The sequence below is a fragment of the Pseudomonas sp. HR1 genome, assembly GCF_030175875.1.
In the GTDB taxonomy this organism is placed as follows: domain Bacteria; phylum Pseudomonadota; class Gammaproteobacteria; order Pseudomonadales; family Pseudomonadaceae; genus Chryseomonas; species Chryseomonas oryzihabitans.
Map to the genome: position 1 here is coordinate 769,435 of NZ_JASNRF010000001.1, position 228,663 is coordinate 998,097.

The 228,663-nt window shown below is 66.0% G+C and carries 194 protein-coding genes and 4 pseudogenes (1 of these 198 only partly in view); 99 read left to right on the forward strand and 99 right to left on the reverse strand.

Features of this window, described 5'->3' with window-relative positions:
• Positions 1-8: 8 nt before the first annotated feature.
• The 12 genes from QKY98_RS03540 (at position 9) to QKY98_RS03595 (ending at position 18,489) form a co-directional block, all read left to right on the forward strand.
• Entirely contained in the window at positions 9-1,280 is a 1,272-nt protein-coding gene (locus QKY98_RS03540; protein ID WP_042135263.1) for a flippase, read from the forward strand.
• A gap of 57 nt (positions 1,281-1,337) precedes the next feature.
• Entirely contained in the window at positions 1,338-2,372 is a 1,035-nt protein-coding gene (locus tag QKY98_RS03545) for a glycoside hydrolase family 5 protein (protein WP_027598145.1), read from the forward strand.
• Positions 2,373-2,655: 283 nt separating this feature from the next.
• Positions 2,656-3,768 (forward strand): polysaccharide biosynthesis/export family protein, encoded by a 1,113-nt coding sequence (locus tag QKY98_RS03550; RefSeq protein WP_027598144.1) that lies wholly within the window; start codon positions 2,656-2,658, stop codon positions 3,766-3,768.
• Positions 3,769-4,129: 361 nt separating this feature from the next.
• The gene (locus QKY98_RS03555; protein ID WP_232104418.1) at positions 4,130-6,853 is read left to right on the forward strand and encodes a bifunctional glycoside hydrolase/polysaccharide deacetylase family protein; all 2,724 of its coding nucleotides are present in this window, start codon (positions 4,130-4,132) and stop codon (positions 6,851-6,853) included.
• Positions 6,834-10,430: a tetratricopeptide repeat protein gene (locus QKY98_RS03560; RefSeq protein ID WP_284670343.1), complete on the forward strand. Its 3,597-nt coding sequence runs from the start codon at positions 6,834-6,836 to the stop codon at positions 10,428-10,430. The genes QKY98_RS03555 and QKY98_RS03560 overlap by 20 nt, the downstream gene beginning before the upstream one ends.
• A 22-nt stretch (positions 10,431-10,452) precedes the next feature.
• On the forward strand, positions 10,453-10,968 hold the full coding sequence (locus QKY98_RS03565; RefSeq protein WP_017639355.1) for a hypothetical protein: 516 nt from the start codon (positions 10,453-10,455) through the stop codon (positions 10,966-10,968).
• Positions 10,968-12,341 (forward strand): PelD GGDEF domain-containing protein, encoded by a 1,374-nt coding sequence (locus tag QKY98_RS03570; RefSeq protein ID WP_007161410.1) that lies wholly within the window; start codon positions 10,968-10,970, stop codon positions 12,339-12,341. The genes QKY98_RS03565 and QKY98_RS03570 overlap by 1 nt, the downstream gene beginning before the upstream one ends.
• Positions 12,319-13,308: a tetratricopeptide repeat protein gene (locus QKY98_RS03575; RefSeq protein ID WP_027598139.1), complete on the forward strand. Its 990-nt coding sequence runs from the start codon at positions 12,319-12,321 to the stop codon at positions 13,306-13,308. Before QKY98_RS03570 ends, QKY98_RS03575 begins: the two co-directional genes overlap by 23 nt.
• Entirely contained in the window at positions 13,305-14,828 is a 1,524-nt protein-coding gene (gene pelF, locus QKY98_RS03580) for a GT4 family glycosyltransferase PelF (RefSeq protein ID WP_007161412.1), read from the forward strand. Before QKY98_RS03575 ends, pelF begins: the two co-directional genes overlap by 4 nt.
• 1 nt (position 14,829) lies before the next feature.
• Positions 14,830-16,200 (forward strand): exopolysaccharide Pel transporter PelG, encoded by a 1,371-nt coding sequence (pelG, locus tag QKY98_RS03585; protein ID WP_027598138.1) that lies wholly within the window; start codon positions 14,830-14,832, stop codon positions 16,198-16,200.
• 80 nt (positions 16,201-16,280) lie between these two features.
• Complete coding sequence (locus QKY98_RS03590; protein ID WP_027600358.1) at positions 16,281-16,892, forward strand: hypothetical protein; 612 nt, start codon at positions 16,281-16,283, stop codon at positions 16,890-16,892.
• Positions 16,893-16,995: 103 nt separating this feature from the next.
• Complete coding sequence (locus QKY98_RS03595) at positions 16,996-18,489, forward strand: aldehyde dehydrogenase (protein ID WP_027598136.1); 1,494 nt, start codon at positions 16,996-16,998, stop codon at positions 18,487-18,489.
• A 43-nt stretch (positions 18,490-18,532) separates the two neighbouring features.
• On the opposite strand, the gene QKY98_RS03600 is transcribed toward QKY98_RS03595, so the two are convergent.
• The 5 genes from QKY98_RS03600 to QKY98_RS03620 form a co-directional block, all read right to left on the reverse strand.
• The gene (locus QKY98_RS03600) at positions 18,533-19,585 is read right to left on the reverse strand and encodes a hypothetical protein (RefSeq protein WP_150340102.1); all 1,053 of its coding nucleotides are present in this window, start codon (positions 19,583-19,585) and stop codon (positions 18,533-18,535) included.
• Positions 19,586-19,848: 263 nt separating this feature from the next.
• The gene (locus tag QKY98_RS03605; protein WP_042135254.1) at positions 19,849-20,454 is read right to left on the reverse strand and encodes a hypothetical protein; all 606 of its coding nucleotides are present in this window, start codon (positions 20,452-20,454) and stop codon (positions 19,849-19,851) included.
• Positions 20,455-20,466: 12 nt separating this feature from the next.
• On the reverse strand, positions 20,467-20,961 hold the full coding sequence (locus QKY98_RS03610; protein ID WP_139346894.1) for a hypothetical protein: 495 nt from the start codon (positions 20,959-20,961) through the stop codon (positions 20,467-20,469).
• Between the two features lie 589 nt (positions 20,962-21,550).
• Complete coding sequence (gene gmk / locus QKY98_RS03615; RefSeq protein ID WP_007161416.1) at positions 21,551-22,171, reverse strand: guanylate kinase; 621 nt, start codon at positions 22,169-22,171, stop codon at positions 21,551-21,553.
• Positions 22,172-22,181: 10 nt separating this feature from the next.
• Entirely contained in the window at positions 22,182-23,042 is an 861-nt protein-coding gene (locus QKY98_RS03620) for a YicC/YloC family endoribonuclease (RefSeq protein ID WP_284670344.1), read from the reverse strand.
• 172 nt (positions 23,043-23,214) lie between these two features.
• On the opposite strand from QKY98_RS03620, the gene rph reads away from it, so the two are divergent.
• From rph to QKY98_RS03640, 4 genes are all read left to right on the forward strand, one after another.
• Complete coding sequence (gene rph, locus QKY98_RS03625) at positions 23,215-23,937, forward strand: ribonuclease PH (RefSeq protein ID WP_017639344.1); 723 nt, start codon at positions 23,215-23,217, stop codon at positions 23,935-23,937.
• A 12-nt stretch (positions 23,938-23,949) separates the two neighbouring features.
• Positions 23,950-24,312 (forward strand): DUF4870 domain-containing protein, encoded by a 363-nt coding sequence (locus QKY98_RS03630; protein ID WP_284670345.1) that lies wholly within the window; start codon positions 23,950-23,952, stop codon positions 24,310-24,312.
• A 306-nt stretch (positions 24,313-24,618) separates the two neighbouring features.
• The gene (locus tag QKY98_RS03635; RefSeq protein ID WP_169854378.1) at positions 24,619-25,917 is read left to right on the forward strand and encodes an O-antigen ligase family protein; all 1,299 of its coding nucleotides are present in this window, start codon (positions 24,619-24,621) and stop codon (positions 25,915-25,917) included.
• A 48-nt stretch (positions 25,918-25,965) separates the two neighbouring features.
• The gene (locus QKY98_RS03640) at positions 25,966-27,870 is read left to right on the forward strand and encodes an acyltransferase family protein (protein ID WP_284670346.1); all 1,905 of its coding nucleotides are present in this window, start codon (positions 25,966-25,968) and stop codon (positions 27,868-27,870) included.
• 84 nt (positions 27,871-27,954) lie between these two features.
• Here QKY98_RS03640 and garD read toward each other — a convergent pair whose 3' ends face one another.
• The 10 genes from garD to QKY98_RS03690 form a co-directional block, all read right to left on the reverse strand.
• Positions 27,955-29,511, reverse strand: a complete 1,557-nt coding sequence (gene garD / locus QKY98_RS03645) for a galactarate dehydratase (RefSeq protein WP_284670347.1) — start codon at positions 29,509-29,511, stop codon at positions 27,955-27,957.
• 21 nt (positions 29,512-29,532) lie between these two features.
• Positions 29,533-30,891 carry an MFS transporter gene (locus QKY98_RS03650; RefSeq protein ID WP_007161423.1) on the reverse strand — a complete coding sequence of 453 codons (1,359 nt, stop codon included), beginning with the start codon at positions 30,889-30,891 and terminating at the stop codon, positions 29,533-29,535.
• Between the two features lie 166 nt (positions 30,892-31,057).
• Positions 31,058-32,095 carry a LacI family DNA-binding transcriptional regulator gene (locus QKY98_RS03655; RefSeq protein ID WP_027600363.1) on the reverse strand — a complete coding sequence of 346 codons (1,038 nt, stop codon included), beginning with the start codon at positions 32,093-32,095 and terminating at the stop codon, positions 31,058-31,060.
• Positions 32,096-32,358: 263 nt separating this feature from the next.
• Positions 32,359-33,399, reverse strand: coding sequence for a threonine aldolase family protein (locus QKY98_RS03660; RefSeq protein WP_007161425.1), 1,041 nt, complete (start codon positions 33,397-33,399; stop codon positions 32,359-32,361).
• Entirely contained in the window at positions 33,396-35,207 is a 1,812-nt protein-coding gene (locus QKY98_RS03665) for an aminopeptidase P family protein (protein WP_074583483.1), read from the reverse strand. Before QKY98_RS03665 ends, QKY98_RS03660 begins: the two co-directional genes overlap by 4 nt.
• Positions 35,208-35,327: 120 nt before the next feature.
• On the reverse strand, positions 35,328-35,498 hold the full coding sequence (locus tag QKY98_RS03670) for a hypothetical protein (RefSeq protein ID WP_284670348.1): 171 nt from the start codon (positions 35,496-35,498) through the stop codon (positions 35,328-35,330).
• Positions 35,499-35,616: 118 nt separating this feature from the next.
• A complete protein-coding gene (locus QKY98_RS03675) occupies positions 35,617-36,558 on the reverse strand; it encodes a LysR family transcriptional regulator (protein ID WP_027598127.1) in 942 nt (313 codons plus the stop codon).
• 232 nt (positions 36,559-36,790) lie between these two features.
• Positions 36,791-39,841, reverse strand: coding sequence for an efflux RND transporter permease subunit (locus QKY98_RS03680; RefSeq protein ID WP_027600365.1), 3,051 nt, complete (start codon positions 39,839-39,841; stop codon positions 36,791-36,793).
• A complete protein-coding gene (locus QKY98_RS03685) occupies positions 39,838-40,908 on the reverse strand; it encodes an efflux RND transporter periplasmic adaptor subunit (protein ID WP_027598125.1) in 1,071 nt (356 codons plus the stop codon). Before QKY98_RS03685 ends, QKY98_RS03680 begins: the two co-directional genes overlap by 4 nt.
• On the reverse strand, positions 40,905-42,008 hold the full coding sequence (locus QKY98_RS03690; protein ID WP_144954977.1) for an efflux RND transporter periplasmic adaptor subunit: 1,104 nt from the start codon (positions 42,006-42,008) through the stop codon (positions 40,905-40,907). Before QKY98_RS03690 ends, QKY98_RS03685 begins: the two co-directional genes overlap by 4 nt.
• A gap of 307 nt (positions 42,009-42,315) precedes the next feature.
• Between QKY98_RS03690 and QKY98_RS03695 the strand changes: the two genes are divergently transcribed.
• Positions 42,316-42,543, forward strand: coding sequence for a hypothetical protein (locus QKY98_RS03695; RefSeq protein ID WP_027598123.1), 228 nt, complete (start codon positions 42,316-42,318; stop codon positions 42,541-42,543).
• 124 nt (positions 42,544-42,667) lie between these two features.
• On the opposite strand, the gene QKY98_RS03700 is transcribed toward QKY98_RS03695, so the two are convergent.
• Both QKY98_RS03700 and gabP read right to left on the reverse strand, forming a co-directional pair.
• Entirely contained in the window at positions 42,668-42,877 is a 210-nt protein-coding gene (locus QKY98_RS03700) for a DUF1127 domain-containing protein (RefSeq protein WP_007161433.1), read from the reverse strand.
• Between the two features lie 353 nt (positions 42,878-43,230).
• On the reverse strand, positions 43,231-44,619 hold the full coding sequence (gabP, locus tag QKY98_RS03705) for a GABA permease (RefSeq protein WP_007161434.1): 1,389 nt from the start codon (positions 44,617-44,619) through the stop codon (positions 43,231-43,233).
• A gap of 568 nt (positions 44,620-45,187) precedes the next feature.
• Here gabP and QKY98_RS03710 point away from each other — a divergent pair.
• The 5 genes from QKY98_RS03710 to gpmA all read left to right on the forward strand — a co-directional run bounded on the left by QKY98_RS03710 (position 45,188) and on the right by gpmA (position 50,598).
• Positions 45,188-45,919: a gluconate 2-dehydrogenase subunit 3 family protein gene (locus QKY98_RS03710; protein ID WP_284670349.1), complete on the forward strand. Its 732-nt coding sequence runs from the start codon at positions 45,188-45,190 to the stop codon at positions 45,917-45,919.
• Positions 45,919-47,706, forward strand: coding sequence for a GMC family oxidoreductase (locus QKY98_RS03715; RefSeq protein WP_284670350.1), 1,788 nt, complete (start codon positions 45,919-45,921; stop codon positions 47,704-47,706). The genes QKY98_RS03710 and QKY98_RS03715 overlap by 1 nt, the downstream gene beginning before the upstream one ends.
• 11 nt (positions 47,707-47,717) lie before the next feature.
• Positions 47,718-49,082, forward strand: coding sequence for a cytochrome c (locus tag QKY98_RS03720; protein WP_284670351.1), 1,365 nt, complete (start codon positions 47,718-47,720; stop codon positions 49,080-49,082).
• A gap of 413 nt (positions 49,083-49,495) precedes the next feature.
• Positions 49,496-49,723 (forward strand): hypothetical protein, encoded by a 228-nt coding sequence (locus QKY98_RS03725; protein WP_027598119.1) that lies wholly within the window; start codon positions 49,496-49,498, stop codon positions 49,721-49,723.
• A 128-nt stretch (positions 49,724-49,851) separates the two neighbouring features.
• Positions 49,852-50,598, forward strand: coding sequence for a 2,3-diphosphoglycerate-dependent phosphoglycerate mutase (gene gpmA, locus QKY98_RS03730; RefSeq protein ID WP_027598118.1), 747 nt, complete (start codon positions 49,852-49,854; stop codon positions 50,596-50,598).
• A 212-nt stretch (positions 50,599-50,810) separates the two neighbouring features.
• On the opposite strand, the gene QKY98_RS03735 is transcribed toward gpmA, so the two are convergent.
• The 4 genes from QKY98_RS03735 to QKY98_RS03750 form a co-directional block, all read right to left on the reverse strand.
• Positions 50,811-51,791, reverse strand: coding sequence for a YihY/virulence factor BrkB family protein (locus QKY98_RS03735; protein ID WP_044341143.1), 981 nt, complete (start codon positions 51,789-51,791; stop codon positions 50,811-50,813).
• Between the two features lie 126 nt (positions 51,792-51,917).
• Entirely contained in the window at positions 51,918-52,760 is an 843-nt protein-coding gene (locus QKY98_RS03740) for a glycosyltransferase family 2 protein (protein ID WP_284670352.1), read from the reverse strand.
• Positions 52,757-53,794, reverse strand: coding sequence for a hypothetical protein (locus tag QKY98_RS03745; RefSeq protein ID WP_284670353.1), 1,038 nt, complete (start codon positions 53,792-53,794; stop codon positions 52,757-52,759). The genes QKY98_RS03740 and QKY98_RS03745 overlap by 4 nt, the downstream gene beginning before the upstream one ends.
• A gap of 22 nt (positions 53,795-53,816) precedes the next feature.
• Complete coding sequence (locus tag QKY98_RS03750; RefSeq protein ID WP_077171315.1) at positions 53,817-54,893, reverse strand: glycosyltransferase; 1,077 nt, start codon at positions 54,891-54,893, stop codon at positions 53,817-53,819.
• A gap of 187 nt (positions 54,894-55,080) precedes the next feature.
• On the opposite strand from QKY98_RS03750, the gene QKY98_RS03755 reads away from it, so the two are divergent.
• Positions 55,081-55,812, forward strand: coding sequence for a glutathione S-transferase (locus tag QKY98_RS03755; protein ID WP_027600373.1), 732 nt, complete (start codon positions 55,081-55,083; stop codon positions 55,810-55,812).
• 50 nt (positions 55,813-55,862) lie between these two features.
• On the opposite strand, the gene QKY98_RS03760 is transcribed toward QKY98_RS03755, so the two are convergent.
• Entirely contained in the window at positions 55,863-56,054 is a 192-nt protein-coding gene (locus QKY98_RS03760; protein ID WP_027598113.1) for a CsbD family protein, read from the reverse strand.
• Between the two features lie 246 nt (positions 56,055-56,300).
• Between QKY98_RS03760 and gloA the strand changes: the two genes are divergently transcribed.
• The 3 genes from gloA (at position 56,301) to QKY98_RS03775 (ending at position 58,924) form a co-directional block, all read left to right on the forward strand.
• Positions 56,301-56,825, forward strand: a complete 525-nt coding sequence (gene gloA / locus QKY98_RS03765) for a lactoylglutathione lyase (RefSeq protein WP_027598112.1) — start codon at positions 56,301-56,303, stop codon at positions 56,823-56,825.
• A gap of 188 nt (positions 56,826-57,013) precedes the next feature.
• Complete coding sequence (locus tag QKY98_RS03770; protein WP_074583473.1) at positions 57,014-58,642, forward strand: methyl-accepting chemotaxis protein; 1,629 nt, start codon at positions 57,014-57,016, stop codon at positions 58,640-58,642.
• A 159-nt stretch (positions 58,643-58,801) separates the two neighbouring features.
• Complete coding sequence (locus tag QKY98_RS03775) at positions 58,802-58,924, forward strand: hypothetical protein (RefSeq protein ID WP_255211814.1); 123 nt, start codon at positions 58,802-58,804, stop codon at positions 58,922-58,924.
• A 42-nt stretch (positions 58,925-58,966) separates the two neighbouring features.
• Here QKY98_RS03775 and QKY98_RS23885 read toward each other — a convergent pair whose 3' ends face one another.
• Together QKY98_RS23885 and QKY98_RS23890 are read right to left on the reverse strand one after the other, a co-directional pair.
• Complete coding sequence (locus tag QKY98_RS23885) at positions 58,967-59,839, reverse strand: methyl-accepting chemotaxis protein (RefSeq protein WP_371099473.1); 873 nt, start codon at positions 59,837-59,839, stop codon at positions 58,967-58,969.
• A pseudogene (locus QKY98_RS23890) lies at positions 59,825-60,721 on the reverse strand (MCP four helix bundle domain-containing protein); the annotation flags it as partial. The gene QKY98_RS23885 and the pseudogene QKY98_RS23890, both read right to left, overlap by 15 nt.
• Before the next feature lie 531 nt (positions 60,722-61,252).
• Between QKY98_RS23890 and QKY98_RS03785 the strand changes: the two are divergent.
• The 3 genes from QKY98_RS03785 to QKY98_RS03795 all read left to right on the forward strand — a co-directional run bounded on the left by QKY98_RS03785 (position 61,253) and on the right by QKY98_RS03795 (position 64,415).
• Complete coding sequence (locus QKY98_RS03785; RefSeq protein WP_007161453.1) at positions 61,253-61,960, forward strand: carbonic anhydrase; 708 nt, start codon at positions 61,253-61,255, stop codon at positions 61,958-61,960.
• Between the two features lie 211 nt (positions 61,961-62,171).
• Complete coding sequence (locus QKY98_RS03790) at positions 62,172-63,731, forward strand: SulP family inorganic anion transporter (protein WP_042135214.1); 1,560 nt, start codon at positions 62,172-62,174, stop codon at positions 63,729-63,731.
• 408 nt (positions 63,732-64,139) lie between these two features.
• Positions 64,140-64,415, forward strand: a complete 276-nt coding sequence (locus tag QKY98_RS03795; protein WP_017639309.1) for an HU family DNA-binding protein — start codon at positions 64,140-64,142, stop codon at positions 64,413-64,415.
• Positions 64,416-64,507: 92 nt separating this feature from the next.
• Here the strand turns inward: QKY98_RS03795 and QKY98_RS03800 are convergent, their stop codons facing one another.
• A complete protein-coding gene (locus QKY98_RS03800) occupies positions 64,508-64,675 on the reverse strand; it encodes a rubredoxin (RefSeq protein WP_007161456.1) in 168 nt (55 codons plus the stop codon).
• A gap of 175 nt (positions 64,676-64,850) precedes the next feature.
• Between QKY98_RS03800 and QKY98_RS03805 the strand changes: the two genes are divergently transcribed.
• Positions 64,851-65,999 (forward strand): MFS transporter, encoded by a 1,149-nt coding sequence (locus QKY98_RS03805; protein ID WP_150340735.1) that lies wholly within the window; start codon positions 64,851-64,853, stop codon positions 65,997-65,999.
• Positions 66,000-66,053: 54 nt separating this feature from the next.
• Here QKY98_RS03805 and QKY98_RS03810 read toward each other — a convergent pair whose 3' ends face one another.
• The 4 genes from QKY98_RS03810 to QKY98_RS03825 all read right to left on the reverse strand — a co-directional run bounded on the left by QKY98_RS03810 (position 66,054) and on the right by QKY98_RS03825 (position 69,404).
• Positions 66,054-66,830, reverse strand: a complete 777-nt coding sequence (locus tag QKY98_RS03810; protein WP_027598104.1) for a MetQ/NlpA family ABC transporter substrate-binding protein — start codon at positions 66,828-66,830, stop codon at positions 66,054-66,056.
• A gap of 68 nt (positions 66,831-66,898) precedes the next feature.
• Positions 66,899-67,681 carry a MetQ/NlpA family ABC transporter substrate-binding protein gene (locus QKY98_RS03815; protein ID WP_027598103.1) on the reverse strand — a complete coding sequence of 261 codons (783 nt, stop codon included), beginning with the start codon at positions 67,679-67,681 and terminating at the stop codon, positions 66,899-66,901.
• Between the two features lie 50 nt (positions 67,682-67,731).
• Positions 67,732-68,397 carry a methionine ABC transporter permease gene (locus QKY98_RS03820; RefSeq protein ID WP_007161460.1) on the reverse strand — a complete coding sequence of 222 codons (666 nt, stop codon included), beginning with the start codon at positions 68,395-68,397 and terminating at the stop codon, positions 67,732-67,734.
• Positions 68,397-69,404 carry a methionine ABC transporter ATP-binding protein gene (locus QKY98_RS03825; RefSeq protein WP_027598102.1) on the reverse strand — a complete coding sequence of 336 codons (1,008 nt, stop codon included), beginning with the start codon at positions 69,402-69,404 and terminating at the stop codon, positions 68,397-68,399. The genes QKY98_RS03820 and QKY98_RS03825 overlap by 1 nt, the downstream gene beginning before the upstream one ends.
• Positions 69,405-69,690: 286 nt before the next feature.
• Between QKY98_RS03825 and katE the strand changes: the two genes are divergently transcribed.
• Entirely contained in the window at positions 69,691-71,820 is a 2,130-nt protein-coding gene (gene katE / locus QKY98_RS03830; RefSeq protein WP_077171308.1) for a catalase HPII, read from the forward strand.
• Positions 71,821-71,951: 131 nt separating this feature from the next.
• On the opposite strand, the gene ridA is transcribed toward katE, so the two are convergent.
• The 8 genes from ridA to glcD form a co-directional block, all read right to left on the reverse strand.
• Positions 71,952-72,332: a deaminase RidA gene (ridA, locus tag QKY98_RS03835; RefSeq protein WP_027600381.1), complete on the reverse strand. Its 381-nt coding sequence runs from the start codon at positions 72,330-72,332 to the stop codon at positions 71,952-71,954.
• A gap of 59 nt (positions 72,333-72,391) precedes the next feature.
• Positions 72,392-74,551, reverse strand: a complete 2,160-nt coding sequence (gene spoT, locus QKY98_RS03840; RefSeq protein WP_007161464.1) for a bifunctional GTP diphosphokinase/guanosine-3',5'-bis pyrophosphate 3'-pyrophosphohydrolase — start codon at positions 74,549-74,551, stop codon at positions 72,392-72,394.
• Positions 74,552-74,554: 3 nt separating this feature from the next.
• The gene (gene rpoZ, locus QKY98_RS03845; RefSeq protein ID WP_007161465.1) at positions 74,555-74,827 is read right to left on the reverse strand and encodes a DNA-directed RNA polymerase subunit omega; all 273 of its coding nucleotides are present in this window, start codon (positions 74,825-74,827) and stop codon (positions 74,555-74,557) included.
• Between the two features lie 153 nt (positions 74,828-74,980).
• Complete coding sequence (locus QKY98_RS03850) at positions 74,981-77,155, reverse strand: malate synthase G (RefSeq protein ID WP_284670354.1); 2,175 nt, start codon at positions 77,153-77,155, stop codon at positions 74,981-74,983.
• Between the two features lie 30 nt (positions 77,156-77,185).
• Positions 77,186-77,590 (reverse strand): heme-binding protein, encoded by a 405-nt coding sequence (locus QKY98_RS03855; protein ID WP_027598097.1) that lies wholly within the window; start codon positions 77,588-77,590, stop codon positions 77,186-77,188.
• A gap of 14 nt (positions 77,591-77,604) precedes the next feature.
• Entirely contained in the window at positions 77,605-78,837 is a 1,233-nt protein-coding gene (gene glcF / locus QKY98_RS03860; protein WP_284670355.1) for a glycolate oxidase subunit GlcF, read from the reverse strand.
• 12 nt (positions 78,838-78,849) lie between these two features.
• Positions 78,850-79,896, reverse strand: a complete 1,047-nt coding sequence (gene glcE / locus QKY98_RS03865; protein WP_044341157.1) for a glycolate oxidase subunit GlcE — start codon at positions 79,894-79,896, stop codon at positions 78,850-78,852.
• Positions 79,896-81,395, reverse strand: coding sequence for a glycolate oxidase subunit GlcD (gene glcD, locus QKY98_RS03870; protein ID WP_027600386.1), 1,500 nt, complete (start codon positions 81,393-81,395; stop codon positions 79,896-79,898). Before glcD ends, glcE begins: the two co-directional genes overlap by 1 nt.
• A gap of 208 nt (positions 81,396-81,603) precedes the next feature.
• Here glcD and glcC point away from each other — a divergent pair, with 208 nt between their 5' ends.
• Positions 81,604-82,371 carry a transcriptional regulator GlcC gene (glcC, locus tag QKY98_RS03875; RefSeq protein ID WP_007161471.1) on the forward strand — a complete coding sequence of 256 codons (768 nt, stop codon included), beginning with the start codon at positions 81,604-81,606 and terminating at the stop codon, positions 82,369-82,371.
• Between the two features lie 146 nt (positions 82,372-82,517).
• Positions 82,518-83,882, forward strand: coding sequence for a hemolysin family protein (locus tag QKY98_RS03880; RefSeq protein ID WP_042135189.1), 1,365 nt, complete (start codon positions 82,518-82,520; stop codon positions 83,880-83,882).
• Positions 83,883-83,894: 12 nt separating this feature from the next.
• On the opposite strand, the gene QKY98_RS03885 is transcribed toward QKY98_RS03880, so the two are convergent.
• A complete protein-coding gene (locus tag QKY98_RS03885) occupies positions 83,895-85,796 on the reverse strand; it encodes a sensor domain-containing diguanylate cyclase (protein WP_144954929.1) in 1,902 nt (633 codons plus the stop codon).
• 187 nt (positions 85,797-85,983) lie between these two features.
• Positions 85,984-86,871: a M23 family metallopeptidase gene (locus tag QKY98_RS03890; protein ID WP_037006555.1), complete on the reverse strand. Its 888-nt coding sequence runs from the start codon at positions 86,869-86,871 to the stop codon at positions 85,984-85,986.
• Between the two features lie 348 nt (positions 86,872-87,219).
• Between QKY98_RS03890 and QKY98_RS03895 the strand changes: the two genes are divergently transcribed.
• Positions 87,220-88,020, forward strand: coding sequence for a helix-turn-helix domain-containing protein (locus QKY98_RS03895; protein WP_284670356.1), 801 nt, complete (start codon positions 87,220-87,222; stop codon positions 88,018-88,020).
• A gap of 10 nt (positions 88,021-88,030) precedes the next feature.
• On the opposite strand, the gene QKY98_RS03900 is transcribed toward QKY98_RS03895, so the two are convergent.
• The 7 genes from QKY98_RS03900 to QKY98_RS03930 all read right to left on the reverse strand — a co-directional run bounded on the left by QKY98_RS03900 (position 88,031) and on the right by QKY98_RS03930 (position 96,685).
• Positions 88,031-88,930, reverse strand: coding sequence for a peptidoglycan DD-metalloendopeptidase family protein (locus tag QKY98_RS03900; RefSeq protein ID WP_042135184.1), 900 nt, complete (start codon positions 88,928-88,930; stop codon positions 88,031-88,033).
• A 77-nt stretch (positions 88,931-89,007) separates the two neighbouring features.
• On the reverse strand, positions 89,008-89,928 hold the full coding sequence (locus QKY98_RS03905; RefSeq protein ID WP_074583463.1) for a response regulator: 921 nt from the start codon (positions 89,926-89,928) through the stop codon (positions 89,008-89,010).
• A 72-nt stretch (positions 89,929-90,000) separates the two neighbouring features.
• On the reverse strand, positions 90,001-90,726 hold the full coding sequence (phoU, locus tag QKY98_RS03910; protein WP_007161478.1) for a phosphate signaling complex protein PhoU: 726 nt from the start codon (positions 90,724-90,726) through the stop codon (positions 90,001-90,003).
• A 58-nt stretch (positions 90,727-90,784) separates the two neighbouring features.
• Positions 90,785-91,612, reverse strand: coding sequence for a phosphate ABC transporter ATP-binding protein PstB (pstB, locus tag QKY98_RS03915; protein ID WP_027598089.1), 828 nt, complete (start codon positions 91,610-91,612; stop codon positions 90,785-90,787).
• Between the two features lie 22 nt (positions 91,613-91,634).
• Positions 91,635-93,347 (reverse strand): phosphate ABC transporter permease PstA, encoded by a 1,713-nt coding sequence (pstA, locus tag QKY98_RS03920; RefSeq protein WP_284670357.1) that lies wholly within the window; start codon positions 93,345-93,347, stop codon positions 91,635-91,637.
• Positions 93,334-95,619 (reverse strand): ABC transporter permease subunit, encoded by a 2,286-nt coding sequence (locus tag QKY98_RS03925; protein WP_284670358.1) that lies wholly within the window; start codon positions 95,617-95,619, stop codon positions 93,334-93,336. Before QKY98_RS03925 ends, pstA begins: the two co-directional genes overlap by 14 nt.
• 94 nt (positions 95,620-95,713) lie before the next feature.
• Positions 95,714-96,685, reverse strand: a complete 972-nt coding sequence (locus tag QKY98_RS03930) for a PstS family phosphate ABC transporter substrate-binding protein (protein ID WP_108581563.1) — start codon at positions 96,683-96,685, stop codon at positions 95,714-95,716.
• 425 nt (positions 96,686-97,110) lie between these two features.
• On the opposite strand from QKY98_RS03930, the gene QKY98_RS03935 reads away from it, so the two are divergent.
• The 3 genes from QKY98_RS03935 (at position 97,111) to QKY98_RS03945 (ending at position 100,567) form a co-directional block, all read left to right on the forward strand.
• Positions 97,111-98,418: an MFS transporter gene (locus tag QKY98_RS03935; protein WP_044341164.1), complete on the forward strand. Its 1,308-nt coding sequence runs from the start codon at positions 97,111-97,113 to the stop codon at positions 98,416-98,418.
• An 11-nt stretch (positions 98,419-98,429) separates the two neighbouring features.
• Positions 98,430-99,611 carry a M20 aminoacylase family protein gene (locus QKY98_RS03940; RefSeq protein WP_074583461.1) on the forward strand — a complete coding sequence of 394 codons (1,182 nt, stop codon included), beginning with the start codon at positions 98,430-98,432 and terminating at the stop codon, positions 99,609-99,611.
• A 143-nt stretch (positions 99,612-99,754) separates the two neighbouring features.
• Positions 99,755-100,567, forward strand: coding sequence for an SMP-30/gluconolactonase/LRE family protein (locus QKY98_RS03945; protein ID WP_284670359.1), 813 nt, complete (start codon positions 99,755-99,757; stop codon positions 100,565-100,567).
• A 20-nt stretch (positions 100,568-100,587) separates the two neighbouring features.
• Here the strand turns inward: QKY98_RS03945 and QKY98_RS03950 are convergent, their stop codons facing one another.
• The 9 genes from QKY98_RS03950 to arnB are packed head-to-tail and all read right to left on the reverse strand — an operon-like array spanning position 100,588 to position 111,061.
• Entirely contained in the window at positions 100,588-102,270 is a 1,683-nt protein-coding gene (locus QKY98_RS03950) for a glycosyltransferase family 39 protein (RefSeq protein WP_284670360.1), read from the reverse strand.
• Positions 102,270-103,667, reverse strand: a complete 1,398-nt coding sequence (locus tag QKY98_RS03955; RefSeq protein WP_027598081.1) for a UDP-glucose dehydrogenase family protein — start codon at positions 103,665-103,667, stop codon at positions 102,270-102,272. Before QKY98_RS03955 ends, QKY98_RS03950 begins: the two co-directional genes overlap by 1 nt.
• Positions 103,664-104,065 (reverse strand): 4-amino-4-deoxy-L-arabinose-phosphoundecaprenol flippase subunit ArnF, encoded by a 402-nt coding sequence (arnF, locus tag QKY98_RS03960; RefSeq protein WP_093253176.1) that lies wholly within the window; start codon positions 104,063-104,065, stop codon positions 103,664-103,666. Before arnF ends, QKY98_RS03955 begins: the two co-directional genes overlap by 4 nt.
• Positions 104,062-104,403, reverse strand: coding sequence for an EamA family transporter (locus QKY98_RS03965; protein ID WP_144961191.1), 342 nt, complete (start codon positions 104,401-104,403; stop codon positions 104,062-104,064). Before QKY98_RS03965 ends, arnF begins: the two co-directional genes overlap by 4 nt.
• Positions 104,400-106,043 carry a lipid IV(A) 4-amino-4-deoxy-L-arabinosyltransferase gene (arnT, locus tag QKY98_RS03970; protein WP_284670361.1) on the reverse strand — a complete coding sequence of 548 codons (1,644 nt, stop codon included), beginning with the start codon at positions 106,041-106,043 and terminating at the stop codon, positions 104,400-104,402. The genes QKY98_RS03965 and arnT overlap by 4 nt, the downstream gene beginning before the upstream one ends.
• Positions 106,040-106,921, reverse strand: a complete 882-nt coding sequence (gene arnD, locus QKY98_RS03975; RefSeq protein WP_284670582.1) for a 4-deoxy-4-formamido-L-arabinose-phosphoundecaprenol deformylase — start codon at positions 106,919-106,921, stop codon at positions 106,040-106,042. The genes arnT and arnD overlap by 4 nt, the downstream gene beginning before the upstream one ends.
• An 11-nt stretch (positions 106,922-106,932) precedes the next feature.
• Entirely contained in the window at positions 106,933-108,912 is a 1,980-nt protein-coding gene (arnA, locus tag QKY98_RS03980; RefSeq protein WP_502945076.1) for a bifunctional UDP-4-amino-4-deoxy-L-arabinose formyltransferase/UDP-glucuronic acid oxidase ArnA, read from the reverse strand.
• 14 nt (positions 108,913-108,926) lie between these two features.
• Positions 108,927-109,916 carry an undecaprenyl-phosphate 4-deoxy-4-formamido-L-arabinose transferase gene (arnC, locus tag QKY98_RS03985; protein ID WP_284670362.1) on the reverse strand — a complete coding sequence of 330 codons (990 nt, stop codon included), beginning with the start codon at positions 109,914-109,916 and terminating at the stop codon, positions 108,927-108,929.
• Positions 109,913-111,061: a UDP-4-amino-4-deoxy-L-arabinose aminotransferase gene (gene arnB, locus QKY98_RS03990; protein ID WP_027600401.1), complete on the reverse strand. Its 1,149-nt coding sequence runs from the start codon at positions 111,059-111,061 to the stop codon at positions 109,913-109,915. The genes arnC and arnB overlap by 4 nt, the downstream gene beginning before the upstream one ends.
• A 243-nt stretch (positions 111,062-111,304) precedes the next feature.
• On the opposite strand from arnB, the gene QKY98_RS03995 reads away from it, so the two are divergent.
• From QKY98_RS03995 to QKY98_RS04015, 5 genes are all read left to right on the forward strand, one after another.
• Complete coding sequence (locus QKY98_RS03995) at positions 111,305-111,637, forward strand: hypothetical protein (protein ID WP_284670363.1); 333 nt, start codon at positions 111,305-111,307, stop codon at positions 111,635-111,637.
• Entirely contained in the window at positions 111,634-111,924 is a 291-nt protein-coding gene (gene zapA, locus QKY98_RS04000; RefSeq protein WP_284670364.1) for a cell division protein ZapA, read from the forward strand. The genes QKY98_RS03995 and zapA overlap by 4 nt, the downstream gene beginning before the upstream one ends.
• Before the next feature lie 486 nt (positions 111,925-112,410).
• Entirely contained in the window at positions 112,411-112,962 is a 552-nt protein-coding gene (locus QKY98_RS04005; protein WP_284670365.1) for a chorismate mutase, read from the forward strand.
• 58 nt (positions 112,963-113,020) lie between these two features.
• A complete protein-coding gene (locus QKY98_RS04010; protein WP_007160283.1) occupies positions 113,021-113,698 on the forward strand; it encodes a response regulator transcription factor in 678 nt (225 codons plus the stop codon).
• On the forward strand, positions 113,695-115,092 hold the full coding sequence (locus tag QKY98_RS04015; RefSeq protein ID WP_027598588.1) for a sensor histidine kinase: 1,398 nt from the start codon (positions 113,695-113,697) through the stop codon (positions 115,090-115,092). The genes QKY98_RS04010 and QKY98_RS04015 overlap by 4 nt, the downstream gene beginning before the upstream one ends.
• Positions 115,093-115,349: 257 nt before the next feature.
• Here the strand turns inward: QKY98_RS04015 and QKY98_RS04020 are convergent, their stop codons facing one another.
• The 4 genes from QKY98_RS04020 to QKY98_RS04035 are packed head-to-tail and all read right to left on the reverse strand — an operon-like array spanning position 115,350 to position 119,856.
• On the reverse strand, positions 115,350-116,582 hold the full coding sequence (locus QKY98_RS04020) for a thiolase family protein (protein ID WP_502945079.1): 1,233 nt from the start codon (positions 116,580-116,582) through the stop codon (positions 115,350-115,352).
• Between the two features lie 23 nt (positions 116,583-116,605).
• Entirely contained in the window at positions 116,606-117,157 is a 552-nt protein-coding gene (locus tag QKY98_RS04025; RefSeq protein WP_115946184.1) for a DUF3237 domain-containing protein, read from the reverse strand.
• A complete protein-coding gene (gene mhpT, locus QKY98_RS04030) occupies positions 117,150-118,382 on the reverse strand; it encodes a 3-(3-hydroxy-phenyl)propionate transporter MhpT (protein ID WP_115946185.1) in 1,233 nt (410 codons plus the stop codon). The genes QKY98_RS04025 and mhpT overlap by 8 nt, the downstream gene beginning before the upstream one ends.
• Positions 118,383-118,392: 10 nt before the next feature.
• On the reverse strand, positions 118,393-119,856 hold the full coding sequence (locus QKY98_RS04035) for an alginate export family protein (RefSeq protein WP_284670367.1): 1,464 nt from the start codon (positions 119,854-119,856) through the stop codon (positions 118,393-118,395).
• Positions 119,857-120,249: 393 nt separating this feature from the next.
• Between QKY98_RS04035 and QKY98_RS04040 the strand changes: the two genes are divergently transcribed.
• Positions 120,250-120,585 (forward strand): I78 family peptidase inhibitor, encoded by a 336-nt coding sequence (locus tag QKY98_RS04040; RefSeq protein ID WP_007160277.1) that lies wholly within the window; start codon positions 120,250-120,252, stop codon positions 120,583-120,585.
• 55 nt (positions 120,586-120,640) lie between these two features.
• Here the strand turns inward: QKY98_RS04040 and QKY98_RS04045 are convergent, their stop codons facing one another.
• Positions 120,641-121,288, reverse strand: a complete 648-nt coding sequence (locus tag QKY98_RS04045) for an HAD hydrolase-like protein (RefSeq protein WP_284670368.1) — start codon at positions 121,286-121,288, stop codon at positions 120,641-120,643.
• Between the two features lie 97 nt (positions 121,289-121,385).
• On the opposite strand from QKY98_RS04045, the gene QKY98_RS04050 reads away from it, so the two are divergent.
• The 5 genes from QKY98_RS04050 (at position 121,386) to QKY98_RS04070 (ending at position 124,850) form a co-directional block, all read left to right on the forward strand.
• Complete coding sequence (locus QKY98_RS04050; protein WP_284670369.1) at positions 121,386-122,291, forward strand: alpha/beta hydrolase; 906 nt, start codon at positions 121,386-121,388, stop codon at positions 122,289-122,291.
• Positions 122,292-122,611: 320 nt separating this feature from the next.
• The gene (locus tag QKY98_RS04055) at positions 122,612-123,280 is read left to right on the forward strand and encodes a CsgG/HfaB family protein (RefSeq protein ID WP_169854659.1); all 669 of its coding nucleotides are present in this window, start codon (positions 122,612-122,614) and stop codon (positions 123,278-123,280) included.
• 14 nt (positions 123,281-123,294) lie between these two features.
• Positions 123,295-123,663 carry a DUF4810 domain-containing protein gene (locus tag QKY98_RS04060; RefSeq protein WP_169854658.1) on the forward strand — a complete coding sequence of 123 codons (369 nt, stop codon included), beginning with the start codon at positions 123,295-123,297 and terminating at the stop codon, positions 123,661-123,663.
• 10 nt (positions 123,664-123,673) lie between these two features.
• On the forward strand, positions 123,674-124,345 hold the full coding sequence (locus QKY98_RS04065; protein ID WP_169854657.1) for a DUF799 domain-containing protein: 672 nt from the start codon (positions 123,674-123,676) through the stop codon (positions 124,343-124,345).
• Positions 124,346-124,412: 67 nt separating this feature from the next.
• Positions 124,413-124,850, forward strand: coding sequence for an RDD family protein (locus QKY98_RS04070; RefSeq protein WP_284670370.1), 438 nt, complete (start codon positions 124,413-124,415; stop codon positions 124,848-124,850).
• Positions 124,851-124,861: 11 nt separating this feature from the next.
• Here the strand turns inward: QKY98_RS04070 and QKY98_RS04075 are convergent, their stop codons facing one another.
• Entirely contained in the window at positions 124,862-125,686 is an 825-nt protein-coding gene (locus QKY98_RS04075; protein ID WP_169854655.1) for an alpha/beta hydrolase family protein, read from the reverse strand.
• A gap of 182 nt (positions 125,687-125,868) precedes the next feature.
• Here QKY98_RS04075 and QKY98_RS04080 point away from each other — a divergent pair, with 182 nt between their 5' ends.
• Positions 125,869-128,442 (forward strand): autotransporter family protein, encoded by a 2,574-nt coding sequence (locus QKY98_RS04080; RefSeq protein ID WP_284670371.1) that lies wholly within the window; start codon positions 125,869-125,871, stop codon positions 128,440-128,442.
• 441 nt (positions 128,443-128,883) lie between these two features.
• Here QKY98_RS04080 and QKY98_RS04085 read toward each other — a convergent pair whose 3' ends face one another.
• The 14 genes and pseudogenes from QKY98_RS04085 to QKY98_RS04145 all read right to left on the reverse strand — a co-directional run bounded on the left by QKY98_RS04085 (position 128,884) and on the right by QKY98_RS04145 (position 147,984).
• The gene (locus tag QKY98_RS04085; RefSeq protein ID WP_284670372.1) at positions 128,884-129,216 is read right to left on the reverse strand and encodes a hypothetical protein; all 333 of its coding nucleotides are present in this window, start codon (positions 129,214-129,216) and stop codon (positions 128,884-128,886) included.
• 110 nt (positions 129,217-129,326) lie between these two features.
• Complete coding sequence (locus tag QKY98_RS23770) at positions 129,327-129,596, reverse strand: DNA/RNA non-specific endonuclease (protein WP_350030284.1); 270 nt, start codon at positions 129,594-129,596, stop codon at positions 129,327-129,329.
• Positions 129,597-130,304, reverse strand: coding sequence for a transposase (locus tag QKY98_RS04090; protein WP_284670373.1), 708 nt, complete (start codon positions 130,302-130,304; stop codon positions 129,597-129,599).
• Positions 130,305-130,574: 270 nt separating this feature from the next.
• Entirely contained in the window at positions 130,575-130,787 is a 213-nt protein-coding gene (locus QKY98_RS04095) for an Imm31 family immunity protein (RefSeq protein ID WP_284670374.1), read from the reverse strand.
• Entirely contained in the window at positions 130,784-131,176 is a 393-nt protein-coding gene (locus QKY98_RS23775; protein WP_350030285.1) for a polymorphic toxin type 17 domain-containing protein, read from the reverse strand. The genes QKY98_RS04095 and QKY98_RS23775 overlap by 4 nt, the downstream gene beginning before the upstream one ends.
• Entirely contained in the window at positions 131,158-131,865 is a 708-nt protein-coding gene (locus QKY98_RS04100; protein WP_284670375.1) for a transposase, read from the reverse strand. The genes QKY98_RS23775 and QKY98_RS04100 overlap by 19 nt, the downstream gene beginning before the upstream one ends.
• A gap of 183 nt (positions 131,866-132,048) precedes the next feature.
• Positions 132,049-132,756 (reverse strand): transposase, encoded by a 708-nt coding sequence (locus QKY98_RS04105; RefSeq protein ID WP_284670376.1) that lies wholly within the window; start codon positions 132,754-132,756, stop codon positions 132,049-132,051.
• Between the two features lie 62 nt (positions 132,757-132,818).
• Positions 132,819-133,535, reverse strand: a pseudogene (locus tag QKY98_RS04110) (hemagglutinin repeat-containing protein); the annotation flags it as partial.
• Positions 133,495-133,881, reverse strand: a complete 387-nt coding sequence (locus QKY98_RS04115; RefSeq protein WP_350030287.1) for a hypothetical protein — start codon at positions 133,879-133,881, stop codon at positions 133,495-133,497. The pseudogene QKY98_RS04110 and the gene QKY98_RS04115, both read right to left, overlap by 41 nt.
• Before the next feature lie 79 nt (positions 133,882-133,960).
• On the reverse strand, positions 133,961-134,254 hold the full coding sequence (locus tag QKY98_RS04120) for a contact-dependent growth inhibition system immunity protein (protein ID WP_284670377.1): 294 nt from the start codon (positions 134,252-134,254) through the stop codon (positions 133,961-133,963).
• Positions 134,254-144,771 carry a two-partner secretion domain-containing protein gene (locus QKY98_RS04125; protein WP_350030282.1) on the reverse strand — a complete coding sequence of 3,506 codons (10,518 nt, stop codon included), beginning with the start codon at positions 144,769-144,771 and terminating at the stop codon, positions 134,254-134,256. The genes QKY98_RS04120 and QKY98_RS04125 overlap by 1 nt, the downstream gene beginning before the upstream one ends.
• 63 nt (positions 144,772-144,834) lie before the next feature.
• A complete protein-coding gene (locus QKY98_RS04135) occupies positions 144,835-146,541 on the reverse strand; it encodes a ShlB/FhaC/HecB family hemolysin secretion/activation protein (RefSeq protein ID WP_284670380.1) in 1,707 nt (568 codons plus the stop codon).
• 311 nt (positions 146,542-146,852) lie between these two features.
• Positions 146,853-147,356 carry a GNAT family N-acetyltransferase gene (locus tag QKY98_RS04140; RefSeq protein ID WP_150340176.1) on the reverse strand — a complete coding sequence of 168 codons (504 nt, stop codon included), beginning with the start codon at positions 147,354-147,356 and terminating at the stop codon, positions 146,853-146,855.
• Positions 147,357-147,393: 37 nt separating this feature from the next.
• Positions 147,394-147,984, reverse strand: coding sequence for a TetR/AcrR family transcriptional regulator (locus QKY98_RS04145; protein ID WP_278387797.1), 591 nt, complete (start codon positions 147,982-147,984; stop codon positions 147,394-147,396).
• 76 nt (positions 147,985-148,060) lie between these two features.
• Here QKY98_RS04145 and QKY98_RS04150 point away from each other — a divergent pair, with 76 nt between their 5' ends.
• From QKY98_RS04150 to QKY98_RS04160, 3 genes are all read left to right on the forward strand, one after another.
• Positions 148,061-148,690 (forward strand): glutathione S-transferase family protein, encoded by a 630-nt coding sequence (locus tag QKY98_RS04150; RefSeq protein WP_144954895.1) that lies wholly within the window; start codon positions 148,061-148,063, stop codon positions 148,688-148,690.
• Positions 148,691-148,838: 148 nt separating this feature from the next.
• The gene (locus tag QKY98_RS04155) at positions 148,839-149,597 is read left to right on the forward strand and encodes an SDR family oxidoreductase (protein ID WP_150340180.1); all 759 of its coding nucleotides are present in this window, start codon (positions 148,839-148,841) and stop codon (positions 149,595-149,597) included.
• 39 nt (positions 149,598-149,636) lie between these two features.
• Positions 149,637-150,170: a DUF924 family protein gene (locus tag QKY98_RS04160; RefSeq protein ID WP_284670381.1), complete on the forward strand. Its 534-nt coding sequence runs from the start codon at positions 149,637-149,639 to the stop codon at positions 150,168-150,170.
• Between the two features lie 11 nt (positions 150,171-150,181).
• Here the strand turns inward: QKY98_RS04160 and QKY98_RS04165 are convergent, their stop codons facing one another.
• On the reverse strand, positions 150,182-151,129 hold the full coding sequence (locus QKY98_RS04165; protein WP_284670382.1) for a GlxA family transcriptional regulator: 948 nt from the start codon (positions 151,127-151,129) through the stop codon (positions 150,182-150,184).
• 97 nt (positions 151,130-151,226) lie between these two features.
• On the opposite strand from QKY98_RS04165, the gene QKY98_RS04170 reads away from it, so the two are divergent.
• The 3 genes from QKY98_RS04170 to QKY98_RS04180 are packed head-to-tail and all read left to right on the forward strand — an operon-like array spanning position 151,227 to position 154,042.
• The gene (locus tag QKY98_RS04170; RefSeq protein ID WP_284670586.1) at positions 151,227-152,027 is read left to right on the forward strand and encodes an SDR family NAD(P)-dependent oxidoreductase; all 801 of its coding nucleotides are present in this window, start codon (positions 151,227-151,229) and stop codon (positions 152,025-152,027) included.
• Between the two features lie 26 nt (positions 152,028-152,053).
• Positions 152,054-152,818: an SDR family oxidoreductase gene (locus QKY98_RS04175; protein WP_284670383.1), complete on the forward strand. Its 765-nt coding sequence runs from the start codon at positions 152,054-152,056 to the stop codon at positions 152,816-152,818.
• Between the two features lie 51 nt (positions 152,819-152,869).
• Entirely contained in the window at positions 152,870-154,042 is a 1,173-nt protein-coding gene (locus tag QKY98_RS04180; RefSeq protein WP_284670384.1) for an MFS transporter, read from the forward strand.
• Between the two features lie 42 nt (positions 154,043-154,084).
• On the opposite strand, the gene QKY98_RS04185 is transcribed toward QKY98_RS04180, so the two are convergent.
• Complete coding sequence (locus QKY98_RS04185) at positions 154,085-154,600, reverse strand: carboxymuconolactone decarboxylase family protein (RefSeq protein WP_108582769.1); 516 nt, start codon at positions 154,598-154,600, stop codon at positions 154,085-154,087.
• Between the two features lie 123 nt (positions 154,601-154,723).
• On the opposite strand from QKY98_RS04185, the gene QKY98_RS04190 reads away from it, so the two are divergent.
• Positions 154,724-155,545: an AraC family transcriptional regulator gene (locus QKY98_RS04190; RefSeq protein WP_284670385.1), complete on the forward strand. Its 822-nt coding sequence runs from the start codon at positions 154,724-154,726 to the stop codon at positions 155,543-155,545.
• On the opposite strand, the gene QKY98_RS04195 is transcribed toward QKY98_RS04190, so the two are convergent.
• Positions 155,542-156,213, reverse strand: a complete 672-nt coding sequence (locus QKY98_RS04195) for a nucleoside/nucleotide kinase family protein (protein ID WP_027598608.1) — start codon at positions 156,211-156,213, stop codon at positions 155,542-155,544. The two genes, QKY98_RS04190 and QKY98_RS04195, sit on opposite strands and share 4 nt — an antisense overlap.
• A gap of 273 nt (positions 156,214-156,486) precedes the next feature.
• Between QKY98_RS04195 and QKY98_RS04200 the strand changes: the two genes are divergently transcribed.
• Positions 156,487-157,947, forward strand: coding sequence for a YdgA family protein (locus tag QKY98_RS04200; RefSeq protein ID WP_284670386.1), 1,461 nt, complete (start codon positions 156,487-156,489; stop codon positions 157,945-157,947).
• A gap of 222 nt (positions 157,948-158,169) precedes the next feature.
• Here QKY98_RS04200 and QKY98_RS04205 read toward each other — a convergent pair whose 3' ends face one another.
• The 5 genes from QKY98_RS04205 to QKY98_RS04225 form a co-directional block, all read right to left on the reverse strand.
• Entirely contained in the window at positions 158,170-160,131 is a 1,962-nt protein-coding gene (locus QKY98_RS04205) for a DUF7844 domain-containing protein (protein ID WP_430695049.1), read from the reverse strand.
• A complete protein-coding gene (locus QKY98_RS04210) occupies positions 160,128-160,448 on the reverse strand; it encodes a DUF2388 domain-containing protein (RefSeq protein WP_007160025.1) in 321 nt (106 codons plus the stop codon). Before QKY98_RS04210 ends, QKY98_RS04205 begins: the two co-directional genes overlap by 4 nt.
• Before the next feature lie 34 nt (positions 160,449-160,482).
• The gene (locus QKY98_RS04215; protein WP_037006567.1) at positions 160,483-160,782 is read right to left on the reverse strand and encodes a DUF2388 domain-containing protein; all 300 of its coding nucleotides are present in this window, start codon (positions 160,780-160,782) and stop codon (positions 160,483-160,485) included.
• 99 nt (positions 160,783-160,881) lie between these two features.
• Positions 160,882-161,202 carry a DUF2388 domain-containing protein gene (locus QKY98_RS04220; protein WP_007160027.1) on the reverse strand — a complete coding sequence of 107 codons (321 nt, stop codon included), beginning with the start codon at positions 161,200-161,202 and terminating at the stop codon, positions 160,882-160,884.
• A 73-nt stretch (positions 161,203-161,275) separates the two neighbouring features.
• On the reverse strand, positions 161,276-161,485 hold the full coding sequence (locus QKY98_RS04225) for a DUF1127 domain-containing protein (protein WP_150340196.1): 210 nt from the start codon (positions 161,483-161,485) through the stop codon (positions 161,276-161,278).
• 261 nt (positions 161,486-161,746) lie between these two features.
• Here QKY98_RS04225 and argC point away from each other — a divergent pair, with 261 nt between their 5' ends.
• Positions 161,747-162,700, forward strand: a complete 954-nt coding sequence (gene argC, locus QKY98_RS04230) for an N-acetyl-gamma-glutamyl-phosphate reductase (RefSeq protein ID WP_027600427.1) — start codon at positions 161,747-161,749, stop codon at positions 162,698-162,700.
• Between the two features lie 189 nt (positions 162,701-162,889).
• Here the strand turns inward: argC and yihA are convergent, their stop codons facing one another.
• Positions 162,890-163,528, reverse strand: a complete 639-nt coding sequence (yihA, locus tag QKY98_RS04235; protein WP_058790780.1) for a ribosome biogenesis GTP-binding protein YihA/YsxC — start codon at positions 163,526-163,528, stop codon at positions 162,890-162,892.
• A gap of 201 nt (positions 163,529-163,729) precedes the next feature.
• Between yihA and QKY98_RS04240 the strand changes: the two genes are divergently transcribed.
• From QKY98_RS04240 to QKY98_RS04250, 3 genes are all read left to right on the forward strand, one after another.
• Entirely contained in the window at positions 163,730-164,359 is a 630-nt protein-coding gene (locus tag QKY98_RS04240) for a thiol:disulfide interchange protein DsbA/DsbL (RefSeq protein ID WP_027598615.1), read from the forward strand.
• Positions 164,360-164,536: 177 nt separating this feature from the next.
• Positions 164,537-166,324: a diguanylate cyclase gene (locus tag QKY98_RS04245; protein WP_284670387.1), complete on the forward strand. Its 1,788-nt coding sequence runs from the start codon at positions 164,537-164,539 to the stop codon at positions 166,322-166,324.
• Between the two features lie 25 nt (positions 166,325-166,349).
• Complete coding sequence (locus QKY98_RS04250; RefSeq protein WP_284670388.1) at positions 166,350-167,135, forward strand: N-acetylmuramoyl-L-alanine amidase; 786 nt, start codon at positions 166,350-166,352, stop codon at positions 167,133-167,135.
• Positions 167,136-167,150: 15 nt separating this feature from the next.
• Here QKY98_RS04250 and gbdR read toward each other — a convergent pair whose 3' ends face one another.
• Positions 167,151-168,248, reverse strand: a complete 1,098-nt coding sequence (gene gbdR, locus QKY98_RS04255) for a choline metabolism transcriptional regulator GbdR (RefSeq protein WP_284670389.1) — start codon at positions 168,246-168,248, stop codon at positions 167,151-167,153.
• A 466-nt stretch (positions 168,249-168,714) separates the two neighbouring features.
• Between gbdR and choX the strand changes: the two genes are divergently transcribed.
• From choX to choV, 4 genes are all read left to right on the forward strand, one after another.
• On the forward strand, positions 168,715-169,653 hold the full coding sequence (choX, locus tag QKY98_RS04260) for a choline ABC transporter substrate-binding protein (protein ID WP_144954862.1): 939 nt from the start codon (positions 168,715-168,717) through the stop codon (positions 169,651-169,653).
• Positions 169,654-169,923: 270 nt separating this feature from the next.
• Entirely contained in the window at positions 169,924-170,862 is a 939-nt protein-coding gene (locus QKY98_RS04265; protein ID WP_027598620.1) for a choline ABC transporter substrate-binding protein, read from the forward strand.
• Positions 170,863-170,978: 116 nt separating this feature from the next.
• Entirely contained in the window at positions 170,979-171,821 is an 843-nt protein-coding gene (choW, locus tag QKY98_RS04270; protein WP_284670390.1) for a choline ABC transporter permease subunit, read from the forward strand.
• Between the two features lie 3 nt (positions 171,822-171,824).
• Positions 171,825-173,057, forward strand: a complete 1,233-nt coding sequence (choV, locus tag QKY98_RS04275) for a choline ABC transporter ATP-binding protein (RefSeq protein WP_027598622.1) — start codon at positions 171,825-171,827, stop codon at positions 173,055-173,057.
• Between the two features lie 276 nt (positions 173,058-173,333).
• Here the strand turns inward: choV and QKY98_RS04280 are convergent, their stop codons facing one another.
• The 6 genes from QKY98_RS04280 to glyA form a co-directional block, all read right to left on the reverse strand.
• Entirely contained in the window at positions 173,334-174,191 is an 858-nt protein-coding gene (locus tag QKY98_RS04280; protein WP_077171181.1) for a formyltetrahydrofolate deformylase, read from the reverse strand.
• A 98-nt stretch (positions 174,192-174,289) separates the two neighbouring features.
• Positions 174,290-174,919, reverse strand: a complete 630-nt coding sequence (locus QKY98_RS04285) for a sarcosine oxidase subunit gamma (RefSeq protein WP_007160039.1) — start codon at positions 174,917-174,919, stop codon at positions 174,290-174,292.
• 15 nt (positions 174,920-174,934) lie between these two features.
• On the reverse strand, positions 174,935-177,955 hold the full coding sequence (locus QKY98_RS04290) for a sarcosine oxidase subunit alpha (RefSeq protein ID WP_284670391.1): 3,021 nt from the start codon (positions 177,953-177,955) through the stop codon (positions 174,935-174,937).
• Positions 177,952-178,251: a sarcosine oxidase subunit delta gene (locus QKY98_RS04295; protein ID WP_284670392.1), complete on the reverse strand. Its 300-nt coding sequence runs from the start codon at positions 178,249-178,251 to the stop codon at positions 177,952-177,954. The genes QKY98_RS04290 and QKY98_RS04295 overlap by 4 nt, the downstream gene beginning before the upstream one ends.
• 11 nt (positions 178,252-178,262) lie before the next feature.
• The gene (locus QKY98_RS04300) at positions 178,263-179,513 is read right to left on the reverse strand and encodes a sarcosine oxidase subunit beta family protein (protein ID WP_017639231.1); all 1,251 of its coding nucleotides are present in this window, start codon (positions 179,511-179,513) and stop codon (positions 178,263-178,265) included.
• Positions 179,514-179,592: 79 nt separating this feature from the next.
• Positions 179,593-180,846: a serine hydroxymethyltransferase gene (gene glyA, locus QKY98_RS04305; protein WP_284670393.1), complete on the reverse strand. Its 1,254-nt coding sequence runs from the start codon at positions 180,844-180,846 to the stop codon at positions 179,593-179,595.
• Positions 180,847-181,060: 214 nt separating this feature from the next.
• Here glyA and QKY98_RS23895 point away from each other — a divergent pair.
• The 3 genes and pseudogenes from QKY98_RS23895 to QKY98_RS04315 all read left to right on the forward strand — a co-directional run.
• Positions 181,061-181,831 (forward strand): annotated as a pseudogene (locus QKY98_RS23895) (PAS domain-containing protein); the annotation flags it as partial.
• 111 nt (positions 181,832-181,942) lie between these two features.
• Positions 181,943-182,419, forward strand: a pseudogene (locus tag QKY98_RS23900) (methyl-accepting chemotaxis protein); the annotation flags it as partial.
• 81 nt (positions 182,420-182,500) lie between these two features.
• Positions 182,501-182,929 (forward strand): universal stress protein, encoded by a 429-nt coding sequence (locus tag QKY98_RS04315; RefSeq protein ID WP_181084671.1) that lies wholly within the window; start codon positions 182,501-182,503, stop codon positions 182,927-182,929.
• Between the two features lie 58 nt (positions 182,930-182,987).
• On the opposite strand, the gene crc is transcribed toward QKY98_RS04315, so the two are convergent.
• Positions 182,988-183,767, reverse strand: a complete 780-nt coding sequence (crc, locus tag QKY98_RS04320; RefSeq protein ID WP_007160046.1) for a catabolite repression control protein Crc — start codon at positions 183,765-183,767, stop codon at positions 182,988-182,990.
• Positions 183,768-183,847: 80 nt separating this feature from the next.
• Here crc and pyrE point away from each other — a divergent pair, with 80 nt between their 5' ends.
• From pyrE to QKY98_RS04340, 4 genes are all read left to right on the forward strand, one after another.
• Positions 183,848-184,489 (forward strand): orotate phosphoribosyltransferase, encoded by a 642-nt coding sequence (gene pyrE / locus QKY98_RS04325; protein WP_007160047.1) that lies wholly within the window; start codon positions 183,848-183,850, stop codon positions 184,487-184,489.
• A gap of 17 nt (positions 184,490-184,506) precedes the next feature.
• Entirely contained in the window at positions 184,507-185,103 is a 597-nt protein-coding gene (locus tag QKY98_RS04330) for a DUF4124 domain-containing protein (RefSeq protein WP_145249052.1), read from the forward strand.
• Between the two features lie 146 nt (positions 185,104-185,249).
• Positions 185,250-185,915 carry a GntR family transcriptional regulator gene (locus tag QKY98_RS04335; protein ID WP_077171187.1) on the forward strand — a complete coding sequence of 222 codons (666 nt, stop codon included), beginning with the start codon at positions 185,250-185,252 and terminating at the stop codon, positions 185,913-185,915.
• A 15-nt stretch (positions 185,916-185,930) separates the two neighbouring features.
• Positions 185,931-186,782, forward strand: a complete 852-nt coding sequence (locus tag QKY98_RS04340) for an urea carboxylase-associated family protein (RefSeq protein WP_027598633.1) — start codon at positions 185,931-185,933, stop codon at positions 186,780-186,782.
• A 60-nt stretch (positions 186,783-186,842) separates the two neighbouring features.
• On the opposite strand, the gene argB is transcribed toward QKY98_RS04340, so the two are convergent.
• The 4 genes from argB to coaBC all read right to left on the reverse strand — a co-directional run bounded on the left by argB (position 186,843) and on the right by coaBC (position 192,098).
• A complete protein-coding gene (argB, locus tag QKY98_RS04345) occupies positions 186,843-187,745 on the reverse strand; it encodes an acetylglutamate kinase (RefSeq protein ID WP_007160051.1) in 903 nt (300 codons plus the stop codon).
• Positions 187,746-187,819: 74 nt separating this feature from the next.
• The gene (gene algC / locus QKY98_RS04350; RefSeq protein WP_197027426.1) at positions 187,820-189,214 is read right to left on the reverse strand and encodes a phosphomannomutase/phosphoglucomutase; all 1,395 of its coding nucleotides are present in this window, start codon (positions 189,212-189,214) and stop codon (positions 187,820-187,822) included.
• A 1,212-nt stretch (positions 189,215-190,426) separates the two neighbouring features.
• A complete protein-coding gene (gene dut, locus QKY98_RS04355) occupies positions 190,427-190,882 on the reverse strand; it encodes a dUTP diphosphatase (RefSeq protein ID WP_027598635.1) in 456 nt (151 codons plus the stop codon).
• The gene (gene coaBC, locus QKY98_RS04360) at positions 190,875-192,098 is read right to left on the reverse strand and encodes a bifunctional phosphopantothenoylcysteine decarboxylase/phosphopantothenate--cysteine ligase CoaBC (RefSeq protein ID WP_027598636.1); all 1,224 of its coding nucleotides are present in this window, start codon (positions 192,096-192,098) and stop codon (positions 190,875-190,877) included. The genes dut and coaBC overlap by 8 nt, the downstream gene beginning before the upstream one ends.
• A 135-nt stretch (positions 192,099-192,233) precedes the next feature.
• On the opposite strand from coaBC, the gene radC reads away from it, so the two are divergent.
• The 21 genes from radC to QKY98_RS04465 all read left to right on the forward strand — a co-directional run bounded on the left by radC (position 192,234) and on the right by QKY98_RS04465 (position 219,061).
• The gene (gene radC / locus QKY98_RS04365; RefSeq protein ID WP_284670395.1) at positions 192,234-192,908 is read left to right on the forward strand and encodes a RadC family protein; all 675 of its coding nucleotides are present in this window, start codon (positions 192,234-192,236) and stop codon (positions 192,906-192,908) included.
• A gap of 346 nt (positions 192,909-193,254) precedes the next feature.
• Complete coding sequence (gene tssA, locus QKY98_RS04370) at positions 193,255-194,784, forward strand: type VI secretion system protein TssA (RefSeq protein WP_284670396.1); 1,530 nt, start codon at positions 193,255-193,257, stop codon at positions 194,782-194,784.
• A 29-nt stretch (positions 194,785-194,813) separates the two neighbouring features.
• A complete protein-coding gene (gene tssB / locus QKY98_RS04375) occupies positions 194,814-195,308 on the forward strand; it encodes a type VI secretion system contractile sheath small subunit (RefSeq protein WP_027598639.1) in 495 nt (164 codons plus the stop codon).
• 14 nt (positions 195,309-195,322) lie between these two features.
• The gene (tssC, locus tag QKY98_RS04380) at positions 195,323-196,801 is read left to right on the forward strand and encodes a type VI secretion system contractile sheath large subunit (RefSeq protein WP_284670397.1); all 1,479 of its coding nucleotides are present in this window, start codon (positions 195,323-195,325) and stop codon (positions 196,799-196,801) included.
• Between the two features lie 6 nt (positions 196,802-196,807).
• Positions 196,808-197,212: a type VI secretion system baseplate subunit TssE gene (gene tssE, locus QKY98_RS04385; protein ID WP_284670398.1), complete on the forward strand. Its 405-nt coding sequence runs from the start codon at positions 196,808-196,810 to the stop codon at positions 197,210-197,212.
• Between the two features lie 4 nt (positions 197,213-197,216).
• Positions 197,217-199,001, forward strand: coding sequence for a type VI secretion system baseplate subunit TssF (gene tssF, locus QKY98_RS04390; protein ID WP_284670399.1), 1,785 nt, complete (start codon positions 197,217-197,219; stop codon positions 198,999-199,001).
• Positions 198,965-199,975 (forward strand): type VI secretion system baseplate subunit TssG, encoded by a 1,011-nt coding sequence (gene tssG / locus QKY98_RS04395; protein WP_284670400.1) that lies wholly within the window; start codon positions 198,965-198,967, stop codon positions 199,973-199,975. Before tssF ends, tssG begins: the two co-directional genes overlap by 37 nt.
• A 15-nt stretch (positions 199,976-199,990) precedes the next feature.
• On the forward strand, positions 199,991-202,519 hold the full coding sequence (gene tssH / locus QKY98_RS04400) for a type VI secretion system ATPase TssH (RefSeq protein ID WP_284670401.1): 2,529 nt from the start codon (positions 199,991-199,993) through the stop codon (positions 202,517-202,519).
• A 23-nt stretch (positions 202,520-202,542) separates the two neighbouring features.
• Entirely contained in the window at positions 202,543-204,012 is a 1,470-nt protein-coding gene (locus QKY98_RS04405) for a sigma-54 interaction domain-containing protein (protein ID WP_284670587.1), read from the forward strand.
• A gap of 11 nt (positions 204,013-204,023) precedes the next feature.
• A complete protein-coding gene (locus QKY98_RS04410) occupies positions 204,024-204,152 on the forward strand; it encodes a type VI secretion protein (protein WP_144954823.1) in 129 nt (42 codons plus the stop codon).
• A 14-nt stretch (positions 204,153-204,166) separates the two neighbouring features.
• Positions 204,167-205,357, forward strand: coding sequence for a type VI secretion system-associated FHA domain protein TagH (tagH, locus tag QKY98_RS04415; protein WP_284670402.1), 1,191 nt, complete (start codon positions 204,167-204,169; stop codon positions 205,355-205,357).
• Between the two features lies 1 nt (position 205,358).
• Positions 205,359-205,829, forward strand: coding sequence for a type VI secretion system lipoprotein TssJ (gene tssJ / locus QKY98_RS04420; RefSeq protein ID WP_284670403.1), 471 nt, complete (start codon positions 205,359-205,361; stop codon positions 205,827-205,829).
• 3 nt (positions 205,830-205,832) lie between these two features.
• The gene (tssK, locus tag QKY98_RS04425; RefSeq protein ID WP_284670404.1) at positions 205,833-207,164 is read left to right on the forward strand and encodes a type VI secretion system baseplate subunit TssK; all 1,332 of its coding nucleotides are present in this window, start codon (positions 205,833-205,835) and stop codon (positions 207,162-207,164) included.
• 2 nt (positions 207,165-207,166) lie between these two features.
• Entirely contained in the window at positions 207,167-208,054 is an 888-nt protein-coding gene (icmH, locus tag QKY98_RS04430; protein WP_284670405.1) for a type IVB secretion system protein IcmH/DotU, read from the forward strand.
• A 15-nt stretch (positions 208,055-208,069) separates the two neighbouring features.
• Positions 208,070-211,501, forward strand: a complete 3,432-nt coding sequence (gene tssM, locus QKY98_RS04435) for a type VI secretion system membrane subunit TssM (protein WP_284670406.1) — start codon at positions 208,070-208,072, stop codon at positions 211,499-211,501.
• The gene (locus tag QKY98_RS04440; protein ID WP_284670407.1) at positions 211,501-212,232 is read left to right on the forward strand and encodes a PP2C family protein-serine/threonine phosphatase; all 732 of its coding nucleotides are present in this window, start codon (positions 211,501-211,503) and stop codon (positions 212,230-212,232) included. Before tssM ends, QKY98_RS04440 begins: the two co-directional genes overlap by 1 nt.
• On the forward strand, positions 212,229-213,194 hold the full coding sequence (locus QKY98_RS04445; protein ID WP_027600451.1) for a serine/threonine-protein kinase: 966 nt from the start codon (positions 212,229-212,231) through the stop codon (positions 213,192-213,194). The genes QKY98_RS04440 and QKY98_RS04445 overlap by 4 nt, the downstream gene beginning before the upstream one ends.
• Before the next feature lie 27 nt (positions 213,195-213,221).
• Entirely contained in the window at positions 213,222-215,261 is a 2,040-nt protein-coding gene (locus QKY98_RS04450; protein ID WP_284670408.1) for a type VI secretion system Vgr family protein, read from the forward strand.
• Between the two features lie 55 nt (positions 215,262-215,316).
• Positions 215,317-217,680 (forward strand): hypothetical protein, encoded by a 2,364-nt coding sequence (locus tag QKY98_RS04455; protein WP_284670409.1) that lies wholly within the window; start codon positions 215,317-215,319, stop codon positions 217,678-217,680.
• Positions 217,681-217,682: 2 nt separating this feature from the next.
• Entirely contained in the window at positions 217,683-218,420 is a 738-nt protein-coding gene (locus QKY98_RS04460) for a hypothetical protein (RefSeq protein ID WP_143008482.1), read from the forward strand.
• Between the two features lie 83 nt (positions 218,421-218,503).
• Positions 218,504-219,061, forward strand: coding sequence for a hypothetical protein (locus tag QKY98_RS04465; RefSeq protein WP_284670410.1), 558 nt, complete (start codon positions 218,504-218,506; stop codon positions 219,059-219,061).
• Here QKY98_RS04465 and QKY98_RS04470 read toward each other — a convergent pair.
• On the reverse strand, positions 219,058-219,729 hold the full coding sequence (locus QKY98_RS04470; RefSeq protein WP_074583412.1) for a uracil-DNA glycosylase family protein: 672 nt from the start codon (positions 219,727-219,729) through the stop codon (positions 219,058-219,060). The two genes, QKY98_RS04465 and QKY98_RS04470, sit on opposite strands and share 4 nt — an antisense overlap.
• 140 nt (positions 219,730-219,869) lie before the next feature.
• Here QKY98_RS04470 and QKY98_RS04475 point away from each other — a divergent pair, with 140 nt between their 5' ends.
• Positions 219,870-220,247, forward strand: coding sequence for a glutaredoxin family protein (locus tag QKY98_RS04475; RefSeq protein ID WP_042134870.1), 378 nt, complete (start codon positions 219,870-219,872; stop codon positions 220,245-220,247).
• A 166-nt stretch (positions 220,248-220,413) separates the two neighbouring features.
• Here the strand turns inward: QKY98_RS04475 and gbcB are convergent, their stop codons facing one another.
• Positions 220,414-221,511 carry a glycine betaine monooxygenase reductase subunit gene (gene gbcB, locus QKY98_RS04480; protein ID WP_027598761.1) on the reverse strand — a complete coding sequence of 366 codons (1,098 nt, stop codon included), beginning with the start codon at positions 221,509-221,511 and terminating at the stop codon, positions 220,414-220,416.
• Positions 221,512-221,839: 328 nt separating this feature from the next.
• Between gbcB and gbca the strand changes: the two genes are divergently transcribed.
• From gbca to QKY98_RS04505, 5 genes are all read left to right on the forward strand, one after another.
• Complete coding sequence (gbca, locus tag QKY98_RS04485) at positions 221,840-223,132, forward strand: glycine betaine monooxygenase oxygenase subunit (protein WP_027600530.1); 1,293 nt, start codon at positions 221,840-221,842, stop codon at positions 223,130-223,132.
• Positions 223,133-223,312: 180 nt separating this feature from the next.
• The gene (locus QKY98_RS04490) at positions 223,313-224,938 is read left to right on the forward strand and encodes a methyl-accepting chemotaxis protein (RefSeq protein WP_074583306.1); all 1,626 of its coding nucleotides are present in this window, start codon (positions 223,313-223,315) and stop codon (positions 224,936-224,938) included.
• A 142-nt stretch (positions 224,939-225,080) separates the two neighbouring features.
• Positions 225,081-226,706 carry a methyl-accepting chemotaxis protein gene (locus tag QKY98_RS04495; RefSeq protein WP_027598758.1) on the forward strand — a complete coding sequence of 542 codons (1,626 nt, stop codon included), beginning with the start codon at positions 225,081-225,083 and terminating at the stop codon, positions 226,704-226,706.
• A gap of 97 nt (positions 226,707-226,803) precedes the next feature.
• On the forward strand, positions 226,804-227,436 hold the full coding sequence (locus QKY98_RS04500; RefSeq protein WP_027600528.1) for an HAD hydrolase-like protein: 633 nt from the start codon (positions 226,804-226,806) through the stop codon (positions 227,434-227,436).
• 10 nt (positions 227,437-227,446) lie between these two features.
• Positions 227,447-227,857, forward strand: coding sequence for a DUF2141 domain-containing protein (locus QKY98_RS04505; RefSeq protein WP_144954678.1), 411 nt, complete (start codon positions 227,447-227,449; stop codon positions 227,855-227,857).
• Positions 227,858-228,589: 732 nt separating this feature from the next.
• Here the strand turns inward: QKY98_RS04505 and trpA are convergent.
• Positions 228,590-228,663: the 3' portion of a tryptophan synthase subunit alpha gene (gene trpA, locus QKY98_RS04510; RefSeq protein WP_284670411.1), read on the reverse strand. Its footprint extends 733 nt past the window's final position; the window shows 74 of its 807 coding nt (coding positions 734-807); its start codon lies off the right edge, out of view; its stop codon occupies positions 228,590-228,592.

Below are 228,663 nucleotides of genomic sequence, written 5' to 3' on the forward strand. Positions count from 1 at the left end.
CCCCCACGATGTCGATGATCAAAAACAGCACCTGGAACATCCTGGGTGTCGTCATTCCCAGTGCCATCGCGCTGCCCACCATGGGCGTGCTGTCGCGCCTGCTCGGGGTCGAGCAGTTCGGCCTGTTCACCCTGGCCTTCGCCATCGTCGGCTATGCCACCCTGTTCGATGCCGGCCTGTCGCGGGCGGTCATCCGCGCCGTGGCCATGCACCATGGCGACAAGGGACTCAACCGGCTGGTCATGGGCACGGCCACCGGCGCCGTCATCGGCCTGAGTCTGCTGGCGACGCTGCTGCTGTGGTTCGGCGCGGGCAAGGTGGTGAGTCTGCTGCACGTCTCGCCCGAACATTTCGACAATGCCGTGGCCGGCTTTCGCTGGCTGAGCCTGTGCGTGCCGCCCTTCCTGCTGGCGACGGTCTGGTTCGCCTACCTGGAAGGCAACGAGCGCTTCGGTGAATTCAACATCCTGCGGACCTTCTCCAACAGCCTGCTGGCGATCGCGCCGCTGATCGCGGTGCTGATCGAACCGAGCTTTTCCGCCACGGTGATCGGTCTGGTGCTGGCGCGGGTGGTGTCCATGGCGCTGGCCTACTGGCCGCTGCACAAGGACTTCCCGGAAGGCATCCGCACCTTCAAGGTCGAGGTGTTCAAGGAACTGCTGAAATTCGGCAGCTGGATGACGGTGAGCAACATCATCAGTCCGCTGATGGTCTACTTCGACCGCTTCGTGCTGTCGCACATGGTCGGCGCCAGCCGCGTGTCCTTCTATACCGCTCCGGCCGAAGCGGTCTCGCGGATGCTGATCATCCCCAATGCCGTGGCCCGGGTGGTGTTCCCGCTGCTGAGCAAGAGCGGCGACGACGCCGCGCGCCAAGCCAACAAGGCCTTCTGGGGCCTGCTGCTGATCAGCCTGGCGATGGTGCTGCCGATCCTCATCCTGGCGCCCTGGATCATGACCGTGTGGATGGGTCCGGAGTACGGCGGCGATGCCGCGCAGATCCTGCGCATCCTGGCGGTGGGTTTCATCTTCAACGCCCTGGCGCAGATTCCCTTCGCCAAAATCCAGGCCCGCGGCCATTCGCGGACCACGGCGATGATCCATCTCGCCGAGCTGCTGCCCTACCTGGGTCTGCTGGTGGTGTGCATCCAACACTTCTCCATCATGGGCGCCGCCATCGCCTGGACCATCCGGGTGACCGTGGACTACCTGGCGCTGGAATACTTCGCCCGGCGCACGCCGCCGCTGCAACCCACGCCGGTCTACCAGCAGAGCTCCTGAGGGAGCCCTGTCCAGACGAACTTACGCAACACACGAGAGGTGCTGTCCGTGTCACGAGTGAAACGTCGTATCGGTGGTGGCCTGCTGGCCACCGTATTACTTTCCGCGGCGCTTTATGGCCAGGCTCAGCCACAGCCGGCGACAGCCAAGGTGGATCTCATCGGCATCAACCTGTCGGCCGCCGGCTTCGCCGGCCAGGTGCTGCCCGGCGTGGAAGGCACCAACTACTTCTATCCCACCGAGGATTACTTCCGCCGCTACGCGGCCAAGGGCATCCGCTTCATCCGCTTCCCCTTCCTCTGGGAGCGGGTGCAGCCCCAGCTGGGCGGTGAACTGGATCAGGCCCAGGTCGCCCTGCTGCAGCGCACCCTGGACTTCGCCGACAAGTACGGCATCCGGGTGATCCTCGACCTGCACAACTACGCACGCTATCGCGGCCAGCTGATCGGCTCGCCCCAGGTGTCCTATGCCAGCTACGCCGATGTCTGGAAGCGCCTGGCGCTGACCTTCCAGAAGCATCCGGCGCTGTACGGCTACGATGTCATGAACGAACCCCATGACACCCAGGGCCTCTGGCCGCGGGCGGCGCAGACGGCCGTGGACAGCATCCGCACGGTGGACATGAAGACGCCGATCTTCATCGCCGGCGACAGCTGGTCCAGTGCCCAGCGCTGGCCACAGGTGAATGGCGATCTGCTGATCAAGGATCCGGCGGACAACCTGATCTACGAGGCGCACATCTACTTCGACGAAGACTCCAGTGGCAACTACGCCTCGGGCATGAAGGGCGTCCATCCCATGATCGGCGTGGAAAGAACCCGCCCCTTCATCGAGTGGCTGAAAAAGCACAATTTGCGCGGCTTCATTGGCGAATATGGGATACCTGCACACCCGCAATGGCTGGAAGCCATGGACAATCTGCTCAGCTATCTGGGCGAGCAGTGCGTACCCAGCGCCTATTGGGCGGCGGGTCCGGGGTGGGGCGACTATCCTCTGGCCATCGAACCGAAGAATGGCGCGGAGAAGCCGCAGACGGCCCTGCTAGAAAAACACCTGAACAAACATGACTGCGAAGTCATAGGACCTCGTTAGCGGAGATATGACAGATTTCGAACGGCGTCACCTTTTTCCGCTCCGGTGGCGCTGAACTCGATGGCCAAGGGCCAGTCCTAGACCAGCAGACTCAGGTGCTCGTACAACTAAAAGCTGAGACCCGAGTTCTCTCGCCGCTGGATAGGCTGGCCGCATGGAATCCAGTCCCCTGTCGAGGACCGTTATGTCTCGCGAAGGAACACCATGAATAACCGGCTCGTTGCTTCTACCTTCCGATTTATTCCTCTTGCTCACACTCAATCAGCAATCAAGGACGAATGACATGAAAACCAAATTTACCGCTCTGGCCTTGCTGTCTGGCATCGTCCTGCAGGGTTGTGCCTACTCCCCGGGTCAGTACCTGGATCAGGACGACCTGAAAAGCGATCCGAGCATCCAGGGCACCAAGGTCCAGCTGATCCCGATCACCAGCTCGCTGCTGATGAGCCAGGATTCCGCGGCCCTGTCCAAGGCTCCCGACCTCAAGCCCCTGCTGGACTACAAGCCGCAGGCTTACCGCGTCGGTGCGAGCGACCTGCTCTACATCACCGTCTGGGATCACCCCGAACTGACCGCTCCGTCCGGCGCCCAGCAGCAGCTGGAAGCCAACGGTCGCCTGGTGCGTCCGGATGGCACCCTGTTCTACCCCTACGTCGGCACCGTGCGCGCCGCCGGCAAGACCCTGGAAGAGATCCGTACCGATATCTCCCGTCGTCTGGCCACCTTCATCGACAATCCCCAGGTCGACGTCAGCGTGCTGAAGTTCGGCAGCCAGAAGGTCACCATCTCCGGCGCCGTGAACAAGGGCGACGCCATTCCCCTGACCACCAAGCCCATCACCCTGGTGGAAGCCCTGGGCCAGGCCGGCGTGGCCAACAGCGGTGGCGCCGATCTGACCGGCGTGACCCTGGTGCGTGACGGCAAGGAATACCGCCTGGACACCGACAGCCTGAACCGCAAGGATTCCAAGCTGTACGGCATCTACCTGAAGGACGGCGACAGCCTGCACCTGCCCTACAACGATGCCCGCAAGGTCTATGTGGTGGGTGAAGTCCGCGCTCCGGCAGCGGTCAGCTACAAGATCACCAACCTGAACCTGATGGAAGCCCTGAGCCAAGCCGGTGGTATCCAGCAGGAAACCGCCAACGCCGATGCCGTCTACGTCATCCGTGGCCCGGAAGACCTGAAGGCCCCGGGTGCCACCGCCCAGGTCTTCCACCTGGCGGCCAAGAATCCCACCGCCTATGTGCTGGCGCAGAACTTCCATCTGCAGCCGCAGGACGTGGTCTTCGTCGGCCCGGCCGGTATCACCCGCTGGAACCGCTTCGTCAGCCAGCTGCTGGGCTCGACCAACATCCTCTCCACCAGCGCCAACCTGAACAGCAGCTTCAAGTAACAGCGCTCGCTTGCCGTCATGCCGGTTACCGCCGCGCATGACGGCAATTCCCCTGATGTTCCGCGACACCCCTCCTGCCTTCCCGCGCTACACCTCCTCGCCCACACGTCTGAAACCCGCTGCCTAGACAGGCTTTCCAGCAGACAATTAATTATTTCGATACCTATTAACCCGGTAATTGCTGCCGCTCGGCTTGGCGCAGGCAGTTTTTCGTCACGCTTTTGCGTAATGTAGCTAACCTGATACCGAAGTTGGGCACGTTTAAGGACTGGGTGTGGCGTCAGGCAAGGCAATTAGGGCAGGGTCCCGCTTCGGTTGGTGGCGCCGGCTGACGGTATGGCTGCTGGGCTCCCTATCCCTCATGGGAACGGCCCTGGCCGCGCCTGCCAGCGTGGCTTTCTGGTACGCGGAAAAGCCGCCGGTGGCCGAACTCGCCCAGTTCGACTGGGTGGTGCTCGAACCCGGCCATGCCAGTGCTGCCGATGTCCGCGCGCTGCACGACGGCGGTGCCCAGCCCTTCGCCTACCTGTCCATCGGCGAATTCGCCGGCGATGCGGCGGCGCTGGAGAAGGCCGGTCTCAGCGCGGGTGCCAGCCCGGTGGCCAACAAGGCCTGGGGCAGCCAGGTGATGAACCTGGCAGCGCCGGTATGGCGAACCCACCTGCTCGAACGCGCCGCCCAGCTGGCCAAAGCCGGTTACACGGGGCTGTTCCTCGACACCCTCGACAGTTTCCAACTGGTGGCCGAAGACCAGCGGGAAACCCAGCGCCTGGCGCTGAAGAGCCTGCTGGCCGAGCTGCACCGCAGCCAGCCAGCGCTCAAGCTGTTCTTCAACCGTGGCTTCGAGGTGCAACCGGAATTGCCCGGGGTGGCTGCCGCCATGGCGGTGGAATCCCTCTACGCCGGCTGGGATGCCGGCAAGAAGACCTATCGTCCCGTCAGCGAGCAAGACCGCGAGTGGCTGAAGCCGCGGATCGAGGCGGCGCGCAGTGCCGGTATCCCGGTCATCGCCATCGAGTACCTGCCGCCGGAGCAGCGTGAGGAAGCCTGGCGCCTGGCCAAGCGGCTGCGCGACGAAGGCTATGTGCCCTATATCACCACGCCCGATCTCAATACCCTGGGCATCAGCTCGGTGGCCCTGCAGCCACGGCGGCTGGCGCTGCTCTACGACGGCCGCGAAGGCGCCCTGCGCCAGTCGGCGGTGCACCGTTTCCTGGGCAGTGCCCTGGAGTATCAGGGCTATCGCCTGGACTATTTCGATGCCTCCAAGCCGCTGCCCGCGGCCTGGCCCAGTGCTCTCTACGCCGGGGTGGTGGTGTGGATGACCAGCGGTCCGCCCCCTCATTCCCGGGAATTCAGCGACTGGATCGGCCTGCGCCTGGACGAAAAGACCCCCCTGCTGATTCTCGGCGGCCTGCCGCTGGACAACGAGGCCCTGCTCAAGCGCCTGGGTCTGGGCGTCAGTCGCAAGCCACTGCCCGACGGCCTGACCCTCAAGGTGCTGGACCCTGCCCTGGCCGGCAACTTCGAAGCACCGGTCAAGTTGCGCACGCGTGACCTGCCCGCCGTGCAGACGCTGCCCGGTGGGCCGACCCCGGTGGTCAGCCTGAGCGGTCCGGGCGGCACCTTCGTGCCCATGGGCGTGGCCTCCTGGGGCGGCTTCGCCTTCGGCCCCTATGTCATGGAAGACGGTCCCGAAGCCAGTCGCTGGATCATCGATCCCTTCGCCTTCACCGCGAAGACCCTGCAACTGCCACCCCTGCCGGTACCCGATCCGACCACGGAGAACGGTCGACGCATCGCCACCGTGCACATCGACGGCGACGCCTTCGCCTCCAAGGCGGAGATTCCCGGTGCGCCCTTTTCCGGCCAGGTGGTGCTGGAGCAGTTCATCCAGCCGCATCCCTTTCTGACCTCGGCGTCGATCATCGAAGGCGAGGTCGGCCCCAAGGGCCGCTATCCGGAGCTGACCGCGCAACTGGAGCCCATCGCCCGTCGCCTGTTCGCCGATCCCAAGGTGGAGGTGGCCACCCACACCTTCAGCCACCCGTTCTTCTGGCAACCGGCGGTGGCCGAGCAGAGCGAGAACTTCGAAGCCCAGTACGGCTACATGATGCAGATTCCCGGCTACGACAAGGTGGATTTCACCCGGGAGATCGTGGGTTCGACCCGCTATATCAACGAGCGCCTGACCACCCCGCAGAAGCCGGTGAAGATGGTGTTCTGGTCCGGGGACGCCCAGCCGGATGCCGCCACCCTCAAGCTCGCCTACGACAATGGCCTGCTCAACGTGAACGGCGGCAACTCGCACATCACCCGGTCGCAGCCTTCGGTGAGCGGACTCTATCCCTTCATCCGCCCCACCCCGGGCGGCCTGCAGTTCTATGCGCCCATCATCAACGAGAACGTCTACACCAATCTCTGGCGCGGTCCCTACTACGGCTTTCGCGATCTGCTCTATACCTTCGAACGGACCGAGCACCCCCGGCGTCTGCGCGGCCTGCATCTCTATTACCACTTCTACTCGGGCACCAAGCAGGCGTCGCTCAAGGTCATGGAAGAGATCTACCAGGGCATGGCCGCCGAACATCCCATTTCGCTGTGGATGAGCGACTACCTGAGTCGCCTGCGCGGCTTCTATACCGCCAGTCTCGCCCGGGAAGACGACGGCAGCTGGTCGATCAAGGCCCTCGACGGTCTGCGTACCCTGCGCCTGGATCCGCGCCTGGGTTGGCCGGATCTGCAGCGCTCCAGGGGCATCGCTGGGGTCCGCGACCTGCCGCAGGGGCGTTATGTCCACCTGGCCGGCGCTCAGGCGCGGCTGGTCCTGCGTGACAGCCGCGACCCCACCCCCGCGCTGGAAGAGGCCAACATTCCGCTGCAGCAGTGGGACTACCTGTCGCCGACGCGCATCCGCTTCGCCTTCGCCGGACAATTCCCGCTGGAGCTGACCCTGCGCGCGTCCTCGGCCTGCGAGGTGCGGGTCGGTCGCGAGCGCTACAAGAGCCAGCCGGCTGCGGCCGGACTTCAGACGTTCAAACTTCCGCTAACACGAGTGAGTGACGGTGAGATCGTCTGCGGCTAAGAAAACCCGGCTCCTGAGTGGTTGGACGCTGCTGGGGGTCGCGCTCCTCACCGCACTGGTGCTGGTGCTGACCTTTCATGGCAAGCAGGTCTTCCTGCCCGGCGAGGAGCCGGCCGATCAGGTATCCATCAGCTACGCCCAGGTGCTGCTCAAGGCGACCCCGGACGACACCGGGCTGCGCATGAAGCTGATCGACCAGCTGATCGCCCTCGGGCGCATCGACGAGGCGCGGCGGCAATTGCAGCTGCTGCCGAAACCGCTGGCGTCGACGCCCTTCTATGCCCTGGAGCTGGACATCCTGCAGGCTGAAGCCCAGCCGCAAGGCCTGGCCGACGCCGAGCGCGAGCGCCTGGCCCAACAGCTGAGCGCCCTGGACGTGGCGACCCTGAGCACGCCCCAGCTGCAACGGGTCGCCGAGCGCGCCCTGCAACTGGGCGATCCGGCCACGGCGGCGCAGCGTTATGTCGAACTGGCGCGCCGCGATCCGCCCCGGCGCCAGCAATGGCTGGAGCAGGCGGCGCGCTGGAGCCTGGCCGGCGGTCGTCAGCAGGAGGCCGCGCGCCTCTATCTGCGCCTGGCCGATCTCGCCGATTCGGCCGAGCAACGCCAGGGCTACCGGCACCAGGCCTTCGATGCCTGGCTTGCCGCCGGCCAGGGCGCCGAGGCCGCCGCCCTGCTGGAGCAGGAACTGCCGCGGCTGCAGGCCGATGCCAGCGGTCTGGCCTGGCTGCAGGCCGGGGTGGCCGCCGCCCAGGGCAGCGGGCGCCTGGACCTGGCCCAGCGCCTGATCGATCGCTGGCGCGAGTGGCAGCCGGACGACCCGGCCGCCCTGGAGGCCGCGTACCGGCTGGCCCTGGGCCGAGGCGACACCGAACGTGCCTGGGAAGAGGGTCATCAGCTGCTGGCGCTGCGTCCGGACGATGAAAAACTGCTCGCGGAACTGGCCCAGCTGGGCGAGTGGACCGGGCATATGGACGAAGCCCTCGACCTCTGGTTGCGCCTGCTGGCGCGCCAGGACGATCCGGAACGGCGCGATCATGCCTGGAAGCTGGCCGCGCGGGCGTTTCGCTTCGATGCCGTGGTCGAGTTGCTGGCCGAGGCGTCGCGGCAACGGCAGCTGGACAAGACCGAACTGGATGCGCTGATCTTCGCCTACGAATCCCTGGGCGATCCCGCCGCCGAGGAGCGCTGGCTGCGGGACTACCTCCGGCGTCAGCCGAAGCAGCGCCTGGCCTGGGAGCGGCTGCAGCAGCTGTTGGCCCGTACCGAGCAGGGCGACGCCGAAGCCGCAGGCTGGGCCGCGTTCGGCAAGAGATTCCCGCTGACCAACGCGGAGTATCTGACTTGGGCCGGCACCCTGTGGGAGCTGTTCAAGCCCGAAGAAGCCTGGAAGGTGCTCGAGGGCATGCCGGCCAGGCAGCGGCAGGGCGTCGACTACTGGCGGCTGCGGGCGGAGCTGGCCTGGGAGCTGGAGCGCGACGGCGAAGCCCAGCTGGCCTTCGAACGCCTGGCCACGATCGACAAGGGCCTGACCGCCAACGACGAGGATCGACTGCTGGCGATCTATCTGCGCACGGCGCCGCGCAAGGCCCTGGCCTTGCTGGAAAAGAGCTGGGAAAAGAGCAAGAACCAGAAGCGCCTGACCGACGCCCTGCAATGGGCCGAGCAACTCAAGGACACCGCGGCGCTGGAGCGGCTGCTGGCCAGTGCCGCGCGCGAGCCGGCTTCGGCCGACAATCCCGCGGTCTGGCTGGCGCGCTCGGGGCTGGACTTCCAGCGCGGGCGCATCGCCCAGGCCGAAGAGGGCTATCGCCAGGCCCTGCAGCGCTTTCCGGATGACGACCGCTTCCGCGAACGGCTGCTGTGGCTGCTCATCGATCAGAATCGCCAGACCGAACTGGCCACCCTGCTGCGCGACTGGAAGGGCCTGGCCCGGGACAGCGACGTGCTCTGGCTACCCTTCGGCAGCGGCCTGGTGCTGCTGGGCCAGGCGGAAGAGGCGCTTGGCTGGTATCGCCGCTACCTGGACGCCCATCCCCAGGACTGGCTGGTGCAGGCCGCCTACGCCGATGCCCTGGACGCCGCCGGTCACCAGGACGCGGCGCTGCGGCTGCGCAAGGCCGTCACGCCGCACCTGGCCAACGACGAGGTACCGGCCACCCCCGAGCGCTATGCCACCTACCTGCGCCTGCTCTCCAGCCTGCGCGGTCCCCAGGCGGCGCTGGCCCAGGCGCGCCTCTGGCAGGATGGCTCGCCGAGCATGCTGCAACTCTGGTTCGATCAGTGGCTCGACGCCCTCAGCCAGAACAACGACGACGGCCTCAAGGGCGAATGGCTGGCCTGGGCCAAGAGCCGTGGCCTGAAGGTCCGCCAGTACGAGCAGTTGCAGGAGGTCCTGCGTCGGCAGAATCGCGGCGAGCTGGAAAAGCTGCTGGCGGCCGGCGACCTGGACCCGGCGCAGCGTGTCGAGGTGCTGCAGCGCCTCGGCCATGCCGGCGACGCCCAGGCCGCGGCGCTGACCGCCGCCGGTGACGAGCCGCCGGAGGTCATCCAGCGGCAGCTGCTGCGCCAGGCCACCGAGCAGGCCGAGCGCACCCCCAACGGCGTCCAGGCCGGCTGGGAACGCCGCGACTATGGCGGTCTGATCGAACAGGGCACCGAGGTGCGCGCCGCCCGGCGACTCAGCGATGACATCTATGCCGATGTCCAGCTCAAGCAGAATCGCGTGGAGAGCAGTGGCCTCAAGTCCGATGCCCTGGGCAACGAACACCAGATGCTGCTCAAGGTGCTGAAGAACCTGGCCGATGGCGGTCTGGAAACCACCGTCGACGCCAGCCAGCGTTCGGACAGCAATCGCCTGGGCCTGGGCGTCGCCCGCACCTGGCGTATCGATGGCAACACCGAGATCGAAGCGGCCCTGGACTGGCACCGGCAACCCGACGAGAGCGGCTATCTGCGGGCCCTCGGCCGGCGTGACAGCGTCAGTCTGGCCGGTCGTCACAATCTCACGCCACGCGACCAGCTGAGCTGGCGGGCGGCGCACAATCGCTATTCCAGTCGGGACGGCGATGCCCTGGGCAGCGGCTTCGCCTTCAACCTGGAGCTGAGCCACATGATCTTCTTCGAAGGTCCCACCTGGCAGGTGCGCAGTGGCATCACCTATCAGCAGAACAGTGCGCGCAGCACCCTGCCCGCCAGCGTCACCCGCTACCTGCAGCCGCTGGCCGGCAGTGGCGAGAACGGCGAGGTCACCGTGGCCGACCTGGAAGCCCTGGGTGGCACCCAGCTGTTGCAGGATCGCTATGGCCAGCTCTATGTCGGCAGCAGCTGGCGGCGTGGCATTCCCGGTTCGCTCAACCGCACCCATCCCCAATACAGCTGGCTGGTGGACACCCTGGTCGGCTGGCAGTGGACCGAGCGCGAATTCAACTACGGTTTGAATGTCGGCCTGGGCATGGTAGTGCTCGGCGACGACGAACTGGCGTTCACCGCCGGCTACCAGTCCGCGCCCCAGGGCAGCGGCGGTCAGGCCGGCAGCACCCTGGGCATTCAATACAGCAATCGAATCGGTCGCTAGGCCGCTTCAAGGGAGAGACCTCATGAACATCACGCGTCTGCTCGTCGCCAGTGTCGCCACCGTGCTGCTGGCCGGCTGCTCGAGCTTTACCCGACCCAGTGGCGAAGCCCTGCCCAAGGATGCCCGCTGGGGCCTGGTGCCCCTGGCCAACTATGCCCAGGCGCCCATGGCCGGCGATCGCGCGGCGCAGATTCTGGTCAGCGTGCTCGGCGAGCGCGGCATCCGTCCGCAGGTCTATGACGACAGTCAGGGTGGCAATCCCACCGACGACGAGAAGGCCCGCCAGCGCGCGGCCCTGGACTGGGCGCGGCAACAGAATCTGCAATACGTGCTCACCGGCAGCGTCGACGAGTGGCAGTACAAGAACGGCCTGGACGGCGAACCGGCGGTGGGCGTGACCCTGCAGGTGGTCGAGCCGGCCAGCGGCCGGGTGGTCTGGAGCAACAGCGGCGCCCGCTCCGGCTGGTCGCGCGAGAGCCTGGCCGCCACCGCGCAAAAGGTCCTGCGCGGCACCGCGCAAGAGCTGCAGCTGCGCTGATGGCCCTGCAATCCGTCCACAAGGACTACACCCTGGCGCCCCGCGCCAGTGGCCGCCTGTCCTGGCTGGAAACCCTGCTGGTCACGGCGGCCGCCCTGGGGCTGGGTTTCTGGCTGGTGCCGGAAGATCCCCTGATGGTCGGCCTGGCCTTTCCCTGGGTGGTGTTCGCGCCCATCCTCATGGGCGTGCGCTATGGCTTCATGCGCGGCCTGGTGAGTGCCAGCCTGCTGGTGGTGGCGCTGCTCTATCTGCACCGCCAGGGCTATCCGGCCTACGAGGAGATCCCGCCGTCCTTTATCGTCGGCGTGTTGCTCTGCGCCATGCTGGTGGGCGAATTCCGCGACCTCTGGGATCGGCGCCTGGAACGGCTGGACCTGGCCAACGACTATCGCCAGCTACGGCTGGATGAATTCACCCGCGCCCACCACCTGCTGCGCATCTCCCACGATCGCCTGGAGCAGCGCGTCGCCGGCAACGACCTCAGCCTGCGCAGCTCCCTGCTGGACCTGCGTCGCCAGCTGCGCGAGGTGCCGCGCGAGCAGGATGCCCTGCAGGCCCTGGCCGAACCCATCGTCGGTCTGCTGACCCAGTACGGTTCGCTGCGGGTAGCGGGGCTGTACCGGGTCGACGGCAACGGCCGGGTGGATCGTCGCGCCCTCGCCAGCCAGGGCGAGATGCCCGGCATAGATCCCGACGATCTATTGGTGCGCCTGACCCTGGAGCGTGGCGAGACCCTGAGCATCCGCCAGGCGCTGCTGGAACGCGGCGAGACCCAGCATTCGGCGCTACAGGCCTGCGTGCCTCTGCTGGACACCGAGGAGCGGCTGCTGGCGGTACTGGCCATCGAGCAGATGCCGTTCTTTTCCTTCAACGAACGCACCCTCAACCTGCTGACCATCCTCGCCGGCCACATCGCCGACCTGCTCGGCAGCGATCCCCAGGCGCTGGCCCTGGCCGACGATGACGCCCAGCAATTCTCCCAGCACCTCAAGCGCTCGCTGCGCGACGCCCAGCAGCACGCCCTGCCCGCCTGCCTGTTCTGCTTCGAGATGACCGAGGCCGACGGTGGCGAGCGGGCCCTGGCGCTGCTGGAAGGCAGTCGCCGCGGCCTCGACCTGCAACTGCGCCTGACCAATCAGGCCGGTCACCCCTGCCTGCTGGTCCTGCTGCCGCTGACCTCCTCCGACGGCCTGGAAGGCTATCGCCGCCGGCTGCGCCAGCTGCTGGCCGAGCGCCATGGCCAGGACAGCACCCTGGAAAGCCTGGGCGTGCGCAGCCATGAGCACGAGCTGCTGCCCAAGACCCGCGCCCAGGAGCTGCGCGTCTTCCTGTTCAACGAGTGTGGCCTACATGAACAGCAAGTGGCTGTTTAGCGGCGCCTTCGCCTTCGAGGCCAGCAGCTGGGCGCTGCTGTTCGCCAACCTGCCGGTGGCGGCGGCGGCCCTGGCCTTCGCCGCCGCCCATGCCGCCGGCAGCGCCCTGCTGGCAGGGGGCGCCTGGCTGCTGCTGCCCCGGCGCTACCAGCGCCCGCTGCCCTGGAGTCCGCTGTTTCTCTTTGCCCTGGCCTTCTTCATTCCGCTGCTGGGCGCAGCCGGGGTGATCGCCGCGGTGTTTCCGGCGCTCTATCTACCGCGCAAACACCGCGAGATCGCCTGGGAGGCGCGCAGCGTGCCCAACCTGCCGTTCCGCCCGTTGGAACGGCGCGAGGAGATGCTGTTCAGCGACGGCGGCCTGCAGGACGTCCTGCGCCACGCGCCCAGCACCGACAAGCGCCTGACCGCACTCTTCGCCACCCGCCGCATGCCGGGGCGCGACGCCATCCCCATCCTCAAGCTGGCCCTGCGCGATCCGGCCGACGATGTGCGGCTGCTCGCCTATTCGATGCTCGACCAGCAGGAAAGCCAGATCAACCAGCGCATCGAGACCCAACTCGGCGAACTGGCCAGCACCCCCGCCGAGCGCCAGCCGGCGCTGCACGGCACCCTGGCCCGCGGCTACTGGGAACTGGCCTATCTGGGTCTGGCCCAGGGCAGCGTCCTGCGCCACGTGCTCGGCCAGGCCCGCGAACACATCGAACTGGCCCTGGCCGGGGAAGAAAACGAAGAATTGCGCATCCTCGCCGGGCGTATCGCCCTGGAGCAGGGCGAGCCCGAGCGCGCCCTGGAATTCTTTCAGGCCGCGGAAGCGGCGGGCGTACCCCTGGCGCAACTGGCGCCCTTTCGCGCCGAAATCGCCTTTCTGCGCCGCGATTACGCGGTCATCCCGGCGCTGCTCGACAGCCTGCCGGCGGATCTGAAGAAGCGGCCGCCGTTCGCCGCCCTGGTGAAGTACTGGTTATGAAAGACGCCCCCGCCGCGACCGTCACCCCCGATGTCTGCCTGCTCTTGGAAGGCACCTGGCCCTATGTGCGCGGCGGGGTGTCGAGCTGGGTCAACCAGTTGATCCTCGGCCTGCCGGAGCTGACCTTCTCGGTGTTCTTCATCGGCGGCCAGCGCGAGAACTACGAGAAGCGCCACTACGCCATCCCGCCCAACGTGGTGCACATCGAGGAACACTTTCTCGCCGGGTCCTGGGTGCCCAAGGCGGCGCCCATCAGTCCAAGACGCCAGGCGCCGGTGCAGCTGCTGCGCGACCTGCACGCCTTCCTGCACCACCCCGACGAACCCAGCGCCGCCCAGGGCGATGCCCTGGTGGACGCCTTCGCCCAGGGCAGCGTGACCCTGGACGACTTCATGTACAGCCGCGCCAGCTGGGAGGCCATCACCGAGGGCTACGAGCGCTATTGCACCGATCCCTCCTTCGTCGACTACCTCTGGACCCTGCGCGCCATGCAGGCGCCCTTGCTGATGCTGGCCGAGGCCGCGCGCCGCCTGCCGCGTCCGCGGATGATCCACTCCATCTCCACCGGTTACGCCGGCATGCTCGGCGCCATCCTGCAGCGGCGCTGGGGCTGCAACTTCCTGCTCAGCGAGCACGGCATCTACACCAAGGAACGCAAGATCGACCTGGCCCAGGCCAAGTGGATCGCCGAAGGCCCCGACGAGGCCCTGCGCACCGGGCTGGACGTGGACGTCAGCTACATCCGCCGGCTGTGGATCCGCTTCTTCGAGCGCATCGGCCTGCTCACCTACAAGGCCGCCGATCCGATCATCTCGCTCTATGACGGCAACCGCCGCCGGCAAATCCAGGACGGCGCCGATCCCGCGCGCTGCCGGGTGATCCCCAACGGCATCAGCCTCACCCAGTGGCAGGACGCCCTGGAGCGTCGCCCGGAAGGGGTGCCGCCGGTGGTCGGGCTGCTCGGCCGGGTGGTGCCGATCAAGGACGTCAAGACCTTCATCCGCGCCATGCGCGGGGTGATCAGCGCCATGCCCGAGGCCGAGGCCTGGGTGGTCGGCCCGGAAGACGAAGACGAGGAATACGCCGCCGAATGCCACAGCCTGGTCACCAGCCTGGGCCTGGAGGGCAAGGTGAAATTCCTCGGCTTCCAGAAGATCGGCGACATCCTGCCCAAGCTCGGCCTCATGGTGCTGACCTCCATCAGCGAGGCCCAGCCGCTGGTGATCCTCGAAGGCTGGGCCGCCGGGGTGCCGGTGGTGAGCAGCGACGTGGGCTCCTGCCGCGAGCTGATCGAGGGTTCCATCCCCGAGGACCGCGCCCTGGGCACCGGCGGCAGCGTGGTCGCCATCGCCGATCCCCAGGCCACCGCCCGCGCCATCCTCGCCCTGCTGCGCAATCCCGGCCGCTGGCAGGCCGCGCAGCGCACCGGCCTCGCCCGGGTCAATCGCTACTACACCGAGCCGCTGATGCTGGAACGCTATCGCGAGCTCTACCAGGACGCCATCGGGAGGGTCGTCTGACATGGCCGGCATCGGCTTCGAACTGCGCAAGATCCTCGCGCGCGACTCCTACACCGCCACCCTGCGCGCCTATGTCTACGCCGGCTTGATCAGTTCCGGCCCCTGGGTGCTGTCGATCATCAGCGTCATGCTGATCGGCGTGCTGGCCACCGGCATCGTCACCCCCAGCGTGCTGATCCGCCAGTTCCTGGTCACGGTGACCTACCTCATGGCCAGCTCGCTGATCCTCACCGGCGGCCTGCAGCTGTATTTCACCCGCTTCGTCTCGGACCGGCTGTTCGAGGAGAAACAGACCAGCATCCTGCCCAATCTGGTGGGCATCCTGCTCCTAGTCACGCTGGTCGCCGGCGGCCTGGGTTTCCTGCTGCTGGCCACCCTGTTCGACCAGCCCTTCGCCTACCGGCTGCTGGTGCTGGCCAACTTCGTCACCCTCTGCGATCTCTGGCTGGTGATCATCTTCCTGTCGGGGATGAAGGCCTACAACCGCATCCTGGTGGTGATGACACTGGGCTACGCCATCATGATCGCCGCCGCCTTCGTGCTGCGCTTCCTCGGCATGGACGGCCTGCTGATGGCGCTGCTGCTGGGCCACGCCGCCCTGCTGTTCATGTTTCTCTACGACATCATCCGCGAATACCCGGCCGACCGCCTGGTGGCCTTCGACTTCCTCGACCGCAAGCAGATCTTCATCAGCCTGCTGGTCACCGGGCTGTTCTACAACCTGGGCATCTGGGTCGACAAATTCGTCTTCTGGTTCAATCCGCTGACCTCCGATGCCGTCATCGGTCCGCTGCGCGCCTCCATCCTCTACGACCTGCCGATCTTTCTCGCCTACCTGGCCATCATCCCCGGCATGGCGGTGTTCCTGGTGCGCATCGAGACCGACTTCGCCGAGTGGTACGAGCGGGTGTTCAACGCCGTGCGCGGCGGCGAGACCCTGCAGCACATCAGCCAGCTCAAGGAGCAGATGATCCTGGCCATCCGCCAGGGCCTGCTGGAGATCTGCAAGGTCCAGGGCCTGACCCTGGTGCTGGTGTTCCTGCTGGCGCCCCAGCTGCTGGCCTGGCTCGGCATGTCGCACTACTACCTGCCGCTGTTCTACATCGACGTGGTGGGGGTGAGCATCCAGGTGGTGTTCATGGCGCTGCTCAACGTCTTCTTCTACCTGGACCGGCGCGACACCGTGCTGATGCTCTGCACCCTGTTTCTCGGCCTCAACCTGGCGCTGACCCTGCTCAGCATCGAGCTGGGTCCGAGCTTCTTCGGCTACGGCTTCACCGTCTCCCTGGCCTGTTGCGTGCTGCTGGGTCTGCACCGCCTGGACCGGGTGCTGGACGACCTGGAATACGACACCTTCATGCTCCGGCACTGAAGGCCGCCGGCACCGGACGAACGGTGTGACCCGCTCCCTCTGGAGGCGTCCAACACAGCTCATCCCTGCAGGACCCTGCCATGAATACCGCCGCCTTGCGCCTCGTGATCCAGACCACCCAGGGGCGCGCTCGGGACAGTGGCGAGGCCAGCCGCACCTTTGCCGACCAGGCGGCGCGTACTGCCAGCGCCGACGCCACCCGCGGGCCGGCCCTGGAGCGCTTCGCCAGCGCCTATGTCGACAAGGTGCCCGATGCCCTCGAAGCCCTGCTGCTGCAGGCGCGAGCGGTGGCCTTCGAGGCGCCCCTGACCGGGGTGCTGGAACGCGCCCTGGCCGGCTTCGCCCCGGCGGCGCTGGCCCAGGCACCCTCGGCCAGCCTGGCCCTGCTGGCCGCGGCCTATCGCCTCCATCGCCTGCTTGAAGGCCTGCAGGAGCGCCTGGCCGCCTGGTGGGGCGCCACCCGCGCGCCGGCGGCGCCCAGCCTGGGCAATCTCATCGCCCATCAGGTACTGGGCCAGCTCACCGTCGCAGCCCTGGAAGACGCCGTGGAGGGCTGGCTGGATGACCTGGACGCCAGCGTCGAGGCGCCGCTCACCCAGCAGTGCTTCAAGCCGCGGCAACGGCGTGGCGCCCTGACCACGGCCCGCCCGGCCCTGACCCTGAGTCGTCAACGCCAGCGCAGCGTTCGATAAAACGCACGTTTCGGCGCCTTTGGCGGCCGAGTGTCAAATATATTGATAACCCTTCCGGGCCGGTTTAGGGTGGCTGCTCACCGCCATTAGCGAGGAGTCACCCATGAGCTTGCCCAGCCGCGCCGAGTGGGAGCAGCGCTTCCAAGGTCTCACCCTGGAAGGTCGCGCCTTCATCGACGGCGCCTATGTCGACGCCACCGCCGGCGCCACCTTCGACTGCCTGAGTCCGGTGGACGGACGTTTCCTCGCCAAGGTCGCCAGCTGTGACGCCGCCGATGCCGACCTGGCCGTGGCCGCCGCCCGCGCCGCCTTCCAGAAGGGTACCTGGGCGCACCTGGCGCCGGCCCAGCGCAAGCGCGTGCTGATCCGCTTCGCCGACCTGCTGCTGGCCAACGCCGAAGAGCTGGCGCTGCTGGAAACCCTGGACATGGGCAAGCCCATCGCCGACTCCCTCACCATCGACGTGCCGGCCTCGGCCAACGCCATCCGCTGGAGCGCCGAGGCCATCGACAAGCTCTACGACGAGGTCGCGCCCACGCCCCATGACCAGCTCGGCCTGGTCACCCGCGAGCCGGTCGGCGTGGTCGCCGCCGTGGTGCCCTGGAATTTCCCGCTGATGATGGCCTGCTGGAAACTCGGCCCGGCGCTCGCCACCGGCAACTCGGTGGTGCTCAAGCCCTCGGAGAAGTCGCCGCTGACCGCCATCCGCGTCGCCCAGCTGGCCCAGCAGGCGGGTATCCCCGCCGGGGTGTTCAACGTGCTGCCGGGTTACGGCCATACCGTCGGCAAGGCCCTAGGCCTGCATGCGGACGTCGACACCATCGTCTTCACCGGTTCCACCCGGGTCGCCAAGCAGCTGCTGGCCTATTCCGGCGAATCCAACATGAAGCGCGTCTGGCTGGAAGCCGGCGGCAAGAGCCCCAACATCGTCTTCGCCGATGCCCCCGACCTCAAGGACGCCGCCGCGGCCGCCGCCAGCGGTATCGCCTTCAACCAGGGCGAGGTCTGCACCGCCGGTTCGCGCCTGCTGGTGGAGCGCTCCATCAAGGAAGAATTCCTGCCGCTGGTGGTCGAGGCCCTCAAGGGCTGGAAGCCTGGCCATGCACTGGACCCCGAGACCAACGTCGGCGCCCTGGTGGACACCACCCAGCTGGACACCGTGCTGCGCTACATCGAAGCCGGCCATGCCGAAGGCGCCACCCTGGTGGCCGGTGGCAAGCGCACCCTGGAAGAGACCGGCGGCGTCTATGTCGAGCCGACCATCTTCGACGGCGTGAGCAACGCCATGAAGATCGCCCGCGAAGAGATCTTTGGCCCGGTGCTCTCGGTGATCACCTTCGACACCGCCGAAGAAGCCGTGCAGATCGCCAACGACACCCAATACGGCCTGGCCGCCGCGGTCTGGACCCGCGACATCTCCAAGGCCCACAAGACCGCCCGCGCCCTGCGCGCCGGCAGCGTCTGGGTCAACCAGTACGACGGCGGCGACATGACCGCGCCCTTCGGCGGCTTCAAGCAGTCCGGCAACGGTCGCGACAAGTCCCTGCACGCCTTCGACAAGTACACCGAGCTCAAGGCGACCTGGATCAAGCTGTAAGCCCTCGGCAGGCTGATCCCGGTCGGGGTCAGCCCGTCTCCCTTCAGCGCTGGTAGATCGTCGCCTGGTTACCGAAGCCGCTCTGCGTGATGCGCGCCGTGGAACCGACCTGGTCGATCATCGCCGAGTTGGAGTCGCCGGTCTGGCCGATGAAGGCACTGGCGCCGCTGAAGCTGTCCGGCACCGTGTCCTGGGTAATGGACGCCAGGTTGCCATTGCCTTGCTGCTGGATCTCCGCCTCCACCCGCACGCCGCTCTGAACGAAGGTCGCCTGGTTGGCATCGCCTGCGCTGATGCCGGCGATTCGGGCTTCCAAGCCGGTCTGGGTGGCGCTCAGTTCGTTGGCGTTGCCCTGCTGGGTGAAGGTGATGTCGCTGAAGCCAGCGCGTTGTGACAACTGGGCCTGGTTACCGTCGCCGCCCTGGCTCAGCGCCAGGGCGCTGCTGTAGCGACTGGTTTCCTGCTCGGCCTGCACCTGATTGCCGTTGCCCTGCTGACGCAGCGTGGCCCGCCCACCGGCGAAAGACACGCTTTGCGTCAGCTGCGCCGCGTTGTCGTTGCCGATCTGCACCACCTCCCCCAGGCCGCCGCCGCGTTGCTCCACGGTCAGCCGGTTGCCATCGCCGGTGCTGGTCGCCCGCAGGTCGTTGCCGCCGAAGCCCGCCTGGCGCACGCTGTACACATTGAGATCGCCCGCCTGGCTCAGGTAGGCCGATGCCGCATTGCCGCGCTGCTCCAGCTCCAGGCCGTTGCCCGCGCCACCGCCGGTTTGGGTGATCTCGGCGTAGTGGTTGCCGTTTTCCAGTTGGGTCACGACGATCTGCTGATTACTCCCTTCCTGGAAAATCTGCAGCCCATTGCCGCTGGACGTCTGCGCGATCCGCGCCTGGGCACCGAAGGCCTGGCGCTGTTCGAGGATCGTGCGATTGCCGTCGCCGCTTTGCAGTTGCTCAACGCTATTGGCGCGACCGCCGCTCTGGTTCAGGGTGGCCTGGTTGTCATTACCGGTCTGAGTCAGGGTGATGCTCTGCTCGACGGCGAATGCCGGCGCTGCAAGGCCAGCGAGCAGCGCCGCCAGCAAGGTAGGGGTCTTCATGACGGTCTTCCGCTCCAGTGGAATCTACCGAGGACAGGACGACTAGCCGCGACCCCGGCGAGATGGCGGAATCGACCGTACTGCAAGGAGGGCGTCGCGCACGGACGGCCCGTGCTAAGTGTGATCAGCCAGGCCCCCATCGCCATCCATCCAAAGAGCGGTTTTGACGAGCGTTGGCGGCGGACTGCCTGGGTACTCGACCAGCAGCCACCGCGACGGCCAAGGCCGGGTCGCCATGACCCGGCCTTGGCGCGGGCGCAGGCCTAGCGATAGACGTGGTAGGTGGCGTATCTGCTCACCTCCACGCTACCGCTCCAGCTGCTGATCACCCGCTTGGAATCCCAGTCGTACCAGTGCATCCCGGGGGGGTTGCCGATGCCGCGCGAACAACTGCCGGTGCGGACCCAGGCGCCGCGGAACTTGCCGCTTTTCCAGCGTCGCTCCACCACCTGAATGGGTTGCGCCTTGTAGCCCGGCTCTATCCTCACGCCCCAGGTGAAGGCGGTACTCATCGTGCGATCCTGCTTGTAGCTGCCGTCGACGCCGAGGATGCTCAGGTATTTGCCGATGAAGGGCAGCTTCTCCGGATTGATCTTGACCCCTACCGACCAGCCGTAGCTGGAGGTCTTGGTCTCGCCCCAGGTGTAGGTGCAGTCGATGGTTCCTCTGGTCGAGCAGCGGAAGATCGGCCCGCGCCAGATCCAATCCTCCCAGGTCTTGCCTGCCTGCTGGGTGGCGAAGGCCCGGGAACCGTCACCCAGGATGGCGGGCTCGGTGTGGTCGGTGAAGCACTCGCCGGCCTGCACCAGACCGGTCGACAGCAGAAAGCCGAGCGCGCCAACCAGGGTGGATTTCGCAAAGGTATTCATGGCTTTGGTCCCTCAAAGTCCGAAGACGTTTTCGATGGTGTTGCTCGCCTGATCCTGCTTGTTGCTCTGGGCCTTGCTCGCGGACAGGGCATCGGCGCGCGTGGGCCGATCGACGGGGGTTATCAGCAGGCCAGTGTCCTTCTCCGGCTTCTTCACCATCAGGGCATCCGCCTCGACGGTCATGCCCAGCGCCAGGGCCGCGTTCTCACTGGCGAGGTGCTGACCGGGTTGATTGTCGAAGATCACGCGTTTGCCTTGATCAAGGGCGTCGTTGATCTCCTTCTTGACGTTGCCGTCGACCTGCACATTGGGCCCGACCACCAGATAGTCGTATTCACCACCCGTGACGATCTTGGTGTCTTCCGCCTTCAATCTATTGAGGACGAATCCGGTATTGCCCAGCACCTTGAGCCGCAAGTAAGGACCCGTACTCAAGGACTCTGCTGCCTGGGCGGTAGTACCCAACAGCGTTGCCAACATCAGCGTGGCCACAGGTTTTAATTTCATATCGAACGCTCCTGTTACGACAGTCATGTCAAAAATGAAAGTCCCACTGAAATACCGAAAGCTCCCGCGAAATGCTCAACTACGCGGCTCTGGCAGTTCTAGCGGACAGCAGGAAACCCTTTACCGAAGTCAGTTCCGATAATTGTTTCCCTGACAGTGCTCAGGTAATCAGACAACCGCTAACAGCAACGACCTTGATAGCTAAATGCCCGCCTTTAGCCCACGGGCAACTTCGCTAGTCGTCCGGAAAAAGCCTAGCCAAAGTTTCTTTAAACAAATAGTAACGAATGGCGAGCAGGCGAAAGCCGGTAGAAAGTCGCTGTTTTGATGCTTTTAAATAAGCATATAAAAAGCGACCTTACATTAGAGCAGAGCCAATAACCGTCAGCGGATGATCAATCTTGTCTGTGTAAAACCAGATAAATAGCGCGACTGCCAAAACATCGACAGGCGCCAGCCGCCCAAGCCAAGGCCCAGAAAAAATGTAACGAGATATTTCATGGCTTTGGAAGGGCGCCGGACGTCCTGCCGGCGGCCACGCGGGGAGCGGACAGCCCGCGCGCTGAAGGCGCGGGCCGCGAGGCAGGTATCAGCCCAGCAGATCCACCAGCAGATCGTCGTGGCGGCGTTGCTGACGATCCAGGCGCAGCTGGCGGGTGCGGAAGATCGACTTGAGGTCTTCCAGGGCGCTGGCGAAGTCGTCGTTGATGATCAGGTAGTCGTACTCGACATAGTGACTCATCTCGCTGACCGCCTCGCGCATGCGGCGCTCGATGATCTCGGCGCTGTCTTGGCCGCGGTTGTCCAGGCGCTGGCGCAGGGCGGCCTGGCTCGGCGGCAGGATGAAGATCGACTGGGCGTGGGGCAGCTTGCGACGGACCTGCTGGGCGCCCTGCCAGTCGATTTCCAGGATCAGGTCGTGGCCTTCGGCGAGGGTGCGCTCCAGGGCGGCCTGGGAGGTGCCGTAGTAGTTGCCGAACACCTCGGCGTGCTCGAGGAAGTCGCCGTGTTCGAGCAGGTTGGTAAAGGTCGCGCAATCGACGAAGTGGTAGTTCACCCCGTCGGCTTCACCCGGGCGCATGGCGCGGGTGGTGTGGGAGACCGACACGCGGATGTCGGGCAGGGCATCCAGCAGGGCCTTGACCAGGCTGGTCTTGCCGGCGCCGGAAGGCGCGGAAACGATGTAGAGGGTGCCGGGAAGGGCTGTCATGAAGGTCCGCCTATTCGATGTTCTGCACTTGCTCACGCATCTGTTCGATGAGCACCTTGAGATTGATGGCCGCCTGGGAGGCCCGGGCGTCGATGGCCTTGGAACCCAGGGTATTGGCCTCGCGATTGAGTTCCTGCATGAGGAAATCCAGCCGCCGGCCGGCCGCGCCGCTGCCCGCCAGGACCCGCCGCACCTCGGCCACATGGGTCTCCAGACGATCCAGCTCTTCGGCTACGTCGCTCTTCTGCGCCAGCAGCACCAGTTCCTGCTCCAGCCGCGCCGGTTCGAACTCGACGCCCGCCTCGGCGCAGCGCTCGAGGATACGGCGCCGTTGCAGGGCCAGCAGCTCGGGCAGCAGCGCGCGCAGGGTCGCCACCTCCGCCAGCACCTGGTCCAGGCGTTCCTCGATCAGGCGCGCCAGTTCGCGGCCCTCGCGCTGCCGGCCGTCGAGCAATTCATCCAGAGCCGCCTCGAACAGCGCCAGGGTCTGGGCCTTGAGTTCGGCGCCATCCACCTCGGCGCCCGCCAGCACCCCGGGCCAGGCCAGCACGGCCAGGGGATCGAGCTTGGCCGGGCGCGCGATCAGCGCGGCGACGTCTTCGGCGGCGGCCACCAGCTGCGCGGCGCGGCGGGCATCGACGCGCAGGGCCAAGCTCTCGTCGCGCTCCTCGCGCAGCACGCACTCCAGCTTGCCCCGCGACAGGCGCCGGCGCAGCGCCTCGCGCACGCCGGACTCCAGATCGCGAAAGGTCTCCGGCAGCCGCAGGTGGGGCTCCAGATAGCGGTGATTGACCGAGCGCAACTCCCAGCTCAGGGTGCCCTGGGGCCCCGGCCGCTCGACCCGGGCGAACGCCGTCATGCTGTGCACCATGGCAGGATCCTCGTCTGACGATGCGTGGATCTGGGGCGATCCCGAGCGACCACGCATGTAAAACGCACGATTCTAGCGCACCTGATCGGAGCGACCCAATGCATCCGTGTCGCATGAGCCGGACGCTCCCTATACTATGGACCTGATATCTACGCCTTACAGGAAGCCCGCAATGAAGCGTCCCAGTGGCCGCGCCGCCGATCAGCTGCGCCCCATCCGCATCACCCGTCAGTACACCAAGCACGCCGAGGGTTCGGTCCTGGTGGAATTCGGCGATACCAAGGTGATCTGCACCGCCAGCGTCGAGGCCGGGGTGCCGCGCTTTCTCAAGGGCAAGGGCCAGGGCTGGCTCACCGCCGAGTACGGCATGCTGCCGCGCGCGACCGGCGAGCGGAACCAGCGGGAAGCCGCCAAGGGCAAGCAGGGCGGTCGGACCCTGGAGATCCAGCGGCTGATCGGTCGTTCGCTGCGCGCCGCCGTCGACCTGTCCAAGCTGGGCGAGAACACCATCTATATCGACTGCGACGTGATCCAGGCCGACGGCGGTACCCGCACCGCCTCGGTGACCGGTGCCTGCGTGGCCTTGGTCGATGCCCTGGGCGCGCTCAAGCGCCGCGGCAACCTCAAGGGCAATCCGCTCAAGCAGATGGTGGCCGCCATCTCCGTGGGCATCTACCAGGGCACCCCGGTGCTCGACCTGGATTACCTGGAAGACTCCGCCGCCGAGACCGATCTCAACGTGATCATGACCGACGCCGGTGGCTTCATCGAGGTGCAGGGCACCGCCGAAGGCGCGCCCTTCCAGCCGGCCGAACTCAACGCCATGCTCGAACTGGCCCAGGGTGGCCTGCGCGACCTGTTCGAGCTCCAGCAAGCCGCCCTGCGCGGCGAGTAAGGAAGCCCGCTCATGCACGATCTCGTCCCCGCCCCCAGCGCCGAAGCCCGGCGCTGGGCCATGCTCTGCCACTACGCCGCCTTCCTGGGCTTCGTGGTGCCCTTCATCGGTAACGTCATAGGTCCGCTGGTGGTCTGGCAGTTCAAGCGCGAGGACGACCCCTTCATCGACCGCCAGGGCAAGGAGGCGCTGAACTTCCAGCTCACCGTCACCCTGCTGCACATGATCTGCTGGCTGCTGGTGTGGGTGCTGATCGGCTTTCCGCTGATACTGCTGGTGGCCTGCGTGGCCTTCGTGCTGACGGTGATCGCCGGCATCAAGGCCAACCAGGGCCGCGATTACCGCTATCCCCTGACCTGGCGGATGGTGAAGTAGCGGGCTTTTTGTGGCCTGCTTCTGATATCCGCGTTGAGGATTTCCGGTCGGCCCGGCGCCGTTTGACAGGCGCCGGAAGCCCTCCGCTATCATCCCCGCGTCGTACCTTTTTCCACCTGTCGCCCGTGGCCGTTCCTGACCGCCATGGGCGGTAGCGTGCCTGCCTTTCGCTTGCAGACCTCATCCAGCCCAGGGACAACGCCAAGGTGGCGAGCCCTCGCGCTGGTTATCGCTTTCGCGCCTTTCACGTCAGCGCAGCGGCCGCCCACGGCCCGCTGCCTCGGCATCAACCCAGGGATGATGATCATGTCGGCCGTAGTCGCCCCCCCGCAATCGGCGTTCCAGCAGGCTTTGTCCTGGCGCTATTCGACCCTCGCGGTCTGGACCGCCATCTCGCTGCTGTTCGTCGAGACCTTTTCCGGCGCCCTGCGCTACTACCTCGACATGGCCGGTGCCTCGGCGCTGATCTACCTGCCCAAGATCGCCTGCCTGGCGCTCTTCGCCCTGCAACTGGCCACCGCCAAGCTACCGCGCATCCTCTGGGTGGCCCTGCTCAGCATCCCGGCCTATGCGGCCCTGGCGTTGCTGCATGGCGCCAGCATCAACAACGTCTTCTTCTCGCTGTTCGTCTACAGCCCACTGCTGTTCGGCCTGCTCTGCGGCCGCGAGCTGCTGGAGCAGCGACGCCTGCTCGGCCGGGTGGTGCTGGGTCTGCTGATCGCCTCGCTCATCGGCATCCTGCTGGACAAGTACACCTCCGTCCCCTGGAAGGGCTACAGCTACACCCTGGGTGGCAACGACATCGCCGGCAACACCAACTGGATGGCCGGCGAGGCCGACCGCATCGCCGGTTTCGCCCGCGTGTCCAACGTCCTGGCCGCCCTGATCGCCGTCTACTGCCTCTATCTCTCCTATTTCGCGCGCTCCTACACGCTCTGGCTGCTGATGGCCCTGACCGGCCTGTTCGGCATCCTGCTGACCACCAGCAAGGCCCCGGCTGCGGCCTTCGCCTTCACCCTGATGCTGATGCTGGGCCGGCGCTTCCCGTGGTCCACCTACCTGCTGTTGCTGCTCGGCGTGGTGGGCGGCCTGCTGCTGCCGATCCTGAGCCTGATCCGCGACTTCGATCCCCATGTGGTCACCAGCGACAGCGGCCTGGCCTCCTTCTACGACCGCCTGGTCAACACCTGGCCCAACGTGGTCGAGGTCATGAGCGAACCCGGCTGGACCCTGACCGGCGCCGGCTTCGGCATGTTCGGCAGCACCATGGCCGCCTTCCCGGTGCCAGGCCTGGACCTGATGGTCAACTGCGACAGCAGCGTGGTCTATCTGTGGTGCGTGTTCGGCGTGGTCGGCATCGCTCTATACTGCCTGCAGCTGCCGCTGTTCATCCGTCTGTACCTCAATCGCGACCGTGAAAGCCAAACTCTGCTGGCCATCGCCTTCTGTCTCTGCCTGATCGGCTGGACCACCGACCTCTTCGAGATCGGCGTGGCCAACCTGTTCATCGGCATCACCCTGGGCTATCTGCTGCTCAAGCCCAAGACCGACCCCGGCCTGCACCTGGTCCGCCCGGCACCGGAAACCCTGGCCCCCCACGCCTAGCCCGACGCCTCCTTCTCTCGCCTTCCCCTTGCTGCCCGGATGCCGCTCATGGACTTCAGGAAAGATATCAATGGGCTACGCGCGATCGCCGTGATCGCCGTCGTCCTCTTCCACTTCAATGCCGACTGGCTACCGGGCGGTTTCGCCGGGGTCGACGTCTTCTTCGTCATCTCCGGCTTCCTGATCACCGGGATCATCTTTCGCGCCCTCGAACAGCAGCGCTTCCGCCTGTCCGCCTTCTACCTGTCCCGCGTCCGCCGCATCGTGCCGGCGCTGGCGGTACTCTGCGCCGTGCTGTTGATTGCCGGCTGGTTCTTCCTGCTGCCCAACGCCTATGGCGAACTGGGCAAGCACGTGGCGAGCAGCCTGGGTTTCGTTTCCAACCTGGTCTACTGGAAGGAAGCCGGCTACTTCACCGCCGCGGCCCATGAGAAATGGCTGCTGCACACCTGGTCGCTGTCGGTGGAATGGCAGTTCTACCTGGTCTATCCGCTGATCCTGGTGCTGCTGTCCAAGCTGGTGTCGCTCAAGACCCTGCGGGTGCTGATCCTGCTCGCCACCGCGGCCGGCTTCGCCTTCGCCGTCACCGCCTCCCTGCTCTGGCCGGAAGCGGCCTTCTATCTGCTGCCGACCCGTGCCTGGGAGCTGATGGTGGGCGGCGTCGCCTATCTCTTCCCGCTGCAACTCGCCGCCCGCTCGCGCCGGCTGCTGGAAGGCGCCGGGCTGATCGCCTTGGCAGTGGGTTTCCTGACGCTCGCCGAAGGCGATGTCTGGCCGGGCTATCTGGCGCTGATCCCGGTGCTTGGCACTGCCGCCATCATCCTGGCCGCCCGCCAGGATTCGCTGGTCACCGGCAACGGTTTCTCCCAGTGGACCGGCACCCTCTCCTACTCGCTCTACCTCTGGCACTGGCCGGTGGTGGTGTTCATGAGCTATGCCGGCCTGCTCGACAAGACGCCGCACCTGCTGCTGGGCATCGCCGCCTCCTTCGCCCTGGGTTGGGCTTCCTACACCCTGGTGGAGACCCGTGCCTCGCGCCGCAAGGGCCAGAGCGGTGCAGCGCTGGCCACCGGCACCGGCCTGCTCGCCACCCTGTTCCTCAGTGCGGGCGCGGTGAACGCCACCGACGGTGCCATCACGCCGCTGCGCAGCATCAGCCAGTCGGACCGCGCGCAATTCGTGCAGGAATACCTGGATCGCCAGAAGAATCTCCACGACCTCTACTGGCTCAAGTGCGACGCCTATTCGGCCTTTACCCAACGCCACCAGGACGCCATCGACCCCAGCTGCACCCACGGCCAGGGCAAGGGTGGTCTCTTCGTCTGGGGCGATTCCCATGCCCAGGCCCTGTCCTTCGGCTTGCGCAGCCTGCTGCCGGCCGGCCTGCCCTACTACCAGGTGGCCTCGGCGAGCTGCAAGCCGCGCCTCACCGACGACATGGGTCGGCAAACCGAGACGCGAGTGACCTGCAACTACTCCAATCGCACCGCCCTGGAAGCCATTCAGCGCCTGCGTCCGGAGGTGGTGGTCATGGCGCAGAAGGCCGACCACGAAAAGACCGACTGGAACGCCATCACCGAGCGTCTGCAAAGCTATGGCGTCAAGCGCATCGTGCTGCTCGGCCCCGTTCCCCAGTGGAGTCCGTCGCTGCCCAGCGTCATCGCCATCCGCCACTGGGGCAGCACCGATGACCACATCGCCGACTCCGCCCTGGATCGCCACGTCCTCGCCACCGACCAGGCCATGCGCCAGGCCAGGCTCCCGGCAGGACTGGAGTACATCTCCCTGGTGCAACGACTCTGCGTCGAGGATGCCTGCCGGGTACGGGCTGCGGATGGCCGCACCCTAATGCAGATCGATGATGGTCACCTGAGCGACAAGGGCTCGCTGTTCATCGTCGGCCATTACCTGCTGCCCAGTCTGCAACTGACGGCGGCCACTGCCCAGCGCTAGGGCGCCGACCGCACGCCAGCTTCCTGGCTCCATGAAAAAAGGCCGACCCCATCGGGGTCGGCCTTTTTTATTGCCGTGGCAGGATCAGGTCACCGGCGCCGGATTGAACAGCGCCAGGTCGTTGTGCAGGCGATGGCGCTCGGCCCAGGTCTGGCGGCGGCCGCTGGCCACGTCCAGGTAGCACTGGAAGATCTCCCAGCCCATCTCCTCCAGCGACAGCCGCCCGCTCACCACCCGACCGGCATCGATGTCGATCAGGTCCGGCCAGCGCTCGGCCAGCTGGGTGCGGGTCGAGACCTTGATCACCGGCACCATGGACAGTCCGTAGGGGGTGCCGCGACCGGTGGTGAAGATGTGCAGGTTCATGCCCGCGGCCAGTTGCAGGGTGCCGCAGATGAAGTCGCTGGCCGGGGTGGCAGCGAAGTACAGGCCCTTGCCACGGATCTTCTCGCCGGGCGCGATGACCCCGGCGATGGGGCTGGTACCCGACTTGGCGATCGACCCCATGGCCTTTTCGACGATGTTGTTCAGCCCGCCCTTCTTGTTGCCAGGGGTGGTATTGGCACTGCGATCGGCCATGCCCCGCTCCAGGTAGCGGTCGTACCAGTCCATCTCGCGGATCAGGGCGTCGGCTACCTCCGGGGTGGCGGCGCGCGGGGTCAGCAGGTGGATGCCGTCGCGCACCTCGGTATTCTCGGAAAACATCACGGTGGCGCCGGCCCGCACCAGCAGATCGGCGGCCACGCCCAGGGCCGGATTGGCGGTGATCCCGGAGAAGGCGTCGCTGCCGCCGCACTGCATGCCCACCACCAGTTCGGACGCTGGTACCGTTTCACGGCGGCGCTGATCGAGCACCTCCAGACGCGCTTCGATCAGCCCCATGATCTGCTCGACCATGCCGGCGAAGCCGTTGGCCGAGTCCTGCAGGCGGAACAGCCAGTCTTCTTCGTTCTGCCCGGCGGTGAGGTCATCGCCCGGCATCAGCTGGCTGGCCTGCAGCTTCTCGCAACCCAGGCCGATGACCAGCGCCTGGCCGCCGAAGTTGGGGTTGCGGCTGATGTTGTGCAGGGTACGGATGGGGATCACCGCATCCGGGGCATTGATGGCCACCCCGCAGCCGTAGCTGTGGGACAGCGGCACCACGTCGTCGACATTGGGGTAGCGCGGCAGGATCTCCTTGCGTACCCGCTCCACGCAATGGTCCAGCACCCCCACCACGCACTGCACGGTGGTGGTCACCGCCAGGATGTTGCGGGTGCCGACGCTGCCGTCCGGATTGCGAAAGCCCTCGAAGGTGTAGCCTTCCAGAGGTTCGCCGACCTGACCGGGCGCGGTGGCCTTGGGCAGGTTGTCCAGCGCCGGCGGCTCCGGCATGCGCAGCAGGGCCTCGGTGATCCAGCTGCCCGCGGGAACGTCCTGCAGGGCGTAGCCGATGACCTCGCCATAGCGCACCACCTCGACACCTTCCCTGAGGTCCACCAGGGAGACCTTGTGACTCTGGGGAATGGCCTCGACCGTGGTCAGGCCATCGGCGAAGGCGGTGCCGGCGGCCACGCCGGGTTCGTTGACCACCACCCCGACGTTGTCCTGAGGATGGAGCTTGATGTAGCGCGGCGAATCACGGTGATCGATCAGGTTCATGTTCTTATCCTCTGCCGGGGCTCAGGCCCGGGCCGGGTCAGGCTGGGTCGCGCCCAGGATCTCGCCATCGGCGGTACGCAGCTCGACGCGCTGGATGCGACCGACGATGAACAGGTAGCTGAACACCGCCACCAGGGCATTGGCCCCGACATAGACCAGCGCCCACTTGAAGGAGCCGGTGGCGGCGATGAGATAGCCGATGACGATGGGGGTGGTGATGGAGGCCAGGTTGCCGAAGGTGTTGAACAGGCCGCCGGAGAGCCCGGCGATCTGCTTGGGCGAGGTGTCCGCCACCACCGCCCAGCCGAGGGCGCCGATGCCCTTGCCGAAGAAGGCCAGGGTCATGAAGCCCACCACCATCCAGTCGGCGTCGACGTAATTGCAGAAGATCATGCTGGTGGAGAGCAGCAGGCCGCAGACGATGGGCAGCTTGCGGGCGAAGGTCAGGGAATGGCCGCGCCGCAGCAGGTAGTCGGAGATCACCCCGCCGAGCACGCCGCCGATGAAGCCGCAGATCGCCGGCAGCGAGGCGATGAAACCGGCCTTGAGGATGGTCATGCCGCGCTCCTGCACTAGGTACACCGGGAACCAGGTCAGGAAGAAATAGGTGATGGCGTTGATGCAGTACTGGCCCAGGTAGACGCCGAGCATCATGCGATTGGTCAGCAGCTGGGTGATGTAGTGCCACTTGGGGCCGCCACCCTGCTGGCGGGCGCCGTTGTCCATGTCCACCAGACCGCCGTTGTCACGGATGTGCGCCAGCTCCGCGGCGTTGATGCGCGGATGCTCCTTGGGGTTGTGGATGTACTTCAGCCAGACCCCGGAGAAGAGGATGCCCAGGGCGCCCATGATGACGAAGACGTGCTCCCAGCCGAAGTGGAAGACGATGCCGCCCATGATCGGCGCGAACAGCGCGGTGGCGAAATACTGCGCCGAGTTGAAGATGGCCGAGGCGGTGCCGCGTTCGGCGGTGGGGAACCAGGCGGCGACGATGCGCGCGTTGCCCGGGAAGGACGGTGCCTCGGCCAGGCCGACCAGGAATCTCAGCATGAACAGGGTGGTCACCGCCCAGGCCACCGGCAGGCCGCCGACCAGCCCCTGCAGCAGGGTGAACAGCGACCAGAAGAAGATGCTGCCGGCATAGACCTTCTTCGAACCGAAGCGATCCAGCAGCCAGCCGCCGGGAATCTGCCCGGCCACATAGGCCCAACCGAAGGCGGAGAAGATATAGCCGAGGGTGACGGCGCTGATGCCGAGGTCCTTCTGCAGGCTGGAGCCGGCGATGGCGATGGTGGCGCGGTCGGCGTAGTTGATGGTGGTCACCACGAACAGCATCAACAGGATCAGGTAGCGCACCCGGGTGGGTCTTGTGGCATCCATGGGGATCCCTCTTGCGTGATTGTTTTTATTGAAGGTGCGAGTCACCGGATGATTGCGCAATCATATCCTGATGCGACAACCTGACTCAGCCCTGGCGTTTGCCCAAGACTAAGGCATGATTGCGCAACCATACAAGTATGACGTCTAACAACTTAAGCACCGATGGTCAGGTCGTGGCGCGGTCGATGATATGGAAACCGGTGTCGATGCGCACCGCCTCCCGGGCACCATCGCCCAAGTCGAACCGCCGCAGCAACGCCTCTGCCGCCAGGGTACCCATGCGATCGCCCTCGACGCTGACCGAGGACAGCGCCGGGTGCATCTGGGCGGCGCTGGAGAGATTGCCGAAGCCCAGTACCGCCAGGTCCTCGGGCAGGCGCAGACCGCGGCTGGCGGCTTCCGCCATGACGCCCTGGGCGACGGTGTCCGAGCTGCACACCACCACGTCGAAGGCCTCGTCACGGGCCAGCAGCTGGCGCAGGCCCGCCCGTCCGGACTCCACCAGCGCCGGCGCCGGCAGGATCTCCAGCGGTGGTTCCGCCACGCCCAGCTCGGCCAGCCGCGCGACCAGGCTGCGACAGCGCCGCAGGGCGCGGGGGTCGTCCACCGAGACCACGGCGAAGCGCCGATAGCCACGGGCGTGCAGATGCTCGGCCTGGGCGCGCCCCACGGCTTCGTGGGAAAAGCCCACCTGCATGTCCAGGGGGTCTTCACCGAGGTCCCAGGACTCCACCACCGGAATGCCAGCCTGGGCCAGGCGCTGCCGACTGGCGGCGGTGTGCAGGGTACCGGTCAGCACGATGCCATCGGGCTTGCGCCCCAGCACCGCGGCCAGCAGCTGCTCCTCCTGTTCGGCGCTGTAGCCGGTCAGGCCGAGCAGGGTCTGGTAGCCGGCCTGGGACAGCCGTGCCATCAACGCCTGGACGGTCTCGGCGAAGATGGAGTGAACGATCGTCGGCACGAACAGCGCCACCAGGCGACTGCGATTGGAGGCCAGGCCGCCGGCCAGCAGATTGGGCACGTAGCCGGTGGCCTGCACCGCCGCCAGCACCTTCTCCCGCGCCGCCTCGCTGACGATCTCCGGTCGATTCAGCGCCCGCGAGACGGTGATCGGCGACACCCCGGCGACCCGGGCCACGTCGATGAGCGTGGGGGCAGCGGAATTGACCGCGGTAGAGAGGGCTTTGCTGGACTTCTTGGCCATGAATCGCTGGAGACGAGGAAGAGATCGGCCATGGTAACGGTTGGTGCGGGCGGCGTCCCCGGAGAACACCGGAGCGTGGAAAACCGCGCAGCGTTTTCCACCTGGGAATGGGCAGCGACGGATGAGAGAGCATCGAATCCCGTAGGAGCGGCCCATGGCCGCGATAAAGCCAGCGCCAGGTCTGATCGCGGCCATGGCGGTCCGCCGATGCGGCCGCTCCTACAGTTTAAGCAGCCATCGCACCGCCACGGCCGCGCTGCGCCCTACCCGCCCATCGCCGTCCGAATGTCCGCCGCCAGCTCCAGTACCCGCGCCTCTTCGGTATCCCAGGAGCACATGAAACGCGCCCCGCCGCTGCCGATGAAGGTGTAGAAGCGCCAGCCGCGGGCGCGCAGGAATTCCAGCGCCGGTTCGGAGAGCTGCAGGAACACCGAGTTGGCCTCCACCGGGAACATGAAGTCCACGCCGGGCACCCCGCGCACCCGCTCGGCGAGCAGCTGGGCCATGGCATTGGCGTGGCGGGCGTGGCGCAGCCAGGTGTCGTTTTCCAGCACGCCAAGCCAGGGCGCGGAGAGGAATCTCATCTTGGACGCCAGCTGGCCGGCCTGCTTGCAGCGGTATTCGAAGTCCTCGGCCAGCTCGCGGTTGAAGAAAAGGATCGCCTCCCCCACCGCCATGCCGCTCTTGGTGCCACCAAAGCAGAGCACGTCGACGCCGGCCTTCCAGGTCACCTCGGCCGGGGTGCAGCCCAGGCCGGCCACGGCATTGGAAAAGCGCGAGCCGTCCATGTGCAGGTGCAGGCCGAGGTCGCGGCAGGTGGCGCTGATGGCCTGCAATTCGTTGAGGCCATAGAGGGTACCCACCTCGGTGGCCTGGGTGACGGTCACTGCCCGCGGCTTGGGAAAGTGGATGTCGGCGCGCTTGGTGGCGATCTGCTGGATGGCGCCCGGGGTCAGCTTGCCCTGGTGGGCCGGTGCCAGCAGCAGCTTGGAGCCGTTGGAAAAGAATTCCGGCGCGCCGCATTCGTCGGTCTCGACGTGGGCGGTGTCGGAGCAGATCACGCTGTGGTAGCTCTGGCACAGCGCCGCCAGGGCCAGGGAGTTGGCCGCGGTGCCGTTGAAGGCGAAGAACACCTCGCAGTCGGTCTCGAACAGCTGGCGAAAGCGATCGGCGGCGCGCGCCGTCCAGGTGTCGTTGCCATAGGCGGTCTCGTGGCCGACGTTGGCCGCGGCCATGGCGGCCCAGGCTTCCGGGCAGATGCCGGAATAGTTGTCACTGGCGAATTGCTGGGCGTTGCTGCTCATCGGGCAGTCCTCGCGACGGGTTCGGTGCGGGCCAGCAGCCAGTCGCGCGCGGCGCCCTCGACCAGCGGCAGCACGCGGCGGCGGACCTCGGCGTGATAGCCATCCAGCCAGTCCAGCTCGTCGCTGCGCAGCAGCGCCAGATCCAGGCAGCGGGTGTCCAGCGGACAGAGGGTCAGGGTCTCGAAGGCCAGGAAATCGCCGAATTCGGTGGTTTCCGCGCGGGTGCACAGGAGCAGGTTCTCCAGCCGCACGCCCCACTGGCCGGGGCGATAGATGCCCGGTTCGTTGGAGGTGATCATGCCCTCGCGCAGGACATGGTGCGGGGTGACCGTGGCATAGAAGGAAATCGACTGCGGTCCCTCGTGCACATTGAGGAAGTAACCCACGCCATGGCCGGTGCCGTGGCCGTAGTCGATGCCGGCGGCCCAGATCGGCTCGCGCGCCAGGGCGTCGAGCATGGGCGCGGCGACGCCGGCCGGAAAGCGTGCCCGCGACAGCGCCAGCATGCCCTTGAGCACCAGGGTGAAATCGCGCTTCTGGGCGGCGCTGGGGGTGCCGATGGGCACCACCCGGGTGATGTCGGTGGTGCCGCCCAGGTACTGGCCGCCACTGTCGATCAGCAGCAAGCCGTCGCCCTGGAGTTCGGCATGGGCCTCCTCGGTCGCCCGGTAGTGCGGCAGGGCGCCACCGGCGTTGAAGCCGGCGATGGTGGCGAAGCTCAGAGAGACGAAGTTGGGGCGCGCCGCGCGGGCCTCGCTCAGCCAGTCGTCCACGGTCAGCTCGGTGAGGCGCTCGCCACGGGCCAGGGCCGCTTCGAAACGGGCGAAGAAGACGCACAGCGCGGCGCCGTCCTCTTCCATGGCCATGCGCACCTGGGCCACCTCCTCGGCGGTCTTGCAGGCCTTGAGCAGGGTCGAGGGATTGATCTGCTCGTGCCGCTCGACCCCCTGGGGCGCGGCCTCGGCCAGCCCGAGGGTGACCCGCGCCGGGTCCACCAGCAGGCGACTGCCGGCCGGCAGCCGGGCCAGCTCGGCGGCCGCCTGGTGGTAGTCGGCCAGGGTCACGCCATCCGCCACCAGGGCCGTGCGGATCTCGGCCGGCACCTTGGCCGGGTCGATGAACAGCTGGCAGCTGTCGCTACCCAGCAGCACATGGGCGAGGAACACCGGGTTGTAGGGCACGTCGGCGCCGCGCAGGTTGAGCAGCCAGGCGATGTCGTCCAGCGAGGAGATGAAATGCCAGTCGGCCTTGGCGTCCTTCAGCTTCTCGCGCACCTGGGCGAGCTTGGCGCTGCGCGGCTGGGGGGCCTGGGGGGCGGCATGGGCATAGACCGGCGCCGCCGGCAGCGCGGGGCGCTCGCGCCAGATCGCCGCCAGCGGGTCGAGATCGGTCCGCAGCTGGATACCCTTGGGCTCCAGCGCGCGGCGCAGGGCCGCCGCTGCGCCGAGCGACAGCACCTGGCCGTCCACCAGTACCGTGCCGCCAGCGGGCACCTGGTCGGCCAGCCACTGCAGGTGGGCCTGGGGCTGGCTGGCGACCTGCTTCATCAGGTCGATGCCGCTGCCCGCCAGCTCCTGGGTGGCCTGCTCCCAGTAGCGGCTGTCGGTCCAGACGCCGGCGGCCTCGCGGGTCACCAGCAGCAACCCGGCGGAGCCGGTGAAACCGGACAGCCAGGCACGGCCCTGCCAGTGTTCCGGCAGGTATTCGGATAGATGGGGATCGGCGCTGGGGATCAGGCAGGCATCGGCGCCCTGCTCGGCCAGGAAGGCGCGCAGGTCGGCAAGTCGTTGAGCGGAAGTGGCGGTCATGAGCACCTCGACAAGGTCAGGGGCTCAGTGTGCCGCAGATATAAAAAAGCCGCACCCAAAGGGTGCGGCGGAGAAAGACCAAAGGAGCAAGGAGGGGTGGTCTTTCGAAAGCGGAGCGGCTCAGCGACGCGCGTCGGCGGTGGGAGCGGCCTGATCGCCGTAGTGCTGCATGGCGGCATGATTCTGATCGACCAGCTTGTATCTCAGGCTGGGATTGTCGTCGGCAGCGGCGAACTGGGTGGCGGTCAGGGCGGCAAGGGTCAGCAACAGGGCAGACAGAGAACGTTTCATGGCGAACTCCTCAAAGGTCGTGTTCATCGGGGTACAGGACCATTCTAGGGAAAGAACGCCACCTAATAAATAGCTTGCTAATTAAATGACTGTTGCAAGGATTGCAACAAGCCCTGGCCTAGTCCTTGGCCCAGTAGCGCTGGTCCTCAAGCACCCGATTCTCCAGCTGCAGCCGTTCGGGCAATTCTTCCTTGAGGAAGTCGATCCAGGTCTTGATCTTGGCGTCGAGAAAGCGCCGCGAGGGATAGAGCGCATGGATGTTGCGTTCGCGCAGGCGGAAGTTGGGCAGCAGGCGCACCAGGCTGCCATCGCGCAGGTAGTTGACCGCGATGTAGCTGGGCAGCAGGCAGATGCCCATGCCCTGGCGGGCCACGCTGGCCAGGGCCTCGGCGACATTGACCTGGAAGACGTAGCGCGGCGCCACCTGCTGCTCGCCGTCTTCACCGGCGAAGACCCAGCGTTCGGAGAAATTCGGATCCAGCAGGCGCAGGCAGTCGTGCGCGGCGAGATCGGCCGGCACCTTGGGCGCCGGGCGCTGCGCCAGATAGCTGGGCGCCGCGCAGACCACGCTGTAGACGCCACCGAGACGCTGGGCGACGAAATCCGAGTCGGCTAGTTCGGTGTCCAGGGTGATGGCGATGTCGTGCCCATCCTCCAGCAGCGCCGGGTGGTTCTGCGAGAGATTCATGACGATCTCGACATGGGGATAGCGCGCGCAGAAGCGCGACACCAGCGGCGCCAGCAACTGGGTGCCCAGACCGGTCATGGAATGCAGGCGCAGATGGCCATGGGGCTTGAGATGGGCGCCGCTGGCCTCGGCTTCGGCCTCGCCGACGTCCTGCAGGATGCGCCGGCAGCGTTCGAGATAGCGCTCGCCCGCCTCGGTCAGCGCCAGCCGCCGGGTGGTGCGGTGCAGCAGGCGGGTCTGCAGATGGCTTTCCAGTTCCGCCAGCAGGCGCGACACCTGGGCGGTGGACAGGTCGAGGGTGTGGGCAGCAGCCGTGAGACTGCCCAGATCCACCACCCGGACGAAGATGCGCATGCCTTGGAAAATATCCATTATTGCCTTTTTCGCAATGGAGTTTCGTCAAGTCGTCACTTTATTGAAAAAGTCGGACGCCCGATAGTGGTGCAGTGAGCTGCTGTGGATTCGACTTGCTGACCGCGCGAATCCTTCCTTCCGGCAGTGGCTCCTTGGATAGCTCCTTGCGGCCTTCCGGCAGACGTCTCCCCTGGAGACCTCAGCCGGAGGGCCGTTTTTTTTGCCTGGCATTCCAGCCAGGCCCCGGCCATCAGTCCCGCCGCTCCGGCTCGCGAATGCGATAGCTGGCGATGTACAGCGCCGGCAGGAACAGCAGCGTCAGCAGCGTCGCCGCGACGATGCCGCCGATCATGGCGTAGGCCATGGGGCCCCAGAACACCTCGCGGGCGATGGGAATCATGCCCAGGCTGGCCGCGGCGGCGGTCAGCAGGATTGGCCGGCGGCGGTGTTGGGTGGCTTCCACCACGGCGTCCCAGGGCGAGCGACCGGCCTGCTCGAAGGCATCGATCTGGGTCACCAGGATCACCGAGTTGCGGATGATGATGCCGATCAGCGCCAGCACCCCGAGGATGGCGACGAAGCCCAGCGGCTGGCCGAAGGGGATCAGCCCCAGCACCACCCCGATCAGGCCCAGGGGCGCCACGCTCGCCACCAGGAACAGCTTGCGGATGCTGTGCAGCTGGATCATCAGGAAGGTGGCCATGAGAAACAGCATCAGCGGCACCACCTCGGCGATCGGGCCCTGGGCCTTGCTGCTCTCCTCCACCGTGCCGCCCACCGCCACCTGGTAGCGCGGCGGCAGCTTGGCGATGAAGGCATCCACGTCCGGCTGCAGCTGCTTGACCAGATCCGGCGCCTGGATCTCGCTGAGAATCGAGGCCTTGAGGGTGATGGTGGGCAGGCGATCGCGGCGCCACACCAGCGGCTGCTCCAGGGCGTAGTCGATACGGGCGAAGGCCTTGAGCGGCACCGCGACGCCCTGGGGCGTCATGATCTGCAGATTCTCCAGGGTCTCCACCGAGCGCCGTTCGGCCTCGCTGGCGCGGGCCACCACGTTGACCAGGTAGATGTCGTCGCGCACCTGGGTCACCGGGGTACCGGTCACCACGCCATTGAGGATCTGCGCCACGTCCTGGGACGAGAAGCCCAGCTGCCGCGCCTTGTCCTGGTTGACCTCGACCTTGAGCATCCGCGCCGGCTCGTTCCAGTCGTAGAGGAAGTCACCCAGTTGCGGACTCTTGCCCAGCACGCTGGCCAGCGCCAGCGCCTGGCGGCGTACCTCGGCGACGTCCGGACCGCTGATGCGGTACTGGATCGGCCGGCCCACCGGCGGCCCCATCTCGAGCGGCTGGACGTAGCCGGACAGCCCGACGAAGTCCTGGCGCAGCCGCTGCTTGAGCTTGGGCAGGAGGCGATTGCGCGCCTCCAGGTCCTTGGCCACCAGGATTACCTGGCCATAGAAGGGATTCTCCAGCTGCTGGTCCAGCGGCAGGTAGAAGCGCACCGCGCCCTGGCCGACATAGGAACTCCAGTGGGCCACGTCAGGATCGTCGGCCAGGGTCTTCTCGAATCTGTCCATCTGCGCCCGGGTGGCGTCGAGCGAGGCGTTCTGCGGCAGGTTGAAGTCGATCAGCAGTTCGGGTCGATCCGAGGACGGGAAGAACTGGTTCTGCACGAACTTCATCGAGAACAGCGCCGCGGCGAACAGCAGCACCGTGAGGAGGATGGTCAGCCAGCGGTGGCGCATGGCGCCCAGCAGGAGGCCGTCGGACCAGCGCGCCAGGCGGCCGGGCTGGTCATGATCCTTGGGCTTCACCTTCTTCGGCAGGATGTGCACGCCGATCACCGGCGAAAAGAACACCGCGACGATCCAGGACAGCAGCAGGGCCACGGCGATCACCGCGAACAGGGTGAAGGTGTACTGGCCGGCGCTGCTGGAGTTGAGGCCGATGGGCACGAAGCCGGCCACCGTCACCAGGGTGCCGGTGAGCATGGGAAAGGCGGTCGACTCGTAGGCATAGGTCGCCGAGCGGTGCAGCGACTCGCCCTCCTCGCGCTTGGTCACCATCATCTCCACGGTGATCATGGCGTCGTCCACCAGCAGGCCGAGGGCGATGATCAGGGCGCCCAGGGAGATCCGCTGCATGGTGATGCCGCTGTATTCCATGAAGACGAACACCAGCGCCAGGGTCAGGGGAATCGACAGCGCCACCACCAGGCCGGCGCGCACGCCGAGGCTGATGAAGCTCACCACCAGCACGATGATGACCGCCTCGAACAGCGCCCGGGTAAAGCCGCCGACGGCCTTTTCCACCACCTGGGCCTGGTTGGAGACCACGTGCACGCCGATACCCACCGGCAGGGCGCCGGTCAGCTCCTGCATCTTCTCGGTGAGGGCGGCGCCAAAGGTCTGGATGTTGCCGCCGCTGCTCATGGCGATGGCCAGGCCGATCGCCGGCTGGCCGTTGTAGCGGAACAGCGAACTGGGTGGATCGGCGTAGCCGCTGCGGATGTCGGCCAGGTCGGTGAGGCGGTAGAAGCGGTCGTCGATGCGCAGATTGACCGCGGCCAGATCGGCGGTGGAGCGGAATTCGCCACTGGTGCGCACGCTGATGCGCTCGGCGCCGGATTCGATGGTGCCCGAGGGGGTCACCGCATTCTGCTGTTGCAGGCTCTGCATCACCTGGCGCTGGTCCAGCCCCAGGGCGGCCAGCTTGCGGGTGGAGAAGTCCAGGTAGATGACCTCGTTCTCCGCGCCGATCAGCTGCACCTTGCCGATGCCCGGCACGCTGCGGATCTCGCGGCGCACCTGCTCCACCTGGTCGCGCAGCTGGCGCATGCTGAAGCCGTCGCCGGTGAAGGCATAGATGCTGCCGAAGACGTCGCCGAATTCGTCGTTGAAGGCCGGGCCCTGGATGCCCTGGGGGAATTCGCCCTGGATGTCCGAGACCTTCTTGCGCACCTGGTACCAGATGTCGGGAATCGCCTTGGCCGGCGTGGTGTCGCGCAGGTAGACGAATACCGTGGACTGCCCCGGCCGGGTGAAACTCTTGGTGTAGTCGAGGGAATCCAGCTCTTCGAGCTTCTTTTCCACCCGCTCGGTGACCTGGCGCAGGGTCTCCTCGGTGGTCGCCCCCGGCCAGCGGGTCTGGATGACCATGGTCTTGATGGCAAAGGACGGATCTTCCTCGCGCCCCAGCTTCATATAGGAGAAGACGCCCATCAGCAGGGCGACGAACATCAGGTACCAGACGAAGGATTGGTGGCGCAGCGCCCAGTCCGACAGGTTGAAGCCTTTCATGGCCGAGCGCCCTCCTGATCCTTCACCCGCTGTCCCTCCTCGAGACTGTTGACCCCGGCTATCACCACCCGCTCTCCCGCCTTCAGGCCGTTGCCGATCCAGGCCAGGCCCTCGGCCTCGCGCAGCACCTCGACCGGCCGCTGGCGCACCTGCGCCTGCTCGCCCTGGCCTTCCACCACCCAGACCGAGGTCCGGCCGTCCTGACGCCGCAGCGCCTGGGTCGGCAGCGGCAGGCCCGCCGCCGGTGGCGACTCCAGCTCGCCCTGCACCAGGCTGCCGATGCGCAGCGCGGCCGGTGGCTCGTCCAGGGTCAGGCGCACCCGCCGGGTGCGCGTGGTGGCATCGGCCTGGGGCTCGATCTCGCGCACCCGACCGGCGACCGCCACCTCGGGATCCAGGGCCATGCGCACGGTCAGGACGCGTCCCGGGGTCAGCTGGCCGATGGCCTGGGCCGGCAGGTCCAGCACCGCCTCGCGGACGTCCGGACGGGCGACCCGCACCACCGGCTGACCGGCGGACACCACCTGGCCGACCTCGGCCTGCCAGGCGGTGATCACCCCGTCGAAATCGCTGTAGAGCTCGGCATAGTCGCGCTGGTCGCGGGCCTGGCGCTCGGCGCTCTGGGCCTGTTCGCGGGCGGCTTCCAGGGTGTGCAGGCGGGTCAGCGCCTGATCCAGCTGGGAGCGCGAGCCAACGCCCTGATCGAACAGCTGCTGCTGGCGCCGGGCATCGTTGCGCGCATCGCGCCACTGGGCTTCGGCATCGGCGGTCTGGCCCTGCCGACTGCGCAGGGCATTGTCCTGATCGGTGGGGTCCAGCGCCGCCAGCAACTGGCCACGGCGCACCGGCTGACCCACGTCCAGCAGCCGCCGGGTCATGCGACCGCCGACGCGAAAGCCCAGCACGCTCTCGTAGCGCGCCTGGATGCTGCCGGCAAAGACTTCGCGCCCGGGCGGCGGGGCACTCAAGGTCAGGGTCGCCACCGGCCGGATCGGCGGCGGCGGCGCCTCGTCATCCGAGCAGCCCGCCAGGACCAGCAGCAGACACAGCGGCAGCAGCGGCTTCATGGGCGCACCTCGTTGAAGGCCGAGCGCTCGGCGACTTCGACCCTCTGCCCTGGACTCAGCGCCTGACCGCCGGCGACCACGATGCGGTCGCCGGCCTTGAGGCCCTCGTTGACGATGATGCTGTCGCGGGTGAAGCGCTCGATGCGCAGCGGCTGCAGGCTGACCCGCCCGTCTTCGCCGAGGCGCCAGGCGGCGGGCTGCTCGGTGGTGCCGTTCAGCGCCGTCCAGGGCAAGGCGAAGCCCTGCTCCGTCGCGCCCTCAAGCTGGGCATTGACCACCGCCCCCAGGGTCATGGCCGCCGGGGGTCTATCGAGTTGTACCTTGACGCGCACCGTGCCACTGCTCGCCACGGTCGGGGCGATCTCGCGCAGGGTACCCCGGGTCGTGACGGCCGGTTGCGCCTGCAGGGCGACGGGCAGGGTCTGGCCGACCTTGAGTTCGCGGGCCAGGGATTCGTAGAGATCGAAGACGGCGTCGAGGTCGCCACTCACCGCCAGGTCGAAGATCGCCGTGCCGGCCTGCACCACCTGCCCCGCTTCGGCGTGGCGGGCGGTCAGCACCCCGGCGGCGCTGGCGCGCAATTCGGTATAGCCCAGTTGCTTGCGCGCATCGTCGCGCTGGGCGACGGCGGTCTGCAGGGCGCTGCGGGCGCCGTCGAGGGTGGCCTGGGCCTGGTCGTACTGGCTGCGACTGGTATAGCCCTTGGGCAGCAGCGCGGCCTGGCGCTCGAAATCGACCCGCGCCAGCCGGGTGCGGGCTTCCTGGGCCTCCACCTGGGCCTGGGCGGCGGCCAGGTTATTGCGCAGATCCTGGGGATCCAGCCGGGCCAGGACCTGACCCTCGCGCACGCGATCGCCGACATCCGCCAGCCGCTCGCTGATCTTGCCACTCACGCGAAAACCGAGCGGCGCCTGCACCCGCGCCTGGATATCCCCGGTAAAGGGAATGCGCTGACTGTCCCTTATCGGACTCAGCTGCACCACCACCACCCGCGCCAGTTCCTCGGTGGGCGGTTGCTCCTGGGAGCAGCCCGGTAACAGCGTTACCAGGGTCAGAGCAGCCGTTACCTGGCAGAGGCGAGCAAGGCGGAGAGCCCTCATGATTGTCCTTATCGGTGGAAGAGGCGCGATCTGCGAACTGACCACAGGCGGCGCAGGGGGTTCGTCTGACGAATTGTCAGGCGCCTGGCGATGCTTGGGAAGCGCTACGACGAGGGCGCTGGGCAAATGCCCGGCAGCGGAGCGGCCATTCGCCCACAAATGTTCACAAATGCCCTGGAACCCGGCATTCCAGGCCGCAGTCAACTGAGACGTGCGCTGTGGACCTGCCCGTCCGCAGCTGATGCCCGCCACCGTTCCGGCGCGGGCCCCATCAGATTCACAGGTTTATTTCGACGAGGCCGAACTCATGAAAAAGCTGCTGATCACCTCTACCGCTGCTGTGATGCTGTCGATGGCCACGGGTGTCTTCGCGGCCGAAACCTCCAAGAGCGCCACGGCCGTCAATGGATCCGCCACCACCGAGGTGCCGGGCAAGACTACCGTGAAGGGCGGTGCCGATGGCGCTGCCGAAGTGCCCTTCAAGAGCGACAAGCCCAACAAGGTCGACGCTCGCAACCAGAACAACATGCAGTAATCACCGTCCCTGGCGGTAACAGAAAGCCCCGGCATGCCGGGGCTTTTTGCTGTCTGCCGTTCAGCCTGCAGACAAAACAAACCCCGCCGAGGCGGGGTCTGTGGAAGCTGTGCAGCAGCCGGGCTTAGCGCCAGAACGGCTTGTGCATTTCCTGGTAGCGCTGGGCCTCGGTGATACCGGCGTCGGCCAGCATACGGGCGTCCAGACGGGCCAGTTCGTTGCGGCTGGCGATGCGACGCTGCCAGGTGGACAGGGTGGAGATAACGCGCAGGGCAGCGGGCACACGGTTGCTGGGCTTGGCGTTGTACAGCGAGGAACTGAAGGTGCGTTCCATGGTGGCTTTCCTTCCCGCTTGTGACGGGTACTGGTCATCGAATGGCGCCATTGTCTCGCCAGGCGAGTGCTACCACCAGTAACAGTCCAGGGAAAGGTTCGCGGATCACTCGGCACACAATTGCAACTGTACTGCTGCAATTTGGGTCATTCTGTAACGTCTTGCACCATTGCAGTGCAAAATTTGGTTACCAGAGGGAACATCGCGAGAATTTGAGCTGTACAGTTGCCCGGAAGGCCAGGAAACAGGAGTGCTGTTCTACCTGTTACCGCGACCGCTGTCCAGCCTGGAAGGAACTCCGTGCTCCAGAAAGGAGCGCTTCCGACGCCCGGTGGCGCCGGAAGCCTCTGTCATCAGCGCGCGGCAGCGGCCAGGCTCGGGGTGGCGGGCTGACGCCGGCCTACCCAGGTGCCGATGGCCACGACCAGCAGCGCCAGCAGACCGGTCGCCAGGATCTCGAAGCGATGGGCTTCGCTGAACAGCATCACGGTCAGGGCGCCGACGATGAAGACGATCACCGCCCAGGTCAGCCAGGGGAACAGCCACATGCGGAACTCCAGGGTTTCGCCGCGGGCGATCAGCTTGCGTCTCAGGCGCAGCTGGGTCACGGCGATCACCAGATAGACCAGCAGAGCCACGGCGCCGGAGGTGGACAGCAGGAAGCTGAACACCGCCTCGGGCATGGTGTAGTTGGCGATGGTGGTCAGGAAGCCCACGGCGGTACTGGCCAGCACGGCCGCGCGCGGCACGCCGCTGCTGGAGGCACGACCCATCTTGGCCGGGGCATCGCCACGGCGGGCCAGCGAATAGAGCATGCGCGAAGCGGTGTAGAGCGCCGAGTTCAGGCAGCTGGCCACGGCGACCAGCACCACGCAGTCGACGATCAGCTTGGCATTGGGGATCGACAGCACCTCGAGGGCGCGCTGGTAGGAACCCACGATCGGCAGCTGGGCATCGTTCCAGGGCACCATGGACACCACCAGGAAGATGGAGACCAGGTAGAACAGCGCGATCCGCCAGATCACCGAGTTGGTGGCCTTGCTGATCTGCCGCGACGGGTCCTTGGACTCGGCGGCGGCGATGGTGACGATCTCGGTTCCCATGAAGCTGAACATGGTGGTCAGCAGGGCGCCGAGCACCGCGCCGAAGCCATTGGGCATGAAGCCGCCGGTATGGGCCATCAGATTGCTCAGGCCGCTGACCTCGCGACCCGGCAGGGCGCCGACCAGGGCGGCCGCGCCCAGAGCGATGAAGGCGACGATGGCGATGACCTTGAGCAGGGCGAACCAGAATTCGAACTCGCCGTATTTGGCGACGCTGAACAGGTTGGTCACGGTCAGGATGCCGGTGATGATCAGGGCGAATTGCCAGGTGGCGATCGCCGGGAACCAGGCATTGAGGATGGCGGCGGCGGCCACGGCCTCCAGCGGGATCACCAGCACCCAGAACCACCAGTACAGCCAGCCGATGGTGAAGCCGGCCCAGCGGCCGATGCCCTGCTGGGCATAGGACGAGAAGGAACCGGTATCGGGCGAGGCGACGGCCATTTCACCCAGCATGCGCATGACCAGCACCACCAGGGTACCGGCCAGGGCGTAGGCCAGCAGCACGGCCGGGCCGGCCGCGGCGATGGCATGACCAGAGCCGACGAACAGACCGGCACCGATCACCCCGGCGATGGACAACATGGTCACATGGCGCGGTTTGAGCGCCGGAGAGAGGTTGCATTCTACGTTGGACATAAGGTGTTACCTGACAACGGAAAGCCTCCCAAGTGCAACTTGCGCGCCACCCGGGCTGAAATCGGCACAAAATGAACGCAAAGGGTGCAACGCCTCGCGGAAAGCGGCGAAAAAGCGGCGTTCCGTCGAGCTATCGCGCTAACCATCTGATGTGAAAAGCGATTTCTTTCAGGTATGCGCGCCTCTTCGGCTTGCTTCGTTAGGTATCACCTTGTGCAACTTGCACTCTTATGGTGCTTGTACAGGTGGAACCTTAGGTAACCCTGGGCCTGGAGATGGCCGCCACGCCCTTCGCTACCTGACCGCAGAACCAGGACACGACGGAAGAGACCGCCTTGCCTGGCATCCGCTGTTGGCTCGCCCGAGTAGCAGGTACCGCTCAGGGCCGTGGCTTGGGCGCTTTTCTTTGCCGATGCAGCAGCAGTGGGAACTTGCCGAGCCGCCAGGGCTCTGCACACCTGCGACAAAATGTAACCGCGACCGGCAGATGTTGGTAATATTCCAACATATTAGCTAGCTAACCATAAGCCCTGCGGTTCCACGTCGGGCACCTGATGAGACCCTGACCATGTCCGCAGACGATTCCGTCCCGGCCCGCCGCGACTTCCTGCGCAAGTCCCTGAGCCTGATTCCCGTGGTCGCCCTGGCGAGCGGTGCCCCCTCGGGCCTGGCCCTCGCCGCGCCCACCCCGGAAAGCAAGCCGGGCAGCAGTCCGCGCGCCGACCACTATCAACCGGTGTTCTTTACCGCCGAGGAATGGGCCTTCGTGCAGGCCGCGGTAGCCCGGCTGATTCCGGCGGACGACCTGGGCCCTGGCGCGCTGGAAGCCGGTGCGCCGGAATTCATCGACCGGCAGATGCAGACCCCCTACGCCCGTGGCGGCCTCTGGTACATGCAGGGCCCCTTCGCCGCCGATGCCGCACCGGAGATGGGCTACCAGAGTCGCCTGGTACCCCAGGACCTCTATCGCCTGGGCATCGCCGCGGTGGATCGCTGGACCCGCCAGCAGCACGGCAAGGTCTTCGCCGAGCTGGCACCCGCCGCGCAGGACGCGGCCCTCAAGGCGCTGGAAAGCGGTGAGGCCAGCCTGGACGGCGTACCGGCCAAGCTGTTCTTCGCCCAGCTGCTGCAAAACACCCGGGAAGGCTTCTATTGCGACCCGCTGCATGGCGGCAACAAGGAACTGGTCGGCTGGAAACTGGTGAATTTCCCTGGTGCCCGCGCCGACTTCATGGACTGGGTGGAGCGTGACGAGCGCTATCCGCTGCCCCCGGTCTCCATTCGCGGGGAGCGCGGTTGATGGCCAAGGTATTGCCCAGCAAGCAGGTAGTGATCGTCGGCTTCGGCTGGACCGGCGCCATCATGGCCAAGGAACTGACCGAGGCCGGCCTGGACGTGGTGGCCCTGGAACGTGGCAGCTACCGTGACACCTATCCCGACGGCTCCTATCCCCAGGTGATCGACGAACTCACCTACAGCATCCGCAAGAAGCTGTTCGTCGATGTCTCCAAGGAAACCGTCACCATCCGCCACAGCGTCAACGACGTCGCCCTGCCCAACCGCCAGCTCGGTGTCTTCCTGCCCGGCGATGGCGTGGGCGGCGCCGGTCTGCACTGGTCGGGCGTGCATTTCCGCGTCGACCCGGTGGAGCTGCGCCTGCGCAGTCATTATGAAGAGCGCTACGGCAAGAAATTCATCCCCGATGGCATGACCATCCAGGACTTCGGCGTCAGCTACACCGAGCTGGAGCCCTACTTCGATTTCGCGGAAAAGGTCTTTGGCACCTCGGGCACCGCCTGGAGCGTCAAGGGCCAGGTGGTGGGCGACGGCAAGGGTGGCAATCCCTATGCGCCGGATCGCTCCAGCGACTTCCCGCTGCCGGCGCAAAAGAACACCGTCTCGGCGCAGCTGTTCGAGAAGGCCGCGCGGGAGGTGGGCTATCACCCCTACAACCTGCCCTCGGCCAACACCTCGGGGCCCTACACCAACCCCTACGGTTGCCAGATGGGCCCGTGCAACTTCTGCGGCTACTGCAGCGGCTACGTCTGCTACATGTATTCCAAGGCCTCGCCGAATCTCAACATCCTGCCGGCGCTCAAGCAGGAGCCGCGCTTCGAGTTGCGCAGCCAGGCCCATGTGCTCAAAGTGAACCTGGACAGCACCGGCAAGAAGGCTACCGGGGTGACCTACCTGGACGCCCAAGGCCAGGAGCTGGAGCAGCCGGCCGACATCGTCATCCTCGCCGCCTTCCAGTTCAACAACGTGCGCCTCATGCTGCTGTCGGGCATCGGCCAGCCCTATGACCCCAAGACCGGCGAAGGCGTGGTCGGGCGCAACTTCGCCTACCAGAACATGGCCACCATCAAGGCCTTCTTCCGCCAGGATCAGCACCATACCAACCCCTTCATCGGCGCCGGTGGCAATGGCGTGGCGGTGGACGACTTCAACGCCGACAACTTCGACCACGGCCCCCACGGCTTCGTCGGCGGCTCGCCCATGTGGGTCAACCAGGCCGGCACCCGGCCCATCGCCGGCGCGGCCAATCCGCCCGGCACGCCCCAGTGGGGCAGTGCCTGGAAAAAGGCCCAGGCCGGCTACTACAACCACCAGCTGTCGATGGACGCCCACGGGGCGCACCAGTCCTATCGCGACAACTACCTGGACCTGGACCCCACCTACCGCGACGCCTATGGGCAGCCGCTGCTGCGCATGACCTTCGACTGGAAGGACAACGACATCCGCATGACGCGCTTCATGGCCGCCAAGATGAAGAAGATCGCCGAGGCCATGAATCCCGAGCACATCAGCGTGTCGGTCAAGGATTTCGGCGGTCACTTCAACACCGCCAGCTACCAGACCACCCACCTGAACGGTGGCGCCATCATGGGCACCGACCCCAAGACCAGCGCGGTCAATCGCTACCTGCAGAGCTGGGACGTGCACAACGTCTTCGTACCGGGCGCCTCGGCCTTTCCCCAGGGCCTGGGCTACAACCCCACCGGCCTGGTGGCGGCCCTGACCTACTGGTCGGCGCGGGCCATCCGCGAGCAGTACCTGAAAAATCCCGGCCCGCTGGTGCAGGCATGAGAGGCGCGCCCATGATCCTTCGTACCCTCGCGACCCTGCTGCTGGGCAGCGGCCTGGCGCTGGCGGCCCAGGCCGCCGAAGACACCGACCCGGCGCTGGTCAAGCAAGGCGAATACCTGGCCCGCGCCGGCGACTGCGTGGCCTGCCACACGGCGCCGGGTGGCCAGCCCTTCGCCGGCGGCCTGCCCATGCAGACGCCCATCGGCACCCTCTATTCCACCAACATCACCCCGGATCGGCAGACCGGCATCGGCGACTACAGCTATGCCGACTTCGACGCCGCCATCCGCCAGGGTATCGCCAAGGAGGGCCATACCCTCTATCCGGCCATGCCCTACCCCTCCTATGCCCGGGTCAGCGAGGGCGACATGCGCGCCCTCTATGCCTACTTCATGCACGGCGTGACGCCAGTCGAGCAGGCCAATCGCGACAGCGACATCCCCTGGCCGCTGTCCATGCGCTGGCCGCTGGCGATCTGGCGCCAGCTGTTCGCGCCCGAGGTGGTGCAATTCCAGCCCGCGCCGGACCAGGACCCGGTAGTGGCCCGCGGCGCCTACCTGGTGGAAGGCCTCGGCCACTGCGGCGCCTGCCACACCCCGCGTGCCTTCACCATGCAGGAGAAGGCGCTCTCCCCCGCCGACGGCAAGGATTTCCTGGCCGGCAGCGCGCCCCTGGAAGGCTGGATCGCCAAGAATCTGCGCGGTGATCACCGCGACGGCCTGGGCCGCTGGAGCGAAGCGCAGCTGGTGCAATTCCTCAAGACCGGGCGCTCCGCCGACAGCGCGGTGTTCGGCGGCATGACCGAGGTGGTGCAGCACAGCCTGCAGTACCTGAGCGACGCCGATCTGCAGGCCATCGCCCGCTACCTCAAGACCCTGCCGGCCAAGGATCCGCACGACGCGCCCTTCCAGGCCGACGGACGGGCCGCCGCGGCGCTCTGGCGCGGCGACGACAGCGCCCGTGGCGCCCAGGTCTATGTGGACAACTGCGCTGCCTGTCACCGCACCGACGGCCAGGGCTACGACCGGGTGTTCCCGGCGCTGGCTGGCAATCCGGTGCTGCGCACCGCCGACGCCAGTTCGCTGATCAACATCGTGCTCAAGGGTGGCACCCTGCCCGGCCTGCACACGGCGCCGTCGACCATCGTCATGCCGCCCTTCGGCTGGCGGCTGAACGATGCCCAGGTGGCCGACGTGGTCAGCTTCATCCGCGCCAGCTGGGGCAACGCCGCCGCCCCGGTCAGCGCCGCCGACGTCGCCAAATGGCGCACCGATGACAACCGCACCACATCCGGTGATGACCTGGGCCAGGCGTTCGGTCACCAGCAACCTGCTCCGTCGCCCGCTGGCGGCGACACCCCGGCAGGGGCGCACTGAGTCCCTGCCAGACTGACGCTCGGTCAGTCTGGCAGCAGCTCGTCGAGCGCTATTGACCATCAAGCCCATCGCCGACCGACGGGCTTGCGCGGTTGGCATCGATCCTGCTAGCTTAATCGGGTTAGTACCAAGCTGACCCCAATCGCTGGACGCCTTTCCGCTCGTTGTAGCAGCGCGAAATCAGCGTCATCCGGATCGACTGATTCCTCGATTGCTCAGGATCTGCCGCCGCGGCCTCTGAATCTCGTGCCCGGCCGGTTGCCTGCCTTCCCAAGTACTTACCTGCATGCCTGGGCGTTTCGCCCACACGCTGCCTTCCTCCAGCCAGAGATTCAGCCGTCGGCCGTCATGGGTACGAGGTTGCTGGAGTTATTTCACCGCGCCGACTGAGCGTGGATCCCAAGGATAGTCTTATGAACATTCAAAATCAGGCCATCGCGGCCATGCAACATCTCCAGGCGGCCTTTGCGCCGTTCCACTGCATCACCACCCCGGCTTCGCGCAAGGGCGGCTTTAGCTTCACCGTGGTCGACGAGCGCGGCGTGGCCTGTCGCAGCGAGCGCCTCTACCCTGAGCAGTACAGCGCTGCCGACGGACTGGAGCGCGTCATCGCCCGTACCCGCCGCGCCCTGGCCGCCTGAGACGCGCTACGAGTGCCGGACGCATCACGGATTCCGTGATGCCCATGCCGGCCGCCTCCATCTGCGGTATGTTTGGCACAGCTTCGCGTAGGCGTGAGCCAAACAATGAATCCCAAGATGGAGGTCGCATGTCGCAAGTCGTATTCATCCGCCATGGCCAGTCGGCGTGGAACCTGGAAAACCGCTTCAGTGGCTGGGCGGATGTGGATCTGACCGAACAGGGGATCCGCGAGGCCCACGAGGGCGGTCAGGCACTCAAGGACGCCGGCTTCCTCTTCGACGTGGCCCACGTCTCGGTGCTCAAGCGCGCCGTGCGCACCCTCTGGCACGTGCAGGAAGGCATGGACCAGATGTGGTTGCCAGTGGTGAGCGACTGGCGCCTCAACGAGCGTCACTATGGCGGCCTGACCGGACTGAACAAATCCGAGACCGCCGCCAAGTACGGCGAGGAACAGGTGCTGGTCTGGCGCCGCAGTTACGACGTGCCGCCGCCCGAGCAGAGCGTCGAGGAGCAGCAGGCGCTGGCCGCCGATCCGCGCTATGCCGGTCTGTCGCTGGATCAGGTACCGCGCACCGAATGTCTCAAGGATTGCGTCGAACGCGTCCTGCCCTACTGGAACGAAGTCCTGGCGCCGGCCATTCGCAGCGGCCAGCGCGTGCTGGTGGTCGCCCATGGTAACTCCATGCGCGCCCTGATCAAGTACCTGGACAACATCTCCGACAGCGACATCGTCAGCCTCAACATCCCCAACGGCGTGCCGCTGGTATACGAGTTCGACGAAGACCTGAAGCCTACCAAGCACTACTACCTGGCCGACCCGGACGAGGTCGCCGCCAAGATGGCCGCGGTGGCCAATCAGGGCAAGGCGAAGTAAGGCGTTTCATCGCGGCCATGGCGGTCCGCCGATGCGGCCGCTCCTACGGTTACCTAGGAGTCTGTAGGAGCGGCCCATGGCCGCGATTTTCTTAGCGAGAAAACCGGATCGTTTTCAAGACGAGACCTGTAGCGTGGAAAACCGCGTAGCGTTTTCCACAACCAAGGTCGTGGGTGAACAGTGGATAAGGCTGCGCCGTCATCCACCCTACCTCACGCCTGGCCGTTCGGGCGCCCTACCACGCGCGCCTCGCCCAGCACGCCCTCTTCTTCCGCCTGGGCCGCCTGGATTTCCTCGTCACCTTCCACCCCGCCATCGCCCGGGGTCTTCTCGCCCTTTTCCTTGCCGTCGTCGCTGTGGTGCTCGATCACCGCATTGATCTCCGCGCCGAACAGCAGCACCGCGGACGACAGATAGAAGTACAGCAACAGCACGATGATGGCGCCGATGCTGCCGTAGGTAGCGTTGTAGTTGGCGAAGTTCTGCACGTAGTAGCCAAAGCCCAGGGACGCCAGGATCCAGACCACCACCGCCAGCACCGAGCCGGGGGTGATGAAGCGGAAGTCCTGCTTCACGTCCGGGGTGACGTAGTAGAGCGCCGCCACGGCGATCATCAGCAGGGCCACCGCCAGCGGCCAGCGGATCAGTGCCCAGAGGGTCACCATGTAGTCTTCCAGCCCCACGTAGGCAGCCAGCCAGTTCATCACCTGAGGCCCCAGCACCATGAGCGCGGCGGCGCTGAGCAGGATTCCGGCGAGGCCGATGGTATGCAGCACCGACAGCGGAATGCGCTTCCAGGCCGGACGGCTTTCCACCACGTCATAGGCGCTGTTCATGGCGGTCATCAGCGAGCGGAAGCCACCGGAGGCGGACCAGAGCGCGACGATGATACTGAAGGACAGCAGCCCGCCCTTCTGCGTCTGCAACTGGTCGATGATGGGATTGACGGTGTCCAGCGCCGTGACCGGCAGCAGGTAGGCGGCCTGTTCGCGGAGGAAGGTAAAGAAGTCCGGCAGATGCAGGAAGCCGATCAGGGCGATCAGGAACAGCAGGAAGGGAAACAGCGAGAACAGCATCTGGTAGGCCAGCGCTGCGGCATAGGTGGGCATGTCGTCGGCCACGAATTCCTGGACGGCACGCTTGATGAGGGTGAACGGCGAAACGCCGCGCAGGCTGAAGGCAAACAAGGACATAACGGCTCCTGACGAACGTTCCTCACGAAGGATTCCTGGGGCCGGCCTGCACGGCCTGCGCCCGGCGGCTTTGCAGGTCCGCCCTACCTTCAGAGTGGCAGCGGCCGGGTTGGTTGCGCCCTGACGTCAGAAGCCGGACCCCGAGGCATCCCGGCAGGCAGCGACTTCGGCGGCGGTAGGCGTGCGGATTTCCTCTATCCCGCGGCTTTCGTCGAATTCGATGTAGCCGGCGGCGGCGAATTCGCGCAGCCAGCCATCCATGGGCCAGAGTCCCCAGCGCGCCTGGAAGCGCCGGGCGTTCTCCAGGATGCTGGCGAAATGGTTGAGCGGTGGGTGATAGGTCGGATGGTACTGGTGGAAGGCCCGCGCCTCGGCCTGGTAGACCGGCACCCCCGCCGCGCGGGCGCGAAAGGCGAAGTCGGTGTCCTCGCCGCCATAGCCGCGATAACCCTCATCGAAGCCACCGATGCGGCCGAAGGTGGCGCGGGTACAGGCGAAGTTGAGCGACCAGAACAGCGGGTGGGGAATCGCCTCGCCAGGCGGACGATCCCGGTGCAGGGGATGGACGACGCCGCTGGCGCGCAGCTCTTCCGGCGTCCAGTCACCTTCCGCGACGCCCGCCGGCAGGTAGTGGACGAAGCCCTGGTGCAGGGCTTCGGGGTGGGCCGTTAGCGCCTCTTGGTAGGCGTCGAGCAATTCCGGCGCTGGGATGCAGTCCACGTCGAGAAACACCAGCTCCTCGCCTGGCGCGGCGGCTACGGCAGCATTGCGCGCAGCGGCCAGGGGCAGGATGCCGTCGCCCTCGACTCCGTGCACCTGGATCGGAAAGTGTGGGCTGTGCCAGGCGCGCGGTGCCTCGTTCATCTGCACCACCACCAGGGCCGCAGGCGGGGTCGGCGCCCGCTCCAGGCCACGGATGAGATTGGCCAGTTGCCGCTCGCGGCCATGGACCAGGGTCAGGACGATCATGCCAGCACCTCGTGGGCGACCTGTCGAATACAGGCAGCGGCGCGCCGGGCGCCCTCGCCATCGCTTACCGCCGCCCAGCGCTCGGGATCGAGTTCGCGCGCCCTGGCCAGCAGCCCCGGCCAGTCCTCGTCGGCGGGCCAGCTTTCACAGGTGATCGCCAGGTCCTGGGCGGCCAGCAGGCGCCCGGTGGACAGTTGCTCGTCGAAGGGCCGGGCATCCGGCAGGCAGAGGAAGCGGCAGCGCAGGTCGGCCAGTTCCGCCACCAGGCTGTCACCCGCCGAGCCGACCACCAGCTCGGCGCGGGTCAGCCAGGGTGCGGGATCGGCCACGCTGCCCAGAAAAGTCAGATTGGCCGGTGCCTCGGTGGCGTCGTCCAGCACCGGACCCAGCACCGTCCAGCGCCAGGCGGGACAGGCGCGGGCTGCCGCCACCAGGCGCGCGCGGCTGAAGGCGGTGCCGCCATGGCCAGCGATGACGGTGACCGTGCCGGGCTCGCGCCCGCGGTCGGGCCCTTGCCCGGCATAGCGCGACAGGCTGCCGGCATAGCAGGTCTTGGCCCGCCAGGCGGCCGGGGTATCAGGCTCTTCCAGGCAGTCCGGATAGGGTGCCAGCAGGCGACTGGCACTGGCGTAGGCCAGTTCGTGGGCGGCATCGAAGCGACTGCCGCGCTGGCGCAGATAGATCGTCGGCACGCCGCACAACCGGGCCAGCAGCGCCACCTCCACCGAGACGTCGACCACCAGCAGGCAGGGCCAGGCGCGGCGAAACCAGTCCACCAGCAGGCCCATGCGCTCGCGCAGCCCTGCCACTCCCAGCGGGGCATAGTGCAGGCAGGCGAAGGCTTCGCCTTCGACGCCCGCGGCCACGTCGGGCGGCAGCGGGCAGAGCTGCACGTTGGGCAGCGCCACCCGTTCGGGCAGGCGACTGCCGAACAGGGTCAGGGGACCGTCGAAGGCCGCGGCGATGGCCAGGGCGCGGGTCACGTGGCCGGCGCCGTGATGGTGGGCGTAGTAGCCGACGTTCAGCTCAGTCACGGGCGGTCTAGCCACGGGCAGTCTAGCCACGGGCGACTCGGCCGGCGGCGACATCGGCGAGCAGGCGCTCGTAGCGGTCGATCATCAGCTGGTGGCTCCACTGGGCCTCGGCCCGCGCCCGGCAGGCCTCGCGGGACAGCGACAGGGCTTCGCGCAGGGCCGCCGCCAGCGCCGGCACGTCGCCCGGCGGGGCCAGGGCGCCGGTCTCGGCGGTGAGCAGTTCCGGCAGGGCGCCGCGGGCGAAGGCGGCGACCGGTGTGCCACAGGCCAGGGCCTCGGCGACGATCAGGCCGAAGGGTTCGTCCCAGCAGGGCGTGACCAGACAGGCACGGGCCTGGGCGACCTCGGCCGCCAGGGCGGTACGGTCCAGGTGACCGAGGTAGACGGCGCCGTCCCCCAGGCGGGGTTCGATCTCCTGACGGAAATAGCGCTCGTCGGTGGCCTGGCCGGCCAGGCGCAGGGCCACACCGGCCTCGCGTGCGGCATCCAGCGCCAGGTGCGGTCCCTTGTCCGGCACCAGGCGGCCGAACCAGAGGGCATGGTCGCCGATCGGCGTATCGCGCGGACGCCAGGCGTCGAGGTCGATGCCATTGGGAATCACGTGGCAGGCCGGCGCGAGGTGCGCCCAGTTGTCGGCATTGGCCTGGGACACCGTGCAGTAATGGCCGCCACCGCGCTTGTGCAATTCGCCGAGGGCGTTGATCAGTTCGAAGAACGGCGGGGTGTGCAGCACCGTGAGCATGGGGGTGCGGATCAGCCCGGACATGGTCACCGGCACATAGTGCAGGGCGTTGTTGAAGATGACGTCGAAGCCGTAGCCATCGATGCGCTGCATGCAGTCCAGATAGCCATGGTGCTCGTCGAGGTATTCGGAGCTGAGCACGTTGCGCTTGCGCCGGCAGCCGTCCGCGCCGTAGTTGCCGTCGTCGAGGATGGGCACCACCTCCAGCTCCGGCGCCGAGGCCGAACTGGCGAACAGCGTCACCGCATGGCCACGCTCGCGCAGCCGCAGGGTGATGTCGTAGGTGAAGGCTTCGAGACCGCCGGCGAACGGCTGGCGTACCGGGTGTTTCACGTGGGTAAGAATGCCTATGCGCATGGAACCGTCCGCCTGCTGTTGCCTGTCATCCCACCGTCCTTATCGCGAGCCGCTGGTTGATAGGAGTCTCAGCGACGGGAATTGGTTGTGCGCTTCGTCGTGAAAGCCGCACGGCGGGCAAACCGCGGAACCCTGCCGGGGGTCAGCCTTCCTGGACCCGTATTCCCAGCAGACGACGGAGGTTTCCATGCGTTATGAACTGCACTACTGGCCCAGCATCCAGGGCCGCGGCGAATTCGTCCGCCTGGCGCTCGAAGAAGCCGGCGCACCCTATCTGGATGTCGGCAACGCCCCGGAAGGCGAAGGCCTGGGTGTACCCGCCCTGGAAGACTATCTGCAAGGCAGGAAGACCCGCCGCCCGCCCTTCGCCCCGCCCTTTCTCAAGGCCGGTGACGAGGTCGTCTCCCATGTCGCCAACATCCTCCAGTTCCTGGGGCCGCGGCTGGACCTGGTACCGGCCGACGAGGAAGCCCGCTTCTGGGTGCACGGCCTGCAGCTGACCATCACCGACCTCACCGCCGAGGCCCATGACGTCCATCATCCGGTGGCCATCTCCCTGACCTACGAAGAGCAGCAGGATGAAGCCCGGCGCCGCGCCAAGGCCTTTGCCGGCGAACGGATCCGTACCTACCTGAGCTATTTCGAGCGGGTGCTGGGCTACAACCCGGCGGGTGACCATTGGCTGGTGGGCGACCAGCGCTCCTATGTCGACCTGTCGCTGTTCCAGGTGGTGGCCGGCCTGACCTATGCCTTCCCCAACGCCATGCGCCGTCTGGCACCGGAAATCCCGCGGGTGCTGGCCCTGGCCGAGCGAGTGGCCGCGCGACCCAACATCGCCGCCTACCTGGCCTCGCCCCGCCGCCTGCCCTTCAGCGAGAACGGCATCTTCCGTCACTATCCGGAGCTGGATCCGGCCTGACGGGCAAAAGAAAAGGCCGCCCGGGGGCGGCCTTTTCGTCACGGCTGGACTCAGGCGCGGTCGATGGTGTTCTTGACCGCTTCCTTGCCCTTGCCGACGTTCTTCTGCAGCTTGCCTTCGGCTTCCTGGGCACGACCCTCGCCTTTCATGCGCGAGTTGTCGGTGGCTTCGCCGATACCTTGCTTGACCTTGCCGGCCACTTCTTTGGCGGTACCCTTGATCTTGTCGCTGGTGCTGCTCATATCAGTCTCCTTGGGATCGCACAGGCAGTGCGCTTGTAAAATCCGACTGCGGCTCTAGCCGGGTGGTTTCGACCATTCGTCGCACAGCGCAGCGGCAATCCGCGCCAGGAAGCTTTGGGCAGCGGCGCTGGAAGCCTTTAGACTTCCCGCCCTTTTTCGTGAGCGACCGCCCAGGCGCCACCCCTCGCGGGAACGTTGCGCAGGGGCCGCCTCTCCAATTGCCACACCCTACACAGGAGAATCCTGATGTCGCTGAGCCAATTCGACAACCTACCGGGCGTGACCGCCCAGCCCGACGCCGCCACCCGCGAGTTCGTCTTCAACCACACCATGCTGCGGGTCAAGAACCTCGAGACCTCGCTGGACTTCTATACCCGCGTGCTGGGTTTTACCGTGGTCGATCACAAGGATTTCCCGGACGCCAAGTTCAGCCTGACCTTTCTCGCCCTGGTCGACCGCAACCAGGTGCCGGAAGAGCCGGAGGCCCGCCAGCGCTGGCGCAAGTCGACCCCGGGCATCCTCGAGCTGACCCATAACCACGGTACCGAGAACGACGCCGAATTCAGCTACCACAACGGCAACAGCGATCCGCGCGGCTTCGGCCACACCTGCGTAGCGGTCCCGGACATCCGCGCCGCCTGCGAGCGGTTCGAGCAACTGGGCGTCGCCTTCCAGAAGCGCCTGACCGACGGCAGCATGAAGGAAATCGCCTTCATCAAGGATCCCGACGGCTACTGGGTCGAAGTCATCCAGTTCACCCCCCTGTCCTGATCCCCGCGGGCCCGGCGTCCGCCGGGCCCCGTCCTGCTGAAGACATCCGACGACTTTTCAGCGCTTAACTGATACCGACCGGCTCCAGGCCATCGACGCCTGCCCGGGCCTTTGGCGTACTGCTGGCGAAAAGCCTTACCAAAGTCGTATTGCGCACCCCAGCCAGCGACGTCGCCAGAGAGCCCACCATGAAAAAAACAACAAGAATCCGTACCGGGATGTACAGCGTCCTCAGCCTGTTCGTCGCCTGCCTGCTGCTCGCCTGCCTGTACGGCTGGATCAGCGCCCGGACCAGTGCCCAACAGATCCGCGACCTGGATAGCCTGACGATGGAGCAGCTGGACCGGGTCAACAACGCCGCCACCTGGATCAGTCGCGCCAGCGCCAACTCCCATACCGCCATGCTCGACCGCGTCAACGGCGATGCGGCCAAGGCCGAGAAAGGCGTGAAGCTGGCCCTAGAGCGGCTGGACATCGCCCGCAAGCTGATCACCGACATGCAGGCCAACGTCAGCGATCCCAAACTGGTCGGCCAGATCGAAGCCATGCTCAAGGCCTTCGACGCCTACAAGGCCATCGTCGAAGGGCAGATCGCCGCCTGCCGCGCCGGCGACCTGCCTGGCTACATCCGGATCAGCGACGGTGCCAAAGGGGCCAGTACGGCCTTCGCCGACACCCGCCAGGCCTTTACCGACGAGATCACCAGCCGTATCGACGCCACGCTCGCCGCCTCCGACAGCCGCGTGTCCCAGGCCCAGGTCGGCAGCCTGCTGCTGGTCGGCCTGACCCTGCTGCTGGCCGTCCTCTCCGGCTGGTTCATCGCCCGCCGCGTGCTGGCCCCGCTCAACGAAGCCGGCGAGCACTTCGCCGCCATGAGCGAAGGCGATCTGACCCGCCGCATCGAGGTGCGCAGCCATGACGAGATCGGCCAGCTGTTCGCCGGTCTCGCCACCCTGCAGAGTCGCCAGCGCGACACCCTGGCCCAGCTCAATCGCACCGCCGAACGACTCGACGGCGCCGCCCAGGAACTGGGTCAGGTCACCGCCCAGAGCAATCGCACCCTCAATCAGCAGCAACAGGAACTGGAACAGGCCGTGACCGCGGTGACCGAGATGACCGCCGCCGTGGAAGAGGTGGCGCGCAATGCCGCGTCCACCTCGGATACCGCTCGCGAATCCGATCGCCTGGCCGCCGGCAGTCGCGGCCAGGTGGCCCAGGTGCTCAGCGAATTGCAGAGCATGCAGAGCACGGTCAAGGAAAGCGAAACCGTCATCGCCAGCCTGGCGCAGCAGGCCAACCAGATCGGCAAGGTGCTGGACGTGATCCGCGCCGTCTCCGAGCAGACCAACCTGCTGGCGCTCAACGCGGCCATCGAAGCCGCCCGCGCCGGCGATGCCGGTCGTGGCTTCGCCGTGGTGGCCGACGAGGTGCGCAGCCTGGCGCAGCGTACCCGCCAGTCGACCCTGGAGATCGAGCAGATGATCGGCAACATCCAGACCGGCACCGGTCAGGCGGTGACCGCCATCCAGCGCAGCAATACCCTCGCCGGCACCACCCTGGAAACCACCGAGCGCACCGGCCAGAGCCTGGAGCACATCTTCGTCGCCATCGGCGACATCAACGAGCGCAACCTGGTCATCGCCAGCGCCGCCGAGGAACAGGCCCAGGTGGCGCGCGAGGTGGATCGCAACCTGATCAACATCCGCGAGCTGGCGGGCGTGTCCAAGCGCGGCGCCGACCAGATCGAGACCTCCAGTCGCCAACTCGCCGCGCTGACTCACGAGATCCACGGCCTGGCCGCGCGCTTCCGCGTCTGACCCGGCGCGCCCCTCCCCCCGGATACAGGCGCCCCGGGGGGAGGGGCGGCTTTACCCATCTTTACGTTTTCTTGGCATGACGTTGCTGCCGGGACAGGCGAAAATTGGCTCCGGGCGCCAGGCGTGGCGCCGCTTTTCGCTACGGAGCTGCCTGACGTCATGACGACCTGCCCTACCCCGCGCGGCCCGCGCCTGCGCTGCCTGCTGCTGTCCTTTCTCGCCTCGCCCCTGGGCCTGCTGGTACTGCTGACCGGCGTGCTGCAACTGCTCGGCCCCGGCTAGGGCCGCAGCGTCCGACCGCCAAAGCGGACGGACGCGCCAGGATCACAGGCGGAAGCGCGCTACCAGGCCATTGAGGTCCACGGCCAGGCGCGACAGCTCGGCACTGGCGGCGCTGGACTGCTCGGCGCCCGCGGCGGTCTGGACCGACAACTCGCGGATGTTGACCAGGTTGCGATCCACTTCGCGGGCTACTTGAGCCTGCTCTTCCGCCGCGCTGGCGATGACCAAATTGCGTTCGTTGATGCCGCCGATGGCGCCATGGATGCGCTCCAGGGCATGACCGGCGCCGCGGGCCACCTCCAGGGTGGACTGGGCACGCTCGGTGCTGCTGCGCATGGCCGCCACCGCCTGATCGGTGCCCTGCTGGATGGTACCGATGGAGGTCTCGATCTCGCGGGTCGATTCCTGGGTGCGATGGGCCAGGGCGCGCACCTCGTCGGCCACCACGGCGAAGCCGCGACCGGCCTCACCGGCGCGCGCCGCCTCGATGGCGGCATTGAGCGCCAGCAGATTGGTCTGCTCGGCCACGCTGCGGATCACGTCCAGCACCTTGCCGATGTCGTTGACCTGGACCGCCAGATCGCCCACCAGGGTGGCACCGTGCTGGACGTCTTCGCTCATGGTGGCGATGGCGCCCACGGTTTCCTGCACCAGATCGCGGCCATCACGGGCCACGCCGGCGGATTCCTGGGACGCCTGGGAGGTGTTGACGGCGTTGCGCGCCACCTCGTCCACGGCCGACGACATCTGGTTCACCGCGGTGGCGGCCTGTTCGATCTCGGCGTTCTGGCGCTGCAGACCGCGACTGGATTCATCGGTCACGGCATTGAGTTCTTCCGCCGCCGAGGCGAGCTGGGTGGCCGAACCCAGGATGCCCTGCAGGGTATGGCGCAGCTGGCCCTGCATGGTCTTCATGGCCTGCAGCAGGCGCGCGGCTTCGTCGCGGCCTTCGCTGTGGATTTCCTGACTGAGGTCACCGGTGGCGATCACCTCGGCGGCCTGCACGGCGCGGGCGATGGGCTGGGTGATGCTGCGGATCAGCAGCCAGGCGAAGACCACGGTCAGCAGCGCGGTGGCCGCCAGCAGCAGCACCAGCCACTGGATGGCGTGGCTGTAGTCGGCAGCGGACTGCTCGTTGGCCGCAGCGGTCTGCTGGTCGACCAGGTCGGTGAGTTGCTTGAGCACGCCGTTGACCGCATCGGAGTTGGCCAGCAGGTCTTCGTTGAGCAGGCGGCGCAGGGGCTCCAGCTGATCGGCGGCGGAAAACGCCAGCATGCGCTGCTGCAGACCGTCGTACTGGGTGATCAGCTGGCCGTAGCGGCTGTAGGCGGTGCGTTCTTCATCGGACTGGATCAGCGCCTCGTAGCGCTGCTGGGCGGCGCGCATCTGGCCGTTGCGCTGCTGGAACAGCGCCTGGGTCTTGGCGATGATCTCCGGCTCGCGATTGAGCAGCAGCCGATAGGAGAGCACCCGCAGGCGCAGGGTCAGGGCGGTCAGCTCGTCGAGCGCGGCCACCCGCGGCATGGCACGGTCTTCGATGGCCAGGCCCGAGGCGCGGATGTCGTTCATCTTGACCAGGGCGGTGCCGCCGAGCAGCAGCAGGAGCAGACCGATAAAGGCGAAGCCGAGCGTGGCACGCCGCGCGATGGAGAGATTGCGAAAGGACATGGGGAGTTTCCGTTGAGCCTGGAAAGCCCCCGCTATCGACCGCAGGTTGCAAATCCTGAGGTCCGTTGTCGGACCGGATTTTTGGGCGGCTATCGAGCAAAGCCAGCAAACCCTTGTCCTATAGGGCATTGGACCTATTGAAAGCCTGGCGAAAGCTCTAGGCTGCGGCACTGTGCCGCAGATCACAGGCCGGACGCAAAGTGGGCGAAAGACGCTCGATGTCTGCCAGCGGCATTGCGTTCACATTTTTGCACATCTCTCGCAAGCCACTGATCGCCAAGGAAAACTCTTCGGCTATCGCGATTCACGTTTTCTTCACGGGGAAAAGCGCGATTCGGCGCCTATATTCCGGCTTCGTGCCGATAAAAGGGCTAAAAGCGCTGATCGTGCAGCGATAATGGCGGGATGATCTCAGTATAAGTTTGAAATATCTTCTGCGTTGTCTGTCACGAGCTATTGTTTCAGCGTGGATTAAGGTTGTGGTCACCAGACTGAGTGACCGGGTGCCAGGACGCTGCCCGACGACGCGATGGACCGCCAGACAATGAAGCCACCGGAGCTCGAGAGAGTCGGGGCGTATCGAGGCGATGCCAGGGGGCGTCTAGCCACTAACCAGCGCTTGCCGCTGCCATTGCGTACTTGAGAAGAGGTCAGAAACAGATGAGCGACAACACGGATACCTTCGGCGCACCCGACGAGGCCCTCCTGCAACTGGTCGATGGTTTCAAGCGTTTCCGCCAGGATGTCTTTCCCGAACAGGAAGCGCTGTTCAAGAAGCTCGCCAGTGCGCAGTCGCCCAAGGCCATGTTCATCACCTGCGCCGACTCGCGCATCGTCCCGGAACTCATCACCCAGAGTTCGCCGGGCGATCTGTTCGTGACCCGTAACGTCGGCAACGTGGTGCCCCCCTACGGCCAGATGAACGGTGGCGTCTCCACCGCCATCGAATACGCGGTCGTGGCCCTCGGCGTGAAGCACATCATCATCTGCGGCCACTCCGACTGCGGCGCCATGAAGGCGGTGCTCAATCCCGATCCGCTGGAAAAGATGCCGACGGTAAAGGTCTGGCTGCGCCACGCCGAGGTCGCCCGTACCGTGGTCGAGGACCATGGCCATTGCGACTGCGGCCACGGCGGCACCTTGGGCTTTTTGACCGAGGAAAACGTGGTGGCCCAGCTGGTCCACCTGCGCACCCACCCCTCGGTGGCCTCGCGCCTGGCCAGCGGTCAGCTGCAGATCCATGGCTGGGTCTATTCCATCGAGACCAGCGAGATCAAGGCGTACGACGCCCAGCAGGAGCGCTTCCTGCCCCTGGATGGCGAGAACATGCCGGTCGCCACCCCGCGTCCGCGCCTGCAGCAGGCCTGATCCACGGTGGCCATCCGGTTCGCCGGATGGCCATTGCAAGACGGGTCAGCCGATCCGTCGCCATAACAGCGCACCGCGCCGGGCGATCCCCACTTGGGGCTCCATCGGGACCGTCCACCCTTTCCGCTAGCCGCCTGAATCCCGAACCGTGTCATACGACGTGATATGACGCGCGGGCACCCCTTTACCTAGTCGCTGGAGGACCAGGACCATGCTTGGCAATCAACAGACCCCGGGGCGCAGCCTGTCGCGCGATGCCCTGGCCTCACTCGTGGTGTTTCTGGTCGCCCTGCCGCTGTGCATGGGGATCGCCATCGCCTCCGGCATGCCGCCGGCCAAGGGCATCATCACCGGCATCATCGGTGGCCTGGTGGTCGGCTTTCTCGCCGGCTCGCCGCTGCAGGTCAGCGGTCCGGCCGCCGGTCTGGTGGTGCTGGTGTTCGACCTGATCAACCGCCACGGCATCGAGGCCCTGGGCCCGGTGCTGCTGCTGGCCGGCCTGCTGCAGCTCATCGCCGGCTTCACCCGCCTGGGCGCCTGGTTCCGCGTCACCTCGCCCGCCGTCGTCTACGGCATGCTCGCCGGCATCGGCATCCTCATCGTGCTCTCTCAGCTGCACGTGATGCTGGATGCCAAGCCGGCGGCCTCGGGCCTGTCCAACCTGCTGGCCTTCCCCGGCGCCGCCCTCACCGCGGCAAGCCAGTGGAACGGCAGTGGCAGCGGCGCCCAGGCGGCGCTGATCGGTCTGCTGACCATCGCCAGCATGTGGCTGTGGGAGAAATTCCGCCCGCAGACCCTGCGCTTCCTGCCCGGCGCCCTGATCGGCGTGACCCTGGCGACCCTGGCCAGTCTCTGGCTGGCGCTGGACATCCGCCGCGTGGAAGTGCCCAACAACCTGGCCGACGCCATCGACTGGGTGACCTTTGCCGACCTGGGCATGCTGGCTAATGCCGAACTGGTGGTGGCCGCCCTCGCCCTGGCCTTCATCGCCAGCGCCGAGACCCTGCTTTCGGCCGCCGCGGTGGACCGCATGCACACCGGGCCGCGCTCGCACTTCGACCGCGAGCTGGGCGCCCAGGGTGTCGGCAACCTGCTCTGCGGTGCCGTTGGCGCCCTGCCCATGACCGGGGTCATCGTGCGCAGCTCGGCCAATGTCCAGGCCGGCGCCACCAGTCGCGCCTCCACCATCTTCCACGGCCTCTGGCTACTGGCTTTCGTCGCCGCCCTGCCCTTCGTGCTCAAGCTGGTGCCGGTGGCGAGCCTGGCCGGCGTGCTGGTGTTCACCGGCGTCAAGCTGGCCGATCCCAAGTCGCTGACCGGGCTCAAGCGCTATGGCCGGACACCCATGATCATCTATGCCCTGACCGCCCTGATGATCGTCGCCACCGATCTGCTGACCGGGGTGCTGGTGGGCTTCGGCCTGTCCATCGCCTTCCTGGCGGTCAAGGCGGCGCAACTCAAGGTCAGCCTGACCTATCGCGAAGACCAGCCGGACCAGGCCGACCTGCGCCTGGTGGGCGCCGCGACCTTCCTGCGCGTGCCCCAGCTGACCAAGGTGCTGGAACAGGTCAAGCCCGGCACCACCCTGCACGTGCCCCTGGAGCGCGTCTCCTATATCGATCACGCCTGCATGGAGCTGCTGGAGGACTGGGGGCGCACCCAGGCCAGCAATGGCATGCGCCTGGTGATCGAGCCCAAGGCCCTGGAGCGCCGCCTGGAAGGCCAGGCACCGGCGGGTCAACCGGTCATGCCGGCCCAGGCACCGGCCTGATCCGGAGGGTGGAGCGGCCAGCGGCCGCTTCACCCCCTTCCCTCACCTCAGCGGCGCTGCCGGATCAGAAGTCCGCAGCGCCGTCGCTGATCGCGATACCGGCTTGCCAGAGCCCCTCATCGTCGCTCCGCCCCCTTTCTCCCCGGCCATAAAGTGGACAGAATGTCCACATAGATGGCCAAAATTGGTCGATAAATGTCCAAGTCGGCATCAGTCATCCTACCAACGGCTAATAGTCTGCTAATTAACTTTCGCTCTTCTCGGCTTTGCCTTATAACGCTATCTGGTTCGACTTTTGTCGCACCAACGATCTTTGTGTCGGGCCACCCTCTATCTCGGGGGTAATCGCTTTGCCAGGAAAGCCATGCGACGCCCACACGGCTAAAAATGACTCCAAGAGAGGTAGGTATGCGCAAGCCTGAATTGGCGACTGTGATCGCTGAAAAAGTCGGACTTCCAAAGGAACAAGCCAACGTCGTGCTCAACACGCTGCTGGACGAGATCGCGAATGCGCTGCACCGCAAGGACAGCGTTACCCTGGTCGGCTTCGGTACCTTCCTGCCGCGTCACCGCGGTGCCCGCATGGGGAAGAATCCCCAGACCGGCGAGCCGGTCAAGATTCGTGCGAGCAACACGGTGGCGTTCAAGCCGGGCAAGGCGCTGAAGGACAGCATCGAAGGCTGAGCATGAAGCGGCACGGATCGCCGCTGCAGCCAAAAGGCATCGCCCGTGCGATGCCTTTTTTGTGTCCGCGCAGAAGACGCGGAGCGGGGTGATCAGCCGATGGCGATCATCTCGAAGTCGCCCTTGCCCACGCCGCAGTCCGGGCACAGCCAATCCTCGGGCACATCCTCCCAGCGCGTTCCCGGCGCGATGCCGTCGTCCGGCCAGCCCAGGGCTTCGTCATAGATATAGCCGCACACGATGCATTGCCATTTCCGCATGTTCTGTTATCTCCCAACCGGCTTCAGGTAGCGCGCACGCTACGCGAAAGCCCGGCAAAGGCCAACCGTGCCGGAACCCCGGCGGACGCCCAGGGCTCCATAGGCTGCGCGTGGCAGCTACCCGTCTTCCACCCCGATCAGCTAGGCTGAGTCCATGAATTCCTCGCCATCGCCCATGCCCTGGGCCATCTATTTCGCCGTGCTGGGCAGTGTCATCAGCGTGGGCCTGGCCAGCGGCCTGTCGATGCCGCTGGTCTCGCTGCGCCTGGAAGGCTGGGGCTATGGCAGCTTCGCCATCGGCGTCATGGCCGCCTCGCCAGCCCTCGGCATCCTCACCGGCGCCAGTCTGGCCGGACGCCTGGCCGCGCGCATCGGCACGCCGCGGCTGATGCGACTGTGCCTGATCAGTGGCGCCGCCTCGCTGATCGTGCTCTCGCTGCTGCCCAGCTACCCCTTGTGGCTGCTCCTGCGCCTGGCCCTGGGCGCCATCCTCACCCTGGTCTTCGTGCTTGGCGAAAGCTGGATGAACCAGGTCATCACCGATCGTTGGCGCGGCCGCCTGGTGGCCCTCTATGGCAGCAGCTACGCCCTGAGCCAGCTGGCCGGTCCGCTGCTGCTGGGGGTGCTGGGCACCGAGGGCGACCAGGGCTTCTGGCTCGGCGCCCTGCTCATGCTCGGCGGCGCTGCCCTGCTGCTCGGCCGCCAGGGCGCGCCGGCCGCCGGCGGCCATACCGCGGCCTGGCGAGCGCTGCTGGACTTCTGCCGCGGTGCTCCAGCCATCGCCTGGGCGGTGGCGCTGTTCGCCTGCTTCGAGGCGATGATCCTCACCCTGCTGCCGGTCTATGCGCTCAACCAGGGCTTCGGCCAGCAACTGGCGCTGTACATGGTCAGCGCCGTGGTGGTGGGCGATGCCCTGCTGCAACTGCCCCTGGGCCTGCTCGCCGATCGCCTCTCGCGCCAGGGCCTGTTCCTTGGCTGCGCCCTGGGGCTGCTGGCGGTCAGTCTGGCCCTGCCGCTGCTGCTGCACACCGCGGGCGTCTGGCCACTGCTGGTGCTGTTCGGCGCCACCGCCGGCGGCCTCTTCACCCTGGCGCTGATCCTGGTGGGCGAGCGCTATCGCGACGCCGAACTGGTCAGCGCCAACGCCTGCATCGCCCAGCTCTGGGGCGTCGGCTGCCTGGTCGGCCCGCTGGTCACCGGCGCCGCCAGCCAGTGGCTCACCGGCCACGCCCTGCCGCTGCTGATGGCGGCCGGCGCCGCGGTATTGCTGGTGATCGTCGGTCGTAGGGGCAGCGCGCCGGCGACGGTCGCCGAGGCGACCTGAGCGGGCCATGAAAAACGCCGGCACGGGGCCGGCGTCTCTTGTCTCGGGCAGCGCTTAGAACGCCGGCACCACGGCGCCCTTGTACTTCTCTTCGATGAATTGCTTCACCGCCGGGGTGTTCAGCGCCTTGGCCAGCTTCTGCACGGCATCGCTGTCCTTGTTGTCCGGACGGGCGACCAGGATGTTGGCATAGGGCGATTCCTTGCCTTCCAGCAGCAGGGCGTCCTGGGTCGGGTTGAGCTTGGCTTCCAGGGCGTAGTTGGTGTTGATCAGCGCCAGGTCGACCTGATTCAGCACGCGTGGCAGGGTCGCGGCTTCCAGCTCCTTGAACTTGAGCTTCTTGGGATTCTCGGCGATGTCCTTGGGCGTGGCGAGGATGTTGGCGCTGTCCTTGAGCTTGATCAGCCCGGCCTTTTCCAGCAGCAGCAGGGCACGGCCGCCATTGGTGGCGTCACTGGGGATGGCCACGACGGCGCCTTCGCGGACTTCGTCGAGCTTCTTGATCTTTTGCGAGTAGATGCCGAAGGGCTCGACATGCACCTGGGCGACGGTCACCAGGTCGGTACCGCGGCTCTTGTTGAATTCATCCAGGTAGGGCTGGTGCTGGAAGAAATTGGCGTCCAGACGCTTCTGGGCCACCTGCAGGTTGGGCTGCACGTAGTCGGTGAAGACCTTGATCTGCAGGTCCACCCCTTCCTTGGCCAGCTGGGGTTTGACGAATTCGAGGATCTCGGCGTGGGGCACCGGGGTGGCGGCGACGCTGAGGGTCTCGGCGGCGTGGGCGGCCAGGCTGGCGGCCAGCAGGGCGGCGGTGGCGAGCAATTTCTTCATGGCAGTTTCCTAGAACGGGATGGAACCGTCGACGCATCTGCGAGCGTCGACGGCGATGGAGCCGAGGCTCAGAACGCGGGAACGACGGCGCCCTGGTACTTCTTCTCGATGAATTGCTTCACCTCGGGGGTAGTCAGGGCCTTGGCCAGCTTCTGAATGGCCGGGTCGTTGGCCTTGTCGGCACGGGTGTAGAGCAGGTTGGCGTAGGGCGACTCGCCGCTCTCGATGAAGATGGCGTCCTTGGTCGGCACCAGCTTGGCTTCCAGGGCGTAGTTGGCGTTGATCAGCGCCAGGTCGACCTGGTTCAGCACGCGCGGCAGGGTCGCGGCTTCCAGCTCCTTGAACTTCAGGTGCTTGGGATTCTCGACGATGTCACGCGGGGTGGCGGTGACGTTGCTCGGATCCTTGAGGGTGATCAGGCCCTGCTTGGCGATCAGCAGCAGCGCGCGACCGGAGTTGCTCGGGTCGTTGGGGATGGCCACGGTGGCGCCGTCCTTGAGTTCCTTGATGTCCTTGATCTTCTGCGAATAGGCACCGAAGGGCTCGACGTGCACCGCCACCACCGGCACCTGGTCGCTGCTCGGGTTGCTCTTCTTGTAGCTGGCGTAATAGGGCTTGGTCTGGAAGTAGTTGGCATCCACCTGCTTCTGATCGGTCTGACGATCGGGCTGGATGTAGTCGGTGAAGACCTTGATCTTGAGGTCCACGCCTTCCTTGGCCAGCTGCGGCTTGATGAATTCCAGGATCTCCGCGTGGGGAACCGGATTGACCGCGACGGTCAGGGTCTCGGCGGCCTGGGCGGCGGTGGCGACACCCAGGCCGAAGGCCAGGGACAGCAGGGTACGTTTCAGCGACATCTGGATTTTCCTTGTGCAAAACCTTCGAGTGGATGAAGCCTGGATCAACGACGACTGAAATGGGCGACGAGGCGATCGCCGACCATCTGCAGTACCTGGACCAGCACCAGCAGCAAGAGCACCGTGACCACCATGACGTCGGTCTGGAAGCGCTGGTAGCCGAAACGGATGGCCAGATCGCCGAGGCCGCCGCCGCCGATCACCCCGGCCATGGCGGTGTAGGACACCAGGGCGATGGCGGTGACGGTGGTGGCCGCGATCAGCCCGGGCAGGGCCTCGGGCAACAGGGTGCGGGTGACGATCTGCCAGAGGCTGGCGCCCATGGCCTGGGTCGCCTCGATGATGCCGCGGTCGACCTCGCGCAGGGCAGTCTCCACCAGCCGGGCGAAGAAGGGCGCGGCGCCCACCACCAGCGGCGGAATGGCGCCCTCGACGCCCAGGGAGGTGCCGATCAGCCAGACCGTGATGGGGATCATCAGGATCAGGAGGATGATGAAGGGCACCGAGCGCAGCACGTTGACCACGAAGGAGAGGATGCCGTAGACCAGCGGCTGCTCCAGCAGCTGACGGCGGCTGGTGAGAAACAGCAGCACGCCCAGCGGCAGCCCGAGGATCAGGGTGAAGAGCATGGACCAGCCAAGCATGGCCAGGGTGTCCTGGGTCGCCTGCCAGATCTCGGCCCAGTCGATGTTGGTGAAGAGTTCGTCCATCAGCGCAGGACCTCCACGGTGACGTCGGCGGCCTGGAAGCGAGCCAGGGCGGCGTCCAGGTCACCACCCACCAGGGCGATGGTGAGCTGGCCATAGGGCTCGTCCCGGATGCGGTCGATGCGACCGCCGAGAATGCTGTAGTCCACACCAGTCTCCCGGGCGACGTGGCCCAGCAGCGGTGCATAGGTGGCTTCGCCGCGGAAGGTCAGGCGCAGGATGCGGCCTTCGACATGGGCATAGGCGTCGGCCAGCTCGGCCTCGTCCTGGTGCTCGGCCTCGAACACGAAGCGGCGGGTGGTGGGGTGCTGCGGATGCAGGAAGACATCGGCGACGGTGCCCTGCTCCACCACGGCGCCGCCGTCGAGCACGGCGACGCGATCACAGACGCGACGGATCACGTCCATCTCGTGAGTGATCAGCACGATGGTCAGGCCCAGCTCGCGATTGAGTTCGGCGAGCAGTTGCAGCACCTGGGCGGTGGTCTGGGGATCGAGGGCGCTGGTGGCCTCGTCGCAGAGCAGGATCTTCGGCTCGGTGGCCAGGGCGCGGGCGATGCCGACGCGCTGCTTCTGACCGCCGGAGAGTTGCGCCGGGTACTTGCGCGCCTGGTCGGACAGGCCGACCCGCGCCAGCAGCTCCTCGACGCGCTGGGCGATCTGCGCCCGCGAACGGCCGCCGGCCAGTTCCAGCGGCAGGGCCACGTTGGCCGCCACGGTCTTCGAGGAGAGCAGATTGAAGTGCTGGAAGATCATGCCGATGCGGCGGCGGAAATCGCGCAGCTCGCTGGAGCCCAGGGTGGTGACCTCGGCGCCGTCGACCAGCAGGCGACCGCCGCTGGGGGCTTCGAGGCGGTTGATCAGGCGCAGCAGGGTGCTCTTGCCGGCACCGGAATGGCCGATCAGGCCGAAGATCTCGCCGGCTTCGATCCTCAGGTCGACCGGCTGGAGCGCCGCGACCTCGCGACCGCGCGTGCGGTACGTCTTGTGGACAGCGTGGAATTCGATCAATGGAAAAACCTTGTGGGTATCGTCAGACAACTGGAGGGTGATCCAGCCGCGCAGTTTAACGCGCGCGCTTATATCTGCTTAGCACTTGTTGTCGGGTATTAAGCCAATAAAGGCATATGGCCAGTTCGTGCGTCGGGACTTCACCCGCGGGAACAGCCCGTCGCTTCGCATCAGCCAAGCGGAACACCAGCTCCAGCCCATGAGTCACTACAGGACTGCCTGAATTCGCCCCACATTCCGTAGGGGACGCAAAGAGCGCCTGACAGGCGCCTGATGAGGACTTTCCATGGCTACGCCCCCCAAGAGTGAACTCGCCGGTACCGACACCCTGGATCGCCAGAACACCTCGAAGAAAATCGAGCAACTGGAGCAATTCCGCTCCGATGCCACCGGCCAGGCACTGCGCACCAACCATGGCGTGAAGATCGCCGACAACCAGAATTCGCTGCGCGCCGGCACCCGCGGGCCTTCCCTGCTCGAAGACTTCATCATGCGGGAGAAGATCACCCACTTCGACCACGAGCGCATCCCGGAGCGCATCGTCCATGCCCGCGGCACCGGTGCCTATGGCTATTTCCAGCCCTACCAGGACTGGTCCGACCTGACCAAGGCCGCGCTCTTCCGCGACCCCAACCACCAGACCCCGGTGTTCGTGCGCTTCTCCACCGTGCAGGGCCCGCGCGGCTCCGGCGACAGCGTGCGCGACGTGCGCGGCTTCGCCATCAAGTTCTACACCGAGGAAGGCAACTGGGACATGGTCGGCAACAACATGCCGGTCTTCTTCATCCAGGACGCCATCAAGTTCCCGGACTTCGTCCACGCGGTGAAGCCCGAGCCGCACAACGAGATCCCCACCGGCGGCAGCGCCCACGACACCTTCTGGGACTTCGTCTCCCTGGTGCCCGAGTCGGCGCACATGGTGCTCTGGACCATGACCGACCGCGCCATCCCGGTGAATCTGCGCAGCATGCAAGGCTTCGGCATCCACACCTTCCGCATGATCAACACCGCCGGCAAGGGCGTCTTCGTCAAGATCCACCTGAAGCCCGCCGGCGGCGTGCGCTCCCTGGTGTGGGACGAAGCCCAGAAGCTGGCCGGCAAGGACACCGATGCCCACCGTCGCGACCTCTGGGAAGCCATCGAAGCCGGTGACTACCCCGAGTGGGAATTCGGCGTGCAGATCATTCCCGAGGAAGACGAGCACAAGTTCGACTGGGACATCCTCGACGCCACCAAGATCATCCCCGAGGAACTGGTGCCCATCACCCCGCTGGGCAAGCTGGTGCTCAACCGCAACCCGGACAACTACTTCGCCGAGACCGAGCAGGTGGCCTTCTGCCCCGGCCATGTCGTGCCCGGTATCGACTTCAGCAACGATCCCCTGCTGCAGGGTCGGCTGTTCTCCTACACCGACACCCAGATCAGCCGTCTCGGTGGGCCGAACTTCCACGAGCTGCCGGTCAACCGCCCGGTGGTGCCGAACCACAACGGCCAGCGCGATGCCAAGTACCGCATGACCATCGACAAGGGCCGGGCCTCCTACGAGCCCAACTCCATCGACGGCGGCTGGCCCAAGGAAACCCCGCCGGCGCCCCAGGACGGCGGCTTCGAGAGCTACTACGAGCGCATCGACGGCCACAAGGTGCGTGAGCGCAGCGAGACCTTCGGCGACCACTTCTCCCAGGCCACGCTGTTCTACAACAGCCTGTCGGAAGCCGAGCAGGCGCACGTCGCCGATGCCTACAGCTTCGAGCTGGGCAAGGTCGAGCGCATGTGGATTCGCGAGCGCCAGGTCAACGAGATCCTCGCCAACATCGATCTGGAGTTGGCGCAGAAGGTGGCCAAGAAGGTCGGCGTGACCCCGCCCACCGCCCCCACCGTGCAGCCGCGCAAGGTCTCCATCGACAAGTCGCCGGCGCTGAGCCAGCTCAACCTGCTGTCCGGCAACATCAAGGGCTTCAAGGTGGCGGTGCTGGTGGGTGACGGCGTCATCGCCAGCGAAGTGGAGGCCATCAAGCAGGCGCTCAAGGCCGAAGGTGCTCATGTGAAGGTGCTCGGCCCCACCGCCGGCCCGGTCAAGGCCGCCGACGGCGGCGAAGTGGCCGTGGACGGTTCGGCCGAAGGCATGCCTTCGGTGGCGCTGGACGCGGTCTATGTGCCGGGCGGTGCCGAGAGCGTCAAGGCCATGCTCGACGACGGCGTGATCAAGCACTACCTGCTGGAAGCCTACAAGCACCTCAAGGCCATCGCCCTCACCGGCGAAGCCGAGCAGTTGCTCAAGGCGGTCTACCTGGACACCGACGAGGCGCTGCTGACCGGCAGTGACTTCAAGGCGGTGCAGCAGGACTTCTTCGCTGCCATCGCCAAGCACCGTTGCTGGGCGCGGATGCCGAAGATCAAGTCCATCCCGGCCTAAAGCCGCGGGCATGAAAAAAGCCGACCGTCGCGAGACGGTCGGCTTTTTTTTGGGGGGTCATCGCGGCCATGGGCCGCTCCTACAGGTGCATCAACTACTGTAGGAGCAGCCCATGGCCGCGATCAAAGGCTTTAACTCAGCACCAATACCCCGTCCATTTCCACCTGGGAGCCCTTCGGCAGCGCGGCGACGCCGATGGCGGCGCGTGCCGGATAGGGCTGCTGGAAATAGCGCCCCATGATCTCGTTGACGGTGGCGAAGTGGGCGAGGTCGATCAGGAAGATGTTCAGCTTGACGATATCGGCCAGCGAACCACCGGCGGCTTCGGCGACGGACTTGAGGTTCTCGAAGACCTGGACCACCTGGGCTTCGAAGCCGTCCACCAGCTCCATGCTGGTCGGGTTGAGCGGGATCTGCCCGGAGAGATAGACGGTGTCACCGACCTTGATCGCCTGGGAATAGGTACCAATGGCGGCCGGCGCCTTGTCGGTGTGGATCACTTGCTTGCTCATGGGTCGCTCCTGTGCGGGAAAGGCCCGATTCTGCAAGCCGGTGGTGACACCCTGCAACCTCAGCTGCGAACCCGAGTGATACCGGCCACGCCCTTGAGCGTCCGCAGCTTCTTGATCACGCGCGCCAGGTGCACGCGATCACGCACGCTGACCACCAGCTGGACCACGCTGACCCGGCCGTCGCGCTCGTTCATGCCGATCTTCTCGACGTTGGCGTCCGCGGCGGTGACGTTGTTGGCCAGCATGGCGATCAGGCCGCGCTGGTGCTCCAGCTGGACGCGCAACTCGACGCTGAATTCGCCAGTGACGTCCTTGGCCCAGTTGAGCACGATGCACTTTTCGCTGTTGTGCCGGAATTCGGCGATGTTCCGGCAATTTTCCAGGTGGATCACCATGCCCTTGCCGGCCGACAGGTGACCGACGATGGGATCGCCCGGAATCGGCGTGCAGCACTTGGCGTAGCTGATCACCAGGCCTTCGGTACCGCGGATCGCCAGCGGCCCCTGGGGCGCGGTGCTGGCCTGGGGTTCCAGCGGCTCTTCCTGCTCGCTGCCGGACACCAGGCGGCGCGCCACCACATAGGCCATGCGGTTGCCCAGGCCGATCTCTTCGAGCAGGTCTTCCAGCACCACGCCCTTGTATTCGCCGAGCACCGAGAGGATGCGCATCGGCGAGATCTTCGACAGCTGGGTGCCGAAGCCGGACAGCGCCTTGTTCAGCAGGCGCTCGCCGAGGCTGATGGACTCGGAGCGACGCTGCTGCTTGAGCGCATGGCGGATGTTGGTGCGCGCCTTGCCGGTGACCACGAAGTTGAGCCAGGCCGGATTGGGCCGGGCGCCGGGAGCGGTGACGATCTCCACCGTCTCGCCGCTGCCCAGCGGCTGCGACAGCGGCGCCAGGCGGCGGTTGATGCGGCAGGCGATGCAGCTGTTGCCGACGTCGGTGTGCACCGCGTAGGCGAAGTCCACGGCCGTGGAGCCCTTGGGCAGCTCCATGATGCGGCCCTTGGGGGTGAAGACGTAGACCTCGTCGGGAAAGAGGTCGATCTTCACGTTCTCGATGAATTCCAGGGAGTTGCCCGCGCGCTGCTGCAACTCGAGGATGCCCTTCACCCACTGGCGCGCGCGCAGGTGACTGGCGCGCGGTTCGTCGCCGCCGGCCTTGTACAGGCCATGGGCGGCGATGCCGTTGTTGGCCATCTCTTCCATCTCGCGGGTGCGGATCTGGATCTCGATGGGCACGCCGTGCATGCCGAACAGGGTGGTGTGCAGGGACTGGTAGCCGTTGGCCTTGGGGATGGCGATGTAGTCCTTGAAGCGCCCCGGGAACGGCTTGTAGAGATTGTGCACCGCGCCGAGCACGCGGTAGCAGGTGTCGACCTTGTCGACGATGATGCGGAAGCCGTAGACGTCCATGATCTCGTTGAACGACTTACGCTTGCCGCGCATCTTCTGGTAGATGCTGTGCAGGTGCTTTTCGCGGCCGACCACCTCGCCGTCGAGGCCGTCGCGGGCCAGGCAATTGGCCAGGGATTCCTGGATCTTGCCGAGGATCTCGCGGCGATTGCCCCGCGCGGTCTTGACCGCCCGCTGGATGCGTTCGGCACGCATCGGGTGCATGGCGCGGAAGCCCAGGTCCTCGAATTCCACGTAGAAATCGTGCATGCCCAGCCGGTTGGCGATGGGCGCGTAGATTTCCAGGGTTTCCTTGGCGATGCGCCGGCTCTTGTCCGGCGGCATGGCGTCCAGGGTGCGCATGTTGTGCAGCCGGTCGGCCAGCTTGACCAGGATGACGCGGATGTCCTTGGACATCGCCATGGTCATCTTCTGGAAGTTCTCCGCCTGGGCCTCGGCCTTGGTCTCGAACTTCATCTGGGTCAGCTTGCTGACCCCGTCCACCAGCTCCGCCACCGTCTCGCCGAACTGGCCGGCCAGGGCTTCCTTGGCGATGCCGGTGTCCTCGATCACGTCGTGCAGCATGGCGGCCATCAGGCTCTGATGGTCCATGTGCATGTCGGCGAGGATGTTGGCGACGGCCAGCGGATGGGTGACATAGGGCTCGCCGCTGCGGCGGCGCTGCCCGTCGTGAGCCTGCTCGGCGTAGTAGTAGGCCCGCCGTACCAGATTGACCTGGTCGGGGGTCAGGTAGTCCGCCAGACGCTCGGCCAGCAGGTCGATGCCGGTCGGGTGGACGTCACCATACGCAGGCTCGGCGGCCATGGCTTAGAGGGCCTCGCCGTCCGCTTCTTCGTTGACTTCGAAGGCGGCGAACAGCGGCTCTTCTTCGACGATGTCGTCCAGACGGATGACTTCTTCGTCGACCAGGCCTTCGGCGATCTCGCGCAGGGCGACGACGGTGGGCTTGTCGTTGTCCCACGGTACCTTGGGCTCCTTGCCGCCGGTGGCCAGCTGGCGCGAGCGCTTGGTGGCGAGCATGACCAGCTCGAATCGGTTGTCTACGTTGTCCAGGCAGTCTTCGACAGTAACGCGGGCCATGGTCTTCCTCGTGGCGATGATGATCCCGGGAACGGGGGACCCGATAGTATAAAAATTCGCCAGTGGCAAGGGAAGGGGCGGTGGTCGGAGGACCACCGGCACCGTACCTGGGTAAGTGGCTCCCGCCCGCGCCGGACGGGAGCCCTGGCCGGATCAGGCGCCGGCTTTCTTCTTCAGGCGCCAGGCGTGCAGCAGCGGCTCGGTGTAGCCGCTGGGCTGCTCGCGGCCCTTGAAGATGAGGTCGCGGGCGGCGCGATAGGCGTAGGACGTGTCGAAGTGACCGGCCATGGGCTCGTAGAGGGCATCGCCGGCGTTCTGGCCGTCGACCACCTTGGCCATGCGCTGCAGCGTCTCGTCCACCTGTTCGGCGCTGACCACGCCGTGGTGCAGCCAGTTGGCGATGTGCTGGCTGGAGATGCGCAGGGTGGCGCGGTCTTCCATCAGGCCGACGTCATGGATGTCGGGCACCTTGGAGCAGCCCACGCCCTGGTCGATCCAGCGCACCACGTAGCCGAGGATGCCCTGGCAGTTGTTGTCCAGCTCCTGCTGGATGGCCTCGGCGGACCAGTCCGGCGACTCGGCCACCGGCACGCTGAGCAGCCCGGCGAGCAATTCGCCACGGGCGGCGTCGACGTCGCTGCGTTCCAGCTCCTGCTGCACCTGCTGGACGTTGACCTGGTGGTAATGCAGGGCGTGCAGCACGGCGGCGGTGGGCGACGGTACCCAGGCGGTGTTGGCGCCGGCCTTGGGATGGCCGATCTTCTGCTCCAGCATGGCGGCCATCAGATCGGGCATGGCCCACATGCCCTTGCCGATCTGCGCCTTGCCGCGCAGGCCGCAGGCCAGGCCGACCAGCACGTTGTTGCGCTCGTAGGCGGTGATCCACTTGGAGGTCTTCATGTCGCCCTTGCGCAGCATGGGGCCGGCCAGCATGGCGGTGTGCATCTCGTCGCCGGTGCGGTCGAGGAAGCCGGTATTGATGAAGGCCACCCGCGCCGCGGCGGCGGCGATGCAGGCCTTGAGGTTGACGCTGGTGCGGCGCTCCTCGTCCATGATGCCCAGCTTGACGGTGTTGGCCGGCAGCCCCAGCAGGGCCTCGACACGGTCGAACAGCTGGACGGCGAAGGCCACCTCGGCCGGGCCGTGCATCTTGGGTTTGACGATGTACACCGAGCCGCTGCGGGAATTGCCCTGGCGCTTGAGGTCGTGCATGGCGATGGTCACGGTGACCACGGCATCGAGGATGCCCTCGGGGATCTCGCGGCCGTCTTCCAGCAGCACCGCCGGATTGGTCATCAGGTGACCAACGTTGCGGATGAACAGTAGCGAGCGCCCGTGCAGGCTCAGCGGCTGGCCGTCGGCGCCCTGGTACTCGCGATCGGGGTTGAGGCGGCGGGTGAAGGTCTCGCCGCCCTTGCTGACCTCTTCGGCCAGGTCGCCCTTCATCAGGCCCAGCCAGTTGCGATAGGCCAGCACCTTGTCGGCGGCATCCACCGCGGCGATGGAGTCTTCCAGGTCCATGATGGTGCTGACCGCAGCCTCCATCAGCAGGTCCTTGACCCCGGCGGCGTCGGTCTTGCCGATGGCGCTGTCGCGGTCGATCTGGATTTCCAGGTGCAGGCCGTTATGGCGCAGCAGGACCGCGGACGGTGCCGCGGCATCGCCCTGGTAACCGACGAAGGCGGCCGGATCGGCCAGTTCGCTGGTACCGCTCCTGAGGTCCACCACCAGGCGGCCATCCTGGATGCGGTAGGCGGTGGCGTCCCGGTGCGAGCCGCTGGCCAGGGGGGCCACGCCATCCAGCACCTGGCGGGCGAAGGCCACCACCTTGGCGCCACGGGCGGGGTTGTAGCCCTTGCCGCGCTCGGCGCCATCGGTTTCGGGCAGGGCGTCGGTGCCATAGAGGGCATCGTACAGCGACCCCCAGCGGGCGTTGGCGGCGTTCAGGGCGTAGCGGGCGTTGAGCACCGGCACCACCAGCTGCGGACCGGCCTGTTCGGCGATCTCGCGGTCGACCCCGGACGTCGAGGCCTGCACCTGGCCGGGGACCGGTTGCAGATAGCCGATGCCTTCCAGAAAGCGCTGGTAGGCGGGCAGATCGGTGACCGGACCGGGATGAGCGCTGTGCCAGTTGTCCAGCTCCACCTGCAGGCGATCCCGCTCGGCCAGCAGTTCGCGATTGCGCGGCGCCAGCTCGTGCACCAGCTGGTCCACGCCCGACCAGAAGGCGGCGGTGTCGAGCCCGGTGCCGGGCAGCACTTCCTCGTCGATGAAGCGCTGCAGCTCGGTGGCCACCTGCAGGCGGCCCAGGGTAGTACGGTCGGTCATGATGGCTTTCCTTGATATGAAGCTGTGAATTCAGTTGAGAGCCGCGATGGCGGCTTTCGCGACCTGGGCATCTTCCGGCGCCTTGACACCCGAGACGCCGACGGCGCCCACCACCTGGCCGTCCACCAGGATGGGTACCCCGCCTTCGAGCATGCCCTGCATCAGCGGGGCGCTGAGAAAGGCGGTGCGGCCGTTGTTGATCATCTCTTCCAGCACCTTGGACTCCTTGCGCGCCAGGGCGGCGCTGCGCGCCTTTTCCGGGGCGATGTAGGCGCTGTTGGGCGCGGCGCCATCGAGGCGCAGCAGGGCCAGCGGGTGGCCGCCGTCATCGGCCACGGCGATGCACACGGCCCAGCCCTGGCGCTCGGCTTCGGCGCGACCGGCGGCCAGCAGGGTGTCGATCTCGGCAAGGGTGAGCACGGCTTTGGTCTTCATGGAGCCTCCAGGGTTCAGGGTTGGGTCGGAGCGGCCAGGGCCGCGTCGAGGATTTCGATCCAGTGGCGCACCGGGGTCCGCCCGGCGCCATCGAGATGGCTCTGGCAGCCGATGTTGGCAGTGGCGATTACCTCGGGGTGACCGCTCTCCAGGGCGTCGAGCTTGGCGTCGCGCAGCCGCCGCGACAAGTCCGGCTGGGTCAGCGAATAGGTGCCGGCCGAGCCACAGCAGAGGTGGCCGTCGGGCACCGGCGCCAGCGGGAAGCCAAGGCGCTGCAGGACGCCCTCCACGGCGCCGCCCAGGCGCTGGGCGTGCTGCAAGGTGCAAGGGCAATGGAAGGCCAGCCGCGGGGTGTTGGCCAAGCGCAGCTCTTCCAGCGGCAGTTCGCGCAGCACCTCCACCAGGTCGCGGGTGCGCGCCGAGACTTCCCGCGCCTTTGCCGCATAGGCCGGATCGTCCTTGAGCAGGCTGGCGTATTCCTTGACGAAGGCGCCGCAGCCGCTGGCGGTCTGGATGATGGCTTCGGCGCCGCTCTGCAGGGCCGGCCACCAGGCGTCGATGTTGCGCCGGGCGCGGTCGAGTCCGGCCTCCTGGGCGTTGAGATGGTAGTCCACCGCGCCGCAGCAGCCGGCGCGGGGCGCGGCCTCCAGGCTGATGCCGAGGCGATCCAGCACCCGCGCGGTGGCGGCATTGGTGTTGGGCGAAAGCCCCGGCTGCACGCAGCCTTCGAGGATCAGCATGCGCCGGGCATGGCGTGGCGCGGGTCGCAAGCCCGGAGCGGCAATGCGCGCCGGCAGCTTGGCCTGGACGCCTGCCGGCAGCAGCGGCTTCAGCGCCTGGCCGCTTTTCAGCAGCGCGCCGAACAGGCGCGGCTGCGGCAGCACCTGGCGCAGGCCGGCGCGCAGCAGGCGCTGGCCCAGCGGGCGCGGTACCCGGCGCTCCACCTCGGCGCGGCCGATGTCGAGCAGTTCGTGATAGGAGACGCCCGAGGGACAGGTGGTCTCGCAATTGCGGCAGGTCAGGCAGCGGTCGAGATGCTCGCGGGTCTTTTCGCTGACCTCGCCGCCTTCGAGCATGCCCTTGATCAGGTAGATGCGCCCGCGTGGACCGTCCAGCTCGTCGCCGAGCAGCTGGTAGGTCGGGCAGGTGGCATTGCAGAAGCCGCAATGCACGCAGCTGCGCAGCACCCGCTCGGCATCGGCGGCGCGGGGCAGTTCGCGGGCGGCGGGACTCAGATTGGTTTGCATGACGTCTTTCCCCTACAGCCCGGCGTACAGCCGACCCGGATTGAAGATCCCCTGGGGGTCCAGGCGCGCCTTGAGGCGGCGGTGATAGTCGAGCAGCGCGGCGGGCAGCGGATGCTGGGCCTCGCGCTCGGCGTCCGGCGTGTAGCAGAGCGCATGGCCGCCGGCGCGCGCGGCGATCTCGCGCAGCACGGTGGCCGGGGCATCGCTCTTGAGCCAGTACTGGGCACCGCCCCAATCCAATAAGCGGCTGCCGGGCAGGTCCAGCAGCGGGGTGTTGACCGGCACCGACAACCGCCACAGGGGCGCGGGCCCTTCGAAGAAGGCCAGACGCTGTTCGTTGAGCTCGTCCCAGAAGCCTTCGCCCAGGACCTCACCGCCCAGGCGATCGGCCGCCGAGCGCACCGAGCCCTCGCCGCCTTCCAGGCGCAGGTGCAGCCGCTGGCCGTCATGGCAGGCCGCCGAGATCGGCAGCGCCTCGCGACCCCAGACGGCCAGGCGTTGCAGGGCGCGTTCAGCATCCAGCTCCAGACTCAGACTCTGGGTGCAGCGCGGCCTGGGCAGCACCTTGAAGGACACCTCGGTGATCACCCCCAGGCAACCCTGGCTGCCGGCCAGCAGGCGGGAGACGTCGTAGCCGGCGACATTCTTCATCACCTCGCCGCCAAATCTCAGGTGTTCGCCGGTGCCGGTGATCAGCCGGGTACCCAGGACGAAGTCCCTCAGGCTGCCGGCCCAGGGGCGGCGCGGACCGGAAAGACCGCAGGCCAGGGTACCGCCGACGGTGGCGCCCTCCCCCAGGCGCGGTGGTTCGCAGGGCAGCATCTGCCCCTGTTCGGCCAGGGCGGCATTGAGTTCGGCCAGCGGCGTACCGGTGCGCACCGTGGCCACCAGTTCGGTGGGATCGTAGTGCACCAGACCGCGATGGCCGCTGACGTCCAGCGGCTCGCCCTCCACCGCACGGCCCAGCCGGGCCTTGGTGTCGCCGCCATGGATGCGCAGCGGCTGGCGACGGGCCAGGGCCTCGCGGACCTGGTCGAGGAGCAGGTTCAGACTGTCCATCAGAAACGCTCCAGTTCGGGGTGGGGCAACTGGCCGCGATGCACGTGCAGGCCGCCGAATTCGGCGCAGCGGTGCAGGGTCGGCACGTTCTTGCCGGGATTGAGCAGCCCGGGGGCGTCGAAGGCGGCCTTCACCGCATGGAAGAAGGTCAGCTCGCCCGACTGGAACTGGGTGCACATGGCGTTGATCTTTTCGCGACCGACGCCGTGTTCGCCGGTGATGGTGCCCCCCACCGCCACGCAGAGATCGAGGATGCGGCCGCCCAGGGCCTCGGCCTGTTCCAGCTCGCCGGGCCGATTGGCATCGAAGAGGATCAGCGGGTGCAGGTTGCCGTCGCCGGCATGGAAGACATTGCCCACCGCCAGGCCGTATTCCGCCGACAGCGCCTCGATGCCGCGCAGCACCTCGGGCAGGGCGCGGCGCGGGATGGTGCCGTCCATGCAGTAGTAGTCGGGCGACAGCCGCCCCACGGCGGGAAAGGCGTTCTTGCGCCCGGCCCAGAATTTCTGCCGCTCGGCCTCGTCGCGGGCCAGGCGGATCTCGGTGGCGCCGGCGGTGGCCAGCAGGGCGCTGACCCGCTCGATGTCGGCGGCCACGTCGGCTTCCACCCCGTCCAGCTCGCAGAGCAGGATGGCGGCGGCGTCCACCGGGTAGCCGGCGTGGATGAAGTCCTCGGCGGCTCTCAGGGTCAGGTTGTCCATCATCTCCAGGCCGCCGGGGATGATGCCGGCGGCGATGATGTCGGCCACCGCCGCCCCGGCGCGCTCGATGTCGGCGAAGCTGGCCATGACCACCCGGGCGCAGGGCGGTTTGGGCAGCAGCTTGACGGTCACCTCCACCACCACCCCGAGCAGCCCTTCGGAGCCGGTGAACAGCGCCAGCAGGTCGAAGCCGGGGCTGTCCAGGGCGGCGCCGCCCAGGGTCAGGCGCTCGCCTTCCAGGGTCACGATCTCCACCGCCAGCACGTTGTGCACGGTCAGACCGTATTTCAGGCAGTGCACGCCGCCGGCGTTCTCGGCCACGTTGCCGCCGATGGAGCAGGCGATCTGCGAGGAGGGATCGGGCGCGTAGTAGAGGTCATGGGGCGCCGCGGCCTGGGAGATGGCCAGGTTGCGCACCCCGGGCTGGACCCGCGCCCGGCGACCGTCGGGGTCCACCTCGAGGATGCGATTGAAGCGCGCCATCACCAGCAGCACGCCCTGCTCCAGCGGCAGCGCGCCGCCGGACAGGCCGGTGCCGGCGCCGCGGGCCACCAGGGGTACCTGCAGCTCATGGCAGAGGCGCAGGGTCGCCTGCACCTGCTCCACGGTTTCTGGCAGCACCACCAGCAGCGGCGTGGTGCGATAGGCCGCGAGACCATCGCACTCGTAGGGTTTGAGGTCTTCCCTGTCGTGCAGCAGGCAGTGCTCGGGCAGTTCGGCACGCAACCGCTGCAGCAGTTGCGCCTTGTCCGGGCGGGGCAAGGCGCCGTCGAGACGTTCGTCGTAGACCAGGCTCATCGGGTAACCGCCATTGTTGTTGTTCTGGCTGGAAAGGCTTCGTTGTACCCCGACTGCAAGCGGGGCGTCCATGGTCCAGCGCACTGGTCATACCAGTTTTTGTGCCCTCTTCGACCAAAGGATGAGCCGCTTTCAGCCCGCTTGACGGCAGATTCCGCCAGTGGCTCACTAGCGCCAAACCTCGTGGTCATACCAGCAGGAACTCGCCATGTCCGCGCCCGTCGCCCGTCTTCCCGTCGCCGAGAACGTCAGTCAGCAGATCGAACGCCTGGTGGTGGACGGGGTGCTCAAGGTCGGTCAGCCGCTGCCGTCCGAGCGGCGCCTGTGCGACAAGCTCGGTGTCTCGCGTACCGCCTTGCGCGAGGGCCTGGGCCTGCTGCGCGCCCGCGGCATCATCGAGACCCGCCACGGCCAGGGCAGCTTCGTCGCCCGGCTGGCGGCCCCGGCAGCGGAGAATCCGCTGCTGCACCTGTTCAGCAGCCAGCCGCGCACCCTCTACGACCTGCTGGAGGTCCGCGCCCTGCTGGAGGGCGAAGCCGCGCGCCTGGCGGCGCTGCGCGCCACCACCGCCGACCTGGTGCTGATCGGTCGCCGCTACGACGAACTCTGCGCCGCCTGCCAGGACCCGGCCACCCTGCCGGCGGAAACCCACGCGCGCCTCGATCATGCCTTCCACCTGGCGATCAGCGAGGCCTCGCACAACCCGGTGCTGGTGCACACCCTGCAATCGCTCAACGAGCTCTTGCTGGGCTCGGTGTTCGCCTGCATCGCCAATCTCTACCATCGCCCGCCGCAGCGCCGCGAGATCGACGCCCAGCATGCCCGCCTCTATGCCGCCGTGAGCCAGCGCCTGCCCGACGAGGCCCACGCCGCCGCCCGCGAGCACATCCACAGCGTCAGGGACAGCCTGCGCGAGATCGAGCAGGAAGAGCAGCGCCTGGTGCGGGCCACCATGCGTCTGGAAGGCTGGACCTAGCGAAAAAGGCCCGCCGGCAAAGGGGGATGCCAGAGCGGCTGTCCGTCAGCCCGGGGTGCGCCCCGTCCCTCCGGCAGGCGCAACATCTTGCAACTGCCCTGCCCCGCCCCCATGCTTAGCCGACCTTTTTCCAGCTCTCGGCCCTAATGGACCCTTCCACCAGTCTCGCCTCGACGTTGTTCGCCGATCTCGGCCTCGTGTTCTTCGCCTTCTTCCTCGTGCTGCTCAACGGCTTCTTTGTCGCCGCCGAGTTCGCCATGGTCAAGCTGCGTGCCACCCGTGTGGAGGCCATCGCCAAGAAGCACGGCTGGCGTGGGCGCATCCTCAAGAAGGTGCACAACCAGCTCGACGCCTACCTCTCCGCCTGCCAGCTCGGCATCACTCTGGCCTCCCTGGGCCTGGGCTGGGTCGGCGAGCCGGCCTTCGCCGAATTGCTCGAACCCCTGCTCGGCGCCGTCGGCGTCAGCAGCCCCGAGGTGATCCACGGCATCGCCTTCTTCTCGGCCTTCTTCATCATCTCCTACCTGCACATCGTGGTCGGCGAGCTGGCGCCCAAGTCCTGGGCGATCCGCAAGCCCGACCTGCTGTCGCTGTGGACGGCGGTGCCGCTGTACCTCTTCTACTGGCTGATGTATCCGGCCATCTGGCTGCTCAACGCCAGCGCCAACGGCATCCTGCGCATCGCCGGCCAGGGCGAGCCGGGCGCGCACCACGAGCACCACTACAGTCGCGACGAACTCAAGCTGATCCTGCACTCCAACCGCGCCACCGACCCGGACAGCCGGGTGCTGGCCTCGGCCGTGGAGCTGGGCGAGCTGGAGGTGGTGGACTGGGCCAATTCCCGCGAAGACCTCATCTACCTGGACAGCAAGGCCAGCCTGGACGAGATCCTCACCCAGATCCGCCGCTCCAAGTACAGCCGCTACCCGGTCTACGACGAAGACAGCCAGACCTTTACCGGGGTCCTGCACATCAAGGACCTGCTGCTGGCCATCGCCGGCCTGGACAGCGAAGCGGCTTCGTTCGACCTCGACGATCTGGTGCATCCGCTGGAGCGGGTGACCAAGCACATGCCGCTGTCCGACCTGCTGGAGCAATTCCGCCGTGGCGGCGCGCACTTCGTGCTGGTGGAGGAAGCCGACCACAAGGTCATCGGCTTCCTGACCATGGAAGACGTGCTCGAGGTGCTGGTGGGCGACATCCAGGACGAACACCGCAAGACCGAGCGCGGCGTGGTCGCCTACCAGCCGGGCAAGCTGCTGGTGCGGGGCGACACCCCGCTGTTCAAGGTCGAGCGACTGCTGGGTATCGATCTGGATCACGTCGAGGCCGAGACCCTGGCCGGCCTGATCTACGACAGCCTGAAGCGCGTCCCCGAAGAGGAGACGGTGCTGGAAGCCGAGGGCCTGCGCATCATCGTCAAGAAGATGAAGGGCCCCAAGATCGTCCTGGCCAAGGTCATCAAGCTGGATCCCAAGGACGTCCGCCGGCGCCAGCCGGAGGAACGCTGAGTCGACGCGGCCTCAGCCGCGTCCGCTGCCCAGTTCCGGCAGGCCATCGCTCAGGCAGACGCGATTGCGCCCGCCGCGCTTGGCCGCATAGAGCGCCCGATCGGCGTCTTCCAGAAGCCCCAGGCCGTGTTCGAGATTGCTCGGCACGGTCACCGCGACGCCGACGCTGATCGACGGCCGCAGGCGCCCCTGCTCGGTCTGCAACTCCAGCCCTGCCACCTCCTGGCGGATGCGCTCCGCCAGCGTCCGGGCCGCCTGCTGGTCGCTCCCGGGCAGGGCGATGACGAATTCCTCGCCGCCATAGCGCGCCGCCACCTCCCCCGCCCGCTGGACGTGCCTGCGCAGCACCTCGGCCACGCACCTCAGGCATTCGTCGCCCAGGGTGTGGCCGTGGGTGTCGTTGACCGCCTTGAAATGATCGATGTCCACCAAGAGCACCGCCAGCGGCCGTTCGGCGCGGATGGCGCGGCGGATCTCCTGCTGGAAGACCCGTTCGAAATGCCGGCGATTGCCGAGCCCGGTCAAGGAGTCGGTCTGGCTCTGGTGCAGCAGTTCGCGATTGAGCCGCTCGAGACTGGCCTTGGCCTGCTGCAACTCCACGGTGCGCAGCGCCACCCGCAATTCCAGTTCGACAAAGGAGGCTTCGCGCTCCCGGGCCAGGGCGCTGGAGGCTTCCAGCGCCTGCCGCTGCGCCTCGATCCGCGCCCGGCGCTGCAGACTCAGGCCTTCGGTGAGTCCCAGCGACAGCATCACGAAGCCCAGGGCGAAGCCGGCCATCTGCCCGTGGAAGGCCGGACTGTCGGCGGGCAGCCAGCCGGCGATCGCCAGCAGCTGGATCGAGCTGCCCAGCAGCAGCAGGGCCCAGGCGGCGCTGAACCACAGCGCCATGCGGCTGCCGCGCAGCGCCAGGTAGGTGGTGGTGCCCAGCAGCCCCAGGCAACTCAACGCCATCATGCCGAGCATTTCCTGGAAGCTCAGCAGATGCGGCCAGATCAGCGTGATGACCAGCGCCACGTTCCAGTAGCCGATCAGCAGGCGATTGCCGAAGTCGATCCAGCGGCCGCCGTGATAGAGGCTGAGCAGATAGCGCACGAACAACCCGCCACTCAGAAAGCACAGGGCGGTAAAGACCAGGTGGGCACGCAGGGCGAAGGCCGGACTCTCCGGCCAGAGCTGCCAGGCGCCGTAGCCGGTGGTGACCGCCTGATAGCCGATGACGCTGAGCAGATAGAGGGCATACCAGCCAAAGCCCGAGCGGCGGCCAAAGCCCCACAGGGTGAGGGTCAGCAAGAGGATGGTGACCAGGCAACCGAAGAAGCCGCCGATCAGCCAGGCATCCTGCTGCGCCTCGCGCAGATAGGCGGCCGGGGTCACCAGCCGCAGCGGCAGGACAAAGGTCTCCCGCGAATCCAGTCGCAGGTAGACCTCCTCCACCGCACCGGCGGTCGGCGCCAGGGCGAACATCAGCTGGCGACCGGGCAGTGTCCGTTGCGAGGCCGGCAGGGCCAGGCCGCTCTGCTGCAGCGGACTCCAGTGGCCATCGGCAGCGCGGGTGCGCAGGTCCAGGCGATCCAGCACCGGCCAGCTCGGAATCAGCCACCAGGCCTGGTCGTCGCGGCCCTGGATGGCGAAACGCAGCCAGAGGCCCTGGCGACCGTCGTGGAGCAGCATTTCCAGTTCATCGGGTGCATGCCAGCCGTCCTCGCCCCCGCGTGGGCGGGCGGCGGCCTCGGCAAAGGTCAGACTGGCTGGCGCCTTGAGGATCTCCAGCGCCGGTCGCGGATCGTAGCTGCGCCCCGGATCATCTAGTCGCAGCACCTGCGCCTGGCCGTCGAGGGCAATCAACAGCAATGCCAGCAGGTACAGAGCATGCTTGCGCCCACCGGCGCACAGGGTGGCCAGGAATCCTTTCATGGAGCGGCATCCATAGCCTGAAGGAAGGGAAGGCCGCGGTGGAACCCGCGCCTTGGAGGAATAGCGTGGTGATAGCATAACGCCACCAACCCGGTTCCTGCCAAGGGATTTCTGCGGGCGGCCGGGCGCCTGGTCGCCTTATGGACCCCGTGGCGTCAGCCTGTCTGGAACGCCCTTGCGCAGGGCCTCAGCGGTCGCCCAGCGCCATGTTGGGCAGGGCTGCCAGCGGCCGCACGAAGCGGAAGGGAATGGAGACCATTTCACCACCTTCGTGGGCCTGAACCACGAAGTGCAGATGGGGGCCGGTGCTGCGCCCGGTATTGCCCGACTCCGCGAGGGGCGTGCCGACCTCCACCCGCTCGCCAGGTCGCACCTTGACCGACCCGCGGCGCAGGTGCAGATAGGCGCTCTGGCTGCCGTCCTCGTGGGCGATGCGCACGAAGTTGCCGGAGGGATTGGGACCATGGCCGAACTGGCCGTTTTCCACGTCGATCACCGTGCCGGCACGGGCGGCGCTGATCGGGGTGCCCTCGGGCATGGCGATGTCCACCGCATAGCGCCCCTTGGGCGTGTTGTGGCTGAAATCGCCGCCCGCGCCCTGGGTCACGTAGTAGACGCCCTGGCGCCAGGGCCAGGCGTAGCCATAGCCGATGCCGCTATCAACCCCGCCCGGCGCACCGGTCGCCAGCGCCGGCAGGGAGCCGACCGGCAGCTGCGGACTGTAGCTGAAGGCCTGGTCGAAGTGCATGGGAAAGCCCTGCTGCCGCTTGCGGATCACCGCCAGCTGCACCGTGGAGCGCGGCTCGATGACCTGGCGGATGGGGCGCTCGGCACCAGCCACGTTGACGGTGCGCTGCAGGCGCAGTTCGACCCGCACGGGCACGTCGAAATCGTTGCGGACCTCGAAGATGCGGCCTTCACTGGCATTGCGCACCTTGAGCTTGACCTGCCCCTTGCGGGCCGGACTCTTGGCGGAGGTCTTGGTGAGGGTCGCCTTTTCGGCGGCCGGCGCGAGGGCGGGCACGGCCAGGGCGAGGCTCAGGCAGGTGATCAGGGCGGTCAGGCGTCGGTCCATGGCATAGGGCCACCATGATGGGCAAGGACAGAACCTAACAAAGCCGTGCAGACTGGGCGATGGCCAAACCACGGCTTTGTGAAGCCGCTGGCAAAGCATCGTCGCGAATAAAAAAGCGTGGCACTCAAATCCCTGTGCCACGCTGCCACCGATCGGACGGTAGTTCAAATACAGGCCTGATGGTTCAGGCAGGTCAGCCAAGCGGCGGGTGTTCTGTGCGACACTCCCGCAAGAGGCAGGTTTTCGGCGTGCAGAGGGATCACCCCGGGCGCGCCCGATGCTCCGGCCATAGTGCTGCAGGTTAGGCCCTGGCACCTGGAGCCGGCCCAACCGAAACGGACAGCTGTTATGCAGGAACAGACAATCGACCCGACGCAGAGCGTGGTGGCGGATGCCCCCGTCCCGCCCGCCGGGCCGCTGGTATCCCAGCTCGGCACCTTCGCCCATGGCCAGGTGTGGCCGCCGCACGTGCACGATCAGGCGCACCTGATGTACACGGTCAACGGCGTGCTGGAGGTCACCACCCACGAAGGGGTCTGGTACGTGCCGCCCAAGCAGGCGATCTGGATCCCGCCGCGCATCGAGCACCAGGCGCGGGCCAATGGCGAAGCCACTCTGCAGGTGGTGATCATCGCCCTGCCGAGCGGCCTGCCCTGCCCCCAGGCAGCCACCCGCATGGTGCTCATCTCGCCGCTGCTGCGCGAATTGCTGCGCTGCCTGAGACGCGGCGGCGCCGCCTACGGCGAAGCCGAGCTGGGCAGTCACGTACGGGCGCTGATGCTGGCGGAACTGGTGTTTCTCGAAGAGACCGCGCTGCATCTGCCGGCGCTGGCCGACCGGCGGCTGCGTGCCATCCAGACCAGCCTGCACGCCGATCCCGCCGACGACACGGCACTGGCGACCTGGGCGCAGCAGCTGCACCTCTGCTCGCGCAGCCTGGCCCGGCTGTTTCTCAAGGAGACCGGCACCAGCTTTTCCACCTGGCGCCAGCACACCCGGCTGATGCTGGCCCTGCCGCGGCTGGCCGCCGGCGAACCGGTGACCCGGGTGGCCCTGGATCTGGGCTATGCCTCGCCGTCGGCCTTTACCCGGATGTTTCGCCGGGTGCTGGGGGTCTCGCCGAGCGAGTACCTCGACGCCCAGGGCTGACGTCAGCCGCTCAGGGCCCGCCGACGGCGAAGTTGGGCAGGCTGTCCACCGCCTGGGCGAAGCGGAAGGGAATGGATTCGACCGCCTCGCCGGTGTTGCGCTGGACCACGAAGTGCAGGTGGGGCCCGGTGCTGCGCCCGGTGTTGCCCGAAGACGCCAGCGGCTGGCCAGGGCGCACCCACTGGCCTTCGGCGACCTTGATCGAACCGCGCTGCAGGTGCAGGTAGACGCTCATGGTGCCGTCGTCGTGGAGGATGCGCACGAAGTTGCCGGAGGGGTGGTTGCCGCGCCCGTCCTGATCGTTCTCCACCTCCACCACCTGGCCGGCGCGCGAGACCACGATGGGCGTGCCCTCGGGCATGGCGATGTCCACCGCATAGCGACTCTTGGGCGTGTTGTGGCTGAAGCCGCCACCGGCGCCCTGGCTGACGTTGAAGGGACCGCCCAGCCAGGGCAGCGGATAGGCGAAACCGGAGGCGAAGACCGGGGTAGCGCTGCCCATCAGGGTGGTGAGCTGCGGGGTATAGCGCTGCGGACGGCCCGGATCGGGTGCGATCAGGGTCGCCAGGCGCGTCAGGCTGCGCGCCGGCAGCACCTTGCGGATGGGCGCCTCGCCCACCCCGCTGACGTTCTGCAGCGCCGAGAGGCGCAGGGTGACGGTCACCGGCAGGAAGCTATCGTTGCGCACCTCCAGCACCGTGCCGCCGGCATAGTGCCGCGGCTGCAGCTTGACCCGCTGATCGAGCCGCTCGATGGGATCGTCGCTGAAGGTCATCACCTTGGCGCCCTTCTGCGCCTTGTCGGTGTAGGTGACCACGCCGTTGGCATCGACGTACTTGTAGATGGGCGCCGCCAGGGCGGGACCTGAGAAGGCGAGCGACAGCAGCAGCAGGCGACAGGCGAGGGGCATGGGCAGGGCGTCAGAAATCCGCGGTGTCTCAGCGCGAAGCAGTCTCCGTGCCAGGCCCTTCATCGCGCCGCCCTGCCCTAGGCGCCCGGCACGTAGTGCCGCTGGGCGGTGCCCTTGGCGATCAGTCGCGACAGGTAGTCGAGCTTGGCCGGGTCCCGGTCGATGAAGCGGAAGTTGACCTGCACCCACTCGCTGGCCGGCGTCGCTTCCACCGCGCTGAGAGAATGCAGATAGCCATTGAGGCGCGCCACGTCATTGCCGTCTTCGCCCTGCTCCAGGTCGAGCACGGCGGTTTCCAGGATCTGCGGCAGTGGATCGCCACGGCGCACCACCAGCAGGGCTTCCTTGATGCTGATGGCCTTGATCAGACAGGCCATGCTGGCGTTGGGCAGGCGCAGCTGGCCCTGACCGAAGTTGGCGGCGGGCTTGCCACGGGTGGGTGGCGGCGGCGCGCTGCCGGTGAGCAGGGCGGCACTGGAGGCGGCGGCCGGCGCCGCGACCGGTGCGGCGGTGGGCTGGACCACGTCGCTGCGGCCGGCGGTCAGGGCGCCGAGGGAATCATTGGCGAAGCCGGTGGCCGGGCGCGGCTGGGCGCCGGCCTGCAACTCGGCGAGCTTGCCGGTGCGCTGCAGGGCCTTCTTGACCTTGGCCGCCAGCTGTTCGTTGGAGAACGGCTTGCCCATGTAGTCGGACACGCCGGCCTGGATGGCCTGGACGACGTTTTCCTTGTCGCCGCGGCTGGTGACCATGATGAAGGGCACGCCCTTGTGGTCCGGCTGGGCGCGAAACCAGCTCAGCAGTTCCAGACCGGTCATGCCGGGCATTTCCCAGTCGCAGAGGATGAGGTCGAAGCGCTGCTTGCCGAGCATCGTCTGGGCGCGGCGACCATCGGCCGCCTCGTCCACCGTCAGCCCGGGAAACAGGTTGCGCAGGCCCTTCTTGATCAGATCGCGAATGAAGGGCGCGTCATCCACCACCAGTACGTTCAACTTGCTCATCGGTCACTCCATGCCAAGTCTTCCAGCATAGCAGGCGGGTTCGGCACGCCACCCGGGGAGTGACCGGGCGGATCATTCGCGCGACCGATTGACCTCTTCGGCCATGCGCTTGAGGCCCATGTGCCGTACGTCGGTACCCTGCACCAGGTAGATCACCAGTTCGGCGATGTTGCGCGCATGGTCGCCGACCCGCTCCAGGGAGCGCAGCACCCAGATGATGCTCAGCACCCGCGAGATGGAGCGCGGGTCTTCCATCATGTAGGTGGCCAGTTCGCGCAGGGCGGACTTGTATTCGCGGTCGATCAGCTTGTCGTACTGGGCCACCGAGAGGGCCAGTTCGGCGTCGAAACGGGCGAAGGCGTCCAGCGCCTGGTGGACCATCTTGCGCACCTGCTCGCCGATGTGGCGGACCTCGACGTAGCCGCGCGGGGCCTCGCCGTCCTCGGTCAGCTCGATGGCGCGACGGGCGATCTTGGAGGCCTCGTCGCCGATGCGCTCCAGGTCGATCACCGACTTGGAGATGCTGATGATCAGGCGCAGGTCGGAGGCCGCGGGCTGACGGCGAGCGAGGATGCGCAGGCATTCCTCGTCGATGCCGCGCTCCATGATGTCGATCTGGTCGTCGATGGTGCGCACCTGGCGCGCCAGCCCGGCATCGGCGTCGATCACCGCGCGCACGGCGTCGCTGACCTGCTTTTCCACCAGACCGCCCATGGCCAGCAGGTGGCTGCGGACCTCTTCCAGTTCGACGTTGTATTGCTGGGAGATGTGCTGCGTGTGGCCTTCTTTGTTGATCATGCTGTCAGTCCTGCCTGAGAGGAGCGAGTCGCCGGGTGGGGCACCGGCCTGCCTGGAACTAGCCGTAGCGGCCGGTGATGTAGTCTTCGGTCTGCCGCTTCGCCGGGTTGGTGAAGAGGGTGTCGGTGTCGCCGTGTTCGACCAGCTGGCCCATGTACATGAAGGCGGTGTAGTCGGAGACCCGCGCCGCCTGCTGCATGTTGTGGGTGACGATGACGATGGTGTAGCGCTGTTTCAGTTCGTGGATCAGCTCCTCCACCTTGAGGGTGGAAATGGGGTCCAGCGCCGAACAGGGTTCGTCGAGCAGGAGCACATCGGGCTGCACGGCGATGGTGCGGGCGATCACCAGACGCTGCTGCTGACCGCCGGAAAGGCCCAGGGCCGACTCGTGCAGGCGGTCCTTGACCTCGTCCCACAGCGCCGCGCCGTGCAGCGCCCATTCCACCGCCTCGTCGAGCACCCGCTTCTGCTTGATACCCTGGATGCGCAGGCCGTAGACCACGTTCTCGTAGATACTCTTGGGAAAGGGATTGGGCTTCTGGAACACCATGCCCACGCGCCGCCGCAACTCGGCGATCTCGGTGCCGCGGGCATAGATGTTCTGGCCGTCGAGCAGGATCTCGCCGTCGATGCGGCAATCTTCCACCAGGTCGTTCATGCGATTGAAGCAGCGCAGCAGGGTCGACTTGCCACAGCCGCTGGGGCCGATGAAGGCAGTGACCCGCTGCCGCGGGATCTCCAGGGCGATGTCGTGCAGGGCCTGCTTCTTGCCGTAGAACAGATTGAGCCGCGGCACCGACAGGGCCACGCCACCTTCGTTCGCCGCAGGCTGGGCGCTGGCCGCGTAGGCGGCGGCGGTTCTGAAGATGGAGGAATCGGAAGGCATGGGGTCTCCTCGGCCGCGGGCGCTAGTCTTCCAGCAGCCGGTACTTTTCGCGCAGCCGGTTGCGCAGGAACACGGCGGACAGGTTCAGCCCGGCGATCACCAGCACCAGCAGCAGCGCGGTGGCATAGACCAGCGGGCGGGCGGCTTCCACGTTGGGGCTCTGGAAGCCGACGTCATAGATGTGGAAGCCCAGGTGCATGATCTTCTGATCCAGGTGCAGATAGGGGTAGTTGCCGTCCAGCGGCAGCGAGGGCGCCAGCTTGACCACCCCCACCAGCATCAGCGGCGCCACCTCGCCGGCGGCGCGGGCCACGGCCAGGATCAGCCCGGTCATCATCGCCGGACTGGCCAGCGGCAGCACCACCTTCCACAGCGTCTCGGCCTGGGTCGCGCCCAGCGCCAGGGAGCCCTCGCGGATGCTGCGGGGAATGCGCGCCAGGCCCTCTTCGGTGGCGACGATCACCACCGGCATGGCGAGGATCGCCAGGGTCAGCGAAGCCCACAGCAGCCCCGGGGTGCCAAAGGTCGGCGTGGGCAGGCTGGCCTGGAAGAACAGCTGATCCAGGGAGCCCCCCAGCACATAGACGAAGAAGCCCAGGCCAAAGACGCCATAGACGATGGCCGGCACCCCGGCGAGGTTGTTGACCGCGATGCGGATGGTGCGGGTCAGCGGCCCCTGGCGGGCGTATTCGCGCAGGTAGATGGCGGCGATGACGCCGAAGGGGGTGACGATCACCGCCATCAGCAGGGTCATCATCACGGTGCCGAAGATGGCCGGGAAGACGCCGCCCTCGGTGTTCGCCTCGCGCGGATCGGCGCTGAGGAATTCCCACAGCTTGCTGCCATAGAAGCCGAGCTTGGCGCCCAGGCCCATGGCGTTGGGCTGGTAGGCGCGCACGATGCGCGACAGATTGAGTTCCAGGGTGCGGCCCTCGACGTCGCGCAGCACCACGCTGTCGCGGCGGCGCTCCTGGCGCAGGCTGGCCAGTTGGTCTTCCAGGTCGCCATAACGGGCTTCGAGCTCGGCGCGGCGGGCGGCGAGATCGGCCTGGGCGGTGGCGTCGAGACGACCGTCCAGTTCCAGGCCGCGGCCCTCCAGGCGCAGGCGCTCCAGGGCATGGTTGACGCTGCCGATGTCCTGCTTTTCCAGGCGCTCCAGCTGGTCGCTCAGGTCGCGGGTGCGCAGCAGGCGGCGCTGCAGCTCGGGCACGGCCGTGGCGCCCTTGGCCACCTGGCGTCCCGCTTCGCGCACCTCCAGCGCATAGCCGTAGAAGTTGCCCCATTCACGGCGCTCCAGCACCAGGGCATCGGCCGGGGTCTGGCGATCTTTTAGCCAGTCGCCGACCAGCCAGACGAAGTCGCTGCCATAGAGGTCGCGATTGCCCAGCTTGAAGAGTTCGCGGGTCAGGGTTTCGCCGCTGTCCGCCGGCAGGGTCACTCCGGCGCTGCGCAGCCGCTCGGCCGGTATCGTTTCCTGGTCCACCACCTGGCCGAGCACCAGGCGCGCTTCCAGGCCCGGCGGCGTGTAGCGCGCCTGCACCACCTCGGCCGGCCAGAAGTGCGCCAGGCCGCGCACGGCGAGGATGCCGATCAGCCCCAGGGTCATGAGCACGGCGATGGCCACGGCGCCGGCGCTGAGCCAGACCCCGGGGGCGCCGCCGCGCAGCCAGCCGCCCAGGAAGCGCCGCGGCCGGGCGCCCTGCCCCGGCGGCGCGCCAGCGCTAGAGGGCCGCATATTTTTTCCTCAGCCGCTGGCGGATCAGTTCGGCCAGGGTGTTCATCAGGAAGGTGAAGCTGAGCAGCACCAGCGCGGCCAGGAACAGCAGGCGGTAATGGGTGCCGCCCACCTCGGATTCGGGCATCTCCACGGCGATGTTGGCCGCCAGGGTGCGCATGCCCTCGAACAGGTTGGCATCCATGATCGGGGTGTTGCCGGTGGCCATGAGCACGATCATGGTCTCGCCGACGGCGCGGCCCAGGCCGATCATCAGCGCCGAGAAGATCCCCGGGCTGGCGGTGAGCAGCACCACCCGCACCAGGGTCTGCCAGGGGGTGGCGCCCAGCGCCAGGGAGCCCAGGGTCAGGCTGCGCGGCACGCTGTAGATGGCGTCTTCGGCGATGGAGAAGATGTTGGGGATGACCGCGAAGCCCATGGCCAGGCCGATGATCAGGGCGTTGCGCTGGTCGTAGGCGATACCCAGGGTCTGGCTCAGCCAGAGGCGCAGGTCGCCGGCGAACAGCAGCCCCTCCAGCCAGGGACTGAGCCACAGCGCCAGGGCGGTGGTCAGCAGCACCACCGGCAACAGCAGCAGGCTTTCCCAGCCTTCCGGGAGGCGCTCGCGCAGCGTCAGCGGCAGGCGCGACCAGCCAAAGCCCGCGGCGAGGATGGCCAGCGGCAGGAGCAGCAGCAGGCTGAACAGCCCCGGCAGGTGATTTTCCACGAAGGGCGCGAGGAACAGCCCGGCGAAGAAGCCGAGGATCACCGTGGGCAGGGCCTCCATCAGCTCGATGACCGGCTTGACCGTGCGCCTCATGCGCGGCGCCATGAAGTAGGCGGTATAGACCGCCGCGGCGATGGCCAGGGGCGCGGCGAACAGCATGGCGTAGAAGGCCGCCTTGAGGGTGCCGAAGGTCAGCGGCGCCAGGCTCAGCTTGGGTTCGAAGTCCGCGGTGGCGGCGCTGGACTGCCAGACCCGCGCCGGCGCCTCGTAATTCTCGTACCAGACCTTGCCCCAGAGCGCCGACCAGGAGACTTCCGGGTGCGGATTGTCCAGGCGGAAGCCGAGCAGCCGGCCATTTTCCTCCAGCAGCAGCTGATCGGCACGCGGCGACAACGCCAGTACGCCGCCAGCGGGGGCGATCCGCTCGCGCAACAGGGTACGCCCGGCGGTGCTGTGGAAGACCCCCAGTTCGCCCGTGGCATCCAGCGCCACGAAGCCCTTGCGGCGCTGCTCCGGCACCAGCTGGACGATGGGCGCGGTGCCCAGCTGGAAGCTGCGGATATGTCTTAGCACCGGCTCGCCGTCCTGGCCGCGGACCATGAACCACTGGCCGATGCCGCCCTTGGCGGTACCCACCAGCAGGGACACGCCGCCCAGCAGCTGGGCGCTGGCGGTGACCTCGTCGTCGGCCGCGTCGAGCAGCTTGTAGTGGCCGTTGAGACTGCCGTCGCGGAGGTCGAAGACATCCGCCTGGGCACGGCCGTTGAGGGCATAGAGCCAGTGCCCGCGAGGGTCGAGGTAGAGCGCCTTGGCCGCGGTGTTGAGCGGTCCGAGGGAGAGCGAGGTACGCACGGGAGCGGCCGCGCCACCGGTCACCGGCGCCGCCAGCCCGGTCAGGCGCAGGGCGGTCACCCGGTTGCCCTGGGCACCGGCCAGCACCAGCAGATCCTCGTCACCGGCGATGGCGACCCGTTCCAGGGCGCTACGGGAGGCGCCCAGGTCCAGCGGCTCGCGCCCGTAGGGAAAGTCCAGTTCCGGGGTGATGACCCGGTTGCCCTGGGGATAGCGCGAGACATAGCGCTTGTGCGCCACCAGCACGCGACCATCGGACAGGCCCAGGGCGATCAGCCCGCGCGGGGCGTCCTGGGCCTGGCTGCTGATGGTGACGCCGGGCGGCAGCGGCAGGCGCTCGCGCATGACCGGCTGGCCGTCGGCCAGGGTGAAGAAGGTGGCCTCGCCAGCCTGGGACAGATGCAGGCCGAGACGATCCTGCTCGTCGATGCCCAGCAGCAACGGTGCCCCGGCGGCCGCCAGCCAGTCGGGCTGGGGCAACGGCTGGGCCTCGAGGCTGGCGCCGCGAAGCAGCGGCAGCACCACATAGGCCAAATAGAAGAAGATCAGGGTGATGGTGGCCAGCACGGCCAGGCCACCGGCCAGTACCGCACCCCGTATCAGGCGATCCTGCAGGGCCCGCCAGCGCCGCCGCCGGCGCAGTGCAGGCGTGTTGAAGTCCAGCCGAGCGGGGCCGCGAGGATCGGGCGGGGACGGGGGTACCGGGGATATCATGGCGCAGAGCCTAATCACGTCGTGTGACAGAAAGGTTACAGCGAATGGACGGCCCGAGGCGCTACGCCCGGGACGGGCGCAGGGCGCCAGGCGCTCAGTAGCCCAGGGTCTTCAGGGCCTGCTGCACCACCGCCGCCGGCAGGGGGATGTAGCCGTCCTTGACCACGGCTTCCTGGCCGCTGCGCGAGAGGATCAGCCGCAGGAATTCCCCCTCCAGGGGATTGAGCGGACGATTGGGCGCCTTGTTCACATAGACGTAGAGATAGCGCGCCAGGGGATAGCGCCCGGACAGGGTGTTCGCCTGGTTGTCCTCGACGAAATCGGTGGTGCCCTGGCGTGCCAGCGCCAGGGTGTGGACGCTGGCGGTCTGGTAGCCGATGCCCGAGTAGCCGATGCCCCCCAGGGACTGGCTGATGGCCTGGACCACCGAGGCCGAGCCAGGCTGTTCGTTGACGTTGGCGCGGAAGTCGCCACGGCACAGCGCCGCTTCCTTGAAGTAGCCGTAGGTGCCCGACACCGAATTGCGGCCGAATCTCTGGATCGGCCGCCTGGCCCAGTCGCCGGTCAGGCCCAGGTCGCCCCAGGTCTTGAGTTCGTGCGGACCGCCACAGAGCCGGGTGCTGGAAAAGATCGCGTCGACCTGCTCCAGGGTCAGCTGGCGCAGCGGATTGTCCTTGTTGACGAAGATCGCCAGGGCATCGATGGCCACCGGCACCGCGGTGGGCGGGTAGCCGAAGCGCTGCTCGAAGGCCTGCAGCTCGGCGTCCTTCATCTTGCGACTCATGGGGCCGATGCCGGCGGTGCCTTCGGTGAGCGCCGGCGGCGCCGTGGACGAGCCGGCCGCCTGGATCTGGATATTGAGGTTGGGATACTCGCGCTTGTAGCTCTCGGCCCAAAGGGTCATCAGGTTGGCCAGGGTGTCGGAGCCCACGCTCGACAGATTGCCGGAGATCCCGCTCACCTTCTGGTAGGCGGGGATGGCCGGGTCGACGCCCTCGGCCCAAGCGGTCGTGCCACCGAGCGCCAGGGCGAGCGCCACAGCGGTCAGCGGACCTTTGATGTCCATGCCGGATTCCTCGCGGGGATGGGAGACGGGCCTGGGCCGGCGACGCTCAGGCGCAAGCCGGCACTCGAGGCTCTGTACGAAAGATTGCCGAGCGAAGGTCAGGCAAGGCGAAAATCAGTGAGGAAGCGGACCGAGCTCGCGAACGAGTTTACGAGGGGTAAATGAGCATTCCGAGCTGATTTTCAACGCAGCATCACCGAGCGCAGGCATTTTTCGTACAGAGCCTAGGCGCGCATTGTGACGGATTTATGAGCGAGTGCCAGCCGAGGCGGCAGGTTCGACTAGGCTGCAAGAGGGCCGGCGCTGCACCCCCCTGGCGCACGCCCGGTCTCCGGCCCCGCCACGACCGCCCAGGCACGCGGCCCGCGCGGACCGGACTGTCATTTGCATAGCTAAGCATTCATCTCAGTGCAGAGGAACGCACCATGGCCCAGGCTCTTCCGACGTCCTCCTCCCGCGCCGACGCGGCCCCCGCCAGCACGGTCGCCACGCCCTCGCGGGCCAAGCTGATCGCCGCGGCCAGTCTCGGCAACGGCCTGGAGATGTTCGACTTCACCGTCTTCAGCTTTTTCGCCGCCATCATCGGCCAGCTGTATTTCCCTTCGGATACGCCCTACGGCTCCCTGCTGATGGCGGTTGGCGTCTTTGGCGTCGGCTTCGTCATGCGCCCCCTGGGCAGCATGGTGCTGGGTGCCTATGCCGACCGCCACGGGCGCAAGCAGGCCATGCTGCTGACCATTTCGCTGATGGGCCTGGGCAGCGCCCTGATCGCCTTCACCCCGACCCACGCCCAGATCGGCATCGCCGCGCCGCTGATCCTGCTGCTGGGGCGCCTGCTGCAGGGCTTTTCCGCCGGCGGCGAGATCGGCGCCGCCACCACCCTGCTACTGGAATCGGCCAGCCCCGGCCGGCGCGGCTTCCATGTCAGCTGGCAGGTGATCAGCCAGGGCGGCAGCGCCCTGCTCGGCGCCGGTCTGGGCGCCCTGCTCACCCGCAGCCTGTCCGAGGCCGAGCTGCATGCCTGGGGCTGGCGCATCCCCTTCCTGGTCGGCTTGCTCATCATCCCGGTCGGCCTCTATATCCGCCGCCAGGTGGACGAGACCTGGAGCGGCGCCGGCACGGTCGAGGGCGGCCCGGTGCGCGCCTTTCTGCGCGAGCATCCGCGGCGCTTCGGCCTGGGCCTGCTGATCGTGATGTCGGCGACCCTGCTGACCTATCTGATGCAGTTCTACATGCCCACCTACATGACCCGCATCGTCGGCCTGCCGGCCACCAGCGCCTACCTGGCCGGGGTGGCCTCCAGCGCCGTGCAGATGGCCGCCGCCCTGGCCGCCGGGCTGCTGCTGGATCGCTTCGGTCGCTACAAGCCGGTGGCCCTGGTCAGCCTGGCGGTGGCCCTGCTGGGCATCTACCCGGCCTTCGTCTGGCTGAATGATCCCACCACCCAGGGCCTGGCCTTTGCCGCCCGCTTCGTGGTGATCACCGCCATGAGCGTCAACATGACCGCCGGACTGCTGCTGATCCTCGCCGGCCTGCCGCGGCCGGTGCGCGCCACCGGCCTCGCCATGACCTACGCCCTGGCGGTGACCCTGTTCGGCGGCACCGCCCAGTTCATCGCCACCTGGCTGATCGGCGCCACCGGCAGCCCGCTCGCCCCGGCCTGGTACCTGATCGGCATGCTGCTGATAGGATGGCTGGCACTGCTGAGCTATCCCGAACGCCACCTGGATTGAGAGAGATCGCCATGAGCCTTGCCACCGCTGCGGATCAAGACGCCACCGCCCGTCATATCGCCGGCTACCTGCCGGACATGGTCGCCCTGCGCCGCGACATCCACCGCCATCCCGAACTGGGTTACCAGGAACAGCGCACCAGCGACCTGGTGGCCGCCGCCCTCGCCGGCTGGGGCTACGAGGTCCATCGCGGCCTGGGCGGCACCGGGGTGGTCGGCACCCTGCGCGCCGGCAGCGGCAGCAAGGTGCTGGGTATCCGCGCCGACATGGACGCCCTGCCGATCCTGGAGACCACCGGCCTCGATTACGCCAGCCAGCACCCGGGCCGCATGCACGCCTGCGGTCACGACGGCCACACCACCACCCTGCTCACCGCCGCCCGCTGCCTGGCCGAGACCCGCGCCTTCGACGGCACCCTGCACCTGATCTTCCAGCCGGCCGAGGAAGGCCTGGGCGGCGCCCTGAAGATGATGCAGGACGGCCTCTTCGAGCTGTTTCCCTGCGACCAGGTGTTCGGTCTGCACAACATGCCCGGCGTGCCCACCGGCAAGTTCTGCTTCGTCGACGGCGCCGCCATGGCCTCGTCCGACACCGCCCTCCTGCGCATCCGCGGCCAGGGCGGCCACGGCGCGGTACCGGACAAGGCGGTCGATCCCATCGTCGCCAGCGCGGCCACGGTGATGGCGCTGCAGACCGTGGTCTCGCGCAACGTGGCGCCGCTGGACACCGCGGTGATCACCGTGGGCAGCATCCACGGCGGCGAGGCCTCCAACGTCATTCCCGATGCGGTGGAGATGAAGCTCACCATCCGCGCCTTCCAGGACAGCACCCGCGACCTGCTGGAGCAGCGCATCGGCGCCCTGGTGCGCGCCCAGGCGGAAAGCTTCGGCGCCACCGCCGAGCTGGACTATCAGCGGGGTTATCCGGTGCTGGTCAACCACGACGGCCCCACCGCCTTCGCCCGCCAGGTGGCAATCGAGCACTTTGGCGCCGAGGCCCTGCACCCCTTCGCGCCCATCCCGGCCAGCGAGGACTTCGCCTACATGCTGCAGCAGGTGCCCGGTTGCTACCTGTTCGTCGGCAACGGGCCCAGCGCCAACCTGCACAACCCGGCCTACGACTTCAACGACGCCCTGCTGCCGGTGGGCGCGCGCTACTGGGTCAAGCTGACCGAGGCCTTCCTCACCGCCTGAGGCCCCGCCCCGCCGGCCCCCTCACCTGGGGTGCCGGCGACGGATTCTTCACGCGCGGGCCGCTAGACTGCCCGGTCATCGTTCTGCCACAGAGAGATCGCCATGCGTCGTCTTCCGCGCCTGGGCTGGCGCTGGGCGTCGCCGTGCTGGCCGCCGGCTTCGCCTATCCGGCCTGGCGGCATTTCCATCCGGTCAGTGCGGCCGAGGGCTGGCGCTACCGGGAAGTCGCCGCCGACATCCCCATGGTCAGCGCCCTGGCCCTGGACGCCGATGGCAGCCTGTTCGTGACCCAGGAATTTTCCAGTCGCCGCGGCAGCCTGCTGCGGCTGCTGCCCAATGGCGAGCGCCAGCCGGTATTGGGCGAGCTGTCCAAGCCGGATGGCCTGGTGATGTTCCAGGGCGGCCTGGTGGTCAGCCAGGAAGGCGGACCGCTGCCGGTGTTTCTCCTGCGCGACGGCCAGCGCCAGGCCCTGTTCGACGGCAACGACGTCGAGGGCGTCGCCACCGATGGCCAGACCCTCTATGCCATCGAGGACCTGCCGCGCGGTCGCCTGCTCAGCTACGACCCGCTGCAGCGTCGCCTGGCGGTGCTGCGCGACGGCCTGGAAGAAGGCGAAGGGGTGGCCCGCTGCCCGGATGGCCGGCTGTTCTATACCGAAAAGGCCAAGGGCTGGGTCAAGCAGTGGCAGCCCGGGGGGACCGATACCCTGGTCGCCGCGGGTCTCGACGCGCCGGGCTTCGTGCAGTGTTCGGCCGACGGCCTGTGGATCACCGAAGACGCCACCCACGGCGCCCGGGTGCTGCTGGTGCAGCCCGATGGCCGTCTGGTCACGGTGCTCTCGCACCTGCGCTCGGCGCAGACCCTGATCCCGCGCGGCGACGGTCATTACCTGGTCGCCGAGCAGGGGCGCAACCGCATCCTGGAATTCTCGCGAGACGCCGGAGCCGCTCGCTAGGGCGAGCGGCTCCGGGGACTTCAGGGCAGGCGATACACCAGGCAGGGATTGCCGTTGAGGCGGCGCCCCAGCACCGGGGTGAGGTCGGCCAGCGGGGTGCCCGCCAGCAATTCGCGGTCGTCGCGGGCGAGGATGACCCAGGCGCCGGACGGCAGGTGCGCCAGGTCCGCGACCTGCGGCCGGGCGATGAAGATCGGCTGTTCGTCGTGGTCCAGGTTCATCATGTAGCGGATCGCCCAGCTGTCCTGGCCGAGGCCGAAGAACACCAGGGGACCCGGCTGCTGCTGGCGCAGACCTTCCACCTGCTGGACGAAGCCGCGGGTGTCGTACTGCAGGTCCTGGGCCGGCTCCACCACCGTGACCAGCATCAGCCACTGGGCGGCCAGCGCCAGGGCGCTCAGCGTCAGCAGGCGGCGACTGCCGTCCAGCCGGCGCCAGCTGACCAGGGCGGCGATCTGCAGCAGGACGAAGGCCGGCACCAGCAGCGCCAGGGAGACATCCGGCCAGTAGCCGTGGCGCTGCCAGAGGTGACGACAGACCAGCATGGCCACCAGCGCCAGCCCGGGCAGCGCCAGCACCAGCGCGGTGTAGACCGGCGCGATGCGGCGGAACCAGCCCTCGGCGCGCAGGAGGCCATGGGCGGCGATGGCGGCCAGGAAGGGCACCATGGGCACCACATAGTAGGCGCGCTTGAAGTGCGGGATGGACAACCCGACCAGGATCAGCAGACCGCTGCCGGCGAGGCCCAGCAGCAGCCGGCGCTGGGCGGTGTGCGGCCAGGCCAGCAGGCGGCGGCGCTCGGCCACCAGCACCAGCAGCGCCAGCGGCAGCACCGGCAGATAGCGATAGAGCCCCAGCTGCAGATAGAACCAGAACGGCTTGCCGCTCTCGTCCAGCCGGCCGGTGACCTGCATGTGCCAGACCTCGGCGGCGAAATCCGCCCCACCCTCGTGGTGGGCGAGCTGGATCAGCGTCCACCAGCCGAGGGCGAGCAGCGCCAGACCGGCCAGACCGTAGCCGAACAGCCGTTGCAGGGCGAGGGTGCGCCGGGCCGGTTCGCCCCAGGCCACCACCAGCCAGTAGAGGCAGACCACGCCGCAGGGCTCGATGAGGCCCAGCGGACCACGGATGGCGAAGCCCAGGGCGAACAGCGGCAGCACCAGCAGGCGGCGCAGCGGGCGACCGTCACGGTCGGCGCTGTAGAGCAGGTAGAAGCAGAGCAGCACCACCAGGGCGACCAGCTGATCCAGGCAGACCGCGCGGGCCTTTTCCAGCCACTGCGGGGTCAGGGCCACCAGCAGCACCGTGAGCAGCGCCCAGGCGCGGCGGGTATCGGCCAGCAGGCGATAGGTCAGCGCCAGCACCGCGGCCGAGGCCAGGGCGGTGGGCAGCACGTTGGCCAGGTGATTGGGCGCGCCGATCACCCGCGCGGCCAGCCAGCTCAGCCAGGTGGCGGTGCCGGGATAGTCCGGATAGGGCTGGCCGTAGGTGGTGGCGAAAAAGGACGGGCCATGGCGAAACATCTCGCCGAGAAAGACCGCCCAGCGACCGTCGAAGCCCTGGGGCGCCTGGTTCCAGATGCCGAGGGTGAACATCAGGGTGGCGATTACCCCGAGCAGCAGGCTTTCGCGGCGCAGGCGACTGGCCGCCGGCAGCGCGGCCAGGGGCGCGCTGCGTGGGGTCAGGGGCATGGGCGAGACCATCAGGCGGCGTCCACACGGCGGGTGACCTGGGGACCGCCCAGGGCGGCGCCACGGCCGATGGCGAAGTACTCGATACCGCGACGCTCCATGCGCTCGGGATCGAACAGGTTGCGCCCGTCGAAGATCAGCGGCTGATTGAGCTGGCGGGCGATCAGATCGAAGTCCGGCGCCTTGAACTGCTGCCACTCGGTGCAGATGACCAGGGCATCGGCGCCGGCCAGGGCGGCCTCGGGGGTGCCCATCAGCGCCAGACGCTCGTCGTGGCCATAGAGGCGCTGGGCCTCGGCCATGGCCACCGGGTCGAAGGCGCGCACCTTGGCGCCGGCCGCCCAGAGGGCCTCCATCAGCACCCGGCTGGGCGCATCGCGCATGTCGTCGGTGTTGGGTTTGAAGGCCAGTCCCCAGAGGGCGAAGGTACGGCCGCGCAGGTCACCGTCGAAGTAGGTGTTGATGCGCTCGAACAGCTTGGTCTTCTGGCGCACGTTGATGGCTTCCACGGCGCGCAGCAGGTCCAGCTCCACGGCGTTTTCCTCGCCGGTGCGGATCAGCGCCTGCAGGTCCTTGGGGAAGCAGGAGCCGCCGTAGCCGCAGCCTGGGTAGATGAAGTGGTGGCCGATGCGCGGATCGGCGCCGATGGCCTGGCGCACCGCCTCGATGTCGGCGCCGACGTGCTCGGCCAGTTCGGCGATCTGGTTGATGAAGCTGATCTTGACCGCCAGCAGGCTGTTGGCGGCGTACTTGGCCAGCTCGGCGCTGCGCAGGTCCATGCACTGGATGCGGTCATGGTTGCGGTTGAAGGGTGCATAGAGTTCGCGCATCACGTCGCGGGCCACCGGCGAGTCGGTGCCCACCACGATGCGATCGGGCTTCTTGCAGTCGGCGATGGCGGCGCCTTCCTTGAGGAATTCCGGGTTGGAGACCACCTCCACGTGCAGGGTGCGGCCCTCTTCGGCGAGCACCTCGTGGATCAGCGCGCGGACGCGGTCGCCGGTGCCCACCGGCACGGTGGACTTGTTCACCACCAAGAGCGGATCGCGGGAGACCGGCTGGCCGATCAGCGGCTCGCGGCGCAGGCGGGCGATGGTCTCGGCCACGGCGAAGACGGCGGACAGATCGGCCGAGCCATCGGCGGCCGGCGGGGTGCCCACGGCGATGAACTGCACGGCGCCATGGGCCACGGCCTCGGCGGCCTCGTGGGTGAACACCAGGCGGCCGGCGGCCAGGTTGCTGCGCACCAGCTCTTCCAGACCCGGCTCATAGAGGGTCACCTCGCCGCGCTTGAGCTTGTCGATCTTGGCGCGGTCGATGTCCATGCACACCACCTGGTGGCCGACTTCCGCCAGCACGGCGGCCTGCACCAGACCCACGTAGCCGATGCCGAAAACGCTGATGTTCATAGGGTATTCCTCAGGGTGGGAGCGGCGCTGGCGCGGGGCCCGCCGACGAGGGCGACGCCGGCCACGACCAGCGCGACGCCCAGGGTTTTCCAGGGGGTGAAGGATTCGGCGGCGCCTGGCAGCCAGGCCGCGCCGAGGTGGACGAAGACGTAGGAGAGGCCGAGCGCCGCATAGGCGCGACCCAGCGGCAGGCGCGCCAGGGCGGCCAGCCAGGCCAGCAGCGACAGGCCGTAGCAGAGGATGCCCAGGGCCAGCAGCAGCCCGGCCGTACTCAGCAGCGCCGCGGGCGCGCCGACCCAGCTGGCCATGGCCGGCAGCCGCACCAGCGCCGCGCGCAAGGCGAGTTGCGCCAGGGTGGTGAGCAGGATGCTCAGGCCGAGGGGCAGCAGGCCGTTCATAGCTGGCCGCCCAGCAGTGCGGCACCGACGACGATGCACAGGCAGCCACACCAGGCGCGGGCGTCCACCACCTCGCCGAACACCAGGCGCGCCAGCAGGGTCACCGCCAGGGTGTTGAGCGACAGCAGGGGATAGGCGACGCCCACCGGCACCCGCTGCAGCACCGCGCACCAGACCAGCAGGGCCAGGCCCAGGCAGACCAGGGCGCCCCACAGCCAGGGCGAGCGCAGTCGCGCGGCCAGGGCATTGCCGGCGGCCACCGCGCGCTTCTGGCCCAGTTGGCCGGCGCTGGTGAGGCCGATCACCACGGCGATCAGCAGGCCGTCGAGGGCGGTCATGGCGTCGGCCTCGGATAGACCAGCAGCACCAGGCGCTCGCTGGCGATGCTCTCGCCCGGCTCGGGCAGACTGTCCAGCAGCTGGCGATCGCTGGGGCCGTCGACCCGCAAGAGGATGGCCACCGGACCCTGGTCGCGATGGGCGGCGAGCCAGGCGGCCAGGTCGCGCTCTTCGATCAGCCGGCCGCTGGCCGGCTCGCGGGCGAAGCCGTACTTGAGTTCGCCCGGACCGCCCACCAGCACCACGTCATCGCGGTGGGTGGCCCAGGCCAGGCTGGCGGCCACGCCGAGGTCGTTGCTGACCAGCAGGCCGGCATTCTTGAAGTGGCCGAGCTGGGCCTGGATGAAGGTGCTCGGCAGCTTGTTGTCGACCAGGCCGTTGGGCAGGGCGATGGACAGCAGCGGCAGCAGCACCCAGAGCGCCAGGGCCGGCGCCAGCAGGGTGCGCCGCGGCCAGACCAGCGCGGCCAGACCGGCCAGCAGCAGCGCCAGGGGCGCCAGCAGGGCCAGGGCGCGGGTCAGGCCTTCGCCGCTCTCATAGAGGCGACCGCCATAGATCAGCAGGGCGGCAAGGCCGGCCAGGCCCAGCAGCAGATTGCACAGGCCGTTCAGCCGCAGGGCACCGGTGGCGCCGCGCCGGCCCGCCTCCTGCAGGGTGCGCGCCAGCAGCGGCACCAGGGCGGCCAGGGTCGGCAGCAGGTAGGTCGGCAGCTTGCCGCGGCTGAGGCTGAAGAACAGCAGCTGGCCGACCACGGCGATGCCGAGGAAGGCGGTGCCGCGGTGACGCCGGTCCTGCCAGAGCTGGCCCAGGGTACGCGGCAGCAGGCCGGCCCAGGGCAGGATGGCCAGCAGCAGCACCGGGCCATAGAACCAGAACGGCCGCTCATGCTGGGCATCCTGGCCGGCGAAACGCTGGATATGCTCGTGCCAGAAGAAGAAATTCCAGAAATCCGCATCGCGCCGGGCCACCAGCAGCGCCCAGGGGGCCACCACCAGGATCGCCACCAGCACCGCCAGGGGACCGCGGCAGAGCAACTCGCCCAGGCGCCGCTGCAGGAGGAAGAAGGGCACGGCCACCAGCACCGGCAGCACCAGGGCGAGAAAGCCCTTGGTCAGCAGGCCGCAGCCACAGGCCAGCCCCAGCAGCGCCCATTGCACCAGGGCCGCGCCGCGGGTCTCGGCGGCCTGGGCCTGCCAGAGTGCGAGCAGCGCCAGGGCCATCCAGAAGGCGAACTGGGCGTCGAGGGTCACGTAGGTGGCCAGCCCCGCCACGGCCACGCAGGAGAGATAGACCACCCCGGCTAGCAGCGCCAGCGGGCGATCCTGCCAGATCAGCCGGGTCAGGCGCACCACCAGGGCGGCGGTGGCGAGACTGGCCAGCAGTGGCACCAGGCGCACGCTGAACAGCGAGTCACCGACCCAGGCCTGGGCGATGGCCTGGGTCCAGTAGCCGCCGATGGGTTTCTCGAAATAGGGCAGGCCGAGGAAGTGCGGCACCACCCAGTCGCCACGCCGCCAGAGTTCCTGGGCGATCTGCGCATAGCGCGACTCGTCCGGAATCCACAGGCCGCGCCAGGCCAGCGGCAGGGCATAGGCCAGCAGCGCCAGCGGCAGCAGCATCCACAGGCGACGCCGACTCATGCCTGCACGCCCAGCCAGCCCTGGCGGCCGGCCAGGCTGCCACGCACCAGATTGCCCGCGGGCAACTGGCGCGGATCGGCCGGCAGGCGATCGCCCAGGGTCAGGAACAGGATGCCCTCCTCCCGCGCGGCCTTGAGCAGGGCGCGGAAGTCATTGGCGAAGGCGATGCCTTCCACCTCGGCGTGCAGGGTGTAGACGTTGAGCGCCCCCGGACGGAAGCGCTTGAGCAGATAGCTGTTCCAGTCGGCGGCAGGAAGGTCGGGGCCGACCACCTCATCGAAGGTCGGCATGTCTACCGGGATCTGAGGAGTGCCCAAAGCTCCACTTTCCAACCGAGGAACGAAGAGGCTTCTGCCGCGGCAATCGCTGTTGTAGCGGAGGCCGAAGGCCTCCTTGGCCAGCACCACGCGCGGATCGGCGCGCCAGCCGGCGGCGGCGGAACAGTCGACCTTGGCGCCGAGGATGTCTTCCAGAGCCTGCAGGCCACGGCCGAATTCGGCGCCCAGGCGCTCCAGGTTCCAGCTTCCGGTATGGGCTTGCCAGGCGTGGTGATCCCAGGCGTGCAAGCCGACCTCGTGGCCGCGGGCGCGGGTCTCGCGCATCAGGTGACCGAGGTCGCGACCGATGGGCCGACCCGGCCAGGCGGTGCCGGCCAGCAGGATGTCCCAGCCATAGAGGCTGGCGGCCTTGGATCTGAGCATCTTCCACAGGAAGGTGGGCTTCACCAGGCGCCAGAGGTGGCGCCCCATGTTGTCCGGCCCGACGCTGAAGAAGAAGGTGGCCTTGACCCCGGCTTCGTCCAGCAGGTCGAGCAGCCGCGGTACCCCTTCGCGGGTGCCGCGATAGGTGTCCACGTCGATGCGCAGGCTGGCCGGGATCAGGGTGTTCATCAGGCCTCCCGCTGCGCCAGGGCTTCGCGCAGGAAGAAGTCCAGCGTCTTGCCGACGGTGGCGGCCATGGCGGTGGTCGGCTGCCAGTCGATCAGGCGGCGGGCGTTCTCCACGCTGGGCTTGCGGTGGGCCACGTCCTGGTAGCCGTCGCCATAGAAGCTCTTGCTCTCCACCTCGCGGAAGCCGGCGAAGGGCGGGAATTCATGGCGCAGCGGATGGGCCTCGAACTGGGCCAGCAGCTCTTCGGCCAGTTCGCGGATGCTCGCTTCGTTGTCCGGGTTGCCGATGTTGACGATCTGGCCGTCGCAGCGACCGCCCCTGTTCTCGATGATGCGGAACAGCGCCTCGATGCCGTCGTCGACGTCGGTGAAGCAGCGCTTCTGGGCGCCCCCGTCGACCAGCTTGATGGGGGTGCCTTCCACCAGGTTGAGGATCAGCTGGGTGATGGCGCGGGAGCTGCCGATGCGCGCCGAGTCCAGGCGATCCAGGCGCGGGCCCATCCAGTTGAACGGACGGAACAGGGTGAATTTCAGGCCCTTGGCGCCGTAGGCCCAGATGACCCGGTCGAGCAGCTGCTTGGAGACCGAATAGATCCAGCGCTGCTTGTTGATCGGGCCGACCACCAGGTTGGAGCGGTCTTCGTCGAAGCGCTCGTCCTGGCACATGCCGTACACCTCGGAGGTGGACGGGAAGATCACGCGCTTGCCGTACTTCACGCAGTGGCGAACGATCTTGAGGTTTTCCTCGAAGTCCAGTTCGAACACGCGCAAGGGATTGCGGGTGTATTCGATGGGCGTGGCGATGGCCACCAGCGGCAGCACCACGTCGCACTTCTTGATGTGGTATTCCAGCCACTCGGTGTGGATGGAGATGTCGCCTTCCACATAGTGGAAATTCGGATTGGCCTTGAGCCGCTCGATGGCATCGGAGCCGATGTCGAGGCCATAGACCTCGTACTCGCCGTCGGCCAGCAGGCGCTCGGAGAGGTGGTTGCCGATGAAGCCGTTGACGCCCAGGATCAGTACCCGGGTGCGACGCTTGGCGCGGCGATCCTGGCGATGCAGGCGGGCACCGGCCACCAGGCCGGCTTCGCGGGCCAGTTGCGGGCCGGACAGGTACAGGCCGTTGTCACCCAGTTGGCCGGCCTGGATTTCCAGCACGCCCTCACCACAGGCGATACGCAGCGGCTCCAGGCTCAGCACGCTGCCGGGAGTCTGGTCATGGCGTTCCTGGCGGGCCTGGGCGCTCCAGACGATCAGCTTGCGGTCACCGATCCAGCCGAAGGCGCCCGGATAGGGTTGGGTCACGGCGCGCACCAGGTTGCCCAGTTCCACGGCCGGACGGCTCCACTCCAGCTCGCCATCGGCGGCGCTGCGGCGGCCGAAGGTGGTGGCCTGGCTTTCGTCCTGCTCGCGCTCGGTCAGCCGGCCTTCGGCCAGGGCCGGCAGGCTGTCGCGCAGGAGCGTCTGGCTGGCTTCGCGCAGCTTGGCGTGCAGGGTCAGGGCGGTGTCGTCGGCGGCGATGGCGACGCGCTGCTGGGCGACGATGGCGCCGGCGTCGGCGCGCTTGACCATGCGGTGCAGGGTCACACCAGTCTCGGTCTCGCCATTGACCAGCACCCAGTTGGCCGGGGCGCGACCGCGATAGCGCGGCAGCAGCGAGCCGTGCAGGTTGTAGGCGCCGCGCTTGGCGCAGGCCAGCACCTCTTCAGAAAGCAGGTTGCGGTAATAGAAGGAGAAGATGAAATCCGGTTCCAGGGCGCGGATGCGCTCGACCCAGATCGGGTGGTTGACGTCTTCCGGCGCGTGCACCGGGATGCCGTGGCGGGCGCAGAGCTGGGCCACCGAACCGAAGAAGCGGTTCTCGCTCGGGTCATCCGGGTGGGTGAAGACGGCGGCGATGGGATAGCCGGCCTGGATCAGCGCGGCGAGGCCGGCGCAGCCGATGTCGTGGTAGGCGAAGACGATGGCGGTTTTCATCAGGGGCTTTCCTGTTACTGGACCTGGCGCAGCGGCGCCGGCGAAGGAGAAAGGGTGGCGGCGCGGATCACTTGTTCCACGTGGAACCGGGGTCGGGCACGGACGTCGTGGTACACCCGGCCGAGGTACTCGCCGAGCAGACCGAGGCCGACGAACTGGGCGCCGGTAAAGATGAACAGCACGGCGAACAGCGAGAACACGCCATCGGCCGCCCACTCGGCGCCGTGGGTGACGCGCAGCACCAGCAGCAGCGCGGCGAAGAGGAAGCCGAAGACCGCCAGGCCGCCGCCGAACAGGCTGAGCATGCGCAGCGGGGTGGTGGTCATGCAGGTCAGCAGGTCGAACATCAGGTTGATCAGCTTGAGGAAGCCGTACTTGGAATTCCCGTGTTCGCGCTCGGCGTGGGCCACCTCGATCTCGGTGGTGTGGCGGGCGAAGCTGTTCGCCAGGATCGGGATGAAGGTGCTGCGCTCGTGGCAGGCCAGCATCGACTGCACCACCTGGCGGCGATAGGCGCGCAGCATGCAGCCGTAGTCGCGCATGGCGACGCCGGTGGAGCGCTGCACGGCGCGATTGATCAGCCGCGACGGCAGGGTGCGCAGGTAGGAATCCTGGCGCTGCTGGCGCACGGTGCCCACCACGTCGTAGCCCTGGGCGGCGGTGTGCACCAGGCGCGGGATCTCTTCCGGCGGATTCTGCAGATCGGCGTCCAGGGTGATGATCAGATCGCCGCGGGCCTGCTCGAAGCCGGCAAGGATCGCCGAGTGCTGGCCGTAGTTGCGATTGAGCAGCACCGCCACGACCGGGCTGTCCGGCTCGCTGGCGGCCTGCTGCAGGAGTTCGGCGCTGCGGTCGCGACTGCCGTCGTCGACCAGGATGATCTCCACCTGGCAATCCAGCAGGCGGCAGGCGGCGCGGGTGCGGCGCAGGAGTTCCGGCAGGCTGGCTTCTTCGTTGTAGACGGGGATCACCACGGATACCCGGTCGATGGCATAGGGCTTCATGCGCCTTTCTCCAGCAGGTCTTCGATGGCGCCGACCACGCGGTCGACGTCGGCGAGGGTCATGTCGGGAAACAGCGGGATGGAGCACAGCCGTGCCGAATTCCATTCGCTGTTGGGCAGCGCCAGCTCGGGCCAGCGCTCGCGGTACCAGGGATGCAGGTGGGTGGCGGTGAAATGGATGCCGGTGCCGATGCCGCGCGCCTTGAGGCCGGCCATGAAGGCTTCGCGCTCCATCCCGCACCGCTCGGGGCAGATGCGCAGGATGTAGAGGTGCCAGGCGTGGGTCTGGGCGTAGTCGGGCAGCGCCAGGGGCGCGACCGGCAGCTGGGCCAGGCGCTGGGTGTAGGCCTGGGCCAGCAGGCGGCGGCGGCTGTTGATGTCGCCCAGGCGATCCAGCTGCACCAGCGCCAGGGCCGCGTGGATGTCCGAGAGGTTGTACTTGAAGCCGGGCTCCTGCACCTGGGCCTGGGGCTTGCGGCCCAGGGTGTGACGGTCGAAGGCATCCACCGCCAGGCCGTGGAATTTCAGTCGGCGTACCCGCTCGGCCAGGGTGGCGTCGTCGGTCACCAGCATGCCGCCTTCGGCGCAGGTCAGATTCTTGATGGCGTGAAAGCTGAAGATGGCGGTGCCGCGCTGGCCGATGGGCTCGCCCTGGTAGCGGGTACCGGCGGCGTGGGCGGCGTCTTCGATCAGTGCCACGCCGTGCTCGCGGGCCAGGGCGCGCAGCGGGGCCAGGTCGCAGCTGGCGCCGGCGTAGTGCACCGGCACGATGGCCTTGGTGCGCGGGGTGATGGCGGCGGCCACCTGCTCGGCGGAGACCATCAGGGTGTCGCGGTCGACGTCGACGAACACCGGGGTGGCGCCGATCAGGGTGATCATGTTGGCGGTGGAGACCCAGGTCAGCGAGGGGGTGATCACCTCGTCACCGGGGCCGATGTCCAGTGCCAGCAGGGTCACGTGCATGGCGGCGGTGGCCGAGCACAGGGCCACGGCGTGGGCGGCGCCCACCGAATCGGCGAAGCGCTCTTCCAGCAGGTTGGCCTGGGGCCCGGTGGTGATCCAGCCCGAGGTCAGCACCTGGCTCACCGCGGCCACTTCCTCGGCGCCGATGCTGGGCCGGGAAAACGGCAGGAAGGGCTCGTCCAGCTGGCGCGGGGCGGTGCTCTGGGACAGATCGGTCATGGCGGCTCATCCGAAGCGAGGGGCGCCGGGACAGGACAGCCGACGCGATGAGCCCAGGCTAAGGCGTCTTGCCTTACGGCCCCCTTAGCGCAACCTGACAACTGCCTGACAGCCGGTCAGCTCGCCGGTCACCCCCGTGAACCTCTTGGCAAAACAAGGGCTTAGCCCACGATGAATGGGGTGCCGGTGATCGGTGAGAGGCCTAGAATGCTGACCCCTGCCTCCCTGGCAGCCCCGAACCTGACACGAGAGACGACCGCGCCCATGCTGGACAACACCCTGAGCGAACTGGAAACCGCCATCCGCGACCTGCTGCAGCGCAACCAGCGTCTGACCGCCCGCACCCAGGAACTGGAGCAGGCCCTGCTGGCCGCGCGCGAGGAAAACGACACCCTGCAACTGAGTCTGCTGGAGCAGGAAGAACACGGCGCCAGCACCCGCCAGCGCGTGGAAGGCCTGCTGGCCCTGCTCTCCGCGCAGTCCGTCGAGCAGGCCGTGGCCGCCGACGCCGAGCAGCGCCACGCGGCCAGCGTCGAGTGAAGACCGCCAAGACGGGCGCCGACGACGAGGTGGAGGTGCTCGGTCGCCGCTACCGCTTCAAGGTGGCCGAAGGCGACCGCGCCGCCCTGCAACAGGCCGCCGCCCGCCTGCGCGACGAACTGGTCGCCATCCAGGGCGACCGCCGCCGCGGCGACGCCACCGAGCTGCTGGTGCTGGCCGCCCTGCGCCTGAGCCTGGACACCGCCGCCGACGCCGGCGCCCTCAATGCCTTCGACACCCGCCTCCAGGCCCTGACCGCCGAGGTCCGGGCGGCGCAGGAGGCGTAGGAAGCGGGTTGGAATAAGGAAGGCGCGCCGCACGGAGCTACCGACCTGCGCTGGACTCCGTAGGGTGGATGACGGCGCAGCCTCATCCACGATGGCACGGCACGCGGGTGGAAAACGTTCCGCGGTTTTCCACCCTACGCCAGCCCAACCCCCGCGACGCTCCGCCCCCTCTCCCTCCGGGAGAGGGCTGGGGTGAGGGTGCGGCTCCGCACGGAGCTACCGACCTGCGCTGGCCTCCGTAGGGTGAATGACGGCGCAGCCTCATCCACGACGGCACGGCACCCGCGTGGAAAACGCATTGCGGTTTTCCACCCTACGCCAGCCCAAGCCCCACGCCGCTCCGCCCCCTCTCCCTCCGGGAGAGGGCTGGGGTGAGGGCCACCCCAACCACCTCACCCCCGCACAACCGCCCTGCCCCGGCCATCTTGACCGCCCCGCGGCCCCGTGCGAGCTTCGGTGCCCCTTCCCCTGCCCCGGAGGTCCCTCATGTCGGGTATTCGCTGGCTCGCCCTTCCGCTCTTGAGCATCGCCCTCGGCGTCCAGGCCGCGCCGGCGCCGCTGCCGGCCCTGTTGGATGCCATGGCCCAGCGCCTAACGCTGGCCGATGGGGTCGCCCGCAGCAAGCACGACAGCGGCAAGCCGGTACTGGACGAAGCCCGCGAGCGCCAGGTGCTGCAGGAGGTCGCCCAGGCCGCGCCCGCAGCCGCCGTCTCCCCGGCCACCGCCCAGACCTTTTTTGCCGCCCAGATGGAAGCCAACAAGCTGGTGCAATACGGCCTGCTGCAGGCCTGGCGGCGCCACGAACGGCCGCTGCCCGCCAAGACGACGGACCTGACGACGCTCAGGACCCAGCTGAACGAACTCCAGGCCAGGCTGCTCGGCGGTCTCGCCGCCACCGGCGAACTGCGCGCCGCCGCGGACTGCCCGGCACAACTGGACCGCGCCCTCGCCGCCCACCTCGCCGCCGCCCGCCCCGATGATCTCCACCGCCTGGCCCTGGTGCGGGCGCTGGGCGATTTCTGCGCCCTGCCCCGCTGAGCGCCTGTGCATAATCGGCGCTACGGCGACCGAATCGCGTTGAATCCGAGGATCACCCATGCACATCCTGCTGGTCGAAGATGACGCCACCCTGGCCGACGGCATCCGCCGCGTCCTGGAAGGCCATGGCATGCAGGTCGACCTCCTGCGCAACGGCGCCGAGGCCGATGCCTGGCTGCGCACCACTCGCTTCGCCGTGGTGGTGCTGGACATCGGCCTGCCCGGTGGCCTGGACGGCTTCGAGGTGGTCCGCCGCCTGCGCCAGCGTGGCAGCGACCAGCCGGTGCTGCTGCTCACCGCCCGCGACGCCATCGACGACCGGGTGCACGGCTTCGAAGTGGGCGCCGACGACTACCTGGTCAAGCCCTTCGCCGTGCCCGAGCTGGTGGCGCGGATCAAGGCGCTGGTCCGCCGTGCCGGTGGCCAGAACAGCGCCGACCTGACCCTCGGCGCCCTGCGCCTGGACACCGCCGCCCACCAGGCGCGCCTCGGCGACACCGCGCTGGATCTCTCGGCCCGGGAGTGGGCGGTGCTCGAACACCTCTTGCGTCAGGCCGGCAAGGTGGTCTCCAAGCAGCAGATCATCGACGCCCTGGCGCCCTGGGGCAGCGAAGACCTGACCCACAACGCCGTGGAGGTCTATGTCTCGCGGCTACGGCTGAAACTGGCCGACTCCGGGGTCGGTATCCGCACCGTGCGCGGCTTCGGCTATCGCCTGGAAGAAGCCGCGCCATGACCGCCACCGCGCCCAGCCTGCGCCGACGGCTGCTGAAATGGCTGGTGCTGCCGGTGCTGCTGGTCAACCTCGGCGGCGCCGTGGTCAGCTACCAGTTCGCCCGCAAACCGGCCTTCAGCGCCCTGGACGGCGATCTCACCGACGCGGCGATCCTGCTGCTCGAACAGCTGGAGGTGGACGGCAACGGCCGCCTGTGGCTGCCGACCGAAGCCGACTACCTGCTGCGCCACAACAGCCACGACCACGTCTGGCTGGCGGTGCGCGCCCTCGACGGCCAGCTGCTGTTCGGCGATGCCGCCATGCCGGTCCAGGAGATCACCGACGAGATGCGCGACGGCCATACCACCGCCCTGCGCACCCGTATCAACGACCGCTCGGTGTTCATGGTCGGCCGCCTCGGCGAGGTGGCCGGGCAACCAGTGGTGGCCAGCGTGGCCCAGACCCTGAGTCGCCACACCGCCGCCCTGCAGCGCATGGTGCTGACCCTGGTGGCGGTGCAGATCCTGGTCGCCCTGCTGATCGCCGCCCAGCTGCTCTGGGCGGTGCGCCGCGGCCTAAAGCCGCTGGAACGGCTGGAGCGTCAGCTCGACAGTCGCCACTACGATGACCTGGCGCCGCTGCGCGAAGAGGGTGCGCCCCGCGAACTGGGCACCTTCGTCACCGCGCTCAACGGCCTGCTGCTGCGCATCCGCGAGGGTGCGCGCAACCAGCGCGCCTTTCTCGACGACATGGCTCACCAGCTGCGCACCCCGCTGGCGGGCATCAGCACCCTGACCCAGTGGCTGCGCCAGCGCCATGCCGGCGATGCCGAAAGCGCCGCGGCGCTGGCGCAACTCCAGGCCGCCACCGAGCGCATGACCCGCCAGACCAACCAGTTGCTGACCCTGGCCCGCGCCGCCACCGCGCGGCTGGAGAGTCCGCCGCGCGAGCCGCTGCGGCTGGACGAACTGATCGGCGAAGCCATGCCCAGCCAGCTGGCCCAGGCCGATGGCCACGGCATCGACCTAGGCTACGAACTGGAGCCGCAGACCGTGCAGGGCAACGCCTTCCAGCTGCGCGACCTGCTCGACAACCTGGTCGACAATGCCCTCAGATACACCCCGCGCGGCGGTCAGGTCACGGTCCGCCTGCGCGGCCAGGCCGGGGCCACGGTGCTGGAGGTGGAAGACGACGGCCCGGGTATTCCCGAGGCGGAGCGCGAACGCATCTTCGAGCGCTTCTATCGCCTCGACCGCGGCATCCATGGTACCGGCCTGGGGTTGGCCATCGTCCGCGACATCGCCACCGCCCACGACGCCGGCATCGAACTGGCCACCGCCACCGGCGGTCAGGGCCTGCGCGTGGCCATCCACTTCCCGCCCCTGGTCGTGCCTGCCGTGGAGGTCCCCGCGTAGGTTGAGCGCGCAGCCCAACAAAGTGTCGCCCTCCTGCCGCCTAAAAAATCATCGCGGCCATGGGCCGCTCCTACAGGCACGGACGCCACTGTAGGAGCGGTCGCTACGACGCACCGGCATGGCCGCGATACGCGATCAAGACAGTTGCTCCTACAGGCTGTGAGACAACCGTAGGAGCGGCCGCATCGGCGGACCGCCATGGCTGCGATCAGGTTGAGCTGGGCCCCGCGAAGCCCGATACACCCCGGCCCAACCCCTTACCGCCCCCGCCACCCCGGATTCTCCAGCAGCACCGCCATCCCCTGCCCACCGCCGATGCACACCGCTGCCACCCCGTACCTGAGCCCCTCGGCGCGCAGCTGGCGGGCCAGGGTGACGGCCAAGCGCAGGCCGGTGGCGGCCAGTGGATGACCCAGGGCGATGGCGCCGCCATGCACATTGAGTCGCGCCGGATCCAGTTCCAGAGCCTGCTGCACCGCCAGCAGCTGGGCGCCCTGGGCTTCGTTGATCTCCAGGCGGTCGATGGCCTCCAGCCTGAGGCCGGCGCGGTCGAGCAGGCCCTGGATGGCCGGTACCGGACCACTGCCCATGACGTCCGGCGACACCCCCACCACACAACTGCCGCGCATCCAGGCCAGCGCCCGCTCCGGCGCGGCGTCCGCGCCCCGTGCCAGCAGCACGGCGGCGGCGCCGTCGGCCACCGCGCAGCTATTGCCGGCGGTCTGCACCCCGCCCGGATGCACTGGCGTCAGCCGTGCCAGGGCCTCCCGCGAGGTCTCCCGCGGATGGCTGTCCTGCTCGACCCCCGCGCAGCCCCGCGGCAGACGCAACTCCCGCGGCGCCAGGCCTTCAGCCTCGAAGCGCGCCGCCGTCACCGGCACGACCTCCTCGCGAAACCAGCCCTGGCGCTGGGCTGCCAGGGCGCGCTCGAAACTCCGCAGCGCCCAGGCATCCACCGCCTCGCGGGCGATGCCATGGCGCTGGGCCAGGCGCTCGGCGGTGGCGATCATGTCCAGTCCGGCCGCCGGGTCCTTGAGCGCCTCCCAGAGAAAGTCGTGGAATTCCACCGGCGCGCCGAGGCGAAAGCCGCTGCGGTGGGTGTAGGCGGCGATGGGATTGCGGGTCATGGACTCGGCCGCCACGCACAGCACCCGGCTGGCCTGGCCGCTCTGCAACTGATCGCCAGCCTGGCGCAGCAGCTCAAGCCCCGTGCCGCAGACGCGTTGCACCTGCAGCGCCGGCACCGCCTCGGGCACCCCGGCATAGAGGCCGATATGGCGTGGCAGCAGATAGGCATCGAAGCTGGCCTGGGCCACCGAGCCGGCCAGCACGGAATCCACCGCTCCGGCCTCATGCCCGCGCGCCAGCAGCGCCCGCGCCACGGCGATGCCCAGGTCGGTGGGCGACACCTGCCCCAGGGCGCCATTCAGATCGGTCCAGGGCGTGCGCACGCCATCCAGCAGCAGGACATCGTCGTAGAGCGCAGTCATTCCAATGGGCATCGGCTCCTCCTCTATTGCAGCAGATAGGCGTCGTAGACCACCGCCTTGCCCAGGCGCATGGCGCTGCCCACGCCCAGGGCGCGGTTGAGCCAGGCATAGGCTGGTGCGGCGGTCTCGAAAGTCAGGGTGACGCGAAAGAAATAGCGCCGGGGATCCACCGGCTTGCCGGCGGCCAGCTCGCGCATCACCTCCGGCGGGCCATAGCGATAGCCCTTGGTCTGCAGATAGATCAGGGCGCCATCGTCGGTCTGCAGCAGATAGCGGGTGTCGATGATGGCCAGGCCATCGGCGGTCACCACCTGCCAGTCGGCGCCGTTGTTGAGGATCCGTCCATGCAGGCGCTGGCCGTCGAAGCGGCCGCCGGTGATGGGGATGATGCGCCGCTTGCCCAGGTCACTGGTCTGGCCCAGCTCCCAGACCGGGGCGTCGAGGGCCACCTCGAAGCGCGCCAGGGGTTCGAGCTGCAGCGGCGGTGGCGTGGCGGTGGCCGGATCGCCGTCCGTGGTGGCCGCCCGGGCCAGGCCAGTCAGCGTCAGCAGGGTGACGAGCAGCACACTACGCATGCCCAGGCGCCTCCGCGTGGGTGGTAGCCGCCGGCACCGGTGCCCGCCGGTGCAGCAGGGCCAGCACCGCGCCTGCGGCCACCAGTACCGCCGGGGTGGTGGCCACCACTAGGGTCGCCGCGCCACCGCCCAGGGCCAGGACCTGCCCCGCCAGCAGTGGGCCGGCCATGGCGCCCAGGCGTCCGACCGCCACCGCCGCGCCGGTTCCGGTCGCCCGCACCGCCGCCGGATAGAGCTGCGGCGCCAGGGCATAGAGCACCAGTTGGCCGCCGACCACGAACAGCCCGGCGGCGAAACCGGCCAGGACCACCAGCGGATAGGCCTTGGCCAGCCCTAGCCCGGCCAGACCCAGCAGGATGCCCAGGTAGATGGCCAGCACCGTCAGCCGCGGCCGCCAGCGATCCATGAGCAGGCCGAACAGCACCGAACCGATGCCGCCGCCCAGGTTGAAGAGGATCTGCACCCCCACCGCCTGGCCGCGGCTGAAGCCCTGCCCCACCAGCAGCGACGGCAGCCAGTTGAGCAGCATGTACATCACCGTGAGGGTGAAGAAGTAGCCCAGCCACAGCAGCAGGGTGGTCGACAGCGGGATGGCGCCCAGCCAGGCCCCGCGCGGACTACCCGCCTGAGTCCCGCCTCGCTTGCGCAGAAAGCCGGCGGTCTCCGCCAGGTAACGCCCGAGCAGCGGCGCCACCAGCAGCGGCGCCAGGCCGCCGACATAGAACACCGTCTGCCAGCGGCCGACGTCCAGCAGCCCCACCACCGCCGCCAGGGCGCCGCCCAGGGGCACGCCGCAATACATCAGGCTGACCGCCGTGGCGCGGGCGCGCTCGTCCACCGACTCGGCGGACAGGGCGATCAGATTGGGCAGGGCGCCGCCCAGACCGATGCCGGTGAGCAGTCGCGCCAGCAGCAGGCTCTCCAGACTCCAGACATGGGCGGTGGCCACCGAGAAGACGCCAAAGATCAGCACGCAGGCGATCAGCACCTTCTTGCGGCCGATGCGATCGGCGCACCAGCCGCCGATGAAGGCGCCGGGCAAGAGGCCGAGGATGCTGGCGCTGAACACCAGGCCCATCTGCCCCGGCTGGAAGCCGAAGGCCTTGGCCATGGCCGGGGCGGCGATGCCCATGGCCTGGAGGTCCATGCCCTCCAGCAGGGCGACGATGAAGCACAGCAGCAGAGTCAGGCGGGCCCCGGGCGGGGCGGTCGAGAGCAGGCGCATGGTGGACTCCTCAGAAGCGGAAGGTGGTAGCAGCCATCAGGAAGCTGGTGTCGTCGCCATCGGCCTGGCGCACGGCGGCGCCGGCCTGGAAGTAGCTGTATTCCAGGTCCAGGGTCAGGTTGGCGGTGGGCATCCAGCGCAGGTTGTTGCGCCAGAGGGTGCCGGCCTTGCGCGCCGAGCTGGCCGCGGTGCCCGGCACCGTGGTCATGCCCGGCAGGTAGACGCCGTCTTCGGTGCTCTGCCGCCAGACGCCGAACAGTCCGCTCTCCAGCTGCAGCGTCGGCCGGGGCGCCAGGGTCAGCAGCGGCCCGACCAGATAGAGGTTGGCCAGGGTGGTGAGCCCGGAGTCGCCATAGAAACCGTTCTTGGGAAAGAGCGGATCGAAGGTGCCGACGCGGTCGTCGCCCGGGCCGTGATCGCCGCTGGCGGCGTCCACCCGCAAGGCCAGCCGCGGCTTCCAGGCGCCGCCCAGGCGATAGCCGGTTTCGCTGCTCAGGCCCCAGGCGCGGATCCGGGCGCCGGCCAGATGCCCGCCCTGCCCGGCCAGGTCCCAGCTCCAGTCCCAGGGACCGGCGTTGCCGAACAGACGGAAGCCGGCGGTGTAGCGCTTTTCCGCGCCGGTCAGGCCATCCAGGGTGCGCTGGTCGGTCTCCAGACCGAAGCCGTAGACGTCGAGCTTGAGCGGCCCGGTCAGCGGCAGGGTGCCATAGAGACCATAGAACTTGACCGCGTTGTTGGAGCCGTCGTCGAAGCTGTCTTCGCCGGTCACCACGGGCCGCAGGCCGAAGGCGTCCAGCCGGTAGCCGTCCGGACGGGTCCAGGCCAGGCGCAGGCCGTCGAAGTTGAGGCGGATGTTGCGCGCGTCGCGGTAGGTGACGAAGGCCTGGTTGCCGTAGCCCAGCTCCTGGCGACCGATGCGGGTCATCAGCTTGCCACCGGCCAGCGGCGTGTTGAGGTCGATGAAGGCCTGGTGCAGTTCGGTGCGGCTCTGGTCGTAGGGGCCGTAGAGCGCCTTGTTCCAGGCGCGGGTGTTTTCCAGCTGGACGAAGGCGCGCAGGGCGTCATCGAACAGGTGCAGGTCGGCGTGCAGTTGCAGGCGCTGCTGGATGTAGTGATCGGTATCCACCCCGCGCCGGCCAAAGACCGGATTGCGGATGGTGTCGAAGCGGTAGCGCGCCTCGCCACCGGTCTGCAGCCAGGCCGAGTCGCTAAGGCGCTGGTAGCGCAACCCGTCGAAGGGATCGGTGCGTTTTTGCGGATCGTCGAGGAAGCGATAGTCCTCGGCCCAGCGCGGCGGTCCGGGCGGCAGGGGACGCGCCGTCTCCAGGCTGTTGAGCGGCTTGGGGCGGGCGCTTTCCAGGGTGGTGGAAGGCGCGGCCAGCGCACCCTGGCTGGCGAGCAGGGCGGCGAGAGCGGTAAAGGCGAGGCACGAGCGGGCCCGTGCGCAGGCCGGAAGCGAGCGCGAACAAGACATGAGATGACCGTCCTGACTGAGGATGCGGAAGGCGCCGCGGGGCGCGCGGATCAGGGCCTAGCGGGCGCGGATCGGGTAGCGGTCAGGCGGGAGGGTAGTTGGATAGCGAGCTGACATGGCGGGTGTCCCTTTGTTGTTGTTGTCGTCACCGTGGGGGCCGGGTGGCCCTGGTTCGATGATGGTCGATGGCAGAAATGGATCAAGCCATCCGACCCGAATCTGGCCGATTACCGAACGTTATATTTATTAACTTTATGCCTGCGGGACGACCGGTCACCGGGGTCTCGCAACGTCTTCTGTATCGCGCTTTGTAACAATGCCCGCCCTTGAGGGGTCCATCAGGAGGCCCGTACGGGTTAAGGTTCCTTCTCTCACGATCGAAAAGGCGAACTCATGAGCTTCAAGACTCCCCTCCTGCTGGCTGGCGCCGCGCTCTTCACCCTGCTGGCCGGTTGCGGCTCGCACGAAACCCAGAGCAGCCCGGCGGCCGCCTCCTCGGCCCCAAGCGGCGCCGTCAGCAGCAGTGGCCGGTGCAACTCCGACGCGGTCCAGGATCTGGTCGGCAAGGCCCTCTCCCCGGCCCTGGCCGAAGAAGGCCGGCAGCGCGCCGGTGCCCAGGTCGTTCGCGTGGTCCGTCCGCAGGACCCCATGACCATGGACTTCAACTCCCAGCGCCTGACCATTACCACCAGCGCCAGCCTGGTGGTGCAGACCGCCACCTGCGGCTGATCCCCCTCGCGCCCCACGACCTGCCGGCCACCGCCGCGCAGGTCGGCGCCTGCCGCTAGAGGCCGAAGCCCTGGCGCAGGGCTGCCACGCTGTGGAAGTGAAAGGCCGGGCGGTGGCGCTCCAGCTCTTCCCGGCTGCCGAAGCCGTAGCTCAGGGCCACCGCCGCCACGCCATTGGCCTGGGCGGCGATCAGGTCGTGCTCGCGGTCACCCAGCATCAGGCAGGTCTCCGGCGCCAGGCCTTCGGTGTCCAGCACGAAACGCAGCAGCTCGGTCTTGTCGGTGCGGGTGCCGTCCAGCTCGCTGCCATGCAGGGCGATGAAGAACTCCGTCAGCGCGAAGTGCCGGAGGATCTCCACGGCGAACACCCGCGGCTTGGCCGTCACCAGATAGAGCCGTCGCCCGGCCGCCTGCAGCGCGGCCAGCAACTCGCGGATGCCTGCATAGACCTCGTTTTCATAGAGACCGGTGGCGCGGAAATACCCGCGATAGGCCGCCACCGCGCGCCAGGCGCGCGCCTCGTCGAAGCCGTAGTGGGTCATGAAACTCTGCAGCAGCGGCGGACCGATAAAGACCTCCAGCCTGCGCAGATCGGGCTCCTCGATCCCCTCGGTGCGCAGCGCCACCTGGATCGCCCGGGTGATGCCCAGGCGCGAATCGGTGAGGGTGCCATCGAGATCGAACAGCAGATGGGGGTGATGCATGGGGCGTCCTGGGCGGCGGAGATCCCCGTCAGTATGGCGACCGGCGGCAGAGATCGGTAGGCTCGACCGCTCCACTGGAAATGAGTCTTGTTCGCTGATGCCTCTGTCGCCGCTCTCCTCTCGCCGCCCCCCACGCTGCACCTGGCTGGCCCTGCCGCTGCTGCTGGCCCTGGCCCTGCCGGGCCAGGCGCGCCCCATCGATCAGCCCATGGACGCCCAGGTGCTCCAGCAGCCGGGCCACGGCTATGCCTTCAGCGAACTCCAGCTGGATTCCACCGACGGCGCCCGCCATTACCAGGTGTGGATCGCCCGACCCGCCACCCCGGCGCCGGCCACCGGCTATCCGGTGCTCTATCTGCTCGATGGCAACGCCGCCCTGGGCGGGCTGAATGCCGAATTGCTCGACACCCTGGCCAAGCGGCCCCATCCGCCCGTGCTGGTGGCGGTGGGTTACACGGGCGGCAAGCGTATCGATGGCCCGGGTCGGGCCTATGACTACACGCCCTCGGCCCCCACCAGCGAGCGCTTTCGCGAGATGGCCACCGGCGGCGCCGACGTCTTTCTCGCCTGGCTGCTGGAGCGCCTGGAGCCGGCGGTGGCCCGTCAGGTTCCCCTGGATCCTGACCAGCGCGCACTCTGGGGTCATTCCCTGGGCGGGCTGCTCGTCCTCCACGCCCTGCTCACCCGTCCGGACGCCTTCGCCGAGGGCTACGCCGTGAGTCCTTCGCTGTGGTGGAGTCCCACCGTGCTGCCGCAAGACGACGAGCAATTGAAGGCGCGCTTCCAGGCCCATCCGGTCCGCCTGGTGCTGCTGCAGGGCGGCGCCGAGCGCGAACTGCCCGCGCACTTCCAGAGCGAGGTCCCCGCCGATGCCACCCGGCGCCTGGCCGACCGCCTCGGCCAGCTCCCCGGCATCCGGGTGCGCTACGAGGTGCTCGAAGGGCTGGGCCACGGCCCCATGCTGCCGGCCTCGCTGCAGGCCGTGTTGAGCGAGTGGCGCTAGGACGGGAACGGGAAACGATCGCAGCGGACATTGTTGGACTATCTGGTCCGAGCTCCACCGTTAAGCCCCTTACTCGCTTCCGCTCGTCGAGCGTAATGTCTAGTACGTCACAAAGTCTCGTTACACTCTCTGGGTCACTGATGGATCACCAGGACGCTCACCCACGCCACGGATTGGCCAGGATCTACTCCCGATTTCTCTCCTTGCTCCTGGCGTCATTCCCCGCGAGCCCCTGCTGGTCCATCTGACCTGCCAGCATCGCGTGCGGAGGGCATGCGATCCCGGCAGCTGAAAGCCACATTGCTCAGCACAAGGGATCTATGAAAAAAGCACTGATGTTCGCCGTCGCCACCGGCTTGGTCACCCTCATGGGGTGCGCCACCGAGTCCTCACGCTCGCTGGAAGTCCAGCAGGTCGCCTCCGCCCACACTGCCTACCAGGGCATTCGCCAGCCCATCGCCGTGGGCAAGTTCGACAATCGCTCCAGCTACATGCGCGGGCTGTTTTCCGACGGCGTGGATCGCCTCGGAGGCCAGGCCAAGACGGTCTTGATCACTCACCTGCAGCAGTCCAACCGCTTCAATGTGCTCGACCGCGACAACCTGGCCGAGATCGCCCAGGAAAGTGGCTTCGCCAAGAAGAGCCAGCAAATCAAGGGCGCCAACTACGTGGTGACCGGTGACGTCACCGAGTTCGGCCGCAAGGAAGTGGGTGACCAGCAGCTGTTCGGCATCCTCGGGCGCGGCAAGTCGCAGATCGCCTACGCCAAGGTCGACCTGAACATCGTCGACGTGCGTACCTCGGAGGTCGTCTATTCCGTCCAGGGCGCTGGCGAATACAGCCTGTCCAACCGCGAGGTAGTCGGCTTCGGCGGTACCGCGAGCTACGACTCGACCCTCAACGGCAAGGTCCTGGACCTCGCCATCCGTGAAGCCGTGACCCGGCTGGTCAACGGCATCGACAGCGGCGCTTGGCGCCCCGCCCAGTAAGCAAGGAAGCTCCCATGAACAGCGTATTCCGGCCCCGTGCCGCGATGATGTCGCTCCTTCTCGCCACCGCCGTGCTCGGCGGTTGCGCCGCCAACCAGCCTCGCCCGCTCTACTACTGGCCGGGCTATCAGGAACAGGTCTACGGCCACTTCACCAAGCAGAGTGCACCGGAGCAGCAGATCGCCGAACTCGAGGCGGGCCTGCAGAAGGCGCGCGCCGCCGGCCTGACCCCCGCACCGGGCTATCACGCCCAGCTCGGCATGCTCTACGCCGAAGTCGGCAAGACCGACCAGGTCCGCCAGCAGTTCGAGACGGAGAAGTCGCTCTTCCCCGAATCGACCGCCTACATGGACTTCCTCATGCGCAACCTGGCGAAGAACTAAGGAGCCGACCATGCCCAGACACCTGATCAAGGCCCTGACCCTGCTGGCCACCCTCGCCTTCCTCGGCGGCTGCGCCAACCAACAGAAAGTCTATGACTACACAGCCTTCCGCGAGAGCAAGCCGGCCTCCGTGGTCATCCTGCCGCCAGTGAACAAATCGCCCGACATCAAGGCCAGCTACAGCGTGCTCGCCCAGCTCAGCTATCCCCTGGGCGAAGCCGGCTACTACGTTCTGCCCGTCGCCCTGGTGGACGAGACCTTCAAGCAGAACGGCCTGCTCCACCCGGACGAGATGCAGGCCGCCCCGCCGCCCAAGCTGCGCGAGATCTTCGGCGCCGACGCCGCTCTCTACACCGAAGTGACCCGCTATGGCACCTCCTACCACGTCATCAGCAGCGAGACCGCCGTCGTCGTCACCGCCAAGCTGGTCGACCTGCGTAGCGGCAAGCTGCTCTGGGAAGGCGCCGCCGCCGCCAGCACCGCCGAACAGCAGCAGAACAGCGGAGGTGGCCTGGTCGGCATGCTGATCACCGCCGCCGTCACCCAGATCGTCAACTCCATCAACGACCGCGGCCACGAGATGGCCGGCATCGCCGGCGTCCGCCTGCTCACGCTGAGACCCAACGGCGTCCTGCCCGGCCCGCATTCGCCGCTGTATGGGAAGGATCTGGCGGCGCGTTGACTCCAGTCTTGCGGATGAATCGATACGGATAGTCGAGAGGCGCCGCGAGGCGCCTCGGGAGGAAACGGTGAACACGCCTGAGCTTTACCGGAAGCCGGAAAATCTGGCGAGCCTGGGCAGCCGGCTTGCGGCACAGCTCATAGACGGCCTAGTGGTCTTGCTGCTGCTTGTCTTCGCCAAGTCGACCGGCTGGATAGCCTTCCCTTGGTCAATGGTGGGGGCCTATAGCCAACTGCTGGCTTTTGCCTTGGTCATAGCCTACTTCCTCTTCAGCGACAGCCTGCCGAACGGCCAAAGCCTAGGGAAAAGACTCCTGGGTATCGTCGTGGTCGACGAGCGCAGCTACCTGAACTGCAATCCGTGGCAGTCCTTTCTGCGCAACATCACCACGCCCTTTCTCAGCGTCATCGACTGGATCTTCATCTTCTTCGGCTCCCGGAAGCGGCTGGGCGACATGCTGGCCAACACCGTGCTCCTCAAAGAAAAGCGGTCGGTCAGCCCATGAACGCCAATGGCCTATCTAGCGGCGCCGGAGACGCAGGGCAGCGGCTCGCTACGCCACTGTCGCCAGACCGGCTCCCACCCCTGAGCGTGGTCCGCCTCCACCGTCACCAGTTGCGTGCAGCTACCCCCGACCTTGCGTCGATAACCGTCGGCCAGCGCGGCGGGAATCACGGTATCCAGGCGTCCTACCAGATGCCGTTGGGGGATGGCACGCAAGGCTTCAGGCCTGGCCAAAGGGTCCAGCGACTCGTACAGCGGTTGCAAGTGCTGCAGAGCCGTCCAGGCCAGGGGATCCAGATTGCCCGCCAAGGTCTGGACGGCCACCACATCCTGGCGCCGCTCGGCCAACAACAGGGCAATGGCCGCCCCTCCGGAATAGCCGACCAGCTCGAACTGCCGGACCCGATAACGCCTTTTCAACTCGTCGAGCGCCACCTGGAAACTAGCGATCACCGCGCTACCGAAGCGGGCCGACGTCCAGCTGGCGACGCTACAGCCACTTCCTTTGACGAATTGGCAGGGGCGACCGAGATAGGCGACGGAACCCGGATCACCCAGGGCGAGGCGCGGCACCAGCAGATTGCGCGGAGTGGGGTCGAGGCTGGGTTGGGTCGCGGTGGCCCAGGCGCGGCCGTCGCCTTCGAGGTAAACGCGCAGACGGCCTTCCTGCGTCGGTCGTGCCGGAGCCAGTCCGAGGATGGGAAGAGCTGTACTACCGAGCCGCTCGACGTGCAGATCACTGCCAGCCACCAAGGTGGCCAGCCGCTGCTGGGGCGAGGTGCAGCCGATAAGGCTCAGGTAGATGCCGAGCAACAGGGCCAATCCATAGCGCTTCATGCGAGCACTCCCTCGAGCGTCAATGACCGGTAGCCGCAGTTAGTTGCAGCGAAGGCGATGCTAGCTCAAATCGGCACAAGGACCTCGCCTCCATGAACGGATTTCCGTTAGCGGCGGCCAGCGCGTGAAAACAAAGTAAAAATTAATTTATCGACAGCCAGTAAAAACTTACGAGCACTCAAATGAAATTAAAGACCTTCAAAAAATCCCTACTCGCCATCAGCATCGGCGCCATCGCACAACAATCTTTCGCGCTCAGCTACGACGTTTCTGGCGGTGCCAGAGATTTTTCGAATCAAACCATCAGTGATGGTTTCCAGCTTTCCGGCTCACGCACCGGAACGCTGACCAGCAACGAGAGCAACATCCAACTCAGAGGAAGCTCTGTAACGGGAGACTTCCTGAATAGCTCCACCATTTCCGTGGATGGAAACAGCTTCAGAGTCATCGGCGTGGGTGTACAGCCCGGCTTCAACTCTGGCCTGACCCGTATCAGCGGCAGTGTCATAAACACTGGCACCATCGAACTTCGCAACGCCGGTAATGCAGAAGGCTTCGAAATAGGCCATACCATCATTGGCGGCTCCATCATAAACAACGGCACCATCTTCGTATCCCGCTCTACTTCTAGTCTCTATGGCGAGCCGGAAGCCATGTATATCCATGGCGCCCAGATAGCGGGCGATGTCATCAACAATGGAACCATCAGTGCCGTTGGCTATGAAACCACGGCTTTGATTTTCGACGTCGACACCCCCAACGTGCTGTCCATTGGTGGAAAGATCATCAATAACGGCACGATCAAGACAGTCGGCGACGAGTCCATCGCCTTCGACCTGGAAGCGACTACCACACGCGGCGTCACCATAGAAAACAGCGGGCTGATTTCGTCGACGGGACAGGCGTCGAATGCCCTGTCCTTCTACGACGTGCAAATAGACCAGATACTCAATACCGGAACCATTGAGGCCCGTGGGCAGGATGCCATCGCCTTCCACACCCATGATGCCCTCTACACCACAGCCAACTCCACGGGTGCGCGTGGCCTGGTCAACAGAGGCGTCATCTATTCAGATGGCATCGCCATCCTGGCAGAACGCACTCAAACCTCCCCATTCGAAATCAACCAGCAAGCCGGCTCCATCACCAGCGCCAGCGGCACCGCCATCTCCGGCAACGGCGTCGCCAGCCTGAACTGGACCGGCGGCACCATCCAGGGCGATATCCTGGGCGTCACCGGCACCACCGTAGCCGGCAACGCCACCTTCGTGGGGGCTCACCTCATCAAGTCCAACGTGAACGTGAACAGCGGCACCTTCGGCTTGACCACCCAAGGTGCCAGCATGGGCGGCAACCTGGCGGTCGCCAATGGCGCGGCCCTGGGCCTGCAGCTATCCAACGCCACCCAGCCCACTACGCCTTATCTGACCGTCGGCGGCAATGCCAGCTTCGCCAACGGCTCGCGTATTCAGCTCGGTGCAGAGCCGGGCAACTTCACTGCCACCGCAGCCGGTACCCAGTACAACTTGATCAGCGCCAATCAGGTCACCAACAACGGCCTGGTGGTTGCGAGCAGCAGCCCGCTGCTCGCCGTACGCAGCTATACCAGTGACAACAACACGGTGAAGGCTGTAGTAACGGTGCAGTCCGACCAGCAGGTAGGCCAGGAACTGGGGGCAGCAGGTGCCTCCGCTAATGACGTCGTGGCCCTGAACACCTTCAAGCGCGGCGTACTGGGCACCCTGTCAGCGTCCGATCCGATCTTCCAGGCCTTCACCTCGACCTCTTCGCCCCAGGGTCTCGCTCGACTGAGCGAACGCCTGGCACCCGAAACCAATGGCGGCGCCGTCACGGCAGCCATGGCCGGCCAGTCGGCGACCAGCGCGGCCATCGGCGGTCGCCTCAGCGGGCAGCGCAACGGTCTTTCCTCTGGTGATGTTCTGACCGACACCGGTATCTGGATCCAGGGCCTCACCGGTAACGCCGATCAGAGCACCCGCGATGGAATCGAAGGCTACTCTTCCAACACCTCGGGCATCGCCATCGGCGCCGACGGTAAGCTCAACCCCAACACCACCCTGGGCTTGGCGTACAGCTACGCCAACACCAACGTGGGCTCGGATAACGGCAACCGGACGGACGTCCAAAGTCACCTCTTCACCCTCTATGGGTCCTGGAGCGCCGGTAACTGGTTCACCGATGGCAACCTGTCCTACGGCCGCGGCAGCAATGAAGGCAAGCGCTACATCGTCGGCACCCAGGCCAAGGGCGACTACGACAGCGACCTCATCGCCCTCAACGCCTTGAGCGGTTATACCTTCCAGCTCAATCGCCAACTCATCCTCGAACCGCGGGTCGCGGCGCGTTACGCCAACGTACGGACGGATGCTTTCAGCGAACACGGCTCGGTGGCGGCACTGCGCAACGGCAGCCAGAGATACGAGCAAGGCGACCTCGGCGCCGGGCTGCGCCTGGCAGCGGATCTGCCGCTGTTCCAGGGCACCCTCAAACCCGAAGCGACCCTGATGGCCTACCACGACATGATCGGTGATCGCATCAGCCAGACCTCGGCCTTCGTCCGCGGCGGCGACAGCTTCATCGTGACCGGCGCCTCCCCTGTTCGCGACAGCTACGAAGGTACCCTGGGGATCAGCTACGCCCTCGACGCCTTCACCGTCGGTGCCACCTATAGCTACCAGGCGAAATCTGGCTACGACGCCGACTCCCTGGTGCTGAAGGCTCGGTACGACTTCTAAGGGGTATCAAGGCCTGCCCGGTGCGGACCGGGTAGGCCGTATCCTGACGATGCCATGTGCACGGCCGAGAACTGCCTGGCTATCAGGCTCCATCCTCGATCAAGCCTAGTGGCAGCTTACTTTGCAGAGGTAATACGCTGCCTAACTATTTCATATGGTCCCTGCACTATCAGGGCTTTCGGACGTGACCAATAAATGAACAGAGTCGGTTATCAAGCACTGGCATGGATCGCACATCCATAATTCTTTGCTTACTCCATCAACACATTCACATAAAAGAGATAGTCCTCGTCAGCGTAAAAGCACGCTGAGCGATTATTACCTCTCTGAACCAGATGAAGTGAGCATCCTGGCAAAGAAACACGTGCTCGACGTGGCATAAGGATTTCCCTCCATAGAGCTCCGTAATCCTAAATCGATAAAAAACGTGGTCTCCCCCTGTCAACCCTTATCATAACTGAACGAAATAAGCAGCTTATTTTCACCTAAACTTAGCTTTATTTCACATCGATTCCAACGCCCATCTTTCCCTGCCAAGTTATTTTCTGCATAAAACGACCTCATCCGAACCAGCTCTTCAGTTAGAGCTCTTACTGCTCGTCCAGCAGGACTAAACCAATTCAATTTACCATCTGGACCAATGTAGTCAAACTCATACTCACCCCCGTCTCCTTCGGCGAAAATTCGCGCCCTCACTATTATTTCGCGAGCAAGCTCAGGTCCTGACTCTAATAATATTTTCCCAATATTCTCGTAGAAAACCTGGTCACTCATTAAATACCTCCTAGAGAATTTTTAAAGCCAAGAGCCATTGGACGTGCCCCATCAATCGAATAAGTAACCGTAAATGCATCAGGACGGGTTGCACTACTTACATAATTTGGTTATATCCGTACATTGACCGTCTTACCATCCTTCAAAGCAGAAGCCCAGACATTCTCTATTTTCTTCCATTCACCTCGGTTCAGGTTAGTATCCATAGGAACCAGATTAAGGCGCTCCCCTGGCCCATCGAAGATACTTGCGATTAAATGCCCACCCTCATCGTTTGACAATCCGCAATTTCCCACTTTGCATTGCTGATATCCGTTACGATCACGCGTATTTTGATTTAGATCAGCCTCGGAAAAAGGGGACGGAAAAAGGGGACAGATTTATTTGTCGGACTCAGATCGCCGTCTAGGTCTACCCTGACCTCGTAACTCTACGCGCTGGCCCAGGATTTTCTCTATCTGATCCACGAAGCGAGCACTACCTGTTAATTGGCCTCTTTGTAGGGCGGCACGAATAAGGTCAATTTCGCTTGGAGGCACAGCTTGGCGCATGAAGTTCATGTACTGGATACGCCGCCTCCCAGACGTATCGCCAAGTGCTGTATAGCAAGGATTCATATCCAACCAATCGCTGTCAGCCTGATCCATCACCCGCATCTGATAGCTAGACCAGGGATAATCTCCCGCGTCGGCAACCATGCGAGCTCGAACCGGGTTCAATTCGATATAGCGACAGCAGGCAAGCACGTAAGCATCCGACTCGACCACACTGGACTTATAGCGACTTTCCCAGAGCGTCCCGGTCCGTCCTTCCAAACGGTTCCGATAACGGGTGGCGCGTGCCGCCAACGCCTTCATTAATTGCCCTAAGCCGGCAATGGCTTCATCGGGCGCCAGGAGCAGGTGAACGTGATTCGTCATCAGGCAATAGGCGTAGACCTTGACTCCAAAGACATCTTTCAGCTCATGCAGATCACTAATGTAACGCTGATAGTCCTGCTCAGCAGCAAACACCACCTGCCGATTATGACCACGCTGCACTACATGATGCGGGTAGTTTGGCAACACAATCCGTCCTATCCTTGGCATGACTACCTCCTTCCAGTGAGGCCTCACTTCAGCTTAGCTGATCAGAAAGAAAATAAATCTGTCCCCTTTTTTTTAAGATCCATGATTTATATATACCTGATCAAAAATCCTTTTACATCGCCCGCCTCGGCGATCATGTGGGTGCGAGCAGGGGTCAATTCGATATGGCGACAGCAGGCAAGCAACTAGCCATCTAACTCGAAAATGCTCTTAAATTAAAACATTTAGATGAATCGATCAGGTGAAAATAAATTCTTTAGCCTTGTCGCTTCAATAGAAATCTTCCCGTGGAAAAACTACCCCTGTAGTCTCAATCTCACTCACCTCAAAGTAAGTTGTAGTATCCATTCCATGGATCAAAACAGCGCATCCAAAAACCTTGCCATCCTCTTTACTAACGCCCAAAACCACTCCTTTTTCACCAGAATGCTTATGGCTTTGGCCACAAATTTTTACCTCATGGAAAAAGTCTATTCGTTTCATTTATGCGTTATCTTTCCATCCAATGATATATTCAAATGAAAGCCATCTCTAGTAGCCCAACCGAGTTGTGCCTTCCCTTGTCTTGAAAGCTGAACATCCCACTCAAAAGGTTGCCCTTCGGTCCGGGATAGCCCTTTGGCCCACTCATTACCAAACTTATCTAAGCAGCCATTATTAGGCCCTCTAGGCAGAGGCTGACATGGATTATAGCCGCTTGGAGGAACATAGCGAATTCGCCCCTGGGTTGGAAGACCTACATATTTCAGTCTAGCCTTGCTAGACCACTGCTTAGCGGAGCCGGCAGTACCAGATGGATTAAACGGCGGTTCCTCTAAATAATTCAGCCCAATCTGGAAAAAAGGGGACAGATTTATTTTTCGGACTCGGATCGCCGTCTAGGTCTACCCTGATCTCGTAACTCTATGCGCTGGCCTAGGATTTTCTCTACCTGATCCACGAAGCGAGCACTACCCGTTAGCTGGCCTCTTTGTAGCGCGGCACGAATAAGCTCAATTTCGCTTGGAGGCACAGCTTGGCGCATGAAGTTCATGTATTGGATACGCCGCCTGCCAGACGTATCGCCAAGTGCTGTATAGCAAGGATTCATGTCCAACCAATCGCTGTCAGATTGATCCATCACCCGCATCTGATAGCTCGACCAGGGATAATCTCCCGCGTCGGCAACCATGCGAGCTCGAACCGGGTTCAATTCGATATAGCGACAGCAGGCAAGCAAGTAAGCATCCGACTCGACCACACTGGACTTATAGCGGCTTTCCCAGAGCGTCCCAGTCCTTCCTTCCAGGCGATTCCGATAACGGGTGGCGCGTGCCGCCAACGCCTTCATTAATTGCCCTAAGCCAGTAATAGCTTCATCAGGCGCCAGTAGCAGATGAACATGATTTGTCATCAAGCAAAAGGCGTAGACCTTGACTCCAAAGATATCTTTCAGCTCACGCAGGTCGCTAATATAACGCTGATAATCCTGCTCAGCGGCAAACACTACCTGCCGATTATGACCACGCTGCACGACATGGTGCGGGTAGTTCGGCAACACAATCCGTCCTATCCTTGGCATGATTACCTCCTTCCAGTGAGGCCTTCACTTCAGTTTAGCCGATCAGAGAGAAATAAATCTGTCCCCTTTTCTGTCCCCATATCAATACTCGTGAACTATATTAACAATTTTACTGTTAAAATCTGAAAGCCCACTCTCCCCACGCACAGTTAAAACACCATTTCTAGGAAAAAGGGGACAGATTTATTTTTCGGACTCGGATCGCCGTCTAGGTCTACCCTGACCTCGTAACTCTACGCGCTGGCCTAGGATTTTCTCTATCTGATCCACGAAGCGAGCACTACCCGTTAGCTGGCCTCTTTGTAGGGCGGCACGAATAAGGTCAATTTCGCTTGGAGGCACAGCTTGGCGCATGAAGTTCATATACTGGATACGCCGCCTCCCAGACGTATCGCCAAGTGCTGTATAGCAAGGATTCATGTCCAACCAATCGCTGTCAGCCTGATCCATCACCCGCATCTGATAGCTCGACCAGGGATAATCTCCCGCGTCGGCAACCATGCGAGCTCGAACCGGGTTCAATTCGATATAGCGACAGCAGGCAAGCAAGTAAGCGTCCGACTCGACCACACTGGACTTATAGCGACTTTCCCAGAGCGTTCCGGTCCGTCCTTCCAAGCGGTTCCGATAACGGGTGGCGCGTGCCGCCAACGCCTTCATTAATTGCCCTAAGCCAGTGATAGCTTCATCAGGCGCCAGTAGCAGATGGACATGATTTGTCATCAAGCAAAAGGCGTAGACCTTGACCCCAAAGACATCTTTCAGCTCGCGCAGGTCGCTAATATAACGCTGATAATCCTGCTTAGCGGCAAACACTACCTGCCGATTATGACCACGCTGCACAACATGGTGCGGGTAGTTCGGCAACACAATCCGTCCTATCCTTGGCATGACTACCTCCTTCCAGTGAGGCCTTCACTTCAGCTTAGCCAATCAGAAAGAAAATAAATCTGTCCCCTTTTTCGCATGCTGGTCCAGGCCAGGCTGTTGCTGCTCTTCTCGTGGCTTTCCTGGTGCAGATCCTTCACCGCTTCAAAGGTGATGTCGCCACCACTGTCGAGCGTCAGGTTCTTGCCGCTGGTGAGCTTGGCCGCCCGGTAGGTCTGGCTGCCTTCGCTCTGCAGGGTGATGTCGCCACCGGCCTTGATCTCGCTGCCGATGTTGCGCACGTCGGTCACTTCGTCGCGCTGGGTTTTCTTCGCGCCGAAGCTACCCTTCTTCTTCATGTCGTACAGCGAGTAGTCGCTGTCCTGGGCAGCCAGGACGTTGAGGTCCTTGCCGGCGTAGAGGTAGGCCTCGTTGCCCGCCTCCACCTTGCTGGCAATCATGGTGAGATCGCCTTGTTTCGCTACCAGACTGACGTTGCCCCCTGCCGTCAGGGTGGTGATCTGCTGGTCGACGTGGTCTTCCTGGCGGGTAACCTTCTTGCTCTTGCTATAGCTGTGAGTTTCGTCAGCCGCCGCGGCCAGGGTGAGGTTGTCTTGGGCGGTCAGGATCGCGTTACCCCCGGCGCTAAGAGTGCTGGCGACGGCCGTGAGGTCGCGGCCGGCACCAATGCCCAGGTCACGCCCAGCCGTGAGGCTGCCGGTCAGCTGGGTGATGCTGGAGCTAGTGTTGTTGGCACCACTGCTACGGCCCGTCTGGGTCTTGGCGCTGACCAGGTTGACGTCGTGATCGACAATAAGGTCGCCGACAAATGTAATACGGGGTGCTGATGAGGTTTAGCGGCGGAAAATAAATCTGTCCCCTTTTCTCCAGGTTGCCAATATCGCCCGTGCCGGTGGCCACGGTCAGGTCGCCGGCGCTTTGCAGGTTGCCGTTGGCGTTGGCGTTGGCGTTGTCGAGGCTGCCGGCCGTGACGTTCAAGGCACCGCCCTGGCTGGCGAGCAGACCGTCACCGCCGTTGAATACCTGGCCTGCGGTGGTGATGCTCAAGCCGCTCTGGCCGGCCACGGTGCCGCCGCTGCTGTTGTCCAGACCGCCGACCAGCAGGGCAATAAAGGCCAGTGACTTGATCGCTTTTGGCTAGGTCGCTTCTTTTAAAATCAGCGAAGGCTTAAGTCGACCAGAAATGATGGTCTATTTCAGAGCTTCCCTAACCCCTCAAAAGTGAACGAATATGGCCCACCCAAATCGCAGTACTTTCCCATTCGGCAGGATAAAAATAACAGCACCCAAGATCATTTAAAATAAGGCCTTGCATCTGCTTCTCATCCAGGCAGCCATTGAGCAGAAGATTCAATCCAGTTAGGACGAGCTCCTTTTCAACATCATTAGAATGATTAGAAAAAGCAAGAATCGCCTCATCAGCACTACCAAACTCCAAATCAAAATCTTGGTTTAGATAGGCACTAAACATATTTTTTACTGCCATAAATTCCTTATTCATCAGTGTGGGTACCCTGTGACAATTCTATAACCTGTAGGCATGGAAGGATCTCTAGCTATAACCACACGAACCCCTGATGCTGAAGTAGTGCTCGATGCACCTCTAAGCAGTGTGACTCCTACAGGAGAGGATGACATATAGTCTATAGCCAAATAACCCTTGGCGTTACCGTTGAGATAATTTTGTATCGCAGACTGATTTGCATCTATTGCAGCTGAAACAGCAGATTCCGCTGTAGATCTATCAAAAAATCTCGACGCAGATGAAATATTAGAACTTCCCAAGCGCTGCGCCAAATCTGCATCCGAAAGATCAACATGTCGCTCAATCAGATGCCCGCCGGCGTTCTCATATGCCTGAAGCCCACCACCTTCTACTATAGGACTATATGATAAATTTTTCGCGTCAGTTGCATCAGCTCTACCATGTGCGCTTGAATTAGAACTTGATACACCATCGCCGACTTTCGTCGTATCCGCCCCAACGGCCCCAGCCTCACCTCCCGCATAGCTCTGCCAATCAACATGGTAGGGGTTGGCACGCATTTCATCCGAGACCGAATAGATCGGCAGCTTCCAAGCTGCACGCTCACCAAACGATGCCCCACGCCCGGCAAGACCTGCCTCGCCCCCGACCAGGCTTAATCCAAGCTCGGTAGACGATTGCATCTGATTGCGCATCGACTCGTAGCTGTTGCCTTGCAGGGTGTAGATGAAGTTCTGCGCGGAATTTATGGTGGAGTTATGGAATGCCTCACTGATTGTGGGGATAGAGCCCAGCGCCCCGTTGATCGTTTGCTCAGGCCTCGTTACCAACCCTACAGCGCCACTGACCAAACCGCCGAAAGTAGAGCCTACCCCTTGACCTATGCCTGCAGCCGACCCGAGGCCACCATTGACGAAACCGTCATAGTACGAACCGTAATTGAGATTACGCTGTAGAAAATCGCGCTGATCATTACCTGCAATAGTCCACCCGTTCAGGTACTCACCATTGACCGTGGGATCGTAGAAGTCACCATGGGTGTTCTGGTAATTCTGCAATAGGCGTTGCGTATCCGCCGAGCTATAGGTCCTGTCACCCACCAAGGGGACATCACCCCGACTGTCGGGGACGTCATAACGGTTGGCAATCGGTGTGAGCGCCTTCGCCAAATACTCCAACGCCGTAGGATCAACCGACTCGTTGGCGCCGATAGCTTTCTGCCAGTCAGCATCGGTGTAGTAGGCGAAGGCCACCGTCATCTGACGGGTAGCTTCCTCAACACTGATTCCTTTGGCCGCAGCCAGGGCAGGCGCTTCCTTTTCGATCAGCTTGCGCTCATCCGGGTGCATCTGCTTGTTGTAGGCCTGCGCACTACCAGCGATCTCAGCGCCGAGCTGTGCATTGCCGCCCACGCTAGCCGCGGCCACCAGCCCTACCAGTTGCGACGCCATGTTGAGCAGGCGCTGGTGTTGGGTCTGGTCCGTGCTGGCCAGCAACGGGCTCTTGTCCAGGGTTTCGATCAGGGCTTCATTGGCACCGGCCGCTACGGCACCCGTCTTGAAATCCCCACCCATGGCTTCGGAGAGCAGGCCTCCCACCACGGCGTGCATGGCGGTCTTGCCTAGGCCGCTGTCTTCGAGTCCCCATTGTTTGCCTAGATTACCCACCTCGTTGAAGGCGGCCGCCTGGAGGATGGAGAAGACGCTGCCTTTGAGGCTGTCGCTGAACTTGCCCTGGCCCAGGGCTTCGGACAGCGTGCCCTTGACGGCGCCCTGCAGCAGTTGGGTTTCGGCGAAGCGAGTGAAGTTACCCGGATTGGTGACGTCGGGAATGGCCCCGGTCACCTTGCCCGAGACCGGATCGACGGCGGTCTTGAACCAGTTGCTACTGGCGTAGTTCATGACGCCTGCGGTACCGGCAGCAATCATGGCGTTTTTCATGCCATCGCTGCTCAGGGTGTCCTTGAGCGTTGCCCCGATATTGCCGCGATTGTTGATCAGGTTCACCGTTCCGGAGCTGGCGATAGAGGTCAGCGCGGCTGTGGCAGCAGCATTGGCCCAACCAGCAGCTACTGCGGTCGAGGTTGCAGCGGTCGTAGCCGTGGCTGCCGTAGTAACCGTACCTGCGGCTGCCATGGCGGTACCCGATCCTGCGGTGGCGCCCGCGGCCGCTCCTACGGCTGCGCTTGCAGCACCCGCGGTCAGGACGGTCATCACGATGATCACCGCCAGCATGGCGCCCTGGCCTAGCCCCGAATGGCTGTACTTGAAGGAGTCATGGATCTCCTTCACCTGCCGCCAATCGATATCGCCCTGGGCTTCAGCCTGCTTGATCCACGCCAGATTCGGATCAGCCTTGACCATGGCGTCGACCGTCTGGCTGACGCTCTGGGCGTTGATGTCCTTGACGTCGATGTGGATCTTGTTCGCCGCCTGGATTGCCAGTTGCCCCTGCGCCACCAGCTCGCTCTGCTTGAGCGTCTCGTCGGTGTTGCCCTTGCCCTTCATGCTGGTCCAGGCCAGGCTGTTGCTGCTCTTCTCGTGGCTTTCCTGGTGCAGATCCTTCACCGCTTCGAAGGTGATGTCGCCACCACTGTCGAGCGTCAGGTTCTTGCCGCTGGTGAGCTTGGCCGCCTGGTAGGTCTGGCTGCCTTCGCTCTGCAGGGTGATGTCGCCACCGGCCTTGATCTCGCTGCCGATGTTGCGCACGTCGGTCACTTCGTCGCGCTGGGTTTTCTTCGCGCCGAAGCTACCCTTCTTCTTCATGTCGTACAGCGAGTAGTCGCTGTCCTGGGCAGCCAGGACGTTGAGGTCCTTGCCGGCGTAGAGGTAGGCCTCGTTGCCCGCCTCCACCTTGCTGGCAATCATGGTGAGATCGCCTTGTTTCGCTACCAGACTGACGTTGCCCCCTGCCGTCAGGGTGGTGATCTGCTGGTCGACGTGGTCTTCCTGGCGGGTAACCTTCTTGCTCTTGCTGTAGCTGTGCGTCTCGTCGGCTGCCGCGGCCAGGGTGAGGTTGTTCTGAGCGGTCAGGGTGGCGTTGCCGCCGGCGCTAAGAGTGCTGGCGACGGCCGTGAGGTCGCGGCCGGTACCAATGCCCAGGTCACGGCCAACCGTAAGGCTGCTACCTAGTTGGGTGATGCTGGAGCTGGTGTTATTGGCACCGATGCTACGTGCGGTCTGCATTTGGGCGCTGATCAGATTGACGTCGCGACCCGCGATCAGGGTGGCATTACTACCAGCGCTCAGGACACTGCCAACATTGTTGATATCACGCCCGGCAGTGAGGCTCAGGTTGTTGCTGGCTTCGATACGCGCCGCGCTGTCGGCGAAGTCCTGCCGTGTGGAGGTACCGCCATAGCTCGCGGCGTGGGTGGTCACAGTGCGTTCGTTGAGAATGTCGCCACGGCTGGCCGTCAGGCTGACGTCGCGTCCGCTGATGATCCCACCGGCACGGTTGCTGATATCACCCAAGGTGCTGGTCAGGCTGAGCCGATCACCGGACTGGATCAGGCCGCTGTTGACCAGATTGTTGTTGGCGGTAGCTGTGAGGCTATTAGTGGCCTTGAGCGTGCCGGAGTTGGTCAGGTCATTACCAGCGATCAGGGTCACATCGCTACCCTGGATCAGGGCGCCGTTGGGCGCCAGGCGGTTGTTGGCGTTGGCCAGGTAGAGCACCGGCACCAGCACGTGCTCGCCGTTGATCACCTGGTCTTCCATCCAGACGATATCGTGGGTCAGGGCCGCCACCTGGGCCGCGGTCAGACTCACGCCCACGCTGAGGCCCAGCGCCTGCTTGCTGGCGATGGCGTTGTCCATCAGGTACTTGAACTGGGCGTCGTCGCTGGTCAGGCCATCGATGAAGCGCTGACCGGTACGTTGGACGATGGCTTGCTGGATCAGGCGTTGCTCGTAGAGGCCATCACCCAGGCGTTTCCAACTGGTGTCAGGGTTGTAGTTGAGGTTGCCCAGCAGGTAGTCGGAGCTGAGGAACTGCTTGAGGTCGGTCAGCGCCGGGTTGGTTTCCACTAGGTAGCGGTGCGGAAGACCCTGGCCAACCGAGGTAGGCAATGAAGCCAATCCACTGTCTTTGGTAAGGCCTCTAGACGAGACGTCAGCCAAGCCATTGGGCAGGCTGCTGCTGCGCCCACTACCGACCAAAGCGGTCTGAATACGCATGGTCGGTTCGGCCGCTACCTGAGTTTTCAGCACACCCACGGGGGCCAGCTGATCAGAAGCTTCGCCATTACTGCCTTGCTGGCCACTCAACCGGAACAAGCCGTTCTGGCCGGTGGGTAAAGAGAAGCCAGATAAGGTAGTGGGGTTGACTTGTTGCTGAGCCAGGTCAGGCGGTAGCTGAGAGTTGAGGGTGACCGTTGTCGTCAGCGCCGTTGGCGTTACCGATGTATCGGCTATCGAGGCCCGGGATGCCGTGGGTGTACGGTCAACAACGATATTACTGATGTCGTTGCTGGCATTGAGTCGAACGTTGCCGCCCGCTTGGATGATCGCGGGAGCTACATATCCTCCGTCCGAAGCCACTTGAACTGGTGTATCGATGCCAGTGAACAACGCAGGATCGAACTTGCTCAGCAAGTCTTGGAAGGCGTCAACGCTGAAAGTCGACCCATACTGCGTGTGGTAGACCGCAACATCGTGTTCGCGAGCGTCCCAGGTATCCGTAGGTATTTTGACGTTCGCACCAACCTGTATGCGCGACGAGCCCGAGACTGAAGATGCCGCTTGGTTGATGATCGTGGTACCGGTAATGGCAAGGTCGTGAGCAGCCGAGAGCGTGCTGTAGCGGTTAGTAATGCTGTCTCCTGCCAGCACGGCACTACCACCAGCAACCAGCCGTGACATCGGTGAATCCTGCTCTACTCGGCTCTCAATGGTGCGGTCTACGTAGACCGCACCTCGCTTGAACCAATCCTTGCCAGCACAGTGCTGCCCACAGGTCATCTGCATATCGCCATCGACCAAGATGGTGCTCATGGCAAAGACGTCACGCGCATTGAGTATCGTCGTAGCGTTTACCAGTAGATCGCCAGAACTTTCCACACTCCCGGACAGATTGGTGAAACTATTGGCACGGCTGCCATCGGCTCCACGCGCGATCAATAACCGTCCCAGGCTATAAACATCGGCATACCGATTGGTGAGATCGTTCACCCGCAAATCCATGTCACCGCCACTAAAGATCAAACCATTCAGGTTGGTCAGGGTCGGGGTGTTGACGATCAGGCTGCCGGCCGCACCCAAGGTGCCTTGGTTATCGACCTGGCCTGCGCTCAGGTTGGCGTTGCCGGCCGAGGTGATCCGCGCCTGGTTGCGCAGCAGGCCACCGATGTTGAAGGTGGTGGTGCCAACGCCACCTGCGAGGCGGGCGTTGGGGCTGTCGAGCAGCAGTTGGCCGGCGTTGAGGTTGAAGTCGTAGCCACTGCTGATGCGTCCGGCGCCTTGATAGGTGCCACCGAGGGTCAGGCTGAGGTTGCCGCCTGCGGCGATGACGCCATCGTTGGTCCAATTGCCGCCGGTACCGGTGAAGCTGTTGCCGGCGAGCAATTGGCCACTGCCGGTCTGGATCAGGTTGTCGACGTTGACAGCGAGGTTGGCGACTTGCAGCGTGCTGCTGTTGGTCCAGCTGCTCCCACTGAGAGTCAGGGTGCCATTGCTGGTGACACTGCCGCCGGCGTTCTGCAGCAGTGGCAGGCCGAGGCCGAAGGTGCCGGTGCCGACATGCAGCAGGGTGCCGTTGGTATTGGTCAGACCGCCGATGGCAAGTTGCAGGTCCTGGTTGGCGGTTTCCAGTCGGCCATTGGTGTTGTCCAGGGCACCGCCGAGGGTGAGTTGGGTCGTACCACCGGTACCCAGGGCGCGCAGTTGGCCATTGGTGTTGTCCAGGCTGGCGGCCGCGAGATTCAGGGTGCTGGCACTTTCGATGATGCCCAGGCGGTTGTTCAGCGCCCCACTCAGGCTGAAGTCGATCTGGTTGCCAAAGACCTGGCCGTCGTTGTCGCCGCTGTTGTCGAAGCTGCCACCGCGGACTCGCACGAGCCCCTTGCCGTAGAGACTGCCGTTACGGTTGTCGACCCGGCCCGTCTGCAGCAGGGCATTGCCACCGAGGGCCGAGACCTTGCCGTTGTAGTTGTCCAGGGTGGCGGCGCTGAGGTCCAGCCGCTGAGCCTGGATAGTGCCCCCGCTTTGGCCTTGGCCACCGTTGCGCAGCAGGCCGGTGATGCCGGTGATGAAGGCGCCCTGCAGACTGGCCAGGGTGCCACCACGGCTGTCGAGGTTGGCACCGGTGATGTGCAGGTCGCCGTTCTGGGCGATGACCTTGCCGCCCACGTTGCCGATATCACCCGTGCCGGTGGCCAGGGTCAGGTCGCCGGCGCTTTGCAGGGTGCCGTTGGCGTTGTCGAGGCTGCCGGCAGTGACGTTCAAGGCACCGCCTTGGCTGGCGAGCAGACCGTCGCCACCGTTGAGCACCTGGCCACCCGTGGTAAGCAGCAGGTTGCCCTGAGCGGCCACGGTGCCGCCGCTGCTGTTGTCCAGACCGCCGACCAGCAGGGTCAGCAGGCCGCCGCTGTTGAGCCGGCCATGGGCGTTGCTGACGGCAGTGGCGTTCTTGATCAGCAGGTCGCCCTTGGCGAGGACGGCGCCGCTGGTATTGGTTAGAGCCCCAACCAGGTCGAGGGTAACGGTCTGTTGGCCGTTCAAGGTGCCGTTGCTGTTGTCCAGGCTGCCACCGCTCGCGGTGAAAGCGCCCTGGGCCTGGGCGGTACCACCGGTATTGGCGAACTGGCCGGCGCTGACGCTCAAGGTGGTGCCGGCATCGATCAGGCCCTGGGGGCCGTTCTGCAGGGTGTCCGTCACGGTCAGGATCTGGGCAGCACCGCTGGAGAGCACACCACCAGTGTTGGTCAGGCTCGCCGCAGTGACCTTCAGTACCCCCTGGCTCACGAGAGCGCCGTTATCGCCGTTGTCCAGGGTGCCCGTCAGAGTCGCGGTGAGATCGCCTACCTTGCTGGACAGGGTGCCGCTCTGGCGGTTGCTCAGGTTGCCGCCGGTGACGGTAAGGCCCTGCCAGCCGGAGAGCAGGCCGCCGTCGTTGGTCAGTTGGCTGGCCTGAATGCTGAGCAGGCCTTGGCTGATGAGTTTGCCGCGGGTGTTGTTCAGGCCCTGGGCGATGAGGCTGAAACCTTGGCTGCTACCGATCTCGCCCCCGGTGTTATTCACCTGGTTGAGGTGAGCGAAGCTGAGCATACCGGTAGTGGTGATGAGGCCGCCGGTGTTGTCCAGGTTACCCGTGCCGCCGGTACGCCCCAGATCCAAGCCAACGGCGGCTTCGCCGATCAGGCGGCCGCCCTGCTGTTTGAATTCGCCCAGGGTCAACTGCACATCGCCCTTGGCCGAGACCTCACCCTCGCTACTGGAATCCAGATGGTCGGCCGTGACGATCAAGCTGGCCTGGCTGTTGATGAGGCCCTTGGTGGTGTTGTCGAGTTGGCTGGCGGTGATGGTCGCCGCGCCCTTGGCCAGCAGGCTGCCACCCGCGTTGCTCAGAGTATCAGCCGTGACATCGAGGGTGGCGGCGGCGCTGAGCAGGCCATCGGCGCTATTGTCCAGCAGACCGGTGGTGGTCACGCTCAGGGCGCTGCGGCTGGCCAGGGTGCCGCCCATGTTGGCCAGGCTGGCGGCCCGGAGGTCCAGACCGGCCGCGGACAGGGTGCCCTTGGCGTTGGTCAGGGCGCGAGCGATGCGCAGGGTCAGGTCGGCATTGCTGATCAGCTTGCCGCCGCTGTTGTCCAGGCTGTCGGCCGCCAGGGTGAAGGCCAGGCTACTACTCAGCTCACCGGCGTTGCGCACGGTATTGAGATTCTTGAGCAGCAGGGCACCGGGCGCGGTGATCAGGCCACCGCTGGCATTGGTCAGGGTACCGTTTTGCAGGTCGAGCGTGACACCGGCCTGGCTGAACAGCTCGCCACCATTGGTGAGGCTGGCGGCGGTGACCGCGAGGTCCTTGGTACTGGCCAGGCGGCCGGCGTTGGTCAGGCTGTTCGCAGTGACCGTGAGGGTATCGCTGCTGATCAGGCGGCCGTTTTGGGCGTTGCTGATAGCGCCGGTGGTGGTGAGGGTAACGGCACCCTTGGCACTGAGGGTGCCGGTGCCGTTGTCGAGGCTGGCGCTGCCGAGGCTCAGGCCGCTATCCGTGACCAGTTGGCCGCCGTCGTTCTGCACAACGCCGCCGGTCATGGTGAGCGTCTGCTGACCGGCGCTGGAAACGATGCCCTGGCGGTTGTCCAGACTGGTAGCGGCGAGACTCATGGTGCCTTCGCCCAGTATCTGTCCACCAGCGTTGGTGAGCGCGCCGGTCAGGGTCGCCTGGACGTCGCCACCACTGGTCAACAGGCCGCCGTTGTCGTTGGCCAGGCGAGCGCCAATCACCTGCAGCCCCTGCTGGGCAGACAGAACGCCGCTACCGCTGTTATCAAGAGTGGCGACCTTGGCGGTCAGTACAGTGCCAGCAATGACCTTGCCGCCACCGTTGAGCAGGCTCTGGCCCGTGAGGTTGGCCGTGCCGCTCTGGCTCGACAGTTCGCCACCGCGGTTGTCGACCATGCCCACCTGCAGCTCGAGCCCGGTCTTGCCAGCCACCAACCCATTGCCGGTGTTGCCCAGCCGGTCGGCGATGAGGGTCAGTTGGCCCTGGCTGATGAGCTGGCCATCGAGCTGGTCGAGGCTGCCCAGGGTCGCCGTCAGGTTCCCTAGGCTGCCGAGCTTGCCGCCGTCGTTGTTGACCTGGTTGCCCATAAGGCTGAGGACCGCATCGCTGGCCAGCACGCCCTGGGCGTTGAGGAGGCGGTCGAAGCTCAGGACGGTGGCGCCAGCGCCATAGAGGTTGCCCTGCTGGCGGTTATCCAGGTCGCCCGCGATTCGGGCCTGCAAGTCGCCATGGCTGACCAGGTTGCCACCGCGATTGTCCAGGTTGCCGGTGACGGTCAGGTCCAGGCCTGAGGTGCCGATCAGCTTGCCCTGGCGGTTGTCGAGACTTTGGCCTCGCAGGGTCAGACGATCCTGGCTGGATATCTCGCCGTTGCCATTGGTGGTTTGCCCGAGAGTCGCCTCGAGCGCACCGGTACTGGTGACGATGCCCTGGGCATTGGTGAGGGTACCGGCCTGCACGCCCAGGCCACCACGACTCTGGAACCGCCCCTGGGTATTGTTCAGGGTCGTGGCGTTGATCTGCGCCCGGTTGCCGGCGCTGAGGGTGGCGCCGGTGTTGTCGAGGGTGCCTGCCGTGGTGACGGTGAGGCTACGGCTGGCGATCACCGAGCCGCGGTTGGCGATCCCGGCGCCCTGCAGGCTCACGTCGCCCGTGGCGTTACGGCTGTTGTCGGGATTGACGCCGGCCTCGACGATACCGCCGTTGGTGAGCTGACCGGCAGCATTCAGGGTGATGGCAGTGGCCGCGGCCACGCTCTGGCGGACGCTGAGATCGCCACCGCTCTGGGCATTGACGCTGCCCCCGGCATAGACCGGGCCCTGGGCGTCGATGCCCTGGCCCTTCAGGGCGATGTTGCCGCTGGCGGCGGTCTGGGCCACGGTCAGTTGGCCGTTGGCGTCGAGCTGGATATCCCCGGCGCTGGCCGCCAGGTTGCCGGCCAGTTTCACCCCGACACCGGTCTCGGTACCGACCAGGCGGATGGTGTTGGCGTACATGCCGCCCAGGGCGGAGGAGTCGATGGCCAATTGCGGCGCATCACCGGGGCTGGCCGCGCGCGGGGTGGTGGCGAGGCTGTCGGCGGCGACGTCGTTGCGACCGGCAATGACGTTGAGCTGGCGGGCGTGGAGCTCGGCGTTGATCTTGGCCGAGCGGGTGACGATGTCGAACTGGTCGACGTTGTCGGCATTGAGGCCGTTGCCCTCGATGCTGACGCTGCCGCCATCGACCTGGAAATGGTCGAGGCGATTGCCGTCGAGCACGGGCTTGCCGGTGGTGAGGGTCACCCGGGGCGTGTTGATGAAGCCGCAGCCGTTGCAGGTGACGCCATAGGGGTTGGCGACGATGACCCGGGCCGACTGGCCGGCGACCTCGGTGTAGCCCTTGAGCTGGCTCGGGCTGCCGCCCACCACCTCGTTGAGGATGACTCCGGCCGCCGCGCCCTTGAGGTTGGGGTTACCGACGATGATGCCGCCCAGCTGGGTGTTACCGGTGCGGTCGGTGACGTTGTTGAGGATGACGCCGCGGCTGTCGACGTTGTAATCCTGGAACTGGTTGTGCGACAGCCCGTTGGCGCCGGGCGTGGCGATGTTGACGATGGGTACGCCATTGCCGGCCTGGTCCAGCCGGGTGTTGCCGCCGCCGCTGCTGACGACGATGCCGTCGGCCTGCGCCCAGATCGGCTGCCAGAACACCACGTTGACCAGCAGCAGGGCCAAGGCGCGCTTGGAAATGCCACAGAAGGTCTCGCGCGGCTTGAGCGCAGCGCTGGGTTGGGCGGCAAGAAAGTCGAACTGGCGGACGTCCATGTCTGGTCCTCGGTGAAGCCTGGTGACGAGATGAAAGGTGGAAAGCGATAGCGCTCGCGAGCGTTACAGGAAGACGTCGACGCTGAAGTACAGGGGGTGCTCACGCTCGGGCAGGGCGTCCGGGCGTTCCAGCGAATGGGCGAAGGTCAGGCTGGCGGACAGGTAGCGCCCGCGGGCGAACAGCTCCAGGGAGTTGCTCGACAACCGTCCTCGCACCTCGGGGTTGTAGCGCCCCCCATGGATCACGCCCTGGTCGTAGCCGAGGCCTGCGCCGTATTGGCTGAACAGGGGCTGCAACCAGGCCCAGGTCACGCCACGGGTCCAGCGCACGTCGTTGCGCCAGTAGCCGCCGGTATCCCCGGAGAGCGATTGATCCTTGAAGCCCCTCACCGAAGACAAACCGCCCAGGCTCATCCGCTGGGGGCTGTAGAGGACGTCTTCACTACGCTGGCCGGTAGCTAGGCTGCTGAAGCTGAAGTTCTCGCCCAGCAGTTGGAAGCTCTGCAGATAGCTCAGGGTCGCGGTGTACTTGCGGTAGCGGGCGGTGGGCTGGCCGGGGCCCGAGGTCTGGTCACCCTGGGCGCCGAAGGCCCCGATACCCTCCTGCCACCCCAGGTCGAGGTTGACGAAGGCGCTGCCCAACCGGCGACCGTGGTTGAAGCCGAACTGCAATTCGCTGATACGGTTGCTGCTGACAGCGAGGCGGCTGTCCTCGATGTAGTTGTTGGTCCGCAGCAGGGACAGGCCGGTGTTGAGCGCCGTCTTGCTCACGGCGTCGCGGTGCACGACCCGCTCGGCCTTGAGCTGCTGGGTCTCGCTGTCGCCGCTTTGCTGGAAGGCGAAGCCATTGGCCACGGCTTGGGAACGGTAGTCACTACGGCTATAGCTATAGTCGAACGTCCACCAGCCCCAGGGCAGGCTGTAGGCCAGATAGCCGTTCTTCGAGAGTTGATTACTGTCGCTCACCCCGTCGTGGCCACCGCGCAGCATCAGTTGGTCGGCGAAACCCAGCGGGTTGTCCCACTCCAGTCCCAGGCCCCACTGCTGCTCGCCCGTGCTGCGCTGGCCGTTGTTGTTGCGCGACAGCGACGCCCGCCAGGGCTTGCTCGGAGCGTTCTTGATCTGGACTTCGCTACCACCGACCTCCTGACCAGGTACCAGGTCCATCTGCACCTGGTTGGACGGCAGCCGGTTGAGCTGGTCCACCAGTTGCTCCAGCTCCCGCAGGTTGAGCAGCTTCCCGGGCGCACCGGGAAAGGCCATGTTCAGTTCGCGCGGGGTGAGACCACTGCCATCGGCCGGCTTGACGCCTTCGAGCTTGCCCTCCACCACCAGGATGGTCAGGGTGCCCCGGGAGAGATCCTGCTGCGGCAGATAGGCCCGGCTGGTGACATAGCCTCTTTGCAGATAGGTATCGGTGATGGCCTTGAGCAGGGCGTTGAGTTGATTCACGCCCAGGCATCCACCCAAATAGGGTTCGGTCAGGCGCTTGCGATCACGCTCGGAGAGCTGCTCGGCCCCCTGCAATTCGATGGCGCGGATGGTGAAGCAGCGACCCTGGTCGGCTGCCAGCGGCGCCGCAGGGGTCGCGGCCGGACCCGGCAGGTCCTGCAAGTCCTGCAGGCGCTTCTGCTGCTCTTCGAGCAGGCGGTCCTGGCGGTTGCGAATCAGGTCGGTATCGCCGGGGGTCGTCGGCGCGACCTGGGCGTAGGCGTTCGACAATAGGAGCAGGAAAGCCAAGGCAATGCCTTGGCGAAGGAAAATGGACATGACGCTATCCCTGGAGACTTCAAACTTCCGTGTGGCGCCACCCTAGCGGGTAACCCGGAAATGATTTGTTAAATTAATCACACAAGGATAGTGGCAATGCGATATCAGTTGATGGTCGGGGGAACTTAACCGGTAAATGGTTGTATCGCTATCGCAATCAGCGAACTTTTTCGGCCAGACGCCGAGGCTCTAGCCTCTATTTCTAGGTAAGAGAAAACGCTTTTGAATTACTGGCGTGGCCCACCCGGCGCCGCAAAAAAACGCCTGCCCGGCCTACTAGGCGCAGCCTAGGCATCGGCGGATTCGGATAGTCAAAGCCTATCGATCTCCTCTTCCAGCCAGCGATACATCACATGGCAGTCCACCAGCCCCAGGCTCCCGTGCCGATAGGCCCTGGGCAGGGTGCCGACGATCTCGAAGCCGTGCTTCTGCCAGAGCCGCACCGCCACCTGGTTGCTGGCCACCACCGAGTTGAATTGCATCGCCTGAAAGCCCAGTTCACGGGCAACCTGCAGGGAGTGCTCGCAGAGGGCGCCGGCGACGCCCTGGCCGCGGGCGGCGGGGGCGACCATGTAGCCGCAATTGCAGACGTGATCGCCTGGCCCCATGGCATTGGCCTTGAGGTAGTAGCTGCCGAGCAGCTGGCCGTCGCGCTCGGCGACGAAGGTCGCCCGCGGTAGCTCCACCCAGAGGCGCCAGGCCTCGTCGCGGGTCATGTCCGGGTCGTAGGCGTAGGTCTCCCGGGCCTGGGCGACCTGCTGGATCAGCGGCCAGACCTGGTCGAAATCGGCGGCTTCGAGGGGGCGAATCTGCATGGGTGACTCCGGCGGACGAAGGGGCCGCCAGTGTCGCCTAGCCGAGTGCCGCTGCCAAATCGTCGCCCTCTTCCAGCAGCCCCTGGGCGCCCTGGCGACAGGCCGCCAGCAGTTCCTCGGCGAGGCCCTCGTCATCCAGTGCCCGCGCCAGGGCCACGCCCCCGATCAGGGTGGTGGCCAGCTGCAGCGCCTGGGCGCGCCGCTGCTCCGGCGGCCCCGACAGATCCTGCTCCAGTCGGGTGACGAAGCGCGCGAAGAAGCGGGTATAGCTGCCCCGGATGGCGGCCTCCCGGTGGGTGACGTCGGCCGCCAGAAAGGCCAGCGGACAGCGCAAGGCTTCGCCCTCGGCATGCTCGCGACTCAGGTAATGCTCGATCAGTTGCCCGAGGCCTTGGCTACCGAGATCGTCGAGCCGGGCACTGCCGACCCGCGCGGCATGGGCGATGGCCTGGTCATAGACCTCGGTCTTGGTGCGGAAGTGGTGGTAGAAGGCGCCGCGGGTGAGACCGGCATCGGCCATCAGGTCGTCGAGACCGACCGCATCGAAGCCGCGCAGGGCGAACAGGTGGGCGGCGCTGTCGAGGATGCGCTGGCGGGTCTGCTCGCGCTGATCAAGTGGCCAGGCCATGGCTACTCCAGATTATGTTCTTGAACATAAGGTCCCCTTTGCCAGCATGAAGCCTTCTTTGCAAGGAGCCTGCAGCATGACGCCCTATCTCTTCGGTCCCGCTTTCAGCACCCTGGTGCGTAGCGTGCGCCTCCATGCCCTGGAACAGGGCCTTGAGCTGCCCTGTGGCCTCGCACCCGCCGGCCAGGCCATCGCCTGGCGCAGCGAAGTCCACCTGGCGCTGCACCCCTTCGGCCAGGTGCCGGTGCTGTTCGATGGCGAGCTGCGGATCTTCGAGACCCTCGCCATCTGCCGCCATCTCGATCGTCGGCTCTCGCCGGAGCGCGATGGCAACCCGGAGCAGGACGCCTGGAGCAGCGCCCTGCTCACCACTGTGGATAGCCGTCTGGTCCGCCACTATCTGCTGCGCGTCGCCGGGCCACGACCCGCCCCCTTCCGCACGCCGGAGGACGAGCAGCGCGCCCTGGCCGACGTCGACGCGACCCTGGCCGTGCTCGATCGCCAGCTGGGCAACCAGGACTTTCTCTGCGGCGCCGAATTCAGTCTGCCCGACGCCTTGCTGGCGCCCATGCTCGACTATCTGGAGCCCCTGCCGGCCCTCAACTGGCGGACGACCTGGCCCCGCCTCGCCGCCTATCTCGACCGCCTGCGCGCGCGACCCTCCGGCCAGGCGATCCTGGTGGCAACCGACTTAAAGCTGCGCTGAGCCGACCGGAGCTACCAGGAACCACCTACCTCCCCAACACACCGTAACCATCCCCTCTCCCTCCGGGAGAGGGCTAGGGTGAGGGCCCACCCATCACCCCTCCCTACCTGCTAGCCTTGGAAGCTCCTCCCCTGTCCAAGGACCGCCCATGACCACCGCCCGCCCCATCGCCCTCGTCACCGGTGCCTCCCAGGGCATCGGCCGCGCCGTCGCCCTCGGCCTGCTGCAGGACGGCTTCCGCGTGGTCCTCGCCGCTCGCCGCGCCGAACCCCTGGAGGCCCTCGCCGAAGAGGCGCGGCAACAGGGCGGCGAAGCCCTGGCGGTACCCTGCGACGTCACCGATGCCGCCAGCGTCGAGGCGCTGTTCGCCCGCATCCGCGACACCTATGGCCGCCTGGACCTGCTGTTCAACAACGCCGGCGTCGGCGCCCCGGCGGTGCCCATCGACGAGCTGGAGCTGGACGCCTGGCACCGGGTGGTCAACACCAACCTCACCGGCGTCTTTCTCTGCAGCCGCGCGGCCTTTGCCCTGATGCGCGCACAATCGCCCCGCGGCGGGCGCATCATCAACAACGGCTCGATCTCCGCCCACACGCCACGCCCCTTCAGTGCGCCCTACACCGCCACCAAGCATGCCGTCGCCGGGCTGACCAAGGCCCTGGCTCTGGACGGCCGCGCCTTCGACATCGCCTGCGGCCAGATCGACATCGGCAACGCCGCTACCGAGATGACCGAGCGCATGGCCAACGGCGTGCTCCAGGCCGACGGCAGCACTGCCGTGGAGCCGCGCATGGACGTCAGGCACGTCGCCGACGCCGTCCGCTACATGGCCAGCCTGCCGCTGGACGCCAACGTCCAGACCCTGACGGTGATGGCGACCAAGATGCCCTATGTGGGGCGGGGCTGAGGGGTTCCACGTGGAACCCGAGCAGACAGGGAGCACGCCATGAGTTCAGCCGAGATCCTCTCCTTCTGGCGCGCCGCCGGCCGTCGTCAGTGGTTCAACGGCGGCCCTGCCTTCGACGCCGAGTGCCGTGTGCGCTTCGCGGACACGCACCTGGCTGCCAGTCGCGGTGAATGGGACGGCTGGGCCGCCAGCGCCAAAGGCGCCCTGGCCCTGTGTCTGCTGCTCGACCAGATCCCGCGCAATATCTATCGCCACAGCGGCCACGCCTTCGCCACCGACGGCCTGGCCCTGCAGCACGCGCGACAGGCGATAGCCGCCGGCCTGGATCAGCAGGTCGAAGCCGAGTTGCGCGCCTTCTTCTATCTGCCGTTCGAGCACTCCGAGAACCTGGCCGATCAAGAGCGCTCGCTCGCCTTGTTCGAGGCCCTGGGCATTGAGCACTACCGGCGCTATGCCGAGGCCCATCGGGAGGTGATCGCCCGCTTTGGCCGCTTTCCCCATCGCAACCGGGCGCTGGGCCGCATCAATACGCCGGACGAACAGGCCTGGCTGGATGCCGGCGGCGGTTTCTGAAGACCCAGGGCTCAGGCCAGGCGGCGGGCATCGCGGCGGATCATCTGCGGCGGTACGCCGAAGCCGCGCATGAACACCTCACGCAGATGGCGGCGATCGCGAAAGCCGGTCTCGCGGGCGACCGTTTCCAGCGAATGACGAGTCTGCTCGATCATCAGCCGCGCCGCCTCCAGGCGCAGCCCCTCGATGGCCTTGGCCGGTGACTGCCCCGTCTCGGCGGTGAACACCCGGCTGAATTGCCGCGGGCTCAGATGAGCCACCTCAGCCAACTCCTCGACACTCAGGGCGCGGCTCAGGTGCTGCCGGGCGTAGGCGAGCGCGGTCTGGATACGATCCGACTTGGGCGCCAGGGCCAGCAGCTCCGAATGCTGGGTCTGACCGCCCGAGCGAAATTGCTGCATCACCAGGCGATGCGCTACCGAACGGGCCACGTCCATGCCCAGGTCCTTCTCCACCATCCCCAGCGCCAGATCCAGGCCGGCGGTCATGCCGGCGGAAGTCCATACCGGACCATCGACGATGAAGATGCGGTCTTCCTCGACGCGGATCTGTGGATAGCGTTCCTGCATGGCCCGGGCGAACGACCAGTGGGTGGTGGCCCGGCGCCCATCGAGAAGGCCAGCCGCCGCCAGGGCGAAGCCGCCGGTACAGATGCCGGCGGTGCGCCGCGCCTGGGCGCCGGCCTGGCGCACGAAGTCCAGCAGCGTCGGCGATGGCTCGGTGGCCAGGGGCGTCAGGTTGCCGACGATGAACCAGGTATCGGCGCGGCCCAGCGTACCCAGGGCTTCGGTCTCCACCAGCAGTTGCTGTGAAGAACGCACTAGGCCGCCCTGCTCGGAAAAGATCGCCTGGGTATAGAAGGGCTCGCCCAGGACCAGATTGGCGAATTCGAAAACGCTCTGGGTCGCCAGCGCCATCACCTGGAAACGCTCGCCCAATACATAGCCGATCCGGTGCATGGCTGCTCCTGATGTCCTAAATCATGACTATAAGCGTCATTTGCGCCATCGACCAGCGCGCTCATCATGGCCTCACACCCACCCCGGAGACCTGATGATGACCCGCTCCCCACAAGGTACTGCCCTGATCACTGGCGCCTCGTCCGGCATCGGTGCCCACTACGCCGAACAACTGGCCCAGCGCGGCTACGACCTGATCCTGGTCGCCCGGGATCGCCAGCGCCTGGATGCCCTCGCCCAGCGCCTGACCGACGCGACCCGCCAGAGCGTCCAGGTCCTGCCGGCCGACCTGGCCGACCCTGCCGCCCTGGCCGAGGTCGAGCGCACCCTGCGGGAAGACGCCAGCCTCACCCTGCTGGTCAACAACGCCGGGATGGGCACCCACACGCCGCTGCTGCAGAGCGATCCGGCGCAGATGCTGCGGATGATCGCCCTCAACGTCACCGCCCTCACCCAGCTGACCTATGCCGCCGTACCGGCCTTCGTCGCCCGCGGTCGCGGCGCCATCATCAACGTCTCCTCCATCGTCAGCCTGGCGCCGGAGTTGCTCAACGGCGTCTACGGCGGCAGCAAGGCCTATGTCACGGCCTTTACCCAATCCCTGCAGCGCGAGCTGGCCGGGACCGGCGTGCGCGCCCAGGCCGTGCTGCCCGGCGCCACCGCCACCGACTTCTGGGCGCGCGGCGGCCTGCCGCTGGCGCACCTCGATCCGGAGATCGTCATGAGCCCGGCCGACCTGGTCGCCGCCGCCCTGACCGATTTCGAGCGTGAAGTCGCCATCTCGATCCCCTCGCTGCACGACCTGTCCCGCTGGGAGACCTACGAAGCCAGTCGCCTGGCCATGGCGGACCAGTTGTCCAGCCGCCAGCTCGCCCCCCGTTATCACACCGCCCATTGATCTTGATCCCGAGAGGAGCACACCCCATGAAACTGACCGACAACACCGTCTTCATCACCGGCGGCACCTCCGGCATTGGCCGCGCCCTGGCCGAGGCCCTGCATAGTCGCGGCAACCAGGTGATCGTCGCCGGTCGCCGCCAGGCGCTGCTCGACGAGATCGCCGCCGCCAATCCCGGCCTGGATACCGTGCTGCTCGACATCGGTGACCCGGCGCAGATCAAGGCCGTCGCCGCCGAAGTCATCGCCCGTCACCCCGGTCTGAACGTGGTGATCAACAACGCCGGCATCATGCCCTTCGACGATGCCGGCGCCGGCGATCTGGACGATGCCCAGGCGGTGCAGCTGGTCACCACCAACCTGCTCGGACCGGTGCGGGTGAGCGCCGCCTTCATCGAGCACCTCAAGCGGCAGCCGGAAGCCACCCTGATCAACAACACCTCGGTACTGGCCTTCCTGCCGCTGGCGGCCACGGCGCTCTACTCGGCCACCAAGGCGGCTTTGCACTCCTACACCCTGTCCCAGCGCTTCCAGCTGCGCGACACCTCGGTGCAGGTGCTGGAGATCGCCCCGCCCTGGGTGGACACCGACCTGGTCCACAAGAGTGGCGACAGCCGCGCCATGCCCCTCGACGATTTCATCGCCGAGACCCTGGACAAGCTGGCCACCGCCGAGACCGAGGTGCTGGTGGATCGCGTGGTGCCGCTGCGCGCCAACCCCGGTCCCCAGGAGCATGCGCTGATCAACCAGTTCAACCTCTCGCTGGTCGAGAACCCCATCCCCGTCGCCTGACCTCGGCACGCCGGCCGCCTTCTGCGGTCGGCGTGCGTTCTGGAGCCTCCCATGTCCTCACTTCCCTTGCCCGGGGCGCTGCGGCCCCTGAGCCTGGCCTACTTCGTCCAGGCGGTCGGGGCGCTGTCGGTGGTCGGCTGCCTGCAGGCGATTTCCCGCGAGTGGCAGCTCAGCGACAGCCAGAGCGCCTACCTGCTCAGCCTCTTCGGTGTCACCTTCGCCCTGACGGCGCCCTTGCTGCAGATACTGCTCGGCCATTGGGCGCGGCGTACCCAGGTGCTCGGCGGGCTGCTGCTGTTCAGCCTGGCCGCCCTGCTGCTCGCCTGCGCCGCCGATTACCCGACCCTGCTGGTCAGCCGGGTGCTGATGGGCGTGGGCGCCGGTTTCATCGGTCCGGTGCTGGGCGCGCTGGGCGCCGGTCTGGTCAGCCGCGAGCAACAGGGCAGCGCCATCGCCACGGTGCTGCTGGGGCTGAGCCTGGCCAGCCTGGTGGGTCTGCCGCTGAGCGCCTGGGTCGCGACGGCCCTTGGCGTGCGCCCGCTGTTCGCCGGCATCGGCGGACTGGGGCTGCTCACCGCCTGGCTGATCTTCTGGCAGGTGCCCGATCGGGTCCCGGGCGAGCGCATCGCCCCGGCCGTGGTCGCGCGGCTGCTGACCACCGCCCACTCGCTGCACGCCTTCCTGGTGGTGTTCTTCATCGCCGCCGGGGTGTTTTCCACCTACGCCTTCCTCACGCCCATCGTGCGCCAGGACTTCCACGGCAGCGTCGCCGATGTCTCCCTCGCACTCGCGGTGCTGGGTGTCGCCGGGGTACTGGGCAACCTGCTGGTGATCCGCGCCGCACGCCGCTTCAGTGCCGAGCGGCTGCTGCTCGGCGGCCTCCTGCTACTGGCCCTGGCGCTTTCGATCCTGGCCCTCGGCCAGGGCCGCTTCGTGGCGCTGATCCTGGGCCTGGTGGTCTGGGCGCTGGCCACCGACATCCTCTGGCCGTCCCAGCAGAGACGCATCCTCGAACAGCTCGCCGAGGTACGGGGCATCGCCCTGGCGCTGACCGCCTCCTTCATGTTCTGCGGCATCGGCGTCGGCACCTTCGTCGCTGGGCAGGTCTATCCCCGCCATGGCTTCCAGGGACTGCTGCTGACGTCGCTGGCTTTCCTGCTGCTGGCGCTGTTCAGTCTGCAGCGCTCCAGGCGCACGGCGACCGCGCCGCCGCTGCCGGCCTGACCCGGCCATGAAAAAGGCCCCTGACCGGGGCCTTTTTCATGCTCAGGCGGCGGGCGGAAAGTCCACTTCGGTCGCCGCCAGGTTGTTGAGGTAGTTGGTCAGGGTCAGCAGGCTGACCTGAGCCACCACCTCGACGATCCTGGCATCATCCAGACCGGCTGCGCGGGCGGCCTGCAACTGCTCGTCATGCAACTGGCCACGCTGCTCGGTCACCTCCCGCGCCAGGCGCGCCACGGCGCTGAGCGTACCCGCCCGGGCGGCGGCCAGCTCCGCAGCGGTCAGGCCGGTCTTGCCACCGAAGAATTCATGGGCCGCCAGGCAATAGTCGCAACCGTTGACCGCCGAGGCCGCCAAGGCCACCACCTCGCGCTCCTGGGCGCTGAGTCCGCTCCTGCCCAGCGCCTGGGCCAGCGCCAGATAGCCTTTGAGCGCTGCCGGCGAATGCGCCAGGGTTGCGAAGGCGTTGGGTAGGAAACCGAGGCCCTTCTGGATGCCCTGCAGGGCGGTTTGCGCCTCGGCGGAAGCCTGGTCGAGGGTAAGGGGGGCGATACGGGTCATGAGGGTGCTCCTTGGGTTGCGGCCTGGTCATCAGGCGTGGAACCAGATTAGGCGGGGCGACTTGACGCCTGGGCGCTCAGCGTCCAAACATCGCGACAGATCGTCCAAATCGGTGCCTCGTCCATGGATCGCCTCGCCGTCTTGCTCGACCACTTCGCCTTCACTGCGGACAGCTACCACCAGGGCGCCTTCTGTGGCGTGAGCCGCCATGCGGACGGTGAAGCCACCGGCCAGGTCCACCTGCTGCGCGGCGGACGCCTGAGCTTCGCAACCGCACGGGGCGAGCGGCAGGACCTGGTCGAGCCCAGCCTCATGCTGATGATCCGCCCGCGCGCGCATCAGCTGAGCACCCCGGACGATAGCCCTGCCGAGCTGGTGTGCGCCTCGCTGGCCTTTCGCGGTGGTCCGGATAACCCGCTGACCCGCGCCCTGCCGGATTACCTGGTCAGTCCACTGCGCCAGCTGCCAGGTCTCGCCGCCAGCGCCGACTGGCTGTTTGCCGAGGCCTTTGGCAACGACTGCGGGCGCGGCCTGGTGCTCAACCGCCTGTTCGAACTGATGATCATCCAGCTGCTGCGTGAACTGCTGACCCGCCCCAGCGCCACGCCTGGCATGCTCGCCGGCCTGGCGGATCGCCGGCTCGCGCGTGCCCTGACCGCCCTGCACGAACGACCCCAGCAAGCTTGGACCGTAGCCGAGCTGGCGGGCCTGGCCGGCATGTCACGCGCGGGTTTCGCCGCACATTTCCAACGTGTCGTCGGCAGTGCCCCAGGCGACTACCTCACCCGCTGGCGCATCGCCCTGGCGCAACAGCGCCTGCAGCAGCGCCGCCCCCTGGCGCTGATCGCCGACGAGGTCGGCTACGAAAGTCCCTCGGCCCTGGCCCGCGCCTTTCGCCGCATCATTGGCGCGAGCCCGACCGAATGGCAGCGGGCACAGGCCTAGGCCTTGCCGGCAGCCGCCCCATCCCGCCACTCCACCACCAGATCCGCCCGCGCCCGGTCGCCGTCGATCAGGCGTGCATTGGGCTCGTCGGTGCTCGCCACCCAGGCCTCCGCGTCAGCGCGGCTGCGGCCGAAGTGCATGTGCCGGGCGACCAACCGCTCGCGACGCTCCGCGGGATCGACGCGCACGTACCAGCACTCGTCGAACACCTCGGCCACATCGCTCCAGGGCGCCTGGGTCAAGAGCAGGTAGTTGCCCTCGCTGATCACCAGTTGGGTCTCGGCGTGGACCGGGATGGCATTGGCGATGGGTTCTTCGATCTCGCGATTGAACAGCGGCGCATAGACGGTCTCGCCGGCCACCGGCGTCTTCAGCCGCTGTAGCAGGGCGCGATAGCCGCGGGCGTCGAAGGTGTCCGGCGCGCCCTTGCGCTGGGCGCGGCCCAGACGCGCCAGCTCGCGATTGGCCAGGTGATAGCCGTCCATGGGCACCACCACGGCGCGCTCGCCGAGCGCCGCCGCCAGGAGCTCGGCCACCGTCGACTTGCCCGCGCCCGGCGTACCGGCGATGCCCAGCAGGCGGCGTCCCCCCTGGGCCAGCAGCGCCTCGGCGCGGGCGAGGAGTTCGGCGGGGAGTTGCAGGCCATCGACCGGACGCTGACTGCTCATGCCGACACCCCCGGTAGCGCAAGGATGGAAACGGCAGGCAGGCACGGGAGAGCGGTCATGGCGGAGGTTCCGGCAGTGGGGATCGCGGCACGCTAGCACCCCGCGGAGCGGGTCGTCGACTCGGCACCGACACCGCCGGAAAGCCATCACAGTCTGTGGCCCGGCGAGGCGATCCCGGCCGCTCCCCCTCGGCATCCACCCGGCGCTCTCGTACACTCCGCTTCCTATCGGCCGTGCGCCGCCGTGAGCCTCATGCAAAGGGATTTGGTCACCATGAAGAAACCGCTACTTACCACCCTCGCCGGTGTGGCCCTGGTCGCCGTCGGCACCGCCGTGGGCGGCGCCTGGTACACCGGCACCCGGCTGGAAGGCGAATTGCGCCAGGCCGCGAGCCAGGCCCAGCTGGCCCTGCAGGCGCAACTGCCCGAGTACCCCTTGCAACTGCAGCTGGTCGAGTTGCAGCGCGGTATCTTCAGCAGCACCGCCACCTTCAGCCTGAGCGTACAGGCCGAGGATCGACCGCCGGTGGAGGTGCTGCGGGTGCTCGACGACATCCAGCACGGCCCCTTCCCCCTGACCCGCCTCAAATCCCTGCAGCTGGCGCCGGTCATGGCGGTCAACCGCGTCACCCTGGCGCGCACGCCGATCACCGCCGATCTCTTCACCCTGGCCAAGGGCGCCGAGCCCGTACGGCTCGACGCCACCCTGGGCTACGACCGCACGGTGGACGGCGGTCTGACCCTGGCCGCCCTGCACCTGGACCAGCCCCAGGGCGCGGTGGCCTTCTCCGGCCTGACCGCCACCTTCGCTACCGACATGGAGGCCAGCCGGCTGCGCCTGGACAGCACGGTCGGCCAATTCAGCCTCAACGTGCGCACGCCGGATGGCTGGGCCAAGCTGGAGACCGAAGGCTTCGGCCTGACCGGCGACAACCGTCGCAATGCCGATGGCTTCTGGCTCGGCCCGGGGCAGTTGCGCCTCGGGCGCCTGCTGCTGGCCATGCCCGGCAAGCCCGCGGTCGAGTTGCGGGATCTGCAGCTCCAGGGCGACACCCAGCAACAGGGCCAGCAACTGGCGGGCACGCTCAACGCCAGCCTCGGCCGGCTCGACATCGCCGGCCAGACCCTGGGCAAGGCGACCCTGAAAAGCCACTACAGCCAGCTCGACAGCCCGGCCCTGGCCCAGCTCAATGCCCTGCTGCAGCACCTGCAGCTGGATACCGAGCAGGGTCTCGATCCCACCACCCAGGCGACCCTGCAGCAGCACCTCGGCGATGTGCTCGCCGCGCGTCCCCAGCTGGTGATGGATGAGCTGCGCTTCGACACCCCTGGCGGCAGCAACCGCCTGCACCTGGACCTGACCCTGGCCAAGCCGGCGACCTACGATTTGCCGCCGGAGCAACTCGCGGCCCAGCTGCTGGCCGGTCTCGATGCGCGCCTGTCGGTGGCGCGGGGCAGCCTGGTGGATGGCGTGCTGTTCCAGGCGGGCGCCCAGCGCAGCCAGCCGGCCATGCAGCAACAGGCCCAGGCCACCGCCGAAGCCCTGGCGGGCATCGGCCTCAATAGCGGCCTGCTCAAGGCCGAAGGCGAGAATCTGGTGGCAACCCTGAATTACAGCGCCGGGCGGCTGCTGCTCAACGGCCAGGAAGTCCCGCCGGAACAGCTGCTGGCCCTGCTGGAACGCCCGCAACCCGCGGCACCCGCCAAACCCCAGGGCAAGGCGCCGAAGCGCTAGCGGATGCCGGGGCGGTTGGGCTTCGACGATGGCGCCGTCTCAACCCAACCTACACAGCTCCCGTAGGTTGGGTTGAGCGCAGCGAAGCCCAACAGCCTGGTAACGCTCCCCTCACCCCAGCCCTCTCCCCAGGGGAGAGGGGGCTATCCGGCCCCTGCTGTACCTTACGCAGGCTGGGTTGAGCCCAGCGAAGCCCAACAACGCCCGGCCGCCCCAACCGCCCTACTTCAACTCCAGCCCGCCACTGGCCTTGTTCAGCTCGCGCAGGTGCTTGCCGAGCAGGTCCAGGTTGGCTTCGGTCAGGTCCAGGCCATCGCGGGCCTCCGGCGAGAGCAGCTGGCGAACCTCGTTGTTGAGGGTGTCCCGGAGGCTGCGCAGGTGCGCCTGGCGCTTCTGGCTCTCGGCGGTCAGCTGCTCCCACTCGCCCGGCTGCGGCAGGCCGTAGCCGTCGGTGCCGAGCAACTCGGCCGGACGACTCAGGTAGCCGCTGTCCTTGAGGATCTGTTCCAGGGCGCCACCGGCCTTGCCGAAGCGTGCCTTGTCCACCGCGTCCTGGCCCAGGTAACGATCCTTGAGCTCGGTCTGGGCCTGCAGCAGCGCCCGGCGATAGGCTGCCTGCTCCAGCAGCAGCAGAGCGGCGCTGGCGCGCAGGTCGGCACGCTGGAATTGCTCGCGACGCTGCTGCGGGGTCAGCGCCAGCCAGGCCTCGACATCCGCCTGGGGCAGCTGCAGGCGCTCCCGCGCCACCTTGAACATCGCCTGGAAACGCTCGCGGAAGCTGTCGAAGCGATAGCCCAGCCGCAAGGCCTCGCGCGGATCGTCGAGCACCGAGGTGTCCACCAGGTCCTTGAACCTCAGCGCATCCATCAGGCCCGTCGGGGTGATGACATCGAGCTGGGCATCGGCCAGGCGCGGCACCCCGTCGTGCAGCAGCTTGAAGGTCTCCACCGCGCAGTTGTTGGTCACGAAGTAGTACTGGCCGTCATAGCTCCAGTGCACCTGGGCGGTCCGCTCGAGGAAGTCGGCGATCTCCGGGCGGGTCAGCTTGAGCGGCACGGATTGCAGACCGCGCAACTCCACCTTGGTGTACTCATCCACCACCTGGGCCAGCGGCAGCACGAACAGCCGCGACGGATAGGAGCCGGTCAGGCCGCGCCAGCTGGAAAGCTGGACGTCGTTGACGAAAGCGCGGAACGACAGCACCAGGTGGTATTGCAGATCCAGTCGGCAATCCGGGCCACGCGGCCGACCGGGCGCGCAGACCACCAGGCGCAGCATGCTGTGCCCCCAGCGGCTCATGACCTTCTCGTTGCCCTCGGCCAGCAGGTAGTCCACCGCATAGACCCGCTCCGGATCGAGCCAGCCCAGGGGCGCCTCGCCGAAGTCGTTGCCGGCGTTGAGATAGGGATAGCGCCCCGGACAGGCATCGTGCTCGGGCGACCAGCCGAAGTGCTCGGCGAAGTAGCGCTGCAGCGCCGGCCGCCGGCAGGCGTAGCTGGGGTCGAGCAGGAAGTACTCCATGTTCACCGCCACGAATTCCTTTGGGTTGGTGACTTCATAGAGATCGGGACTGCGGGCGATGAAGAGATTCTTGGACTCGCGATTGCCGTGCTTGCGCGTCTTCACCTGCCAGCCGGCCAGGTCCAGCAGCCGTGGATCGTCGGACAGGGTATAGCTGCGCCCGGCCTGGCCCTGGCATTTCACCGGCAGCTGGTCGGAGGTCAGCCCCAGGCCGCCGCAGGAGAGGATCAGCTGGCGCTGCTCGGGCGTCCAGACGCGCTCGCGGTCATAGAAGTGGGTCAGCTCGTGCAGCACCGTGGCCAGCAGCTCGCGGTGCTGGGTGCCATGGGGCCGGCCGGTCTGGATGCGGGTGTCGCTACCGTCGACCAGGCTGGGCAGCAGCCGGCGATTGAGCAGCAGATTGCGCCGGTCCGCTTCGCCATAGGCTTCTTCCAGCAGCTCGCTGCTCCAGCGCACCGGGATGCGCTCGTCCAGCGCTGCCTTGAATCTGGGTGGCAGCAGGGCCTGGGCTTCATCCAGCAGTTGCTGGGTCGCCTGGATCTGCGCGGGCGTCAGGCCCTGGGTATCGAGTTCGAGGTGCAGGGCGGCCTGGGCCCCACCGAGGGCCAGGCCGGCCGCGAGGCCGGCCAGCCACTGCCGCAGCCGGCCGGCGCGGTTCTTCACAGTGCCAGGATGGCCTGGGCCAGCTGCAGGTCGTTGGCCTGGCGCGCGGCCGGGAACTGGTCGCGCAGGCTGCGGAAGGCTTCTTCCAGCTGGACGCCACGGATGTCGCCGTCGGTGGCGACAAAGCTGGCGGCATCGCCACGCGCGGCCTGGATCATCTTGGCGTCGCGGATGGAGGTGGTGGTATCGGAGGTGAAGTCGATGCTGCGCTGCAGCGCCCGCACCACGATGTTACTGGTGGCCACCAGGGTCTGGGCCTGAGCCAGGCTCGAAACGCCCAGGGTCAGGGCAGCGGCGATAAGCAGGGAACGGCGCATGGATACTCCAGGGATGTCACGGAATTGAAACGGACTACTGACTCAGAATCGCCTGGGCGAGTTCCCGGTCGGAGGCGTGCAGCGCCGGATCGGCTGCGCGCAGGGCGCGGAGGGTTTCCTCCAGCTGAGCGCCGCGCAGGGCGCCGTCGGTGGCGACGAAGGCCGCGGCATCGTCACGCGCCGCCAGGACCAGCTTGTTCTGGAAGGGGCCGGTGGTGAGCTGGCTGGTGCCGTAGATGGTCTTCACCAGCCCCTCGGTGGTGGAGTCGAACGCCAGGACCGGCGTGGCGAGACAGAGGCCGAGCAACAGCGCGGCAGAACGACGGATATGCATGGATGACGACCCTCCGGTGGCAGATGGTCGCCAAGGCTAACGCAGCCCCCCGCTCCGGGCTAGCAGCCACGGGGTACGGGGGTATCGCGGTGTTGCGCGTCAGATGGCGAGAATCGCCTGGGCCAGCTGGTCATCGCTGGCCTGCCGCAGTTCGGGCGCCTGGCTGCGCAGGTGGTCCAGCGCCGCCTCCAGGCGTACGCCGCGGATGTCGCCGGCGCTACCGACGTAGGTGGCCGCATCGTCACGGGCTTCCTGGACCAGCTTGTCGTTCTTGAAGGAGCCGGTGATGGACGAGGTGGTGTCCGAGGTCGCATCGATGGCGTTGACGATGATGTCGGTGGTGACATAGAAGCTCGACGCCGAGGCGGCGGTGGACAGGCAGAACAGCGCCGCGGCGGCGCCCAGGTGCAGGGTTTTCATGGGGGACTCCCGTCTGGATAGGCCTGAGTGAGACTACCGTCAGCCCGAGGAAGTCGCATCCCGGCGCAGATTTTCACTCGCGCCAGAAGGGTTTGTCGCCTTCCCGCCGCTGATCCGCCAGATTCAGACCCAGATCGCCCAGCGCCCGGCCGTCCAGCTGCTGCAATTGCCGCCGGCCCAGGGCACGCAGGCGCCAGCGGACGAGCAGCGCGAACAGGGCGCGGCATCCGCGCCGAGGGGAGATAGAGCGGGCAATGGCACTGTCGGGCGAAAGGCGATCCATGGCGATATCCAGCGAAGCGGCAGAGGAGACTCAGCTTCGCCGCTGGCGTGGAACCAGACCACTTACAGCTAAAGAACACTGTATCCGTACAAAACTCCAAATCTCGGATCTGTATCTGTCGCTTCTCTCCGAACCACTCTGGCACGGCTCACTGCGCCGGTCGGACGGGATACGGCTGTATCGCCTGCCTGCGGCGTATGCCTGATCTGTCCGAGTCGCTACAATCGAGGCTTTCAGCGCCCATCCGCGAGAGGCACCGCCATGAGCTTCAAAGTTTTCGTCGACGGCCAGGAAGGCACCACCGGCCTGCGTCTGCTGGACTACCTGACCGGCCGTTCGGACATCGAACTGCTGCGCATCGACGAGAGCAAGCGCAAGGATCCGGCCGAGCGTGCGCGCTTCCTCAATGCCGCCGACGTGGCCTTCCTCTGCCTGCCCGATGCCGCCTCCCGCGAAGCGGTGAGCCTGGTGACCAATCCCAACACCTGCATCATCGACGCCAGCACCGCCTTCCGCACCGACAGCAGCTGGACCTACGGCCTGCCGGAGCTGGCGCCCGGTCAGCGCGAAGCGCTGCGCGCCAGCAAGCGCATCGCCAACCCCGGTTGCCACGCCACCGCCTTCATCCTGCTGGCCCGGCCGCTGGTGGATGCCGGTCTGCTGGCCCCGGACACCCCGCTGTCGGCCTTTTCCCTGACCGGCTACAGCGGTGGCGGCAAGCAGATGATCGCCGCCTACGAAGCCGGCGGCGATGCGCGCCTGCTGAGTCCGCGCCCCTATGCCATGGGCCAGGGCCACAAGCACCTGCCGGAAATGCGCGTGCAGAGCGGCCTGACCGCCGCGCCGGTGTTCAGCCCCATCGTCGGCCCCTTCCTCAAGGGCCTGGCGGTGACCATCCCACTGCACGCCAGCCAGCTGCGCCCGGGCACCACCGCCGCCGATCTGCAGGCGGCGCTGGCCCGTCACTATGACGGCGAAGCCTTCATTCGAGTGGCCCCGGTGGCCGCCGAGGAGGAGCTGGACAATGGCTTCTTCGACGTCCAGGCCAGCAACGACACCAACCGCGCCGATCTCTTCGTCTATGGCAATGCCGAGCGGATGACGCTGGTGGCGCGCCTGGACAACCTGGGCAAGGGCGCGGCAGGTGCTGCGGTCCAGTGCATGAACGTGCACCTGGGCGCCGACGAGGGTCTGGGGCTCGCCAGCGGCCGCTAGTCAGGCCACCGGCTTTCTGCTCGGACGGGGGCGAACCTTTTTCCTGGCGCCCCGTCTGAACTGCTGAACGGTTTGGATAGCCGTTCTGCTCCTTTGCTGTTTAGTGTTGGCAGATGCTGGACCCCTGCTTGGCGGTCCAGTCTTGAACTCCGGACTTCTCCCCTCCCCCGATGGAAGTCCGGAGTTTTTTTATGCCTCGGCGACGGGCTCGTCGAGGCCCAGCCAGCGGGCCAGCACGCGCTGGGCGTCTTCCACGCCCTGGCGCTTGGGCGCCGAGAACAGCTGGATACTGGCGGTATCGCCCCAGCCCTGACGCACCTCGCGCTGCACCTTGAGCAGGGCGTTCTTCTGGGCGCCGAAAGCCAGCTTGTCGGCCTTGGTCAGCAGGATGTGCAGCGGCATGGAGCTGGCCTGGGCCCAGTCCAGCATCAGGCGGTCGAATTCGGTCAGCGGATGGCGGATGTCCATCATCAGCACCACGCCGCTGAGCGAATTGCGGCTGCTCAGATAGGCCTCCAGGTGCTCCTGCCAGTGCTGCTTGAGCGGAATCGGCACCTTGGCGTAGCCATAGCCGGGCAGGTCCACCAGGCGCCGCTCGTCGTCGAGGCTGAAGAAGTTGAGCAGCTGGGTCCGCCCCGGCGTCTTCGAGGTACGCGCCAGATTGGCGTGGGTCAGGGTATTGAGCGCACTGGACTTGCCGGCGTTGGAGCGCCCGGCGAAGGCCACTTCCAGGCCGCTGTCGAGCGGGCACTGATCGACCTTGGCGGCGCTGATGAGAAAGGACGCCTGCTGGCACAGACCGACGATGGGATTCTTGAAGCTGGACATGGGGGTACTCGCGAGCGCGCGGCAAAGCCAGCAGTATATCGGATGCGCCGGGCGAGAGCCGTGCCCCCGGCAACCTGAACGAAGCCTGAACATGGCCGGCCTCGGGCGCGCCGGCGACTAGGCGCGGCGATGCACCCGGCTACAATGCCCGCAATCCGTCATGCCCGGTTGGTGGGCGTGCCTTCTTCCAGGAGTAGTCCCATGCGCAACCTGCTTTTCTCCGCCGTGTTCGCCGCCGCCAGTCTGTTCGGCGCGGCCGCCCATGCCGACGACATCCAGGCCGGCAAGCAGTACACCGAACTGAGCAGTCCGGTTCCGGTGTCCGAACCCGGCAAGATCGAAGTGGTTGAGCTGTTCTGGTACGGCTGCCCGCACTGCTACGCCTTCGAGCCCACCCTCAACGCCTGGTCCAAGAAGCTGCCCGATGACGTCGCCTTCAAGCGTGTGCCGGCCATGTTCGGCGGCATCTGGAACGTTCACGGTCAGCTGTTCGTGACCCTGGAAGCCATGGGCGTGGAAGCCAAGGTGCATGACGCCGTCTTCGCCGCCATCCACAAGGAGCACAAGAAGCTGGCCACCCCCGAAGAGATGGCCGACTTCCTCGCCACCCAGGGCGTGGATCGCGACAAGTTCCTCAGCACCTACAACTCCTTCGCCGTGAAGGGTCAGGTGGAAAAGGACAAGAAACTGGCCATGGCCTACCAGATCACCGGCGTACCGACCATGGTGGTCAACGGCAAGTACCGCTTCGACCTGGGCTCCTCGGGTGGTCCGGACGAGACCCTGAAGGTCGCCGACTTCCTGATCCAGAAAGAACGCGCCGCCAAGTAAGCGTTACCCGCCGCCGCGTCCCGCGGCGGCGGCTCCTCAGCTCGTCCCTCTCAAGCGGCCTCCGGTCGTCCTGCTCAAACTTTCCCCGAAACCGCCGATACCCTAGCCACTATCAAGTCGGCTGGCCGCCCCGTCGTGCCTGCCTGCTGGCCACCCTCAAGCCTTTGGAGCGGGCGGATGGAGCGCGCGGACGTCGAACGCTGGAAAAGCAAATACCTGGAGAGCCTCGAGAACCTCGAACGCCTGGAGAGCCGGTGGGAAAACCGCCTGGACCTGGTGCGTCGTGGCCTCGTGCGCAGCAGCCTGGCCGCCGAAGGCAACGACGCGGCGGTGGACGCCTGCCTGGTCGAATTGCGCGACATCCTCCGCCGTGACGACAGCGACGCCGACCTCGCCAAGCTGATTCCGCGCCTGGAGCGCACCGTGCTCGATTCCGAGCAGCGCCGGGAAATGCGCGCGCGCCAGGTGGCCGAGGCCTTTGCCGAACTGTGCCGGCTCTTGCAGACCCTGGAGTTGCCGCGCGACCAGCGCAAGGCGCTCAAGGGTTTCGCCAAGCGCGCCCAGGCCGCGGCCGACCAACCGGGTGAATTGCCCGCGCTGCTCGGTGAATTCAGCCGTCTGCAGCAACAGGCGCTGAGTCAGCTGCACCCCGAACAGCCCGCCCGCTCCGGTTTCCTGCAGCGCCTGCTGGGCGGTCGGGGCGAGGCGGCGGAAGAGGCGCCGGCGACCGCGTCGAGTCCGCTAGCTGAAGACGCCTCGCCGGCGCCAGTAGCCTCGCCAGCGACGGAAGCGCTGGCAACGCCCGAACCGCCGCCGCTGCCGGTCGAAGGTATAGCCGCTGCGCCATCTGAAGCCCCTGTAGAGCCTCTGGCAGTCCAGGCCGATCCGGCCTATGCCCTGCCCCCGGTGCCCGAACCCGGCTACAGCGCCATTGCCCCGCACCTGGAAGCCACCCTGCTGCGGCTGCTCGACGACCTGGCGCTGCCGGACAGCCACAAGCCCCAGGCCGAGCACCTGCGCCAGCGCATCCAGGGCAGTCTGAACTGGTACGAACTGGTGCCGGTGCTCGACGATCTGTCGGTGCTGGTGCTGGCGCTCAACCATTCCGGGCAGAGCGAATTCCAGCTCTACCTGCGCCGCCTCAACGAGCGCCTCGCCGCCTTCCAGACCGGTCTGCAGGACGTCCACGTCGGACGCCAGGACGGCCAGACCCAGGAGCGCGCCTTTGGCGACGCCCTGCGCGGCCAGGTCAATGAATTGCAGAACGAGGTGCAGGAGGCGACCGACCTGGACAGCCTCAAGCTGTCGCTCGACAGCCGCCTGGAAGGCCTGCTGACCAGCCTGGCCGACCAGCAGAGCCAGCGCGAGACCCGCGAGCAGGAAGCCAGCGAAAGACTCAGCGCCCTCACCGAGCGCGTCGCCGGCATGGAGCGCGAGGCCCAGCAGTATCGCGGCCACCTGGAAGAACAGCGGCAGAAGGCCCTCTGTGACCCCCTCACTGGCCTGCCCAATCGCGCCGCCTGGAGCGAGCGCCTGGAGCTGGAGGTGGCCCGCTGGCAGCGCCACGGCGGCGATCTGCTGCTGGCGGTGCTCGACGTCGATCTGTTCAAGCGCATCAACGATGGCTACGGCCACCTGGCCGGTGACAAGGTGCTCAAGATCATCGCCAGCGAATTGCAGCGCCGCCTGCGCAAGACCGACTTCATCGCCCGCTTCGGCGGCGAGGAATTCGTCATGCTGCTGGGTGCCACGCCGGTCGCCGGCGGGGTCACCCTGATCGAGCAGCTGCGTGCCGCGGTCGCCGCCTGCCCCTTCCATTTCAAGGGCGAACGGGTGGTGATCACCCTGTCCGCTGGTCTCGCGGCCTTTGCGCCGGGCGAGGATGCCGATACCGTATTCGAGCGTGCCGACCAGGCGCTCTACCGCGCCAAGCGCGCCGGACGCGATCGCCTGGACGTGGCCTGACCCCTTCCACGTTCGCGAGGTAATCGTGCGAAAGCCCTTCAAGCTCCTCCTCTGGCTGCTCTGCGGCCTGCTCCTGGCCGGCTGCTCCAGCGGCCCCCGCATCAATGACGACTACACCGCCCGCGATCAGGACAGCCGGGTGCAGTACATCGTGCTGCACTACACCGCAGCCGATTCCAAGCAGTCGCTCAAGCTGCTGACCCAGGCCGGCGTCAGCGCCCACTACCTGATCGATACCGACGGCACCATCTATCGCCTGGTGGACGAGAACCGCCGCGCCTGGCATGCCGGCGTGAGCGAATGGGAAGGCCGCACCTGGCTCAATTCCACCTCCATCGGCATCGAGATGGTCAACCTGGGCTTTCGCGACACCCCGGCCGGACGCCAGTGGTATCCCTTCAGCGAAGCCCAGATCAAGGCGCTGATTCCGCTGCTCAAGGACATCGAACAACGCCACGGCCTGGATCGCCGCGCCATCGTTGGCCACAGCGACATCGCCCCGGGGCGCAAGCAGGATCCGGGTCCGCTATTTCCCTGGGCGCGCCTGGCCGCCGCGGGCCTGATCAACTGGCCGGATCCGGCGGTGGTCGCCCAGCGTCAAGCCAGCCTGGGCGGCGTGCTGCCACCCCCGGCCTGGTTCCAGGACCAGTTGGCACGGATCGGCTATACGGTACCCCGCACTGGCGTGCTCGATGCGGCCACCCGCGATGTGATCGGCGCCTTCCAGATGAAGTACCGGCCTGGCCGCTTCGACGGCCAGCCGGATCTGCAGACGGCGGCGCTGCTGCTCAGCCTGCCCAGCGGTCGCTAGGCGGCCGCAGGCGGCTTACAGCCGCACGCTGGCAAAGGTGGATTCGCCCTGGGCCTGGCTCAGGGCCGCCAGCGCGGACGAGGCCGGCATCAGCGACAATTCCTGGGACAGCGGCATCAGCGCGATGGGCTGCTGGATGGTCGGCCCCTGGCGCTCGTCACGCGGCGGGATGCCGAAGTATTCGCGGTAGCACTTGGAAAAGTGCGGAGTGGAGACGAAGCCGCACACCGAGGCCACCTCGATGATCGACAGGGTGGTCTGCTTGAGCAGCTGCCGGGCGCGGATCAGCCGCAGCTTGAGGTAGTAGCGCGACGGCGAGCAGTGCAGGTACTTCTGGAACAGCCGCTCCAGCTGGCGTCGGGACACGTCCACGTAGACCGCCAGTTCGTCGAGGTCGATGGGTTCTTCGAGGTTGGCTTCCATCAGCGCCACGATTTCCTGCAGCTTGGGCTGGTTGGTGCCCAGCATGTGCTTGAGGGGGACGCGCTGGTGATCCTGCTCGTTGCGGATGCGCTCGTAGATGAACATTTCCGAGATCGCCGCCGACAGCTCGCGGCCATGCTCGCGACCGATCAGGTGCAGCATCATGTCCATCGGCGCGGTGCCGCCCGAGGCGGTGCAGCGATTGCGGTCGATGGTGAACAGGCGGGTGCTGAGCACCACGCGCGGATAGGCTTCCTGCAGGGCCGCCAGGGTTTCCCAGTGCACGCTGCAGTCGTAGCCGTCGAGCAGGCCGGCCCGGGCCAGGGCCCAGCTGCCGGTACAGACCGCGCCCAGCTTGCGGCCCTGGCGCGCCTGGCTCTGCAGCCAGGTGCAATGTTCGCGCGACACGCTGCGCTGGATGCCCACGCCGCCGCAGACGATCACCATGTCCATCACCGGGGCGGCGCTCACGGCGCTGTCCGGGGTGATCTGCAGGCCATCGCTCGCCCGCACCGGTCGGCCGTCCAGGCTCAGGGTGCACCAGCGATAGAGTTCCCGTCCCGACAGCTGGTTGGCCATGCGCAGCGGCTCCACCACCGACGCCAGGGAGATGAGTGTGAAGTTGTCCAGCAGCAGAAAGCCGATGGACTGGATCGCACGGGCCTGTGTCGAGGTGGGAATGGGCGACATGGTTTGAATCTCCTTCACGCAGGCTGGGGCCCTTGGCTGGGCTCTAATGAGGTGCGACGGACAACGTTGGGTGAAAGATGTGTCGCGGACGCATAAGTCATGTCGCAATTCCCATGCCGAAACTGGGTGAACCCCTGCCCAGGCAAGCTGTCTGGCACGAACAACCCATTCAGCAGCGCTCAATGACGTTGATTAGCTAGGGTTTTTATTTGCGACCTTTCTGATCCGAGACCGACCCTTGGCCGATGGCACTTCGCCAGGTGGACGCCATCGGTAACACCGGGACGTAACCGACGCGCGCCAAAATGTGGCATGGCGACTCAACGGGCACGGTTGTAGGTCAGGCCCTGCGACCGTCCGTCGCCCTTCTGGCCACTTATGGCGAAAAGCCACCAGCCCCCGGGCCAGACGGACCGGTACGTGCAGCGGCCAGCGGCCCTTCCCCTCGCGACCCCTGGAGTTCAGGATGAAAATCTCCCCAGCGCTGTGGTTGTCCGGTCTGTTGCTGAGCGCTGCCGTACAGGCAGGCGAAGCCGAGAATTGTCAGCAGGTACGCCTGGCCGATGTCGGCTGGTCGGATCTCAATATCACCAACGCCACGGCCCGCTATCTGCTCAGCGCCCTCGGCTACGAGACCGAGGTGCTGCGCCTGTCCCTGCCGCAGACCTACGACGCCCTGGCCGCGGGCGAGGCCGATGTCTTTCTCGGCAACTGGATGCCGGCACAGGCCAAGCTCAGTCAGCCGCGGGTCGATGCGGGTGCGGTCGAACGCCTGCACGCCAACCTGGAAGGGGCCCGCTACACCCTGGCGGTCCCCCAGTACGTCTATGACGCCGGGGTGAAGAACTTCGCCGATATCGCCCGCTTCGCCGAGCGCTTCGATCACACCCTCTACGGCATCGAGCCCGGCAACGACGGCAACGCCCTGGTGAAGAAGATGATCGCCAGCAACGCCTTCGGCCTGGGCGACTTCAAGCTCGATGAATCCAGCGAGCAGGGCATGCTCACCCAGGTGCGGATGAAGGAATTGCTGGACCACCAGTGGATCGTCTTTCTCGGCTGGGAACCCCATCCGATGAACGTCCGGCACAAGCTGGCCTACCTCGACGGTGGCGACGAGTATTTCGGCCCGAACCAGGGCGGGGCGACGGTCTACACGGTGGTGCGCAAGGGCTACGCCCAGCAGTGCCCCAACGTGGCCCGGCTGCTGGGCAACCTGGTGTTTTCCCTGGACATGGAAAACCAGCTGATGGATCGGGTGCTCAACGAAAAGGACAATCCGCGCCGCGCCGTGCGCAACTGGCTCAAGCGCAATCCCGAACGCCTCGACGCCTGGCTCAAGGGCGTCGCCACCCGCAGCGGCGCGCCGGGTAACGTGGCGGTGAAGGCCAGTCTGGCCAACTGATCCAGGGCCGCTCCGGCCGACGCCAGCGCCTCTGGCCAGCGTTCCGCCACGGCGAGGGACGCTGCTGCCCGCCTCTCTCGCTCTGCCACAGCGCTCCGGGCGCGGACGTGCCCTGGGGCTCACGCTGGATACGACATCTCCGCTTCTGGTTACGACGCCGCGTACACTGGTAGCGACGCAGGCGGTAGGCGAGCCTGGGGGGATGGGTTACAGATAAATACACGTGGGGCGCACCGAAAGGTACCCCGCCAAACGCAAGGAGATGTGTCCATGAAAGGTTGTTCCCGTTGGCTCTTGAGTGCCGCCCTGCTGGCGCCACTCGCTGTTCAGGCAGCCGAGCCGGCTTCCTGTGCCAAGGTGCGCTTTGCCGATGTCGGCTGGACCGACATCACCGTGACCACGGCCGTGACCAGCGAGGTGCTGCACGCCCTCGGCTACCAGACCACGACCAACATGATCTCCGTACCGGTCACCTACAAGTCCTTGCAGAACAAGGACATCGACGTCTTCCTCGGCAACTGGATGCCGAGCATGGCGGCGGATATCAAGCCCTATGCCGACAACGGCAGCGTCGAGACCGTACGCGCCAACCTGGAGGGCGCCAAGTACACCCTGGCCGTGCCCCAGTACGTCTACGACGCCGGGGTGAAGAGCTTCGCCGACATTGCCAAGAACGCCGACAAGTTCGACGGCAAGATCTATGGCATCGAGCCGGGCAACGACGGCAATCGCCTGATCCAGGGCATGATCGACAAGAACACCTTCGACCTGGGCAAGTTCAAGCTGGTGGAATCCAGCGAGGCAGGGATGCTGTCGCAGATCCAGCGCGCCGAGCGCCGCCAGCAGTGGGTGGTCTTCCTCGGCTGGGAACCCCATCCGATGAACACCCGCTTCAAGATGGCCTATCTCGAAGGCGGCGACGACGTCTTCGGTCCCAACTTCGGCGGCGCCACCATCTACACCAACGTCCGCAAGGGCTACGTCCAGGAATGCCCCAACGTGGGCAAGCTGCTGACCAACCTGTCCTTTACCCTGGACATGGAAAACCAGCTGATGGACAAGGTCCTCAACGAAAAACAAGCCGCGAGCGCCGCCGCCAAGGCCTGGCTCAAGGCCCATCCGCAGGTGCTCGACCAATGGCTGGCCGGCGTGACCACCCGCGATGGCAAGCCTGCGCTGGAAGCGGCCAAGGCCACCCTGGCCCCTTGATAGAACAATAACATTCGACTGTCCCGCGCCAGTTCGGGCGGGTACTGCCACAGCCGAAGCACGAATCCGCGGTTCTCGTGCTTCGACCTGTCCACTCCTACCTGACGGGCACCGTTATGTTACTTACCGACCACAAGCTCCCTCTCGGTCAGCAGATCGCCGACTTCATCGACTGGCTGACGCTGCATGGCGCCAGCGTCTTCGACAAGATCTCCGATGTGCTGTCCGGCCTCATCCACGGCCTCACCGCCGGCCTGATGTGGTTCAACCCGCTGGCCTTCATTGCCCTGGTCGCGGTAGGGGTCTATCTGTTGCAACGCAGCATCGGCCTGGTGATCTTCGCCCTCGTCTCCCTGCTGCTGATCCTCAACCTGGGGTACTGGCAGGAAACCCTGGAAACCCTGGCCCAGGTGGTCTTCGCCACCCTAGTGTGCATCGCCGTCGGCGTGCCGCTGGGCATCGTCGCCGCGCACAAGCCCTGGTTCTACACCGGCCTGCGCCCGGTCCTGGACCTGATGCAGACGGTCCCCACCTTCGTCTATCTGATTCCGACCCTGACCCTGTTCGGCCTGGGCGTGGTGCCCGGGCTGATTTCCACGGTGGTGTTCGCCGTGGCCGCGCCGATCCGCCTGACCTGCCTGGGCATCCAGGACGTTCCCGCCGAGCTGATGGACGCCGGCAAGGCCTTCGGCTGCTCGCGCTGGCAGCTGCTGACCCGCATCGAGTTGCCCCACGCCATGCCCAGCATCGGCGCCGGCATCACCCAATGCATCATGCTGTCGCTGTCCATGGTGGTGATCGCCGCCCTGGTGGGTGCCGATGGCCTCGGCAAGCCGGTGGTGAACGCCCTCAACACCGCGGACATCGCCCTGGGCTTCGAAGCCGGCCTGTCCATCGTCCTGATCGCCATCCTGCTCGACCGGGTGTGCAAGCAACCCGCCCCTCGCGAGGTTAAGTAAATCATGACCGCCATACGTTTCGAACATGTCGACGTCATCTTCGGCAAGCAGAACAAGCGTGCCTTGGAGCTCCTCGACCAGGGCAAGGGTCGCAGCGAGATCCTCCAGGAGACCGGCCAGGTACTGGGCGTCGAAGACGCCTGCCTGGAGGTCCAGAAGGGTGAGATCTGCGTGCTGATGGGCCTGTCCGGCTCGGGCAAGTCCAGCCTGCTGCGCTGCATCAACGGCCTCAACACCGTGAGTCGCGGCAAGCTGCTGATCGAGCACAAGGGCAGCGAGGTGGACATCGCCAACTGCTCGCCCGCGGTGCTCAAGGACATGCGCACCACCCGCATCGCCATGGTGTTCCAGAAGTTCGCCCTGATGCCCTGGCTGACCGTGGCCGAGAACGTCGGCTTCGGTCTGGAGATGCAGGGCCGCTCGGCCGCCGAGCGCAAGAAGCTGGTCGAGGAGAAGCTGGAGCTGGTCGGCCTGACCCAGTGGCGCAACAAGAAGCCCGACTCCCTGTCCGGTGGCATGCAGCAGCGCGTCGGCCTGGCCCGCGCCCTGGCCATGGACGCCGACATCCTGCTGATGGACGAGCCCTTCTCCGCTCTCGATCCGCTGATCCGCCAGCAGCTGCAGGACGAATTGCTGCAACTGCAGGCCAAGGTCAACAAGACCATCGTCTTCGTCAGCCACGACCTCGACGAAGCCCTCAAGATCGGCACCAACATCGCCATCATGAAGGACGGTCGCATCATCCAGCACGGTCGTCCCGAGGACATCGTGCTCAATCCGGCGGACGAATACGTGCGCACCTTCGTCGCCCACACCAATCCGCTCAACGTGCTCAGCGGCTACAGCCTGATGCGCGGCCTGGACAAGTGCGGCCGCGAGGGCAACGAGATCTGCCTGGAACGCAGCCACGACATCTGGCTGGCGCTCGACAACCAGACGGTCAAGGCGCTGCGCCGCGGCGGCGAGAGCCTGGCCCTGCAACGCTGGACCCCGGGCATGCCGATCAACAGCCTGCAGCGCCAGCCGACCCTGGCACCGGCCGATATCCGCATGCGCGACGCCCTGGAGATCCGCTACCACACCGGGCACAAGCTGGTGCTGGAGACCGATGGCCGCGCCGTGGGCATCCTCGGCGACAAGGAGCTCTACCACGCCCTGCTGGGCAAGAATCTGGAAAAGGCTGGCGAAGACGTCGCCCCGCCCGCGGTCCGCTCCACCCTGTCCCAGGCGGGCTGACCGTCCGCCCCGCCACCCGCCTCTCCGCTGCAGAGGCGGGTGCGCCCCTCTCCTGCTCCATCGCCGGCAGAGCCAGCAGGCTTGCCTGACCGGCACCTGCCTCCCCTGATCCTGAGCTCCACCTTTGACCCTGGCCAACAGACGCGCAGACGCCTTCCCCGGCAACACCTGACGGTGCCGCCGCGCGACTGGGAGATGATCGAGGTGATACAAGGCAGGCGGGCTGCGAGCGCCTCGGCGATCTCGCAGCCCGCCTGGAGCGGTAGCGGGAAGGCCTTAGAGCACCACAGTCCGCCCGGCGTTGAGGAAGACGCGGCGTTCCAGGTGATAGCCCACCGCCCGAGCCAGGGTCAGGCACTCGATGTCGCGGCCGCGGGCCACCAGGTCCTCGGCGTAGTGGGCATGGTCCACGGACTCGACGCCCTGGGCGATGATGGGGCCTTCGTCCAGGTCGTTGTTGATGTAGTGCGCCGTGGCGCCCACCAGCTTGACGCCCTTGGCATAGGCCTGGTGATAGGGCCGCGCGCCCTTGAAGCCGGGCAGCAGCGAGTGGTGAATGTTGATCGCCCAGCCGTCGAGGCGACGGCACAGCTCGGGCGACAGCACCTGCATGTAGCGCGCGAGAATCACCAGCTCGGCACCGGTCTCCTGCAATACCTGCCAGACCTTGGCTTCCTGGGCCGGCTTGTCCTGGGGATCCAGGGCGAAATGGTGATAGGGAATGCCGTGCCAGGCCGCCAGGGGCTCCAGATCCGGGTGGTTGGAGATCACCGCCACCACGTCCATGGGCAACTGGCCGATGCGCTGGCGATAGAGCAGGTCGTTGAGGCAGTGGTCGGCCTTGGAGACCATGATGGCGACCTTGGCGCGATAGCCGGGCGGGGTCAGCTCGAAGGTCATGTCGAAGGGCGTGAAGCGCAGATCCAGACCGACGCGAAACAGGCCTTCGTTGAAGTCGCTGGGTACCTGGAATTCCACCCGGATGAAGAAGCGCTGGGCTTCGCGATCGTCGAAGCTGTGGTGCTGGGTGACATAGCAGCCCTGCTCGAACAGGTAGCGCGTGACCACGTCCACGGTGCCGAGGCGACTCGGGCTCTGGGCGGTGAGAATCCAGGTATCGGGCGTGCGGCTCATGATGAATTCCTTTGCATGGAGATGAAGCCAGAATCACAAAACCCGACCTGCGCCTCACGCAGGTCGGGTTCGAGAGAACGACTGGACGCAGCGACCGATCAGGCCTCGATGCGCAGTCCGTACTCGGCGCTCGCGTCCTGCAGCCACAGCCAGACGTAGTCGGCGAAGCTGCGTCGCACCACCAGCTCCCAGGTGTCTTCCGCGGTATGGCGGATCATCAGCTGGGACTTGGCGAACACCGTCCCCACCGCCTTGCCCACCGGGAAGTTGCTCGGATGGACGTCGTAGGAGGTGGACTTCATCAGCACTTCACGCACCTTGGGGCCCTTGAGCTCGACCAGGGTCTGGCCACCGCCGACGTTGACGATGGCGACATGGCGCTCGCCCAGGGCCTGGCGCAGGGCCTGCTCGGTGGCGAACTCGCTGCCACCGGGCACCACCAGCAGCCACTCGTCCGGGCCGAGCCACTGCAGCGAGCTCTCGCCCTTCTGGGTGATTGCCAGGGGACCGGGCACTTCCAGGCCGACCACGCTCTGCACCGCGCCGGTGAAGCCTTCGTCATGGGCGTCGCCACGGATGACCAGATGCCCCAGCAGGGCCCGCTCGCGCAGGGTCACCCCGGCGGTGGCCGGGCCGCGGCCGGCGAGCTTGTTCAGCTCGGCGTGGAACAGCGGGGATTCGGCGCGCGCCGTGGCGGAGTATTGGTCGTAGACATTGATGTTGTTCATGGGGCGCTATCCTCGTTAGGCGACGTTCTGCCGCTCACCCTTGGGGTCGTAGAACACCGGCGAGACGATCTCGGCAGCGATGTAGCGGCCATCGGCCAGCGGGGCGTAGACGGTCTGGCCCATGCGGCCCAGGCCACCCTTGACCATGGCCATGGCGAAGCCGTAGCCCAGGGTCGCGCTGTGGTAGCTGGAGGTCACGTGACCGACCATGTCCATGGGGATCGGCTGGTTGCGCTCGAACACCAGTTGCGCACCTTCCGGCAGGACGTCGCGGGCATCCAGGGGCTTGAGGCCGACCAGCTGCTTGCGATTCTCGCGGACGCAATCCTGGCGATGCATGCCGCGCTTGCCGATGAAGGAGAAGCTCTTGTTCAGGCTCACCGCCCAGCCCATGCCCAGGTCCTGGGGCGTGACCGAACCATCGGTGTCCTGCCCGATGATGATGAAGCCCTTCTCCGCCCGCAGCACGTGCATGGTCTCGGTGCCATAGGGGGTGAGGTCGAATTCCTTGCCCGCCGCGACCACCTGCTCCAGCACGCCCATGGCGTAGTTGGCCGGTACGTTGATCTCGTAGGAGAGTTCGCCGGTGAAGGAGATCCGGAACACCCGCGCCGGTACCCCGCCCACCTGGCCTTCCTTCCAGGCCATGAAGGGGAAGGCGGCGTTGTCCAGATCGATGTCGGTCAGCTTGGCCAGCAGCTTGCGGCTGTTGGGACCGGACAGGGTCAGGGTCGCCCAGTGGTCGGTGACCGAAGTGAAGTACACCTCCAGCTCCGGCCATTCGGTCTGGTGGTACAGCTCCAGCCATTCGAAGACGCGCGCGGCGCCGCCGGTGGTGGTGGTCATCAGGAAGTGGTTGTCGGCGAGACAGGCGGTGACGCCGTCGTCGAAGACCATGCCGTCTTCCTTGCACATCAGGCCGTAGCGGGCCTTGCCGATGTCCAGCTTGGTCCAGGCGTTGGTGTAGACGCGGTTGAGGAATTCCCGCGCGTCCTTGCCCTGGATGTCGATCTTGCCCAGGGTGGAGGCGTCGAGCAGACCGACGCTGCGGCGTACGGCCAGGCACTCGCGGTTGACCGCGGCGTGCAGGTCCTCGCCCGCCTTGGGGAAGTACCAGGGGCGCTTCCACTGGCCGACGTCCTCGAACAGGGCGCCCTGCTTGAGGTGCCAGGCATGCAGCGCGGTGTAGCGCTTGGGCTCGAACAGGTGGCCGCAATGCCGTCCAGCGATGGCGCCGAAGGTGATGGGCGTGTAGTTCGGGCGGAACATGGTGGTGCCGACTTCCGGGATGGCCTTGCTCTGCACCCGGGCGGCGATGGCCAGGCCGTTGATGTTGCCCAGCTTACCCTGGTCGGTGCCGAAGCCCATGGCGGTGTAGCGCTTGACGTGCTCGATGGACTCGAAGCCCTCGCGGCAGGCCAGCTCGATGCCGGCGGCGGTCACGTCGTTCTGCAGGTCGACGAACTGCTTGGGGGCCCGCGACGACGGCTTGTCGTGGGGCACTTGGAACAGCGCCAGACTCGGCTCTTCCTGGCGGAATTCGGCCTGGGGCAGCTCGCCGCTGACCACCTTGGCACCGGCTTCGGCCGCGGCGGTGGCGCCGGCCTCGAAACCGTCGGCCAGGACATCGCCCAGGGCGAAGACGCCATTCACGCCACCGGCGCAGAGGCGCTTCTGCGGCGCCGGACCGGGCACGAAGGCCTGGATGTCATCGCGCCACAGCGGACGACCGCCCAGGTGCGAGGCCAGGTGGACCACCGGGCTGTAGCCGCCGGAGGTGGCGATGAGGTCGCAATCGAGCCACTCGCCGCCACCCAGGGTCCGGAAGGCGGTCAGGTCGATGGTGGCGATCTTGGCGCCGGTCACCCGGGTATTGCCGCGGGCTTCGCTGACGGCGGTACCGCCCATGACGCGCACGCCACGCTTGCGCATTTCCTCGACCCAGGCGCCGCGCGGATTGGGGCGCGCATCCGCGACTGCCACCACCTGGCGACCGGCTTCGAGCCAGTCCAGGGCCACGCGGTAGGCGTAATCGTTGTTGGTGGACAGCACCAGGCGCTGACCCGGGGCCACCGCATAGCGACGGATGTAGGTGGACACGGCACCGGCCACCATGTTGCCCGGCAGGTCGTTGTTGGCGTACACCAGCGGCCGCTCGTGGGCGCCGGTGGCCAGCACCACGCGGGTGGCGCGGACGCGGTGCAGGCGCTGACGCACCTGGCCATGGGGCGCGCGATCGCCGAGGTGATCGGTGAGTCGCTCGTGGATGGTGAGGAAGTTGTGGTCGTGGTAGCCGTTGACCGTGGCGCGCGGCAGCAGCACCACGTTGTCCAGGCCCTGCAGCTCGGCCACGGCCTTGGCGGCCCAGTCGGCGGCCGGGGCGCCGTCGAGACGCTCGCGGCTGTCCAGCAGGCTGCCACCGAATTCTTCCTGTTCGTCGGCCAGGATCACCCGGGCGCCGCTGCGACCGGCGGCCAGGGCCGCGGCCAGGCCGGCGGCGCCACCGCCCACCACCAGCACGTCGCAGTGCTGGTTGAAGTTGTCATAGGTATCCGGATCGACCTGGGTCGGCGCCCGGCCGAGGCCGGCGGCCTTGCGGATGTACTTCTCGTAAGTCATCCATAGGTTCTGCGGATACATGAAGGTCTTGTAGTAGAACCCGGGCGGCATCATCTTGCCGCCGACCTTGCCGAGGATGCCCATGAGGTCGTTGTTGACGCTCGGCCAGCCGTTGGTGCTGGCGGAGACCAGGCCCTGGTACAGCGCCTGCTGGGTGGCCCGCACGTTGGGCACCTGGGTGGCCTCGGTGGCGCCGATCTGCATGATGGCGTTGGGCTCTTCGGCACCGGCGGCGACGATGCCGCGCGGCCGCGAATACTTGAAGCTGCGCCCGATCACGTCCACGCCGTTGGCCAGCAGCGCCGAGGCCAGGGTGTCACCCTTGAAGCCCTGGTAGGTCTGACCGTTGAAGGTGAAGGTGATGGCCTGGCTGCGGTCCAGGCGACCGCCCTGGGTGAGTCGATGGACCTGGCTCATGTGCGCTCTCCTCGCTCGGCGGTGAAGCGGGGTTGCTCGCCGATCAGATAGGTTTCGAGAATTTCGTAGGTCTCGGTGTTACGGGTCGCGTTGAAGTACTGGCGGCAGCCCGAAGCGTGGACCCACAGCTCGTGACGCAGGCCGCGCGGGTTGTCGCGGAAGAACATGTAATCGCCCCACTCCGCGTCGCTGCAGGCCTCGGGATCCAGCGGACGCGGGATGTGCGCCTCGCCGGCGGCGTGGAATTCTTCTTCGGAGCGCAGTTCCCCGCAGTGGGGGCAATGGATGTACAACATGCTCGGGCTCCTTAGTGCGCGACGGCCGCTGCGCCGTGTTCGTCGATCAGCGCGCCGGTGTGGAAACGGTCGATGGAGAAGGGCTTGGCCAGCGGATGCATCTCGCCGGAGGCGAGCGACGCCGCGAAGACGTTGCCCGAGCCCGGAGTGGCCTTGAAGCCGCCGGTACCCCAGCCGCAGTTGAAGAACAGATTTTCCACCGGGGTCTTGGAAATGATCGGGCAGGCGTCGGGCGAGGTGTCGACGATGCCGCCCCACTGGCGGTTCATGCGCACCCGCGAGAGGATCGGGAACATCTCGACGATGGCCTGCAGGGTGTGCTCGATCACCGGGTAGGAGCCGCGCTGGCCGTAGCCGACCCAGCTGTCGATACCGGCGCCGATCACCAGGTCGCCCTTGTCGGACTGGCTGATGTAGCCGTGTACCGCGTTGGACATGATGACGCTGTCGATGATGGGCTTGATCGGCTCGGACACCAGCGCCTGCAGCGGGTGGGATTCCAGCGGCAGGCGGAAGCCGGCCAGCTTGGCCATGTGCCCGGAGTTGCCGGCGGTGACCACGCCGACGCGGCGGGCGCCAATGAAGCCACGGTTGGTTTCCACGCCGATCACCTTGCCGTCCTGCTTGCGGAAGCCGGTGACCTCGGTCTGCTGGATCAGGTCGACGCCCAGGGCGTCGGCGGCGCGGGCGAAGCCCCAGGCCACGGCATCGTGACGGGCCACGCCGCCGCGGCGCTGCACGGTGGCACCGAAGATCGGGTAGCGGGTGTTCTTGCTGCAGTCCAGGTAGGGAATCTCCTCGGCCACCTGGCGGGTGTCGAGCAGTTCGCCGTCCACGCCGTTCAAGCGGTTGGCGCTGACCCGGCGCTCGGAATCGCGCATGTCCTGCAGGGTGTGGCAGAGGTTGTAGACGCCGCGCTGGGAGAACATGACGTTGTAGTTGAGGTCCTGGGACAGGCCCTCCCACAGTTTCATGGCGTGCTCATAGAGGTGCGCCGATTCGTCCCACAGGTAGTTGGAGCGGACGATGGTGGTGTTGCGCGCGGTGTTGCCGCCGCCCAGCCAGCCTTTCTCGATCACCGCGACGTTCTTCACGCCGAATTGCTTGGCGAGGTAGTAGGCGGTGGCCAGGCCGTGACCGCCACCGCCGACGATGACCACGTCGTACACCGGCTTGGGCGTCGGGGTGCGCCACATCCGCTGCCAGTTCTCGTGATGGCTCAGGGAGTGCTTGAAGAGGCCGAAGCCGGAATAGCGTTGCATCTGGAGACTCCTGCAGACGACGCCCCTTTCCGCAAAGGGGGAAAGGGGTTGGATAAGGGTTGCGTCAGGCGCGTGGCGACTAGCGGTAAACCGGGTAGTCGCGGCACAGCGCGGCCACCTGGCGCGCCACCTGGGCTTCCACATCGGCATCGCCGAGGTGGTCGAGGATGTCGCAGATCCAGCCGGCGACGCGTTCGCTTTCGCTGACGCCCAGGCCGCGGGTGGTCAGGGCCGGGGTGCCGATGCGCAGACCCGAGGTCACGAAGGGCGACTGGGGATCGTTGGGCACGGCGTTCTTGTTCACGGTGATGCAGGCGCGCCCCAGGGCGGCGTCCGCGTCCTTGCCGGTGATGCCCTGCTTGATCAGGCTGACCAGGAACAGGTGGTTGTCGGTGCCGCCGGAGACCACGTCGAAGCCGCGGGCCTTGAACACGCCGGCCATGGCCTGGGCGTTCCTGATCACCTGCTGCTGATAGGTCTTGAAGCCCGGCTCCAGGGCTTCCTTGAAGCACACCGCCTTGCCGGCGATGACGTGGATCAGCGGGCCGCCCTGAGCCCCTGGGAACACCGCGGCGTTGAGCTTCTTCTCGATGTCGGCGTTGGCCTTGCACAGGATCAGGCCGCCACGGGGGCCGCGCAGGGTCTTGTGGGTGGTGGTGGTCACCACGTCGGCGAAGGGCACCGGGTTCGGGTAGACCCCGGCGGCGACCAGACCGGCCACGTGGGCCATGTCGACGAACAGCAGAGCACCCACGCTGTCGGCGATGTCGCGGAAGCGCTGGAAGTCCAGGGTCTTGGAGTAGGCGGAGAAACCCGCCACGATCATCTTGGGCTTGTGCTCTTCGGCCAGACGCTGGATCTCGTCGTAGTCGATCAGGCCGGTGTCGGTGTTGATGCCGTACTGGACGGCGTTGTACAGCTTGCCGGAGGAGCTGACCTTGGCGCCGTGGGTCAGGTGACCGCCGTGGGCCAGGCTCATGCCCAGGATGGTGTCGCCGGGCTGCAGCAGCGCCAGGTACACGGCCGAGTTGGCCTGGGAACCGGAGTGCGGCTGGACGTTGGCGTAGTCGGCGCCGAACAGCTGCTTGGCACGCTCGATGGCCAGCTGCTCGACCTTGTCGACATGCTCGCAGCCACCGTAGTAGCGCTTGCCCGGATAGCCTTCGGCGTACTTGTTGGTCAGCACGCTGCCCTGGGCTTCCATGACGCGCTGGCTGGTGTAGTTTTCGGACGCGATCAGTTCCAGGTGATGCTCCTGGCGCCGCGCTTCCTCGCCCATGGCGGCGAACAACGCATCATCGTAGCCCTGGATTTGGTCCTGCTTGCTGAACATCGCGGCGCTCCTAAAGTCTGTGGCGGTGAAAACCACCCCCTTGGCCGCGATGGTAGGCCCGGCCCCAGACCCCAAGATGCCTGTTTACGCCCCGGGCCGGCGCGTTTGCGACAGCCACTCAACGGCCGAGTTCTGCCGTTCGCCGGGTGCCATCAAGTCGCTCCGATCCGCGCCGATAGGCTGACTACCTCCCCCCCGGCCAGCGAGTTCTGCCATGTTCAATGCGCACCACAAGAAGACCATCGCTCGGCTGGAGGCCGAGTTGCACGCCAACCAGGGCCTGACCCAGGCGCTGGAGCGGTCCATGGCGGTGATCGAGTTCGATACCGACGGTACCGTCCTGCGTGCCAACGACAACTTTCTCCGCCTGACCGGCTATCGTGCCGACACCCTGGTCGGTCAGCACCATCGCCGGCTCTGTCCGGCCAACGTGGTGCAGGGTCGCGACTATGGCGATTTCTGGGCCCGCCTCAAGCGCGGCGAGTTTGTTTCCGGCACCTTCCACCGCCTGGACGCCCAGGGCCGTACCCTCTGGCTGGAAGCCAGCTACAACCCGGTGCCCGACAGCAGCGGCAGGATCGCCAAGGTGGTGAAGTACGCCCTCGACGTCACCGCCCAGGTCGAGCGCGACAGCGAAGCCCAGAGCAACCTCAAGGCCTTGGACCGCGCCCTGGCGCGCATCGAATTCGACCTGGACGGGCGCATCCTCACGGCCAACGACAATTTCCTGGCCACCCTGGGCTACAGCCTCAAGGAGATCCAGGGCCAGCAGCATCGCCTGTTCTGCGAGCCGGCCCTGGTCAATAGCAGTGAATACGCCGACTTCTGGCGCCGCCTCAATGCCGGCGAGTTCTTTCGCGGCCAGTTCAAGCGGCTGGGCAAGCACGGCCGGGTGGTCTGGTTGGAGGCGAGCTACAACCCGGTGTACGACGCTACCGGTCGGCTATACAAGGTGGTCAAGTACGCCAGCGACATCAGCGAGCGGGTGGAAAAGCACGAAAGCGACAGCCGCAGCGCCTCGCGGGCCTATCACATCTCCGCCGAGACCGAGAAGGTCGCCGAGCACGGCACCCGGATCATCCAGGCGGCCGCCGGCGAGATGCGCGAGATCGCCCACAACGTCAGCGCCTCCGCCGAGGTGATCGGCCAGCTGGGCCAGCGCTCCGAGCAGATCACCGCCATCGTCAACACCATCCGCGGCATCGCCGACCAGACCAACCTGCTGGCGCTCAACGCCGCCATCGAGGCCGCGCGCGCCGGTGATCAGGGGCGTGGCTTCGCCGTGGTCGCCGACGAGGTCCGCCAGTTGGCGGGGCGCACCAGCAGCGCCACGGCGGAGATCGCCGAGATGATCGGGCGGATCCTGAGCGAGACCCAGCAGGCGGTCGCCAGCATGGAAAGCACCCAGGGTCGAGCGGTCAAGGGCGTCGAGCTGGCCGACCAGGCCGGTGCGGTGATCGTGCAGATCCGCGATGGCGCCAGCGACGCCGTGGAAGCCGTGAGCATGTTCGCCAGCAAGCTGGACGAATCCGAGGTGATTCCCAAGGGCGCGCGCAACTGGGTGGGGCATTGAGGCCGCGGGCTTGATCGGGATCAAGCGTCCCTGACAGCCAGGGTCTAGCATGAAGGCATACCCCTCTCGTGGAGATGCCCCATGCACAATGTCCTGGTCGCCTACGACGGTTCCCCCAGCGCCGACAACGCCCTGCGCTACATCCTCGACCTGGTGAAGGCCGGGCTGTCGCTGGAGCTGCACCTGCTCAACGTCCAGAACGAGCCGGAAATCTATGGCGCGCCCTTCGACGACCGCATCCTGCGCGAATGGCGCGGCAGCCTGCAGGACAAGGCCGAAGACATCCTGATCCGGGCGCGCCCGGCCCTGCTCGAAGCCGGTATCGAGGCCCAGATCCACGTGGGCTTCGGCGGCATCGCCGAGACCATCGGCGAGACGGCGCGGCGCCTGCAGGTGGACACCGTGGTCATGGGCACCCGCGGCCTGGGCTCGCTCAGCGGCCTGCTGCTCGGCTCGGTGGCCCATCGCGTGGTCCATCAGGTGCCCTTGCCGGTTATCCTGGTGAAATAGTCGCCCAACAAAAAACCAGCCCTCGGGCTGGTTTTCTCGTTTCGGAGCAGCGTCTGGATCAGATGCTCAGGGTCCAGTCGTAGTCGACGATCAGCGGCGCGTGCTCGGAGAAGCGCGGTTGCCGCGGCAGGCGCGCCGAGCGGACGAAGCGGCGCAGACCCGGGGTCAGGATGTTGTAGTCGAAGCGCCAGCCCAGGTTGAGGTGCTCGGCCTGGTCGCTGTCCGGCCACCAGCTGAACTGGTCGCCTTCGCGGCTCACTTCGCGCAGGGCATCCACATAGCCCATGTTGCCGATCACCTCGTCCATCCAGGCCCGTTCGGGCGCCAGGAAACCGGGGATCTGCTGGCAGTCGCGCCAGTTCTTCACGTCCTGCTTCTGGTGCGCCACGTACAGCGAGCCGCAATAGATGTACTCGCGGCGCTTGCGGCGCTGCTTGTTCAGGTAGTGGGTGAAGTCGTCCATGAACTTGAATTTCATGTTCAGGTCTTCGTCACCGCGCTTGCCCGAAGGCAGCAGCAGGCTGGCGATACTGACCTTGTCGAAGTCCGCCTGCAGGTAGCGACCGAAGCGATCGCAGGACTCGAAGCCCAGGCCGCTGATCACCGCCTTCGGCTGGACCCGCGTATAGAGCGCGACCCCGCCCTGGGACGGCACTTCGGCGTCGCAGGCATAGAGGATGTAACCCTCCAGCGCATAGGCCGGATCGTCCATGTCGTAAGAAGAGGCGCGCGTATCCTGCAAGCAGATCACGTCGGCATTCTGCGCCTTAAGCCAGGGCAACAGGCCCCGCTCCACAGCGTCCTGAATACCATTGACGTTCAAGCTGATGATCCGCATAAATGGCCCCCAAAAAATCGTGGATGTATGATACCCGAGCTAAACCGGTTTAGCTAAATACAAGCCGCGCAAGGACTTATATGCAGGCGTATCAGCGTAATTTCATTCGTTTCGCCATCGAGCGCGGAGTTCTGCGCTTTGGTGAATTCACCCTGAAATCGGGTCGTATCAGCCCCTATTTCTTCAACGCCGGCCTGTTCCACAGCGGTGCGGCCCTGGCTCAGCTCGGCCGTTGCTATGCCGATGCGCTGGTGCAGGCCAACCTGCCCTTCGATGTGCTCTTCGGCCCGGCCTACAAGGGCATCCCTCTGGCCGCGGCCACGGCGGTGGCCCTGGTCGAGCACCACGGCCGCGACGTGCCCTGGTGCTTCAACCGCAAGGAAGCCAAGGACCACGGCGAAGGCGGCCTGCTGGTGGGCGCGCCTCTGACCGGTCGGGCGCTGATCATCGATGACGTCATCACCGCCGGCACCGCCATCCGTGAGGTCATGCAGATCATCGAGGGTCAGGGCGCCAGCGCGGCCGGGGTGCTCATCGCCCTGAACCGCCAGGAGCGCGGCCGCGGCGAATTGTCGGCCATCCAGGAAGTCGAGCGCGACTACGGCATTCCGGTGCTCAGCATCGTGGCGCTGGATCAGGTGCTCGAATACCTGGCCGAGGACGCCGAGCTCAAGCGTCACCTCCCTGCCGTCCAGGACTATCGCGCTCAATACGGCATCTAGCCCCAGGAGAGACGGCCATGGTCGTACGTCGCGCCGCTGCCAGCCTGTTGCTCATCGCCCTGCCGCTGGCCGGCCAGGCGGCCGAGCTGTACCGCTATCTGGACCGCAACGGCACCCTGGTCATCGACCGCCAGGGCGTGCCGCCGGAATACGCTGGCAAGGGCTATGACGTGCTCAACGAGCAGGGCCGGGTGATCCGCAAGGTCGCGCCGGCGCTGCCCGCCGCCGAACTCGATCGCCAGGCGCGCGAGCGCCAGCAGGCGGTCGTCGATGGCCAGTTGCGCAAGCTCTACAGCAATGTCGAGGACGTCGACCGCGCCAAGGCGCGCAAGCTGACGGAGCTCGATGGCCTGATGCAGATCAAGAAGGCTAACCTTGAGGCCGCACGCCAGCTGCAGAGCCAGTTGATGGAGCAGGCGGCGGTGCAGCAGCGCAATGGCCAGGCGCTGCCGGCGGACCTGCAGGCACGCCTCGACGCCGCGGCGGCCGATCAGGTGCGTCTGCAGGCCGATCTGCAGCGCTACGCCGAATTGCGCACCAGCACCAGCGCAGCCTTCGACTCCGATCGTGCACGCATGCAGCGACTGGAAGCGGCTCAGGCCACGGATCGCTAGCCCTTCTGAGCACGCTGCCGGCGGCCCCCTCCGCCGATGGCCTGCTGGGCGGCACGACAAGGTTGCCGCCTCTTCACGCCATATTCTGGCACGTACCGTGCAAATCGATTTTCTACGTATTGTTGAACAATCGGGCGTGAAGACCTATGAGCGGCAAAGACGCAGGCGCGCTGTCCCTGGGGGCTCAGCTGCTGCTGGAAATGCGCGAAGACATCATCGGCGGTCGCCTGCTACCCGGTACGGCGCTGGTCGAGGCTGAACTAGTCAAGGCCTACAACGCCTCGCGCAACACCATTCGCGAAGCCCTGCACCAGCTGGATCGCGAAGGCCTGGCCACCTATGTGCGGCACAAGGGGGTGATGGTGCGGCGCCTGGGCCTGGCCGAGGTGCGCGACCTCTTTACCGTGCGCCGCACCCTGGAGCTGCAGGCCATCCTCACCAGCCGCCCGCTGCGCGAATACCAGTCCGATCGGATGCTGGACGCCCTGGAGGCCGCCGAACTGGCGCAGTCGCGTGAAGACTGGCGCGCCCTCGGCACCCACGGCCTGCATTTCCATCAGCACATCGTCGGCCTGCTGGGCAGTCCGTTGTTCGATGAATTCTTCGCCACCGTCGCCGCCCAGATACGCCTGCTGTTTTCCCTCGCGCCCGACGAGGAGCACTTCCAGCGGCCCTGGGTCATCCGCGACCGCCAGATCCACGACCTGCTCGCCGCCGGACAGCGCCAGGCGGCGGCCGAGGCCATGGCCAGCTATCTCGACGATTCCGAAAACCGGCTGCTGGATCTGCTGAGCGCAGCCAGGCCGCTCTGACCGAGGAGACCTCCCATGTACAAGGACTACCCCGCCGCCTACCAGTCCACCCAGGGTTCCGCCCTGCAGGTCGACCAGGCCTTTTACGATCGCCTGCGCGAGGACAAGGACGCGCGTACCCTGATCGAGCAATTCGAGATCCCGATCCGCACCGGTCGCGCCTGGAAGGTCCCGGCGGGCCATCTGTTTCGCGTCACCACCCCGCACGGTCCCCAGGTGGGCGACTTCAACGTCTGGAACGCCGAGGACCCACGCGAGCGTATGTGGGCCGCGCGCACCCGGCAACTGCAGGGGGCCCACGTCAGCACCTACGACCGCCTCTGGTCGAACCTGCCCTTCCTGCGTCCGCTGCTGACCATCACCGACGACAGCCTGGCCGGCTACGGCATCGACGAACACGGCGGCCGTCTGCACGATCTGCTCGGCACCCGCTGCGATCCCTACGTCAACAAGATGCTCACCGGCGAGGACTTCCACCACCACTGCCACTCGAATCTGACCCGCGCGGTGCTGCCCCACGGTCTCACCGAATTCGATGTCCACGATGTGCTGAACATCTTCCAGTGCACCGGCCTCAACCATGACGACCTGTACTTCATGAAGGCCTGCCCGGCAAAGCCCGGCGACTACCTGGAATTCTTCGCCGAGATCGACGTGCTCTGCGCCCTGTCCACCTGCCCGGGCGGCGATCTGTCCCTGGCGATGTGGGGTCCTGACGCCGAGGACCCGCTCAAGGTCTGCCGCCCGTTGGGCGTGGAGATCTACCGGGTCGAGGAGGCGTTGCTGCAGGGTTGGGAATCGCCCAAGCGGGCGGCCTACAACGGCCAGCACGGTCTGACCCTGCCCAAGGCCAGCTGGGAGCAGTGAGTTCAGTCCACCAATGAAAACGGCGCCCTGGGGCGCCGTTTCTGGTCCGACCGCAAGCGCTCAGCGCTTGCGGTTGGAGATCAGGGTACCGACGCCGACATCGGTGAAGATTTCCAGCAGCACCGCGTTGGGCACCCGGCCATCGATGATGTGGGCGCTCTGCACGCCGCCCTGCACCGCTTCCAGCGCGCAGCGGATCTTCGGCAGCATGCCGCCGTAGATGGTGCCGTCGGCGATCAGCGAATTGACCTGCTCGGTGGACAGCCCGGTGAGCACCTGGCCCTGCTTGTCCATCAGGCCGGCGATGTTGGTCAGCAGCATCAGCTTCTCGGCCTTGAGTGCCTCGGCCACCTTGCCCGCCACCAGGTCGGCGTTGATGTTGTAGGACTCGCCGTCCGGACCCACGCCGATGGGCGCGATGACCGGGATGAAGTCGCCACGCACCAGCATGTTGATCAGGTCGGTGTTGACCCCGGTGACCTCGCCCACATGGCCGATGTCGATGATCTCCGGCTTGGTCATTTCCGGCGTCTGCCGGCTGACCTTGAGCTTGGTGGCGCGGATCAGGCCCGCGTCCTTGCCGGTCAGGCCGATGGCCTTGCCGCCATGGCGGTTGATCAGATTCACGATGTCCTTGTTGACCTGGCCGCCCAGCACCATCTCCACCACGTCCATGGTCTGGGCGTCGGTGACGCGCATGCCATCGATGAAGTGGCTTTCGATGGACAGGCGCTTGAGCAGGTCACCGATCTGCGGACCGCCGCCGTGCACCACCACCGGGTTGATGCCCACCGCCTTCATCAGCACGATGTCACGGGCGAAACCGGCCTTGAGCTCGTCGCTCTCCATGGCGTTGCCGCCGTACTTGATCACCAGCGTCTTGCCGACGAACCGGCGGATATAGGGCAGCGCCTCGGACAGCACCTCGGCGACGTGCGAGGCATCCTCGCGGCTCAGGGTCATGGCTCACCTCTCAAGGTCGACATAGAAAAGACAAAGGGCGCCTAGGCGCCCTCTGTGCTACCGCTGACCCGAGGTCAGAACGGCAGATTCAGATCCGGCTGTACCGCCAGCAGCTGCTTGCGGAACACCGTCTTGATGCGCTCCAGCTCTTCGAGGGTTTCCGCCTCGAAGCGCAGCACCAGCACCGGCGTGGTGTTGGACGCACGCACCAGGCCCCAACCGTTCTGGTAATCGACGCGGACGCCGTCCAGGGTGGTGATCTGGGCATCGCCCCACTGGGCGTCGCGCTGCAGGGTTTCGATGATGCCGAACTTGTTCTCTTCGGTCACCTGGATATTGATCTCCGGGGTGGAGATGTCTACCGGGAAGGTATCGAACACCTGTTGGGCGCTGTTCTTCTCCTGGCTGAGGATCTCCAGCAGACGCACGGCGCTGTAGATGCCGTCGTCGAAACCGAACCAGCGCTCCTTGAAGAACACGTGGCCGCTCATCTCGCCAGCCAGCAGCGCGCCGGTTTCCTTCATCTTCTTCTTGATCAGCGAGTGGCCGGTCTTCCACATGATGGGACGACCGCCGTAGCCGGCGATGAGGTTGTTCAGGCGGCGGGTGCACTTGACGTCGAAGATGATGTCGGCGCCCGGGTTGCGGGAGACCACGTCCTTGGCGAACAGCATCAGCAGCTGGTCGGGATAGATGATCTTGCCTTCGTTGGTCACCACGCCGACGCGGTCGCCGTCGCCGTCAAAGGCCAGGCCCAGGTCGGCACCGGTTTCCTTGACCTTGGCGATCAGGTCTTCCAGGTTCTCGGGCTTGCCCGGATCCGGATGGTGGTTGGGGAAGTTGCCGTCCACTTCGCAGAACAGCGGGATGACCTCGCAGCCCAGGGACTCGATCAGCTGGGGCGCGTTGACCGCGGCCACGCCGTTGCCGGCGTCCACCACCACCTTGAGCTTCTTGGCCAGTACCACGTCGTTGCGGATGTAGTCGGCGTAGCTCTTGAGCACGTCGACCTGCTTGATCTGGCCCTGGCCGCTGGCCACGTCACCGGTCTCGATGCGCTCGCGCAGACGCTGGATGGATTCGTTGGCCAGGGTCTCGCCGGCGATGACGATCTTGAAGCCGTTGTAGTCCGGCGGGTTGTGGCTGCCGGTCAGCATGACGCCGGACTTGCCTTCGAGCACGTTGGCGGCGTAGTAGAGCACCGGGGTCGGCACCATGCCGACATCGCTGACATTGGCGCCGCTGTCGGCCACGCCCTTGATCAGTTGGGCGACCAGCTCGGGGCCGGACAGGCGGCCGTCACGGCCGACGGCCACGTTGGGCTCGCCACGTGCCAGGCTCTCCGAGCCGATGGCGCGCCCGATCCAGTAGGCGGCTTCGGCGGTCAGGGAGTCACCCACCACGCCACGGATATCGTAGGCGCGGAAGATGCTGGCGTTGAGTTGGGGGGCTTGCGGGGTAGTGCTCATCGGGGGTTTCTCCAATCCCAGGAGATCCTGGTCTTCGTCGAGGATACTGATATCGAGGATGTCGGTGGTCTGGAACAGCGGCTCGCTCTGCTGCGAGCGGCCTCTGTCGGCAAACTCCGCCAGGGTCTTGGCCACCGCATCGCTGGGAGCGGTGGCGTACAGGTCCGGCGACGACCCGGCCGATCGGCTGGCCAATCGGGCCGTCGACTTGGCCACGGGTTCCATTACCGCCAGGCGCAAAGTCGGGCTTTTGGCTATCTGATTGGCTTCTAGTTCCTCGGCATAGGCCGTCAGACTGCGGACGTCGTCACGGAGCCGGCGTGACAGCTCCCGGGAAAACAGCCAAAAGCCCGCCAGCACGCCAAACAGCGCCAGCAGCAGCGCCACCAGGGGGATGCCCAGCGGTGTATCGGCGCCTGCCTCGGCGGCGGGTGCCAACTCCAGCGTCCAGAGCGGGCTGCCGGTGGCGAGCCGCCGCATCAGCGCCGGATCGCCCGGGCTGCCGCCACTGGCCAGCACCTGCACGCTGCCACCGGGAAATTGCTGCAGCAGGCGCCACTGGCCGACGTTCGCCGATGGCGTGGCCCAGCCCTGCAGCACGGCGGGCAGCTCTTCCACAAGCACGGCGCTGCCAAGCAGCTGATCGCCGCGGCGGATGGGTTGGGCGCTGTAGACCAGCCAGCGATCGCCCAGTCGATAGGCTTCCGGCGGGGTCCGCTGGCCGCTTTCCAGGCGCTTGAGCAGATCGAGGGCGGCATAGTTGAGGGGGCCGGGACGATCGTCTTCGATCTGGCGCATGCCGGCCGGCACCACCAGCACGTCGACCACGCCGAGGCGCTCGCGCAGCTGGCTTTCCGCCGCCGCGCGCGCCGCCGGATCGTTGCCCTGCAGGGCCTGCAGCACCAGGGCATCCCCGGCGACACCCTGCAGCCGGCGGGTCAGGCCGACCAGCAGCTGATTGAGGGAGGTCGCCTGCGCCTGCAGCGCCTGGTCCGCCTGCTGCTCCTGGTTGCGCGCGCCCTGCGGCTGCAACACCAGGAACCACAGCAGCAGCGCGGCCAGCAGCAGGCCGGCGAGCGCCAGCAGCAGTCCCGCGCCCATGCCGGGCAAGCCAGCGACCCGGGGGGCCGCCTTGCGCACATCCTTGTCGTTCTTGCCCCTTGCCATGCCGTTCTTCTCCTTTATGTCACGGCGCGCCTTGCGTGTCTGGCGTCAGCGGGTACCGGAGTGGCCGAAGCCGCCAGCGCCCCGCTCGGTCTCGGTAAAGCTGTCGACGATATCGAAGTGCGCCTGCACCACAGGTACGAGCATCAGCTGGGCGATACGTTCGCCCACGCTCACGGTGAAGGTGGTCTGGCCGCGATTCCAGCAGGAGACCATCAGCTCGCCCTGGTAGTCCGAGTCGATCAGGCCGACCAGATTGCCCAGCACGATGCCGTGCTTATGGCCCAGGCCCGAGCGCGGCAGGATCAGCGCCGCCAGCGACGGATCGGCCACATGGATGGCGAGCCCGGTGGGAATCAGCGCGGTCTGCCCCGGCTCCAGCACCAGATCCTCCTGCAGCATGGCGCGCAGGTCGAGGCCGGCCGAGCCGGGGGTGGCGTAGGACGGCAGCGGGAAATCGCGCCCCAGGCGCGGGTCGAGGATCTTGGCTTGAAGGCTATGCATGGTTCTGGGTGGTGTCTTTCAGGTGGGTGGAAATCAGGGCGATGAGCTGCCGGGCGATCTTGCCCTTGCTGGTCTGCTCGAAGCGGATCTCGTGCAGGCCACGGTCGATCACGGTGACCGCGTTGTCTTCGCTGTTGAAGCCGATGGCCGGATTGGCCACGTCGTTGGCGACGATGAGGTCGAGATTCTTGTCTCGCAGCTTGCGCTGGGCGTACTCCAGCAGATTCTGGGTTTCCGCGGCGAAGCCGACGCTGAAGGGGCGATCCGGGCGCCCTGCCAGGGTGGCGAGGATGTCCGGGTTGCGCACCAGCTCCAGCAGGAGCCCGTCACCGCGGGTGGGATCCTTCTTCAGCTTGTGCGGCGCGATGACCTCGGGGCGATAGTCCGCCACCGCCGCCGAGGCGATGAGCACGTCGCAGGGCATCAGCGCCTCGCAGGCGGCCAGCATGTCGCGAGCGCTGATCACGTCGATACGCTCGACGCGATCGGGGGTCGGCAGATGCACCGGGCCGCTCACCAGGCTAACGCGCGCGCCCGCCTCCGCCGCCGCTTCCGCCAGGGCGAAGCCCATGCGGCCGGAGCTGTGGTTGGTGATGTAGCGCACCGGATCGATGTTTTCCTGGGTCGGCCCCGCGGTGATGACCACGTGGCGACCGGTCAGGTCGAGGCGCTGGAAGCAGTCGGCGGCGAGCTGGGCAAGGTCGGTGGCTTCCAGCATCCGGCCGGGGCCGACGTCGCCACAGGCCTGGCTGCCGCTGGCCGGACCGAACAGCTTGATGCCACGGCTGCGCAGGAGCTCGGCATTGGCCTGGGTGGCCGGATCGCGCCACATGGCCTGGTTCATGGCCGGTGCCAGGGCGACCCGGGCATCGGTGGCCAGCACCAAGGTCGTGAGCAGATCGTCCGCCACGCCCTGGGCCAGGCGCGCCATGACATCGGCGGTGGCCGGCGCGACCAGCACCAGATCGGCCCAGCGGGCCAGCTCGATATGCCCCATGGCCGCTTCGGCGGCCGGGTCCAGCAGATCCAGATGCACCGGCAGACCCGACAGTGCCTGCAGGGTCAGCGGCGTGATGAATTCGCGACCGCCGCGGGTCAGCACCACCCGCACCTCGGCGCCCTGATCCTTGAGTCGGCGCACCAGCTCGGCGCTCTTGTAAGCGGCGATGCCACCTCCGACGCCCAGCACGATGCGTTTACGATGGAGCCGCTGCATATAGCCTTTCCGTTCTCAAACCGTCTAGAACGGGCATCGCACGGCCAATCGAGGCCTGCGCGCACCCGCGAATGATCCGGTTAAGATAGCACAGCGCCTGCAGGACGCAGGCGCCCCGCCAGACAAGGAGCGCCCATGAGCATCAAGGATTGGCCGGCCCAGGAACGGCCGCGGGAGAAACTGCTGGAACAAGGCGCCCAGGCCCTCACCGACGCCGAACTGCTGGCGATCTTCTTGCGCACCGGCGTGGCCGGCAAAAGCGCGGTGGACCTCGCCCGCCAGCTGCTTGGGGAATTCGGCAGCCTCAGGGCCCTGCTGGAAGCCGATCTCACCGCCTTCAGCGCCCACCTCGGCCTCGGCCCGGCCAAGTTCAGCCAGTTGCAGGCGGTCCTGGAGATGGGCCGCCGCCACCTGGCCGAAGGCCTCAAGCGCGACTCGGCCCTGGAAAGCCCGCAGCAGGTCCGCGACTATCTCAAGGCCCGCCTGCGCCACGAACCCCACGAGATCTTCGGCTGCCTGTTCCTCGACACCCGTCACCGGGTGCTGGCCTTCGAAGCCCTGTTCCACGGCACCATCGACGGCGCCAGCGTCTACCCCCGCCAGGTGGTCAAGCGCGCCCTCGCCCACAACGCCGCCGCCGTCATCCTCACCCACAACCACCCTTCCGGCATCGCCGAACCCAGCCAGGCCGACCGCCTGCTCACCACACGCCTCAAGGATGCCCTGGCGCTGATCGATGTGCGGGTGCTGGATCATTTCATCGTGGGGGATGGGGAGCCGCTGTCGATGGCGGAATATGGATGGCTTTAATAGCTTCGCGAACAGGCAAGTCCGGCCCAACTTAAAATATAACTTTATAGTTGTGACTTATCATATCTTTTAAAACTGACGATGACTGTCAGGTTTTCACAGTTAGTTCGGACAATTTTTGTCACTTCACTAAATAGGCTTATTTTTCATTAAGAATTAAGCAATAAAAATTGGACATAGATCACAATTTTTTGCTACCAAAGCTCATAAAACCGCTCTAGGATGCGCCTCTAGGACATTTTGAGCCAATAGCTGCCCAGCAGCAGGCGAAAAGCTCTCCAGTAGTTTTCGTCTTAAGAAGTTCAAGGAATAGAACTTCAATCCCGTGAGGTCATGGATGACTTTATTGTCTTCGCTCGCCCAGAACTATATAGCGGTCGCCGATCAACCCATCACCACGGACAACTTCGCCGGGGAAGATCGCCGCTATAGCCCCGAGTTCGAGAGACTCGAAGCGGTCTGCCAGAACACCCAGGCACTGCATCGCGACGTCATGCCGGACTGGGAGTCCACGGCCGAGCAGGCGACCACCTTTCTGCGTGAGCACTCCAAGGACCTGCGCGTCGCCGTCTGGCTGACCTGGGCCCTGTATTGCACCCGGAACTGGACGGGGCTGGAAGCCGGCCTGGCTCTGCTTGAGCGATTGCTGGAGGCTCACTGGCAGGATCTTTACCCCCGCAAGGAGCGCACCCGCGCCGCGGCGCTCGGTTGGCTCCAGATCCGCCTGGAAGGCGTCTTCAATACCACCGCCCTGACGACGCTGGAAGCATCCTGGCTACAGACCTTCAGTACCCAGCTCGGCCAGTTGGAGGCACTCCTCCAGCCACGCCTGGGCGAGGCCGCTCCGCTGCTGTTGCCGTTGGTACGTCGCCTCGATGAGCAACGACGTCGCCAGATCCAATCCACCGCTCCGGCGGAGTCGACCATCGCAGCCCTGTCACCCAGCCCGGTCGTAACCGCTCAGGCACCCCAGGGCCCGCTGGACTCGGACAAGGACGCCCATCGTCTGCTGCGCCAGCTGCAGGAAAGCGCCCGCACGCTGAGCGGCTGGTGGCTACGTCAGCGGAGCGGCGACCACCGCGCCCTGCGGCTGAATCGCGCCTTGCTGTGGAGCGGCATCGACAGTCTGCCCGCTCATGATGCCAGGGGTGTCACCGGCTTGCGCGGCCTGCCAGCTGATCGCCTGAAATATTTCCAGGAGTGCCAGGCCGCTGGTGATTTTTCTCTGCTGCTCGGCGAACTGGAGGTCAGCCTGACGCGGGCGCCTTTCTGGCTGGATGGCCAGCGGCTGGCCTGGGAGTGTCTGCAGGCCCTCGGTGCGACAACGAGTTGTCGAGAAATCGAGTGGCCGCTGATGTTGCTGCTGGAACGGCTGCCAGGTCTCGAAGCCCTGGCCTTCCATGACGGGCAACCCTTTGCCGATGCCCAGACCCGCTTCTGGCTGTCCGGCCTGACGGCGGCTAAGGCGACGCAACCCGTATCCGCCTCAAGCGAGGCGTGCCAGGACAGCTGGAGCGAAGCCCTTGCCGAAGCCCTGGGGGAGTTGCGCGCGAGCGGCCTCAAGAGCGCCGTGCGCCACCTGCAGCAGCGCAGCTGCAGTGCCCAGGGCGAACGCCAGCGCCTGCTGTGGGATCTGGCCAGCGTCCGGTTGCTGATCCAGGCCCGCCAGTTCGAACTGGCACACCTTCAGCTCGCGGCCCTGGATGCCGAACACGGCGCCCTGCTGGCGCACTGGGAGCCGCAACTGGCGCTGGAGATCCTGCAGGCCCGCGGCCAGTGCCTGGAAGCCCTTCCCGCCACCGCCGATAGCCGGATGCAGCTGCAACAGCTGCGTCCGCGACTCTGCCGCCTCGATCTCGAAGCGGCTCTCGACTGAGGCTTGTCCTCATACCCAAGGAGAAACACATGGCCAAAGAAGGCTCGGTTGCCCTGAAAGAACGCATCAACGTCACGGTTCGACCCGCCAGCGGCGGTGCCGAGGAAGAACTCGAACTGCCCCTCAAGCTCATGGTGCTGGGCGATTTCACCCAGCGAGCCGACGACCGCAAGCTCGAAGACCGCAAGCCGGTAGCCGTCGACAAGGACAACTTCGATGAGGTGATGGCCAAGCAGCAGCTGGGCCTGACCCTGGCGGTACCCAATCGCCTGCAGGACGACAGCCAGGACGATCTGGCCGTCCAGCTCGACCTCAAGGCCATGGCCGACTTCAGCCCGGCGCGGCTGGTGCAGCAGGTGCCCGAACTCAAGCAACTGATGGATCTGCGCGATGCCCTGGTGGCGCTCAAGGGGCCGCTCGGCAACGCCCCGGCGTTCCGCAGGGCCATCGAGCAGGTGCTCGCCGATCCGGTCGCCCGGGCCACGGTGCTCGGCGAACTCGGCTTGCCGAATCAAGACGTCTGATCAGGAAGATCATCATGACCGCTACCCTGCTCCCGCAACCCGCTGCCGACGTCGCTGAAGGCCGTGGCATCCTCGACCGCATCATCGCCGAGACTCGCCTCGCGCCCCACGACGAGGGCTATGGCGTGGCCAAACGCGGCATCTCCGCCTTTATCGAAGAGCTGCTCAAGCCGCAAAACGCCCAGCAACCGGTCAAGAAGGCACTGGTCGATCGCATGATCGCCGAGATCGATGAGAAGCTCAGCCGCCAGGTCGACGAGATCCTCCACCACGCGGAGTTCCAGTCGCTGGAGGCCGCCTGGCGCGGCCTGCACCTGCTGGTGGAGCGCACCGACTTCCGCGAGAACAACAAGATCGAGATGCTCAACGTCTCCAAGCAGGATCTGCTGGAAGACTTCGAGGATTCGCCGGACATCGTCCAGTCGAGCCTCTACAAGCACGTCTATACCGCCGAATTCGGCCAGTTCGGTGGCGAGCCGGTCGGCGCCATCATCGCCAACTACGACTTCGACCCCACCGCACCGGACATCCGCACTCTGCAACAGGTGGCAGCGGTCTCGGCCATGGCTCATGCGCCCTTTATCGCCGCCGCCGGTCCGCGCTTCTTCGGCCTGGAAAGCTTTACCGGTCTGCCCGACCTCAAGGACCTCAAGGATCACTTCGACGGTCCGCAATTCGCTAAGTGGCAGAGTTTCCGCGAGCAGGAAGACGCGCGCTATGTCGGCCTGACCTTGCCGCGCTTCCTGCTACGCACGCCCTACGATCCGGAAGAGAATCCGGTCAAGACCTTTGCCTATCGCGAAAACGTCAGCCGGGACCATGCCCACTACCTCTGGGGCAACACCGCCTACGCCTTCGCCACCCGCCTGACCCACAGCTTCGCCACGTACCGCTGGTGTCCGAATATCGTCGGTCCGCAGAGCGGCGGCGCGGTGGAAGACCTGCCGCTGCATCACTTCGAGAGCATGGGCGAGATCGAGACCAAGATCCCCACCGAGGTGCTGATCTCCGATCGTCGCGAATACGAGCTGGCCGATGCCGGCTTCATCGCCTTGACCATGCGCAAGGGCAGCGACAACGCCGCCTTCTTTTCCGCCTGTTCGACGCAAAAACCCAAGTTCTATGGCAACAGCGAAGAAGGTCGGGCAGCTGAGCTGAACTACAAGCTGGGTACCCAGTTGCCCTATTTGTTCATCGTCAGCCGCCTGGCCCACTACCTCAAGGTGCTGCAGCGCGAGCAACTGGGTGGCACCAAGGAGCGCACCGACCTCGAGCTGGAACTCAACAAGTGGATCCGTCAGTTCGTCGCCGATCAGGAAAACCCCAGCGCCGAGGTGCGTGGTCGTCGACCGCTGCGTGCGGCCAGCATCCGCGTCAGCGATGTCGAGGGCAATCCGGGCTGGTTCCGCGTGGGCCTGAGCGTGAGACCGCACTTCAAGTACCAGGGCGCCGATTTCACCCTGTCGCTGGTCGGCAAGCTGGACAAGGAGTAACGGCTCATGAGTTACGGCAGTCTGTTCGAACGCCTGGCCGGTCCGGGCAGCGCGCACAGCCGGGGCGCGTCCGCCGACGCCTTGAGCGCCTCGGTGGCCGCCCACCTGGCCAAGATGCTCAGCACCCGTGCCGGCAGCGTCCCGATCCAGGTCGACTACGGACTGCCCGACCTCAATGACTTGCGGCTGTCGCTGCACGACTCGCTACAGCGTGCGCGGCTGGCCATCGAGGCGTTCGTGGCCGCCTACGAGCCGCGCCTGTCCGGTGTGAAGGTGCTGCCGCTGCCGCGGGAAGGTACCACCCTGGCGTTCGCCCTCGAAGGCCAGCTCGAACTCGACGGCCAGTGGTGCCCCATCCGTTTCATCGCGAGCCTGGATGGCAGCGGCCAGGTCAAGGTCAGCCAGGCATAGGTCCATGTCCTTCAATCACTACTACCAGAGCGAGCTGGCCGAGTTGCGTCAGCTGGGCGCGCGCTTCGCCGAACGCAATCCTGCGCTGGCACCCTTTCTGGGCCAGGCTGGTCAGGATCCAGATGTCGAGCGCCTGCTGGAAGGCTTCGCCTTTCTCACTGGTCGGCTGCGGCAGAAGCTCGACGACGAGTTGCCGGAATTGACCCATTCGCTGCTCAACCTGCTCTGGCCCCATTATCTGCGGCCCCTGCCGAGTTGCACCATCCTCGAATTCGATCCGCTACCAGCACCAGGCGCGGCCATTCAGGTTCCACGTGGAACGGAAGTGGAATCCCGGGCGCTGGACGAGGTGAGCTGCCGCTTTCGAACCTGCTTCGCCACCGCTATCCAACCGCTACGCGTGGATGAGCTTAGCCTTGCCCAGCAGGGCAGCGGCGCGCGCCTGACGCTGCGCCTGCAGATCACCGGCAACGGCACCCTGGACGCTCTGGACCTGCATCAGTTGCCGCTGCATCTGGCGGGCGATCGCACGCTTAGTCAGGCTCTCTATCTCGCACTGCTGCACAACCTGGCCGGTCTGAGCCTGGTACCCCTGGATGCCGAACGCCAGCCGCTGACTGACCTCCAGGGCGGCGAACTCGTCCTGCCGCTCGCTCGCGACCAGGTCCAGCCGCTGGGCTTCGGCGAAGACGAGGCGCTGCTGCCCTATCCACCCAATGCCTTCCGCGGCTATCGCCACCTGCAGGAATATTTCGCCTTTCCGGAGAAATTCCTCTTCGTCTCGATTCAGGGAATGACGAAGCTGCAGCAACTGGCAGACCCGGTTCGCCGCCAGATCCGCGGGCTGGAGTTGCGCTTCGACATCGCCCGGATCGCCCGGCAGCCGCGGCTTCCCAGTCGCGATAACCTGCGCCTGCACTGCGTCCCGGTGGTCAATCTGTTCCGCCATGACGCCCTGCCGATCCGCCTCGACGGCAAGCGCGACGAGTACCCGCTGTTTCCGGCCGGCCATGGTCGCGAACACCTGGGGGTCTTTGCCGTGGAGCGGGTGACCGGCTGGCAACCGGGCGGCCTGGGCCATCGTGACTATCTACCTTTCGAATCCTTCGCCCACGACCTGGGCTTCGGCGGCCAGAGCCGTCGGCCGCACTATGCCGTACGCCAGCGCAGCGCCCTGCTGCACGGCGGCATCGATACCTATCTGGCGTTTGGCGATCCGGGTACCGATCAGGACACCCTGTCCATCGAACTGACCTGCACCAACCAGAACCTGCCCCAGCGCCTGCGCGCCGGTGATCTGTGCCTGCCCACCGAAAATACCCCGGGTGGTCTGGGCTTTCGCAATCTGGCCGCCCCAACTGCCTGTCATGCGCCGGTGCTGTCCGGCAACCGGCTGTGGCAGCTGGTTTCCAATCTATCGCTCAATTATTTGTCGCTCACCGATGTCGCGGCCCTGCGTACGGTGTTGGCCAGTTACGACCTGCCCAGTCAGCACGACCGGCAGGCCGAGCGTATCAGTCACCAGCGCCTGGCCGCCCTGCAGGGCATCAGCCATCGCCCGGTGGATCGCCTCTACCGCGGCCTGCCGATCCGCGGTATCGCCACCCAGCTGGACATGGATGCCAGCGGCTTTCGCAGCGAGGGCGAGCTGTACCTGTTCGCCAGCGTACTCAACGAGTTCTTCGCGCTCTACGCCAGCCTGAATTCCTTCCATCAACTCAGCGTTCGCAGCCTGCAGGGAGAGGTGTATCTATGGACACCGCGCATGGGTCAGCAGCCGCTGATCTGAATCGCTCGGCGCTGTGCCGCGAGATTCGCGAGTACTCGCTTTTCCAGGGTATCGGACAGGTGCTCCTGCAGTTGCAGGGCCTGATGCCGAGTCTCTCGGAGGAGCAGCTCTATGAACGGCTGGAGTTCCATGCCAACCCCAGCCTGGCCTTTCCGGGTAGCGATATCGAGCGCCTGCACTTCGTCGAGGACGCCGATGGGCTGCGCGCCCGCCTGCAACTCAACCTGGGCGCCCTGATGGGCAGCGGTTCGCCGCTGCCGGCCTTCTACAGCGAACAGGCGCTGAGCGATGGCGAACAAGGGCGTACCACCCGCGACTTCCTCGACCTCTTCAATCACCGGCTGCACCGGCTGCTGCTGCCGATCTGGCGCAAGTATCGCTATCACGCCCGCTTCCGAGAGGGCGCGCGTGACGAGTTGTCGGCCCGGCTGTTCAGTCTGATCGGCCTGGGCGACAGCAGCCTGCGCCAGGCGCCGGAGCTGAACTGGAAACGCCTGCTGCCCTATCTCGGCCTGCTCAGCCTCAAGGTGCATTCGGCGACGCTGATCGAAGCGGTGCTGCGCTATTACCTGGAGCAGCCCGAGCTGCAGCTGGAGCAGTGCCTGGAGCGCGCAGTGGTCATTCCCCCAGAACAACGCGCGCATCTCGGGCGGGCCAGCGCCCAGCTCGGAGAGACAGCCGTCCTGGGTGTGCAGGTGCGCGATCGTGGCGGCAAGTTTCGCCTGCACGTGCTCGAACTGGACTGGGAAGCCTTTCATTCATTCCTGCCCGGGGGCAGTCGGTACGCCGCCGTGCGTGCCTTGCTGAATTTCACCCTGCGCGACCAGCTGGACTACGACCTGCGCCTGCATCTGCGGCGGGACGCGTTGCGGCAATGGCGGCTGGAAGCCGCCAGCCCCTGCCGTCTCGGCTGGACCACCTGGCTCGGCCTCGGCCGAGCCAAGGGTCAGGTCACCCTGGCCTGCCACCGTTAATCAAGGACGATCAACATGCTCACCCTGGACCTGAACCTCCTTATCAACAGCCTTTCCGTGACCGCGCGCCAGGACCTGGAACAGGCGGCGCAGCGCTGCGTCCGTCGAGGCGGGCGGCACATCCTGATCGAAGACCTGCTGGCGGTCCTGCTGGAATCCCGCGACGGACTGCTCACTCGCGCGCTGAAAGCGGCTGACCTGGACCCGGTGGATTTCGCCGCGACGCTGCAGCCGCGCCAGCGCAATGGAGAAGGCGGCGACCAGGTCTTCGATCCTGCACTGCTGCTGTGGCTGCAGGATGCCGTGCTGCTCGCCCGTCTCGAACTGGAACAGGCTGAGACCGATAGCGCGGCCCTGCTGCTGGCGTTGTTGCGCCATCCCGAGCGGCTGTTGGGCACAGGTTACGGTCGCCTGCTGGAGCGGGTGGATGCCGCGCAGCTCCTGGACTTCGTCAGGGCTCAGCGGCCCGAGGGGTCACCGGTCATCAGCGAGTCCCCTCTGGACCGCTTCACCCATGACCTCAGCGGCCAGGCCCGTGCCGGGCGCCTGGATCCAGTGCTGGGCCGCGAGGCCGAGATCCGGCAACTGGTGGACATCCTCTCGCGGCGGCGCAAGAACAACCCCCTCGTGGTAGGCGAAGCGGGCGTTGGCAAGACCGCCATCGTCGAGGGCCTGGCGCTGCGCATCGCGGCAGGCGAAGTACCCGACAGTCTGCGCCGGGTGGAAATACGCAGTCTCGATCTCGGGTTGCTGCAGGCCGGCGCCAGCGTCAAGGGCGAATTCGAACGCCGCCTGCAAGGTGTGATCGATGCCGTACGCCAGGCACCGTACCCCATCATCCTGTTCATCGACGAGGCTCATACCCTGATCGGTGCGGGTGGCCAGCCCGGGGGCTCGGACGCGGCCAATCTGCTCAAACCTGCCCTGGCGCGCGGCGAGCTGCGCACCATCGCCGCCACCACCTGGGGCGAGTACCGGAAGTACTTCGAAAAGGACCCGGCCCTGGCGCGGCGCTTCCAGCCGGTAAGGCTAGACGAATTCGACGTCGCCACCGCCATCACCGTCCTGCGTGGGTTGGCGCCGACCTATGCCGAGGGCCATGGCGTTTATCTGCGCGACGATGCGGTGGTGGCCGCCGCCGAGCTGGCCGCCCGCTATCTGAGCGGGCGCCAGTTGCCGGACAAGGCCGTGGATGTGCTCGACACCTGCTGCGCCCGGGTGCGTATCAGCCTGGCCAGCCCGCCTCCGGCCCTGGATGCCTTGAGCGCACGCCTGGCCGCTACCGAGCGCACGCTCTCCGCCACCCGCCGCGATGCCGATCTCGGTCTGCCCGTCGCGCCCGGCCATCTGGATAGCCTTACCGCCCTGCGGGACGCCGAGCACCTGGCAGCCACTGCGCTGCAGGCCGACTGGGAACGCCAGCGGGAGCTGGCCGAGCGCATCCTGACCCTGCGTACGGCCTCGGTCAGCGCTGCGCTGGCAGCGACCCAGGCAGAGCTGGAGCAGCTGCAACGCCAGCATGGGCGCCTGGTCAACCTGGAGGTCTGCCCGCACCTCGTGGCGGAGGTGATCGCGGCCTGGACCGGCCTCCCGGTCGACCAACTCGCCCGTCGCCATGACCAGCGCCTGGCCCGCTTTGCCAGCGATCTACGCGGACGCCTGCGTGGCCAGGAGCAGGCGGTGGTCGCCCTGGATCGCGCCCTGCGCGCAGCCGCGGTGGGTCTGAACGCTCCCGAGGCGCCGGTCGGCGTCTTCCTGCTGGTCGGCCCCAGCGGGGTCGGCAAGACCGAGACCGCCCTGGCGCTGGCCGAGTTGCTCTATGGCGGAGAGCGCTTTCTCACCACTCTCAACCTGTCGGAATTCGCGGAAAAACATAGCGTGTCGCGCCTGATCGGCGCACCGCCCGGCTATGTCGGCCATGGCGAAGGAGGTCTGCTCACCGAGGTCGTGCGCCGCCAGCCCTATTCGGTGGTCTTGCTGGATGAAGTGGAAAAGGCGGATCCCGAGGTACTCAACCTCTTCTACCAGATCTTCGACCGTGGCCAGGCCACCGACAGCGAGGGCCGGCAGATCGACTTCCGCAACGTGCTCTTTCTGCTGACCTCCAATCTGGCCAGCGGCGAGATCCAGCGGTTGTGCGCCGACGTACGTCCGGACGTGGCCCAACTGACCGAGGCGATTCGCCCCACCCTGACAGGCCACTTCAAGCCTGCCCTGCTGGCGCGGATGCGCGTGGTGCCCTACTACCCGCTAGATGCCGAGCTGCTGCGTGAGCTGATCGTGCTCAAGCTCGAACGACTCGGCGTCCGGCTGGCCGCCCGCCAGGTCGCCTTCAGCTATGCCCCGGCCCTGCTGGAGGACCTGGCGGCACGTTGCTTGGACGCCGACAGTGGTGCTCGCCGGATCGACCTACTCCTGGAGCAGCGAGTGCTACCGCTGCTTACCGACCAGTTGCTCGACGCCCTCGCCCGTGGTCAGACGCCAGGGCGGCTGCACCTCACCTGCAACGACCAGGGTGATTTCCGCTGTGAGGTGGCGGCATGATCCCGTCCCCCGCGCCAGAAGCCATGCTGCCCCTGTTCATCGCGCTCGGCCAGCACGAAGACCCCGCCCAACTCGCCCTCGGCCTGGTGGAAGGCATCCAGCGTCTGGCCCGGCTCGACCTGGTGCAGTACTACCGTCTGGACGCCACTCATACCCAACTGGTGTGCCTGGCACAAAGTCTGGACAGCACCGCCGCCATGGCCGGTAACGCCCTGCCGCTGGAGCAGGAGAGTCTGCTGCACTACTGCCTTTCGCAGAATCGCAGCCTGCACCTGCGTGAGCTGGACCCGCTGCTGCACACCACTACCTTCCTGCCTGGCGACGGCTGGCGCAGCCTTGGTTGCCTACCCCTGACTGGCCCGTCGGGCAGCGTCGAGGGTCTGCTGGTACAGGCCAGCCGCTGCCGCCGCGAACTGGAAACCCATGCAGAGGTACTGACACCGCTCGGATGCTTCGCCCTGGCGCAGAGCCAGCTGCTAGAGCGCGCCCAGACTCAGCCATTGGGCGCCGTAACGGAAAGGCCAACGTCACCGGCAGTGGGCGATGGCTTCGGCATGCTTGGCGATAGCGGCGCCATGCGGCAGGTCCATCGCTTGATCGGCAAGATACTGCACAGCCCCATCACCGTGCTGCTGACCGGTGAAACCGGCACCGGCAAGGAACTGGTGGCCCGGGCCATCCACGAACGGGGCTCGCGACGGACCCAGCCCTTCGTGGTGCAGAACTGCGCGGCGCTGCCCGAGCACCTTCTGGAAAGCGAGCTCTTCGGCTATCGCAAGGGCGCCTTTACCGGTGCCGAGCGCGATCGCGCCGGTCTGTTCGATGCGGCCAATGGCGGCACCCTGTTTCTCGACGAGATCGGTGATATGCCGCTGACCTTACAGGCCAAGCTGCTGCGCGTGCTGCAGGAAGGCGAGGTCCGCCCGCTGGGTAGTGCCGAAACCCACAGGGTCGACGTACGCATCGTTGCGGCGACCCATCGTCAACTGGTGCGGCTGGTCGAGCAGGGCACCTTTCGTGAGGATCTCTACTATCGCCTCACTCACTTTCCCATTCAGCTGCCGCCCCTGCGCGAGCGCGGCGAGGACCTGCCGCTGCTGGCCCGGCACTTCGCCGACCAGGCCTGCGCATGCCTGCAGCGGTCACGTTGTCGCTGGTCCAGCGCCGCCCTGGACCTGCTGGCGGGCTATGCCTTTCCCGGCAATGTCCGCGAACTCAAGGGGCTGGTGGAGCGCGCCGTCCTGTTGTGCGACGGCAACGAGCTGTTGCCCGAACACTTTGCCATCCGCTCCGCCGACCTGACCGGCAATGCCGGCAGCCTGACCTTGCGTGAGCGCCTGGATCAGCTCGAACGCGGCCTGCTGGTGGACTGCCTGCGCAAGAACCGCGGCAACCAGACCCAAACTGCCCAGGAATTGGGACTGCCGCGCCGCACCCTGCTCTATCGCCTGCAGCGACTGAGCATCCGCAGCGCCGATCTGCAACTTTCCTAGAGGAACGCCCCATGCCTGCGCTACTTCGCTCCCTGTTGCTGCTGACGTTGCTCGCCCTGGCCGCCTGCACCTCGTCGCCCGGGGATCTGCAGGACTATCGCCCCCTGGGCGAACCCCAGACACCCCACCGCCTCACCTAGGACAGGACAAGACCATGGAACTGGTATTCGATCTGGTCGGCAGTCGAGCACACGCCCCCGGAATGCTCACCCAAAAGACCTTTCGCCACGTTGGCGGACTCATCGGCCGCAGCGAAGACTGCGACTGGTACCTGCCCGATCCGCAGCGGGTGCTGTCCAGTCAGCACGCCCGCATCAGCTACAGCGAAGGCGACTATTTTCTCACCGACCTGAGCAGCAATGGCGTCCAGCTTGCCGATGGTCAGCGTCTGACCAAGGGCGAGCCTTGGCGGATCCAGCATGGCCAGACCTTCGCCCTAGGCACCTTCGCCCTCGCTGCCCGCCTGGTCCGCGATCCGTCCGGGTTCGCCGACGATTTCCAGGTCCCAACCAGTGCCCCTGGACTGATCCCGGACGACGCCTTTCTCGAACTGGATCCGTTGCAGGCGCTGGAGCATCGCGATCCTCACGGCATCGACGAGCTCGAGGGTCTGGATCCCTTCGCCACTGACATTACTCGCAGCGACTATGCCCGGGTCGATCTGGACAGCCTGGGCATTCCTGCTCTGGTAGAGCACAGCGCTCCGGCTCCGGTCGAGCGCCCAGCGGCGGCTCCGCAGCGCCAGACACCAACGTTCTGGAAGGCCTTCGGGGCGGCCCTGGGTCTGGAGCTTGCCGACCTCGACCACGAGGCGCGTGAAACCCTGGCACTCGAGGTCGCGCGCCTGCTGCGCCTGGCGACCCAGGGCCTGCACGGCTGCCTGCGGACCCGCAACGAAACGCGCAATGAACTGCGGCTGCCGCTTACCACGGTACAGAGCAGCGGCAACAACCCCTTGGCCTTCGCGGCCGACGGCGACGCGGCCTTGAGTCAGTTGTTGCGCCCCAGCGCTTCCGGACAGCTCACCGCGGACCAGGCTCTGCTCCGCGCCTGCCGCGAACTTCAGGCCCATCAGGTCGGCCTGGTCGCGGCCAGTCGCCAGGCTGTGCTGGCCACCCTTGAACAGCTGGCACCGGCCCAGTGCGAAGCCCGCCTTGAGCGTGACGGCCGACGCCTGCGCTGGGGGCGCGATGCCAGACTCTGGCGTGCCTGGCAGCGCCAGTATCGCGAGCTGCGCCAGGACGACGACTGGCGCGAACGGCTGTTCGCCAAGGACTTCGCCCAGGCCTACACCGAGCAGGTCCGCCTCATCGCCACCCTCAATCCCACCCAGCAAGGACGCTGACATGAACACCCTATTACGCCTCGGCGCGCTCGGCCTGGCCCTGCTGCTAGGTGCCTGCACCAGCCCCAGGGCACCTGATCCGACCCGCATCGACCTGACCCTGAAGGGCGGTGAGGACCTCAATCCCGACCTCAACGGCCGGCCCTCGCCGCTGGTGGTGCGCCTTATCGAACTGAGGAATCCGGTCGGCTTCGAAAATGCCGAATTCTTTTCCCTCTATGAAAACGCCAAGCAGACCCTGGCTCCCGACTGGGTCGCCGAGGAAGAAGTCGAGCTACGGCCCGGTGAGTCACGCGAACTCAAGCTGAGGGTGCAGGACGCCAGCCGCTACGTCGGCATCTATGGCGCCTACCGCAACCTGGGCGGCAGCCAGTGGCGGCAGGTCATCCAGCTCAGGCCCGCGGCGCTGGCGCAGATCCGCCTGGATTTCACGGCGGATGGCATCCAGGCCGCTCCGCCGATCAAGGAGTAGGCCATGCAGCAACTCAAGGTGATCTGGCAGGAAGGCATGCTGCTGCGGCCGCAGCACTTCCAGCAGAACGACCGCTATCACGCCCAGCAGCTGCAGATTCGTACCCGTCGCCTGGGCGAGCCGGCATGGGGCTTTTTCGAGCTGACTCTCGATCGCCAATTCCTCGCCATGGGCAAGGTAGTGGTCAGCCAGGCCAGTGGCATACTGCCCGATGGCACCCTCTTCGAATTGGGCGCCGACGGCGAGCCCCTGGCTCTCGATGTACCGGCCAATACCCGCGACAGTGCGGTCTGGCTGGCGCTCCCCCTGACCAGCGGCCAGCGCCTGGAGAGCCGTCCAGTCGACCAGGACGACGTCATCGCCCGTTACCTGAGCGTCGACAGCGAGATCGCCGACTCTCATGCCGGTTTCGGCGAGCGGGGGGCGGTCACCTGCGGACGTCCCGATTTCCGGCTGCTGCTCGATAGCCATCCGCGACTGGACGCCTATGTCCGCCTGCAGGTCTGTCAGCTGCTGGAAACGGCGCCAGACGGCAACCTGGAGCTAGATACCGCCTTTACCCCCAGCGTCATCCAGGTGCGAGCGGCCGAGCCTCTGCTGGCGGGTCTCAAGGAGGTCGCCTCCCTGCTCGCCCATCGCGGCGAGGTACTTTCTCAACGCCTGCGCCAGGCTGGCAGCCTGGGCACCGCAGAGATCGGTGACTTCCTGCTGCTGCAACTGGTCAATCGCCATGAAGCGGTTCTGCGCCACTGCCTGGACTATGAACAACTGCATCCACGCAGCCTCTTTCGCGAACTGCTCGCCCTGCACGGGGAGCTAGCTACCTTCGCCGCTGCCGAACGGCGTCCTGCACTGGACCTTCACTATCGCCACGCCGATCAGTCCGGCAGCTTCGCACCGCTGTTCCAGGCCCTGCGCCAGGCATTGTCCATGGTGCTCGAACAGCATGCCCTGCCACTGCCCCTGCAACAGCGCCAGTACGGCATCCAGGTCGCGCCCCTGCAGGACCACGGTCTGCTAGCCAGCGCCAGCTTCGTGCTCATCGCCGGGGCCGAGTGCAGCACCGAGGAATTGCGTCAGCGCCTGCCGGCGCACCTCAAGGTGGGACCGGTGGAGCGCATCCGCCAGCTGGTGAATCTGCACCTGCCAGGACTCACCCTCAAACCGCTGCCGGTCGCGCCGCGTCAGCTGCCCTTCCATACCGACAAGGCTTATTTCGCCCTCGAACTCAGCGCCACCGACATCGCCCAGCTCGAGCAATCCGGTGGCTTCGCCTTTCATGTCTCCGGCGCCTTTCCGGGCCTCGACCTCGCCTTCTGGGCGATCAGGAGCTAAGCATGCAGACCGCAACCGACGCAGGCCGGGACGACAGGACCGTGGTGCTGAGTCGCCACGCCCAGGGGCCGGACACACCCCGCAGCCGGCTCACCGACTTTGCCGAGCCACCACGCTACGCCCAGCTGGAGGAACGCATGGTCCAGGCGGCACGCCTGCGACCGGGCGAGACCCTGAATCTGAGCATCAATCCCATGATAGGCGCTGCCGCGCCACTGCTCTCCGAGGTGGTGCGCCTGCGCCAGAGTTACGCCGCGGAAGACCTGCATGTGCTCAAGGAGCGCCTGGCCGCCAGCCTACGGCTGTTCGAACAGCGTGCCCTGGCCAGCGGGCTGGACAGCGGTGAGGTCATGGCCGCCCGCTATGCCCTTTGCACCACGGTCGACGAGGCGGTGGTCACCACCCCCTGGGGCAATGCCGGTGACTGGTCGCAGCTCAGCCTGCTGAGCTGCTTTCACAACGAGACCTTTGGCGGCGAGAAGTTCTTTCTGCTGCTCGAACGCCTCAGTCGCAATCCGGCCAAGCACCTGGCTCTGCTGGAACTGCTCTACCTCTGCCTGGCGCTGGGCTTCGAAGGCAAGTATCGGGTGCTGCCGCGCGGCATGCTCGAACTGGAAGCCATCCGCGACAGCCTCTATCGGCAACTTCGCCAGCTGCGCGGGGATGTGCCACGCGAGTTGTCGCCGCACTGGCAGGGACTGGATGCCCGGCCACGACGGCTGGTCCGCCTGGTGCCCTGGTGGCTGGTCGCGCTGTTCACCCTGATCTGCCTTGCCAGCCTCTATGGCGGTTTCAGGCTGGCGCTGGAACAGCAGCGCGACGGCCTGCTGCAAGGCTATCCCGGTGGCCCTGCGGTCACCGCGCCAGCGGCCGCCCCACCCCACGCCTGATACGGAAGCGCACCCATGAAAGGATTCATCATTGCACTCGGACGCATGCTGCGCCGTCCCTGGACCTGGACGCTGCTCGTGACCCTGGGTCTGGGCGGTCTGGTCTGGACCCTTGGTCCTCTGCTGGCCTTTGCCGGCCACAGCCCCTGGGCCTCGGTCACCCACCGCCTGGCCACCCTCTGCGGTCTGTCCCTGGCCTGGGGATTGGTCATGGCGCTGCTGCAAAGCTTGCAGCAGCGCAAACAACGGCAGCGTCTCGCCACCGAAGCGGGCCAGCACGATCAGCTGCGCGCCGAGCGCATCGACGACGAGGCCCACGAACTGGAGTCCCGCGCCCGTGACGCCTACCGCACCCTGCATGGCGCCGGCCTCTATCGGGGACGCAGCCAGCGCTGGCGGCGCGAACTGCCGCATTACCTGCTGCTGGGGCCGGAGGGTGCCGGCAAGACCTCGTTGCTGGATTTCTCAGGTCTGGAATTCCCGCTCAATACAGAGCGTTCCCGATTGACCCGCGATGTCAGCGGCACCCGTCACTGCGACTGGTACTTCGCCGAACAGGGGGTGCTCCTGGACACCGCCGGCCGCTACCTGACCCAGGGTGACGCTCCGGTGGACAGCAGTGCCTGGCAGACCCTGCTGCACCTGCTACGGCGCCAGCGGCGAACGCACCCGCTCAATGGCATTCTCATTGCTATCCCGGTAGCGCAGTTGGCCAGTGGCAACGAAGTCGCCCTGGAAACCCAGGCACGTCAGGTACGCGCCCGCCTGAACGAGGTGGCTCGCGAGCTCAAGGTCGAGGTCCCCGTCTATCTGGTGCTGACCCAGGCGGATCACCTGCCTGGCTTCGACGCCTTCTTCGACGGTCTTTCTCGCGAGGAAAATGAGCAGGTCCTGGGCACCACCTTTCGTGAAGCCCAGAACGGTACCGATCCCGGAGTGCTGCGCCAGGAATTCGAGGAACTGCTGCGCCGCCTCAACAGCCAGGTCATCCCGCGTATCCATCAGGAGCGCGACGGCCAGCGCCGCGGCCAGATCCTCGACTTCCCACATCAGCTCGGTCGTCTGGGCGATGGCCTCGCCCTCTTCGTCGAATTGGCCTTCGCGGGCAATCGCTACCAGCGCGCGGCCCAGTTACGCGGGTTCTACCTGACCAGCACCCCGGCGCTGAGCCAGCCACTCGACGCCCAGACCCAGGGCATCGGCGATCAGCTCGGTCTGCCCAGCAGCCTGCTGCCCCAATACCGTAGCGGCCAGCCACGTTTCATCCGCCAGTTGTTCAGTCGCGTGATCTTTCCCGAGGCGGCTCTGGCTGGCCTGGACCAGCGCGAGCTGCGCCGCCTGAGCTGGGGGCAGCGGGGTCTCTATGCCGCAGCCCTGGCCGGCCTGGCCTTGGGTGCGGCGCTCTGGACCAGCAGCTTCGCCGGCAATCACGCGCGACTGGAGCGCCTGCGCGACCTGGTGCAGCACGGCGTGCAGGCGCGCAGTCAGCTCAAGGCCGACGCCGATGCCCGCGCGGTGCTGCCGGTACTGGACAACGCCTATGCCGGCACCCAGGTCTTTCCAGCCGCAGACGCTACGCCGCTGCGCGAACGCACCGGGCTCTATCAAGGAGAGGCCGTACGCCCAGTCACCGAGGCCGCCTATCACCAGACCCTCGACAACTATCTGCTGCCGCGGCTCAAGGCGCAGCTGGAAGAGCGCATCCGTGGCAGCCTCGGCGACCGGGAGCGGCTGATCGGTCACCTGCGGGCTTACCTGATGCTGCAACTGCCCGAACGCCGCGACGCCCGCACCCTGCGCGATTGGGCCGCCGCCGACTGGTCTCAGCGCTATCCGGGTGACGCCCTCACCCAGAACAGTCTGGATACCCATCTGGCGCGCTTGCTGGAGCAGGGCTTTGACGCCTATCCGGTGGATACCCAGTTGGTGACCCAGGCGCGCCAGGTACTGCGCAGCGAATCCCTGGCCGCGGTGGTCTATCGCATCCTGCGCGACCAGGCCAGCGGCCTGCCGATCTATCGGCTGAGCCAGCAGCTGGGCGCCCAGGCCCTGACCTTCGAAGGCGCCGACTACCCCATCCCCGGGTTCTATACCCGTCAGGGCTATGCGCAGACCTTTTCCACCCAGGGCCTGACCGTGATCCAAGAGCTGACCGCCGACAACTGGGTGCTGGGCGATGGCGACGGCATCACCGGCATGGACCTGCGCCACCTGCAGGTGGAACTCGAGCAACTCTATTTCCGCGACTACGCCAATCAGTGGAGCGATGCGCTCGCCCGGATCACGCTGCAACCCGTGGGCGACGCCAACCAGGGCGCCACCCTGCTGGCCGGGCTCACCTCGGCCAACTCGCCGCTCTTGCAGCTCCTGACCGAAGTCCGCAACAACACCCGCCTCGCCGCGGCGGCCAGCCAGGGTGGAGCCCTGCCGGACACCGCGCGCCGCAGCCTGCAGAGCCGCTTCGAGAATCTGCATCGGCTGCTCGACGACCAGGGCGCTGCAGTGGCCGACCTTGCTCCAGCCATGGCGGCACTCAATGACCTCCAGCAACAACTGGCAGGCCTGGCCCACGCCAGCGCTCCGGAGCAGGCCGCCTTCGAACTGGCCAAGGCGCGCATGGCCGGCAACCGCGACGCACTCAACAGCCTGCATAGTGCCGCCAGCCGGCTGCCCACCCCGGTCAACGGCTGGCTCGGTCTGCTGGTCGACGACAGCTGGAATCTGATCCTGGCCGGCGCCTACGACTACATCAATGGGCGTTACCAGAGTGAACTGCTGGCGAGCTATCGCAACGGCCTGGACAGGCGTTATCCGTTCAAGGCCGACAGCGAAAGCGATGTCTCTCTGGTCGATTTCCGCGAATTCTTCAAGGCCCAGGGTATCGCCGACAGCTTTTTCGAGACCTATCTGAAGCCCTTCGTGGTTCGCGGCGAGAGCGACGCCTATCGCGCGCGCAGCATTGATGGCCACAGCCTGCCGCTGTCTCGGGACTTCCTCGCCCAGATGAGCCGCACCCAGCAGATCAGGCGCGGCTTCTTTGCCGAGAATCCGGCCGAGCCCGGCATCGTCTTCAAGCTCGAGCCCTATTCGCTGGATCCAAGCCTGACCCGCGCCGACCTCAATATTGGCAAGGAGCGTCTGGAATACCGCCATGGCCCCATCGTCGCCGCCACCTTTCGCTGGCCGCAGAACGATGCCTTGAGGACGACCTTGGTCCTGGAGGAGCTGGGTGGACGCCGCGTGGGCCTGGAGCAGGACGGTAGCGCTTGGTCGCTGTTCCGCCTGCTGGACCGCATGAAGCTGCAACAGCACAGCGCCCGCGACGTGCTGCTGGTACAGGCCGACCTGGAGGGCCGCCATGCCGGCTATCTGCTGTCCAGTCAGCGTTCGCCCAACCCCTTCGACGTGGCCACCCTGCGCGGCTTCAGGCTGCCGGAGCGGCTCTGATGGCGACGGCCCTGAGCATTGCCCGTACCCATCCGGGCAAGGAACGTGCCCATAACGAAGATGCGCTGCTAGAGCGCCCCAGCGACGGCCTTTGGGCGGTGGCCGACGGCATGGGCGGCCATCAGGACGGTGCGCGCGCCAGTCGCCTGGCTATCGAGCGCCTGGCCGAGACGCCTTTGAGCGGTGGGCTCGACCAGCGTCTGGAACAGGTGCGCCGAGTGCTTCACGACATCAATCGACGACTCACCCAGGATCTCACGGTACTGGCCGAAGGTCCCGAGCGCCTGATCGGCACCACGGTCGTGGCGCTGGTGGTCAGTGGAGGCGAGGCGGCCTGCATCTGGGCGGGTGACAGTCGCGCCTATCTCTGGCGTGGCGACCGGCTCTACCAGCTGACCCGCGACCATCGCCTGCTGGAGCGCCTGATCGATGTCGAAGGCCTCAGTCCCCGCCAGGCAGCCCGCCATCCGGGCGCCCGCGCCCTGACCCAGGCGCTGGGTGCCCGGGAGGCCTTGGCCCTGGACATCGTCCGCTTCGGGTTGCAGCCCAGTGACCGCCTGCTGTTGAGCAGCGACGGCCTGCACGATGCCCTGGAAGAGCGCGCCCTGGGCGCCGCACTCTCGCTGCCCTCGCCCGCCCTGGCCCTGGAGCGCCTGCTCGATGGCGTGCTCAAAGGCCCCGCGCGCGACAACCTCACCGCCATCGTCATCCATCTTCGGGAGGCTGCATGAACCTTCAGGATCCAGCCGTCGATGACGGTCTCACCCACTTCGCCTTCGCTTCTCCCAGCACGACGGCTGCTACCCGCCAGCTGGCTCCACTGCCCGATGTGCTGGGCAGCCGCTATCGACTGGAAAGCCTGCTGGGCGTTGGCGGGATGGGCGCCGTCTACCGCGCCCGCGACCTGTTGCGCGAGCAGTATGGTGATCCCGCACCCCAGGTCGCGATCAAGGTGCTCAACGACGACTTCGCCGAGTACGGCGATGCCAACGCCCTGCTCTATGGGGAGTTCGCCCTGACCGTACGGCTGCGCCATCCGCATATCGTTCGCCTGCATGGTTTCGAGATCGACCCTGGCAGCGAGCGCGCCTTCATCACCCTTGAGCTGTTGCGCGGCCCAACGCTCGATGCCCTGCTCTGTGACCGTCCCGAGGGACTCGACTGGACCGAACTGCAGGAGATCGCCCTGCCGCTGCTGGATGCCCTGCAGTTCGCTCACGCCAACGGCGTCCTGCATGGCGATCTCAAGCCCAGCAACGTGATCCTCACGGAGAGCGGTCTGCGCCTGTTCGATTTCGGTCTTGGTCAGCCCTGCGAAGACCTGCTGCCCGGCCTGCCGCGGTTGAGTCGTGGACGCTTCAATGCCTGGACCGTGCGCTACGCCGCGTTCGAATTGCTCGAAGACGGACGGCTGACCCCAGCGGGCGATCTCTATGCCTGCGCCTGCGTGCTCTATGAACTGGCAACCGGCAAGCATCCCTATCGCCGCCTTAGCGCCAAGCAGGCCCGCAGCCTGCAAATCGAACCCGAACGGCCAGCGGCCATGCCTACCGACGCCTGGCAGGTGCTTCGCAAAGCCCTGGAAATCGATCCCGCCCGCCGCCAGCAGGACCTTGGCGAGTGGCGCACCGCGTGGCAGGCGCCGGCGCCTCCGCAGCCGTGGTGGCAGCGTCTGCTCTCGCGTTCCACGTGAAACCTCTCACTGTCAGGAAGACACTCCATGTTCAGCCCCGCCAATGCTCCGCGCTTCACCCTGACCCTGCCGGGCCTGGTCCATGACTTTCAGGTGCTGGCCTTCCATGGGCAGGAAGCCCTCAACGAACCCTATCGTCTGCGGGTGGAAGTCGTCAGCGAAAAGCCCGACTGGGCCCTGGAAGACCTGCTCAACCGTCCCGCCTGGCTTGGCTTGGGCCCTATGGACGTAGGCCTTCACGGACTGCTGGGCGCCATCGTTCAGGGGGACTCAGGACGACGCCTGACCCGCTATCGGCTCGAACTGGTTCCCCGTCTGACCTATCTGGCCCAGCGTACCAACTCGCGGATCTTCCAGAACCTCGCGGTACCCCAGATCCTCGCCAGGTTGCTCGAAGAGCATGGGATCCTGGAGGGTGCCTATCGCCTGGCACTCGGCCCAACGCCCTATCCTGCGCGCGACTACTGCGTGCAGTATGGCGAGAGCGATCTGCACTTCCTCAATCGCCTGTGCGAGGAAGAAGGCATCCACTACCACTTCGAGCACCGGCCTGACGGCGCCGTGCTGGTGTTCGGTGATGACGCCACCAGTTTTCCCCGTCTCGCCGCCACGCCCTACCATCCAGGCAGCGGTCAGGTCGCCGATCATCCCGTCGTGCGCGGACTCGAAGTCGGAGTCCAGACCCGCAGCACCCAGCTGATCCTGCGCGATCAGGATCCCCTGCAGCCCCGGCTGCGCCTGGAAAGCCGCACCGACCTCGAACAGCAGCCGACCTTGGAAAGCTACCGTTTTCCTGCCGGCTTTCGCGATCGGAATCGCGGCAAGCAGCTCAGTGCCCGCGGCCTCGAGGCGTTGCGCGTCGACAGCCAGACAGCCCAGGGCCACGGCGATCAGCCGCGTCTGGCCAGCGGCCATTTCCTACCCCTGACCGAGCATCCCCGCGCAAGCTGGAACCAGTTGTGGCTGCTCACCCGTATCGAGCATCAGGGCCGCCAACCCCAGGTGCTGGAAGAAGGCCTGGGCACCTCTGCTCTGCTGAGGCTGCCAGACGACGATGGCTGGAGTCAGGGGTACCGCAATCGTTTCCACGCCATTCCCTGGCAACTGCCCTTTCGCCCTCTGCCTCGTCATGCCAAGCCACGCCTGCTCGGCCAGCAGAGCGCCGTGGTCACCGGCCCGGCTGGAGAAGAGATCCATTGCGACGCCCTGGGTCGGGTCAAGGTCCAGTTTCATTGGGATCGTGAAGGGCAGGCAGACGAACGCACCAGTTGCTGGCTACGGGTAGCCAGCAACTGGGCCGGTAATCGCCAGGGTGCCCTGGCCATCCCGCGGGTCGGCATGGAAGTTCTGGTGGGCTTTCTCGAAGGGGATCCCGACCAGCCCCTGATCCTTGGCTGCCTGTACCACGCCGAGCATCAGCCACCGGTACAACTACCTAGGGACAAGACCCGGAGCACCTTCAAGAGCCTGAGTAGCCCAGGCGGCCAGGGCTACAACGAACTGCGCATCGAGGATCGCCAGGGGCAGGAGGAAATCCACGTCCATGCCCAGCGCGACTGGGATGAACACATCCGCCACGACCACCGCAGCGAGATCGGCCACGAGCGCCATCAGCGTATCCATGGCAACAGCCACAGCGAGCTGCACGCCGAAGAGCACCGCCTCGTCCATAGCCTGCGCAAGGTCGAGGTCAAGGCCAGCGATCACTTGCTGATCGGCGGCAGTCAGCATCTCAAGCTGGGCAGCGGCCAGTTCGTCGAGGCCGGCCAGGAAATCCATATCAAGGCGGGTGATCGTGTCGTCATCGAGGCCGGCACCGAACTTACCCTGACTGCCGGTGGCAGTTTCATCAAGCTCGACCCCAGCGGTATCAGCTTGGTCGGTCCCCTGGCTCGCCTGAATGCCGGCAGCGCACCCGGCAAAGGCTCGGGCATCGCCCTGCAGCGACCGCGAGCACCAGGTACCACCCAGCCGGGCACGGCTGGCGATTCAAACCAGCTGGCACTTGCCAACGAACCGCAGCACCAGGACGCAAGGCCTCAGCGAATGCTCCATTTTTCCGTCTGACCCGGCCACTCGAAGGACCTGCCGCGACGACGCGGCCTATGCAAAGGACAGCAGGATGACCACCAACCCCACAGCACCCCAGCCCAAGGTGGAAAACTGGGCCTATCCCTTCAAGGCGAAAGGCGGCCAGGATGTCACCGATCCCCAGCTCTATCAGCAGGCACTCGCCCATGCCCAGGGTGGTACCTATCTGTTGGGTAGTAATGGCCTCTGGCACGGCGGTATCCACTTCGACGAAGGCACCTCAGCCTTTCTGGATCAGTCTCGCATTCACTGCATCGCGGACGGCGAGGTGGTCGCCTATCGTATCGACGACAGGGTTCATCGCTTCGCGCCCGAGGCGGATTCGGAGGGCAAGACCTACTCCACCAGCTTCGTCCTGATACGTCACTGTCTGGAAGCTCCGCAGTTGCCCAACGGCACCGAAACGCCTCCCTCGCTGGTCTTCTTCAGCCTCTACATGCACCTGCTGGACTGGGCCGGCTACGAAGCCAAGCCCACCCTGCCTCGCCCGGCCTTCTGGGGTAACGATCGCTATCGTGTACGGACCCAGGGGGGCAAACTCAATGTTCGCCAAGAGCCGCGCGCTAATGCGCCAGTCCAGGCCGAACTCGCCAACGGTAGCCGGATACGGATTGCCGGAGATGGCGAGTGGTGCGAGATCATCGAGATCCTCGATAACGGCTTGACCCTTCGCCCCAGGCGTACCCAGACCAGCCTGGGCTACGTCGCGCGCCGCTACCTCGAACCGGAAGCCGCGCCCAAGGCACAGAACACCGTAGTTGTCCTGGATCAGCCCTTTCCCATCAAGGCCGGCGCTCTGCTCGGCCACCCGGGCCTCTACGAAGGTCGGCAGCAGATCCACCTCGAGACCTTCAGCTGCGACGACGTTCCCGCCTTCATCGAGCGCAGCCGGGCCTGGGCCGTCCGCCTACCGGAGAGCGACAAGACCCTACTGAAGATCCACGCCGGCGCGAGCAAGCTGATTACCCACCGCCCCGAAATCGATGCCAATCATCCCCCGCGGATCGGCGATCCAGGGGTTCAGGTAGGGGTGGATCTGATTCTCAGCCAGGCGCAACTGGATGCTCTGCCTGCTGCTGACAAGATCACGGTCGCCACGGGTAATGAAGGTGATGTCCGTACACCGGAACAGCGCTGGTGGCATTTGAAGGGCTTGTTGGCAGATGGTGAAGGAAGGCCGATAGAGGGGTGGCTTTGTGAGCAAGAGCTCATTACCAGTCGGCATAGTCCGTGGGAGTGGGTAAGTTATCTAACGATAGAAGAGCATATTTCGCCGCTATCAGCGCTAGCTTATCAACTCGACGCTCGAGGTCTCTTGAGCCCTGAAGAGCAAAAATTTTATGAATTTAATATACAGCAAGCTAAAGACAGTGAAATCCGTACAGCTCTTTACAAAATACTAGACACTGATCAAGACCAAAAGCTCACTAGCAGAGAAATAGAAAGCGGGCTGCGAAGCCCGTGGCAAGCAACCGCAATCAGGAGAATATCCGCGTGTTATGAAAGTGAATGGGCTCAAGCAGATAAAAAGTGGAATAGCCTTGACGCTTTGATGGCTCATGATGGCGAGCATAATACACTATGGGAAGAAGAAAAAATAAAAATTAACACTATGGCTTGGCTGACAGACAATCTATGCAATACGCTTCCATTCAAATCCTCTAAGTTTTGGCACTTTGAAACCATCGAAACCATATCTAACCACCAGAAAAAAGCGAACCTCATAGAAAAGAGTCTTTTTTTAGAACTCTACAATGATAGGCACGCCAGCTTTTCGTCGCAAACATCGGCAAAACTATCATCAAAGTCTCTTGAAAACCTGTCAGAACTAATCGACAGTCTTAACAGTTACTACAAATCCGAACAACACAAAGCAAATATTTGCGAAGTAGCTTACATGCTGGCGACAGCGAGACACGAAACCTATCACTATCTATCGCAAGAATTTTTTAGCAAAAAGCCAGAGATTGGTGAATTATCATATTTTGATAAATATGATCCTATTTTGGCAAACACAGCTCAGTTGAGAAGAAGAGCTATAGAAAACGGCAACAGCCAGCAGGGAGATGGCTACAAATATAGAGGCAGAGGTTGTGTCCACCTCACATGGAAAAAGAATTATTTAAAGGCATCTGAAAAATTTAAAGTTGACTTCGTTTCAAATCCAGATCTGGCCGCAGAGTTTAAATACTCAGTACCCATAATGATATGGGGAATGACTAATGGGATCTTTACCGGGAAAAAACTAAAAGACTACATAAACTCTGAGAAAACCGACTTCGAAGGAGCAAGAAGAATAATTAACGGCTTTGACCAAAAGGACTTGATTGCCGGATATGCTAGAAAATTTCTTGACATCCTAGAGACGACCTCAAGCTTACTAAAGGAGTTTTAACTGTGGCTCAGATATATATAGTGGTATTTTTAAGTTTTATGGCGTTGTCAAATTTGGCTGGCGCAGTAGAAATAGAGGTTGAAAAAATCAGCGAAAAAGACGTCACATTCAAACTCGAAAACAAAGCTCTGAAATACACCAATATCATCGGAGAAATGGATGGATCTTATAGAGAGTTAATAAGAATTGACTCTAAGCCTTCGCTTTACTCAGCCGCAGATGGAGAAAACTATTACACGCTGAAGGTAAAAGAGAATAATATATATATAGATTGCCTATATTCTGACTTTAGGAGCTCTACGAATGGACTGCGCGTCCGCAGGGGCGTTTGCGGACTGAATAAAATTTTAGATTCCGAATATGTTGATTGGGCTTTTGAATACACTAATGCATGGCAAGCTGAAACCTCCAAGATGGATACCACTTCGCTTCTTGAAAAAAAAGAACCTATAGAAATCTCGGCAAACCAAGGCCCAAATATCAAAGTAAAACAAATTTATTCAAAGTTATCAGATCTAGAAAATTCCACACCAAACTATGTCATTGAAGCTGCTGGAAAATGCTACAGCCAAGGAAAAATAAACTTGTATGTGGTGAACCGAAAACAAAACCCTGAAGAGAACCCAATATTTTTAATTATTGAGCCCACTGGCAATGAATTTAAAACCCATAACTTATCGAGCGAAAACTATATAAAAAAGAGCACGCCATGTTCAAAGACGGCAGAAATTAATAAGTAGATACTCATGAACTCCTAACCAAAATCTTTACCTGCACAGCTAATCTAATACTGCTCCCTTAAGCTAAACCATCAATGGACAGCATGAACGAAGGATTGCGGAAGTTTTCTGAAATAGACAAAGTCAAATATAAAATTGGGCCTTTTGTTTTTTCGATGCTTCTTGCCGCTCATATCTCATCGCACGCAGAAGAGAAATCCCATCTCACACTATGCGCTGCAAGTGAAACTGTTCTTTTCAATTGCGAATTACAGCATAAGAGTGCATCCCTATGCTTTGATGAGAAAATAAAATTAATCAAATATAGATTTGGGACGCGGGTAAAAGAAAACCTCATCTATCCAAAAACACCAGCAAAAAATGAATATAGCTTTAAGTTAAGTACTACTCCTTATCCAGGAGGTGGAGAAAATAGAATAAGATTCGCCAATGGTATATATAACTACTTTATATACGATATCACGAGAAGCCAGCAAGACAAAACCTCGATAGACTCTATACAAACAGCCGGCATTGCTGTTTACGAAAACGGCAAGAGAATCGCTAATCTAAAATGTGAAAACTCTGAAACTAGCATTTACCCTCTTGCATTTGAAATATTGCAGAGAGAAGAATTTTCTCATGACATAAACACAGATTAACTTAGCAAAAGCTTTACTCGATCCTCCAGCAACCCCGGAAACCTCGTATACCACGTCTGATTCAACGGCGACGGATGCGGCAGCGGATAGAGCGTTAACGTCTTGCGGATGCCCTCTTCCGTTTCCAGGGTGACCTCGATGCTGCTTTCGAAGCGCTCTTCGCTCTTCCAGAAGGCTTCCAGGCGAGCGCGTTCTTCCTTGGGTTGGCCGATGCCGAACCAGAGGAAGGCTTCGCGGCCGAGGGTGATGAGTTGGGTGCCGTGCCAGTGCTCTATCAGCAGGCGGCGCATCAGGGGGTGGAAGGTCTTTTTCACCCGTTCCGACCAGGCTTTGTTGCCAAGCGGCTTGTAGGGCACGGTGTTAGCCCAGAAGAACTGCTGACTCAGGCTGCGGGTGGCTTCGAAATCGGCCGGGGGCTGGCCGTGCAGGTGGGTATAGAGGACCTTGCGGGCGATCTGGCCGCCGCTGCCGATGAAGGGTTCGCCGTATTTCACCTCGTCCCGCCCCGGATCGCGACCAAAGAAGCCTAGCGGCGCATCGGGATCGCCCAGACCAATGATGGGGTCCAGCGGGTCTTTGGCGAACTGTTCATAGACCGGAAGATCGACACCCGGAAGATCGGCAGCGAGCTGGCGAAAGGCTTCGCGCTCTGCGGAAGACAGCGGCATGCAACAGGTCTCCATAGAGGAATTAATCCCTCTAGTAGAGCCCTGCCCTGCGGGTGACGTTCCGTAACGACTGGCGGAGCGGCAGTCCTGGGGCGATAGGGTAAACTGCCCGGCTCGAACGACCCTCAAGGTGAATCGCGTTGATCAATCTGCTACGCAACGGCCTCGGCCAGGTGATCGTCGGCCTGGATCTGGTGACCCGGCCACGCAAGCTTAAGCGCACTGAGCAGGCTCAGGCTGCCATCGAGGCGGAGCTGGCGAATCTGTCGCTCTATCAGTTCCAGGCCTGCCCCTTCTGCGTGAAGACGCGCCGGGCGCTGCATCGGCTGAACCTGCCGATCCGCCTCAAGGACATCAAGAAGGACCCGCAGCTGCGCGCCGAGCTGGAACAGGGCGGTGGCCGGGTAAAGGTGCCCTGCCTGCGGATCGACGAAGGCAGCCAGAGCGTGTGGATGTACGAGTCGGACGACATCATCGCCTATCTGGAGCAGCGCTACGGCGAGCGGCAGCCGGCCTAGGGTCTGCGTGTGATCGTTGGTGGACAAGGCTGCGCCGTTGTCCACGCTACGGGGCTACGCACAGCGTCCGTAGGTTGGGTTGAGTGCAGCGAAGCCCAACGTTGCCAAGGTTTGATCCGCGCTGTTGGGCTTAGACGATAGAACTGTCACAGCCCAACCCACGCCCTCAGAACTCGATCTGCACATCCCCTTGCGGGATGCTGCAGCAGGACAGGATGTAGCCTTCGGCTTCGTCTTCCTCGGTGATGCCGCCGTTGTGGTCCATGACCACCTCGCCGCTCTTCTTGAGCACCTTGCAGGTGCCGCAGATGCCCATGCCGCAGGCCTTGGGGATGTGCAGGCCAAGCTTGGCCGCGGCGCCGTGGATGGTTTCGCCGGGGCCGATGTTGACGCTCTTGCCACTCTCGGTGAAGGCGACGTTGCACTGGGCTTCCAGGGGAATCGGCGGCAGTTCGGCCGCGGCTTCGGCCTGCTCGGCCGCCTCCACCTTGGCTTCCGGCGGCGTCGCGCCGAAGGATTCCTCGTGGTAGTGGGTCATGTCGAAGTCCAGCTCGCGGAGCATGGCCTTGACGGCGTTCATGTAGGGCGTGGGGCCGCAGCAGAAGATCTCGCGCTCCCGGAAGTCCGGCGCCATCAGCTCCAGCATGCGGCGGTCGAAGTAGCCGCGATAGCCGGCCCAGGACTCGCCGTGCTCGGTGCGCTCGCACACCAGGTTCAGGGCGAAGTTGTCGATCCGCGCCGCCATGTGCTCCAGCTCGCCCTGGTAGATAATGTCGCGCGGGGTACGGGCGCTGTGCACGAAGACCATGTCGACGCTGGCGTTGGTGTCGTAGAACCAGCGCGCCATGGACATCACCGGGGTGATACCGACGCCGCCGGAGAGGTAGAGCACCTTGTCGGCGGGATAGTCGATGGCGTTGAACAGGCCGACCGGCCCGTGCACGGCCAGGTTGTCGCCGACCTTCATGTTGTCGTGCAGCCAGTTGGACACCTGGCCGCCCGGCACGCGCTTGACGGTGATGGAGAAGCTGTAGGGCACCGAGGGCGAACTGGAGATGGTGTAGGAGCGCATCACCTGGCGGCCGTCGATCTCCAGCTCCAGGGTCACGAACTGACCCGGCTTGAAGAAGTACATCAGCGGGATTTCGGCCGTGAAGCAGAAGGTGCGCACGTCCCAGGTTTCCTGGATGACCTTGACGCAGCGCACGGGGTGGCGGCCATTGGTCCAGGTCTGGGTGGTTACGGGGTTGAGGAAGGTATTCATGACGCACCTCGACTGCCACTGGGGCTATTGGCGGCGATTCTGGGAGGGCCCCACGACCGCCACTTTCCCAATCGCGACATCCACATGCCGATGGCGACCGGCCCAGCAATGGCAAGGGCTGGGGCGTCGTGAACAGCGTCGGCCATGTCGCCCATGAGCAAGGCCCCCTCCCGGCTCCGGCCCCACACTCCGCCCCAAGCCGAACCTGAACAGCGCGCGACGGGCGACACCCGGGGTCATTCGGCGGCCCTGCCCCGTCGGCCAATAGCCTTGCAATACCGTGACCAACCACTTTTGCCACCCGCCGCGGTGGCCACGAGGATGTACGATGGACGTCAGCACCTTGAGTTTGGGCGACCCTCTCGATCCGGCCCGCAAGGCCACGGCCGAGATGCTGCGCACCCGCGAGCGCACCTACTCCCTGCCCCAGCCGTTCTACAACGACGAGCGCCTGTTCCAGATCGACATGCAGGAGATCTTCGGCAAGGAATGGCTGATCGCCGGCATGACCTGCGAGATCCCCACCAAGGGCAACTTCATCACCCTGCAGCTGGGTGACAACCCCATCCTGGTGGTCCGCGGTGCCGAGGGCAAGGTGCACGCCTTCCACAACGTCTGCCGTCACCGGGGTTCGCGCCTCTGCGTCAGCGACAAGGGCAAGGTCGCCAAGCTGGTCTGCCCCTACCACCAGTGGACCTACGAGCTGGATGGCCGCCTGCTGTTCGCCGGCACCGAGATGGGCGCCGACTTCAACATGGCCGACTTCAACCTCAAGCCGGTTCACGTCAAGACCGCTGGCGGCTACATCTTCATCTCCCTGGCCGACGAACCGCCGGCCATCGACGACTTCCTGCGTACGCTCGAGCACTACATGGAGCCGTACGACATGGAGAACACCAAGGTCGCGGTGCGCACCGATCTGGTCGAGCAGGCCAACTGGAAGCTGGTGCTGGAAAACAACCGCGAGTGCTACCACTGCAACGGCTCCCACCCCGAGTTGCTGAACACCCTGCTGGAGTGGGACGACGTCACCGATCCGCGCGCCTCCCAGGCATTCAAGGATCAGGTCGCCGCCTGCACCAGCCGCTGGGACGCCGACAACATCCCCTACGCCCATGCCAGCTTCGGCCTGCGCAACCGCATCGTGCGCATGCCGCTGCTCGCCGGCACCGTGTCCATGACCATGGACGGCAAGCCCGGCTGCAAGAAGCTCATGGGGCGCATCAAGGACCCGGACCTGGGCTCCATGCGCATCCTGCACCTGCCGCATTCCTGGAACCACTGCATGGGCGATCACATGATCGTCTTCACCGTCTGGCCGCTGGGTCCGACCGAGACCGTGGTGACCACCAAGTGGCTGGTGCACAAGGATGCCGTGGAAGGCGTCGACTACGATCCGGTCAATCTGCGCAAGGTCTGGGATGCCACCAACGACCAGGACCGCCGGCTGGCCGAGGAAAACCAGCGCGGCATCAATTCCAAGGCCTATCAGCCGGGTCCCTATTCCAAGACTTACGAATTCGGCGTGATCAACTTCATCGACTGGTACAGCGAGCGGCTGCTCAACAACCTCGGTGAAGAGGCGCCGGCGGCGCACCTGCGCCAGGTCAGCGGCGACTGACCAGGGTACCGGCACCCTCCTTCCGTGGAGTCGCAAGGACTCCACGGAAGCCTACAAACGTCTGACCTTTCTAACGCTGCGAGCTTTTGCCGCACCCGTCCTAGAGCCTTTTCGCCAAATCATCACCTAAAGTTGTGACCCTGTTCGCACTCCGAACCCTCCTCCTCCTAGCAGGCCGTCATGACTCTTCGCTCCCTGTCCATCGCTACCCGCAACCTGCTGTGTTTCGGCATCCTGGCGGTCCTCGTCGCGGCGCTCGGCCTCTTCGGCTGGTACCAGCTGTCGGAGATCCGCCAACTGGGACACCAGGTGGAGCAGCGCTACATCCCGACTCTGATCGCGGCCGACAATCTCAGCCTGCTGGTGGCCCGCACCCGCATCGAAACCTTGCGCCTGCTGGCCATGCCCGATGCCCAGACCCTGGCCAACACCCGCCAGAAGCTGGACGGTCTGAGCACCGAGGTGCAGGCCATCTTCGCCCGCTATCAGCACGAGCTGCTGTCGACGAAGAGCCGCACTGCGCTGGATGAATTGCGCCAGGTGCACCAGAGCTACATGCAGGGCGTGCAGCAGATCGCCGACCTGGCCGGTGCCGGTCAGCTCGACCAGGCCCGTAAAGTCGTGCAGCAGAGCATGGGCCCGCTGGGTACGCGGATGAACGCCTGCATAGAAACGCTCCGCCAGGCCGTCGAGCAGGACATCCACGCCGCCAGCGCGGATGCGGATGCAGCCTATGCACGCTCCAACAGCGTGACCTGGCTGGCCATCCTGGTGACCCTCACCCTTACCGGCCTGCTGGCCTGGCGCCTGACGCGCAGCGTGGCCAACCCCATCGCCCAGGCGGTAGCGGCGGCCCGTACCATCGCCGCGGGAGACCTGACCCAGGCGCTGGACAGCCGTGGCCACGACGAGGCGGCGCAGTTGCTGCAGGCCATGCAGCAGATGCAGGGTCAGTTGCGCGAGACCCTGGGGCATATCGGCGATTCGGCCAGCCAGCTGGCGTCCGCCGCCGAAGAGATGACCTCGGTCATGCAGGAAAGCGCCACCGGCCTGCAACAGCAGAACAACGAGATCGAATCGGCGGCGACCGCCGTCACCGAAATGAGCCAGGCGATCGAGGAAGTCGCCGGCAACGCCTCCTCCACCTCCAATGATTCGCGCCAGGCCGCCGATACCGCCGTTCAGGGCCAGCGTCAGCTGGGCGAGACGCTCACGGCCATCGAGACCCTCACCGAGCAGGTCCTGGGTGCCAGTGCCCGGGCTCGCGAGCTGGAAACCCAGACCCGCAACATCAGCCAGGTGCTGGACGTGATCCGCTCGGTCGCGGAACAGACCAACCTGCTGGCCCTGAACGCCGCCATCGAGGCGGCGCGCGCGGGCGAGGCCGGCCGCGGCTTCGCCGTGGTGGCCGACGAGGTGCGCGCCCTGGCCCATCGCACCGGTGAGTCCACCCGCGAGATCGAGAGCATGATCGGCGACATCCAGCAGGGTACCGGCCAGACCGTCGATGCCTTGCTGACCAGCGCGGACCAGGCGCGCCAGACGCGCGAGCAGGCGCAATCGGCCAATGCCGCCCTGGCCGTCATCGCCCAGTCGGTCGCGGGCATCGACGAGCGCAACCTGGTGATCGCCAGCGCCGCCGAAGAACAAGCCCAGGTGGCGCGCGAAGTCGACCGCAACCTGGTACGCATCCGCGACGTGTCGGTGCAGACCGCGGCGGGTGCCGAGCAGACCCGCGCCTCCAGCCAGCAACTGGCGGCGCTGGCCGCGACCCTCAGCGGGCAGGTACAGCGCTTCCAGTTCTAGCCGTGATCGCGGCTGACGACTGGCGAGTCCTGACCACCGGCCGCCCCTGGTCATACTTCCGTCAGATTTGGGACGAATGACCATCAAGTCACGGCGACCCTAGCCGTTAAAGGGGGCCTCACTCTTCACCGGGGCTGCCGCCGTGACCTTTCGTTCCTTCTCCCTCGCCATTCGCAGTGTGTTGTGTTTCGGCCTGCTGGCCATCCTCGTGGCCAGTCTGGGTCTGTTCGGACTGCTGCAACTGTCGCAGATCCGTACCCAGGGCCAGGTCATCGAGACCAACAACGTGCCCAGCATCGTCGAAGCCGACAACCTCGCCCTGCAACTGGCCCGCACCCGGGTCGAGGTGCTGCGTCTGCTGGCCATTCCGGATGCCGCCACCGTCGCCAACACACGCAAGAAGATCGACAGCATCAATGCCGACATCGGTGCCGGTTTCGGTCGCTATGAAAAACTCGTCAGCAGCGATCGCGAACGCCAGGCCTTCGATGCCCTGCGCCAGATCCACGGCGACTATGTCCGCTACACCGCGCAACTGGCCGACCTGATCGGCGCCGGCAAGCTCGACGAAGCCCGCAGCCTGATCCAGACCAGCATGGCCCAGCTCGGCGTGCAGATGAACGAGCGCACCGAAGCCCTGCGCAAGATCAACCAGGAAGACATCAAGGCCGCCTCCCAGCACTCCGGCGAGACCTATGCCCAGGCCACCTCCATCACCTGGATCGTGATCGCCCTGGCCCTGGGTCTGACCGTGCTGCTGGCCTGGCGCCTGACCCTGAGCATGACCCGGCCCATCGCCGAGGCCGTCGCCGCCGCCCGGACCATCGCCAATGGCGATCTGACCCAGACCCTGGATACCCGCGGTCACGACGAAGCCGCCCAGCTGCTGCAGGCCATGCAGCAGATGCAGACCAATCTGCGCGACACCCTGGGCCACCTGGGCCACTCCGCTACCCAGCTGGCTTCGGCCGCCGAGGAGATGACCGCGGTCATGCAGGAGAGCGCCCACGGCCTGCAGCAGCAGAACAGCGAGATCGAGATGGCGGCCACCGCCGTCACCGAGATGAGCCAGGCGGTGGACGAGGTGGCTGGCAACGCCACCTCCACCTCGTCCGAATCGCGCCAGGCCGCCGATACCGCGCGTCAGGGCCAGCGGCAGCTGGGCGATACCCTGGGCGCCATCGAGGTGCTTACCGAAAACGTGCTGGGTGCAAGCGAGCAGGCCCGCCAGCTGGCCGAGCAGACCCGCAACATCAGCCAGGTGCTGGACGTGATCCGCTCAGTCGCCGAGCAGACCAACCTGCTGGCGCTCAACGCCGCCATCGAAGCGGCGCGTGCCGGTGATGCCGGTCGTGGCTTCGCCGTGGTCGCCGACGAGGTCCGCGCCCTGGCCCATCGCACCGGCGAATCCACCCGCGAGATCGAAGGCATGATCGGCAGCATCCAGCAGGGCACCGGCCAGACCGTCGATGCACTGCTGACCAGTGCCGACCAGGCCCGCCAGACCCGCGAGCAGGCGCAGTCGGCCAACGCCGCCCTGGCCGCCATCGCCCAGTCGGTGTCGGGCATCGACGAGCGCAACCTGGTGATCGCCAGCGCTGCCGAAGAGCAGGCCCAGGTGGCCCGCGAGGTGGATCGCAACCTGGTGCGCATCCGCGATCTGTCGGTGCAGACCGCCGCCGGTGCCGAGCAGACCCGCGCCGCCAGCCAGCAGCTCTCCGAACTGGCAGTGGAGCTCAACGGCCAGATCCGCCGCTTCCGCGTGTGACCTGTCCGGCAGGGACGCCCCTGCCGGATCCCGTCGCGGTGGCAAAACCGGGAGGCGACCGCTACGCTGGCGCCTTCGCCCACCGCGCCTCTCTCGCATGAGCTATCGCTACGTCATCTTCGACTTCGACGGCACCCTGGCGGACAGCCTGCCTTTTCTGCTGAGCTGTCTCGGCGAGCTGGCGCAGACCCATGGCTTTCGCCAGCCAGCCGCCGACGAGTGGCCACGATTGCGCGCCTCCTCCCTGACCGGTCTGCTCGACAGCCTGGGCATCCCGCTCTGGCAGGTGCCCCGCATCGCCCGGCACTATCGCCGCCTGCTGGTCCAGCGTGGCGCTCAGGTCCTGCCCTTCGCCGAGATTCCCGCCACCCTCGACCGCTTGCAGGCCAGTGGTCTGCAGCTGGGCCTGGCGACCTCCAACTCCGCCGCGGCCGTGCACCAGGTGCTGCCCCAGGCCGGACGCCTATTCACCGCTGGCGAATTCGACATCCCCCTGCTGGGCAAGACGCGGCGTCTGAAGCGCCTGCTCCACCGCCAGGGGATCACGCCGGCCGAGGCCCTCTATGTCGGTGACGAACTGCGCGATCTGCAGGCCGCTCGCCGCGCCGGACTGGGCTGCGCCGCCGTGGCCTGGGGCTATGGCTGCCCCACGACGCTGCGCGCGCAGCAACCCGATCTCTTCTTCGAACAACCGGCCGAGTTGCTGCGGCTGCTGCCCTCCCCCTGCTGAAGGAATGCCCATGAAGTCTCTGTTGCTGGTCGCTGGTCTCGGTCTGAGCGGTCTCTTGCAGGCCGCCGAACTGCAGGTACGGGTGGAGACGGTCGATGCCTCGGGGGGCCAGTTGCTGCTGGCGGTATTCGATAGCGAAGCGGCCTGGAAAGCGCACAAGACGCCCGTGGCCCAGGCCCATCTCACCGCGCAGGCGGGTACCCAGGAGCAGCGCTTCGATCTACCGCCCGGGCGCTATGCCGTGTCGGTCATCCACGACAGCAACGGCAACAGCTCGCTGGACACCAATTTCATCGGCATGCCCACCGAACAATACGGCTACAGCAACAATCCGCCACTGCGCATGCGCATGGCCACCTTCGAGGAATGCGCCTTCACCCTGCCGGCCGCAGGCCTGCGCCAGCAGGTGACGCTGCGCTAGGCCAATGCTGTCGTACACAGGCTTCCAAACAGAAAATCAACAGACTTATCCACAGGGCTTTTAGCGGCGATCGCTGAGTACGGCGCTGAACAGACGTGGATAACTCCTTGGGCTGGCAGCAGAAATCCCTTGACTCGGGAATAACCCGGAAAACTGGTCATTATTTGATCGATTCTCTGGAAGCCGCGCCAGCTATGGCCTCTGGCACTAGACGAACAACCTATCCACAGCCCTATGCAGCTCTATTGTGGGTTGTGGAAAACACCCAAAAGAGGATTGATCATTTTTTGTACGATCCTCTGCAGGCCTTGCCAGCCATGGTGTACAGGCCAGGTCCCACATCTTTTCCACAGGCACGCACACAGCAGATGTGGGAAAACCGGACCGCGGAGTGCGCCTTCGGCAGCCTGAGCGACCTAAACGAAATTGGCTATTTAATGAGCAATTTTGCCCGGACAACCGCCTGATCGGTTGCTGACAACTTGCCCAAGGCTTATCCACAGCCTTTACCTGTCAGGCAATGACGGCAAAGCAGTCCGGCGTTCGCAGCCTGACTCAGCGGATCAGGTCGTAGCGGATTCGATCAACAGGGCCAATACCTGCCCAACCCTTCTGGCACGCGGCCTTGCGCCGGTAGCGAACAGACTGCCCAAAAAGTTATGCACAGCTTGCAGGCTGTCCAGGCATAAAAAAAGACCGCCTGATGCGGTCTTTTTCGAGGCTGGCGAGGGCCTAGCGCGCGGTGCGCACGCTGTCCGACAGCTGCTTGCAGAGGCCGAGCACGCCGTCGATGGCAGCGCCTGAGG

Bases quoted from the DNA above. Each gene is read 5' to 3' on its own strand.
- QKY98_RS03540 (WP_042135263.1), top strand. From the start codon at position 9: ATGTCGATGATCAAAAACAGCACCTGGAACATCCTGGGTGTCGTCATT.
- QKY98_RS03550 (WP_027598144.1), top strand. From the start codon at position 2,656: ATGAAAACCAAATTTACCGCTCTGGCCTTGCTGTCTGGCATCGTCCTG.
- QKY98_RS03555 (WP_232104418.1), top strand. From the start codon at position 4,130: ATGGGAACGGCCCTGGCCGCGCCTGCCAGCGTGGCTTTCTGGTACGCG.
- QKY98_RS03565 (WP_017639355.1), top strand. From the start codon at position 10,453: ATGAACATCACGCGTCTGCTCGTCGCCAGTGTCGCCACCGTGCTGCTG.
- QKY98_RS03570 (WP_007161410.1), top strand. From the start codon at position 10,968: ATGGCCCTGCAATCCGTCCACAAGGACTACACCCTGGCGCCCCGCGCC.
- QKY98_RS03575 (WP_027598139.1), top strand. From the start codon at position 12,319: ATGAACAGCAAGTGGCTGTTTAGCGGCGCCTTCGCCTTCGAGGCCAGC.
- pelF (WP_007161412.1), top strand. From the start codon at position 13,305: ATGAAAGACGCCCCCGCCGCGACCGTCACCCCCGATGTCTGCCTGCTC.
- pelG (WP_027598138.1), top strand. From the start codon at position 14,830: ATGGCCGGCATCGGCTTCGAACTGCGCAAGATCCTCGCGCGCGACTCC.
- QKY98_RS03590 (WP_027600358.1), top strand. From the start codon at position 16,281: ATGAATACCGCCGCCTTGCGCCTCGTGATCCAGACCACCCAGGGGCGC.
- QKY98_RS03595 (WP_027598136.1), top strand. From the start codon at position 16,996: ATGAGCTTGCCCAGCCGCGCCGAGTGGGAGCAGCGCTTCCAAGGTCTC.
- QKY98_RS03600 (WP_150340102.1), bottom strand. From the start codon at position 19,585: ATGAAGACCCCTACCTTGCTGGCGGCGCTGCTCGCTGGCCTTGCAGCG.
- QKY98_RS03605 (WP_042135254.1), bottom strand. From the start codon at position 20,454: ATGAATACCTTTGCGAAATCCACCCTGGTTGGCGCGCTCGGCTTTCTG.
- QKY98_RS03610 (WP_139346894.1), bottom strand. From the start codon at position 20,961: ATGAAATTAAAACCTGTGGCCACGCTGATGTTGGCAACGCTGTTGGGT.
- gmk (WP_007161416.1), bottom strand. From the start codon at position 22,171: ATGACAGCCCTTCCCGGCACCCTCTACATCGTTTCCGCGCCTTCCGGC.
- QKY98_RS03620 (WP_284670344.1), bottom strand. From the start codon at position 23,042: ATGGTGCACAGCATGACGGCGTTCGCCCGGGTCGAGCGGCCGGGGCCC.
- rph (WP_017639344.1), top strand. From the start codon at position 23,215: ATGAAGCGTCCCAGTGGCCGCGCCGCCGATCAGCTGCGCCCCATCCGC.
- QKY98_RS03630 (WP_284670345.1), top strand. From the start codon at position 23,950: ATGCACGATCTCGTCCCCGCCCCCAGCGCCGAAGCCCGGCGCTGGGCC.
- QKY98_RS03635 (WP_169854378.1), top strand. From the start codon at position 24,619: ATGTCGGCCGTAGTCGCCCCCCCGCAATCGGCGTTCCAGCAGGCTTTG.
- QKY98_RS03640 (WP_284670346.1), top strand. From the start codon at position 25,966: ATGGACTTCAGGAAAGATATCAATGGGCTACGCGCGATCGCCGTGATC.
- garD (WP_284670347.1), bottom strand. From the start codon at position 29,511: ATGAACCTGATCGATCACCGTGATTCGCCGCGCTACATCAAGCTCCAT.
- QKY98_RS03650 (WP_007161423.1), bottom strand. From the start codon at position 30,891: ATGGATGCCACAAGACCCACCCGGGTGCGCTACCTGATCCTGTTGATG.
- QKY98_RS03655 (WP_027600363.1), bottom strand. From the start codon at position 32,095: ATGGCCAAGAAGTCCAGCAAAGCCCTCTCTACCGCGGTCAATTCCGCT.
- QKY98_RS03660 (WP_007161425.1), bottom strand. From the start codon at position 33,399: ATGAGCAGCAACGCCCAGCAATTCGCCAGTGACAACTATTCCGGCATC.
- QKY98_RS03665 (WP_074583483.1), bottom strand. From the start codon at position 35,207: ATGACCGCCACTTCCGCTCAACGACTTGCCGACCTGCGCGCCTTCCTG.
- QKY98_RS03670 (WP_284670348.1), bottom strand. From the start codon at position 35,498: ATGAAACGTTCTCTGTCTGCCCTGTTGCTGACCCTTGCCGCCCTGACC.
- QKY98_RS03675 (WP_027598127.1), bottom strand. From the start codon at position 36,558: ATGGATATTTTCCAAGGCATGCGCATCTTCGTCCGGGTGGTGGATCTG.
- QKY98_RS03680 (WP_027600365.1), bottom strand. From the start codon at position 39,841: ATGAAAGGCTTCAACCTGTCGGACTGGGCGCTGCGCCACCAATCCTTC.
- QKY98_RS03685 (WP_027598125.1), bottom strand. From the start codon at position 40,908: ATGAAGCCGCTGCTGCCGCTGTGTCTGCTGCTGGTCCTGGCGGGCTGC.
- QKY98_RS03690 (WP_144954977.1), bottom strand. From the start codon at position 42,008: ATGAGGGCTCTCCGCCTTGCTCGCCTCTGCCAGGTAACGGCTGCTCTG.
- QKY98_RS03695 (WP_027598123.1), top strand. From the start codon at position 42,316: ATGAAAAAGCTGCTGATCACCTCTACCGCTGCTGTGATGCTGTCGATG.
- QKY98_RS03700 (WP_007161433.1), bottom strand. From the start codon at position 42,877: ATGGAACGCACCTTCAGTTCCTCGCTGTACAACGCCAAGCCCAGCAAC.
- gabP (WP_007161434.1), bottom strand. From the start codon at position 44,619: ATGTCCAACGTAGAATGCAACCTCTCTCCGGCGCTCAAACCGCGCCAT.
- QKY98_RS03710 (WP_284670349.1), top strand. From the start codon at position 45,188: ATGTCCGCAGACGATTCCGTCCCGGCCCGCCGCGACTTCCTGCGCAAG.
- QKY98_RS03715 (WP_284670350.1), top strand. From the start codon at position 45,919: ATGGCCAAGGTATTGCCCAGCAAGCAGGTAGTGATCGTCGGCTTCGGC.
- QKY98_RS03720 (WP_284670351.1), top strand. From the start codon at position 47,718: ATGATCCTTCGTACCCTCGCGACCCTGCTGCTGGGCAGCGGCCTGGCG.
- QKY98_RS03725 (WP_027598119.1), top strand. From the start codon at position 49,496: ATGAACATTCAAAATCAGGCCATCGCGGCCATGCAACATCTCCAGGCG.
- gpmA (WP_027598118.1), top strand. From the start codon at position 49,852: ATGTCGCAAGTCGTATTCATCCGCCATGGCCAGTCGGCGTGGAACCTG.
- QKY98_RS03735 (WP_044341143.1), bottom strand. From the start codon at position 51,791: ATGTCCTTGTTTGCCTTCAGCCTGCGCGGCGTTTCGCCGTTCACCCTC.
- QKY98_RS03740 (WP_284670352.1), bottom strand. From the start codon at position 52,760: ATGATCGTCCTGACCCTGGTCCATGGCCGCGAGCGGCAACTGGCCAAT.
- QKY98_RS03750 (WP_077171315.1), bottom strand. From the start codon at position 54,893: ATGCGCATAGGCATTCTTACCCACGTGAAACACCCGGTACGCCAGCCG.
- QKY98_RS03755 (WP_027600373.1), top strand. From the start codon at position 55,081: ATGCGTTATGAACTGCACTACTGGCCCAGCATCCAGGGCCGCGGCGAA.
- QKY98_RS03760 (WP_027598113.1), bottom strand. From the start codon at position 56,054: ATGAGCAGCACCAGCGACAAGATCAAGGGTACCGCCAAAGAAGTGGCC.
- gloA (WP_027598112.1), top strand. From the start codon at position 56,301: ATGTCGCTGAGCCAATTCGACAACCTACCGGGCGTGACCGCCCAGCCC.
- QKY98_RS03770 (WP_074583473.1), top strand. From the start codon at position 57,014: ATGAAAAAAACAACAAGAATCCGTACCGGGATGTACAGCGTCCTCAGC.
- QKY98_RS03775 (WP_255211814.1), top strand. From the start codon at position 58,802: ATGACGACCTGCCCTACCCCGCGCGGCCCGCGCCTGCGCTGCCTGCTG.
- QKY98_RS23885 (WP_371099473.1), bottom strand. From the start codon at position 59,839: ATGAAGACCATGCAGGGCCAGCTGCGCCATACCCTGCAGGGCATCCTG.
- QKY98_RS03785 (WP_007161453.1), top strand. From the start codon at position 61,253: ATGAGCGACAACACGGATACCTTCGGCGCACCCGACGAGGCCCTCCTG.
- QKY98_RS03790 (WP_042135214.1), top strand. From the start codon at position 62,172: ATGCTTGGCAATCAACAGACCCCGGGGCGCAGCCTGTCGCGCGATGCC.
- QKY98_RS03795 (WP_017639309.1), top strand. From the start codon at position 64,140: ATGCGCAAGCCTGAATTGGCGACTGTGATCGCTGAAAAAGTCGGACTT.
- QKY98_RS03800 (WP_007161456.1), bottom strand. From the start codon at position 64,675: ATGCGGAAATGGCAATGCATCGTGTGCGGCTATATCTATGACGAAGCC.
- QKY98_RS03805 (WP_150340735.1), top strand. From the start codon at position 64,851: ATGCCCTGGGCCATCTATTTCGCCGTGCTGGGCAGTGTCATCAGCGTG.
- QKY98_RS03810 (WP_027598104.1), bottom strand. From the start codon at position 66,830: ATGAAGAAATTGCTCGCCACCGCCGCCCTGCTGGCCGCCAGCCTGGCC.
- QKY98_RS03820 (WP_007161460.1), bottom strand. From the start codon at position 68,397: ATGGACGAACTCTTCACCAACATCGACTGGGCCGAGATCTGGCAGGCG.
- katE (WP_077171308.1), top strand. From the start codon at position 69,691: ATGGCTACGCCCCCCAAGAGTGAACTCGCCGGTACCGACACCCTGGAT.
- ridA (WP_027600381.1), bottom strand. From the start codon at position 72,332: ATGAGCAAGCAAGTGATCCACACCGACAAGGCGCCGGCCGCCATTGGT.
- spoT (WP_007161464.1), bottom strand. From the start codon at position 74,551: ATGGCCGCCGAGCCTGCGTATGGTGACGTCCACCCGACCGGCATCGAC.
- rpoZ (WP_007161465.1), bottom strand. From the start codon at position 74,827: ATGGCCCGCGTTACTGTCGAAGACTGCCTGGACAACGTAGACAACCGA.
- QKY98_RS03850 (WP_284670354.1), bottom strand. From the start codon at position 77,155: ATGACCGACCGTACTACCCTGGGCCGCCTGCAGGTGGCCACCGAGCTG.
- QKY98_RS03855 (WP_027598097.1), bottom strand. From the start codon at position 77,590: ATGAAGACCAAAGCCGTGCTCACCCTTGCCGAGATCGACACCCTGCTG.
- glcF (WP_284670355.1), bottom strand. From the start codon at position 78,837: ATGCAAACCAATCTGAGTCCCGCCGCCCGCGAACTGCCCCGCGCCGCC.
- glcE (WP_044341157.1), bottom strand. From the start codon at position 79,896: ATGGACAGTCTGAACCTGCTCCTCGACCAGGTCCGCGAGGCCCTGGCC.
- glcD (WP_027600386.1), bottom strand. From the start codon at position 81,395: ATGAGCCTGGTCTACGACGAACGTCTCGACGGCGCCTTGCCCCGCCCG.
- glcC (WP_007161471.1), top strand. From the start codon at position 81,604: ATGTCCGCGCCCGTCGCCCGTCTTCCCGTCGCCGAGAACGTCAGTCAG.
- QKY98_RS03880 (WP_042135189.1), top strand. From the start codon at position 82,518: ATGGACCCTTCCACCAGTCTCGCCTCGACGTTGTTCGCCGATCTCGGC.
- QKY98_RS03885 (WP_144954929.1), bottom strand. From the start codon at position 85,796: ATGAAAGGATTCCTGGCCACCCTGTGCGCCGGTGGGCGCAAGCATGCT.
- QKY98_RS03890 (WP_037006555.1), bottom strand. From the start codon at position 86,871: ATGGACCGACGCCTGACCGCCCTGATCACCTGCCTGAGCCTCGCCCTG.
- QKY98_RS03895 (WP_284670356.1), top strand. From the start codon at position 87,220: ATGCAGGAACAGACAATCGACCCGACGCAGAGCGTGGTGGCGGATGCC.
- QKY98_RS03900 (WP_042135184.1), bottom strand. From the start codon at position 88,930: ATGCCCCTCGCCTGTCGCCTGCTGCTGCTGTCGCTCGCCTTCTCAGGT.
- QKY98_RS03905 (WP_074583463.1), bottom strand. From the start codon at position 89,928: ATGAGCAAGTTGAACGTACTGGTGGTGGATGACGCGCCCTTCATTCGC.
- phoU (WP_007161478.1), bottom strand. From the start codon at position 90,726: ATGATCAACAAAGAAGGCCACACGCAGCACATCTCCCAGCAATACAAC.
- pstB (WP_027598089.1), bottom strand. From the start codon at position 91,612: ATGCCTTCCGATTCCTCCATCTTCAGAACCGCCGCCGCCTACGCGGCC.
- pstA (WP_284670357.1), bottom strand. From the start codon at position 93,347: ATGCGGCCCTCTAGCGCTGGCGCGCCGCCGGGGCAGGGCGCCCGGCCG.
- QKY98_RS03925 (WP_284670358.1), bottom strand. From the start codon at position 95,619: ATGATATCCCCGGTACCCCCGTCCCCGCCCGATCCTCGCGGCCCCGCT.
- QKY98_RS03930 (WP_108581563.1), bottom strand. From the start codon at position 96,685: ATGGACATCAAAGGTCCGCTGACCGCTGTGGCGCTCGCCCTGGCGCTC.
- QKY98_RS03935 (WP_044341164.1), top strand. From the start codon at position 97,111: ATGGCCCAGGCTCTTCCGACGTCCTCCTCCCGCGCCGACGCGGCCCCC.
- QKY98_RS03940 (WP_074583461.1), top strand. From the start codon at position 98,430: ATGAGCCTTGCCACCGCTGCGGATCAAGACGCCACCGCCCGTCATATC.
- QKY98_RS03950 (WP_284670360.1), bottom strand. From the start codon at position 102,270: ATGGTCTCGCCCATGCCCCTGACCCCACGCAGCGCGCCCCTGGCCGCG.
- QKY98_RS03955 (WP_027598081.1), bottom strand. From the start codon at position 103,667: ATGAACATCAGCGTTTTCGGCATCGGCTACGTGGGTCTGGTGCAGGCC.
- arnF (WP_093253176.1), bottom strand. From the start codon at position 104,065: ATGAACGGCCTGCTGCCCCTCGGCCTGAGCATCCTGCTCACCACCCTG.
- QKY98_RS03965 (WP_144961191.1), bottom strand. From the start codon at position 104,403: ATGACCGCCCTCGACGGCCTGCTGATCGCCGTGGTGATCGGCCTCACC.
- arnT (WP_284670361.1), bottom strand. From the start codon at position 106,043: ATGAGTCGGCGTCGCCTGTGGATGCTGCTGCCGCTGGCGCTGCTGGCC.
- arnA (WP_502945076.1), bottom strand. From the start codon at position 108,912: ATGAAAACCGCCATCGTCTTCGCCTACCACGACATCGGCTGCGCCGGC.
- arnC (WP_284670362.1), bottom strand. From the start codon at position 109,916: ATGAAGCCCTATGCCATCGACCGGGTATCCGTGGTGATCCCCGTCTAC.
- QKY98_RS03995 (WP_284670363.1), top strand. From the start codon at position 111,305: ATGCTGACCCCTGCCTCCCTGGCAGCCCCGAACCTGACACGAGAGACG.
- QKY98_RS04005 (WP_284670365.1), top strand. From the start codon at position 112,411: ATGTCGGGTATTCGCTGGCTCGCCCTTCCGCTCTTGAGCATCGCCCTC.
- QKY98_RS04010 (WP_007160283.1), top strand. From the start codon at position 113,021: ATGCACATCCTGCTGGTCGAAGATGACGCCACCCTGGCCGACGGCATC.
- QKY98_RS04015 (WP_027598588.1), top strand. From the start codon at position 113,695: ATGACCGCCACCGCGCCCAGCCTGCGCCGACGGCTGCTGAAATGGCTG.
- QKY98_RS04020 (WP_502945079.1), bottom strand. From the start codon at position 116,582: ATGACTGCGCTCTACGACGATGTCCTGCTGCTGGATGGCGTGCGCACG.
- QKY98_RS04025 (WP_115946184.1), bottom strand. From the start codon at position 117,157: ATGCGTAGTGTGCTGCTCGTCACCCTGCTGACGCTGACTGGCCTGGCC.
- mhpT (WP_115946185.1), bottom strand. From the start codon at position 118,382: ATGCGCCTGCTCTCGACCGCCCCGCCCGGGGCCCGCCTGACTCTGCTG.
- QKY98_RS04035 (WP_284670367.1), bottom strand. From the start codon at position 119,856: ATGTCTTGTTCGCGCTCGCTTCCGGCCTGCGCACGGGCCCGCTCGTGC.
- QKY98_RS04040 (WP_007160277.1), top strand. From the start codon at position 120,250: ATGAGCTTCAAGACTCCCCTCCTGCTGGCTGGCGCCGCGCTCTTCACC.
- QKY98_RS04045 (WP_284670368.1), bottom strand. From the start codon at position 121,288: ATGCATCACCCCCATCTGCTGTTCGATCTCGATGGCACCCTCACCGAT.
- QKY98_RS04050 (WP_284670369.1), top strand. From the start codon at position 121,386: ATGCCTCTGTCGCCGCTCTCCTCTCGCCGCCCCCCACGCTGCACCTGG.
- QKY98_RS04055 (WP_169854659.1), top strand. From the start codon at position 122,612: ATGAAAAAAGCACTGATGTTCGCCGTCGCCACCGGCTTGGTCACCCTC.
- QKY98_RS04060 (WP_169854658.1), top strand. From the start codon at position 123,295: ATGAACAGCGTATTCCGGCCCCGTGCCGCGATGATGTCGCTCCTTCTC.
- QKY98_RS04065 (WP_169854657.1), top strand. From the start codon at position 123,674: ATGCCCAGACACCTGATCAAGGCCCTGACCCTGCTGGCCACCCTCGCC.
- QKY98_RS04075 (WP_169854655.1), bottom strand. From the start codon at position 125,686: ATGAAGCGCTATGGATTGGCCCTGTTGCTCGGCATCTACCTGAGCCTT.
- QKY98_RS04080 (WP_284670371.1), top strand. From the start codon at position 125,869: ATGAAATTAAAGACCTTCAAAAAATCCCTACTCGCCATCAGCATCGGC.
- QKY98_RS04085 (WP_284670372.1), bottom strand. From the start codon at position 129,216: ATGAGTGACCAGGTTTTCTACGAGAATATTGGGAAAATATTATTAGAG.
- QKY98_RS04090 (WP_284670373.1), bottom strand. From the start codon at position 130,304: ATGCCAAGGATAGGACGGATTGTGTTGCCAAACTACCCGCATCATGTA.
- QKY98_RS04095 (WP_284670374.1), bottom strand. From the start codon at position 130,787: ATGAAACGAATAGACTTTTTCCATGAGGTAAAAATTTGTGGCCAAAGC.
- QKY98_RS04100 (WP_284670375.1), bottom strand. From the start codon at position 131,865: ATGCCAAGGATAGGACGGATTGTGTTGCCGAACTACCCGCACCATGTC.
- QKY98_RS04105 (WP_284670376.1), bottom strand. From the start codon at position 132,756: ATGCCAAGGATAGGACGGATTGTGTTGCCGAACTACCCGCACCATGTT.
- QKY98_RS04120 (WP_284670377.1), bottom strand. From the start codon at position 134,254: ATGAATAAGGAATTTATGGCAGTAAAAAATATGTTTAGTGCCTATCTA.
- QKY98_RS04125 (WP_350030282.1), bottom strand. From the start codon at position 144,771: ATGGACGTCCGCCAGTTCGACTTTCTTGCCGCCCAACCCAGCGCTGCG.
- QKY98_RS04135 (WP_284670380.1), bottom strand. From the start codon at position 146,541: ATGTCCATTTTCCTTCGCCAAGGCATTGCCTTGGCTTTCCTGCTCCTA.
- QKY98_RS04140 (WP_150340176.1), bottom strand. From the start codon at position 147,356: ATGCAGATTCGCCCCCTCGAAGCCGCCGATTTCGACCAGGTCTGGCCG.
- QKY98_RS04145 (WP_278387797.1), bottom strand. From the start codon at position 147,984: ATGGCCTGGCCACTTGATCAGCGCGAGCAGACCCGCCAGCGCATCCTC.
- QKY98_RS04150 (WP_144954895.1), top strand. From the start codon at position 148,061: ATGACGCCCTATCTCTTCGGTCCCGCTTTCAGCACCCTGGTGCGTAGC.
- QKY98_RS04155 (WP_150340180.1), top strand. From the start codon at position 148,839: ATGACCACCGCCCGCCCCATCGCCCTCGTCACCGGTGCCTCCCAGGGC.
- QKY98_RS04160 (WP_284670381.1), top strand. From the start codon at position 149,637: ATGAGTTCAGCCGAGATCCTCTCCTTCTGGCGCGCCGCCGGCCGTCGT.
- QKY98_RS04165 (WP_284670382.1), bottom strand. From the start codon at position 151,129: ATGCACCGGATCGGCTATGTATTGGGCGAGCGTTTCCAGGTGATGGCG.
- QKY98_RS04170 (WP_284670586.1), top strand. From the start codon at position 151,227: ATGACCCGCTCCCCACAAGGTACTGCCCTGATCACTGGCGCCTCGTCC.
- QKY98_RS04175 (WP_284670383.1), top strand. From the start codon at position 152,054: ATGAAACTGACCGACAACACCGTCTTCATCACCGGCGGCACCTCCGGC.
- QKY98_RS04180 (WP_284670384.1), top strand. From the start codon at position 152,870: ATGTCCTCACTTCCCTTGCCCGGGGCGCTGCGGCCCCTGAGCCTGGCC.
- QKY98_RS04185 (WP_108582769.1), bottom strand. From the start codon at position 154,600: ATGACCCGTATCGCCCCCCTTACCCTCGACCAGGCTTCCGCCGAGGCG.
- QKY98_RS04190 (WP_284670385.1), top strand. From the start codon at position 154,724: ATGGATCGCCTCGCCGTCTTGCTCGACCACTTCGCCTTCACTGCGGAC.
- QKY98_RS04195 (WP_027598608.1), bottom strand. From the start codon at position 156,213: ATGAGCAGTCAGCGTCCGGTCGATGGCCTGCAACTCCCCGCCGAACTC.
- QKY98_RS04200 (WP_284670386.1), top strand. From the start codon at position 156,487: ATGAAGAAACCGCTACTTACCACCCTCGCCGGTGTGGCCCTGGTCGCC.
- QKY98_RS04210 (WP_007160025.1), bottom strand. From the start codon at position 160,448: ATGCGCCGTTCCCTGCTTATCGCCGCTGCCCTGACCCTGGGCGTTTCG.
- QKY98_RS04215 (WP_037006567.1), bottom strand. From the start codon at position 160,782: ATGCATATCCGTCGTTCTGCCGCGCTGTTGCTCGGCCTCTGTCTCGCC.
- QKY98_RS04220 (WP_007160027.1), bottom strand. From the start codon at position 161,202: ATGAAAACCCTGCACCTGGGCGCCGCCGCGGCGCTGTTCTGCCTGTCC.
- QKY98_RS04225 (WP_150340196.1), bottom strand. From the start codon at position 161,485: ATGGATCGCCTTTCGCCCGACAGTGCCATTGCCCGCTCTATCTCCCCT.
- argC (WP_027600427.1), top strand. From the start codon at position 161,747: ATGAGCTTCAAAGTTTTCGTCGACGGCCAGGAAGGCACCACCGGCCTG.
- yihA (WP_058790780.1), bottom strand. From the start codon at position 163,528: ATGTCCAGCTTCAAGAATCCCATCGTCGGTCTGTGCCAGCAGGCGTCC.
- QKY98_RS04240 (WP_027598615.1), top strand. From the start codon at position 163,730: ATGCGCAACCTGCTTTTCTCCGCCGTGTTCGCCGCCGCCAGTCTGTTC.
- QKY98_RS04245 (WP_284670387.1), top strand. From the start codon at position 164,537: ATGGAGCGCGCGGACGTCGAACGCTGGAAAAGCAAATACCTGGAGAGC.
- gbdR (WP_284670389.1), bottom strand. From the start codon at position 168,248: ATGTCGCCCATTCCCACCTCGACACAGGCCCGTGCGATCCAGTCCATC.
- choX (WP_144954862.1), top strand. From the start codon at position 168,715: ATGAAAATCTCCCCAGCGCTGTGGTTGTCCGGTCTGTTGCTGAGCGCT.
- QKY98_RS04265 (WP_027598620.1), top strand. From the start codon at position 169,924: ATGAAAGGTTGTTCCCGTTGGCTCTTGAGTGCCGCCCTGCTGGCGCCA.
- choW (WP_284670390.1), top strand. From the start codon at position 170,979: ATGTTACTTACCGACCACAAGCTCCCTCTCGGTCAGCAGATCGCCGAC.
- choV (WP_027598622.1), top strand. From the start codon at position 171,825: ATGACCGCCATACGTTTCGAACATGTCGACGTCATCTTCGGCAAGCAG.
- QKY98_RS04280 (WP_077171181.1), bottom strand. From the start codon at position 174,191: ATGAGCCGCACGCCCGATACCTGGATTCTCACCGCCCAGAGCCCGAGT.
- QKY98_RS04285 (WP_007160039.1), bottom strand. From the start codon at position 174,919: ATGAACAACATCAATGTCTACGACCAATACTCCGCCACGGCGCGCGCC.
- QKY98_RS04290 (WP_284670391.1), bottom strand. From the start codon at position 177,955: ATGAGCCAGGTCCATCGACTCACCCAGGGCGGTCGCCTGGACCGCAGC.
- QKY98_RS04295 (WP_284670392.1), bottom strand. From the start codon at position 178,251: ATGTTGTACATCCATTGCCCCCACTGCGGGGAACTGCGCTCCGAAGAA.
- QKY98_RS04300 (WP_017639231.1), bottom strand. From the start codon at position 179,513: ATGCAACGCTATTCCGGCTTCGGCCTCTTCAAGCACTCCCTGAGCCAT.
- glyA (WP_284670393.1), bottom strand. From the start codon at position 180,846: ATGTTCAGCAAGCAGGACCAAATCCAGGGCTACGATGATGCGTTGTTC.
- QKY98_RS04315 (WP_181084671.1), top strand. From the start codon at position 182,501: ATGCACAATGTCCTGGTCGCCTACGACGGTTCCCCCAGCGCCGACAAC.
- crc (WP_007160046.1), bottom strand. From the start codon at position 183,767: ATGCGGATCATCAGCTTGAACGTCAATGGTATTCAGGACGCTGTGGAG.
- pyrE (WP_007160047.1), top strand. From the start codon at position 183,848: ATGCAGGCGTATCAGCGTAATTTCATTCGTTTCGCCATCGAGCGCGGA.
- QKY98_RS04330 (WP_145249052.1), top strand. From the start codon at position 184,507: ATGGTCGTACGTCGCGCCGCTGCCAGCCTGTTGCTCATCGCCCTGCCG.
- QKY98_RS04335 (WP_077171187.1), top strand. From the start codon at position 185,250: ATGAGCGGCAAAGACGCAGGCGCGCTGTCCCTGGGGGCTCAGCTGCTG.
- QKY98_RS04340 (WP_027598633.1), top strand. From the start codon at position 185,931: ATGTACAAGGACTACCCCGCCGCCTACCAGTCCACCCAGGGTTCCGCC.
- argB (WP_007160051.1), bottom strand. From the start codon at position 187,745: ATGACCCTGAGCCGCGAGGATGCCTCGCACGTCGCCGAGGTGCTGTCC.
- algC (WP_197027426.1), bottom strand. From the start codon at position 189,214: ATGAGCACTACCCCGCAAGCCCCCCAACTCAACGCCAGCATCTTCCGC.
- dut (WP_027598635.1), bottom strand. From the start codon at position 190,882: ATGCATAGCCTTCAAGCCAAGATCCTCGACCCGCGCCTGGGGCGCGAT.
- coaBC (WP_027598636.1), bottom strand. From the start codon at position 192,098: ATGCAGCGGCTCCATCGTAAACGCATCGTGCTGGGCGTCGGAGGTGGC.
- radC (WP_284670395.1), top strand. From the start codon at position 192,234: ATGAGCATCAAGGATTGGCCGGCCCAGGAACGGCCGCGGGAGAAACTG.
- tssB (WP_027598639.1), top strand. From the start codon at position 194,814: ATGGCCAAAGAAGGCTCGGTTGCCCTGAAAGAACGCATCAACGTCACG.
- tssC (WP_284670397.1), top strand. From the start codon at position 195,323: ATGACCGCTACCCTGCTCCCGCAACCCGCTGCCGACGTCGCTGAAGGC.
- tssE (WP_284670398.1), top strand. From the start codon at position 196,808: ATGAGTTACGGCAGTCTGTTCGAACGCCTGGCCGGTCCGGGCAGCGCG.
- tssF (WP_284670399.1), top strand. From the start codon at position 197,217: ATGTCCTTCAATCACTACTACCAGAGCGAGCTGGCCGAGTTGCGTCAG.
- tssG (WP_284670400.1), top strand. From the start codon at position 198,965: ATGGACACCGCGCATGGGTCAGCAGCCGCTGATCTGAATCGCTCGGCG.
- tssH (WP_284670401.1), top strand. From the start codon at position 199,991: ATGCTCACCCTGGACCTGAACCTCCTTATCAACAGCCTTTCCGTGACC.
- QKY98_RS04405 (WP_284670587.1), top strand. From the start codon at position 202,543: ATGCTGCCCCTGTTCATCGCGCTCGGCCAGCACGAAGACCCCGCCCAA.
- QKY98_RS04410 (WP_144954823.1), top strand. From the start codon at position 204,024: ATGCCTGCGCTACTTCGCTCCCTGTTGCTGCTGACGTTGCTCGCCCTG.
- tagH (WP_284670402.1), top strand. From the start codon at position 204,167: ATGGAACTGGTATTCGATCTGGTCGGCAGTCGAGCACACGCCCCCGGA.
- tssJ (WP_284670403.1), top strand. From the start codon at position 205,359: ATGAACACCCTATTACGCCTCGGCGCGCTCGGCCTGGCCCTGCTGCTA.
- tssK (WP_284670404.1), top strand. From the start codon at position 205,833: ATGCAGCAACTCAAGGTGATCTGGCAGGAAGGCATGCTGCTGCGGCCG.
- icmH (WP_284670405.1), top strand. From the start codon at position 207,167: ATGCAGACCGCAACCGACGCAGGCCGGGACGACAGGACCGTGGTGCTG.
- tssM (WP_284670406.1), top strand. From the start codon at position 208,070: ATGAAAGGATTCATCATTGCACTCGGACGCATGCTGCGCCGTCCCTGG.
- QKY98_RS04440 (WP_284670407.1), top strand. From the start codon at position 211,501: ATGGCGACGGCCCTGAGCATTGCCCGTACCCATCCGGGCAAGGAACGT.
- QKY98_RS04445 (WP_027600451.1), top strand. From the start codon at position 212,229: ATGAACCTTCAGGATCCAGCCGTCGATGACGGTCTCACCCACTTCGCC.
- QKY98_RS04450 (WP_284670408.1), top strand. From the start codon at position 213,222: ATGTTCAGCCCCGCCAATGCTCCGCGCTTCACCCTGACCCTGCCGGGC.
- QKY98_RS04455 (WP_284670409.1), top strand. From the start codon at position 215,317: ATGACCACCAACCCCACAGCACCCCAGCCCAAGGTGGAAAACTGGGCC.
- QKY98_RS04465 (WP_284670410.1), top strand. From the start codon at position 218,504: ATGAACGAAGGATTGCGGAAGTTTTCTGAAATAGACAAAGTCAAATAT.
- QKY98_RS04470 (WP_074583412.1), bottom strand. From the start codon at position 219,729: ATGCCGCTGTCTTCCGCAGAGCGCGAAGCCTTTCGCCAGCTCGCTGCC.
- gbcB (WP_027598761.1), bottom strand. From the start codon at position 221,511: ATGAATACCTTCCTCAACCCCGTAACCACCCAGACCTGGACCAATGGC.
- gbca (WP_027600530.1), top strand. From the start codon at position 221,840: ATGGACGTCAGCACCTTGAGTTTGGGCGACCCTCTCGATCCGGCCCGC.
- QKY98_RS04490 (WP_074583306.1), top strand. From the start codon at position 223,313: ATGACTCTTCGCTCCCTGTCCATCGCTACCCGCAACCTGCTGTGTTTC.
- QKY98_RS04500 (WP_027600528.1), top strand. From the start codon at position 226,804: ATGAGCTATCGCTACGTCATCTTCGACTTCGACGGCACCCTGGCGGAC.
- QKY98_RS04505 (WP_144954678.1), top strand. From the start codon at position 227,447: ATGAAGTCTCTGTTGCTGGTCGCTGGTCTCGGTCTGAGCGGTCTCTTG.